Annotated in this window: 210 protein-coding genes and 1 tRNA gene (2 of these 211 cut by a window edge); 82 read left to right on the top strand and 129 right to left on the bottom strand. The window is 32.1% G+C overall.

Annotated features, from left to right (window positions below; all coding sequences use genetic code 11):
• From QMG60_RS16775 to QMG60_RS16750, 6 genes are all read left to right on the top strand, one after another.
• Positions 1–817, top strand: partial view of a glycogen synthase gene (locus QMG60_RS16775; protein ID WP_281865726.1) — the 3' portion only. Its footprint begins 611 nt before the window's first position; the window shows 817 of its 1,428 coding nt (coding positions 612–1,428); its start codon lies beyond the left edge, outside the window; its stop codon occupies positions 815–817.
• Entirely contained in the window at positions 807–2,087 is a 1,281-nt protein-coding gene (locus QMG60_RS16770; RefSeq protein WP_281865725.1) for a glucose-1-phosphate adenylyltransferase, read from the top strand. The genes QMG60_RS16775 and QMG60_RS16770 overlap by 11 nt, the downstream gene beginning before the upstream one ends.
• 64 nt (positions 2,088–2,151) lie before the next feature.
• Positions 2,152–4,056 carry a 1,4-alpha-glucan branching protein GlgB gene (gene glgB, locus QMG60_RS16765; protein WP_281865724.1) on the top strand — a complete coding sequence of 635 codons (1,905 nt, stop codon included), beginning with the start codon at positions 2,152–2,154 and terminating at the stop codon, positions 4,054–4,056.
• Between the two features lie 205 nt (positions 4,057–4,261).
• Positions 4,262–6,661: a glycoside hydrolase family 31 protein gene (locus tag QMG60_RS16760; protein ID WP_057117851.1), complete on the top strand. Its 2,400-nt coding sequence runs from the start codon at positions 4,262–4,264 to the stop codon at positions 6,659–6,661.
• A gap of 84 nt (positions 6,662–6,745) precedes the next feature.
• The gene (locus tag QMG60_RS16755) at positions 6,746–7,555 is read left to right on the top strand and encodes a M48 family metallopeptidase (RefSeq protein WP_281865723.1); all 810 of its coding nucleotides are present in this window, start codon (positions 6,746–6,748) and stop codon (positions 7,553–7,555) included.
• Positions 7,556–7,716: 161 nt separating this feature from the next.
• Positions 7,717–9,042, top strand: coding sequence for an MFS transporter (locus tag QMG60_RS16750; RefSeq protein ID WP_057117853.1), 1,326 nt, complete (start codon positions 7,717–7,719; stop codon positions 9,040–9,042).
• A gap of 84 nt (positions 9,043–9,126) precedes the next feature.
• Here QMG60_RS16750 and QMG60_RS16745 read toward each other — a convergent pair whose 3' ends face one another.
• Genes QMG60_RS16745 through QMG60_RS16730 form a run of 4 tightly spaced genes read right to left on the bottom strand, consistent with a single transcriptional unit; the run spans position 9,127 to position 12,021 of the window.
• Positions 9,127–9,858, bottom strand: coding sequence for a head GIN domain-containing protein (locus QMG60_RS16745; protein ID WP_281865722.1), 732 nt, complete (start codon positions 9,856–9,858; stop codon positions 9,127–9,129).
• Positions 9,859–9,877: 19 nt separating this feature from the next.
• Complete coding sequence (locus QMG60_RS16740; RefSeq protein WP_281865721.1) at positions 9,878–10,936, bottom strand: hypothetical protein; 1,059 nt, start codon at positions 10,934–10,936, stop codon at positions 9,878–9,880.
• Positions 10,920–11,453 carry an anti-sigma factor gene (locus QMG60_RS16735; protein ID WP_281865720.1) on the bottom strand — a complete coding sequence of 178 codons (534 nt, stop codon included), beginning with the start codon at positions 11,451–11,453 and terminating at the stop codon, positions 10,920–10,922. Before QMG60_RS16735 ends, QMG60_RS16740 begins: the two co-directional genes overlap by 17 nt.
• A gap of 13 nt (positions 11,454–11,466) precedes the next feature.
• Positions 11,467–12,021 carry an RNA polymerase sigma factor gene (locus QMG60_RS16730; RefSeq protein ID WP_281865719.1) on the bottom strand — a complete coding sequence of 185 codons (555 nt, stop codon included), beginning with the start codon at positions 12,019–12,021 and terminating at the stop codon, positions 11,467–11,469.
• Positions 12,022–12,285: 264 nt separating this feature from the next.
• Between QMG60_RS16730 and lon the strand changes: the two genes are divergently transcribed.
• The 7 genes from lon to QMG60_RS16695 all read left to right on the top strand — a co-directional run bounded on the left by lon (position 12,286) and on the right by QMG60_RS16695 (position 20,253).
• Positions 12,286–14,739, top strand: coding sequence for an endopeptidase La (gene lon, locus QMG60_RS16725; RefSeq protein WP_134141167.1), 2,454 nt, complete (start codon positions 12,286–12,288; stop codon positions 14,737–14,739).
• Positions 14,740–15,017: 278 nt separating this feature from the next.
• On the top strand, positions 15,018–16,037 hold the full coding sequence (porQ, locus tag QMG60_RS16720; protein ID WP_057117858.1) for a type IX secretion system protein PorQ: 1,020 nt from the start codon (positions 15,018–15,020) through the stop codon (positions 16,035–16,037).
• 4 nt (positions 16,038–16,041) lie between these two features.
• Entirely contained in the window at positions 16,042–16,644 is a 603-nt protein-coding gene (locus QMG60_RS16715) for a murein L,D-transpeptidase catalytic domain-containing protein (RefSeq protein WP_281865718.1), read from the top strand.
• A 91-nt stretch (positions 16,645–16,735) separates the two neighbouring features.
• Positions 16,736–17,341 (top strand): murein L,D-transpeptidase catalytic domain-containing protein, encoded by a 606-nt coding sequence (locus QMG60_RS16710; RefSeq protein WP_281865717.1) that lies wholly within the window; start codon positions 16,736–16,738, stop codon positions 17,339–17,341.
• A gap of 38 nt (positions 17,342–17,379) precedes the next feature.
• A complete protein-coding gene (gene cmk, locus QMG60_RS16705) occupies positions 17,380–18,072 on the top strand; it encodes a (d)CMP kinase (protein WP_057117861.1) in 693 nt (230 codons plus the stop codon).
• Between the two features lie 68 nt (positions 18,073–18,140).
• Entirely contained in the window at positions 18,141–19,517 is a 1,377-nt protein-coding gene (locus QMG60_RS16700; RefSeq protein WP_281865716.1) for a nucleoside permease, read from the top strand.
• A gap of 349 nt (positions 19,518–19,866) precedes the next feature.
• Positions 19,867–20,253: a hypothetical protein gene (locus QMG60_RS16695; protein ID WP_281865715.1), complete on the top strand. Its 387-nt coding sequence runs from the start codon at positions 19,867–19,869 to the stop codon at positions 20,251–20,253.
• A 112-nt stretch (positions 20,254–20,365) separates the two neighbouring features.
• Here QMG60_RS16695 and QMG60_RS16690 read toward each other — a convergent pair whose 3' ends face one another.
• Both QMG60_RS16690 and QMG60_RS16685 read right to left on the bottom strand, forming a co-directional pair.
• Positions 20,366–20,875 (bottom strand): hypothetical protein, encoded by a 510-nt coding sequence (locus QMG60_RS16690; RefSeq protein ID WP_281865714.1) that lies wholly within the window; start codon positions 20,873–20,875, stop codon positions 20,366–20,368.
• A 59-nt stretch (positions 20,876–20,934) separates the two neighbouring features.
• Positions 20,935–21,309, bottom strand: coding sequence for a helix-turn-helix domain-containing protein (locus QMG60_RS16685; protein WP_281865713.1), 375 nt, complete (start codon positions 21,307–21,309; stop codon positions 20,935–20,937).
• Between the two features lie 97 nt (positions 21,310–21,406).
• Here QMG60_RS16685 and QMG60_RS16680 point away from each other — a divergent pair, with 97 nt between their 5' ends.
• From QMG60_RS16680 to rpsA, 5 genes are all read left to right on the top strand, one after another.
• On the top strand, positions 21,407–21,952 hold the full coding sequence (locus QMG60_RS16680; RefSeq protein ID WP_281865712.1) for an NAD(P)H-dependent oxidoreductase: 546 nt from the start codon (positions 21,407–21,409) through the stop codon (positions 21,950–21,952).
• 201 nt (positions 21,953–22,153) lie between these two features.
• Positions 22,154–22,897, top strand: a complete 744-nt coding sequence (locus QMG60_RS16675; RefSeq protein WP_281865711.1) for a hypothetical protein — start codon at positions 22,154–22,156, stop codon at positions 22,895–22,897.
• A complete protein-coding gene (locus tag QMG60_RS16670; RefSeq protein ID WP_281865710.1) occupies positions 22,897–23,619 on the top strand; it encodes a hypothetical protein in 723 nt (240 codons plus the stop codon). The genes QMG60_RS16675 and QMG60_RS16670 overlap by 1 nt, the downstream gene beginning before the upstream one ends.
• A gap of 148 nt (positions 23,620–23,767) precedes the next feature.
• On the top strand, positions 23,768–24,445 hold the full coding sequence (locus QMG60_RS16665; RefSeq protein ID WP_281865709.1) for a DUF805 domain-containing protein: 678 nt from the start codon (positions 23,768–23,770) through the stop codon (positions 24,443–24,445).
• Between the two features lie 229 nt (positions 24,446–24,674).
• A complete protein-coding gene (rpsA, locus tag QMG60_RS16660; RefSeq protein ID WP_057117869.1) occupies positions 24,675–26,453 on the top strand; it encodes a 30S ribosomal protein S1 in 1,779 nt (592 codons plus the stop codon).
• 177 nt (positions 26,454–26,630) lie between these two features.
• Here rpsA and QMG60_RS16655 read toward each other — a convergent pair whose 3' ends face one another.
• Entirely contained in the window at positions 26,631–27,152 is a 522-nt protein-coding gene (locus tag QMG60_RS16655; RefSeq protein WP_281865708.1) for a biopolymer transporter ExbD, read from the bottom strand.
• A 210-nt stretch (positions 27,153–27,362) separates the two neighbouring features.
• Between QMG60_RS16655 and QMG60_RS16650 the strand changes: the two genes are divergently transcribed.
• Complete coding sequence (locus tag QMG60_RS16650; RefSeq protein WP_057117875.1) at positions 27,363–27,917, top strand: fasciclin domain-containing protein; 555 nt, start codon at positions 27,363–27,365, stop codon at positions 27,915–27,917.
• Between the two features lie 86 nt (positions 27,918–28,003).
• Here the strand turns inward: QMG60_RS16650 and QMG60_RS16645 are convergent, their stop codons facing one another.
• The 8 genes from QMG60_RS16645 to QMG60_RS16610 all read right to left on the bottom strand — a co-directional run bounded on the left by QMG60_RS16645 (position 28,004) and on the right by QMG60_RS16610 (position 36,287).
• Positions 28,004–28,849: a DMT family transporter gene (locus QMG60_RS16645; protein ID WP_134141182.1), complete on the bottom strand. Its 846-nt coding sequence runs from the start codon at positions 28,847–28,849 to the stop codon at positions 28,004–28,006.
• Between the two features lie 56 nt (positions 28,850–28,905).
• Entirely contained in the window at positions 28,906–29,049 is a 144-nt protein-coding gene (locus QMG60_RS16640) for an SsrA-binding protein (RefSeq protein WP_281865707.1), read from the bottom strand.
• Between the two features lie 77 nt (positions 29,050–29,126).
• Positions 29,127–30,560, bottom strand: a complete 1,434-nt coding sequence (locus QMG60_RS16635) for a serine hydrolase (protein ID WP_281865706.1) — start codon at positions 30,558–30,560, stop codon at positions 29,127–29,129.
• A gap of 72 nt (positions 30,561–30,632) precedes the next feature.
• The gene (locus tag QMG60_RS16630; RefSeq protein ID WP_281865705.1) at positions 30,633–32,465 is read right to left on the bottom strand and encodes a M56 family metallopeptidase; all 1,833 of its coding nucleotides are present in this window, start codon (positions 32,463–32,465) and stop codon (positions 30,633–30,635) included.
• Between the two features lie 10 nt (positions 32,466–32,475).
• A complete protein-coding gene (locus QMG60_RS16625) occupies positions 32,476–32,844 on the bottom strand; it encodes a BlaI/MecI/CopY family transcriptional regulator (RefSeq protein ID WP_281865704.1) in 369 nt (122 codons plus the stop codon).
• Between the two features lie 21 nt (positions 32,845–32,865).
• Positions 32,866–34,527, bottom strand: coding sequence for a M56 family metallopeptidase (locus tag QMG60_RS16620; RefSeq protein ID WP_281865703.1), 1,662 nt, complete (start codon positions 34,525–34,527; stop codon positions 32,866–32,868).
• 8 nt (positions 34,528–34,535) lie between these two features.
• Positions 34,536–34,904, bottom strand: coding sequence for a BlaI/MecI/CopY family transcriptional regulator (locus tag QMG60_RS16615; protein ID WP_281865702.1), 369 nt, complete (start codon positions 34,902–34,904; stop codon positions 34,536–34,538).
• A 162-nt stretch (positions 34,905–35,066) separates the two neighbouring features.
• Positions 35,067–36,287: an MFS transporter gene (locus tag QMG60_RS16610; RefSeq protein WP_281865701.1), complete on the bottom strand. Its 1,221-nt coding sequence runs from the start codon at positions 36,285–36,287 to the stop codon at positions 35,067–35,069.
• A gap of 99 nt (positions 36,288–36,386) precedes the next feature.
• Between QMG60_RS16610 and QMG60_RS16605 the strand changes: the two genes are divergently transcribed.
• From QMG60_RS16605 to QMG60_RS16585, 5 genes are all read left to right on the top strand, one after another.
• Entirely contained in the window at positions 36,387–36,986 is a 600-nt protein-coding gene (locus tag QMG60_RS16605) for a DUF1684 domain-containing protein (protein WP_134141189.1), read from the top strand.
• On the top strand, positions 36,986–37,630 hold the full coding sequence (locus QMG60_RS16600) for a TatD family hydrolase (protein ID WP_281865700.1): 645 nt from the start codon (positions 36,986–36,988) through the stop codon (positions 37,628–37,630). Before QMG60_RS16605 ends, QMG60_RS16600 begins: the two co-directional genes overlap by 1 nt.
• 231 nt (positions 37,631–37,861) lie before the next feature.
• The gene (locus tag QMG60_RS16595) at positions 37,862–38,575 is read left to right on the top strand and encodes a tRNA threonylcarbamoyladenosine dehydratase (RefSeq protein ID WP_281865699.1); all 714 of its coding nucleotides are present in this window, start codon (positions 37,862–37,864) and stop codon (positions 38,573–38,575) included.
• 74 nt (positions 38,576–38,649) lie between these two features.
• The gene (locus tag QMG60_RS16590) at positions 38,650–39,312 is read left to right on the top strand and encodes an HAD family hydrolase (RefSeq protein WP_281865698.1); all 663 of its coding nucleotides are present in this window, start codon (positions 38,650–38,652) and stop codon (positions 39,310–39,312) included.
• Positions 39,313–39,382: 70 nt separating this feature from the next.
• Positions 39,383–40,225: a DUF2911 domain-containing protein gene (locus tag QMG60_RS16585; protein ID WP_057117887.1), complete on the top strand. Its 843-nt coding sequence runs from the start codon at positions 39,383–39,385 to the stop codon at positions 40,223–40,225.
• A gap of 278 nt (positions 40,226–40,503) precedes the next feature.
• On the opposite strand, the gene QMG60_RS16580 is transcribed toward QMG60_RS16585, so the two are convergent.
• The 14 genes from QMG60_RS16580 to QMG60_RS16515 all read right to left on the bottom strand — a co-directional run bounded on the left by QMG60_RS16580 (position 40,504) and on the right by QMG60_RS16515 (position 56,082).
• Entirely contained in the window at positions 40,504–41,130 is a 627-nt protein-coding gene (locus tag QMG60_RS16580; protein WP_281865697.1) for an MCP four helix bundle domain-containing protein, read from the bottom strand.
• A gap of 40 nt (positions 41,131–41,170) precedes the next feature.
• The gene (locus tag QMG60_RS16575) at positions 41,171–41,773 is read right to left on the bottom strand and encodes a hypothetical protein (RefSeq protein WP_057117889.1); all 603 of its coding nucleotides are present in this window, start codon (positions 41,771–41,773) and stop codon (positions 41,171–41,173) included.
• A gap of 196 nt (positions 41,774–41,969) precedes the next feature.
• Positions 41,970–42,458, bottom strand: coding sequence for a hypothetical protein (locus QMG60_RS16570; protein WP_281865696.1), 489 nt, complete (start codon positions 42,456–42,458; stop codon positions 41,970–41,972).
• 3 nt (positions 42,459–42,461) lie between these two features.
• Entirely contained in the window at positions 42,462–44,183 is a 1,722-nt protein-coding gene (locus tag QMG60_RS16565) for a sodium:solute symporter (protein ID WP_281865695.1), read from the bottom strand.
• Positions 44,184–44,296: 113 nt separating this feature from the next.
• Complete coding sequence (locus QMG60_RS16560; RefSeq protein ID WP_281865694.1) at positions 44,297–46,828, bottom strand: PIG-L family deacetylase; 2,532 nt, start codon at positions 46,826–46,828, stop codon at positions 44,297–44,299.
• 182 nt (positions 46,829–47,010) lie between these two features.
• Entirely contained in the window at positions 47,011–48,630 is a 1,620-nt protein-coding gene (locus QMG60_RS16555) for a hypothetical protein (protein ID WP_281865693.1), read from the bottom strand.
• 206 nt (positions 48,631–48,836) lie between these two features.
• A complete protein-coding gene (locus tag QMG60_RS16550; protein WP_057117893.1) occupies positions 48,837–49,355 on the bottom strand; it encodes a hypothetical protein in 519 nt (172 codons plus the stop codon).
• Between the two features lie 185 nt (positions 49,356–49,540).
• Complete coding sequence (locus QMG60_RS16545) at positions 49,541–51,373, bottom strand: hypothetical protein (RefSeq protein ID WP_057117894.1); 1,833 nt, start codon at positions 51,371–51,373, stop codon at positions 49,541–49,543.
• 74 nt (positions 51,374–51,447) lie between these two features.
• Positions 51,448–52,548: an AI-2E family transporter gene (locus tag QMG60_RS16540; RefSeq protein ID WP_057117895.1), complete on the bottom strand. Its 1,101-nt coding sequence runs from the start codon at positions 52,546–52,548 to the stop codon at positions 51,448–51,450.
• Positions 52,549–52,650: 102 nt separating this feature from the next.
• A complete protein-coding gene (locus QMG60_RS16535; RefSeq protein WP_057117896.1) occupies positions 52,651–53,181 on the bottom strand; it encodes a mechanosensitive ion channel domain-containing protein in 531 nt (176 codons plus the stop codon).
• 10 nt (positions 53,182–53,191) lie between these two features.
• A complete protein-coding gene (locus QMG60_RS16530; protein ID WP_281865692.1) occupies positions 53,192–53,776 on the bottom strand; it encodes a Maf-like protein in 585 nt (194 codons plus the stop codon).
• Positions 53,769–54,695 carry a geranylgeranylglycerol-phosphate geranylgeranyltransferase gene (locus QMG60_RS16525; protein WP_082586818.1) on the bottom strand — a complete coding sequence of 309 codons (927 nt, stop codon included), beginning with the start codon at positions 54,693–54,695 and terminating at the stop codon, positions 53,769–53,771. The genes QMG60_RS16530 and QMG60_RS16525 overlap by 8 nt, the downstream gene beginning before the upstream one ends.
• Positions 54,696–54,809: 114 nt before the next feature.
• A complete protein-coding gene (locus QMG60_RS16520; RefSeq protein ID WP_281865691.1) occupies positions 54,810–55,337 on the bottom strand; it encodes an HAD-IIIA family hydrolase in 528 nt (175 codons plus the stop codon).
• Positions 55,321–56,082, bottom strand: a complete 762-nt coding sequence (locus QMG60_RS16515; protein WP_281865690.1) for a Rossmann-like and DUF2520 domain-containing protein — start codon at positions 56,080–56,082, stop codon at positions 55,321–55,323. Before QMG60_RS16515 ends, QMG60_RS16520 begins: the two co-directional genes overlap by 17 nt.
• A gap of 324 nt (positions 56,083–56,406) precedes the next feature.
• Between QMG60_RS16515 and ccsA the strand changes: the two genes are divergently transcribed.
• Complete coding sequence (gene ccsA, locus QMG60_RS16510; RefSeq protein ID WP_281865689.1) at positions 56,407–59,622, top strand: cytochrome c biogenesis protein CcsA; 3,216 nt, start codon at positions 56,407–56,409, stop codon at positions 59,620–59,622.
• 61 nt (positions 59,623–59,683) lie between these two features.
• Here the strand turns inward: ccsA and QMG60_RS16505 are convergent, their stop codons facing one another.
• The 4 genes from QMG60_RS16505 to QMG60_RS16490 all read right to left on the bottom strand — a co-directional run bounded on the left by QMG60_RS16505 (position 59,684) and on the right by QMG60_RS16490 (position 62,214).
• Positions 59,684–60,415: a DUF3667 domain-containing protein gene (locus QMG60_RS16505; protein ID WP_281865688.1), complete on the bottom strand. Its 732-nt coding sequence runs from the start codon at positions 60,413–60,415 to the stop codon at positions 59,684–59,686.
• A gap of 2 nt (positions 60,416–60,417) precedes the next feature.
• Complete coding sequence (locus QMG60_RS16500) at positions 60,418–60,804, bottom strand: DoxX family protein (protein ID WP_281865687.1); 387 nt, start codon at positions 60,802–60,804, stop codon at positions 60,418–60,420.
• A 91-nt stretch (positions 60,805–60,895) separates the two neighbouring features.
• Positions 60,896–61,684: an anti-sigma factor gene (locus QMG60_RS16495; RefSeq protein ID WP_281865686.1), complete on the bottom strand. Its 789-nt coding sequence runs from the start codon at positions 61,682–61,684 to the stop codon at positions 60,896–60,898.
• Positions 61,684–62,214 carry an RNA polymerase sigma factor gene (locus tag QMG60_RS16490; protein ID WP_057117904.1) on the bottom strand — a complete coding sequence of 177 codons (531 nt, stop codon included), beginning with the start codon at positions 62,212–62,214 and terminating at the stop codon, positions 61,684–61,686. The genes QMG60_RS16495 and QMG60_RS16490 overlap by 1 nt, the downstream gene beginning before the upstream one ends.
• 791 nt (positions 62,215–63,005) lie before the next feature.
• On the opposite strand from QMG60_RS16490, the gene QMG60_RS16485 reads away from it, so the two are divergent.
• Positions 63,006–63,584 (top strand): glutathione peroxidase, encoded by a 579-nt coding sequence (locus QMG60_RS16485; RefSeq protein WP_281865685.1) that lies wholly within the window; start codon positions 63,006–63,008, stop codon positions 63,582–63,584.
• 150 nt (positions 63,585–63,734) lie between these two features.
• On the opposite strand, the gene QMG60_RS16480 is transcribed toward QMG60_RS16485, so the two are convergent.
• Complete coding sequence (locus QMG60_RS16480; protein ID WP_057117906.1) at positions 63,735–64,232, bottom strand: GNAT family N-acetyltransferase; 498 nt, start codon at positions 64,230–64,232, stop codon at positions 63,735–63,737.
• 15 nt (positions 64,233–64,247) lie between these two features.
• Positions 64,248–65,423, bottom strand: coding sequence for a thioredoxin fold domain-containing protein (locus QMG60_RS16475; protein ID WP_281865684.1), 1,176 nt, complete (start codon positions 65,421–65,423; stop codon positions 64,248–64,250).
• Between the two features lie 176 nt (positions 65,424–65,599).
• On the opposite strand from QMG60_RS16475, the gene menD reads away from it, so the two are divergent.
• From menD to QMG60_RS16435, 8 genes are all read left to right on the top strand, one after another.
• Positions 65,600–67,261 (top strand): 2-succinyl-5-enolpyruvyl-6-hydroxy-3-cyclohexene-1-carboxylic-acid synthase, encoded by a 1,662-nt coding sequence (gene menD / locus QMG60_RS16470; protein ID WP_281865683.1) that lies wholly within the window; start codon positions 65,600–65,602, stop codon positions 67,259–67,261.
• A gap of 92 nt (positions 67,262–67,353) precedes the next feature.
• The gene (locus tag QMG60_RS16465) at positions 67,354–67,695 is read left to right on the top strand and encodes a DUF2853 family protein (RefSeq protein ID WP_057117909.1); all 342 of its coding nucleotides are present in this window, start codon (positions 67,354–67,356) and stop codon (positions 67,693–67,695) included.
• Positions 67,696–67,842: 147 nt separating this feature from the next.
• Positions 67,843–68,694 (top strand): S1-like domain-containing RNA-binding protein, encoded by an 852-nt coding sequence (locus QMG60_RS16460; RefSeq protein WP_057117910.1) that lies wholly within the window; start codon positions 67,843–67,845, stop codon positions 68,692–68,694.
• An 804-nt stretch (positions 68,695–69,498) separates the two neighbouring features.
• Positions 69,499–70,332, top strand: a complete 834-nt coding sequence (locus QMG60_RS16455) for a 1,4-dihydroxy-2-naphthoyl-CoA synthase (RefSeq protein ID WP_053473251.1) — start codon at positions 69,499–69,501, stop codon at positions 70,330–70,332.
• An 89-nt stretch (positions 70,333–70,421) separates the two neighbouring features.
• The gene (gene menA / locus QMG60_RS16450; protein WP_281865682.1) at positions 70,422–71,384 is read left to right on the top strand and encodes a 1,4-dihydroxy-2-naphthoate octaprenyltransferase; all 963 of its coding nucleotides are present in this window, start codon (positions 70,422–70,424) and stop codon (positions 71,382–71,384) included.
• Between the two features lie 29 nt (positions 71,385–71,413).
• Complete coding sequence (locus QMG60_RS16445) at positions 71,414–72,091, top strand: metal-dependent hydrolase (protein ID WP_281865681.1); 678 nt, start codon at positions 71,414–71,416, stop codon at positions 72,089–72,091.
• A 158-nt stretch (positions 72,092–72,249) separates the two neighbouring features.
• The gene (locus tag QMG60_RS16440; RefSeq protein WP_281865680.1) at positions 72,250–73,488 is read left to right on the top strand and encodes a hypothetical protein; all 1,239 of its coding nucleotides are present in this window, start codon (positions 72,250–72,252) and stop codon (positions 73,486–73,488) included.
• A gap of 17 nt (positions 73,489–73,505) precedes the next feature.
• Complete coding sequence (locus tag QMG60_RS16435) at positions 73,506–74,552, top strand: o-succinylbenzoate synthase (protein ID WP_281865679.1); 1,047 nt, start codon at positions 73,506–73,508, stop codon at positions 74,550–74,552.
• 159 nt (positions 74,553–74,711) lie between these two features.
• Here QMG60_RS16435 and QMG60_RS16430 read toward each other — a convergent pair whose 3' ends face one another.
• Positions 74,712–75,257, bottom strand: a complete 546-nt coding sequence (locus QMG60_RS16430; protein WP_281865678.1) for a hypothetical protein — start codon at positions 75,255–75,257, stop codon at positions 74,712–74,714.
• A gap of 19 nt (positions 75,258–75,276) precedes the next feature.
• The gene (locus tag QMG60_RS16425; RefSeq protein WP_134141217.1) at positions 75,277–76,194 is read right to left on the bottom strand and encodes an OmpA family protein; all 918 of its coding nucleotides are present in this window, start codon (positions 76,192–76,194) and stop codon (positions 75,277–75,279) included.
• 186 nt (positions 76,195–76,380) lie between these two features.
• Here QMG60_RS16425 and QMG60_RS16420 point away from each other — a divergent pair, with 186 nt between their 5' ends.
• Both QMG60_RS16420 and QMG60_RS16415 read left to right on the top strand, forming a co-directional pair.
• Positions 76,381–76,854: a CYTH domain-containing protein gene (locus QMG60_RS16420; protein WP_134141219.1), complete on the top strand. Its 474-nt coding sequence runs from the start codon at positions 76,381–76,383 to the stop codon at positions 76,852–76,854.
• A 1-nt stretch (position 76,855) separates the two neighbouring features.
• Entirely contained in the window at positions 76,856–77,827 is a 972-nt protein-coding gene (locus QMG60_RS16415) for a YpdA family putative bacillithiol disulfide reductase (protein WP_281865677.1), read from the top strand.
• 157 nt (positions 77,828–77,984) lie between these two features.
• On the opposite strand, the gene QMG60_RS16410 is transcribed toward QMG60_RS16415, so the two are convergent.
• The gene (locus QMG60_RS16410; protein ID WP_281865676.1) at positions 77,985–79,553 is read right to left on the bottom strand and encodes a protein adenylyltransferase SelO; all 1,569 of its coding nucleotides are present in this window, start codon (positions 79,551–79,553) and stop codon (positions 77,985–77,987) included.
• 104 nt (positions 79,554–79,657) lie between these two features.
• Positions 79,658–80,191 carry a peptide-methionine (S)-S-oxide reductase MsrA gene (gene msrA, locus QMG60_RS16405; protein WP_281865675.1) on the bottom strand — a complete coding sequence of 178 codons (534 nt, stop codon included), beginning with the start codon at positions 80,189–80,191 and terminating at the stop codon, positions 79,658–79,660.
• A 182-nt stretch (positions 80,192–80,373) separates the two neighbouring features.
• Between msrA and QMG60_RS16400 the strand changes: the two genes are divergently transcribed.
• Complete coding sequence (locus QMG60_RS16400; protein ID WP_281865674.1) at positions 80,374–81,861, top strand: aminotransferase class V-fold PLP-dependent enzyme; 1,488 nt, start codon at positions 80,374–80,376, stop codon at positions 81,859–81,861.
• A gap of 213 nt (positions 81,862–82,074) precedes the next feature.
• Here the strand turns inward: QMG60_RS16400 and QMG60_RS16395 are convergent, their stop codons facing one another.
• The 6 genes from QMG60_RS16395 to QMG60_RS16370 form a co-directional block, all read right to left on the bottom strand.
• Positions 82,075–83,817: an APC family permease gene (locus QMG60_RS16395; protein ID WP_281865673.1), complete on the bottom strand. Its 1,743-nt coding sequence runs from the start codon at positions 83,815–83,817 to the stop codon at positions 82,075–82,077.
• Between the two features lie 95 nt (positions 83,818–83,912).
• Positions 83,913–84,383, bottom strand: a complete 471-nt coding sequence (locus QMG60_RS16390; RefSeq protein WP_134141227.1) for a nuclear transport factor 2 family protein — start codon at positions 84,381–84,383, stop codon at positions 83,913–83,915.
• A gap of 48 nt (positions 84,384–84,431) precedes the next feature.
• Positions 84,432–84,956 carry a hypothetical protein gene (locus tag QMG60_RS16385; protein ID WP_281865672.1) on the bottom strand — a complete coding sequence of 175 codons (525 nt, stop codon included), beginning with the start codon at positions 84,954–84,956 and terminating at the stop codon, positions 84,432–84,434.
• 11 nt (positions 84,957–84,967) lie between these two features.
• The gene (locus QMG60_RS16380) at positions 84,968–85,450 is read right to left on the bottom strand and encodes a hypothetical protein (RefSeq protein ID WP_281865671.1); all 483 of its coding nucleotides are present in this window, start codon (positions 85,448–85,450) and stop codon (positions 84,968–84,970) included.
• Positions 85,451–85,456: 6 nt separating this feature from the next.
• Positions 85,457–86,134, bottom strand: coding sequence for a peptidoglycan DD-metalloendopeptidase family protein (locus QMG60_RS16375; protein WP_057117927.1), 678 nt, complete (start codon positions 86,132–86,134; stop codon positions 85,457–85,459).
• A gap of 4 nt (positions 86,135–86,138) precedes the next feature.
• Positions 86,139–86,804, bottom strand: coding sequence for a fused MFS/spermidine synthase (locus QMG60_RS16370; RefSeq protein ID WP_281865670.1), 666 nt, complete (start codon positions 86,802–86,804; stop codon positions 86,139–86,141).
• Between the two features lie 64 nt (positions 86,805–86,868).
• Here QMG60_RS16370 and QMG60_RS16365 point away from each other — a divergent pair, with 64 nt between their 5' ends.
• Positions 86,869–87,420 carry a 1-acyl-sn-glycerol-3-phosphate acyltransferase gene (locus QMG60_RS16365; protein WP_281865669.1) on the top strand — a complete coding sequence of 184 codons (552 nt, stop codon included), beginning with the start codon at positions 86,869–86,871 and terminating at the stop codon, positions 87,418–87,420.
• A gap of 85 nt (positions 87,421–87,505) precedes the next feature.
• On the opposite strand, the gene QMG60_RS16360 is transcribed toward QMG60_RS16365, so the two are convergent.
• The gene (locus QMG60_RS16360) at positions 87,506–87,952 is read right to left on the bottom strand and encodes a helix-turn-helix transcriptional regulator (RefSeq protein WP_281865668.1); all 447 of its coding nucleotides are present in this window, start codon (positions 87,950–87,952) and stop codon (positions 87,506–87,508) included.
• 312 nt (positions 87,953–88,264) lie between these two features.
• Between QMG60_RS16360 and QMG60_RS16355 the strand changes: the two genes are divergently transcribed.
• The 4 genes from QMG60_RS16355 to QMG60_RS16340 all read left to right on the top strand — a co-directional run bounded on the left by QMG60_RS16355 (position 88,265) and on the right by QMG60_RS16340 (position 93,205).
• The gene (locus tag QMG60_RS16355; protein ID WP_281865667.1) at positions 88,265–89,419 is read left to right on the top strand and encodes a M14 metallopeptidase family protein; all 1,155 of its coding nucleotides are present in this window, start codon (positions 88,265–88,267) and stop codon (positions 89,417–89,419) included.
• Between the two features lie 77 nt (positions 89,420–89,496).
• Entirely contained in the window at positions 89,497–89,976 is a 480-nt protein-coding gene (locus QMG60_RS16350) for a winged helix-turn-helix transcriptional regulator (RefSeq protein ID WP_008468989.1), read from the top strand.
• Positions 89,977–90,068: 92 nt separating this feature from the next.
• Positions 90,069–92,654, top strand: coding sequence for a phosphoenolpyruvate carboxylase (locus tag QMG60_RS16345; RefSeq protein ID WP_281865666.1), 2,586 nt, complete (start codon positions 90,069–90,071; stop codon positions 92,652–92,654).
• A gap of 35 nt (positions 92,655–92,689) precedes the next feature.
• On the top strand, positions 92,690–93,205 hold the full coding sequence (locus QMG60_RS16340; protein ID WP_057117933.1) for a DinB family protein: 516 nt from the start codon (positions 92,690–92,692) through the stop codon (positions 93,203–93,205).
• Between the two features lie 46 nt (positions 93,206–93,251).
• On the opposite strand, the gene recQ is transcribed toward QMG60_RS16340, so the two are convergent.
• From recQ to aroB, 5 genes are all read right to left on the bottom strand, one after another.
• Positions 93,252–95,366: a DNA helicase RecQ gene (gene recQ, locus QMG60_RS16335; RefSeq protein ID WP_281865665.1), complete on the bottom strand. Its 2,115-nt coding sequence runs from the start codon at positions 95,364–95,366 to the stop codon at positions 93,252–93,254.
• A gap of 147 nt (positions 95,367–95,513) precedes the next feature.
• Positions 95,514–95,924 carry a DNA primase gene (locus tag QMG60_RS16330; RefSeq protein ID WP_134141247.1) on the bottom strand — a complete coding sequence of 137 codons (411 nt, stop codon included), beginning with the start codon at positions 95,922–95,924 and terminating at the stop codon, positions 95,514–95,516.
• A gap of 8 nt (positions 95,925–95,932) precedes the next feature.
• The gene (locus QMG60_RS16325) at positions 95,933–96,901 is read right to left on the bottom strand and encodes a deoxyhypusine synthase family protein (RefSeq protein WP_057117936.1); all 969 of its coding nucleotides are present in this window, start codon (positions 96,899–96,901) and stop codon (positions 95,933–95,935) included.
• Between the two features lie 99 nt (positions 96,902–97,000).
• A complete protein-coding gene (locus QMG60_RS16320; protein ID WP_281865664.1) occupies positions 97,001–98,404 on the bottom strand; it encodes an arginine decarboxylase in 1,404 nt (467 codons plus the stop codon).
• Positions 98,405–98,711: 307 nt separating this feature from the next.
• Entirely contained in the window at positions 98,712–99,779 is a 1,068-nt protein-coding gene (gene aroB, locus QMG60_RS16315) for a 3-dehydroquinate synthase (RefSeq protein ID WP_281865663.1), read from the bottom strand.
• 266 nt (positions 99,780–100,045) lie between these two features.
• Between aroB and QMG60_RS16310 the strand changes: the two genes are divergently transcribed.
• The gene (locus QMG60_RS16310; protein ID WP_281865662.1) at positions 100,046–101,215 is read left to right on the top strand and encodes a proline dehydrogenase family protein; all 1,170 of its coding nucleotides are present in this window, start codon (positions 100,046–100,048) and stop codon (positions 101,213–101,215) included.
• Between the two features lie 214 nt (positions 101,216–101,429).
• On the opposite strand, the gene QMG60_RS16305 is transcribed toward QMG60_RS16310, so the two are convergent.
• Complete coding sequence (locus QMG60_RS16305) at positions 101,430–103,214, bottom strand: ABC transporter transmembrane domain-containing protein (protein ID WP_281865661.1); 1,785 nt, start codon at positions 103,212–103,214, stop codon at positions 101,430–101,432.
• 266 nt (positions 103,215–103,480) lie between these two features.
• On the opposite strand from QMG60_RS16305, the gene QMG60_RS16300 reads away from it, so the two are divergent.
• The 4 genes from QMG60_RS16300 to QMG60_RS16285 all read left to right on the top strand — a co-directional run bounded on the left by QMG60_RS16300 (position 103,481) and on the right by QMG60_RS16285 (position 106,291).
• A tRNA-Val gene (locus tag QMG60_RS16300) sits at positions 103,481–103,555 on the top strand.
• Positions 103,556–103,792: 237 nt separating this feature from the next.
• Positions 103,793–104,992 (top strand): PQQ-binding-like beta-propeller repeat protein, encoded by a 1,200-nt coding sequence (locus tag QMG60_RS16295; protein ID WP_281865660.1) that lies wholly within the window; start codon positions 103,793–103,795, stop codon positions 104,990–104,992.
• A 108-nt stretch (positions 104,993–105,100) separates the two neighbouring features.
• Complete coding sequence (locus tag QMG60_RS16290; RefSeq protein WP_281865659.1) at positions 105,101–105,676, top strand: HD domain-containing protein; 576 nt, start codon at positions 105,101–105,103, stop codon at positions 105,674–105,676.
• Positions 105,677–105,895: 219 nt separating this feature from the next.
• Complete coding sequence (locus tag QMG60_RS16285; protein WP_281865658.1) at positions 105,896–106,291, top strand: VOC family protein; 396 nt, start codon at positions 105,896–105,898, stop codon at positions 106,289–106,291.
• A gap of 17 nt (positions 106,292–106,308) precedes the next feature.
• On the opposite strand, the gene QMG60_RS16280 is transcribed toward QMG60_RS16285, so the two are convergent.
• Positions 106,309–107,520, bottom strand: coding sequence for a hypothetical protein (locus tag QMG60_RS16280; RefSeq protein WP_281865657.1), 1,212 nt, complete (start codon positions 107,518–107,520; stop codon positions 106,309–106,311).
• A gap of 124 nt (positions 107,521–107,644) precedes the next feature.
• Here QMG60_RS16280 and QMG60_RS16275 point away from each other — a divergent pair, with 124 nt between their 5' ends.
• The 3 genes from QMG60_RS16275 (at position 107,645) to map (ending at position 109,915) form a co-directional block, all read left to right on the top strand.
• On the top strand, positions 107,645–108,214 hold the full coding sequence (locus tag QMG60_RS16275) for a Crp/Fnr family transcriptional regulator (RefSeq protein ID WP_134141264.1): 570 nt from the start codon (positions 107,645–107,647) through the stop codon (positions 108,212–108,214).
• An 80-nt stretch (positions 108,215–108,294) separates the two neighbouring features.
• The gene (locus QMG60_RS16270; RefSeq protein WP_281865656.1) at positions 108,295–109,032 is read left to right on the top strand and encodes an SDR family oxidoreductase; all 738 of its coding nucleotides are present in this window, start codon (positions 108,295–108,297) and stop codon (positions 109,030–109,032) included.
• A gap of 118 nt (positions 109,033–109,150) precedes the next feature.
• Complete coding sequence (gene map / locus QMG60_RS16265; protein ID WP_281865655.1) at positions 109,151–109,915, top strand: type I methionyl aminopeptidase; 765 nt, start codon at positions 109,151–109,153, stop codon at positions 109,913–109,915.
• 94 nt (positions 109,916–110,009) lie between these two features.
• Here map and QMG60_RS16260 read toward each other — a convergent pair whose 3' ends face one another.
• Positions 110,010–110,417, bottom strand: a complete 408-nt coding sequence (locus tag QMG60_RS16260) for a VOC family protein (protein WP_057117950.1) — start codon at positions 110,415–110,417, stop codon at positions 110,010–110,012.
• 132 nt (positions 110,418–110,549) lie between these two features.
• Here QMG60_RS16260 and QMG60_RS16255 point away from each other — a divergent pair, with 132 nt between their 5' ends.
• A complete protein-coding gene (locus QMG60_RS16255) occupies positions 110,550–110,900 on the top strand; it encodes a DUF2200 domain-containing protein (protein ID WP_057117951.1) in 351 nt (116 codons plus the stop codon).
• 42 nt (positions 110,901–110,942) lie between these two features.
• On the opposite strand, the gene QMG60_RS16250 is transcribed toward QMG60_RS16255, so the two are convergent.
• The 15 genes from QMG60_RS16250 to QMG60_RS16180 all read right to left on the bottom strand — a co-directional run bounded on the left by QMG60_RS16250 (position 110,943) and on the right by QMG60_RS16180 (position 122,990).
• On the bottom strand, positions 110,943–111,500 hold the full coding sequence (locus QMG60_RS16250; RefSeq protein WP_281865654.1) for a DUF4256 domain-containing protein: 558 nt from the start codon (positions 111,498–111,500) through the stop codon (positions 110,943–110,945).
• A gap of 4 nt (positions 111,501–111,504) precedes the next feature.
• Positions 111,505–111,891: a DoxX family protein gene (locus QMG60_RS16245; RefSeq protein ID WP_281865653.1), complete on the bottom strand. Its 387-nt coding sequence runs from the start codon at positions 111,889–111,891 to the stop codon at positions 111,505–111,507.
• A gap of 5 nt (positions 111,892–111,896) precedes the next feature.
• Positions 111,897–112,364 carry an SRPBCC domain-containing protein gene (locus QMG60_RS16240; RefSeq protein ID WP_281865652.1) on the bottom strand — a complete coding sequence of 156 codons (468 nt, stop codon included), beginning with the start codon at positions 112,362–112,364 and terminating at the stop codon, positions 111,897–111,899.
• 4 nt (positions 112,365–112,368) lie between these two features.
• On the bottom strand, positions 112,369–112,686 hold the full coding sequence (locus tag QMG60_RS16235) for a metalloregulator ArsR/SmtB family transcription factor (protein ID WP_281865651.1): 318 nt from the start codon (positions 112,684–112,686) through the stop codon (positions 112,369–112,371).
• A gap of 126 nt (positions 112,687–112,812) precedes the next feature.
• On the bottom strand, positions 112,813–114,177 hold the full coding sequence (locus QMG60_RS16230) for a hypothetical protein (RefSeq protein ID WP_281865650.1): 1,365 nt from the start codon (positions 114,175–114,177) through the stop codon (positions 112,813–112,815).
• A gap of 107 nt (positions 114,178–114,284) precedes the next feature.
• Entirely contained in the window at positions 114,285–115,334 is a 1,050-nt protein-coding gene (locus tag QMG60_RS16225; RefSeq protein ID WP_134141274.1) for a linear amide C-N hydrolase, read from the bottom strand.
• Positions 115,335–115,555: 221 nt separating this feature from the next.
• Complete coding sequence (gene abc-f / locus QMG60_RS16220; protein WP_281865649.1) at positions 115,556–117,142, bottom strand: ribosomal protection-like ABC-F family protein; 1,587 nt, start codon at positions 117,140–117,142, stop codon at positions 115,556–115,558.
• A gap of 202 nt (positions 117,143–117,344) precedes the next feature.
• A complete protein-coding gene (locus tag QMG60_RS16215; protein ID WP_281865648.1) occupies positions 117,345–117,713 on the bottom strand; it encodes a hypothetical protein in 369 nt (122 codons plus the stop codon).
• 125 nt (positions 117,714–117,838) lie between these two features.
• The gene (locus tag QMG60_RS16210) at positions 117,839–118,771 is read right to left on the bottom strand and encodes a hypothetical protein (RefSeq protein WP_057117959.1); all 933 of its coding nucleotides are present in this window, start codon (positions 118,769–118,771) and stop codon (positions 117,839–117,841) included.
• Positions 118,772–118,790: 19 nt separating this feature from the next.
• Complete coding sequence (locus QMG60_RS16205) at positions 118,791–119,642, bottom strand: substrate-binding domain-containing protein (RefSeq protein ID WP_281865647.1); 852 nt, start codon at positions 119,640–119,642, stop codon at positions 118,791–118,793.
• 58 nt (positions 119,643–119,700) lie between these two features.
• On the bottom strand, positions 119,701–120,174 hold the full coding sequence (locus tag QMG60_RS16200; protein WP_281865646.1) for a DUF4265 domain-containing protein: 474 nt from the start codon (positions 120,172–120,174) through the stop codon (positions 119,701–119,703).
• A complete protein-coding gene (locus tag QMG60_RS16195; protein ID WP_281865645.1) occupies positions 120,174–120,566 on the bottom strand; it encodes a VOC family protein in 393 nt (130 codons plus the stop codon). Before QMG60_RS16195 ends, QMG60_RS16200 begins: the two co-directional genes overlap by 1 nt.
• A 49-nt stretch (positions 120,567–120,615) precedes the next feature.
• Complete coding sequence (locus tag QMG60_RS16190; RefSeq protein WP_281865644.1) at positions 120,616–121,485, bottom strand: nucleoside phosphorylase; 870 nt, start codon at positions 121,483–121,485, stop codon at positions 120,616–120,618.
• Between the two features lie 111 nt (positions 121,486–121,596).
• Positions 121,597–121,929 (bottom strand): translation initiation factor, encoded by a 333-nt coding sequence (locus QMG60_RS16185; protein WP_057117964.1) that lies wholly within the window; start codon positions 121,927–121,929, stop codon positions 121,597–121,599.
• Positions 121,930–122,039: 110 nt separating this feature from the next.
• A complete protein-coding gene (locus tag QMG60_RS16180; RefSeq protein WP_057117965.1) occupies positions 122,040–122,990 on the bottom strand; it encodes a 2-oxoglutarate and iron-dependent oxygenase domain-containing protein in 951 nt (316 codons plus the stop codon).
• 188 nt (positions 122,991–123,178) lie between these two features.
• Between QMG60_RS16180 and QMG60_RS16175 the strand changes: the two genes are divergently transcribed.
• Entirely contained in the window at positions 123,179–125,155 is a 1,977-nt protein-coding gene (locus QMG60_RS16175; protein WP_281865643.1) for a dehydrogenase E1 component subunit alpha/beta, read from the top strand.
• 67 nt (positions 125,156–125,222) lie between these two features.
• On the opposite strand, the gene QMG60_RS16170 is transcribed toward QMG60_RS16175, so the two are convergent.
• The 3 genes from QMG60_RS16170 to QMG60_RS16160 all read right to left on the bottom strand — a co-directional run bounded on the left by QMG60_RS16170 (position 125,223) and on the right by QMG60_RS16160 (position 127,274).
• On the bottom strand, positions 125,223–126,194 hold the full coding sequence (locus tag QMG60_RS16170; protein ID WP_281865642.1) for a zinc-binding alcohol dehydrogenase family protein: 972 nt from the start codon (positions 126,192–126,194) through the stop codon (positions 125,223–125,225).
• Positions 126,195–126,271: 77 nt separating this feature from the next.
• The gene (locus QMG60_RS16165; protein WP_057117968.1) at positions 126,272–126,847 is read right to left on the bottom strand and encodes a Crp/Fnr family transcriptional regulator; all 576 of its coding nucleotides are present in this window, start codon (positions 126,845–126,847) and stop codon (positions 126,272–126,274) included.
• Between the two features lie 19 nt (positions 126,848–126,866).
• Positions 126,867–127,274: a hypothetical protein gene (locus QMG60_RS16160; protein WP_057117969.1), complete on the bottom strand. Its 408-nt coding sequence runs from the start codon at positions 127,272–127,274 to the stop codon at positions 126,867–126,869.
• 70 nt (positions 127,275–127,344) lie between these two features.
• Between QMG60_RS16160 and QMG60_RS16155 the strand changes: the two genes are divergently transcribed.
• The gene (locus QMG60_RS16155; RefSeq protein ID WP_057117970.1) at positions 127,345–127,761 is read left to right on the top strand and encodes a hypothetical protein; all 417 of its coding nucleotides are present in this window, start codon (positions 127,345–127,347) and stop codon (positions 127,759–127,761) included.
• Positions 127,762–127,851: 90 nt separating this feature from the next.
• Here QMG60_RS16155 and QMG60_RS16150 read toward each other — a convergent pair whose 3' ends face one another.
• Together QMG60_RS16150 and QMG60_RS16145 are read right to left on the bottom strand one after the other, a co-directional pair.
• Positions 127,852–129,108, bottom strand: a complete 1,257-nt coding sequence (locus tag QMG60_RS16150; protein ID WP_057117971.1) for a mechanosensitive ion channel domain-containing protein — start codon at positions 129,106–129,108, stop codon at positions 127,852–127,854.
• The gene (locus QMG60_RS16145; protein ID WP_057117972.1) at positions 129,101–129,385 is read right to left on the bottom strand and encodes a DUF3817 domain-containing protein; all 285 of its coding nucleotides are present in this window, start codon (positions 129,383–129,385) and stop codon (positions 129,101–129,103) included. Before QMG60_RS16145 ends, QMG60_RS16150 begins: the two co-directional genes overlap by 8 nt.
• Before the next feature lie 104 nt (positions 129,386–129,489).
• On the opposite strand from QMG60_RS16145, the gene QMG60_RS16140 reads away from it, so the two are divergent.
• From QMG60_RS16140 to QMG60_RS16125, 4 genes are all read left to right on the top strand, one after another.
• Positions 129,490–130,023 (top strand): DUF6155 family protein, encoded by a 534-nt coding sequence (locus tag QMG60_RS16140; RefSeq protein WP_057117973.1) that lies wholly within the window; start codon positions 129,490–129,492, stop codon positions 130,021–130,023.
• A 109-nt stretch (positions 130,024–130,132) separates the two neighbouring features.
• Positions 130,133–131,671 (top strand): DEAD/DEAH box helicase, encoded by a 1,539-nt coding sequence (locus tag QMG60_RS16135; RefSeq protein ID WP_057117974.1) that lies wholly within the window; start codon positions 130,133–130,135, stop codon positions 131,669–131,671.
• Between the two features lie 174 nt (positions 131,672–131,845).
• A complete protein-coding gene (locus QMG60_RS16130) occupies positions 131,846–133,180 on the top strand; it encodes a DEAD/DEAH box helicase (RefSeq protein WP_281865641.1) in 1,335 nt (444 codons plus the stop codon).
• Between the two features lie 83 nt (positions 133,181–133,263).
• Positions 133,264–134,529, top strand: coding sequence for an NAD(P)/FAD-dependent oxidoreductase (locus QMG60_RS16125; protein ID WP_057117976.1), 1,266 nt, complete (start codon positions 133,264–133,266; stop codon positions 134,527–134,529).
• Between the two features lie 147 nt (positions 134,530–134,676).
• Here the strand turns inward: QMG60_RS16125 and QMG60_RS16120 are convergent, their stop codons facing one another.
• A complete protein-coding gene (locus tag QMG60_RS16120) occupies positions 134,677–135,906 on the bottom strand; it encodes a multidrug effflux MFS transporter (RefSeq protein ID WP_281865640.1) in 1,230 nt (409 codons plus the stop codon).
• A gap of 143 nt (positions 135,907–136,049) precedes the next feature.
• Between QMG60_RS16120 and QMG60_RS16115 the strand changes: the two genes are divergently transcribed.
• From QMG60_RS16115 to QMG60_RS16100, 4 genes are all read left to right on the top strand, one after another.
• Positions 136,050–136,466 (top strand): hypothetical protein, encoded by a 417-nt coding sequence (locus tag QMG60_RS16115; protein WP_057117978.1) that lies wholly within the window; start codon positions 136,050–136,052, stop codon positions 136,464–136,466.
• Between the two features lie 86 nt (positions 136,467–136,552).
• Positions 136,553–136,936 carry a hypothetical protein gene (locus QMG60_RS16110; protein ID WP_281865639.1) on the top strand — a complete coding sequence of 128 codons (384 nt, stop codon included), beginning with the start codon at positions 136,553–136,555 and terminating at the stop codon, positions 136,934–136,936.
• A gap of 358 nt (positions 136,937–137,294) precedes the next feature.
• Positions 137,295–139,208 (top strand): DUF294 nucleotidyltransferase-like domain-containing protein, encoded by a 1,914-nt coding sequence (locus QMG60_RS16105; RefSeq protein WP_057117990.1) that lies wholly within the window; start codon positions 137,295–137,297, stop codon positions 139,206–139,208.
• A 3-nt stretch (positions 139,209–139,211) separates the two neighbouring features.
• Positions 139,212–139,808, top strand: a complete 597-nt coding sequence (locus QMG60_RS16100; RefSeq protein ID WP_134141297.1) for a 3'-5' exonuclease — start codon at positions 139,212–139,214, stop codon at positions 139,806–139,808.
• Positions 139,809–140,016: 208 nt separating this feature from the next.
• On the opposite strand, the gene acs is transcribed toward QMG60_RS16100, so the two are convergent.
• The 7 genes from acs to QMG60_RS16065 all read right to left on the bottom strand — a co-directional run bounded on the left by acs (position 140,017) and on the right by QMG60_RS16065 (position 150,580).
• Positions 140,017–141,852 carry an acetate--CoA ligase gene (acs, locus tag QMG60_RS16095; protein ID WP_281865638.1) on the bottom strand — a complete coding sequence of 612 codons (1,836 nt, stop codon included), beginning with the start codon at positions 141,850–141,852 and terminating at the stop codon, positions 140,017–140,019.
• Positions 141,853–142,342: 490 nt separating this feature from the next.
• Positions 142,343–143,812: a ketol-acid reductoisomerase gene (gene ilvC / locus QMG60_RS16090; RefSeq protein WP_281865637.1), complete on the bottom strand. Its 1,470-nt coding sequence runs from the start codon at positions 143,810–143,812 to the stop codon at positions 142,343–142,345.
• A 47-nt stretch (positions 143,813–143,859) separates the two neighbouring features.
• Positions 143,860–144,381 carry an acetolactate synthase small subunit gene (gene ilvN, locus QMG60_RS16085; RefSeq protein ID WP_057117994.1) on the bottom strand — a complete coding sequence of 174 codons (522 nt, stop codon included), beginning with the start codon at positions 144,379–144,381 and terminating at the stop codon, positions 143,860–143,862.
• A gap of 92 nt (positions 144,382–144,473) precedes the next feature.
• Positions 144,474–146,162, bottom strand: coding sequence for a biosynthetic-type acetolactate synthase large subunit (gene ilvB, locus QMG60_RS16080; RefSeq protein ID WP_281865636.1), 1,689 nt, complete (start codon positions 146,160–146,162; stop codon positions 144,474–144,476).
• Between the two features lie 104 nt (positions 146,163–146,266).
• A complete protein-coding gene (ilvD, locus tag QMG60_RS16075) occupies positions 146,267–147,940 on the bottom strand; it encodes a dihydroxy-acid dehydratase (protein WP_057117996.1) in 1,674 nt (557 codons plus the stop codon).
• 268 nt (positions 147,941–148,208) lie between these two features.
• Complete coding sequence (leuB, locus tag QMG60_RS16070; RefSeq protein ID WP_134141301.1) at positions 148,209–149,327, bottom strand: 3-isopropylmalate dehydrogenase; 1,119 nt, start codon at positions 149,325–149,327, stop codon at positions 148,209–148,211.
• A gap of 77 nt (positions 149,328–149,404) precedes the next feature.
• A complete protein-coding gene (locus QMG60_RS16065; RefSeq protein ID WP_057117998.1) occupies positions 149,405–150,580 on the bottom strand; it encodes a 2-isopropylmalate synthase in 1,176 nt (391 codons plus the stop codon).
• A 155-nt stretch (positions 150,581–150,735) separates the two neighbouring features.
• On the opposite strand from QMG60_RS16065, the gene QMG60_RS16060 reads away from it, so the two are divergent.
• A complete protein-coding gene (locus QMG60_RS16060) occupies positions 150,736–152,280 on the top strand; it encodes a hypothetical protein (RefSeq protein ID WP_134141302.1) in 1,545 nt (514 codons plus the stop codon).
• Between the two features lie 235 nt (positions 152,281–152,515).
• Here QMG60_RS16060 and QMG60_RS16055 read toward each other — a convergent pair whose 3' ends face one another.
• Entirely contained in the window at positions 152,516–154,171 is a 1,656-nt protein-coding gene (locus tag QMG60_RS16055; protein WP_281865635.1) for a M1 family metallopeptidase, read from the bottom strand.
• A 166-nt stretch (positions 154,172–154,337) separates the two neighbouring features.
• Here QMG60_RS16055 and QMG60_RS16050 point away from each other — a divergent pair, with 166 nt between their 5' ends.
• Positions 154,338–155,036, top strand: coding sequence for a carbohydrate-binding family 9-like protein (locus tag QMG60_RS16050; RefSeq protein ID WP_281865634.1), 699 nt, complete (start codon positions 154,338–154,340; stop codon positions 155,034–155,036).
• Between the two features lie 76 nt (positions 155,037–155,112).
• Here QMG60_RS16050 and hisIE read toward each other — a convergent pair whose 3' ends face one another.
• From hisIE to QMG60_RS16000, 10 genes are all read right to left on the bottom strand, one after another.
• The gene (hisIE, locus tag QMG60_RS16045; protein WP_281865633.1) at positions 155,113–155,709 is read right to left on the bottom strand and encodes a bifunctional phosphoribosyl-AMP cyclohydrolase/phosphoribosyl-ATP diphosphatase HisIE; all 597 of its coding nucleotides are present in this window, start codon (positions 155,707–155,709) and stop codon (positions 155,113–155,115) included.
• A 121-nt stretch (positions 155,710–155,830) separates the two neighbouring features.
• Positions 155,831–156,586 (bottom strand): imidazole glycerol phosphate synthase subunit HisF, encoded by a 756-nt coding sequence (hisF, locus tag QMG60_RS16040; protein WP_281865632.1) that lies wholly within the window; start codon positions 156,584–156,586, stop codon positions 155,831–155,833.
• A gap of 81 nt (positions 156,587–156,667) precedes the next feature.
• Positions 156,668–157,393: a 1-(5-phosphoribosyl)-5-[(5-phosphoribosylamino)methylideneamino]imidazole-4-carboxamide isomerase gene (hisA, locus tag QMG60_RS16035; RefSeq protein WP_281865631.1), complete on the bottom strand. Its 726-nt coding sequence runs from the start codon at positions 157,391–157,393 to the stop codon at positions 156,668–156,670.
• 114 nt (positions 157,394–157,507) lie between these two features.
• Complete coding sequence (gene hisH / locus QMG60_RS16030; RefSeq protein WP_281865630.1) at positions 157,508–158,101, bottom strand: imidazole glycerol phosphate synthase subunit HisH; 594 nt, start codon at positions 158,099–158,101, stop codon at positions 157,508–157,510.
• A 68-nt stretch (positions 158,102–158,169) separates the two neighbouring features.
• Positions 158,170–159,306: a bifunctional histidinol-phosphatase/imidazoleglycerol-phosphate dehydratase HisB gene (gene hisB, locus QMG60_RS16025; protein WP_281865629.1), complete on the bottom strand. Its 1,137-nt coding sequence runs from the start codon at positions 159,304–159,306 to the stop codon at positions 158,170–158,172.
• Between the two features lie 137 nt (positions 159,307–159,443).
• The gene (gene hisC, locus QMG60_RS16020) at positions 159,444–160,490 is read right to left on the bottom strand and encodes a histidinol-phosphate transaminase (RefSeq protein ID WP_281865628.1); all 1,047 of its coding nucleotides are present in this window, start codon (positions 160,488–160,490) and stop codon (positions 159,444–159,446) included.
• A 123-nt stretch (positions 160,491–160,613) separates the two neighbouring features.
• On the bottom strand, positions 160,614–161,897 hold the full coding sequence (hisD, locus tag QMG60_RS16015; protein ID WP_281865627.1) for a histidinol dehydrogenase: 1,284 nt from the start codon (positions 161,895–161,897) through the stop codon (positions 160,614–160,616).
• 102 nt (positions 161,898–161,999) lie between these two features.
• Positions 162,000–162,857: an ATP phosphoribosyltransferase gene (gene hisG, locus QMG60_RS16010; RefSeq protein WP_057118009.1), complete on the bottom strand. Its 858-nt coding sequence runs from the start codon at positions 162,855–162,857 to the stop codon at positions 162,000–162,002.
• Between the two features lie 309 nt (positions 162,858–163,166).
• Positions 163,167–164,567 (bottom strand): HAMP domain-containing sensor histidine kinase, encoded by a 1,401-nt coding sequence (locus QMG60_RS16005; protein ID WP_134141312.1) that lies wholly within the window; start codon positions 164,565–164,567, stop codon positions 163,167–163,169.
• Positions 164,568–164,570: 3 nt separating this feature from the next.
• Positions 164,571–165,233: a response regulator transcription factor gene (locus tag QMG60_RS16000; RefSeq protein WP_281865626.1), complete on the bottom strand. Its 663-nt coding sequence runs from the start codon at positions 165,231–165,233 to the stop codon at positions 164,571–164,573.
• A gap of 200 nt (positions 165,234–165,433) precedes the next feature.
• Between QMG60_RS16000 and QMG60_RS15995 the strand changes: the two genes are divergently transcribed.
• The gene (locus QMG60_RS15995; protein WP_281865625.1) at positions 165,434–167,575 is read left to right on the top strand and encodes an alkaline phosphatase family protein; all 2,142 of its coding nucleotides are present in this window, start codon (positions 165,434–165,436) and stop codon (positions 167,573–167,575) included.
• A gap of 77 nt (positions 167,576–167,652) precedes the next feature.
• Here the strand turns inward: QMG60_RS15995 and QMG60_RS15990 are convergent, their stop codons facing one another.
• A complete protein-coding gene (locus QMG60_RS15990; RefSeq protein ID WP_281865624.1) occupies positions 167,653–168,651 on the bottom strand; it encodes a zinc dependent phospholipase C family protein in 999 nt (332 codons plus the stop codon).
• A gap of 174 nt (positions 168,652–168,825) precedes the next feature.
• On the opposite strand from QMG60_RS15990, the gene QMG60_RS15985 reads away from it, so the two are divergent.
• A complete protein-coding gene (locus QMG60_RS15985) occupies positions 168,826–169,776 on the top strand; it encodes a glycoside hydrolase family 68 protein (protein ID WP_281865623.1) in 951 nt (316 codons plus the stop codon).
• A 2-nt stretch (positions 169,777–169,778) separates the two neighbouring features.
• On the opposite strand, the gene QMG60_RS15980 is transcribed toward QMG60_RS15985, so the two are convergent.
• The 20 genes from QMG60_RS15980 to QMG60_RS15885 form a co-directional block, all read right to left on the bottom strand.
• Complete coding sequence (locus QMG60_RS15980) at positions 169,779–170,756, bottom strand: putative sulfate exporter family transporter (protein ID WP_281865622.1); 978 nt, start codon at positions 170,754–170,756, stop codon at positions 169,779–169,781.
• Positions 170,757–170,830: 74 nt separating this feature from the next.
• Complete coding sequence (locus QMG60_RS15975) at positions 170,831–171,727, bottom strand: LysR family transcriptional regulator (protein WP_281865621.1); 897 nt, start codon at positions 171,725–171,727, stop codon at positions 170,831–170,833.
• An 8-nt stretch (positions 171,728–171,735) separates the two neighbouring features.
• A complete protein-coding gene (locus QMG60_RS15970; RefSeq protein WP_281865620.1) occupies positions 171,736–172,524 on the bottom strand; it encodes a hypothetical protein in 789 nt (262 codons plus the stop codon).
• Positions 172,525–172,566: 42 nt separating this feature from the next.
• Positions 172,567–174,594: a hypothetical protein gene (locus QMG60_RS15965; RefSeq protein WP_281865619.1), complete on the bottom strand. Its 2,028-nt coding sequence runs from the start codon at positions 174,592–174,594 to the stop codon at positions 172,567–172,569.
• A 144-nt stretch (positions 174,595–174,738) separates the two neighbouring features.
• Positions 174,739–175,485: a 3-oxoacyl-[acyl-carrier-protein] reductase gene (gene fabG / locus QMG60_RS15960; protein ID WP_057119779.1), complete on the bottom strand. Its 747-nt coding sequence runs from the start codon at positions 175,483–175,485 to the stop codon at positions 174,739–174,741.
• A gap of 555 nt (positions 175,486–176,040) precedes the next feature.
• Positions 176,041–177,402: a DUF4302 domain-containing protein gene (locus tag QMG60_RS15955; RefSeq protein ID WP_134141320.1), complete on the bottom strand. Its 1,362-nt coding sequence runs from the start codon at positions 177,400–177,402 to the stop codon at positions 176,041–176,043.
• Positions 177,403–177,439: 37 nt separating this feature from the next.
• Complete coding sequence (locus QMG60_RS15950; RefSeq protein ID WP_057118021.1) at positions 177,440–178,300, bottom strand: putative zinc-binding metallopeptidase; 861 nt, start codon at positions 178,298–178,300, stop codon at positions 177,440–177,442.
• Between the two features lie 18 nt (positions 178,301–178,318).
• The gene (locus tag QMG60_RS15945; RefSeq protein ID WP_281865618.1) at positions 178,319–179,797 is read right to left on the bottom strand and encodes a RagB/SusD family nutrient uptake outer membrane protein; all 1,479 of its coding nucleotides are present in this window, start codon (positions 179,795–179,797) and stop codon (positions 178,319–178,321) included.
• 11 nt (positions 179,798–179,808) lie between these two features.
• The gene (locus QMG60_RS15940) at positions 179,809–183,513 is read right to left on the bottom strand and encodes a SusC/RagA family TonB-linked outer membrane protein (RefSeq protein ID WP_281865617.1); all 3,705 of its coding nucleotides are present in this window, start codon (positions 183,511–183,513) and stop codon (positions 179,809–179,811) included.
• 228 nt (positions 183,514–183,741) lie between these two features.
• Entirely contained in the window at positions 183,742–184,857 is a 1,116-nt protein-coding gene (locus QMG60_RS15935; RefSeq protein ID WP_281865616.1) for a FecR family protein, read from the bottom strand.
• Positions 184,858–184,947: 90 nt separating this feature from the next.
• Positions 184,948–185,553: a sigma-70 family RNA polymerase sigma factor gene (locus QMG60_RS15930; protein WP_057118025.1), complete on the bottom strand. Its 606-nt coding sequence runs from the start codon at positions 185,551–185,553 to the stop codon at positions 184,948–184,950.
• A 553-nt stretch (positions 185,554–186,106) separates the two neighbouring features.
• Entirely contained in the window at positions 186,107–186,535 is a 429-nt protein-coding gene (locus QMG60_RS15925; protein WP_281865615.1) for a hypothetical protein, read from the bottom strand.
• Between the two features lie 163 nt (positions 186,536–186,698).
• Complete coding sequence (sucD, locus tag QMG60_RS15920) at positions 186,699–187,571, bottom strand: succinate--CoA ligase subunit alpha (RefSeq protein WP_057118027.1); 873 nt, start codon at positions 187,569–187,571, stop codon at positions 186,699–186,701.
• A gap of 86 nt (positions 187,572–187,657) precedes the next feature.
• On the bottom strand, positions 187,658–188,020 hold the full coding sequence (locus tag QMG60_RS15915; RefSeq protein ID WP_057118028.1) for a nuclear transport factor 2 family protein: 363 nt from the start codon (positions 188,018–188,020) through the stop codon (positions 187,658–187,660).
• A 1-nt stretch (position 188,021) separates the two neighbouring features.
• Positions 188,022–188,951 carry a UDP-3-O-(3-hydroxymyristoyl)glucosamine N-acyltransferase gene (locus QMG60_RS15910; protein WP_281865614.1) on the bottom strand — a complete coding sequence of 310 codons (930 nt, stop codon included), beginning with the start codon at positions 188,949–188,951 and terminating at the stop codon, positions 188,022–188,024.
• 122 nt (positions 188,952–189,073) lie between these two features.
• Entirely contained in the window at positions 189,074–189,640 is a 567-nt protein-coding gene (gene efp, locus QMG60_RS15905; RefSeq protein WP_057118030.1) for an elongation factor P, read from the bottom strand.
• Positions 189,641–189,736: 96 nt separating this feature from the next.
• On the bottom strand, positions 189,737–190,522 hold the full coding sequence (lpxA, locus tag QMG60_RS15900) for an acyl-ACP--UDP-N-acetylglucosamine O-acyltransferase (RefSeq protein WP_281865613.1): 786 nt from the start codon (positions 190,520–190,522) through the stop codon (positions 189,737–189,739).
• A gap of 74 nt (positions 190,523–190,596) precedes the next feature.
• Positions 190,597–191,985: a bifunctional UDP-3-O-[3-hydroxymyristoyl] N-acetylglucosamine deacetylase/3-hydroxyacyl-ACP dehydratase gene (locus tag QMG60_RS15895; protein ID WP_057119781.1), complete on the bottom strand. Its 1,389-nt coding sequence runs from the start codon at positions 191,983–191,985 to the stop codon at positions 190,597–190,599.
• Positions 191,978–193,021 carry a UDP-3-O-(3-hydroxymyristoyl)glucosamine N-acyltransferase gene (gene lpxD, locus QMG60_RS15890; protein ID WP_057118032.1) on the bottom strand — a complete coding sequence of 348 codons (1,044 nt, stop codon included), beginning with the start codon at positions 193,019–193,021 and terminating at the stop codon, positions 191,978–191,980. The genes QMG60_RS15895 and lpxD overlap by 8 nt, the downstream gene beginning before the upstream one ends.
• A gap of 39 nt (positions 193,022–193,060) precedes the next feature.
• Positions 193,061–194,290, bottom strand: coding sequence for an HD domain-containing protein (locus QMG60_RS15885; protein WP_057118033.1), 1,230 nt, complete (start codon positions 194,288–194,290; stop codon positions 193,061–193,063).
• Positions 194,291–194,514: 224 nt separating this feature from the next.
• On the opposite strand from QMG60_RS15885, the gene QMG60_RS15880 reads away from it, so the two are divergent.
• From QMG60_RS15880 to QMG60_RS15865, 4 genes are all read left to right on the top strand, one after another.
• Positions 194,515–196,068 (top strand): bifunctional response regulator/alkaline phosphatase family protein, encoded by a 1,554-nt coding sequence (locus QMG60_RS15880; RefSeq protein ID WP_057118034.1) that lies wholly within the window; start codon positions 194,515–194,517, stop codon positions 196,066–196,068.
• An 83-nt stretch (positions 196,069–196,151) separates the two neighbouring features.
• Positions 196,152–196,559: a tRNA (adenosine(37)-N6)-threonylcarbamoyltransferase complex ATPase subunit type 1 TsaE gene (gene tsaE / locus QMG60_RS15875; RefSeq protein ID WP_057118035.1), complete on the top strand. Its 408-nt coding sequence runs from the start codon at positions 196,152–196,154 to the stop codon at positions 196,557–196,559.
• 142 nt (positions 196,560–196,701) lie between these two features.
• Positions 196,702–197,901 carry an alanine dehydrogenase gene (locus QMG60_RS15870; protein ID WP_057118036.1) on the top strand — a complete coding sequence of 400 codons (1,200 nt, stop codon included), beginning with the start codon at positions 196,702–196,704 and terminating at the stop codon, positions 197,899–197,901.
• A 36-nt stretch (positions 197,902–197,937) separates the two neighbouring features.
• A complete protein-coding gene (locus QMG60_RS15865; RefSeq protein WP_057118037.1) occupies positions 197,938–198,312 on the top strand; it encodes a DUF4258 domain-containing protein in 375 nt (124 codons plus the stop codon).
• Positions 198,313–198,473: 161 nt separating this feature from the next.
• Here the strand turns inward: QMG60_RS15865 and QMG60_RS15860 are convergent, their stop codons facing one another.
• Positions 198,474–199,139 (bottom strand): uracil-DNA glycosylase, encoded by a 666-nt coding sequence (locus QMG60_RS15860; protein ID WP_281865612.1) that lies wholly within the window; start codon positions 199,137–199,139, stop codon positions 198,474–198,476.
• Between the two features lie 171 nt (positions 199,140–199,310).
• On the opposite strand from QMG60_RS15860, the gene QMG60_RS15855 reads away from it, so the two are divergent.
• Both QMG60_RS15855 and QMG60_RS15850 read left to right on the top strand, forming a co-directional pair.
• Positions 199,311–201,476: a DNA mismatch repair protein MutS gene (locus QMG60_RS15855; protein WP_057118039.1), complete on the top strand. Its 2,166-nt coding sequence runs from the start codon at positions 199,311–199,313 to the stop codon at positions 201,474–201,476.
• Positions 201,477–201,757: 281 nt separating this feature from the next.
• Entirely contained in the window at positions 201,758–202,171 is a 414-nt protein-coding gene (locus QMG60_RS15850; protein ID WP_057118040.1) for a thiol-disulfide oxidoreductase DCC family protein, read from the top strand.
• 200 nt (positions 202,172–202,371) lie between these two features.
• On the opposite strand, the gene ettA is transcribed toward QMG60_RS15850, so the two are convergent.
• The 3 genes from ettA to holA all read right to left on the bottom strand — a co-directional run bounded on the left by ettA (position 202,372) and on the right by holA (position 205,372).
• Entirely contained in the window at positions 202,372–204,063 is a 1,692-nt protein-coding gene (gene ettA, locus QMG60_RS15845; RefSeq protein WP_057119783.1) for an energy-dependent translational throttle protein EttA, read from the bottom strand.
• 56 nt (positions 204,064–204,119) lie between these two features.
• Entirely contained in the window at positions 204,120–204,296 is a 177-nt protein-coding gene (locus QMG60_RS15840) for a CAL67264 family membrane protein (protein ID WP_198530125.1), read from the bottom strand.
• A gap of 71 nt (positions 204,297–204,367) precedes the next feature.
• Positions 204,368–205,372 (bottom strand): DNA polymerase III subunit delta, encoded by a 1,005-nt coding sequence (gene holA / locus QMG60_RS15835; protein WP_281865611.1) that lies wholly within the window; start codon positions 205,370–205,372, stop codon positions 204,368–204,370.
• Between the two features lie 97 nt (positions 205,373–205,469).
• Between holA and QMG60_RS15830 the strand changes: the two genes are divergently transcribed.
• From QMG60_RS15830 to QMG60_RS15820, 3 genes are read left to right on the top strand one after another with little or no spacing between them, the layout of a single operon-like run.
• Positions 205,470–205,922 carry a type I restriction enzyme HsdR N-terminal domain-containing protein gene (locus QMG60_RS15830; RefSeq protein WP_281865610.1) on the top strand — a complete coding sequence of 151 codons (453 nt, stop codon included), beginning with the start codon at positions 205,470–205,472 and terminating at the stop codon, positions 205,920–205,922.
• 20 nt (positions 205,923–205,942) lie between these two features.
• Positions 205,943–206,962 (top strand): glycosyltransferase family 2 protein, encoded by a 1,020-nt coding sequence (locus QMG60_RS15825; protein WP_057118045.1) that lies wholly within the window; start codon positions 205,943–205,945, stop codon positions 206,960–206,962.
• A 32-nt stretch (positions 206,963–206,994) separates the two neighbouring features.
• Complete coding sequence (locus QMG60_RS15820; RefSeq protein ID WP_057118046.1) at positions 206,995–207,828, top strand: OmpA family protein; 834 nt, start codon at positions 206,995–206,997, stop codon at positions 207,826–207,828.
• Positions 207,829–207,998: 170 nt separating this feature from the next.
• Here QMG60_RS15820 and QMG60_RS15815 read toward each other — a convergent pair whose 3' ends face one another.
• From QMG60_RS15815 to QMG60_RS15805, 3 genes are all read right to left on the bottom strand, one after another.
• On the bottom strand, positions 207,999–208,619 hold the full coding sequence (locus QMG60_RS15815) for an L-threonylcarbamoyladenylate synthase (RefSeq protein WP_057118047.1): 621 nt from the start codon (positions 208,617–208,619) through the stop codon (positions 207,999–208,001).
• Between the two features lie 82 nt (positions 208,620–208,701).
• Positions 208,702–211,035, bottom strand: coding sequence for a UvrD-helicase domain-containing protein (locus QMG60_RS15810; RefSeq protein ID WP_281865609.1), 2,334 nt, complete (start codon positions 211,033–211,035; stop codon positions 208,702–208,704).
• A 337-nt stretch (positions 211,036–211,372) separates the two neighbouring features.
• On the bottom strand, positions 211,373–212,140 hold the full coding sequence (locus tag QMG60_RS15805; protein WP_281865608.1) for a TSUP family transporter: 768 nt from the start codon (positions 212,138–212,140) through the stop codon (positions 211,373–211,375).
• A 125-nt stretch (positions 212,141–212,265) separates the two neighbouring features.
• On the opposite strand from QMG60_RS15805, the gene QMG60_RS15800 reads away from it, so the two are divergent.
• Positions 212,266–212,787: a hypothetical protein gene (locus tag QMG60_RS15800; protein WP_057118050.1), complete on the top strand. Its 522-nt coding sequence runs from the start codon at positions 212,266–212,268 to the stop codon at positions 212,785–212,787.
• 75 nt (positions 212,788–212,862) lie between these two features.
• Here the strand turns inward: QMG60_RS15800 and QMG60_RS15795 are convergent, their stop codons facing one another.
• The gene (locus tag QMG60_RS15795; RefSeq protein WP_057118051.1) at positions 212,863–213,762 is read right to left on the bottom strand and encodes a patatin-like phospholipase family protein; all 900 of its coding nucleotides are present in this window, start codon (positions 213,760–213,762) and stop codon (positions 212,863–212,865) included.
• A gap of 147 nt (positions 213,763–213,909) precedes the next feature.
• Entirely contained in the window at positions 213,910–215,976 is a 2,067-nt protein-coding gene (locus QMG60_RS15790; RefSeq protein ID WP_281865607.1) for a M1 family metallopeptidase, read from the bottom strand.
• Positions 215,977–216,069: 93 nt separating this feature from the next.
• On the opposite strand from QMG60_RS15790, the gene QMG60_RS15785 reads away from it, so the two are divergent.
• Positions 216,070–216,813: a diphthine--ammonia ligase gene (locus QMG60_RS15785; RefSeq protein ID WP_281865606.1), complete on the top strand. Its 744-nt coding sequence runs from the start codon at positions 216,070–216,072 to the stop codon at positions 216,811–216,813.
• Between the two features lie 15 nt (positions 216,814–216,828).
• Here QMG60_RS15785 and QMG60_RS15780 read toward each other — a convergent pair whose 3' ends face one another.
• Entirely contained in the window at positions 216,829–217,368 is a 540-nt protein-coding gene (locus QMG60_RS15780) for a DUF1697 domain-containing protein (RefSeq protein ID WP_281865605.1), read from the bottom strand.
• 78 nt (positions 217,369–217,446) lie between these two features.
• Positions 217,447–217,872, bottom strand: coding sequence for a hypothetical protein (locus QMG60_RS15775; RefSeq protein WP_281865604.1), 426 nt, complete (start codon positions 217,870–217,872; stop codon positions 217,447–217,449).
• Between the two features lie 237 nt (positions 217,873–218,109).
• On the opposite strand from QMG60_RS15775, the gene recG reads away from it, so the two are divergent.
• Entirely contained in the window at positions 218,110–220,218 is a 2,109-nt protein-coding gene (gene recG, locus QMG60_RS15770; RefSeq protein ID WP_281865603.1) for an ATP-dependent DNA helicase RecG, read from the top strand.
• Between the two features lie 265 nt (positions 220,219–220,483).
• Here recG and QMG60_RS15765 read toward each other — a convergent pair whose 3' ends face one another.
• The 4 genes from QMG60_RS15765 to QMG60_RS15750 all read right to left on the bottom strand — a co-directional run bounded on the left by QMG60_RS15765 (position 220,484) and on the right by QMG60_RS15750 (position 223,040).
• Positions 220,484–221,083 carry a PAS domain-containing protein gene (locus QMG60_RS15765; RefSeq protein ID WP_057118059.1) on the bottom strand — a complete coding sequence of 200 codons (600 nt, stop codon included), beginning with the start codon at positions 221,081–221,083 and terminating at the stop codon, positions 220,484–220,486.
• Positions 221,084–221,145: 62 nt separating this feature from the next.
• Positions 221,146–221,490 (bottom strand): hypothetical protein, encoded by a 345-nt coding sequence (locus QMG60_RS15760; protein WP_057118060.1) that lies wholly within the window; start codon positions 221,488–221,490, stop codon positions 221,146–221,148.
• Positions 221,491–221,555: 65 nt separating this feature from the next.
• Complete coding sequence (locus tag QMG60_RS15755) at positions 221,556–222,410, bottom strand: hypothetical protein (RefSeq protein WP_057118061.1); 855 nt, start codon at positions 222,408–222,410, stop codon at positions 221,556–221,558.
• Positions 222,411–222,440: 30 nt separating this feature from the next.
• Positions 222,441–223,040 (bottom strand): thioredoxin fold domain-containing protein, encoded by a 600-nt coding sequence (locus tag QMG60_RS15750; protein ID WP_281865602.1) that lies wholly within the window; start codon positions 223,038–223,040, stop codon positions 222,441–222,443.
• Between the two features lie 489 nt (positions 223,041–223,529).
• On the opposite strand from QMG60_RS15750, the gene QMG60_RS15745 reads away from it, so the two are divergent.
• The 5 genes from QMG60_RS15745 to QMG60_RS15725 all read left to right on the top strand — a co-directional run.
• On the top strand, positions 223,530–224,591 hold the full coding sequence (locus QMG60_RS15745) for an efflux RND transporter periplasmic adaptor subunit (RefSeq protein ID WP_134141351.1): 1,062 nt from the start codon (positions 223,530–223,532) through the stop codon (positions 224,589–224,591).
• 112 nt (positions 224,592–224,703) lie between these two features.
• Positions 224,704–227,802, top strand: a complete 3,099-nt coding sequence (locus QMG60_RS15740; RefSeq protein WP_281865601.1) for an efflux RND transporter permease subunit — start codon at positions 224,704–224,706, stop codon at positions 227,800–227,802.
• Positions 227,803–227,865: 63 nt separating this feature from the next.
• Complete coding sequence (locus QMG60_RS15735; protein WP_281865600.1) at positions 227,866–229,176, top strand: TolC family protein; 1,311 nt, start codon at positions 227,866–227,868, stop codon at positions 229,174–229,176.
• Positions 229,177–229,359: 183 nt separating this feature from the next.
• Positions 229,360–230,223: a bestrophin family ion channel gene (locus QMG60_RS15730; protein WP_281865599.1), complete on the top strand. Its 864-nt coding sequence runs from the start codon at positions 229,360–229,362 to the stop codon at positions 230,221–230,223.
• Between the two features lie 72 nt (positions 230,224–230,295).
• Positions 230,296–230,686, top strand: the 5' end (the start) of a protein-coding gene (locus QMG60_RS15725; RefSeq protein ID WP_134141356.1) for an AraC family transcriptional regulator. 533 nt of this gene lie beyond the right edge of the window; only the first 391 of its 924 coding nucleotides appear in the window; it begins with the start codon at positions 230,296–230,298; the stop codon falls past the right edge of the window.

Here is a 230,686-nt window from a genome sequence, read left to right as displayed (position 1 = left end):
ATGCGCTCAGGCTGTTACTACAGTTTCTCCGAGTTATTTAAATGAAATTAACTACGCAACAAACGGTTTAGAAAATTTATTTAATTCTGTTAGAAATAAATCAAAAGGAATTTTAAATGGAATTGATATTGAAGTCTGGAATCCTTTAAAAGATAAAATGATTGCAGAGAATTATTCGATAGAGAATTTTGAAATTGGCAAACAAAAAAATAAGGAAAAATTGTGTGAACAATTCGAGCTTGATGCGTCAAAACCTTTATTTAGTTTTATAGGACGTTTGTTTGAAGAAAAAGGAGGCGATTTATTGCCTCAGGCTTCTGCATTAGCATTATCTGAAAATTTTGAAAATATTAATATCCTAATTCTAGGTTCAGGAAATTTAGAAATTGAATCGCAGTTAACACAATTGCGTAATGATTATAAAGGAAATTACAATGTTTTTATTGGTTATAATGAAGAATTAGCTCATCTGATTTATGCAGGTTCAGATTATATTTTAATGCCTTCGAGAGTTGAGCCTTGCGGTTTAAACCAAATGTATGCCATGCGCTACGGAACAATTCCGATTGTTAGGAGAACGGGAGGATTAAGAGATACGGTTATTGATTTTGGTGATGAAGGCAATGGAATCTGCCATGATCAGGCTTCGGTTGGAGATATTTGTTATTCCATAAATCGAGCTGTTAAATTATACGATGATAAAATAAGTTTCAATAAAGTTTTAAAAAGAGGAATGGAAGCTGACCATTCCTGGGAAAGTGTTTGCCAAGATTATATCGAAATATACAACCTAATAATTGAGAAAAATGAAATTTAAAAAGAAAAATGTAGTTGCTATTATTTTAGGAGGAGGACAAGGATCACGTTTGTTTCCATTAACAGAAACGAGATCAAAACCAGCCGTTCCGATTGGAGGAAAATATCGTTTGGTGGATATTCCAATTTCTAATTGTATCAATTCTGATATTTTTAAAATATTTGTTTTGACACAGTTTAACTCTGCATCTTTAAATGCACATATTAAAAACACTTTTAATTTTAGTATTTTCAGTCAATCTTTTGTAGATATTTTGGCGGCAGAACAAACTCCAGATAATCCAACTTGGTTTCAGGGAACTGCAGATGCTGTGAGACAATGTATGTCACATTTTTTAAAACACGATTTCGATCATGCTTTGATACTTTCTGGTGACCAGTTATATCAAATGGATTTTAATGAAATGCTTGAAGCACATATTGCTGCCGATGCTGAAATTTCTATTGCCACTTTACCAGTAAATGCAAAAGATGCACCAGAATTTGGAATTCTTAAAACTGATCATGAGAATAATATTCATGCCTTTATAGAAAAACCGCACGCTTCATTGCTGCCTGAATGGGAATCTGAAGTGAGTGAACATATGCAGGAAAAAGGTAAAAAATATTTAGCTTCGATGGGGATTTATATTTTTAATAAACCATTGTTAGTCGAGTTAATGGGGGATCAGGAAACTAAAGATTTTGGTAAAGAAATTATTCCGCAGGCCGTTGGAAAACATAAAATATTAAGTTATCAATACGAAGGCTATTGGACAGATATTGGAAATATTGAATCGTTTTTTGAAGCCAATATTGGTTTAACAGCAGATATACCAGAGTTCAATTTATTCGACAATGAGAATAAAATTTTTACCAGACCAAGATTATTGCCGCCTTCAAAATTTAGAAATTCTATTATTAACCAATCTTTAATTTCTGAAGGCTGTATTATTAATGCCAAAGAAATAAAAAGTTCTGTTATTGGTATCCGTTCCAGAATTGGAGAAGGCACCGTTTTAGAGAACTGTTATGTGATGGGTAACGATTTCTATCAAGATCTGGATGAACTAAATTATGAAAGTGGTATTAATAAAATTCATGTAGGTATTGGTGAAAATTGTTTTATTAAAAATGCGTTAGTCGATAAAAATGTACGAATAGGAAATAATGTTCACATAAACGGCGGAAAACATTTGGATAATTTTACTAATGAATTATATAGTATAAAAGACGGAATTGTAGTGATTAAAAAAGGGGTTACGTTATCTGACAACTTTAGAATTGAATAAAATTTAGAATTCCAATAATTAAACTCAAAATTCCAATTTTCAATCGTTGCCTTAAAAAACAAATATGACTAAAGTAATCACACATTCTCTATTTACAGATTTTGATATTGATTTATTCAAAGCTGGTAAACACTTCAAATTATATGAAAAATTAGGAGCGCATTTAATTGAAGTTAATGGAGTTAAAGGTGTTTACTTTGCCGTTTGGGCACCTACAGCACATTCTGTTTCAGTTGTAGGTGATTTTAATTATTGGACTCAAGGCGAACATAATTTAAATGTTCGCTGGGATTCTTCTGGAATTTGGGAAGGATTTATTCCTAATATTTCAAAAGGAGCTCTTTATAAATATAAAATCCAATCGAATATTGGAGGAATTGTAACCGAAAAAGCAGATCCTTTTGCTTTGTATTGCGAAAAACCACCTCATACTGCATCTGTAGTCTGGGATTTAGATTATAGCTGGAAAGATGAAAACTGGATGCAGAATCGTCAGCAATTTAATGCTTTAGACAAACCTTATTCTGTTTATGAAGTTCATTTAGGTTCTTGGAAAAGAGCTGAGCACAATCGCTTTTTAAGTTATTTAGAACTTGCAGATGATTTAGTTAAATATGTAAAAGAAACCGGTTTTACGCATGTAGAATTTATGCCGATTATGGAATATCCTTATGACCCGTCGTGGGGTTATCAGCTAACAGGATACTTCGCGCCAACTTCACGTTTCGGGAAGCCTCAAGATTTTATGGTTTTGGTTGATAGATTGCATCAGGAAGGAATTGGTGTAATTTTAGACTGGGTTCCATCGCATTTTCCTGATGATGCGCACGGTTTGGGTTATTTTGACGGATCACATTTATATGAACATCCAGATCGAAGAAAAGGATATCATCCAGATTGGAAAAGTCTGGTTTTTAATTATGGAAGAAATGAAGTCCGCGCTTTTTTAATCAGTAACGCTGTTTTTTGGCTTCAGAATTATCATGTTGACGGATTAAGAGTTGATGCCGTTGCTTCGATGTTATATCTTGATTATTCTAGAAAAGAAGGGGAGTGGGAAGCTAATATTTTTGGAGGAAGGGAAAACTTAGACAGTATAAGTTTTCTTAAAGAATTTAATGAAGTAATCTATGCTAATTTCGAAGGTGTTCAAACTATTGCAGAAGAAAGCACTTCTTTTCCTATGGTTTCAAGACCGACATTTACAGGCGGATTAGGTTTCGGGATGAAATGGATGATGGGCTGGATGCACGATACCTTAAAATATTTTGAAAAAGAAACTGTCTATCGAAAATATCATCAAAATGATCTGACTTTCTCGATGACCTATGCGTTTACCGAAAATTTCATGCTTCCTTTTTCTCATGACGAAGTAGTGTATGGGAAAAAATCTCTTAATTATAAAATGCCGGGCGATGAATGGCAGCGATTTGCCAATTTGAGATTGTTATACGGTTATATGTTCACTCATCCAGGAACTAAATTATTGTTTATGGGAGCTGAATTTGGCCAGACAAGCGAATGGAATTTTGAGCAAAGTTTAGACTGGCATTTACTGCAATATGATTTTCATTCGGGAATAAAAAGATTGATTACAGATTTAAATCAGCTTTATAAATCACATCCTGCATTGTATGAAAAGCAATTTACAGTAGATGGTTTTGAATGGATAAATTACTCCGATCATCAAAATGCGGCTTTATCTTATATCCGAAAAGGAAATAATCCCGATGAAAATGTAATTGTAGTCTGTAATTTTACAGAAGTAATAAGAGAAAATTACAGAATAGGAATTCCGAAAAAAGGTAAATTACAAGAAATTTTTAATAGCGATGCATTGATTTATGGCGGTGGTGGTGTTGGAAATGGAAAAACACTGAAAATTGATTCAATATCTTATGACGGAAGGGATTTTTCTGTTGAATTAATTTTACCACCTTTAAGTGTAACCGTATATTCTTTCGTTTAAAAAAAATCTTACATTCATTTCCATAAGTGCTGTTTTGTCATTTTATTGTTCTTAAATTATCGATTTTTCGATTTTTTGAGCAGTAATTTAATTCTCGATCAGAAAAAACGTTTTCGTGAATAAACCTTTTATTCATAGGGCTTTACTAACTTTTTTTGTATGTTTGAAATAGAGATTAGCGTTTTATAATTAATTCATTAGCGATATGATTACAAACACATCATTAGAATACAAAGGCGATTTATATCCATCAAAAATTGTTTCATACGAACAGGAAGGAGATTCGATTTTTTTCAATACGGATAATAAAGTAATTTTAAAAGTCACTATTCTTAGAGACAGTTTGATTCGATTTCGCTTTACTACAAAAGGTTATTTTAGTAATGACTTTTCATATGCGATTGATAAAACGCAGCTTCACGGTTACAATTTCCTAGAACTTACAGAAGAAGAAACTTTTTTTCAGATAAGGACCAGTAAGGTAAAATGTAAAATTCAGAAAGCTGATCTTCGTCTAGCTATTTACGACCTAAATGACTTTTTGATTCTTGAAGATGAACTTGGTTTTCATTGGGAAGAAAGCTACGAATACGGTGGAAATATCGTAAAAATGAGTAAGTTTTCTAAAGATGGCGAATGTTATTATGGCCTTGGTGATAAGGCAACTCAAATGAATCTTAAAGGCAAAAGAGTCGAAAATTTTGCCACAGATCAATATGCTTATCAAAAAGATCAAGAGCCTTTATATAAGGTAGTTCCATTTTATATAGGACTGCATAATAAACAATCTTACGGTATCTTCTTTGACAATACTTTTAGAACTTTTTTTGATTTTTGTCAAGAAAGAAGAAATGTTACGAGTTTCTGGGCCGAGGGTGGAGAAATGAATTATTATTTCTTTTATGGTCCGCAAATGCAGGATGTTGTGACAACTTACACCGACCTGACCGGTAAGCCAGAATTACCTCCTTTATGGGTTTTGGGATATCATCAATGTAAATGGAGTTACTATCCTGAAAGTAAAGTAAAAGAAATTACTTCAAAATTTAGGGAACTTCAAATTCCTTGTGACGCGATTTATCTGGATATTGATTATATGGAAGGATTTCGCTGTTTTACTTGGAATAAAAACTATTTTCCAGATCCGAAAAAGATGGTTGCTGAACTAGCAGAAGATGGTTTTAAAACGGTTGTTATAATAGATCCCGGAATCAAAATCGATAAAGATTATTGGGTGTATCAAGAAGCTTTAGAAAAAGATTATTTCTGTAAAAGAGCCGATGGACCATATATGAAAGGAAAAGTTTGGCCTGGTGAATGTAATTTTCCAGATTACACAAATCCCGCAGTTAGAGAATGGTGGGCTGGATTATTTAAAGAATTAGTTTCAGAAATAGGAGTGAAAGGAGTTTGGAATGATATGAACGAACCTGCAGTGATGGAGGTTCCAAATAAGACTTTTCCAATGGATGTTCGTCATTTTTATGATGGAAATCCGTGCAGCCATAGAAAGGCCCATAATATTTATGGAACGCAGATGGCAAGGGCAACTTATCATGGTGTAAAACGATTTACTTATCCAAAACGTCCTTTTGTAATTACAAGATCGGCATATTCTGGCGCACAGCGTTACACTTCTTCTTGGACAGGAGATAATGTGGCAACTTGGGAACATTTATGGATTGCTAACATCCAAGTGCAAAGAATGTCAATTTCAGGAATGGGATTCACAGGGTCAGATATTGGAGGATTTGCAGAACAGCCAACGGGCGAATTATATGCGCGATGGATTCAGCTAGGCGTTTTTCATCCGTTTTGCAGAACGCACTCTTCTGGAGATCATGGAAATCAGGAGCCTTGGGCGTTTGATGAAGAAGTGATTAATATTACCAGAAAATTTGTAAGTCTTCGTTATCAATTATTACCTTATTTATACACCATGTTCTGGCAGTATATTGAAGAAGGACTTCCAATGCTGAAACCTTTGGTTTACTACGATCAAGACGATACACAAACACATTATCGTAATGATGAATTTATCTTTGGAAATCAAATTTTAGTCTGTCCAATCCTTGAACCTAATGCTGTAGGTCGTCGTATGTATATTCCAAGAGGTGAGTGGTATAACTACTGGACAAATGAACTTTTCATTGGAGGAAGAGAGATCTGGATTGACACTAAATTTGATGAAATTCCAGTTTTTGTAAAAGCAGGAGCCATTATCCCAAAATATCCAGTACAGCAGTATGTGGGAGAATTAGAATTTGATGAATTGACGCTTGATGTTTACTTTAAAAACGGAAAAGAAAAATCTGTTGTATATGAAGATGCACAAGATGGTTACGATTATAAAAAGGGACGTTACAGCTTTTTATCTTTTAGATCTATAGGAAAAGAAAAAGAACTAATTATTCAGCTTCATAAAGAAGGTAAATACGATACTCCTTATAGCAAATACAAAATTAATTTAATTGGTTTGCCGTTTAAAGTTTCTGAAATAGAAATAGACAATGAAAAAATTGAATTTGATAAAATTAATTTCGAACAAAATAATTTCTTAATTGTTGAAAAAGAGTTTAATGAATTACACATCGTAGGTGAATAGTTAAATTCTGATATTTTTTCACTTAATTGTATAAAATAAAATATTTTTTTTAATTGTATTTTTGGAAGAAAATTAGCTAGAATTATGAAAAAATATTTCTTTTTAGGAATTTTTGGCGCACTTGCAATGGCTTGTGCAACAAATCCAATCACTGGTAAACAAAATTTGAATTTTGTTTCTAATAGTGAGTTATTTCCATCTTCATTTCAGCAATATAGTCAGTTTTTATCTGAAAATAAAGTGATCACTGGAACTGCAGATGCCAAACTTGTTGAAACTGTCGGCTATAAAATTAAGCTTGCAGCAGAAAAATATTTAACGTATTTGGGACAATCTCAGTATTTAAAAGACTACCGTTGGGAATACAAATTAGTGGACAACAAAGAGGTTAACGCATGGTGCATGCCAGGTGGAAAAATCGTTGTTTATTCTGGGATTTTACCCATAACGCAAAATGAATCTGGTTTAGCAACTGTAATGGGGCACGAAGTTTCGCATGCACTTGCTAATCACGGAGCACAAAGAATGTCTGCGGCACAGTTACAGCAAATTGGAGGCGTAGCATTAGATGCAGCCACAAGCGGTAAATCTGAGTCAACAAGACAAATATTTTCGCAGGCTTACGGACTTGGTTCTGAAGTGGGAGTTATGCTGCCATTTAGCAGAAGTAACGAGAGCGAAGCCGATAAAATTGGTCTGACTCTTATGGCAATTGCAGGTTATAACCCAGATGATGCTATTGCATTCTGGACTAGAATGTCTTCAAAATCTGGAGGAGCTGGAACACCAGAATTTATGAGTACGCACCCTTCTGATGCTACAAGGATTGCAAATATAAAATCTTTAATTCCAGAAGCTAAAGCTATTGCGCTTAAAGTTGGAACTATAAAATAAGTTTATACTCTTAAGGATATAATTTTAAAAGCTATTCATTTTTTGAATAGCTTTTTTGTTTTTAGTACAGTTGATAATTTAATAATGCATGAATTGAATAATTAATATTTGATTATAATAAAAATTGGATAAATTCGTAGGCTGTTATCAAAACCATATATATGAAAAACCTACAAAAAGGAGATAAGAAGCTGTTAAACGCCTGGGCATTTTATGATTGGGCCAATTCGGTTTATACATTGACTATTGCATCTGCAGTATTTCCAATTTTTTACGAAGCATTATTTAGTGACAGAGATCATTATATAGATGTTTTTGGACTTCATTTAAAGAACTCAGCTTTAATAAGTTTTATTACTGCTGCCGCATTTTTGGTTGTTTCGTTTATTTCCCCATTATTATCTGGGATTGCAGATTATGTGGGAAATAAAAAATCCTTTATGAAGTTTTTCTGTTATTTAGGAGCATTATCTTGTATGGGATTGTATTGGTTTGATCTGGACAATATTTACATTGGATTATTATTTTATTTCCTAGGATTATTAGGATACTGGGGAAGCTTAGTTTTTTATAATTCTTATCTTCCAGATATTGCTTTTGAAGAACAGCAGGATAGAATTAGCGCCAAAGGATATTCATTAGGATACGTAGGAAGCGTTATTTTGCTGATTGTCAATTTAGCGATGATTATGAAACCAAAGTTATTCGGAATTACCGGTACAGATGGAGAAGCTGCAATGAAAGCAATGCGCTATTCGTTTATAATGGTAGGAGTTTGGTGGATTTTATTCAGTCAATATACCTATTATTATTTGCCAAAAGGAAGTAAAGAAACAGGGCAAAAATTAACTAGATCTGTAGTGTTTAACGGATTTAAAGAATTAAAGAAAGTTTGGGCATTATTGCAGGAAAACATTCCTTTAAAACGTTATTTAGGAGGTTTCTTTGTTTCGAGTATGGCTGTACAAACGGTTATGCTTGTAGCTACTTATTTTGGAGCGCAGGAAATTCAATGGTCGTCTAAAGAAGAAAGCACTATTGGACTTATCATTTGTATTTTAATAATTCAGTTGGTAGCCGTTGTTGGTGCTGTTTTAACTTCAAGAGCTTCTGCCAAGTTTGGAAATATTCCAACTTTAATTGTGATTAATATCATTTGGGCCGTATTTTGTGCGCTTGCCTTTTTTATAATATTACCAATACATTTTTATGTTATGGCAACAGTTGCAGGTTTTGTAATGGGAGGAATTCAAGCGCTGTCCCGATCAACTTATTCTAAATTATTACCAGAAACAGAAGATACCGCTTCGTTTTTTAGCTTTTATGATGTTGCTGAGAAGATCGGAATTGTAATAGGAATGTGTGTTTACGGAATTATAGATCAAATTACAGGAAGTCCGCGTGCGGCGATTGTAATTTTAGCAATCTTTTTCGTTACAGCCATATTTCTTTTAAGGAGAGTACATAAAAAAGACGTTTCAAATTAATAAAACGTCTTTAATAATTATATCACGAATTGCAGTAATTATTGATTGATGATAGTTTTTGTAATTCGTGATATTTTTTAATAATTAACCTTTTGAAATACTTCCTGAACCCGAAACTTTTACATCTCTTTTCTCAGGATTTCCTAAATATTTAATATTTCCTGAACCGGAAACTTTTCCAGTTAGGCTTGATTCGCAGTTTACAGTGCTGTTTCCAGATCCAGAAACATTAGCTTCTACATTTTTAGATTTTAAATTAGAGGCATTTACATTTCCCGAGCCAGATATTTTGCTGGAAAAAGAATCAGCTCTGCCTTTTAAAACCACATCACCAGAACCGCTTAAGGCTAAATCAAGATTTTTTGCGTCAATTTCTAAATTAAAATTTCCAGATCCTGATAATTTGGCAGATAAGTTATCGCTTGTAATTTTATTTTTTGTTCTAATATCTCCTGAACCAGATAAAGTAACAGCAGAAATTTTCTCAAAAGGAACTATAACTTCAATTTTCTTCCCTATACTTGTGCGAATTTGAGTTCCTTTTTCAACATAAATTTTTAACTCATTTTCTTCAACTTCAACCTTAATTACGGCGAGTAGATTTTCTTCTCCTTTAATTGTAATTTTTCCTTCTTTTCCTGCAACCAAATCAACATCAAAAGATCCTGCAATTTTGATTCCGTCATAATCGCCAGTTGTTCTTGTTTGGGTCACGATCTTACCGTTTCCATTTACTTTATTATTAGACCATTGTGCTTTAGCATTGCCGTTCACTAGAAAAACTGCTAAAAGTAAAAGTAAAATTGATTTTTTCATTGTTTTGATTTTTAGATGATTAATTTTTTATTAGTGAAATGTTCCCATAGTTCGAATTAATATTAATCTTATTTTGTCCTTTTTTTCTGTAGAAACCGCTTATTCTTTTGCTGTTGCTTTTTGTTTCTGAAACTGAAATATCTAAAGAATTATCATGTTTGATGTTTGAATATCGGGCAGAAACATCAAAATCGAATGCATAATTAGGCGCGTATCCAATAGCAATATCTGTGTATCCAGAATTTATGTTTACATTTCCAGCTTTTTCATTCAGAGTTCCAATATTGATTTTGCTGTAGTTTGTATCAAAACTAAAGCTACTTGAAACCTCTCCAATAATAAGCGTTAAATAATTTCCTGAACCATTTAACGAATTGATTTTTTGGAACTTAAATGTGCCATAATTGCATTGGTATTTTATATTTTGAGCCTCGTTAAGATTAACATCGGTATAATTTGCATTTAGATTTAAATTACCAGAATCATTAATTTTTAGACCAGAATATCTGGCGTTAATAGATCCTGTTTTGATATAATCTATACTTGAATTTTGACAGTATGCAATTTCAATTTGATTGTTGGATCCATTTAGTTTATCTAAGGTAACTTTGCCGTATTTACAATTAATATCAGTATTTGCTTCTAAGCTCAAAGCAGAAATATTACCATATTTGTTTACCAATTTGACAGAACCATTTTTAGGAATTTTAATTACGTAATTGATCTCAAAACTATTATTGCTTCCTTTACTTTTAAGAGAAGAATTTCCAAGATTAGTTATAGCTGAAACCAAACTTTTAAGAGCAGAAATTTCTACATCAATACTGTTTAAACGTTCGTTAACCCAGTTTTCATTTGGTCCATTCACTTTGATCGTGATATCAAGATCTATTTTGTCTTCATTCCATGTTGAGACAGTAATATTTCCGTATTTATTATCAATATCAATTCCAGCGTTTGAATTGACGATGTATGTTTTTTTAATGTTTTTTTGTTTAATAATAAAAGTGTCATCATTTGAAAATCCTAAAAAAGGAATCAAAATAAATAAGATTAATACGTTATAGTGTTTTTTCATTAGAGATGTTTTTAAATTTTTCGTTGTCTTCAATTCTTTTTAAAACGGTTTGCAAAAAAGAAATTCTGGTTTGGAGATTACTAATCATTGCATAAATAATCTGTTTGTTTTCGCCATTTTTTTGCAGTTCGTTAATGATTTTTTGATAATCAGCATCAAAGGTTTTCATTTGTTTTAAAGCATCATTAATGATCTGCTCATTTTCTGGCGAACTCTTTTCTTTTAATTTAACCAGTTCATTATCGATCAGAATATTGAAAATAGAATCGGTTCGTTTAGTTTCTTTGGAGGCAAATTTGAATTCTTGTGGTTTTTCATTTTTATAAAAAATAGAAATTCCGAGCATTAATACAATCGAAGCGGCAATAGCTGTCATAAACCAGTATTTTTTCTTCGGTTCTTTTTTATTTAATTTTTGCATAAAATCAACTTGATGATCGGAGTTTAGTTCCTGAACATCCCATTGGTTTTCCAATCTGCTGAATAATTTGTCTAAACTGTCTTTTTCATTTTTCATATTCCAATTCATTTTATATTTCTTCCAATTTTTTTCTTAGACTATCTTTGGCTCTGCTCAAGGTCGTTCTGCAGTTTGCATAGGTAATATTCAAAATTTCGCAGATTTCCTCCTGATCGTAACCTTCAATGTAAAACAGTGTTAAAACCATTCTGTAATTATCCTTTAGCTGCAGGATGGTATCTAAAACCTGTTTTACTTTAAGATTGTCTAAGTCAATATTTTCAGAAATTATTCCATCATTTTCTTCGACTTTGTATAATTGTTTGCTTATATCTTCTACTTGAAAAGCATTATTTTTTTTATAAAAATCAATACTATAATTAATGATTATTCTTTTTAACCACGCACCAAAAGCCACTTCTTGTTTGTAGTCGTTAATTTTTGTAAAAGCCTTTAAAAAACCTTCCTGCATGACGTCTTGTGCAAAATGTTCGTCTTTTACAATGCGGTAAGCCACATTATACATCGCCTTGCAATAGCGGTTGTAAATTTCAAACTGCGCTTTCTGATTATTGCTTTTACAAAGCGCAATTAATTCCTCGATATTTTGGTTGTTTTGACTCAAGTCGTGGCTTTTGGTTTTTAATAGGGACTGTACTTTTTTTGGTTTGTTACACTTTTGATAAAATTAATTTTATTTTTTTTCAATCAGCAGAAAGTTATAAATCAAAATCTGATTTTAAAACTGACTTATTTTGCATTTGGCATAATGATTGTCTATTTTTATGGCCTGTCTTGTAAACTAAGCCCTTATCAAAAACAATACTTTTTAAGGAACGATTTACAGATAGTTTTAAACTTTTAATGACAAAACGACTTATATATTATTATGTCAAATCATAAAATACTTACTATTGACAATCTGTCACTTCAGGAATTCGATTCAGAAGCAGAATTAATTCCATTATTAACTCCAGAGGACGAAGAGGAAATGAACAATGAGGAACTGCCTGTTTCTCTGCCAATTTTACCTTTACGAAATACAGTTTTATTTCCAGGAGTTGTAATTCCGATTTCTGCGGGAAGAGATAAATCTATTAAATTGATTAACGATGCCAATGCGGGCGGAAAAATCATTGGAGTTGTATCTCAAATTAATGAAGAAGACGAGGATCCGTCAAAAGACGATATTCATAAAATAGGGACTGTAGCACGTATTTTACGTGTTTTAAAAATGCCTGACGGAAACGTAACCGTTATTCTTCAAGGTAAAAAACGTTTCGAAATTGACGAAGTTGTTTTAGAAGAACCGTACATGACAGCAACAATAAAAGAAGTTGCTGAAGAACGTCCTGAAGAAAATGATTCTGAGTTTACAGCCATTTTAGATTCTGTAAAGGAATTGGCAATTCAAATTATAAAGGAAAGTCCAAACATTCCTTCTGAAGCTACATTTGCCATTAAAAACATTGAAAGCCAGTCGTTTTTAATCAATTTTGTTTCTTCTAATATGAATTTATCAGTGAAAGAAAAACAAGGTCTTTTATCGATAAATGGATTGAAAGAACGTGCTTTAGAAACATTACGTTATATGAATGTTGAACTTCAAAAATTAGAATTGAAGAATGACATTCAGTCAAAAGTTCGTTTTGATTTAGATCAGCAGCAAAGAGAATATTTCCTTCACCAGCAAATGAAAACCATTCAAGAAGAATTGGGAGGCGTTTCGCAGGAAGAAGAAATGGATGAAATGGGGCTGAAAGCGAAAACCAAAAAGTGGGACGAAAAAACGCAGAAACATTTCGAAAAAGAATTGTCTAAAATGCGTCGTATGAATCCGCAGTCTCCAGATTTTGGAATCCAGAGAAATTATCTAGAATTATTTCTAGAACTGCCTTGGGGCGAATATTCTAAGGATAAATTTGATCTGAAATTTGCCCAAAAAGTTTTAGATAAAGATCATTTTGGATTGGAAGAAGTTAAGAAAAGAATGATTGAACATTTGGCAGTTTTAAAATTGCGAAATGACATGAAATCTCCAATTATATGTTTAACAGGGCCTCCAGGAGTTGGCAAAACTTCAATTGGTCGTTCGGTTGCAGAAGCTTTAGGCCGTGAGTATGTACGTATTTCATTAGGCGGTTTACGCGATGAAGCAGAAATTCGCGGACACAGAAAAACCTATATTGGTGCAATGCCGGGAAGAATTATTCAAAGCTTGAAAAAAGCTGGAACCTCTAATCCTGTTTTTATTCTGGATGAAATTGATAAATTATCAAGCGGCAACAGCGGCGATCCTTCTTCTGCTTTATTAGAAGTACTTGATCCAGAGCAAAACAGTGCTTTTTATGATAATTTTCTAGAAATGGGTTATGATTTATCGAAAGTAATGTTCATCGCGACATCAAACAATATGGCAGCGATTCAGCCAGCATTGCGCGACAGGATGGAAGTTATAAAAATGTCTGGTTATACTATTGAAGAAAAAGTAGAAATAGCAAAAAGACATCTTTTCCCAAAGCAATTAGAAGCACATGGTTTAACGGCAAAAGATTTGACTATCGGTAAAAAACAATTAGAAAAAATTGTTGAAGGATATACAAGAGAATCTGGTGTTCGTAATTTAGAAACTAAGATTGCCCAAGTTATTAGAAATGCTGCAAAATCTGTAGCAATGGAAGAGGAGTACAACAAAAAAGTTACTGACGAAGATATTATTTCTATTTTAGGAGTACCTAGATTAGAGCGTGATAAATATGAAAATAATGACGTTGCAGGAGTAGTTACAGGTTTAGCTTGGACAAGTGTCGGCGGTGATATTTTATTTATAGAATCATTGATTTCTGAAGGAAAAGGGGCTTTGACCATTACAGGAAATTTAGGAAATGTAATGAAAGAATCTGCAACTATTGCTTTAGAATATATTAAGGCAAATGCAAAGAAACTTGGTTTAGCAAGCGAGTTGTTTCAAAAATATAACATTCACTTACACGTTCCAGAAGGAGCGACACCAAAAGACGGACCTAGTGCTGGTATTGCAATGTTAACTTCTTTGGTCTCTTTATTAACGCAAAAGAAGGTAAAGAAAAGCCTTGCCATGACAGGAGAAATTACTTTACGAGGGAAAGTTTTGCCTGTTGGCGGAATTAAAGAAAAAATCTTAGCTGCAAAAAGAGCGGGTATTAAAGAGATTATTCTGTGTCACGAAAATAAAAGTGATATTGACGAAATAAAAGCTGAATATTTAGAAGGACTTACTTTTCATTATGTAAAAGAAATGAGTGAAGTATTATCTTTAGCTTTGACAGATCAAAATGTGAAAAATGCTAAGACCTTAAAATAAAAGTCAATTAAATTTCAATATATTAAAATCCAAATTCCAACTTTACTTAAAGATTGGGATTTGGATTTTTTTATTCAATTCAGTGAAAGTTCTTTTAATTGAATTTTGGAATTCTTTTTTAATTGGAATCTGTGTTTTTTTTATAATTTTTTCAACCGTATGAAGTTGAAATTACGCTATAATTATTGAAAAAACAGATACTTATAAAAATTATTTTTTAAGTTATATAATTTTATCTTTGTATTTACGTTATTCCCATATAGGAACGTTCCAAAAACATGTTAAAACAGATCGTTTTATTTCTGATATTACTGATTTGCTCGGCTTCGTTCGGACAAGTTGGAGGGCGTTACACTTATCAGTTTTTAAACTTAACTACTTCACCAAGGCAGGCAGCGTTAGGAGGAGATATTATTACCATATATGATGAAGATGTTAATCAAGCCATGTCTAATCCTGCACTTATAAACGCTGATATGGACAATCACCTAGCAATGAATTACGGAAGTTATTATGGAGAAGCCTCTTACGGCACTGCTTCATATGCTTATACTTATGACAGGCATTTGCAGACTTTTTATGCTGGCGTGAGTTATGTAAACTACGGATCATTTGAAGGTTATGATGAGAATGGTCAGGCAACATCAAATTTTACAGGAAGTGAAGGAGCACTTACCGTGGGATATTCGTACAACGTACCTTACACTAATTTTTATGTTGGTACAAATGCGAAACTAATAACTTCTTCTCTGGAAAGTTATAATTCTATAGGTGGTGCGATTGATTTAGGGCTTTTATATTTAGACGAAAAAAATGATCTGAATTTTGCCTTGGTATTTCGCAACCTGGGAACGCAGTTTACCACATATTCAGGAATAAAAGAAAATCTGCCTTTTGAAATCGTTGCAGGAGTTTCACAAGAATTAGAACACGTGCCCATTCGCTGGCATCTTACTTTAGAGAATTTACAGCAGTGGAATATTTCTTTTTCAAATCCTAACAGGGGAGAAACTAATATTGACGGATCAACAAGTGAGGAAAAAGTTTCGTTTTTTAATAATGCTTTAAGGCACGTAACATTTGGTGTAGAGCTTTTTCCGAAAAGAGCATTTAATTTACGTTTAGGATATAATTTCAGAAGAGGAGAAGAGTTGAGAGTAGATGAACAACGTAATTTTTCAGGAGTTTCCTTGGGCTTTGGTTTAAAAATAAACAAGCTAAAATTTAATTATTCGTATTCTAGATATACATTGGCAGCTAACACAAGTCTTTTTGGTCTAATTTTAAATTTTCAGTAGTTATATGAAAATATTCTATTTGTTTTTGTTCGTAACTGTAGGGTTTTTAACGGGTTCGAAACTCTCTTTTAAAGAAGATGATGCTATTTCTACTATAGAAATGGAAAGAATTAACAGCAGAATTATTGATTTAAAAAATATGATTAACATTGATCATAAATACAATCAAAAAATTGCTTTTTTAATCGACATGAAAGTTCCTTCTGGGAAAAACCGCTTTTTTGTTTATGATTTAGAAAAAAACGTAATTATAGACCAAGGTTTAGTGGCTCACGGTTCTGGATCTGAAACAGGAATAAAAGGAATGCTTAAGTTTAGTAATATGCCAAATTCTAATTGCACTGCACTTGGAAGATACGCTGTAGGAAAAACGTATAAAGGCATTTTTGGGAAAGCATATCGATTGGCTGGTTTAGAAGAAAGCAATAACAATGCTTTAAAAAGAGCAATTGTCCTTCATTCTTATTCTGCAGTTCCTTTAGAAGAGCAAGATTATTACATTAGCAACAGCCACGGATGTCCAATGGTTAACGAGCAATTCTTTAAAAGAATAGAAAAAATAATTGATGGTTCTAAGTCAAATATTTTAATGGATATTTACTATTAATTAGAACTTTTAACTAATTTAAAATATAGCTTTTTATTGTCGAAATCGGTTTGATTTTCGATAATAGAAAGTTTTTTTTTGCAGATTCAATATGAAGAAAATAGCGCTAATTTGTATTTTTATTTTTTTAGCTTTTGTAGCTTACTTTATAGTATCTAATAAAAGAAATCAAGATTTATCTTCTTCAGATGCCAGAAGAATAGAATATCAAGTTCTTAAAGTTAAAAAGCTTATAGAAACAAGTCCGCGATATAACAAGAAAGTTGCCTTTTTTATTGATATGAAAATCCCTTCGGGTAAAAATCGTTTTTTTGTTTATGATTTAAAAACAAATAAAATTATCGATAAAGGATTGGTCGCTCATGGTTCTGGTTCTGAAACCGGAGTAAAAGGAAAACTTCGATTTAGTAACGTTCCCAATTCACTAAAAACTTCATTAGGAAGATATTCAATCGGAAATCATTATGTAGGGAAATTTGGGAAAGCCTATAAATTGTATGGACTAGATACCACTAATAGTAATGCATTTAAAAGAGATATTGTTTTTCATTACTATTATGATGTTCCATATAAAGAGAAAGATGGCTACATTTGCAATAGTTATGGCTGTCCAATGGTAAATAAAAAATATTTTGAAAGAATATCCAAAATAATTGATAGTTCAGAATCGGATATTTTGATGAGTATTTATTATTAACCTAGCTTTTAATAGAATAAAAATTTAAAAATAGAAAATTGAAAAAAATTACTATCGCTATCGATGGATTTTCATCAACAGGTAAAAGTACCTTAGCAAAACAATTGGCAAAAGAACTTGAATATGTATATGTAGATACAGGCGCTATGTATCGTGCAGTTGCTTTTTTTGCTATGCAGCAGAATATTATTGGAGCTGACTTTTTTGATAAAGACGCCTTGATTAACGCTTTGCCTAATATTCAATTGGAATTTAAATTTAATGCAGATTTAGGTTTTGCTGAAATGTTTTTGAATGGTGAAAATGTTGAAAAGCAAATTAGAACTATTGAAGTTTCTAATTTCGTTAGTAAAGTTGCCACCGTTTCTGAAGTTCGTGCTAAATTGGTAGAACAACAACAGGAAATGGGAAAAAATAAAGCCATAGTAATGGATGGTAGAGACATTGGGACAGTTGTTTTTCCAGATGCCGAACTTAAAATATTTATGACTGCAAGTGCTGAAACCCGCGCTCAAAGACGTTTTGACGAATTACAGCAAAAAGGAGATAATGTTTCTTATGAAGAAGTTCTTAAAAATGTTGTCGAAAGAGATCATATGGATACACACCGAGAAGATTCGCCTTTAGTTATTGCTGAAGATGCAATAGAAATAGATAATTCTTACTTAAATAAAGAAGAACAATTTGCAGCCGTTTTAGAATTAGTAAATGATGTTGTTAAAACACCATAATTTTTTGCAGATATTATTTTTAATGGTAGTTTTACCGCTTCATTTTTACTAAAGACAATTTTAAATATATGGGGATTAAAAACAGATTGATTTTAATGAGCTTTCTTCAATTTTTTGTTTGGGGAGCCTGGCTTATAACAATTGGAAATTATTGGTTTGGCACAAAAAACTGGGAAGGAACTCAATTCGGACTCGTTTTTGGAACCATGGGAATTGCATCTCTTTTTATGCCTACACTTACGGGTATTATTGCTGACAGGTGGGTAAATGCAGAAAAATTATACGGTGTTCTGCATATTCTTTACGCTGTTGTTTTATTTGCAATTGCACAGGTAAGTACTCCAGATACTTTTATTGCAGTTATGCTTTTAGCAATGTGTTGTTATATGCCTACAATTGCTTTAAGTAATTCTATTTCATACACTTCGTTAAAATTAAATAACAAAAATATAGTAAAAGATTTTCCGCCTATTCGAGTTTGGGGAACAATTGGTTTTATTGTAGCGATGTGGATTACCAATTTGAGTGGAAGTAAAGCAACAGAATATCAATTTTATATTGCTGGAATTGGAGCTTTAATTTTAGGGATCTACGCTTTTACACTTCCAAAATGTGAACCACAGCGTTTAATTAAAGAAAATGCAACTTGGATTGAAACTTTTGGTTTAGAATCTTTTAAATTATTTGGAAACTACAAAATGGCTTTGTTTTTTGTTTTTTCTATGTTTTTAGGAGGGGCGCTTCAATTGACAAATGCTTATGGAGATGTATTTTTAGATGAATTTAAACATTTCCCGAAATATGCAGATTCATTTGTAATTCAGTATTCTACAATTATTATGTCGATTTCTCAAGTTTCTGAGACACTATTTATTTTGGCAATTCCATTTTTCTTAAGACGTTTCGGAATCAAACAAGTTATGCTTATTAGTATGCTGGCATGGGTTTTACGTTTTGGATTGTTTGCTTTTGGAGATCCAGTAAATGGTTTATGGATGATTATTCTTTCTTGTATCGTTTACGGAATGGCGTTTGATTTCTTTAATATTTCAGGTTCTTTATTCGTAGAAAGTAATACAGATTCTAAAATTCGTTCGTCTGCTCAAGGATTATTTATGATGATGACCAATGGGGTAGGAGCAGTTTTAGGAAGTTTAACTTCTGGCTGGGCTATCGATCGTTTCTTTACAAAATCGTTTACTACCACAACAGAATTAGCGGGATTTTTACAAACAGATCCAGCTAATGAAAAAATGGTAGAATTTGTAAAAAGCCAAGGAAATTCTATTTCTGCAGACGGAGCTTTTACAAATGCGGTTTTAATGAAAGACTGGCATACAATCTGGTTGTCATTTGCTATTTACGCTTTGGTAATTGCAATTGCTTTTGCTGTTTTATTTAAACATAAACATGATCCAAAAGAAATTGAGAACTTGAGTCATTAATTGACTTTACAACATATTTTAAAGCCCATTTTTCAAACAGAAAATGGGCTTTTCTTTTTTAATTTATGCTTATATTTGATATTCATCTCTTGTTTCTATGCAAAATTCACCACAAGAATCATTACCTCCTTTTAGATCTATTAGCTCAAAACCCATGCGGTTTCTAAATCTTATCTTGGGGTCTTTTTGGGTGTTTTTGACACTGTTTTTTCTAACAGGATTGATTTTTTTACTGACAAGTTCTCTTAATGAAACTAGACTAGATGAAGCAGGAACTATAGTTTTGTCTTTGGTATTTTCAATTATATTGTTAGGAATTGCAATATTGCTTATTTACTCAAAAAATAAAATGTTCACAACTACAATAATTGATGAAAAAGGAATTCGTTATTTAAATAAATTTAATGGAAGAATTGTAAAAGAAATACCTTGGAACAGCTTTGTAAAAAGAGAAAAACTCAAGCATTATTTTGAACCTCCAAAATATGATGTTACATCAGTTAGACCTTCGAAATCTTTTTATGATCAGTTTTATTGGCCTGTAATGATAGATGGAAAAGTAATAGCTCATAATGATGCTTTTCTAGGAAGGCATTTTTTTGTGATGCTGTATGCTAATCGAGCAGAATTGATTCGGACTTTTTTATTAGGAATAAAGCACTACCGACCACATATTACCATTGATCCTATCATTTACACCAATCATTATATAAATCCAGAAACTTTTTACAATTGATAAGAAGCAGCGCTTGAAGGTCGAAATTATAGGAGGATTATTGTGTATTCTAATCTTTGCGCTTTTGTGCTATTTTATTGTAGAATGAGAAAATAGCTCTAGTCATAAAATCTTACTGTAGTGAGATAATCAGATCGTCGACTTGCTTTTTTTGTTCGCCGTATTTCTTTTGAAGTTCAGAGCCTACACCCATTCGGTTGTAATATTCTAAACCCCTTTGAGCGAAAAATTTTTTATGAAAATTGGAAATTTCTGGAATTTGCGGAAATATATTATGAAAGTTCATTTCGTAATATGCCTGCCATTCTCGTTCGTTTTTATCTAAAATATACGGTTCTACTGTTTTTTGTTTTACATGAACCATTTCGTGTACGATGAGAATCAGCATTAGTTCTAATGGAAATTCGAATGTGTTTTTTGGAATCCTGATAATTTGACGTTCTCCAAAATCGCCTTCGGTAGTCATTAGAATAAAATCTGGCTTGGCTTTTTCTCTAAATTCAAATCCTTTAAGATTTGAATTTTTAAGATTATACTTTTTTAAAAGCCAATAAACGGCATTGATTACTTGCCCATTTTTGTGAAAAGTTTCTATTTTAAGTTTTATTTCTTCTAATGTCATGATTTTATATGGAAGTAAAGTACCCTATAAATATTTAGTAAGGTTTAATAGGGAATAATTTAAGCTACAATAAATTCTCCTCTTTCAGAAGCAATTGTATTTCCCAATTGGGTAATTGATTCTAAAACAGTTTTAAAAGATTTTCCAAAGTCCGTTAAACCGTAGGTTACCTTTATTGGAGGCTTTTTTCCATCTACATTTCTAAAAATTAACCCATCTTCTTCCAACTGTTTGAGTTGTAAGCTTAATGTCCTTTCTGTCACTGCAGGCATTTCTTTTCGGAGTTCATTGTATCTTTTTGGATTGTCTTTTAAATGATACAGAATTACCGCTTTCCATTTTCCGCCCATTAAATCCATTACTAGACTGACAGTGCACGGATAAGTTTTTCCGTCGAGTTTAATTAAATCAGGTTCGCATTCTATCTTTTTCATACTGCTTGTTTGACCTATCCAATTGGATAGTTATTGTGGGATTGTAAAACTATAAATAATTTTGTAACTATAAAAAGGATAGTATAAATAATTAAAAATGGCATTAATAATTTTAGGGCATCCACAAATAAAAGAATCAGTCGCAAATAAGGCAATTATCGAAGAAATTCAGATAACGAATCCAGAAATAGAAATTAGAAATCTGGCTGAATTATATCCTGATTTTAAGATTGATATAAAAGAAGAACAAGAAGCTTTACTTCGTCATGAAGTTATAATTCTTCAATATCCTTTATATTGGTATAATATGCCGGCGATTTTAAAACATTGGTTTGATGTTGTTTTCGAACATCAATTTGCTTATGGTTCAAAAGGAGATAAGCTCAAAGGCAAAAAAGTTTTAGTGAGTGTGACAGTTGGTTCGTTGGAGCAGGAGTACAGAACTTTTGGAAAACATAATTTTAGAATTGCTGAATTTTTTAAAAATATCGAGCAGACAGCCTATTTTGCTCAAATGACTTTTTTAGATCCGATTTTTTTTCACGGAACATCCTCAGTTGATGGTTTCACAAAAGATGAAGTCAAAGAAAGAGCAAAGATGTATGCGCATCGTTTGCTAAATTATGTTTTAAAATTGAAATGATATTAATAATAATATGAGTTTTCTTTTAGGTTTTAATAGAAACTTTTATGTAAGATTTCTAGATAATTTATGCTGGCTGCACCTTACAGGTATTCGAAACCTGTGAGGTGTAATTATATAGATATTTTAACGTATAAAATTGGAAGGATTTTTTGTCGAATTTTATAAAAATAAGTATTTTCGTACTTTTTTATAAATAACATGAACCAGCAAAATTTACCACCCTTTAAGCCTATAACTTCAATAACATCGAAACTGGCTAGTTATAGTTATAGCATCATGACGTTATTTGTTTTGATAATTTCTTTTGGGTTGTTGTTCTTTATTTTGTTTTTAGTAGATATAGGAGAAGAGTCACTTTTTATACTAATATTTTTAAATATTCCTCTTATTTTAATAAGTGTAGTTTATATTAAAAGAACATTAAGTTATACTACAATAACGATTGATCAAAAAGGGATTAAGTATTTCAACAAATTTAAAGGGCAAATAATCGAAGAGATAAATTGGGAAGATTTTGAATCGATAGACAAATTCGAAGGTTCGGTGTATTTTTTGAATAGGAGAACCGATTCAAATTATTTTAACTATGACGTTGCTTCACAGGTTGTAAATAATAAAGGAGCTCTAAGATTTTACTGGTTTACGCAAAAAAACGGAACAGTATTGCTTCATAAAGAAACATTTCAAGGAAAACATATTTTTAATATGTTTTATTCAAATAGATTAGAACTTGTTCGAAGTTTATTATTAGGGTTAAGACATTTTAGACCAGATATAAGAATTCATCCTCATGCTTACGGGTTGTACTTTATTAATCCAGAAACTTTTAAGATTGATTACGCTAAAAGGGATAACGCTATGGTATTAGCCTTTTTAATATTGTTGATTGTTGGATTGGTTTTGTTTTTTATCATAATGTCAAACTTAAATCATTGTTGTTGATGAAAAAAAGTAAAAAGAATAGTTTACCTCCTTTTGAACCCATAACATCGATTCCGCTAACAGTAATAAATTATAGTATTGGAGGGTTATTTATATTGCCTCTTGTATTGCTTGTCGCATCTGTATTTGTTTTTTTAAATGAGAATAATGTTTTAGCGGCAGTATGTATTACGATACTGCTTTTAGTAACCACTATTTTTATTATAGTTCATGCAGTTGATGTTTGGAAGAGGATATACACAGCAATAAGTATTGATGAAAAAGGTATTCACTATTATAATAAATTTAATAAGAAAGTTGTTAAAACTATAGCTTGGAAAAACTTTGTAAAAAAGAAAATACACACACCAGGCTTTGGAAATGATTTATATGACATTACGATAGAGTATCCACTTAGAGGGATTCGTGCATATTTCTGTTTCTATATTTTAGTTAATAAAGAGGAAGTAATGATTAAAGAAATTTTTCAGGGAAATCATATTTTTTATGCATTCTATTATAATAGAATACAATTAATTCGGACTTTTTTGCTAGGTGTTAAACATTTCAAACCTGAGTTAAAAATTTCTCCTATTGTTTTCATAAAGCATTTTATCGATCCTGAAACTTTTGTGATTCAGTATGGTAAAAGAAGGCTTCTTTTCTTTTATTCTACTTTGTTGGTGGTTTTGTTTTCTTTAATTTGTTTTTTAATAGTTTTTTGGAATAATTTTTTCGCGTAAGTAACTAGATAAATTGTAAAACTATAGGCTATTTTATTTTAATTCATCATTCTCCATTTGTTAAGTTCTTTTTTTACTAAAACTAAATATTAATCATTTAAAAATATAAGAAAAATACTATATATTTGTATTTTTATAGATAGATTATATGAGCTGGTATTTAAAAGTTTTTAGGGACTACTTCAATTTTGAAGGCAGAGCACGAAGAAGTGAATATTGGATGTTTTCGCTTTATAATTTTAGTTTTGCAACAATACTATTTATAACAGATGCGATTTTTCGTTTAAGTTTAAATTTCTTTCCTTTCGGGTGGTTTTGCATATTATATGCTGTCACTTCATTTGTCCCAAGTATTGCTGTAACTGTTAGACGTCTTCACGATGTTGGCAAAAGCGGCTGGATGATTTTATTGTGTTTAATTCCTTTTTTTGGTGGAATTTGGTTATTTATTTTATTGATTTTAAATGGTGATTCGCAAAAAAATGAATACGGTGAAAATCCAAAATTTGAATCTAAAGATGAGGATTGTTCAAATGCAGATTCTATAATTCAGCTCGTATTAATTTCTACATTGATTAATGTATTAATCTATAAAGTTGCCGCAGAGTTTATTAATTCAGAAGTTTTTTATAAGTTTTACAAGTCAATTAATTATCCTAGTTTGTTATTTTGGTCAATTGTACCAATCACTCTTTCTTTTGCACTAAAGGATAAAAACAAACGCCTTCCATTTTTAATTTTAGGAAGTATCTATTTTCTTTACACCATGAAAGAAGTATTTGATACGCTTAAGGAACTTTTATATAATTGGTATTTATTTTCTTAAGGTTAAAAACATGTGAAGTCTTGAAAAAAAACAAAATTTTCTGCTCTCGAATAATTGCCTAACAATCAATCGGATTTATTTTGTTAATTCAGAAAAATGTATTAATTTTGCAGTCCTTTTGGCAGAGAAGAGTTTCCATTAGGAATCAACCATTTATGTAAAACAACTTCTGTATTTTCTATCGCATAGAGAAACTCGAGAAAAACAGAATACAAATTTTTTTATCAGCATGTCTGAACAAACAAAATCACAAGAAGAGTTTTTAGCAAATTTTAACTGGCATAACTTCCAAGAAGGAATTGATGCAGTAGATGAGAAAAACTTACAAGAGTTTGAAGAACTAGTATCAAAAACTTTCATCGCTACAGATCAAGAAGAAGTAGTTGAAGGAGTTGTTGTTAGAATTACAGATAGAGACGTTATCGTTGATATCAATGCTAAATCTGAAGGTGTTATTTCTTTAAACGAATTTCGTTACAACCCAAATTTAAAAGTAGGTGACAAAGTAGAAGTATTAATTGACATCCGTGAGGATAAAACAGGTCAATTAGTATTATCTCACAGAAAAGCACGTACTATCAAATCTTGGGATAGAGTTATTGCAGCTAATGAAACTGGAGAAATCGTTAACGGTTTTGTTAAATGTAGAACTAAAGGAGGTATGATTGTTGACGTATTCGGTATCGAGGCGTTCTTACCAGGATCTCAAATTGACGTTAAGCCAATTAGAGACTACGATGTATATGTAAACAAAATGATGGAATTCAAAGTGGTAAAAATCAACCACGAATTCAAAAACGTAGTTGTATCTCATAAAGCTCTTATCGAGGCTGATATTGAAGTACAGAAAAAAGAAATCATCGGTCAATTACAAAAAGGACAAGTATTAGAAGGTGTTGTTAAAAACATTACTTCTTATGGTGTGTTCATTGACTTAGGTGGTGTTGACGGATTAATTCACATTACTGACCTTTCTTGGAGTAGAATCAACCACCCAAGTGAAGTTCTTGAATTAGACCAAAAATTAAACGTTGTAATCCTTGATTTCGATGATGAGAAAACAAGAATTCAATTAGGATTGAAACAATTAAACGCTCACCCATGGGACGCTTTAGATGCTAACTTAACTGTTGGTGATAAAGTTAAAGGTAAAGTAGTTGTAATCGCTGATTACGGTGCTTTCATCGAAGTTGCTGAAGGTGTTGAAGGTTTAATCCACGTTTCTGAAATGTCATGGTCAACTCATTTACGTTCTGCTCAAGATTTCGTAAAAGTTGGAGATGTTGTTGAAGCTGTTATCTTAACTTTAGATAGAGATGATCGTAAAATGTCATTAGGTATCAAACAATTAACTCAAGATCCATGGACTGATATCACTTCTAAATACCCAGTAGGTTCTAAACATACAGGTATCGTTAGAAACTTTACAAACTTTGGTATTTTCGTAGAATTAGAAGAAGGAATTGATGGATTAATCTACATTTCTGACCTTTCTTGGACTAAGAAAATCAAACACCCATCTGAATTTGTAAATGTTGGTGAAAAACTTGATGTAGTTGTATTAGAATTAGATGTTGAAGGACGTAAATTATCTTTAGGTCACAAACAAACTACTGCTAATCCTTGGGATCAATACGAAGATTCTTTCGCTGTAGGAACTATCCACAATGGTGAAATTTCTGAAATCGTTGACAAAGGAGCTACTGTAGAATTCGGAGATGATATCGTTGCTTTCATTCCTACTCGTCACCTTGAAAAAGAAGACGGAAAGAAATTGAAAAAAGGTGATACTGCTGATTTCAAAGTAATTGAATTCAACAAAGAATTCAAAAGAGTAGTTGCTTCTCACACTGCTATCTTCCGTGAAGAAGAAGAGAAAAATGTGAAAGCTGCAACTGAAAATACTTCATCTAACTCTACTACTAATGCACCAGCTGCAACTTTAGGAGATAACAATGATGTATTAGCTGCTTTAAAAGCTAAAATGGAAAAAACTGAGAAAAAATAATTCTTAGTTTCCTCTAAATAGAAAGTCCCACAGCAATGTGGGACTTTTTTTTGTTATTTTGTTTTAGGTTTCAAGTTTCATGTCATGTTTCTTTTGCTGTTTTAAGCGAACATCTTGATGCACGTCTACTTTGCTCAATGTGACATTGAGAAATTAAATATGAATGAAGTTGATTATTTATTTTGACGCTAATAATTTGGTTTCTTTTGGCGTAAATTCAGGAACAATAGCATACGAATTTATGTTTGCTATTTCTAATTCTTCAAGAATATCTATAAGATTTCCGTAATTAGATTTCTTTGTTGGTTTTATAATAACAGAAATTCCTCTTCCTGGTTTTCCTATTTGTTCAGAGTATTTTAATGCTGAATTATTATAAGTTGTTATTTTTTTACGAATACCATCTTTGCCATAGTTTGTTAATTGTGGTTCTATTATTGGAGTTTCTAAAAGTCCTGCATAAAAAATCAATTTGTTATCTGGGCCTAGTATAATTGTAAATGTTCTATTTTCTACAAGATCCGGAACTGGGCAGTCGCAGCAGTCATTTCCTTTTGCTAAATCCAATCCTTTTGGCTTTGATAATTCACCAACCAACATAAAAAATATAATCAGCAAAAAAGAAACGCTGACCATTGCAGTTAAATCAACTCTAGAACTTAGTTTTTTACTTCTTACTTTTTGAGGTAGATTTTTCATAATAAAGAGGTTTTGAATCTAAATTTAATAATAAAAAGGATTCGTTATTCTGTAAATAATAAAAAAAGTAAAATATTTTTTTTATCATTAATAAGCTGTTTTACAATGTGTTTTGAGAATATTTTAATATTATTTTAAATTATTTTCATTTTTTATAAAACCAAAAGAAATATATCCCCGTAAATGTCATTATAACTTAAAAAAATAATTATGAAAACTAGAAAATTTTTAGCTTCAGCAGTTTTTGCTTTAGCATTCGGATTTACATCTTTTGCTCAAAAAACAGTAATGGTAGGTGGAGCAGCAATGTACCCAAATAAAAATATTATTGAAAATGCCGTTAATTCAAAAGATCATACGACATTGGTTGCAGCAGTAAAAGCTGCTGATTTAGTTGAGACTTTACAAGGCAAAGGTCCATTTACTGTTTTTGCTCCAACAAACGAAGCTTTTAATAAATTACCAAAAGGAACTGTCGAAACTTTATTGAAACCAGAAAACAAAAAGAAACTACAAACTATCTTGACCTATCATGTTGCTTCTGGGAAATGGAATTCGGCAGATATTGCAAAAGCAATTAAAGATGGAAAAGGAAAAGCAACTATTAAAACTGTTAGCGGTGGAACTCTTACTGCTTGGATGAAAGGTAAAGATCTATATATTACAGATGAAAACGGAAATAAAGCTAAAGTAACAATTGCAGATGTGAATCAATCAAATGGTGTAATTCATGTTGTAGATGCTGTATTACTTCCAAAAAATTAATACATAAATTAAATTTCAAAATCCTAAATTCCAAATTCCAAGTTTTAAATTGGGATTTGGAATTTTAATTTTTGAGATTTTTTAAATTACTTTTTAGCAGTCAAGGTGCTTCCTGCAGATGCAATTACAACACAAACAACTGCTAAAATTTCATAAAAACTTAAACTTTCCTGAAGAAAAATAAAAGCGCAAATAGAAGCTGCTGCAGGTTCTAAACTCATTAAAATACTAAATGTACGCGGCGGAAGCTGACCTAAGGCTTTCATCTCTAAAGTAAAAGGAATAGCACTAGATAAAAGTGCAAGCGCAACTCCCATTCCGAAGAGTTTTGGAGTTAGATTTGCTAATCCGTTTTCTATAAAACCAAATGGTAAAATTAAAATTGCTGCAAATAGCATTCCTGTAGAAACGGCTTGCCCGCCGTTCATTATTTTTGAAATTTTTCCTCCTAATACAATATAAGCAGTCCAAAATGCTCCAGCCAAAAGCGCGCATAAAATACCTAAAGGATCTAGACGATCATTTGTCCAAGGCGCAATTAGTAAAATGCCTATTGCAGCAAGCAAAACCCAGCAATAATCTACTAAGCGTTTTGATCCAGCTATAGCAAGGAGGAGCGGTCCAACAAATTCTAAGGTAACAGCTAATCCGATTGGAATTCTTTCAATAGCAAAATAAAAAATTAAATTCATGGCACCTAATGATAAACCATAAGGAATCACAATTTTCCATTGATCTGCCGTAATTGCTTTTAAGTTGGGACGGTAAGCTAATAATAAAATTAATGCTGAAACACCAATACGTATCGATGCTGTTCCCGCAGCTCCAATTGCAGGAAAAAGTGTTTTTGCAATTGCAGCACCACACTGTACACTAATAATTGCTAATAATACTGCTGGAACAGGAGGGAGGTTTATTTCTTTATTTTTCATATATGATGATACAGAAAAAGATTCTTTTCTGTGTGATAAACAAAACGATCTAATGGCTACTTATCTAGTGCACGCTTTGTTACGTATGCACGATAACCAATAATAGCCATTTGCCATTTTTTTGCTTTTGAAATATCTAAACCTTGTTTGGTAAAACTTGGCATTAAGATTTTATTGAGTTTGGCTAAGAATTTATACATAGTATATTGTTTCTTCAAAGATATAAAAAAAAGACTTTGGGTTTAAACCAAAGTCTTTAAGGTGTAAATTATGTAATTTAAATTTTAAGAATTAAGTTTTTATCGCCATCTGCTTCTCTGTTTATTACATTTTGAGGAGCTTCAATCCAGCCAGATTTATTAATTACAAATTTAAAAAAATGTGTCTTGTCTTTCTCAAAATTAGCTTTTGGAATCGATAACTCAAAGGTGTTTTTGCTTTTTTGAATCAATTGATAGTTTTTATCATTGGGGTTCCAATTATTGAATGAACCTGCAATCGATATACTTTTAATAAGATTTGAGTTTAAATTTTTATCATGTTCATAACTAAAAACAACATTGTTATTAATTATTTTATATCCATAAATACCAGTTTGTTTTTTGTATGCACTAAGTAAATCATTTGACAATCGTATCATGGCTTCTCCTAATGCATTTGCTGTGTTTTCATCGCTTATATTTACAATGATCGATAATCCAAGTTTCCTTTCTGGATAAACAATCAACATGTTTTGAGTACCAAATGCACCACCGTGTTTCCAGCAGTTTTGACCATTTTCCTCTACCTGAATATAATCCCAAAAATAGCCGTTCCAAGTTGTGATACTGTTTAAGAGATTTCGCTGCGATTCCTGAACAATTTTATTTTTTGTATTTAGTTCGTAAGCAATAAATTTAGTTAAGTCACCTAAAGTAGTTTTTAACCTTCCAGCAGCGCCCCAAAGATTATCTGAAATTCTCGGCATTAATACTCCTTTTAGATTGTAACCATTTGCAATAACTATGTCTGAATCTAAATTAATTCCAGTTGATTTCATGTCCAATTTTGAAAATATATTCTCTTTAAGAAGTGTTTCATAATCTTTGTGATAGACGTTTTCTAAAATATGAGCTGTCAAATTTAGACTTCCGTTACTGTATTTAAATTTAGTTCCTGGCAAGGTGTCTAATTTAATGGTTTTAAGATCTTCAAAGAACTTTTCACGACTGTAAGATTCGTCCAGCTTTTTAAAAGCCAAGTAACTGCTGTCGTTTCGATTTTTTCTTAATTCATCCGTATCTGGAAGATCTCTGTTAAAACCAGTTCTAAAAGAAACTAAATCTTTAATCGTAATTGGAGTACCGTTATATTCTAAATTTGGATAAATCCCAGTGAGATATTTTCTAATGTCGTCGTTGAGATTTAGTTTTCCCTCTAATACAGCTTGAGCTGTAAGTAAACCGGTAAATAATTTAGTGATCGATGCAATTTCAAAAACAGTGTTATTATCAGCTTTATTTTCTTTGTTTTTATCAATTTCTCCATAATGTCTGGTAAAAGTTTTCCCATTATTGACAACACCAATTGAGATTGAATTAGTTTTTGATTTTTCTAATAATATTGATGCTGTCTTATCCATAGCTTTAAAAATGGCTTTATCGGCTAAATTTTGCTGAGCAATAATAGAAAGACTAAAAAGCAACAAAAGAGTTAGAAGATTTTTTTTCATTTTTCAATATTTAATATTAGAAATAGAAAAACCAGTGTTTTAGCACTGGTTTTTTTAGATGAACAAAGTATATTAAGCTTTTTTATTTTCTTTTTCCATAGCTTTCATATCTTTTTCGTGCTGTTTCATGTTTTTTTCATGCTGCTTCATATCTTTCGCATGTTGTTTCATGTCTTTTTCATGCTGTTTCATATCAAGCTCCAACTGTTTCATGTCTTGCTCATATTGTTTTGTGTTGCCATATTCTGCATCATTTTCAAATTTAAACTTAAAATCGTAATTAAATTTTTCCATGTTTGCGTGGAACTTTTCCATTGCTATCTCATACTTAGCCATTTCTTTTTCGTAAATCGCTTCTCTTTGAGACATTAATGCTTCAACTTGTTTTTCATACGCTTCCAATTGAGGCTCAATAACTTCCATTTGTTTTTCAAAAGCTTCCATTTGTTTTTCAAACTTACTTACAGCAACTTTATCGTTCATGTTTTTTGGAGCAACTGGAGGTTTTGGCATTTTAGACATATCTAATGCAGGGGCAGCTGGCATTGGTCCTGAAGGAAAAACTGGCGGTGTTGGTGGTGTAATGTCTGAATCTCCGTAGTGACGAACGATAACTTTTTCATTTCTCATCATAACAGGAACAGAGAAGTTTTCGTCTGTATTAATAACTATAGATTTTGTGCCATCTTCGTCAGTTCCAATTGCAAATTCACAGTCTTTTATAGCTTCATCACCGTCGATTACAATAGTTTGTTTCTTGCCCGATTCTGATTTTACTTTAATTTGAATAGCAGTTAATTCCTTTTTGGTATTTCTTTTAACGTCTGAAATTTCAATATCAATATTATGATTTGCTTTTAATTTCCCTGGCAAATCCTTTAATTCCTGATCAGTTGTGTTTTTTGTGATTTTAAAAGTTTCATCGCTTGATTTAATAGTGTCTTTTGAAATAGACGGCAATCCGTTTTGTTTCTTTTCCTGCGCGATTGTTTCTATTTGAAATAAAAGTACAAAAGCTCCAAGAGCAGGAATTACGGCGTAATATTTCCAGTAATTCTTTTTGCTTGATTGATTTTTGTTTAACATGACAATTCGTTTTTTGATTAATGATTGATAAAAATGATTGGTGATTGCAACGCAGGTTTCATGCGTTGTGATTTTTAAAAGCGTGTATTGATACGCTTTTTTGTCGTTGATTTTTTTAGAGGCCTCTCTGTCGGCTATGAATTCAAGATTTTGTAAAATAGCTTTTTTATAAAGCCACACAATTGGATTAAACCAAAATAAGATGCAGAAGATTCTAGATATCAAAACATCAATAGTATGATTTTGGTCGCTGTGCACTTTTTCGTGTTCCAAAATACTTTCTAATTCTGTCGGAGTGTACAGTGATGAGTTATACACAATATAATCGAAATAGGAGAAAGGAGCTATGTTTTCATTTACGTCAATAAATTTAAAATCTTCCTGCTGTTGTATTTTTTTTCCTTTTAAAACTGAGTTCAAACTATAAATGTCAAACCCAAATTTGAACAAGAAAGCAGTTAATCCTAAACTATAAATTGCTATAAAGACTAAATCCCAATTAATTTCAATCGGCTCTTCTTCAACTAACGCTGCAGGGCTGTATTGGGGTTCGTAAGAAGCAGTACTAGCGCTATAAGTATCAGCAGTAGAAAAATTCTCAACCACTCTTTTGTTGATAATTTGCATAGCTGGTTTTTCGATCCAGATAACTTTGGTATAAACTACAAAAGGCAGAATTACAGAAGTAATTAATCCCGCTATTAAAAACCAGCGACTGCTATTGAAAAAAGTTTCTTTGCGAAGTAAAAAGATGTAAGCAAAGTAAAACATTGCCAACAATCCGCTCGATTTCAGGATAAAAATGAAAAGTGCTTCCATACTATTTTGATTATTTACCTTCTTTTGGATTTTCGATCATATCTAATATTTCTCGTAATTCATCTGCAGAAATTTTTTCTTCCTTAGCAAAAAATGAAACCATGCTTTTGTACGAACTATTAAAATAATTGTCAATAGCAGTACTCATAAAACCTTTTCGGTAATCTTCGATACTTACGATAGGATAGTACTGATGCGTGTTTCCAAAAGCATTGTGCGCAACATAACCTTTCTCTTCCAGATTACGAACAATAGTAGACAAAGTATTGTAATGCGGCTGATCTTCTAAAATCTCTGCTTGAATTTCTTTTACAAAAGCCTTTTTCAGCTTCCATAAAATATGCATGATTTCTTCTTCTTTATTGGTTAGTTTTTGCATTTTCTTTTTTATAAAAGTTTTTTATTTTTTAGTTTCAATTTCAATAACCCCATTTGCAGCGCGATTACCGTATTTAGCTACAGCTTGTGATCCTTTATAAATACTTACAGATTCTATATCTTTAGCTTTTATAGAATCAATATCAAAATTACTTGGCATTTCTTCTCCATCAACAATCACGAGTTGGCCATCTAGTTTAGTAGCACTTTTAGCAGAATTTGAAATAGCAATTGTTGAGCCCCCGTTAGTAATTACTTTAGTGACAACATTTTTGTCATTATTTATAGTTACAACACCGTTAATATTTGTGTTAGTATCAGTATTAGTTTTTGTACTAGTAAAAGAATAAGTGTTAACATTGTTATCTGATTTAGTATTTTGGTTTTTGTTAATTGTAATTACTGAATTTGTTTTAGAATCATCTGAGTTATCAGAAGTTATGGTGCTTATGCCTTTGCTAACTCCAACTTTAGGTTCTTTAGCAGTTTTGGAATCTTTTGGATCATCAAAGGTTTGGATACCAATTGTTTTGTTTCCATCTTTGTCTGTTGTAACAAGTACTCCAAAATCTTTTATAATTTGATCTCCTATTTGAATTGATTGAGCTTGCTGTTCGCCTCTTGTAACATTTACTTTTATTGAAGTTAGATTGTTTTTAGCATCTCTTTTTATTTCTGAAACTTCAAAATCAATATTATGAATTGATTTTAATTTTTCCTTAATTTCTTTTAATTCCGCATCTGTAGAGTTTCTTTTAATTTTATACACGTCTACAGACTTGGTTGTTTCCGAAATTTCTTTTTTTGCCTGAGGTTTTTCTTTTGCAATTACTTCAATTTGAAATAATAAAACAAATGCCGCAAGAGCTGGAATTACTGTGTAATACTTCCAGGAATTCTTCTTTTTTGATTGATTTTTGTTTAACATGACAATTCGTTTTTTGATTAATGATTGATAAAAATGATTGGTGATTGCAACACAATTTTCGTGTGTTGTTATTTTTAAAAGCGTGTATTGGTAAGATTTTTTGTCTTGTAATTTTTTAGCAGCCTCGTTGTCAGCAATAAATTCAAGGTTTTGCGTGATCGCTTTCTTATAAAGCCAGACAATTGGATTAAACCAAAAAATAATACTGAATAATCTAGAGATTAATACATCTACAGTATGATTTTGGTCGCTGTGTACTTTTTCATGCTCGATGATATTCTCCAATTCAGAAGTGGTGTACAGTGATGAGTTGTATACAATATATTCAAAATAGGAGAAAGGCGCTATATTTTCATTAACATCAATGAATTTAAAATCAGCTTGCTGTTGTATTTTTTTTCCTTTGATAATAGAATTGAGACTATAAAAATCAATTGCAAATTTTATTATAAAAACTAAAAAGCCAATTCCATATGAAGACATGATAATATAACTCCAATTAAAATTAGAAGCTTCTCTTTCGGGAATTTCAATTAATGATGATTGAATGGTAGTACCTAAAGCTGGAGCAGTCTCAATCCATATCACTTTTGTATAACTTAATAATGGCAAAATTGCTCCAATTATTAAACCAGATAATAAAAACCATCTGTTGCTGTTAAAGAATGTTTCTTTGCGCAGCAAAAAATAATAAACGCAATAGAAAAAAAGTATTAAACTGCTTGATTTGGCGATATAAATAAGAAGTGCTTCCATAAGCAAGATTATTTTTCTTCGTTTTTATTTTCAATCATTGATAAAATTTCTCGCAATTCATCGGCTGAAATTTTTTCTTCTTTAGCAAAAAAGGAAACCATGCTTTTATAAGAACTATTAAAGTAATTATCAATTGCCGTTTTCATAAATCCTTTTCTGTAATCTTCAATTGCAACAATAGGAAAGTATTGATGCGTATTTCCAAAGGCATTGTGCCCAACATATCCTTTGTCTTCCAAATTGCGTACAATAGTAGATAACGTATTGTAGTGCGGCTGGTCTTCAGTAATTTCTGCTTGGATTTCTTTTACAAAAGCTTTTTTCAGCTTCCATAAAATCATCATAATTTCTTCTTCTTTGTTTGTTAACTTCTGCATCATCTCTAATTTTAATTCAAACCTACAACTATTTTTTTAGTTACACAACTATAAAAATAGTTATTTAACTAAAAATTAAGTTGAATTCGATTTTGAGCACAGAAATATGATTCAAATTTAATGGTAATTAATTGAATTTAAATGGATTAATAAGTTAAAAATTTATTGTGTCACTTTTTCTGTAACAAGAGCATTTTTAATCCAGATACAACATCCAGTTCCGATTACGCCAATACAAGCCATAAATAGCCAGTTGATTTGGTATCCTAATCTTGTGATAATCTCAAACCCGACTTTTGAACTAATAATATGAGCAAGACTAAAACTCATAGTATATAGAGCCATGTAGCGACCTTCTTGTCCGCGTGGTGCTCTGCTCAAAGCAAAGGCATTCGAAAAAGGAAAAGTTAAAACTTCTCCAATAGAAATACAGACCATACTGACTACTAATATGCCTGCCCAGAAATTGATAAGAAGTATAAAGAAACTCAGAGCCATTATAAAAGAACCAACAATGATAATTCTGATTTTAGGAAAAGCTTTTCGTTCTAAAAATCCAACCGTAGGCATTTCTAAAGAGAAAATCAAAAGTCCGTTGAGTGTCATTAATAATCCAGTTTGAAATTCGCTTAAGCCAAATTTTTCATTATGATATAAAGGTAAAGTAGTAAAAAGCTGAAAGAATATCATTGCAGTGATAAAACTCACAAATAAGAAAACCCAGAAAATTTTATCATGAAAAACAGATTTAGTTTCAACAGCGCTTTCGGTCTTATCATCGTGAACTACTTTTTTCTTTTCTTTTACTAATAAAGCAAAAATTGAAATCGAAATAATACAAGAAGCCCCGTCAACCCAGAAAAGACCAGAATAGCCCATTCCCATAATAATTAGACCTCCAAGTGCAGGTCCTGCAGCAAAACCTAAATTTACAGCAAGACGCACAAGCGTTAGGGCACGTGTTCTATTTTCTGGTTTGGCATAAGCTCCCAAAGAAACAAACATCGCCGGCCTGAACATGTCAGCAATTGTCATTAATAAAAACATGGCAACGCAAAGAGCCCAAAAAGTAGTGATATATTGAACAAAGAATAAAGAAACACCGCTTGTAAACAAACTGAATATCATGATTTTATAGAAGCCTATTTTATCTGAAAGTTTACCTCCAAGCCATGAACCCAGCATAGAACCAAAGCCAAACGCAACCATAATCCATCCGACTTGATTATAACTGAAATGAAGATCTTCTTTTAAATATTTGGATAAAAAAGGAAGTACCATTGTTCCAGCACGATTGATAAAAGTGATGATGGCAAGAATCCAAATTTCTCTTGTAAATCCTCTAAAATTGTTGATGTAATGGGTAAAAGCGGTTTTAAGCATTTTGTTTGATAGATTATCGTCACAAAGTTAGGAAACTTTGTCGCGTTAAGTGGTTGTTGTTTTGTTACTTTTGAACTATTTTTGCAGAAAATTTCTAAGATGAAAACATTAAACGCCCTAGTTTTATTGTTGGTTTTTACTTTTGGCTATGGCCAAAAAAAATTTAGTAAAAGTGAAGTAGAAAAATTTCAGAAGAAATTGAATTCAGAATTTGCTGATCCTAAGACTAGTCCGTTAATGACTAAAGATTTAAAAACTTTTAAAAGCTTAGAATTTTATCCCGTAAACGAAACTTTTTTTGTAAATGCTACTCTAGTAAAAGCTAAAGGAGGAAAAGTTTTTGAAATGAAAGAGTCGGGAAAATATACTTCAAAATATATTAAATACGGTACTTTATATTTTAAAATAAAAGGTAAAGATTTCAAATTGAACGTTTACCAAAATTTAGAACTTATAGTACAGGAGAAATACAAAAATCATTTGTTTTTACCTTTTTCAGATTTAACCTCTGGAAAACAGAGTTATATCGGTGGCCGTTACATAGATCTTGAAATTCCGAAAGGGAATACAATCGCAGTCGATTTCAATAAAGCTTATAATCCGTATTGTGCTTATAACTACGAGTATTCTTGTCCACTGGTTCCGCAGGAAAATGATTTGAAAATTGAAATTAAAGCGGGTGTTAAAACCTTTCATTAATGGAATATTTTAATTTTCATACCCATCAATTTACCAATCAGGCAGATGTTTTAGAATTGGTTAACCAATATCCGAAAGAATTTGATGCTTCGATTGCATTTTATTCGATCGGAATTCATCCGTGGTATATTGAAGAAAATCGCATTGATGCCGATTTGAAAATTATAGAAGAAAAATTGCAAACCGAAAATTGTCTGGCAATAGGAGAGTGCGGTTTAGATAAAAGAATTGATATTCCGCTAGAGTTACAAATTTTAGTTTTTGAACAACAATTAGCATTAGCAGAAAAATTCAAAAAACCAGTTGTAATACATTGTGTCGCAGCTTTTCAAGAAGTAATTGAAATTAGGAAAAGATTAAAAATTACAGTTCCGATGATTATTCACGGATTTTCGAAAAACAAACAGGTTGCCGAACAATTAATTACGGCAGGATTTTATCTTTCTTTTGGAAAATATTTATTGAAAAACCCAGATTTAAAAACTGTTTTTCAAAATGTTCCAAACGACCGATTCTTTTTAGAAACCGATACAATGGAAGAAACAATTCAGCAAGTTTATCAATTAGCATCAGAATATAAAAAACTAGAATTAAAAGAATTAAAAAGTATTATTTCAAGTAATTGTAAAAGTGTCTTTGGATAGGGAATAGTGAGATGTGAGAAGTTAAATGTGAGAAGTTAAATGTTAGAAGTTAAATGTTAGAAGTTAAATGTGAGAAATTGAATGTGAAAAGTTGAATGTGATTTTTCACACTGAGTAAAGTTTAAGTCTATAACAATAAGAAATCGGGCTTCGACTTCGCTCAGCCTGACAGATTTGAAACCTGAAACTTGAAACAAAATAAATAAACAAACAAAAACAATAATAGAGTATATGGCAGAATGGACAGAAAGAGCTGAGCTTTTATTTACAAAAGAAGGATTAAGTAATTTACAGAATTCAAATGTATTAATAGTCGGATTAGGAGGAGTTGGATCTTTTGCAGCTGAGTTTTTAGCAAGAGCGGGAGTAGGAAATATGACAATTGTAGATGGAGATGTTGTGGATATTACCAATATAAATCGTCAGTTACCAGCGTTACATTCTACAGTTGGTCAGCCAAAAATTAAAATTGTAGGGGATCGATTGATGGATATAAACCCAGAATTAAATTTGACGCGTGTACAGGAATTTCTTTCTCCAGAACGTGCTTTTGAAATTGTTTCTCCAGAATTTGATTATGTTTTAGATTGTATTGACAGTATTACTCCAAAATTGAATTTGATTATTGCTGCGAAAAGAAAAAGAGTAAAAATAATAAGCAGTATGGGTGCTGGCGGTAAAATGCTGGCTTCTAAAGTAAAAGTAACCGATATTTCTAAAACAATAAACTGCTACTTTTCTAAAACAATTCGTAAGCGTTTGAAAGAAGCAAAAATCAATAAATTAAAAGTGGTTTTCTCTTCTGAAATTCAAGACGAAAAAAGTTTAAAATTAACCGACGGAAAAAACTTTAAAAAGTCATTTTACGGAACAAACAGTTATATGCCAGGATTATTTGGTTTGCACGCTGCTGAAACGGTAATTAGACATCTTCTGAAAAAGTAATCAGTCTCAGTCGCAGTTTTCAGTAAAAAAAAGCCTTAGAACCTTAGTCCCTCAGAACCTCAGAATCTAAAAAAATGATTAAAACAGTAATTTTCGACATGGATGGCGTAATTGTAGATACAGAGCCTGTTCACCGTTATGCCTATTATTTACAATTTTCGGAATTAAATATAGAAGTACCTGAAGAGATGTATACTTCTTTTACAGGATTCTCTACTAGAAATACATTTCAAACTTTGAAGAGTTATTTCCCATCTGTAGAGCAGGAAGTGGAAGATTTGATTCAGAGAAAACGTCATATTTTTAATGACGCATTTGATACTAAAGAAGATCTCTATCTTTTGGATGGTGTTGAAGATTTAATTAAAGATTTGTACAATAACGGAATACAATTAATTTTAGCTTCTTCTGCATCAAAAGTAACAATCGATCGTGTTTTTACGAGATTCAATCTGCATCAGTATTTTACACATATTGTGAGTGGTGAAGATTTTCCGCAGTCAAAGCCAAATCCAGCGATATTTCTTCACGCTGCTTCACTTTCTATTGCACCTAAAGAAGAATGTATTATAATTGAAGACAGCACAAACGGAGTAAAAGCGGCGAAAGCAGCTGGTATATTTTGTGTGGGATACAAAAGTGAGCATTCTAACCTGCAGGATTTAAAAGAAGCAGATTTAGTTATAGATCATTTTAACGAATTAAATGCCGAAAAAATATCACAGTTAAAGTCTTGAATTATATAAAATTTAACATTTGTTCCCTTATTGAATTTGTAAATTTGAACAAAACAAAAAAATCATAAGAATGAAAAAACTACTTATTGCATTAGCCCTGATCTTAGCACCATTAGCATCAGAAGCACAAGTAAAAACTCCACAAGCAAGTCCAAAAGGATATATCAAACAAACTGTTGGTTTAACTGATGTTGAAGTTACTTATTCAAGACCAGGAGCAAGAGGAAGAGCGGTTTTCGGGAATTTAGTTCCGTTTGGGAAACTATGGAGAACTGGAGCTAATGAAAATACGATCATCAACTTCAGTGACGATGTGGTAATTGATGGAAAAACTTTAAAGAAAGGGAAATATGCAATTTATACAGTTCCAAGAATTGAAAGCTGGGACGTTATTTTTTACCTTTCTACAGATAACTGGGGATTGCCAGAAAACTGGAGTGATGCTTATGTTGCTTTAAAAACTACTGTAAAAGAAGATGCATTACCAACACCAGTTGAGACATTTACAATTGGAATTAATGGTTTAGATCCAAATTTTGGTTATTTAGAAATGTCTTGGGAAAACTCTCATGTTGCTTTAAAATTTGAAGTTCCAACCGCTAAAACTGCTGTGGCAAGTATTGAAAAAACTTTAGCAGGTCCAACTTGGAATGATTATTATGCAGCATCTCAATATTTATTTCAATCAAATGGAAACATTGAAACTGCAAGAACTTATGTAGACAAAGCTCTTGATATGAGTACAGACAAACCATACTATGTAACTAGACTAAAATCACAGATTCAAGCAAAACAAGGAGATAAAAAAGGAGCAATTGAAACTGCAAAAGCGTCATTGGCATCTGCAGAAGCAGCAAATAATGCCGATTACGTAAAATTGAATAAAGACAGTATCGCTGAGTGGAGCAGATAATAATTTTTGCAAATTATAAATCTCAAATATAAAATTCCAAATTCCAAAGCTTTCGGGTTTTGGAATTTTTTTTTGGCTTTGATGAAAAATATTTTGATTCTCTAGTTATTCCGAGGAACGAGGAATCTTACTCGGGGGGGTACAAACTGTTGTCGACTTACTAGTGAGATTCCTCGTTCCTCGGAATGACAAACTGATCGGTAAACTTGAAACTTGAAACCTGAAACTTTAAACCTGAAACTTTAAACCTGAAACTTAAAACAAAACAAACTAAAATTTCAATTCAAACTCGGTGGTTCAGGAATTTTAATGGTTTTCTTTATTTTCTTGATCAAAAGATAAAAGGTAATTCCGCCCAGAATAATTAGAAGCGCAATTTGAAGCTGGCCAAGACTATTGTTTTTACTGTACATCGCATTAGCAGCAGCCAGTTTAGCTTTTCCTTCTTCAATTTGAATCTGCGATAATGATTCTAATGTTTTTAGTGCTTTTGCACTAGAATTGGCAATTTCGTTCCAATTTTTATTTTCTACTTGTTTGTTTATTTCTTTGCAAGACTGCAAAAACATATCAAAATGCTGTTTTTCTTTATTGGTCAAAACCGTTTTAGCATACAAATCATCTATGTTATGAATAATGTCTAAAGTGTGATTGATTTCTCTCTTCTTTATAGTGTCGCTTAAATTTAGTTTTTCAGCTTCAGCTTTTATAAAGTGAAGTTCTTTAGAATATTGAAAAATATAATGTGCAACAACCAGTCGATCTTTATAAATCGCATTGATATTATCATTTACGTTTTTAGAATTTCGAAGCGTATTAAAGTTTCCCAATAAAATGATTAACATCACTATTAATAGAATAAAAGCAGCCTTCATTTTATTGCTGTATTTTTTTAGATCTTTCATAAATGATGTTTTTTTGGAGAAATTAAAAAAGAAGATTTTTTTAATTAATCATTTTGTTTTGAATCAGTTGTATGTTTTTTATTGATGACAAAGGTGTGATTTTTATAGTTTTATCTCCTTTGACAAAATAAAAATAGTACAAACTGTTATTACCAATTAAAGATACATTTTTAGATTCACCTTCATTAAAATCCAATTGATAACTATATTCTAATTTGTTGTTTTTCAGCTTTTCTTTGCCAAAATAACCGCCTGCAAGTCCGTAACCTAAAAAGAATGACAATAAGATTATTGCTAGAGATTTTATAGCAATACCGTTGTAATAGCTTTTAGTTTCTTCTGCAGATAGTTCATCTGTCGATTTTAACTCAAAAGTTTTTTTTATAAATGCTTTGTCTTTATTCTTAGCTAAATATGCAGGCAGATAAAAATGTGCTATAAACATTAGAATAATCGTAGCTAGAATAATTGGATTTGAAGTAAACTCAGCGATTGGACTAATTAACACATCCATAATTGTGGAGTATCTTAAAATATTGATTCCAAATTGATAATAATAAATACTGTCTTTTAGTATTCCCATTAAAATTAGGAAAAGGTAACCGAATGGCAGCAGTTTTTCTAAATCGTCAGAAATTTTCATTTATAGTTCTTTGGTTTATGGTTGTTTTTGGTTAATCTTTTAAGATTATTTGGAAGAACTAAAATAGCACTTTTACTTACAATTTTTTAATATTGAAGTATAATTTTTGAAGCTGTTTCTTGCTGTTCGCTTTATCTTTTGCTTTTTAATGAAAAAGTAAAAGGATACCGCTTCCATCAGGGCTAGGGTAGTAGGATTATTTAGAGGAAGATTGTTTAATTAGTAAATTAGTTTGCGTATTTACAATTTCTGCAGCTTTTATCAAAAAATCAGGATTTGTACATTCTCCATAATTAATATAAACGATATGGTTATCATTTTCTAAATTCTTATTCTTTTCTTGAGCATATAAATAACTGTCTAACCCCATTGTTAGATAAACTGGCGTTCCTTCGTTATACAACTGAGTGGTAATACCAATTAATCTTTTTTCAGCTGCTAACTGTATGTCATCTTCTTTATAAGCATACAAAAACATACAATCTAGTAATGTGCAAAATTTTATGCTTTTAAGTGACGGATATTTTTCGAATATTTCAGATCCTTGATTTAGATTTTCGAAACATTTTACGTAAAGTTGAGTTGATAGTGAATTCTCTTCAACTATTTGAATATTGTCAATATTTTGGCTGTTGGCATTAAAGCAAATAAATACTGAAAATATATACAATAGTTTCTGAGTCATTCCTTATTCTAAAATTAATTCATCATTTTCTTTTTTCCCTTTAAAAAATAAAAACTGCAATAAGAACGCTAATACAATTGTCAAAATTGCTCCAATAAAGTTAAGCCATAAATAACCTAGTTTTTCCTGACTGTAAATCATAAAATAATAAATTACAAAGATCGTAAGCTGGCTGATAATCGCACTGATAAACATTGGTTTTGCTTGAACTTTTCTCAGATAAAAACCAACTAAGAATATACCTAAAACTGTTCCGTAGAAGATTGATCCGATAATATTTACGAGCTGAATTAAATTTTCAAACAAAGTTCCAACGCAGGCAAAAAGTATGGCAACAACTCCCCAGAAAAGTGTAAAAAACTTTGTAGCATTCAGATAATGCTTTTCTGATTTCTCACTGACGTTTCGCTTATAAATATCAATTGCGGTTGTAGAAGCCAATGCAGTTAGTCCAGAAGCCGTCGATGACATTGCCGCTGAAAGAATAACGGCCAATAACAATCCGATAAGTCCTTTTGGTAAATAATGAAGGATAAAGTGAAAGAACACATAATCCTTATCGTTGGTTTCAGAATTGCTGTCGGCTCTTGAAATAATTTCTTTGGCTTTATCGCGAAGATCTTTTTCTTTATTAGATAAAGCAACTAATTCTTTGCGCAAAATCGGATTATCATAATCTTGATTCAACTGATCGATATACAATAAGTTGATTACCTTTTTATCTTCAGAAAGTTTTTCTAGTTTTTTTTCTAAAGCCTGATATTCTCCTTTATATGCAGATTTTTCAATAGCAATTTTATTATTCGGATTAAAATTTAATGGTACTGGATTGAATTGAAAAAATACAAAAACCATTACTCCTGTTAGAAGAATAAAAAATTGCATCGGAACTTTTAAAAGTCCGTTCATGATTAATCCCATCTGGCTTTCACGTACCGATTTTCCTGATAGATAGCGTCCAACCTGTGATTGGTCTGTTCCAAAATAGGCGAGTGCTAAAAAGAAACCGCCGGTAATACCGCTCCAAAAAGTATATTTTTCTTCGGGATCAAAGGAGAAATTAACAATATTCATTTTGTCATTTGCTCCTGCAATATGAAGCGCACTGTTAAAAGTCATGTCATTTGGAAGGTAATGCAGAATCAGGAAAAAAGTGATAAACATTCCAGACATGATTACAAACATCTGTTGTTTCTGTGTCACGTTTACGGCTTTTGTTCCACCAGAAAAAGTATAGATAATAACCAAAACTCCAATTATAATGTTCATTATGGTTAAATTCCATCCTAAAAGCGCTGACAAAATAATTGCTGGTGCATAAATTGTTAAACCAGTTCCTAAACCTCTTTGAACCAAGAATAAAATAGCGGCAAGAGAACGAGTTTTTACGTCAAATCTTCTTTCTAAAAATTCGTAAGCGGTATAAACTTTAGTTTTATGATATAGTGGAATAAAGGTTACACAAATCACAATCATGGCAATTGGCAGACCAAAATAAAACTGCACAAAACCCATTCCGTCATGATACGCTTGTCCAGGCGTAGATAAAAAAGTAATGGCGCTGGCTTGGGTTGCCATAACAGAAAGTCCGACAGTATACCAAGGCGTTTCATTATTTCCTAAAATGAAATCCTCAACATTTTTACTGCCTTTGGTTTTCCACGAACCATATCCAACAATAAATAATAAGGTTACAATAAGTACGATCCAGTCAAATAGCTGCATAGGTTATGAGTATAATTGCATGATTAAGAAAAAAATAGCAATATAAATTGCATTAGCGACCAAAACATAGGTGTAGCTTTTTTTCCATTTTTTTTGTTTTTTCGCTTCCATAATTATTGTTTTATGTCTTGTTTAGGAGCTTCAATAGGCTGTTTTAGAGAAATAATATTCGATAATAATCGATACGCTCCAGAAACACCTTCTGGTAATTCCCTGAAGAAACTCAAACCTGTGTAAATATAATATCCTTTTCCGTACGGAGCTACTAATAAAGCACCATCTTTAGCAGATTCTCCTTTATCATGCGACGAAATAATAGGAGTAAAGGCAGGATCATATTCATTTGGATAATACAAACCTTGCTCTTGTGTCCAGCCTTCAAAATCTTTTGAGGAAATTTTATTTGGCGTATTCAAGACTGGATGATTTGGAGCTAGAAAAGTAATTTTTGCATTTTCTTCGGTCACACGGTCATTAGATAATTTTAACGGATAAGGTGCGATTTTATCGGTTACCAGTTTTCCGTTAGTATTATACTGAACAATCATGTTTTTGCCGCCTTTAACAAAATTAAAAAGTATATTTTGTTTATTAGCCAAAGCACTTACTGTATTGTAGGCGCGAATTCCTGTAATAACAGTACTAAAGGAATCTAATTTTTCTGGGGTAATTTCTTCTGGTTTTAAGATAGAAACTTTGTACCCCATTTGAGTTAAACTTTCAGGAACTTCGTCGCCTGCACCCATAATGTAAGCAATTGCATCTCCAGAAGTTTTCAAATCGATTCGAATACATTTAGATTCTGCTGGTTTTAAAACCATTTGTTTCGTAATATGGCTAAAATCTATAATCGTTTGATCTTTGTCAAAACGTTTGTTGTCTACAACTGCAATGCTTTTTGCCACAACTTCTTCTGGGTTAAGAGGAGGAGTTACTTCAAAATAAAATATTTGCTCGTTTCCTTTTTTGTCCAAAACGAACGGAATTTCTTTTGGAGAAACATTCCAGCTTTTTGGCAATTCTAATTGTAAATTTCCTTTTACATCGTCTTTTCCTGCACGTACTTTTACAGGAATCATTTTGCTTTTAGTATCTCTAAAAATCAAAACTTTTTCTAAAATTGAAGTTGTAACTTCTGGTACAATATCAAGAAAATTATACATTTCTCCTTTTACACCGTCGTTATATTTGTAAACGACAGTTCGTTCGAACGGAATTTCTACACCGTTTATTTTTACATTAAAAACAACTTTTACATTTCTGATGATGTCTGGAATTCCAATATTTTCCTGATTGGAAACTGTGTACATTCCAACAGTTGCTTTTTCTTTTAACCAATAAGGCTGTGTATACTCAATATTGTTTGGAAGTTGTAATTGAAGATTGATTCTCTGATCGTTATTATTCTTCAAAACACTATTTTGAACTGTAGTTTTATTGTCCGGCAATGTTGTTACACTTGCCAATTGCATATCAACACTGCATCTGTTAATAGCTTCAAGACTCAATCTAATTGTGCTTCCTGGAGTTGCTTCCTGCTCATTTGAAACCGCTTCAAGATATAATCCTGAGCATGATGCAATAATATTTTTTATAGCAGCAGATTTAATAGTTTTCCAATGTGTATCTTCCAAACCCTCGATCATAGAATAGGCTTTTACTAAATCTGGAATACTTGCTGATGGATTACTAAAATCATATTTTGAAATAATCGAAGTAATTAGTTCACCAACTGGTTTTCCGTTTTTAACTCGGTTCCAAGTTGTGTCAATTCCGTCAAATAAATTATCTCTGTCTTTTGGGGTTTCACCATTAATAAGTTCTAAATATTCGGTTTCTTCGCCACGAACTCCCGTGCTTCCAAAACCTTGAGATTGGTGGCGGCTTCTGCTTAAAGCTGCAATTTCTTGATTTGATTTTCCAATTCCAGTATAATAAACCCCAGTTTCTAATTTGGTAAATTTAGATTTATTAGCAGCATTAAATTTTTCCTGACTTCCGTAAAACCACCAAGACGGATTAAAAAATTGTCTTTTAACCTGCCACGGCGTTACATATTGCAATTGTTCTGGGTAAACTTTTGGATCATTGGTTAATTTAAAACTTTCAACACTCAACATTGCTGAGGATGTATGATGACCGTGCGTTGTTCCTGGCGAACGGTGATCGAATCTATTGATAATAATATCCGGCTGAAATTTTCTGATTGTCCAAACCACATCTGCTAAGACTTTGCCTTTGTCCCAAATATCTAGAGTCTCATCTGGATTTTTAGAAAAACCAAAGTCATTTGCACGGGAGAAAAACTGTTCTCCGCCATCAATTTTTCTGGCTTCAATTAGTTCTTGCGTTCTTATAACACCTAATAATTCACGTAATTGTGGTCCAATTAAATTTTGTCCTCCATCACCGCGGGTTAACGATAAGTAACCAGTTCTGGCATTCATCTCATTTGCCAAATACGAAATCATTCGAGTATTTTCGTCATCAGGATGTGCAGCAACATATAATACAGAGCCTAAAAAGTTCAATTTTTTGATTTGATTGTAAATTTCAACCGAATTTGGTTTTTGCGGTTGTTGTGCAAATGAAGTTTGAAAACCTATAAAAAATAAAAGAAAGATTTGGATCTGTATTTTTCGCATGGTAATGAGTTAGTTGTTTTCTGAAATTGTCCCAAAAATACTAATTATTTTATGGAAGATTATTTAAATGAATTGTTAACGCACAATAATTGTACCTTAATTAAAGCAGTTAAAATAAAAAAAGCTGCCAGATTAATTCTGGCAGCTTTCAAAATATTTAGGTTTTGAAATTTAACTATTGTTTATTTCAACTTGTTTTCTGTGTCTTTGTAAGTTCCTGTAATTGTAACATTACTTCCTTTTGTAACTTTCCCGTAGATTGTAATAGAAGAATCGTTTCCGATGAAATTAATTTTAGCACCGCTGTTTAATCTTAAATCTCCCCAAATTACAACCGAACCTTCAATTTGTAATACTGCATTATTATTTATGATAAGCTCTGTTGACTGTAGATATTTACCTTGAGACAAACTTCCTCTCATATTAAAAGTACCATTGGTATTTAAAGTTAGGTTACTTAAAACAGTTATAGCGCCGCAATGTGTTAAAACTGCACCAGAATTTACAATTGCCGAATTAATAGCTGTTGCACCTTGGTAAGATTTAATTTCATTGGAGTTTAAAATCAAATCTCTGCCTTGATTATAAATTCCGTATGAAGAACAACTGGCAAATGTAGTGTTTGGTTTTTCCATCTTAATGATTTTCAAACCACCTGTTCCGCTGGCAACGTAAATATAGTTTCCGCTTGATTTTACGTAGTTTGAAGAACCGGCAATTCCTACAGAACCTAATAAACTTAATTGAGTTCCTGATTGATAAACATTAAGGCCTAAAGCACCATTTGCAAGAAATGCATATCCGTCGTTTACAGAAACAGCATTTGTAACATTATCTTCACCAGCAGTAGTAATTCCAATTGTTTGTAACTTAGAACCGCTGTTGATGTCGTAAACGCCAAGACCATTTGGACCTTCAGAAACCAAAAGTTTTGTTCCATCAATATCCATTGTTCTTTTTGCACCGCTTATATCTGTAGAAGTTGTAAAGCTTTTTTGCAAAGCAAGTGTCGATTGATTATAGATGTTAACTCCTTTATTTCCGCTCAAAGTCACGACTTTATCAGAAGTTAATGCAATAGAACGTAGATCAGACATTGCAGTTTTACCAGTAATTGCTTTAGTAGAAGTACTCATTTTAAACAAGCTTCCGTTATCTCCAGTTACAGCAAAATAATTAGAAGAGTTAGCTGCTACATCCGTTGTAACTCTGCTTTCTAAATAATTAGTCATTACTTTATCCGTAAGTAATCCAGAGCTTAAAGGCATATTAAAAACTATTGCAGGATTGTTTGCAAGCAAAGGGTCTTTATCTACATCTTTTGCTGCTCCAATAATTAAGTTTCCATTAGAGTAGGTAAGAGATGTAATATCAGTATTTGGAATTAAAGCTGATGTAACTAATTTTGGTTTATATGGATCTGAAACATCAATTACATCGATCGCTCCAGAATATACATCGCCTCTTGTAATATAAGAAACATAAGCATAGTTTCCGTTTACTGTAACGTGGCTTGCTTGTAATGTTTTTCCGTTAGCATCAACTGGCGGTTTTACTTCAGCAATTTGAACTAAAGGGAAAGTTGTAATAGTGTTGTCAGCAGATTTTCCTGTTAAAGAACCGTTTTCAATAGAAATTACTCCAGAATTGGTATAATCAAGCCTTTGATTTAAAGCATTTTGATCTGAAGTAATAGTAATGTTATTCAACGATTGGTTATCGTTTTTGTTATCATCATTATTGTCACAGCCTATTAATAGTGACATTGTTAAAAATGAAAGCAAATAAACATTCTTTTTCATAAATTTCTTTTTTGGATTTTTAAAATTCGGTGCAAATATAAGTCAGAATCTCATTAAACAATGGTTAATTTTTTAAAACTAACTGTTTTTCAGTGATTTATATGTAAATTACAAAGATTTAACAAAAGTTCAAAGTTAAATTTGCAAAAAAAAGAGAGTATCATATTATTTGATACTCTCTTGTATTGAAAACTAGTGATTTAGTATTATCTTCTTCCACGTCCGTGATCATGGTCGTCGTGACGATCATCATGTCTGTCATGTTTATCATGATGCTTATCGTGTTTGTCATAATGTTTGTAATCTCTGTGGTCATGACGACGATCATTGTAACCATAAACTGGTCTTGGTTTGTATGGTCTTTGTGGAGCACCATGATATCCTTTATAATATTTTACTCTATGACGATCAAAATAAGTATAAGGAGTTCTACCATGATAATCGGTTAAAACTACTTTATAACCACCATATAAATCATAGTTTCTATATTGTCTTGGCAGGTAAGTTGTTCTAACCCATCTTCCTCCTCCAAAATATATAAATTGCGCAGCACGAACATCATAGTAAGCTTCAATATCTGGAAGATAATAATATTCCATTTCGCTATATCCTGCAGGACCCCAAGCTGGAGGATTTCCTATGTTAACGTTTATCGATACTTGGGCTTGCGTGGCATTTGCAACCATTAGAAATAATCCGGCGATTGCTAATTTTATCGTTTTCATTTTGTTTATTTTTTTAAATGTTAATCTTGTTCAAAGATATTCATATACTGTGCCAAAAAAATAAAGCAAATGTATTTTATCGGATAAAAATGCATTTCGACGAGTCGTTTTTAGAAAATTTTTATGCTAAATTATTGATTATAAATTGCTTTACACTTTTTTGAAAATTTAGAAAAAAAATAAAATTATTTATAATCAACAACTCTTGGTTTAGCAAGTTCGAAGCTTTGGAGTCCATAATCTGTAGTTTCAAAAGTATTTGTTTTGAAAACATTATCGCCCTGAAGCGGAATACTTGGATAATATGAAATTGAAAGCTGAAATGAACTAAAAACCAAATAGTCATTACTAACCAACAATCCTAGGGTGAGTTTAGAATACGGTTTGCTTTTAGTCATTGCGACTTCTGGACTTCCTAAAACGGCAATGGAGTAATTAAAAAATGGATTTAAACGAAACCCCCATAATGCATGCGGAGAATAGGTTTGGGTTTGGAGTGATAAAACAGCTTTACTAGTCCCATACAATGCAGTATTAAATCCTGCTAAACCATTTTGTTCATTTATATTAAGTTCATCACCAATCACATTGTCACGGTTTATACCAAAAACAAATTTTGGATTTACGAATTGTCTTAATTTCCAGTTCCCAATACTGTACAACTTTGTAAAATAATTCGATTCAAATAAAAAAGCAGTACGGTAGGTTTTAGATTGATGAAAGAAAGTTCCAGCCTCAAAATTCATACTCAGAAATCCTAATCGATAGTAATTTCCAAATGAAAATTGTGCGCCGACATATGGCCTCCAAAATGTGTTTTTGTATTGATAGCCAAATGTTACTCCATATATTCTGCCTATAGGAACGTCTTCCGTTTGTCCATTTCTAAAGATATAACTGTCTTTGATAAACTTTCGAGTATTTAATCCGATACCGCTTAGAATCAGTTTTTCACTTGAATAAAAATGATCTGGATCATAAACTTCTGTTGGCGATTCGCTGTAATTGACATTTAAAAATCTCGCAGTTGTAATAAGATTGGTTATTGCATCATGATCGTCTTTAAACATTTTAAAAGCTCGTCCCGCCCAAACATCCTGTGATGTATATTTCATCGGCTGATAGGCATAAGAAAGATCTGGAGCTTGAAGCGTATCTCGTCTGTAATATTCATCAACATAAACTCCGCCCGCCCATTTGGTTAAAGGAGAGTAGAAATCACGTTCTACATCAATGCTTTTGATATAGTTATTATCTAAGTCCATTTTGTAATGAAGAATGGTACTGATATAAGTGTTTTTGATATTCGGAACGGTATAGGTTGCTTCATTAGCATTTCGTCCATCATCAAATCGATTCGTAAAACGGTATTCCAGCTGCTGTCCAGAGCCAAAAAAGTCTTTTTCTTTAAAACCAATCGAAACTTGATTACTCGAAATAGAAAATCTCGGAATTGTACTCCAGGAATCTAAAACTCTAATTGTAACATCTACAGAATCAGATGCTTTTCCGACAGATTGATTGGAGATTCGAACGGCGGTCACATAACGCTGGGAACGAATCAAACGCTCAGATTCTAAAACTTTATAGGTATTATAAGGTGTATTTCGTTTGAATAACAATAAATTATAAATCGCTATTTTTTTTGTTTTTAAATGAAGCTTGTTTCCTGTTCGTTCTCCCCAGTTTTTGGGTACTTGTGTGGTATCTGCAACAGAATGACCAAACGGATCTAATGTAATAATATTTATATTTCGAATAATTTTGCCTTCATAATTTGTAGAGTCTATTTTTACCAAAAGTTCTTCTTTTTTCTTTGGTTTCCTCGATCTAAAAAATAGTTTATGCATAGTTTGCGTAAACTTATTTCTTTTAGAATAATTTCGGATTTTGTTATAGATTTCAGTACTGTCTTTTTGAGGTTTTGGCTCTTTTTTAGTTTGATCTACTTGTCCATATACACCTTGTAAGCAAAAGCATAACAGAATAAAAAATACTATTTTATTGTTTAAAGACATTCGGTAATTTTACTTCTAATAATTTTATTGTTTATGAATATAGGAATAAATAATAGGTTTAAAAAATAAGTTTTTTAATGCTCAACAGAAGTCCTTCTTATTCTCCATTTAAATTTCCTAGGTACGTGATTGCCCATGAGATATCCCCAAGGTGAAAGTGATTCTATTCTATCAAATATAATTTTTAGAATGGCTAAAAGCGGAATGGCTAAGAACATTCCGGCTATTCCTGCTGCAGCGCCGCCAACAATAATACCCATAATAGAAACAAACGCATTTATTTCAACTTTAGAATTAATAATTAATGGCACAAGCAGATTATTATCAATAAGTTGAACAATTATATTTACTATCAGGATTCCAAGAATAACAGAAGTATCTGCAGATCCAGTTAATGATGCTAATACGGTAATGATTCCGGCAATTAAAATTCCGATATAAGGAATTAGGTTTAAAATTCCAGTTATAAGTCCTAACAATATAAAATATTTAATGCCAATAATCCACAATCCTAAACTGGTTAATATAGAAACAACAATCATTTCAATAATTAAACTAACAATATAATTGTTTACAGAAACTTTTATCTGCGAAAGAATGTCTTTTAAAACCGGATGATTTTCTTGGCTTATTAATTTAGCTAAAAACAATTTAAAATGCTCTTTATATATTAAAAACAAAAACGTATAAATGACGATAATCGTACTATCCAAAAGAACATCGCTTATAGATATTATAGAAGATACTATTGTAGCCTGGCCGTTTTTAACTGAATCTTTTGTTACTGTATCCAGATATTTTTTTTGTTCTCCAATGCTTACTTGAAAATTTTCTCTAATAAATTTATGAATTTCAATGATAAAAGTATTTGCATTTTTCTTTATGGTATCAAAATCATTCGCCATATAAGTAACCTGATAGGAAATGAAAACCAAAATACCGACAATGAAGGATAGAAAAATTAAAAGACAAACTATTGCGGCTAAATGCCTTGGGAATTTAAATTTTGTATTTAAAAAGGTAAAAATGGGAAGTAGTAGAACAGCAAATAAAAATGCCATTAAAACTGGAGTCAGAATATCTTTTCCAGTACAAAAAATAAAAGCAAAACAAATTAAAGTAACAAGTATAAAGCAAAGCTTTGCATAAAAAGGTAAAGTTATGGGTCGAGTCATTATTTGAAGATTTAAGCTGGTTTTATAAAACAAATATTACACTTTATTTGCTCTTTTCTGTTCTAGCTTTTCTTCGCGGCGTTATAGAATTCCCATTAACATTTAATCAAAAAACTCTCTTTCTTCATATTTGGCGGGAATAATAGAGATTCCTTTTTGCAGTAATAAATTGTTTGGGAAAATAATTTTCTCGCCTTCTTTCGTTTTTAAGCTCACATGGAAGGTATTGATGTCTTCAATTTCGGCTTCGATAGGAAAATCTTTATCATGTATTTTTATAGTGTCCCCAATTCTAAAGGGAAAAGAAAAGAATAAAATCATTCCAGAAGTAATATTGCTCAAAATCGACCATTGTGCAAACATAGCCACTCCAATTACAGTTGCAATCGAAGAAATAGTAATGAAAATATCTTGCGTTTCAACGCCCCAAACCACAATTAAACTGGTTGTAACCAATATATTCATTAGAATATTAATGTACTTGATTACTAAATTGGTTCTATGTTCAAATAAATGACTAGTAGAGGCAAAACGTCTTATCAATTTTGCAATAACCATTCTAAGAACAATCAATATAAGAATGAGAATTATGGTAGCTAAGATTTCGCGGCTATACTCTTTAAAAGAAAACATAAATAAATTTTTACACTAATGTACTTAAAAATTCGTAAACTTTTGCTGTCGGAAGCCCCATAACATTGGTATAAGAGCCTTCAACTTTTGCAACTGCCATAAAACCAAACCATTCCTGAATGCCATAAGCGCCAGCTTTGTCGTAAGGTTTATAATTTTCTATGTAGTACAAAATTGCTTCATCAGATAAATCATTGAAAGTAACTTTTGTAATATCATGCAATAGGGTAGAAGAGTCAGCAGTTTTAAAGCATACAGAAGTAATTACTTCATGAGTAGCGTTAGACATTGATTTGATCATTTCAAAAGCTTCTTCCGCATTTTTTGGTTTTCCCAATGCTTTATTTTGATGCCATACAATTGTATCACTCGTTACTAAAATTTCATTTTCTTGTAACTCGCCTTCAAAAGCTTTAGCTTTTAGTTCGGCCAGATAATCGGTTATTTCTACTGCTTTTAATTCTGGCGGATAAATCTCTTCAATATCTTTTAAGCGAATTTCAAAATCAAGATCTAAATCCTTAAAAAACTGCTGTCTTCTTGGCGAACCAGAAGCTAAAATGATTTTATATTTTTTTAGTTTTTCTTTAAGCATTGTATTTGATATTTAAGGCGATAACCAAGATTGATAAAATTCCGAAGAATAAAACAAGTTTTAAAATAGTACTTAAATGATGAAAATCTTTTTGAGATTTTGCAGTAAATATTTTGACTATGAAATATAATAATGGGGCTAAAACTGTAACAAACGAATAAAGGACAGCAATATAAAGCTTGTTCTCCATAAAATAAATATTGCTGTAAAGCGCAGATAATATAAAAGCAATAACGGCAAAGCCTAAAGCAATTTTGGCAGCTCTATTAATTCCAATAGCAATGGGTAATGTATTCATTCCTTGATTGTAATCTCCATTTACATCTTCAATATCTTTAACTATTTCACGAATAAAATTAATCATAAAAGCAAACAAGGCATAATCTATTAGGATTGAAAAAAGACTTGCCATCTGCGCTTGATTTTCAGCAGTTGTTGCTGGAAAAAGATCAAAAACTCCAATAATTAAAACGCTCACAGCAAGAAGCAATGCAACAACAAAATTGCCCAAAATCATAATTTGCTTTAAAGTTGTAGCATAAAAATATAGTAAAGAAGCAATTAAGATAAAAAGCGAGGCAAAAGTAGGCCTTAGAATAATATTCGATAGAATAAAACCAATGGCAACTCCAGAAATATTTAAACCAATATAAATATTATAAGCCGCCGTTTCTGTTATTCCTTTACCAACAACAACGTCGTTAGGTTTATTAATACTGTCGGTTGCAACATCATAAATATTATTAATGACATAACCCGCTGCGGCCAGCAAAACGGTACTCAAAACCAGTAATCCGTATTGCCAGTCTGACAATGCTAACGGAATATCCTGCTGTTTTAAAAATGCATAACGAAAAAGAAGCTGCATAAAAGCAAGCATTAATAAGTTTTTATAACGAATAAGTTTTAGGTATTTCATTTTTGAGGTTCTGGGTGGCTAAGTTGCTAAGGTTCTAAGATTTTTATGTTTATGGCTTGTAAAAATATAAATGTTACGTTCATTAACAATTTATAATTGATAATTCACAATTAATTAATCGTGTTTTCCATCAAAATACTCCATCCATTTCCCTTGCACCTTCATAACTTGTTCGATGACGTCTCTTGCAGCGCCTCTTCCGCCTTTTACGTGTGAAATGTAACGACAGATATTTTTAATTTCTGGACTTGCATCTTGTGGACAGGCTGGAAGTCCAACTAATTTCATTACATGAAAATCAGGAATATCATCTCCCATATACAACACATTTTCAGGCTTAATATTATAAGTTTCTGTGTATTCTTTAAAAGTTTGTACTTTATTTGGGGTTCCTAAATGAATGTCGGTAACACCCAGATTACGAAGACGAATGCGGACACCTTCATTGCTTCCGCCAGAAATAACGCATACTTTGAAACCGCTTTCGATTGCTGCTTTTAAAGCATAACCATCACGAATATTCATTGTTCTTAACATTTCGCCTTCATTGGTTACAAAAACAGAACTGTCTGTAAGTACGCCGTCTACATCAAAAACAAACGTTGTGATGTCATTCATTATTTCTTTATAACTTTTTGCCATTATGTTGTATAGATTGTGTTAGGATTTTATAGATATTTTTTTTGTTTTCATTTTGTAAAAAATCCAAATGTGCATTGATTGTTTTGGAATCTTCACGTTTTGCAGGACCTGTCTGCGCCTCAGTTGGATCAAGCGTATTAATTTTATCCGCCGTCTCCTGAATTAAAGGTCTTAGTATTGAAAAAGGAACTTGATTTTCTTCACAAATTTCTTGTCCAATTTGATAAAGATGATTGGTAAAATTATTCACAAAAACTGCAGCGACATGAAGTGCTTTTCGCTGCTCTGAATTGATAGAATAAACAGCAGTAGAAACACTTTTAGCTACAGATTCTAAAAGTTTAAAATCAGCAGTATTTTCAGCCTCTAAACAAAAAGGAATTATAGAAAAATCTATATTTTTATTTTTAGAAAAAGTCTGCAGCGGATAAAAAACACCCCTACGATTTTTTTCATCTAAAACATCTATTGGTGATGTTCCAGAAGTATGCACTACAAACTGATTATTAAATGGAAGTTGTTCTGAAACTTCGGTAATTGCATTGTCTGAAACTGCAATTATATGTAGATCAGCAGTCTGTAATTCACTGTAGTCAGAAATAATTTTTTCATAATCAACCAAATGAGCCACAGCTTCCTTGTTTCTTGAAAAAACCTGTTTAATTTCTACAGTTTTGCTTGTATCAAAAGCTTTTATTAAATGCTGTGCGACGTTGCCGGAACCGATTATTGTTATCTGAATCATAAGAGCAAAATTAGTATTATTTTTTATAAAGATAATTTGTAATGAAAACTTTTGCGACAGATTGCAGGGTACTAATATGATTTTTATTTTCAGACATTATTCTAATTGCCAAGATTAAAGTATGATAATCTATTTTAATTTATAAGAAAATAATCAAGACAGCTATATTGTAAATGTTTGTTTTTGTAAAAATAAGTTTACTTTTTTGAGAATTTGATCAAATTTCTTGCTATATATTTGGTTTTTATTAACAAATATCACATACCTAAAATCAACATTTTTAAGTACTTTTGTGCCACTTTTATACAATGTAATTCCTTAAAAATGGATAAAAAAATATTCTCTTTTTTGTTTTCTACACGATTAATGGCCGTTCTTTTTTTAACATTCGCAATTGCAATGGGTGTTGGAACTTTTATCGAAAGTAAATACAATACCGATACAGCCAGAATACTTATTTACAATACTTGGTGGTTTGAGGCGATAATGCTTGTTTTTGTAATTAATTTCTTCGGAAACATTAAACGTTATCAACTGCTTAAAAAAGAAAAGTGGGCAACCTTCTTACTGCATATTTCTTTTATTTTCATCATTTTAGGAGCTTTTATTACCCGTTACATTAGTTATGAAGGAATGATGCCTATTCGCGAAGGCGCTGCAGAAAATCAAATTTACTCCGATAAAACTTTCTTAACCATTTTTGTGGATGGTGAATATAAAGGGGAGATGAAAAGAAGGGTTTTTGAAAAAAATCTGTTATTATCTCCTGTTACTAATAATGATTTCAGTGTTTCTGGAAAATTTGATGAAACACCTTTTGAAGTTACATACTCTAATTATATAATGGGAGCGAAGGAAGTGGTTAAACCAGATCCAAACGGAACTTTATATCTTAAATTAGTAGAAGCTGGTGCCGGCGGACGTGAAGAACATTATCTTAAAGAAGGTGAGGTTCAAAATATTCACAATGTTTTATTTGCTTTAAATAAACCAACTGACGGAGCAATTAATATTAATACAACTGGTAAAGAATACACTATTCAGACTCCTTTTGAAGGGGAGTTTATGCGAATGGCAGATCAGTTTAAAGGAAAAGTCACTAAAAATAATGCACAGCCTTTAATGATGCGTTCGTTGTATAGCATTGGAGATATTAGAATTGTATTTCCAGATCCGCCAATGAAGGGAAAAGTGGAATATGAATCAAATAATGATTTTAAAGCTAAATCTCATACAGACGCTTTGGTCGTAAAAGTTAAAGCTGAAGGACAAGAAAAAGAAGTAATGCTGATGGGGTCTAAAGGCCAGATTGGAGAGGCTAAAACGGTTAAAATTGGCAATATTGAATATTCTTTATTTTATGGAAGTAAAGCATACATTTTACCTTTTAAAATAAAATTGAACGATTTTATAGCAGAAAAATATCCTGGTACCGAAAAAAGTTATTCTTCATATAAAAGTAAAGTTACTGTCCAGGATTCTACAGAAACTTTTGATTATGATATTTTTATGAATCACGTTTTAGATCATAAAGGATATCGTTTCTTCCAGTCTTCATTTGATCCAGATGAAAAAGGAACTGTTTTATCTGTAAACCATGATTTTTGGGGAACTAATATTACTTATTTGGGTTATTTTTTACTTTATATAGGACTTATGGCAATTATGTTTACAAAACATTCTCGTTTTGGTGATTTGAAACGTAAACTAGAAGCGGTTAAAAAGAAAAAAGAAAAGCTAATTACTATTTTAGTTTTAATGATAAGCTTAAGTGGTTTTGCACAGCAGACTCCACATGTTCATTCTCATGATCACGATCACGCGCATACCGCAGATCCTAATGATCATGCTAATCATGTTACAGCGCCGCCAAGTCAAAAACAATTAGATTCATTATTGACTATTTATAAAGCACCAGAATCGCACGCAGCAAAATTTGGACGATTGATTATCCAAGATGCCGGCGGAAGAATGAAACCTATTAATACGTTTTCGTCTGAGTTACTTCGAAAAGTAAGCCATAAGGATACTTACAATGGAATGAATTCTGATCAGGTTTTCTTATCGATGACACAATATGCTCAGGTTTGGATTCAGATTCCTTTGATTTATATTAAATCTGGAAATGATAGTATTCGTAAAATTATCGGAATTGATTCGAAAGATCAATACGCTCCGTTTGTGAAATTCTTTGATGAGCAGGGAAATTATAAATTATCTCCTTATTTGGATGAGGCTTACAAAGCTGCAAATCCAAATAATTTTGAGAAAGATTTTGTTGAGACAGATAAAAAAGTAAACTTAATGGAATCTGCTTTAAGCGGAAGCATTTTGAGAATATTTCCAGTTCCAAACGATCCAAATCATAAATGGGTTTCTTATTTAGAACGCAATAATAATGGCTTTAAAGGAATGGATTCAACTTACGTTAACCAAATTCTGCCTTTATATTTTAGTGCCCTAAACAACGGTTCAATTGCTAAAAACTTTGACACAGCAGACAATTTAGTTGAAAGCATTAATGGTTTTCAAAAGAAATTTGGTAGCAAAGTACGACCAAGTGAAGACAAAATCGATGCTGAGATAGCTTATAATAAATACGACGTTTTTCAAAAATTACCGTATTGGTATATTACAGTAGCAAGCTTTATGTTCATTTTTATTATCGTGAACATTTTCTTTGAGAAAAAATGGCTTCGTATTACAATAGATGGTTTCCATGTTTTAGTCGGATTGTTATTTGCAATTCATACATTAGGATTAATTGCACGCTGGTATATTTCTGGTCACGCGCCTTGGAGTAATGCTTACGAATCAATCGTTTATGTAGCTTGGTCCACAATGTTCTTCGGATTGGCTTTTGATAGAAAATCAAAATTAACAGTAGCATCATCTGCCTTTGTTACTGCTATGATTTTAATGGCAGCTTACATGAACTGGATTGATCCTGAAATTGCAAACTTACAACCGGTTCTTAACTCGTATTGGTTAATGATTCACGTGGCAGTTATTGTAGGTAGTTATGGTCCAACTGCATTAGGATTTATTTTAGGCTTTGTTGCATTGCTCTTGATTTTCTTTACAACTGAGAAAAATAAAGCCAAAATGGAGCTTAATTTAAAAGAGATTACATATATCAACGAAATGGCTTTAACTATTGGTTTGATCATGCTTACTATTGGAAACTTCTTAGGTGGACAATGGGCAAACGAAAGCTGGGGACGTTACTGGGGATGGGATCCAAAAGAAACTTGGGCTTTAATCTCAATTATGATTTATGCATTTGTAATTCACGCTCGTTTTGTTCCTGCTTTAAGAGGAAAATGGTTCTTCAACTTAATGAGTATGTTTGCATTTGTTTCAATTCTGTTTACTTATTATGGAGTAAATTTCCATTTGGTTGGTTTGCATTCTTACGCAAGCGGAGAAGCGCATTCATTAAGTTGGGTTTATTACACTTTGATTTCCATTAGTGTTATTGGAGCTGTTACCTATCCAAAATATAGAAAGTACTATAAAAGTAAAAAAGTAAAGAAATAAATAATTCAAAGGAATTATTAATTCAAAAAAGGTTCAACATAATGTTGAACCTTTTTGTTTTTTAAAAGTTACCTGTAATTAAAAGTATTACTGCAAAAACAATTGTAAAGCAGATTAAAAATATGATATGACTAAGTATCGATAAAAAGAATGCTCGTGTTTTTGATATTTTATCGAAAAATTGAATGTTGGTCCAAAATATTAATACAATACCTATTAGATAGGTTACAAACGAAAACTGCTGTAAATGATGCGTACTGTTGAAATAAAATAATATTGGAAATGTCAAAATCTGGACAAAAAGCCGCTGTGAAGCTTTAAAAGTATTGAGAACAAAAAATTCAAAAAAGTTATATCCCTGATTTCTAAAAACAATATAAGTACCAATTGTATATAACGGTATTGTAGCTATTGTTACCCAAGAGAAATGTGTTGTAATCCATTCATTTAGATTTTCATAATCTAATGCATCATTTGAATCATTTGCTAAATAATGAATATTAAAATAATGGAATAAAAAACCATAAAAAGTTGCTAACAGAACAACTAAAGATAAAGGTTTGAAATGTCTGACGCGTTTTCCTTCAATAAATTCGCGAACAGTATCTCCAGGCCTTGTAAATAGTTCCTTTAAAGAAAAGAGAATTCCCTGATCAAAATGGAATAAGCCATGCTGTATGTCGTGCCATAAAAAATGACCGTTAATTTTGTGTGTTTCTGTGCTTTGGCCGCAATTATTGCAGTAATTACCAGTATAAACTTGCTGACAGTTTTTACAAGTTATTTTCATCATAACTAATCTTTATAATTTAATTTAAATCCATTTGGGTACATAATCGCTAATAAAACACAAATTAATAAAAAATTATATTCTATACCATTTCTTCCACCGCCAACGACAAACCATCCATCCTGAAAATGAACCAGAATAATTCCCATAAGCAAAATAAAAATAGTTATGAATCCTGCAGGTTTTACATATTTGTTTAAAAGCAGTAATATAGCCGCTGCAATATGCGACAATTTAATTGACCAAGCCAGAAAAACACCAAAAGGAGCAAAGCCAATTTGATTTAAAAATAAATTTCCGAAATCATTTATTCCGTTATTAAACATTCCGAAAACAGAATGCGTTAATAAAATGATTGCAGTTGCAATTCTTAAAAGTAAAGTTCCATTCATAGATCTTTTGATAGAGTTTATTTTGTAAAAATAAAAAAGCGCATATTAAAAGTAATTAATATACGCTTTGCATTTATAAATATTTAAGTTTTTAAACTTTTCCTAAAGTATACAATTGTTCCATTGTTGGAGTTAAACTTCCTCCTGCAGGTTCCAGCGTGATACCGAACGCTTCTGCCGAATCGGTCTGGCTTACAGCAAAGATTTTTTGTCTATTTCCTTCGAAATTATCCAGTAAACCAATACTTGTAGGCGTAAGAACTGGACTTAATTTTAAAGACCAAACTTGATAAACCATTCCTTTTGGAGGCGTTGGCAGACCAGCGGCATCAATATAAGTTGTTTTAGTTTGTTTATTCCAATACACTTTTGCAAAAGATGTAGGAGAAACAGCCTGACCGCCAAGAGTTACACCAGTATTTTTGATATCTCTAACAATACTCAGGTTTTTCTCTGTTTGTTTATTCTGCTGATCTAAATAAGCATACTCTCTTTGGATTTTATTTTTTTCATTTCCAACATTTGAAATTGCTTCCTTAGTTTTTGTTAATTCTAAAGTTTGATAGCCTAAACCAAGCAATAATAATACTGCCGCGGCCCAGCCCACATATTGAGACCAGTTTGAAGCTGGTTTCATATCGACTACTTTGCCATGTTTAAGTTCCAGACGGGTTTTTATTTTCTCAAAATTCTCCACAGAATGGAAAGGAGAGAAGCTCGAAGATAAAGCAATTATAGCCTTTTCGATCGAAATAATTTCCTGATCAACTTCAGGATTGTTTTTTGCCAGTTCAGCTATTTCTAGGTTTTCTTTTTCGCTTAGTAAGCCATATACATATAACTCTAGAATTCCTGATTCTATATATTCTTGTGCTTCCATTATATTTTTAAATAATTACGTAAATCGTTAATACAGTTTCTGTTTTGTGTCTTGATTGTGCCCAGTGGAATGGCTAATTCTTCCGAAGCTTCTTGCTGGGTATATCCTTTAAAGAATAACAAATTGATGATTTCAATACATTTTGGTTTAAGTTTCTTCACGAATTCCTGAATTCCAATTGCATCAAGTTTATTAGCTAATTTATTACTGTCATCTAACAGATTTACGAAATTATCAGAGGAAAGGTTTTTTTGGCTGTTATTAAAGTTTTTAGAACGAAGTTTATCAATCGAAGTGTTTCGAGCGATATTAAGAATCCAAGTGTAAAATCGTCCTTTACTTTCATTATAAGAATCGATGTTTTTCCAGATTTTTACAAAGACGTCTTGTAAAACATCTTCTGCTTCTTCTCGATTTTTGATTAAGACATGAATGACAGAAAATAAGCTTTTAGAATACATATCATATAAATGTGTAAAAGCCTTTTCGTCCTTTTTGTAAATTAAAACTAACAATTCTTCTTGACTCATAGATTTGGATTTTAAGTTTAAACATAAAAAGTTAGACAGCTGGTGGTAACCAGTTATAAAGATAATTTATTTTTTTCGGATTTTTTTTTATTTTTTTTGTAGTCTAAACCCTAGGAAAATAAAGAGGTTTAAAAAAAAATATGATTTTTTTTACTTTTTTTAAAACCAAAAACAATCCAATTTCGTAAATAAATTTAGAAGTAGGAAAAAGAACATATTAAAAATGAAAAGCGATTCTAAAAACTGATATTATGAATAAGAGAAATGCAATTAAAATATTAATCGTAGGATTGACAACTGTTTTAGCATTGACTGTTTTTAATAAAGTTGATTTTAGAAAAGAGATGTTGATTAAGAGCTCTAAATGAGAAACGTTATGAATTTGTTCTTTAAATTTTGAAAAGTTGAAAACTAAATATAGTATAGTTGATGCACTCGGACTTCCAAACCGAAGATTTTTTTAATTGTTAGAGTGAATTACACCATTTAAAAGTTACATCAATACAAGCCATTTGAAAATATTTTGAAAAGTTCGTTTTGACATTGGGGGTTAAGAAGATTTTCACTATAACCGAGTCATCAACTATAATTCGATAACATATAGATTATTTTATTTATAAAAAGATTGCATAATAATTAATTCATGGTTTGATTTGTTTGTATGGGGGGAAGCCTAACGTCTGATTAACGTTAGGCTTCATTTTTTTATTTAACTTTTGATTAATAAAATTTAAAGAAAGAAAAGAGTTTTAGTAAAGCGGATTTTAGCTAATTTTATAAAAAATTATACGATGAAAAATATAGCAATTTTAGTTTGCAGTGCATTATTTATGATAGCATCGCAAGTGCAGGCTCAAACGAGCCATAAACCTAAAACAGAAGTCATGGCAAAAGAAAACATTTACCAGTTTAAAGTTGAAGATTTATCAGGAGATACTTTTGACTTTGCATCTTTGAAAGGCAAAAAAATCATGATTGTCAATACAGCATCAAAATGTGGTTTGACACCTCAGTACAAAGATTTAGAGGCTATTTACAAAGAATATAAAGACAAAGGTTTTGTAATTGTAGGTTTTCCAGCAAATAACTTTGCTTCGCAGGAACCTGGAACAGCGAAGGAAATTGAATCTTTCTGCCAGCAGAATTATGGCGTAACTTTCCCGATGATGAATAAAATATCAGTAAAAGGAAATGATATGGCTGAAATTTACAAATTCCTGACTCAGAAATCTAAAAATGGTTTACAGGATTCTGAAGTAGAGTGGAATTTCCAAAAATACTTAATTAATGAAAAGGGAGAATTGGTAAAAGTAATTAAACCAAGAACTTTACCAACAGATCCAGAAGTTATTAATTGGATAAAAAGTTAATAAGTAAAGTAATGAAAAAAAAATCCGTAAATCTGAAATTTTGAGATTTACGGATTTTTTTTTGGTTTGTCAGACTGAGCGAAGTCGAAGTCCTGTTTTGCTGAATCACTTTGCTTAACTTCGACTTTGCTCAGTCTGACAAAAATATAGTTATTTTAAAATCAACTGCATGAAAACCAAATCGAGCCAATGATCAAACTTGTAGCCCACTTCGCGAATTGTACCCGTTGCTACGAAACCAAATCTTTCGTGAAAAGCTATACTACCGGCATTATCAGCATCAATTGCGCCAATCATTACGTGATAACCTTGTTCTTTTGCCAAGCGAATTAATTCTGCCAACAGTTTAGATCCAATTCCTTTTCCGATTACATGATCGACTACATAAACAGAATGTTCAACCGTAAATTGATATCCAATTTTTTCGCGAAACTGTCCGTAACTTCCAAAACCAACGACCTCGCCATCTAAATCGGCTACAACAACCGGTAGATTTTTGGCTGTTTTATCTTCAAACCACTTTTTTTGAACTTCTAAAGTTTGAATTTCATAGCTGTAATTAGCCGTTGTATGTAAAATGGAATGATTTACAATTTCTAAAATCTTTTGTAAATCATTTGATGTTGCTGGTCTTAAAACAATATTCATATTTAATTTTTGCGATTATTTTGTGTTTAATTCTGCTAGTAAAACATCTACATCTTTAGAATTCCAACCCATTTCTTTTGCAATGGCTTTGGCTTCTTTAGCATATTCTAAAGCCTTTTTTTTATCTTTTATTTTATTATAAAGTCTGGCCTCTAATAAATTACCATCGTAAGAATCATTTAATTCTAAAGAATGATTTACCCAGAAAATGGCTTTTTTCAAACTTTCAGTATCGTTAATATGCTTTAAATAAGTATTTCCAATATCTTTTAAAAAACTAGCATCATTCCAGGCCAATTTTTGTGTGTCTTCAAGAGTAACTTTTTTATAGAAATCCCATTTTTCTGTTCTTTCAGCTAAAGATAAATCATATTTAAAAACTAAAGAATCTGTTTTTTGAAGACGGATAGATTTAGCAACTTCTCTTTGTTTATAATAGTTTACAGTGTCTAAATTGTCAACCAGCGGGCGAAGCAATTCGGTTACAATACTTTCAATTTTACGGTCAATTCTATTTTGAGAAGCTACAGCAGCAAATTCTTTTTGATGGTTTAAAACATACTGAAATTCTCTCGATTTAATATCTGTTACTCCGTTTGCAATAACTCTCCAATTCAATTCACTAATTAATTGCGCATCAGACTGTGTATTTAAATACGTATGTGTTGCTGGAGATAGTTCTGTTCTGTCTTTTCCTTTTTTTAAAGTATTTAAATAAGTGAAATATTTATCTGAATTACTCGGATCTGCCATAAATTCCTTTTCTAAATAAGGCAATTGCATTTTCGGATTTAAAGCATAATGCAGCTCATTTAAAAATTCAGCTTTTTTCATTTCGCCTTTTAAAGCATAAATCAATGTTTCATTAGCATCCAAAAATAAAAAAGTAGGAAGTGATTTTGTGTTGAATTTGTTTTTTAGTGCAATTCCTTCCTCTTTTTCGATGTTTTTATAGGTACAGACAAAATTTTTATTCAAAAAATCCATAACTGCTGGATCGCTTAAAACTTCACTTTTCATTAAATTACAATGCGGACACCAGTCAGCATACAACATTACAAAAAGAGGTTTTCCTTCTTTTTTAGCATTTTCCAGTGCTGTTTGATAAGGTGTATCAACAGGAACAAATTTATTTTGAGAAATTACAGTTTGAAAAGTTACAGCTAAAAAAAGTACATACAGAAAACGCATAGCAGGTCTGGCTTTTATTTATAATTCGATTTTACAAATATATTTCCTTTTTCGAGAAAGAGACTTAATATATTCCTAATTATAATTTAAATCAAGTGCGAAGTTTGTAACTTTGTAAGCAAGATTAAGAAAGTCAAATCAAAGATTTTCTTTAAAAAAAGTAATACGCGATCAGAATGATTTACCCCAAAATAGCGCTTGCACAAAGCATTATCGAAATTTTATCTGCCAAAGGCATCATTAATATTATTATTTCTCCAGGATCTAGAAATGCGCCATTAACCATTGGATTTGCTCAAAACCCTAATTTTAAATGTTATAGTATTGCAGACGAGCGCTGTGCTGCTTTTTTTGCTTTAGGAATTGCACAGCAAACCAAACAGCCTACAGCAGTGGTTTGTACATCTGGATCGGCTTTATTGAACTATTATCCGGCTTTTGCGGAAGCATTTTACAGCCAGATTCCGTTAATCGTAATTTCTGCAGATCGTCCTCAGAGTAAAATTGATATTGGAGACGGACAAACTATTCGTCAGGAAAATGTGTTTCTAAATCATTCTGTTTATAATGCCAATTTGACCGAAGATGCGTCAGAAGAAAATGATTCAAAAATCAATCTAGCAATAGAAACGGCAATTCAGCAAAAAGGGCCAGTGCACATCAATGCGCCTTTTGAAGAGCCTTTATATGAAACTACAGAAGAACTTTTAGTGCAGCCAAAAATTACAAATCTGCAGTCTGACATTGCTCCAAAAACTATAGAAAATAGTGATGAATTTGTTTCTGTTTGGAATAATGCGAAACGAAAATTAATCTTAGTCGGAGTAAATGAAGCGAATGTTATTGATCAAGAAATAATTGAAAACTTAGCTTCAGATCCTTCAATCGTTGTACTTACAGAAACGACTTCGAATCTTCATCATGCAAGTTTTATTAATAGTATTGATACTTTAATTACACCTTTTGATGATTCTGATTTTAAAGAATTTAACCCAGAAGTTTTAGTAACTTTTGGCGGAATGGTTGTTTCCAAAAGAATCAAAGGTTTTTTAAGAAAATACAAACCCGAGCATCACTGGCACATCGATACGTTACGTGCATACGATACATTTGGAGCATTGACCAAACATTTTGAAATGCAGCCAAATGATTTTTTTAAAGACTTACTCTCAAAAACATCTTTTGTAGAAAGTGATTACTTTAAAGATATCCAAGATGTTTATAAAACCCGAGTAATTAAAAGACAAGAATATCTTAATCAAATTGGTTTTTCAGATTTTAAAGTTTTCGAGAAAGTTATTGAAACGCTTCCTAAAAATAGTATCCTTCAAATTAGTAATAGTTCGGCAATTCGTTACGCTCAATTAATTGATATTGATGAATCTATAGAAGTCTTCTGCAATCGCGGAACTAGTGGAATTGACGGAAGTACATCAACTGCAGTTGGAGCTTCAGTTGGAAATGATAAACAGACAGTATTTATTACAGGTGATATCAGTTTCTTATACGACAGCAATGCGTTATGGAACTCTTATATTCCGAAAAATTTCAAGATAATATTGGTAAACAATGGAGGAGGAGGAATTTTCAGAATTCTGCCTGGACACGAGGAAAAACCTGTTTTTAATACCTATTTTGAAACTTCTCATCAGTTAACAGCAGAACATTTAGCTAAAATGTATCAGTGTAACTATTTTAAAGCGAATGATTTAGAATCATTAAATAGCAGTTTAGAAATACTCTACAATTCAAATGATGCGCCTGGAATTCTCGAGATTTTTACGCCGACAACAGAAAATGATATTATTTTAAAACAATATTTTAAAAAGCTTATTTAATTAATTTGTAAGTTAATATTTGTTAAAAATTAGTTTTCTTTCATTATAATATTTAGTTTTGGTTTTAGAAATAATAACCAATATAAAATATTATGAGCAAGAGAGAAGAACTAATTGTGAAGTATGCTTCAGATTTAAAAGACAAATGCGGAGTAACTCCAAACATGGATTTACTAACAAAAGTAACTATTGGCTGCGGACCATCTATTTATAATGATGATGCATCTACAGTAGCAGGAAGCCAGCAATCTGAATTGGATACCGTAAAAAATAACTTTTTAATTAAAAAATTAGGGTTAAAAGACGGACCAGAATTAATGGAAGCAATTCATGCTGTATTAGAAAAATATGGTAAGTCTAACAAACACAAATACAGAGTGGTTGTTTATTATCTATTAACGGTACACTTTAAAAAAGAAAGTGTTTATAAATAGTCTTCCGGAAATAAAATAAAGCGTCATAACTATGGCGCTTTTTCTTTTTAATATTAATCCAAAACATTTTTCAATTTACCATTTTCAAACTTCGTACCTTTGCAGCTCATAAACTTAGTTGCAAATCAACTTAGAACGTTAAAAAAAATGCTTGAAATAGGAAAATACAATACACTAACTATATTACGTGATACCAAAGTTGGGTTGTTTTTAGGAGATCCTGAAAATGATCCAGAAGGAATTCACGACGTTTTACTTCCAAATAAATATGTTCCCAAAGAATTTGAAATTGGGGAAGAATTAATCGTTTTCGTTTATTTAGATCACGAACAGCGACCTGTCGCAACAACTCTAGTTCCTTATATTTTGTTGAATGAATTTGCACTTTTAAGAGTGAATTATATCAATAATGTCGGTGCTTTTATGGATTGGGGAATGGAGAAAGATATTCTTGTGCCATTTAAAGAACAAGCCCGTCCAATGGAAAAAGGAAAACGTTATTTGGTTTATTTATACATGGACAAACAAACCAATCGTTTGGTTGCGTCTAGTAAAACCAATCAATTCTTGAATAATGACCAATTAACGGTTGAAAAAGGAGAAGAAGTGGATTTAATTGTTTCTCATATTACCGATATGGGAATTAATGTAATCATTAACGAACAACATAAAGGTCTTTTGTATAAAGATGAAGTATACGACGACTCGATAAGAACAGGCGACAGAATGCGTGGATATATTAAAAATATTCGTCCTGACAATAAAATCGATGTTGCGCTGCAAGTGCAAGGAGTTGAGAGTATTGAACCAAATGCAGAGAAGGTTTTAAGCGAATTAAGAGCCAGCAGAGGTTTCCTCCGTTTAAACGATAATTCTCATCCAGAAGATATTAAAACGGTTTTGAAAATGAGTAAAAAATCATTTAAAAAAGCCATTGGCTCTTTGTACAAAGAGAAATTAATAGAAATTAAAGAAGACGGGATTTATCTAATAAATTAAAGTTTATTTAAAAAAAAAAATATTCTAAAAATCCAAATTCCAATCTATCTATTAGTTGGAATTTGGATTTTTTTATTTTTGAAATTTACGAAAGTAAAGTTATTATAACACGAAAGGCTGCTCATTACAAGCAGCCTTTCGCTTTTTATTCTAGTTTTAAAAAAAATTGTAATTAAAAAAAAACAGAAATAAAATAATTCGAATCCATCTCAGAATAATAGCTTTACGTATTTTAGAAATTACCCCATTGATGGTATGTCTTTTAAACAATCAATGCACATATCTTAAAAGCAAAAAAAGAATTTCACGGCTTGATCCATTGGTTTATAAATAACTTTTAGAAAGTGTGAATTAGTACTTTTTTCTTCTTTTTCGTTATCATTCATATACTAATTATAGATACAATTCTAACATTTAACCTTAGGTGTTACTTTTTTCTTTTTGAAGTTTCGACAAACACATAAATCATTTGCTCATTAATTTGAGGTCTGTTAATAAAAACCGTAAAAAAATGAGCGACAAATTTTTTAAATTTTCTCAAAAAAATCATTTTTTAGGTTAATAAATCAGTGAAAGAAAATCAATCTGAAATCAATGAAAGAAAATGTATCTCATTGATTTCTAGGGTGTAAAATTAATTATTATTTTTCTAAACTAATGTTAAAAAATGTTATTTTTTGGAACCTTAGGACAATTGTTAACATTAAGAGTAATTTTCATTACAGACTTAAACAGAATTGAGTAGGTAAAAATGTAAAAATGCCTTATTTTTACCCTATAATTGTTTAAATAAAATAAATCAAAATGGATTGGATTACAGCCAGAGAATTTGAAGATATAACCTATAAAAAATGTAATGGAGTAGCGAGAATTGCTTTTAACAGACCAAATGTTAGAAATGCATTCCGTCCTAAAACTACTTCAGAATTATACCAGGCTTTTTATGATGCACAAGAAGACACTTCGATTGGAGTAGTTTTACTTTCTGCTGAAGGACCATCGACAAAAGACGGAGTTTATTCTTTCTGCAGCGGAGGCGACCAGAATGCACGCGGACACCAAGGATATGTTGGTGAAGACGGTCAGCATCGTTTAAATATACTTGAAGTACAGCGTTTAATTCGTTTTATGCCAAAAGTTGTTATTGCTGTTGTTCCAGGCTGGGCTGTAGGCGGCGGACATAGTTTGCACGTAGTATGCGATATGACTCTTGCGAGTAAAGAGCATGCGATTTTTAAACAAACAGACGCAGACGTAACAAGCTTTGACGGTGGTTACGGATCAGCATATTTGGCTAAAATGGTCGGTCAGAAAAAAGCGCGTGAAATTTTCTTTTTAGGTAGAAATTATTCTGCTCAGGAAGCTTTTGAAATGGGAATGGTTAATGCCGTAATTCCGCATGACGAACTTGAAGCTACTGCATACGAATGGGCTCAGGAAATCCTTCAAAAATCTCCAACTTCTATTAAAATGCTGAAATTTGCAATGAACTTAACAGATGACGGAATGGTCGGACAACAAGTTTTTGCAGGAGAAGCAACTCGTTTAGCTTACATGACCGAAGAAGCTAAAGAAGGAAGAAATGCTTTCTTAGAAAAAAGAAAACCAAATTTCGGTGAAAATAAGTGGTTACCATAAAATTAATAAATAGTTTCAAGTTTCATGTTACAGGTTCTGTAGATAACTTGAAACTTCAAACTTGAAACAAAATAAAACTAAAAGAATAAATGAAACATTGGATTGAAGCCGCAAGACTGCGCACATTACCTTTATCAGTTTCTGGAATTATAGTTGGAAGTATTTATGCTTTATCAAATCCAACAGAAACTATTAATACACCAACAGAAGTATTTAGTTGGAAAATTTTTGGTTTTGCTCTTTTGACAACATTAGGATTACAGGTTTTATCCAATTTTGCAAATGATTATGGTGATGGGGTAAAAGGCACTGATAATGAAGATCGAATAGGGCCCAAGCGTGCTATTCAGAGTGGTGTTATTACGCCTCAGGCAATGAAAAAAGCCATTATAATTACATCTTTATTGACTTTATTATCAGCAATAATCTTGATTTATTTTGCTTTTGGAAGCGATAATTTCGGGTATTCGATCTTTTTTCTGTTATTGGGAATAGCAGCAATCGTTTCTGCGATTCGTTATACAGTAGGTAATTCTGCTTACGGTTATAGAGGATTTGGAGATCTATTTGTGTTTATTTTCTTTGGATTGGTAAGTACTTTAGGGGTAAACTTTTTATATGCAAAAGAAGTTGATCCGCTTTTAATTCTTCCTGCTGTTGCAATTGGATTATTGAGCGTTGGGGTTTTAAACCTTAATAACATGCGTGATCAAGAATCAGACAAGAAAGTTGGTAAAAATACAATTGTAGTGCAAATGGGTCCTGCGAAAGCAAAGGTTTATCACTATACTTTGATTATTACAGCAATGCTTGCAGTAGTTGTTTTTGCTATTTTGAGCGGCTATAATTTTGATCAATATTTATTTTTATTGGCATATATTCCATTAACTAAACATTTAATTACAGTTTATAAAAATCAAGATCCTAAATTATTAGATCCAGAATTGAAAAAACTGGCATTAAGCACATTCTTGCTTTCTATTTTGCTTACAGTTTGTATGATTTCGTTGATTTCAGACATTATTGTAAACTTATTTTTAGGAGGAAGATAGAACTACGTTAAACTTTAAACTTAACAAAAATGAAAATTACATTTTACGGACACGCTTCTTTAGGAATAGAAGTGGGAGGAAAACATATTATTGTGGATCCATTTATAACAGGAAATCCGCAGGCAGCAGCAATTGATATCAAAACCCTTAAAGCAGATTATATATTGCTGACTCACGCACATGGCGACCATGTTTTAGACGTAGAAGCTATTGCAAAAAACACAAACGCAGTAATTGTTTCAAATGCTGAAATTACTAGCTATTATGCCAAAAAAGGTTTCAATTCACACCCGATGAATCATGGCGGAAGCTGGAAATTCGATTTTGGAAAAGTGAAATATGTAAACGCTATTCACTCCAGCAGTTTTCCTGACGGTTCTTACGGAGGAAATCCTGGAGGATTCGTTATCGAAGGCGAACATAAAAACATCTACATTGCTGGAGACACTGCATTGACGTATGATTTGAAATTAATCCCACTTCGTACAAAATTAGATTTAGCAATTCTTCCAATCGGGAACAATTTTACAATGGATGTAGAAGATGCGATTATTGCTTCAGACTTTTTAGAATGCGATAAAATTTTAGGTTATCATTTTGATACTTTTGGTTATATCGAAATCAATCACGAAGAATCTATTCGCAAGTTTTTTGATAAAGGCAAAGATTTAATGCTTTTACAAATTGGTGAATCAATAGAATTATAATTATACACTAAAGTTTTGAGGGTTCCGGTAATTATTGGCACCCTCAAAAATAGTTCTACTCTCAGGGCTAAGCCACTCATTTCCATAAGAAAGTTATTTGGCATAATCTATGTTATTTATATTGTGAAGTTTTTTAAAAGTAAAAATCATTTTAATCTGTGAAATCTGTGGCAATTAAAGCATCATCACGAAATACAACTTTCAAAAAAATAATTCTATCGCTTTTTATTATAGTTTCCTTTAATTCTTTCGCTCAGAAAGAAGGCTATTGGGACAAAGAGCGAGCAACTACAAAAGAAATTATGGTTCCTGCGCGCGATAGAATTTCTATTGCAACAGAAGATTTACCAGTTGGAACTACGGAAATCGTTTACAGAATTACACTTTTAGATAAAAATCAAGAAATGGCCAATAGCTTAGTTTCATTGCTAAAAGCTATTCCAGATCCCACAGGAGTAAGCCAAGGTTCTGCAGGAGCAGTTTTTTTGATGTCGAAAATTTCAGGAGATGATGAATGTACTTATTCTATTTTTACATCAAATGAAAACGCAAAAAAATATGTTGCCGATGGTAAGATAGACAAAGCGTGTTACTCTCAAGCTGAACCAATTAGCAAAGATGCCAAAAGACTTTCATTAGACAAATCTTCTTGTTTAAAACAAAATACTGGCACAATTTGGTTTGGTTTCGAAAGTAAAAATTGGCTGTTAAGTCAAAAAGTAGTTCTAGAAGTTGTGCCTTGGGTTGACACTAAATTAAACCGAGGCTGGAATCAAGACAATAAAAACGAAATCATCAGTTTGTGTAAAACTTCTACAATGGCACAAAAAATGGCCAACTCAGATGATTTTTGTGTTTGTATCTTGAATAAAATCATGAAACAATATCGCTATGATGAGTTTCAAAAATTATTAGCGGTTGAAAAAACAAAAGTGTACAAAGATTTTGGAAATGCCTGTTATAAAGATGCAGATATTTCTAAAAATGTCTTTAACGATTTAAGAACACAAGCATCTTCATTAATAAAACTACAAAAATATAACGAGGCAATTCCGAAACTAAACACAATAATTAGCGAAGGAAAAGCAACTGCATTAGATTACAGTTCTTTAGGTTACTGCTATATTTTGACCAAACAATATGCAAAAGCTTTAAAAGCACTGCAAGAAGGTGAAAAGCTGGATGATACAGAACTAATGGTAAAATTAAATTTAGCACATACTTATTTAATCACTAATGATTACAGTGAGGCAAAAGCTATTTATAAGAAATACCAAACTCAAAATGTTACAGATAGTTTAAGCTGGGTTGCCAAAACTAAGCTGGATTTTGCTGCTTTTGAAAAAGCTGGCCTGCCGTCTAAGGATTTTGAAAAAGTGCTTAAATTGTACAATTAAGATTTAAAACAATTCATTTGAAAGCTTCTTACCGTAAATATTTATTAGATTTTAAAAGACCTTCTGGAACCTCAAGAGGTGTTATGACCGAAAAGGAAACCTGGTTTATTGTTCTAGAAGAAAATGGAAAAATTGGAATAGGTGAGTGTGGAATTCTTCTAGGTTTAAGCGCTGATGATCGTGATGATTATGAAGAAAAACTTCGATGGGCATGCGAAAATATTCATTTAGGAGAAAATAAACTTTGGGAAGAATTACTAGAATTTCCATCTATCCAATTCGGAATAGAAATGGCTTTTCAATCCTTAAAAAGTGAAAATCCATTTGTTTTGTTTCCATCAGATTTCACCCGAAACAAAAGTTCTATTACAATAAACGGTCTAGTTTGGATGGGGGAATCTTCCTTTATGAAACAACAGATCGAAGAGAAATTAGCTGATGGTTTTAATTGCATAAAGCTTAAAATAGGAGCGATAGATTTTCAAAAAGAATTAGAATTATTGCAATTTATAAGAAGTCATTTTTCTCCAGAAGAAATTGAAATCCGCGTTGATGCCAACGGAGCTTTTTCTTCAATAGAAGCTTTAGATAAATTAAATCAATTAAAACAATTTCAACTTCATAGTATTGAACAGCCAATCAAAAAAGGCAATATTAGAGAGATGGCTGAGCTGTGCAAAGAAACGCCGTTTCCAATAGCTTTAGATGAAGAACTTATTGGTGTGTTTTCGTTCGAAGAAAAAGAAAAATTACTACAAGAAATCAAACCTCAGTATATTATTTTAAAACCAAGTTTTATTGGAGGTTTTAAAGGCACACAAGAATGGATTTCCTTAGCAGATAAATATAATATAGGCTGGTGGATTACTTCGGCTTTAGAAAGCAATATTGGACTTAATGCAATTGCACAATGGACATTTTTGCAAAATTCTAAAATGCCGCAAGGTTTAGGAACTGGAGCGTTATATACTAATAATATAGATTGTCCACTGGAAGTTAAAAATGGCCACTTATGGTACAATACAGCTAAAGAATGGGAATCTTCTTTTTTAGAAAATTTTTAGAAAGGTTCAAAGGAACAAAGTTGCAAAGGCACAGAGGATAAAACCTTTGTACCTTTGCAACTCTGAACCTAGTTTCATTCTTTCTTTATAGAAAAAAGTTAAAAGACACAAAGAAATAAACCTTTGCACCTTTGTAACTCTGAACCTCTGAACCTAATTTCACTCTTTCCCGCCTAAAAGATTCTGCTGCCAGTCTTTTAATTCCTGCCATTTTCCTTGATAAGCCAATAACGCCTGCTTTGGCCAAGTACTCGGATTGTGTATGGCGTAATTTTCTCCGCCGGCATCTAAAATAGATTGTAATTTTTCTGTTGATGCTTCAGCAAGATCATACCAAGAATTTATTCCCGCATTGTTCAATAAAGCCTCAATTTTAGGACCAATTCCTTCTACAATTTTTAAGTCGTTCTCTTTTATTTTCTTGCCAAGGTAATTTGCTGCTCCAGCACTGTCAAAAGCAATTGAAGAAGGAGCTGTCGCTGTAAACGACTGTGTAGTTATTTTAGATTTAGCAGCCAGATCTGCTTCTAGGGTTGAAATTCGGGCATTTAAATTTTTAGTGTTCGCTTTACAGGCATCCAAATCTGCTTGAAGTGATAATGCCAGAGAATCATCATTTTTCGAGTTCGTTTTTCCTAGTAAGTAACCTAAAATTCCACAGATTAATCCCACTAGCACAGGTATTAAGATACAAGGTATATTCATGATCGTATGTTTTGATTAGTTATTTAATTGTAATTACTGTTCTTCTATTTGATGCCTTTCCTTCTGAAGTATTATTATCGCCAATTGGTTCATCAGGTCCTTTAGACTGAGTTTCGATCCTAGTTTGGTCAATGCCATTTTTAGAAAGATAATTTTTAGAGAATTCTGCTCTTTTTTGTCCAAGAGCAATATTAGCATCACGGTTTCCAACATTATCAGAATGGCCAACTGCTAGAATAACAGCATCTTTAACGTGCTCAGTATATTTAATAATATCAGCAACTTTTTGTTTCTCAAGACTGCTTAAAGTTTGGCGCGATTGATTCGTACTAAAATGAAGAATCAACGGATCTGCATTTATTTTATCTTTCAAAACGCTCCATTCATCATTTGGCGTTGCAGCTGCAGTAGAATCAATGGTTTCAAATGAATAATCAGCAGGTCCTAGAAGCGTGTCTGCACTCATTTTCCATTTTTCTATAATTTCTCCTTTAGTAATAAATTGCTTTTCAGACAACCCCTCAGTAACAAAATAATTTTTGACCTCATTTGCCCTTGCGAGACCTAGATTTTCAAAAGAAGTAGAATTTGTTTCATCAGATGTAGCGTAACCCGTTATCGTTATTTTCTGTTTTGGATTTGAAACCAAAAATGTCTTTAATTTAGCTATACCAGTTAAGACAGAATCACCAACAGGCATTATTAATGCTGCGCTGTTTTTGAGGAACTTGAGATTATCATTCGTATGATATTCAATTCCAGAACCATTCAATACAAACGGAACAAAATTAGGCTCCACGACAGGTGTTGAAACTGTTTTAGGAGTATCATCCGTTATTGTTTTCTCAGAGCAATTGCAGCAAAATTTAAGATATAAAAAAGTACCTAAAATGATGGTTATTGCAATGCCTAATAGATAAAGTGCTTTTTTAGACATAGATGATAAAGTTTAGATTCTATCAAATTTAACGAAAAAAATAACACATAACACGTTAATAATCAGTTATTTTAATGTTTTAAATTTGTGCTTTAAAAAGTAGTTTAATACGTTTTTGCCTTTTTAAACTTTCAAGAGCTTGATTAAAATCAGTAACTTGCATAAAAAAAATAATGCACATTTAAAATGGTCGAAATAGAAAGAAAATTTCTTGTAAAATCTGACGACTTCAAGAAACAAGCTTTTACTCAAAATAAAATTGCACAAGGTTACTTGAGTTCTGTCCCGGAAAGAACTGTTAGAGTAAGAGTTAAAGGAAATAAAGGCTTTATAACCATAAAAGGTATAAGTCATAGCAGCGGTATGTCTCGGTTTGAATGGGAGAATGAAATTCCGCTGGATGAAGCGATAGAACTTTTAAAATTATGTGAGAAAGGTAAAATCGAAAAGACCCGGTACGAAATAAAATCTGGAATACATGTGTATGAGGTTGATGAGTTTTATGGTGAAAACGAAGGATTGATTATGGCAGAAATTGAACTAAATTCTGAAACTGAAGCTTTTGAAAAACCAGATTGGCTTGGCGAAGAAGTCACAAATGATGAAAGATATTATAATGCTTATTTGAGTAAAAATCCTTATAAAGACTGGGAAAAATAAAATGACAGAATCCATATACGACCTTATTATAGTAGGCGGCGGGCCAATTGGTCTTGCCTGCGCAATCGAAGCCGAAAAGAAAAAATTAAAATATTTAATTATAGAAAAAGGTGCAATTGTAAATAGTATTTTCAATTATCCGCTTTACATGACTTTTTTTTCTACTGCAGAAAGATTAGAAATTGGCGATATTCCTTTTAATTGCTTAGCGCCAAAACCTGGGCGTCAGGAAGCTTTAGAATATTACAGAAACATTCATCGTTATTTTAAATTCAATATTAATTTATTTGAAAAAGTAAATGAAGTTCGAAAAGAAAGCAGCGGGATTTTTAAAATTGATACCGATAAACAAAATTACGAAGCTAAAAATGTGGTGATAGCTACAGGTTTTTATGACATTCCGATTGAGATGAATATTCCTGGAGAAAATCTGCCGAAAGTTCGTCACTATTATAAAGAAGCGCACGAATACGCTTTTAGGAAAGTTTTGGTCGTTGGAGCCAATAATTCGTCAGTTGACGCAGCTTTGGAATGCTGGCGAAAAGGTGCTGATGTGACAATGGTTATTCGTAAAAACGAAATTAATAATCGAGTAAAATATTGGGTGAAGCCGGATATCGAAAATCGCATTGCAGAAGGAAGTATCAAAGCTTATTTTGAATCTAATATTACAGAAATCAGAGAAAACGTAGTTGAAATTGAAACACCAAACGGCAGAGTTACAATTGAAAACGACTTTGTTCTGGCTTTAACGGGATATAAACCAGATTTAAGCTTTCTGGAAAGAATGGGAATTCATCTTTCAAACGATGAATTAAAAATTCCTGTATATAATCCTGAAACGATGGAAACTAATGTTGACGGATTATTTCTTGCAGGCGTTGTCTGCGGTGGAATGCAGACGCATAAATGGTTTATAGAAAACTCAAGAGTGCATGCCACAATGATTGTGGATTATATAACTTCGAGATAAAAAGGTTTGCCACGAATTTCACTAATTAACACAAATTATTTCTATAGAATGGATTTCACTCTATGTGACAATCTATTAAATCTGTCAATTCGAGCGAAGTAGAGAACTTTGTATGATGCATTTCGACTTCGCTCAATGTGACATTAGAATAAATAAATTAAGAGCTGCAAGAAAGCATCGAACAGCCTACTTTTGATCTTGCCCAATCTGGACGTTTTGCAAACCATTTTTCAGATTCTGGTTGTTCATCATACGGATTTTTTAATAGCTGAAATAATTCATCCACTAAAGAATAATCGCCTTTGTCTGCTTCATCAATAGCCAGTTGTGCCATATAATTTCGCAGTACATATTTTGGATTTATGAGGTTCATTTTCGCAGTACGTTCTTCGTCAGAAAGTGTCTCTAACTTTAATCTTCTGAGATAAACAGAAAGCCATTTTTGCCATGCATCTAGAATTTCACCTTTTATTTCTTCTGGTAAATAGAATGCATATTCAATTTTTTCAAATGCCTGTTCTACAGAATCACTCTTTTTAATCTGGCTTAGGTTTCTGAAAAAGATAGTCATATCAGTTTCTGATAATTGTAAAATTTCTTCAACTCCTTGAATAATTTTATCATCAGTTTCACTTGAAGTAAAAAGTCCTAATTTACTTAAAAACATATTTTTATAATCCTCTTCGTAATCATTAATAAATGAATCTAAGATTTTTTCTAAAGGCTCTGCTTCATTAATTAAAGGATAAAGAGCATTTGCTAATTGGTACAAATTCCACTGGGCAACTTGAGGCTGATTTCCGAAACGATATCTTCTATTTTGACTGTCTGTAGTATTTGGAGTCCAATTTGGATCGTAGTTTTCCAACCATCCATAAGGCCCATAATCAATCGTAATTCCGTGAATCGACATATTATCGGTATTCATTACACCGTGAACAAATCCGACACGCTGCCAGTGCAGAATCATTTCTCGAGTCGTATCTGCCACTTTTTTAAAGAATTGTAAATATTGTTCTTTAGGCTCGCCTGTAATTTCTGGAAAATAATGTTTGATTGTGAATTCTACAAATTCTTTTAGATTTTTGAGCTCATTTCTAGCAGTCAGCATTTCAAAACTTCCAAAACGAATAAATGACGGCGCCACACGGCAGACAACAGCACCTTTTTCGTAAGCAGGATTTCCATTGTATAAAATATCTCTCAAAACCTGATCGCCTGAAAGAATCAGAGAAAGTGATCGAGTAGTGGGAACTCCTAAATAATGCATCGCTTCGGCGCATAAATATTCTCTTATAGACGAACGTAAAACGGCTAAACCATCTGCGGTTCTAGAGTAAGGCGTTTTTCCAGCACCTTTTAACTGAAGTGTGTAAAATTGATTATTGTTTTCAATTTCAGTTAAATTAATCGCACGTCCGTCTCCCAATTGTCCTGCCCAATTTCCAAATTGATGTCCAGCATAACACATGGCATACGGCTGCGTGCCGGGAAGAATATCTTTTCCAGAGAAAGTATTTAAAAATTCTTCTGATTGTATTTCATCCTTAGAAATTCCAACTAATTCAGCAACTTCTTCAGATGCATGAATTAATTCTGGATTTGAGGGTTTTGTTGGATTTACATATGAAAAGAGCGTATTCTTTACTTGACGAATTTCGTTTGTCAAATCTGGATCTGCTGGCAGTTCGGCAGTAAATCGATTATTTATTTTGAGATTTTTCATTTTTTATTTCTTTTCTTTTATTGCCAACAGATTAAAGGATTTTAAAAGATTTTTTTTTAAACTAAAAATCGTTCAATCAATATAATCTGTGGCTTAACTTAAAATTAGCCAATTAATTTATCAGCATACATTTTTTTAAGTTTTTGAATTTTTGGATCAATAACCACTTGGCAATATCCAGCTTCCTGATTTTCATTGTAATAATTTTGATGATAATCCTCAGCTTCGTAAAAAACTTCAAAAGGTTTCAATTGGGTAACAATCGGATCAGCATAAGCAGGCTGTACTTCTTCAAAAACTTTTTCTGCTATTTCTTTCTGCTCATCATTATGATATAAAATGATCGAGCGGTATTGCGTTCCGCTGTCACCACCTTGACGATTCAAAGTTGTTGGATCATGACTTGTCATAAAAATGAAAATTAAGTCATGATATGAAATTATGTCAGGATTAAAGGTAACTTGAATAACTTCTGCATGTCCAGTTCTGCCAGTACAAACTTCGCGATATGCTGGATTTTTTATAAAGCCATCTGAATAACCTGATTTTATTGATTGTACACCTTTTAAACGCTGAATTACAGCTTCGACACACCAAAAACAACCGCCACCAAAGGTAGCTACTGATAAATTTCCCATAAATAATACTTTCTATTAGTTTAATGCCTATTAATTCGATAGGATATTATGATAATTTATTAAAAAAAAGATCTTTTAACTAAAGATACCCGACAGGAATGTAATGTTTGAAGTTTACTATTGATAAATTCGCAATATTATAAAAAAGCGATATATTTGCAGTCAAACACAAGGCACAACTAATGAATAGCAAAAATAGTACCATCACTCTAGAAACTTATTTTCAGGAATTTAGACAAAACATTGTCGGAATAAATCAAGAATTTACGTCACCTTATGGCAGAAAATCAATCATTTATACTGACTGGACTGCCAGCGGAAGATTGTATCGCCCTATCGAAGAAAAACTTTTAAATGAGTTTGGACCATTTGTGGCCAATACACATACAGAAACTACTGTCTCTGGTACTGCCATGACAAAAGCGTATCATCATGCAAGACATATTATTAAACGTCATGCGAATGCAAGTAATGATGATGTTTTAATTACTGATGGAACTGGAATGACAGGAGTTATCAATAAATTCCAGCGTATTTTAGGTTTGAAAATTCCAGAAAATTTGAAAAGTTTCACGAATATTCCAGAAGAAAAGAAACCTATTGTTTTTATTTCGCATATGGAACATCATTCTAATCAAACTTCTTGGCTGGAAACTATTGCTGATGTGGAAATTATTCCTTCTTGCGAAAAAGGACTTTTCAATTTAGAAAATCTAGAAGCTTTATTGCAAAAATATAATGATAGAACCATAAAAATTGCTTCTATTACAGCATGCTCGAACGTTACGGGATTAAGAACTCCTTTTCATGAAGCTGCAAAATTAATGCACCAATATAATGGTGTATGCTTTGTTGATTTTGCTTGTTCAGGCCCTTATGTTGAAGTTGATATGCATCCAGCTGATCCAGAAGCTTATTTGGACGCTGTATTTATGTCACCTCACAAATTTTTGGGCGGACCTGGAACTTCTGGTGTTTTAATTTTCAACAAAAAATTATACAAAAACATGATTCCAGATTGTCCTGGAGGAGGAACGGTAAGCTGGACGAATCCTTGGGGCGAACATCAATATATTGATAATATCGAAGATCGTGAAGATGGCGGAACACCTGGTTTTCTTCAAGTTATAAAAACTGCTCTTGCCATTGAGTTAAAAGAAGAAATGGGAATTGAAAACATTATGCAGCGTGAACACGAAATTGTTGATTATGTTTTTAGTGAATTGGAACCCGTTTCAAATATTAAAATCTTAGCAGGACAACATAAAGAACGTCTTGGTGTCATTTCATTTTTTATTGATGATCTTCATTTTAATTTAGGAGTTAAACTTCTGAATGATCGTTTTGGAATTCAAACTAGAGGTGGTTGCAGTTGTGCGGGAACGTACGGTCACTATTTACTTCACGTTGATCAAGAAACTTCTAATAAATTGGTAAACGAAATTACAATTGGTGATTTGATCAAAAAGCCAGGATGGATTAGAATGTCTATTCACCCAACGACAACAGATGAGGAAATTGCTTATGTATGCCAAAGTATAAAAGAAATGGCCGCAAACCATAAAACTTGGGCTTTGGATTATTCTTATGATAAAAACAGAAATGAGTTTATTCATAAAAATGCAACTTCTTTTGAAGATGAATTGGTAGCAAGCTGGTTCAAATCATAAAGTTTAAAAAAGTTTATATAAAAGTAAACCCGACAAATTTTTAAAATTCGTCGGGTTTCTTGTTTCTTATGAAAATGATATTTGTGATTTAGCCCCGATAGAAGTGGAAATCCTTTTGTACTGCCCGAGGATTCGTGACCAGTACAAAAGATTGTAACGGATAGCGGGACTTTAGGTCTTGAAAAAAACGAAAATTTCTGCTTCTGTATATAATTACATAATCAGCCTTACACCGCCAAGATCTGAAACGCGATATGAAAATTTATTTCCAGGTGAGCCAATAAACATGAAATTTTTGGGAATTTTCCATTTTTGAGAAAGTTCATCAATTATTTCTGGACCGAAAACTCCTTCTATTTCCAGATATTCAATATCAAGTCCGTCGTAAGCGCGGTCTAAAACTTCTAGATCTTTTTTTAAAGCTTCATTGTTTGTAGAGCCATTTTTAACGTGGACGATCTTGAGTTTTTTGGTTGTTTCATTGTCTTCCACGTATTGCAAAACTTTATTGAGAATCGTGATGTCATCGCCTTTTGTGAAAAACACAAATTCCTGCGAATTGATTTGTGTGCTCAAATTTTGCAGATAGCGGTTACTCACAATAACCATTCTACGCAGCGGCTGATAAAAATATTCTAAAGCCTCAATTAGTAAACGAATTAAAATAACGCGATTGAGCATGATTCCTACAAAGATTAATGAAGGAATCATATATTGCAGAAATGTATAAAACGAATTGATATTGAGGCGCATATTTCCTAGAAAAGCAGCTATAACAAAAGTTACCGCGGCAAGTACTGCGATGCCTCGGGCACGTTCTGGTCTAGGAAGTTTTCTTCGTTTGTATTTTAAAAGTAAATTACCAATTCCGAATAATGCCATTACCGCCAAGAACGAAAAAGTGTAAACTCCAGCCAAAGATTCTAGATGTCCGCTAGTTGCAAAAAGTACTGAAATACAAAGAATTAAAAAGCTAATTACAATTCTGTAATGTGATCCTCTGCTATTTTGTTTCAAGAAATAATTGGGAAGAATTCTATCTAATGTCATTCGGTTTAAAAGTCCAGAAACTCCAACGAAAGAAGTTAAGACGGCTCCGCAGAGCACCATAACTGCATCGATAGAAATAAGCCAAGCCAGCCATGATCCGCCTGTTGTCTGTCCTAAATGTGCTAAAAGAGACTCTTTGTTTTCGCCGACTTCTGTTAACGGAATAACACTTATTAATAATATCGCAATAACGGGATTGAAGAAACTAACGATTGCCCACATATTTCTGAGTGTTTTTGGAAAAACACCATGTTCTTGTTCTTCAACAAAATTGGCAGAACTTTCGAAACCTGAAATTCCGAGCATGGCTGCCGAAAAACCTAGAAATAGCGCAGTTTTAATATTTTCATAAGCAATAGGAGTTTGCCAATTGATATGAAAAGTTTCTAATCCGTTTGTGAGAACAAACCAAATCGATGCAAGAACTAATAAAGTTAAAGTTCCAATATGGGTAAGAAAAATGATAACTGCCACAAATGCAGATTCTCCGATTCCTAAAATAGCTAATCCGGTAAATAAAATTAAAACGACAACGGTAGCAATGGTAACGTTTAGACCATCAAAAATTCCGTGTAAGTAATGCATTCCTTCTGAAGCTGAAATTACAGCCGTTGCCATATAAGACAAAACGGTTAAAGTTGCAGCCAAAGATGCCAGTCTTTTGGTAGAAGTATTTAGCAGAACATTGTAAGCACCTCCATTTAGTGGAATCGCCCCAACAACTTCTCCGTAAATTTTTCTGAAAAGAAATAATACAACGCCAACGATTAAAAGTGAAATCCAAGCGTATTGACCTGCATATAAAATGGTTAAAGCAGATACATAAAGACAAGAAGAACTAATATCGTTACCGCAGATTGCAGTTGCCTGTAATTGATTTAATTTTTTGTGTACGATTTCTTTCATTAGTATTTAAGATTAACACTTTTAGTAAAAAATAATAAGTAACAATAAATTATAATCAGGCAAGAAGACTGTTGTTGAATTCTAAATTTGGAAAACTATTTTGCTTCTTGAAATTTTTGTAATGATAATAAAGCCTGTTTTTGAACTTTTTTCTGAAAAAATCCTGTCCATCCTAATAAATATCCTGTTGGCCCAAAAGCTTGTTTGGACCATTTCCAGACATCAAAATTATCAGTATGTTTAATGATTAAGCCGTCTTGAAAGATAAATTCGGCATAAATTTTATTAATAACCTTTCTGTTTGTTTTACTAAAATTGTATGTAGCAGTCCAATTGGCAGAACCTGTTGCATCGTCAGCTTTAACGTTCGAAAATTCAATTTTTAAATTTCCTTTACTTTTTAAAAGTAACATTTCCCACATTTTTGAAACCTGATCTTCTTTTAATAAACCAAATGCCGGATCAATAAAATGTACCTTCGGATGGTAACATTCGCTCATGGTTTTGGCATCTGCATTTGCAAAAGCGGTATAGAATTTTGTAATTAAGGCTTCGTTTGCGTTCATAAGAAAATATTTAATGTTAAATATAAGATTTATTAGATTAAAAAATCATTATAGAACACTAATTTCTTTTGCTGTATCAAATGTTTTTTTGGATTTATCAAATGCTGTCGAAAAGTAGTTCATTTTATTATAAGCTGTAAAATAACCAGTTTGATTGCCAAAAGTTGTTGGACCGCCAGCAATTATAAACCTAACAGCATAAATATCATTCTTTTTAAGCTTGAGCCATTCAGCAGGCGTAAAATAATAATAAGAAGTAGTTTTACCGTCTGTCGATTCTTTTACATTTTTGTCTGTACAGGCAATAACGTCGGCATTGGATAAATCTACGTAAAGTCCCCCGGCAATTCTAGCTTTGTCGTTTGCTGTTGCTACTGTGATTTTTAAAACACCACCTTTATCTGTTTTTGCTATTTGAATATTTACTTGGCCGGTGTAAGCATATTTTTCACATATAAAAGTGTATTCTTGCGTTGCTGGAAAAGGAGCAGAGCCTTTTACACTTATACTTTGCTGTGCTGCGGCAAAAGTTGAAACAAATAATAATAAGAGAAGCGGTAATTTAAAATTCATAATTTATATGTTTATTGATTGGCTAATTTAGCGTCAAATTTTTCATCCCAATCCATTGATTTTATAGCTGAAACAAGATTTTCGTCGTTTACAAATACTCGTAATTCTTTATTTGCAACTTTCTTGCTGTACAAAGCATGGTAACGATAAATGACTTCATCTTTGGTTTTGTAAACTCCATCTAATTTTAAATCAATAAAGCTTCCGTAATATTGTCTAAATCTTTGGCAGGTTTTGGTTAAACGATCTTCCGTTGTATTTTCCATAACCGATTTAGTTACTTCAGTTTCATTAAAAGGTTTAAATTTTGAAGTGTTACAAGTTTCTAAAACTCTTTTTCCTAAATCATAAGCTTTTTGCTGCTGATTGGCATTTACTTCTGCTCCAGAAACTTTTTTAATTTTTAAATCTTCTGTATCTCTGCTTACTGTTCCTGTTTTAGATTTACATCCAATTAATAATAACAAACATATAATCAATCCTGCTTTCTTCATAACTATTTAAGTAATTTTTAATAATAAGTTAGGATCGGGACAATTTTCTATATAAAAGTTAAGGTCTTTTGTGTTGCAGACACCTGGATAATCTCCCCAGTAATCTTCAATATTATGAATGATTTGAAAATGGACATGCGGCGCATAATCACCATTTACTGAGGCATTTCCTAAAGTGGCAATCTTTTCACCCTTTTTAAAATAGTCTCCGATATTTAAGTTTTCTATACTTTCTAACGACAAATGTCCGTATAAAGTATAAAATTTTTGATTTTCTACTTCATGTTCTAATATTATAGTAGGCCCGTAATCACCCAAGCCAATATTGTTTTTAAAACTATGAACTTTACCGTTTAGAGCTGCAAGAACAACGGTTCCTGCTTCTGCCCACAAATCTAGGCCAATATGTATATTGCGTTCTGGTTTAGAATCATTCAAAAAAATTGAGCTTCTCTGGTATAAAAAACGTCCCTCAATATAACCTCCAAATGCAACTTTAGCGTTATTTTCTCTTAGATAATTTGAAATGTATTTTTCAAAATCTTCTGATGTATCAAGTTTTGCTTCGACTAATTCTTTATTGAAAACCGACAAATTCAATGGCGTATATTCTGAAATCTTGATTGATTCGTCAATTACTTTAGTAGGTGGTAAGGCGTTTAAAATGGAGGCAAGGGGTTTCATAAAATTAAGCAACTTTTTTTATAATTATTAATTCATTGTGTACTTCAATGCGAGGCAGCATCTTGGTCATAAACAATTTTGGATTTACTTCTGAGATATATCTTCTGTTTCGAACATTGTGTGCTTCGTCAAGAATCATAGTATTAAACAAAACGTAGCCGTCATCTTTTAAAAGAGTACAAATTCTATCTACAAAAAACTTCTCAAACAAAAAGTTCGGCATGTGAGTATCTTCAAAAATGTCTATAATTATAAGATCGTATTTGTCTTTGGTTTTTAAAACAAACTCAAAAGCATCATCAATAACGAGTTCCAATTGTTTAATTTGATTCAGGTTAAAATACTCATTTGCAACTTGAATCATATCTGGATCTATTTCAACTCCAGTTATTCGGTCTTTATATTCAATTTCGTCTACTAATGTTTTTACTACACTTCCGCCGGCAACTCCTAATAGTAAAATGTGATCCATTTTTAGAATCGTATCATAACCAATATTTCGAAGTCCATATCGCAATATACGCTGCAGGCTTCCATAAGAATAATTAGTGTTTTCAGAATCTAGTACTAACTCTCCATTTGCCCAGGTAACTTCAATAATTTTACTTCTGGCAGATTTCTTTTTATAAATTTTTATGGGAAGTAAGTAACTAAAAAATTTTCGAATCATTTTGAATGCTTTTACTCAAATTTAGTATTAAATCTTTTATTTTGCACCAAATATTAGATCTTTAATGAAAAAACTCTTGTACAAATTCATATTTTTTAGGCTAATGGGCTGGAAAATAGTGGGAATGGAAAATGCCGAAGTGAAAAAATGTGTATTAATGGTAATGCCGCATACCAGCAATCATGATTTTTATATAGGAATTTTTACTCGTGGTATATCTGGACTACAGATGAATTGGGTAGGAAAGAAGGAATTATTTAAATTTCCGTTTGGATATTATTTTAAAAATGTTGGAGGAGAACCATTAGACCGCACTGGCGGATTAAATAAAGTAGATTCTATTGCTGCAATTTTTGACAGAAAAGACGTTTTTCGTTTGGCAGTTGCACCAGAAGGAACACGAAAAGGAGTAAACGAAATTAAAACCGGTTTTTATTATATTGCGCTTAAAGCTAATGTGCCAATTGTTCCAGTAGCTTTTAACTGGGGTAAAAAAGAAGTGAGTTTTGGCAAACCATTTTTTCCAACTGGAAATTACGAAGCTGATTTTGAAATTTTGAAAAAACACTATAAAGGGGTTTTGGGTAAAATTCCCGAAAATGGCGTACAATTCTAAAATTCAACTAATTTTTCCAAACGCATGAGAATCGCGTAAATGAAAATTATTTGTACGAATGTTCAAATATGCGATAATTTTTGAATTACGGCGAATAGGTTTTAAAAGTTCCGTTTTTATAGAAAAAGACAATTTTTTCAATTTCGTTATCTGCCACGTTTAAATTTGACGTTTTTGATTCCGTTGCATCCTTTGTTTTAGCTTTTTCATTTTCATCAAATTTTATTTCTGAAAATAAATCTTGTGACAAATTTTCATTCGAAATAGGTGAGATGATCTTAGTTTCAGAAATTACTACTTCATCATTTTTAGGAAAATTTCCCCTTCCAATCAAAATCCAATATAGGTCAACATCTGGAAAAACTTCTAAAATTTTCATCACAAAATCCAAACTAGGTTTGTTTCTGCCAGACAAAAGATGCGACATGCTGGATCGCTGTACGCCAATTTTATCTGCAAATGCAGAGGCATTTAAACCATAATAATCTAATACAATCTCAAGCCTTTTTACGAAATCATCTATGTTTACCATTGTAAATTATTATTTTAAATTTGCATATTTACAAATGTAAACAAAAAGAATAACTATCACAATTTTACAGTTGTAAATATTATATAAGTCTTGAATTTTATTAACTTATTACATTATATAAAGAATTATATTTAATTAATAAACAGTTATTTATGTTTAATTATTTAAAGTTGTAACATTTGTAAGCCGATTGTCTACAAGTACGGATTAAATAACTCTGAAATATGTTTACATTTATAAATTTTCTTTCTTTTTAATAGTTTACAATTGTAAAAATAAAGATGTTTACTTTTGTAAACTAATCAAAACACAATGAATTTAGAAGCACTTTTTACCCAATACAAAGAAGAATCTATATCTGGAAGATATTTGACTTTAGATCATATTAAACCACTTTTAGATAAATTAAATACAAACAATCAAGTACAAATTATTGGAAAATCTGTTTTAGGAGAACCTATATATAGTTATCAAATTGGTACAGGAGCAACCCGGGTTTACTTATGGTCGCAAATGCACGGAAACGAAAGCACTACAACAAAAGCTTTATTTGATTTTATAAATCTGCTGAATGATGAAACTGATTTTGGAAAGAGAATGCTCAATACTTTTACTTTTTACTGTATTCCTATTTTGAATCCAGATGGTGCGAGATTGTATACACGTGCAAATGCTAATGATATTGACCTTAATCGTGATTCGCAAAATCTAACACAGCCAGAAAGCAATGTTCTGAGAGAAGTTTTCGAAAGCTTTAAACCTCATTATTGTTTTAACCTTCATGATCAGCGAACTATTTTTGGAGCTGGAACAACAGGAAAGCCCGCTACCGTTTCTTTTTTAGCACCATCCTATAATGAAGAGAGAGAAGTTAATGAAAATAGATTAAAAGCAATAAATATCATTGCAGGAATCAATAAAGAGCTTCAAAAATATATACCAGGGCAGGTAGGTCGCTTTGATGATTCCTTTAATATTAATTGTATTGGAGACACTTTTCAATTTTTAGGAGTTCCTACTATCTTATTTGAGGCAGGGCATTACCCAGGCGATTATGAGAGGGAAATTACTCGTAAATACATATTTTTCTCGTTAATTTTGAGCTTTAAATTAATTTCCGAAAACGATTTAGTTGATAATCGATTTGGTGAATATTTGAATATTTCACAAAATAATGTGGTTTTTTATGATTTTATGTATAAAAATGTCAAAATAAATTATGATGGTATCGAAATTATTACGAATTTTGTCGCACAATACAAAGAAGAATTAATCGAAAATAAGATTCATTTTAACGCTTACATAGTTGAAGTAGGTGAATTGGAAAATTATTTTGGACATTATGAATACGATGCAAAAGGGCAGGAATATTCGGATGATTTCACAAATTTTCCAAAAACGGGTCAGGAAGCAAATTTTTATTTAAATAAAAATGTTAAATTTGTTAACGGATTAATAAAAAGTTAATTTTTATGTGAATTTGTTGTTTTTTATATATAATTTTATACTTTGTAATAGCAATTAGTAATATTAATTAAACAATTATGAGTAAATTTCGTTTAGATGAAGTAGATCACCAGATTTTAGATATGTTAATAGACAATACGAGAGTTCCGTTTACTGACATTGCAAAAAAATTATTGATATCTGCTGGAACAGTACATGTTAGAGTAAAAAAGATGGAAGACGCAGGTATAATAATGGGTTCTTCTTTAGCCTTAGATTACGATAAATTAGGGTATTCATTTATTGCTTATGTAGGTGTATTTCTGAATAATACCTCTCAAACAAAATTTGTATTAGAGCGAATTAATCAAATTCCATTCGTTACTGTAGCTTCTGTAACAACTGGGAAATTTAATATTTTTTGCAAAATTAGAGCAAAAGATACTAAACACGCGAAAGAAGTTATCTTTATGATTGACGATATTGACGGTGTTTACAGAACAGAAACAATGATTTCACTAGAGGAAAGTATAAACGATAAGAAGCGTTTGATGCATACTATTTTCAAAAATATGTAAGAACTTTTCTTGAATGCTATATTAAAATATAACCTCAAGTTTATTCTTGGGGTTTTTTTATGACTAATTAACCAACCAACTATAACACGATTATGTATACGTTGCCAAAAATTGAACGTTTTAATCAAGACGTTCTCTCAAAATACCACATCTATAATAGTGTTTTTATAACATTACCATTCGATTCTATAGATAATACGGGAGTTTTACTTCCTTTATTTACAGAGACTTGCGAAACGGGTTTTAAAAAACAGGAAACACCAAAAGAAATTTTTGATTTTTTCTCTAGTAAATTTTTGAACAACGCTTCAGAAACTGAGAAAATCGATTTAATGTTTCGATTTATCCAATACATAGAGCGTCAAATTGTATTATTTGATGCTATTGAAGACGCAGCTTTTCCTGAGGTTAACAATATGGAAGGACGTGGATCTTTGCGTGATATTAAAGAAAAATCAGATGCAAAGGAAAAAGATGACGAACTAATTGAATTTTTAGAAAGCTTTAATGTTCGTACTGTTTTAACAGCGCATCCAACTCAATTTTATCCTGGACCAGTTTTAGGAATTATAAACGATTTGACAGAAGCAATTCGTCAAAATGACTTGTTACAGATCAAACAATTATTAGCTCAATTAGGAAAAACACCATTTATTCAAAACGAAAAACCAAATCCGTATGATGAAGCGGTAAGTTTGATATGGTATTTAGAAAATGTGTTTTATGCCACAGCTGGTGAAATTGTACATTATCTACAAAAAAATATTAAAGAAGGCGAGCCAATTCATAACCAATTAATAAAACTTGGTTTCTGGCCAGGAGGTGACCGTGACGGAAATCCTTTTGTTACAACAGAGATTACGCTTAAAGTTGCAGATCGTTTGCGTACTTCAATTTTAAAGTGTTATTATGTTGAAATGAGAAATTTAAAACGTAAGTTAACTTTCTCTGGTGTAGACACTTTGGTAGCTGAACTTGAACATAAGCTTTACCGTTCTGTGTTCTATTCTAAAGGTGAAATTTTCATCACTTTAGAAGAATTATTGACGCAGTTAAATACTATTAGAACTATAATTATTGAAAAACATCAGTCATTATATTTAGATGAATTAGAAGCGTTTTTAGTTAAAATCAATTTGTTTGGTTTCCATTTTGCAACTTTAGATATTCGTCAAAATAGTAAAATTCATAACGCAGTATTTAAGGATGTCGTGAATTATTACTTGAATTCTGGTTCTACTATTTTTCCAAATAATTATTTTGAATTAACTGAGGACCAAAAAATTGATGTTTTATCTAAAATCAAAGGCAATTTAAATCCGAGTGATTTTGAAGATGAAATTACAAGATCTACTTTAGAATCTGTTCAGGCCATTAAAACTATTCAAGTCAACAATGGTGAAGAAGGTGCTAATCGTTACATTATTAGTAATAATGAAAGTGCATTGAACGTAATGGAAACTTTCGCAATGATTCGCTTGAACAATTGGGAAAATCCTACGGTTGATATTATTCCGCTTTTTGAATCTGTTGATGATTTGCAAAACGCTCATTCAATAATGGAGCAGTTATATACAAATGCTGAATATTCTAAACATTTAAAATCTAGAGGAAATAAACAAACTATAATGCTTGGTTTCTCTGACGGAACGAAAGATGGCGGTTATTTAATGGCTAACTGGAGTATTTATCAAGCTAAAATTGCCTTGACTGAAATTTCTAGAAAATACGGCATTAAAGTTATTTTCTTTGATGGACGCGGGGGGCCTCCAGCGCGTGGTGGTGGAAAAACTCATAAATTCTATGCTTCTCTAGGTCCAAAGATTGAAAATAACGAAATTCAAATTACAGTTCAAGGTCAAACAATTAGTTCTAATTTCGGAACTCTTGATTCTTGTCGTTATAATATTGAGAATTTATTAAGTGCCGGCGTTACAAATCAGGTTTTCAGTAAAGGAAAAAATGAGCTTACAGCTGAAGAAACTGAAATTTTGACCCAGTTAGCTAATTTAGGATATGATAAATATTTAAGCTTTAAGAATCATCCAAAGTTTATTCCTTATTTGGAAAAAATGAGTACGTTGAAATACTATTCTAAAACTAATATTGGCAGCCGCCCATCTAAAAGAAGTAAATCAGAATCGTTAGATTTTGCTGATCTAAGAGCAATTCCATTTGTTGGATCTTGGAGTCAATTGAAACAAAACGTTCCTGGATTCTTTGGTGTTGGTTCAGCTTTAAAACATTTTGAAGAGAGCGGACAGTGGGACAAAGTAAGTGATTTGTACCATAATTCATTATTTTTCAAAACCTTACTTGAAAACAGTATGATGTCATTGGCAAAATCATTTTTACCATTAACAGCCTATATGAGAAAAGATCCTGAGTTTGGTGAATTCTGGCAGATTATTTATGATGAATTCTCAGAAACAAAAAGACTTTTATTGAAAATTGCTGATCATAAAACATTGATGGAAAATTATCCTGACGGTATAGCTTCTATTCAAATAAGAGAGCGTATTGTATTGCCATTATTAACAATTCAACAGTATGCTTTACTCAGAATCAATGAGTTAAATAAAGAAGAGTCACCAAATGAAGAGTTGATTAAAGTTTACGAGAAAGTTGTAACAAGATCTCTTTTCGGAAACACTAATGCAAGCAGAAACTCAGCTTAAAACTGAGTTTCAAATATTATTTTTATATAAAAAAAATGAAAGTAAGCGATATATTAGAAAATGAGTATGCAGGACATTTTGGTACTTATATCAAACAAGCCGGCGATGGAATATTGATAGAAGAGTTAGAAATTTCTCTTCACGAATTTATCAGGTTTGTTCAAAATATTCCGATGGATAAATTTGATTATCGTTACGCTCCAGGCAAATGGACTATTAAAGATATTATCCAGCATGTTATGGATACTGAGCGTATTTTTGCTTATCGTGCATTGCGATTTTCAAGAAATGATAAAACGCCTCTTCCTAGTTTTGAAGAAGATGATTATGCCAATAACACCAATTCAAATAGTCGAAGCATACAAGATTTATTGACAGAATTTTCAGCTCTAAGACATTCAACTTTATTGTTTTACAAAAGCTTATCTGAAGAACAACTTAAAAGAATTGGGATAGCTTCTGGCAATCAAATTTCAGTTCGGGCTTTAGGTTTTGTTATGATTGGACATCAAAAACATCATCAAAAAGTTTTTGAAGAAAGATATTTGTAAACCTTCCAAAATAAAAAATCCTGTGAAATATTTCACAGGATTTTTTTTATACGATTTGATTTTTCCTTTCTAAAAAAGCCAATCCAAAACGAATTTTATCATAAGACATTTTTTCTTCAAAATATTCGTAGTATGGTCTCAATGCCTCAGGTTTTTCTAGTTCTATTTGAGCTTTTTCAATTTTTAAGATTTCGTCTTCTGAAACAAATTGACTCAAATCTAAATCATTTCCATCAACATATAATTTAGCTAAATGAGAAATTATAGTTGTTTCTCCTAAATTCCGTTGACCGGCAATTTCTTCTACAGAAAGTCCTTTTTGAAATAGTTCTAATGTTTTAGCATAAGTGCTTTCTTTTTTATCTTTTTTGACAACAGATTTATTCTTGTAAAATTCAATAATCGCCTTAATAAATTCTGAACCATACTTTTCGAGTTTAGCTTTACCGACACCTTCAACAGCAAGAAAATCTTCGTCTGTCATTGGTCTTAAAATTTCCATTTGTCTTAAAGAAGCATCACTAAAGATTACATATGCGGGAACTTCTTCTTCCTTTGCAATTTCATAGCGTAATTTTCGAAGTGTTTCAAAAAGAGAATTCTTAGCAATCTTTGTTTTCGTTTCTTTAATTTCAGATTTATCGATAACTTTTTTAACAACAGTTGTCAATTTTACTTTTTCGCCTTCAAACAAAACTTTCTTTGCAAAAGGAGTAAGGAGTATTTTATTGTGTTGATGAAAAGCAATTTCGCAATATCCCAAATTAATAAGCTGTATTAAATACTGATTCCAGTCGTACCAAGAAATGTCATCGCCAATTCCGTACGTTTTAAGCGTTTGATAATTTTTTTCGTAGATATACGCGTTTCTCGAGCCTCTTAAAAAATCTACAATTACGGCTAAAGGCTCAGATTCCTTCAAACGGGTAATTGCAGATAAAGCTTTTTGCGCTAAAACGGTTCCATCAAAGAAAGTTGGCGGATTTTTGCAGATATCGCAATTGCCGCAATTTTCAGTTACCAATTCACCAAAATAAGAAAGCAGTATTTTTCTTCGGCAGCTTACAGCATCAGCATATTGTTTCATACGATCTAATTTAGCCAACTGAATATCAGCGTTAAGTCCGTCTGAAGCAAATTTTTGAAGTTGAATTACATCTGCATAACTTTCGAATAAAACAGTTTCTGCCGGAAGACCATCGCGGCCCGCACGACCAATTTCTTGATAATAACCTTCAATGTTTTTTGGGAGATTGTAATGAATTACCCATCGAACATTCGATTTATCAATTCCCATCCCGAATGCAATAGTCGCGCACACTACCTGACAATCGTCGTTTATGAACTGATCCTGCGTTTTGGCTCTCGTTTCATTATCCAAACCAGCATGATATGCTTTTGCCGTAATACCGCTTTTCTTTAATTTTTCTGCTAATTCTTCTGTGGTCTTGCGGCTTAAGCAATAGATAATTCCAGATTCGTTGGGTTTATTTTCAATAAAATCGATAATTTGTTTGACACGATCTAATGCTGGACGAACCTCTAAACTCAAATTTTTACGATCAAAAGAAGCTATAAAAGTTTTTGGCCTTACTAAATTTAACTGCTTTGTAATATCTGTACGAGTTGCTTTATCTGCAGTAGCAGTCAATGCTAAAACAGGAGTAGAAGGGAAGCGGCTTTTTAAATATCCTAAATTTGTATAAGCCGGTCTAAAATCATGACCCCAAGAGGAAATACAATGTGCTTCATCAATAGCTATTAAGCTGATATTTAACTCATTGAAAGCAACTTCTAAATAAGAGAGACTTTCGGGAGCAATGTAAACTAATTTAAAAGTATTAGATTTTAAATTGTCTATATAATATTGCTGTTCTTGTGCAGATTGTGAACTGTTTATATAACAAGCTGAAATTCCGTTTGTTTTCAAACTATCAACCTGATCTTTCATTAATGCAATTAGAGGGGAAATTACAATTGTAATTCCTGGTAAAATTAAGGCAGGAAGCTGAAAACATATTGATTTACCGCCTCCTGTAGGCATAATGGCCAAAGCATCTTGTCCAGATAAAATGGTATTTATAATAGTTTCTTGATTGGGTCTGAATTTTTCAAAACCAAAATTCTCTTTTAATGCAGTATGTAATATTTCTGAAGTCATAGGGCGTATAATCTTTTAAATAAAAGATTAAAAATAAAAATAATCTTACAAAAATCAAAAATATAAATTTCGTCTAATCGTGTTAATTGTACTTATAAAAAAAAGGAACTCATATAGAGTTCCTCTTATTTATTTTAAAGAAATGAATTAATCTTCATCTTCTTCATCCTCTTCGTCATAATCAGTATCTGCTTTGTCATCATCATCTTCATCGTCGTCGTCCCCGCCGTCTACATCAGGTTTGTCTTGATTATCATCTTCATCGTCATCGTCAATATCATCATCAAGATCCATTCCTTTAACTGGAACGATTGTATCTACATCAACATCAATATCATCATCTTCATCGTAGTTTTCAATTCTATCAGCAAGTTTAGTACTAATTTTTACTAAATAAATGGTATCTTCTGTACGAACTTCTACAGCTTCAACCAATTCGTTTTTAGCATTTCTAAAACGGATTACATCCGAATCATCATAACCATCAGGAAATTTTTCAACCAAAAGGTTCAAAATTTCATTGGTAAGTTTAGCGTAGTCTACTATAACTCTTTTCATAAATTATTTTATAAATCTAATAAATATGCGAAAATTAACGGAGCAACAATTGTAGCATCCGATTCAATAATAAATTTAGGGGTTTTGATATCTAACTTACCCCAAGTGATTTTTTCATTTGGAACCGCTCCAGAATAAGAACCATAACTAGTTGTTGAATCTGAAATCTGGCAGAAATAGCTCCAGAATGGAACATCATGCATTTCCATATCTTGATAAAGCATTGGCACCACACAAATAGGGAAGTCACCAGCAATACCACCACCAATTTGGAAGAATCCGATTCCGTTAGAGCTGTTTTTAGAATACCAATCTGCTAAGAAAGTCATGTATTCGATTCCAGATTTCATGGTAGATGCTTTCAAATCTCCTTTAATTACGTATGAAGCAAAGATGTTACCCATAGTACTATCTTCCCATCCTGGTACGATAATAGGTAAGTTTTTCTCTGCAGCTGCATACATCCAGCTATCTTTTAAATCAATTTCGTAATATTCTTCTAAAACGCCAGATAACAACATTTTATACATGAATTCATGCGGAAAATAACGTTCTCCTTTATCATCTGCATCTTTCCAAATTTTGTAAATGTGTTTTTGTAAACGACGGAAAGCTTCATGCTCAGGAATACAAGTGTCTGTAACACGATTTAATCCTCTTTCTAGCAAAGCCCATTCGTCTTCTGGTGTAAGATCACGGTAATTTGGTACTCTTTCATAATGAGAATGAGCAACTAAATTCATGATATCTTCTTCTAGATTTGCACCGGTACATGAAATGATATGTACTTTGTCTTGTCTGATTACTTCTGCAAAAATTTTACCAATTTCTGCTGTACTCATTGCGCCAGCCATACTCACAAGCATCTTTGCACCATCTGCTAATTGCTGCTCGTATGCTTTTGCAGCATCTACTAATGAAGCAGAATTAAAATGCAAATAATGTTTTTCAATAAACTGACTGATTGGTCCTTTCATTTTTTTTTGTTTTTTTTTGAATTAAAAAGTTTAACCTTTTTGGATGTTAATGCAAATTAAGAATTTTCTAAATACTAATCTTACTTAATTTGACGTTTTTTATAACTTTTTTTTGTAGCCTAAAATCTTCAATACATCGTCTGAAGTCTGTTGTTCTGAAAAAACTTCTGTTGCCAGAATACCGTTTTCATCACGATCTATCAAAATATGTTTCGGCTGCGGAATCAAACAGTGGTGAAGACCACCATATCCTCCAATTGTTTCTTGATAAGCGCCAGTATTAAAGAAACCAATATATAATGGTTTTTCTTTATTGTACTTAGGAAGATAAATTGCGTTCATGTTTTGCTCAGAATTGTAATAGTCGTCACTATCACAAGTCAGACCTCCTAACAGAACCCGCTCGTAAGTATCATTCCAGCGGTTTACCGCCAGCATGATAAAACGTTTGTTTATAGCCCAAGTATCTGGTAAAGTGGTAATGAAAGATGAGTCGATCATATTCCATTTTTCTCTATCATTTTGTTGTTTTTGATACAAAATCTGATAGATTGCACCACCGCTTTCGCCTACAGTAAATGATCCAAATTCCGTAAAAATATTTGGAACATCAACTTCAGCTTCATCACAAGCAATTTTAATTTGATTGATAATTTCATCAATCATATATTGATAATCATATTCAAAAGCAAGCGAATTCTTAATTGGGAAACCACCGCCGATGTTTAATCCATCTAGGGTAGGGCATTCCTTTTTAAGAGCAATGTATACTTTAATACATTTTACAAGCTCATTCCAATAATATGACGTATCGTTAATTCCAGTATTGATAAAAAAGTGAAGCATTTTAAGCTCTAATTTATCATTCTCCTGAATTTGTTTTTTATAAAACGAAACTATGTTTTTGTAACCAATTCCTAGTCTTGAAGTATAAAACTCGAACTTAGGTTCTTCCTCAGCAGCAATACGGATTCCAATTTTGAATTTCCCTTTAATTTCTGTCTGAAGCAAATCTAATTCTTCATAATTATCAATAATTGGAATAGTATTTTTATGTCCGTTATTGATTAATCTAGCAATGTTAGAAATGTATTCGTCTCTCTTAAAACCATTACAAATTACATAAGTACTTTTGTTGATTTTTCCGTTTTCTAATAAATTTTCAACAATATTTACATCAAATGCAGACGATGTCTCGATGTGAATGTTATTCTTGAAAGCTTCATTCATAATATATTCAAAATGAGAGCTTTTTGTACAATAACAATAGTAATATTTTGCTTCGTACTTATTTTTTTCCATCGACTTTCTGAACCAGGCTTTTGCCTTATTGATATTTTCAGAAATTTGAGGAAGGTAAGTAAACTTTAATGGCGTACCATATTGTTCAACCAATTTCATCAAATCGATATTGTGAAATAAAAGGTTGTCTTTGTTTAGTTTAAATTCCTCTTGTGGAAAATAGTATGTTTGATTTATTAGATCAGAATATTTTGTATTCATTTATATGTCAATATTTTAGAGAGTGAAATTTTGTTTTTAATTTAGATGTTTTTAGAACTAAATCTTAAATTCAAACTCTAATATTGGCAAATATAATAGGCAGTTTTTCGTGCTCGGCTTTTGAACATTGGAAAACATCAAAACAAAGCGGGCTTTTACTATTATAAAAACGGTTCAACATTCTAAGTAAAGAACTGTTGAGACGGTTTCTATAAGAACTGAATTGTCTTTGTTTACTGTTTGTTTTCATCGTGGCAAATGTAAAAAATAATATATACCTAACGCAATGCTTTTGATTAAAAAAAGTTTAAGATTTATAATCTTGAAACGCGTCTAGAATTAATTTATTTTCAACGGATTGGTTAATTTTTATTTTTCCGATTCCTTCAATCAATGCAAATTGAATTGCGCCGTATTCATTTTTTTTGTCATGAATCAGTAATTCTAAGATCGGATCAATGTCATTTTCTTCAAAAATTACATCATCATAAATGCCTTTAATTACCGTTTTGATTTCTCTGTATTCTTCTTTTGAAATTAAATTTTTATGCAGTGAAATATAACTTTCCAAGATCATTCCAACAGCTATAGCTTCTCCGTGCAGTAAAGTAGTTTTAGTATCGCTTTCTAAAAAATAGCTTTCTATTGCGTGTCCTAAAGTATGTCCAAAATTTAAGGCTTTACGAATGTTTTTCTCTGTTGGATCCTGAATTACGATTTCATTTTTGATTTCTACTGAACGGTAAATTAATTCGTCCAGATCATCAAAAATAATTGATTTTAAGTCTGAGAACTGTCTCCAATAAGGTGCATCGAAAATCAAACCGTGTTTTAGCATTTCAGCCAAACCAGAACGCATTTCGCTTTGCGGTAAAGTTTCAAGGTATTGTGTATCAATTAAAACCATCTGCGGTACATTAATTACACCGATTTGGTTTTTAAGATTTCCTAAGTCAACACCTGTTTTTCCTCCAACAGAAGCATCAACCATAGATAATAAAGTAGTAGGGATATTTATAAAATCTACGCCTCTTTTGAAAGTAGACGCAACAAAGCCGCCTAAATCTGTTACAACACCACCTCCTAGATTAATTACAAGTGATTTTCTATCACCTCCAAGTTCGGTTAAAATATTCCAGATTTCAATACAAGTTTCTATATTTTTATTGGCTTCACCCGCTTCAAATTCGATTATTTCGATTGTTAAATCTGTTTCAAGAAGGGGAATAAATTTATGCAGACAATGTTCATTGGTTTGATCATCAACAATTATAAATATGTTAGAGTATTTATTGTCTCTTAAATGTTTATTTAAAGCTTCGTATGCATTTTGGTTAAAATGCACGAAATAATTATTGGCTTGAATAGATTGCATAATTCTTTAGTTAATTGAAACCGCAAAATAAGGCATTTTTAAGGAAATAATATTCAAAGTTTACTGCTAATTTGTTTTAAAACGAATCATTCTAATTAACGGAGAGGGCATATATTTTCTTTTTAATAGAAAGCAGCACGACACATTAAAATTTTACTTTCTAATTTGTCCTATATAATGATCTCATTAACAATTTGAAAAAATATGATTGCATTTAGTAAATAATATTCAAAACACTCTATATCTTTGCACAAAAACTAAACTTAATGGAAAAAATATTCGATAACACTCAAGTTGCTTTTTCACTTAAAAGTGATACCGAACTTGATAGGGCTTATTTTCTTTTTAAAATGATTGACAGCGAGCCTTTAGTACGTATAGGAACGGCTGTTACTAATTTTGCAATCAAAGCACATCTTCCTGTTGAAGGACTGATTCGTGCAACTGTTTTTGATCATTTTTGTGGTGGTGTAAACGAAAATGACTGCTTAACTGTAGTTGATAAAATGTTTACCAAAGGTGTTTCTTCTGTATTAGATTATTCAGTTGAAGGAAAAGAAGAAGAGGAGCAGTTTGATGCAGCTTTGGAAATGACCTTAAAAACTATTGAATTTGCAAAAGAACGTTTAGCGATTCCGTTTGCAGTATTTAAACCAACTGGTTTAGGACGTTTTGAATTGTATGAGAAATTAGGCGAAAAACAAACTTTAACTCCAGCAGAACAAGAGGAGTGGAATAGAGTAGTTTCTCGTTTTGACCAAGTTTGCAGCGAAGCTCATAAAAAAGATGTAGCGCTATTGATTGATGGTGAAGAAAGCTGGATGCAGGATGCTGCAGATGATTTAGTTACTGATATGATGCGTAAATACAATAAAGAAAAAGCTATTGTATTCAACACTTTACAAATGTACCGTTGGGATCGTTTGGATTACTTGAAAAAACTTCATGATATTGCTAAAGTTGAAGGTTTCTATATCGGAATGAAGTTAGTTCGCGGCGCGTACATGGAAAAAGAAAACAAGCGTGCTGAAGAAAAAGGATATGTTTCGCCAATTTGTGTTTCTAAACAAGCTACAGATGATAATTATGATGCTGCTGTAAATTACATGTTAGATCACCTAGATACTATGGCTATTTTTGCAGGAACACATAATGAATTGAGCTCATACAAGTTAATGGAAATGATGGCTCAAAAAGGAATTGCAAAAAATGATAATAGAATCTGGTTTGGGCAATTATACGGCATGAGCGATAATATTAGCTACAACTTAGCTGAAAACGGTTATAATGTAGCAAAATATCTACCTTTTGGACCTGTTAAAGATGTTATGCCATACTTAATTCGTCGTGCAGAAGAAAATACTTCTGTTGCTGGACAAACGAGCCGTGAGTTATCTATGATTAAAGCAGAACGTAAACGTAGAAAGGGGAAATAATTTTCAGTTTTCAGTCTCGGTTTACAGTTTACATATTAAAAAGGTTCCAACTAAAATTGGAACCTTTTTCATTCGTATTAAACCCGACAGGTTTTTAAAACCTGTCGGGTTTGCTGGAGATATATGATTTTAGATTTTAACAAAAAAGTCCATTTGCTTTACAAATGGACTTTTTTGTATTGGAATTTGGAATTTTAAAAAATTGGAATTTTACTTAAGAATTACTAAACTGTAAATTACTTAAGTTCTTATATATTCCGTTTTCTAAGTTTATTAATTCTTGGTGAGTTCCTTCTTCGGAAATTTTTCCGTTATCTAAAACTAGAATTTTATCTGCGTTTCTAATGGTCGAAAGACGATGCGCGATAATAATACTTGTTCTTCCTTCCATTAAAACTTCTAAAGCTTCCTGAACTAGTTTTTCGCTTTCGCTGTCTAAAGATGAAGTGGCTTCGTCTAATATTAAAATACTTGGATTTTTAAGCAAAGCTCTCGCAATTGCAATACGCTGACGCTGTCCGCCGGATAATTTCACACCGCGTTCTCCAACTAAAGTTTCAAATTTCTCTGGAAAACCTTCAACAAAATTGAATGCATTTGCTTGTTTTGCTGCTTGAATAATTTCTTCATCTGTAGCGTCTGGTTTTCCGTAAGCAATATTCTCCCTGATTGTTCCTCCAAAAAGAATAACATCTTGAGGGACAATACTCATATTACCACGAAGATCTTCTAAATCATAATCATAGATATTTTTTCCATCAACAGTAATTTCTCCAGAAGTAATATCATAAAATCGTAAAAGAAGCGAAGAAATAGTCGATTTCCCAGCACCGCTTGGCCCTACAATTGCAATTTTCTGTCCAAATTCGGCTTTGAAATTTACGTCTTTCAATACCTGAATTTCCTGACGTGTCGGGTAACTAAAAGCTACGTTGTTGAAAGTTACGTTTCCTTTTATTTTTTCTTTGCTTTTATTTGAATCAGAATTGATTTTTTCTGGATTTTCGTCTAATAATTCAAAAACTCTTTCTGTCGCTCCAATTGCTTTTTGGATTTGTGCATATAACTCAGCAATTCCGCCAAATGAAGCTCCAACGAAAGTAGAGTATAAAACAAAAGATATTAATTGTCCTACGCTCATTTCTCCGGCAATGCTCAAACGAACACCAAACCAAACTACAGCTACAATAGCACCGAATAAACAGAATATTATAAATGAAGCAAAATAACCGCGGTATTTACCACCTTTAATGGCCAATTTTACAACATCACTAATTTTACCTTTATATCGTGCAATTTCATACCACTCGTTTGCAAAAGCCTTTACAATGCTGATTCCCTGCATGGTTTCTTCAACAATTACCTGGCTTTCAGCAACCTGATCTTGTACTTTTTTAGAATATTTCCTAATAAATCTTCCAAAAACTACTGCAGCAATTGCAACTAATGGAACAACTGAAAGCATTAATAGGGTTAACTTTAAACTTTCGGTTGCCAGTAAAATTACACCTCCAATAATTAATATAAATTGACGTAAAAATTCTGCTATTGTGGTAGTTAAAGTATCTTGAATCTGAGTAATATCGGCGCTAATACGGCTGTTTAATTCTCCAACTCTTTTTTGAGAAAAGAAAGTCATGGGCAGTTTTACCAAATTTGTATATAAAGCCAAACGCAGGTTTGCTAATGTATTTTCGGTAAAATTGACAAATAATGATAATCTAAAGAATGAGAAAAATGATTGTAAAAATAAGATTGCAATTAATCCTAAAGCAATATTATTTGCTTCTTCATTGTCCTTATTTTTTACACAATCTACCAGTATTCCCATTAATTTAGGAAAGGCTAGGGCAGTGGCCCCTGTTAAAAGCAGAAAAATCAATCCGATGAAGAATTTCCATTTGTGATTTCCTGCGTATGTGAATATTGCTTTTGCTTTGGTAAGTGAAGTAGCCGTTATTTTTGATTTAGGTAAATCATTTTCTTTAAATCGTGCCATTAGAATATACTATTTTTAGGTATGCAAATGTATGACTATAGCAAATGAATACAAAGCAATATTAAGAATTACAGATCCAGATTTCGTTTTTTAACTTAATTATAAGAAAAAAGAAAAATTTCTTTGTTTTTTAAGGCGCTGAAAAATAGATTGCTAAATAAAAAGATGAAAAATAATTTCATTTTTTTTCTAATTATGCTTGCAAATACAAAATCTAGCTGTATATTTGCACTCGCAATCACAAACGATAGCAGCCTAGTAAAATAGGGCGATTAGCTCAGCTGGTTCAGAGCACCTCGTTTACACCGAGGGGGTCGGGGGTTCGAACCCCTCATCGCCCACAAAAATTCCAAAAACTCCAAAGTCTTATGATTTTGGAGTTTTTTTGCTTTACCTTTTTCTTTTCATACCTCAAATTTCATAAATGTTATAAACATTTTTAAATAGATATATATCCAATAGCCTTAGTACGCGATATAAAATCCTATAATATTTTTTTTATTACATTTGGCAGAGATTGTTTTGTTTAGCAACTTTCTTACTAAACGGAAATCGATTCATCAAACCCAAATCTTAAAATGAAAAAAAAAATAATAACTCTTTTATTTGTCTTTACTGCGATAAATATATTTGGGCAAGCTCCTGCCAATAAAACTAATTATTCTAATAAAGGTTTAAGCGAAAGTGAAATTGTGACGAATAAAGCCATGAAACCGCTTAAAAAGGTTACACTAGACGAAGCATCGATCTTAATTTACGATTATGACGGTTCACTTTTTTCATATGATTTAGAGACTGAAACAATTGGCTGGACTGTAAAAGCTACAGATTCGCATACAGAAATGTGTGCCAATAAAGTAACAATAGCTGATGGAGTTGTTTATGTTCCGTTTATTAATGGTGAAATTTTTGCAATAGATAACGAGACCGGCAGTATTTTTTGGAAATCAAGATTAGGTAATATTACGGATCAAATTGTTTTAAAAGACCAGACTCCAGTTATACACAACGGAAAACTTTATATAACTGCTCAAAACCAAAATCAAGGCAGTAATTTATATGCTCTTGATATAAAAGACGGGAGTTTAGCATGGAATTATAAACTGGATTCTGCAACCAACGAAATTCCAGTACTTTTTTTTGATAACAAAATTTTTACCCAAAGCGGTTCAAATGTTTATAGTTTTGATGCAAATACAGGAAAAGTTCTCAACCAAAAAAACTTTGAGGGAACTATGAACGGAAAACCTGTAACGGATGGTCAAAATATATTTATAGCAAATGATAAAGATGTTCTTTTTGCTTTAAGTCCTGACAAATTAGATATTGTTTGGCAGTTTAAATTAGCTGAAAATCAATACAATATTAAAGAACGCATACTTTGCAATAACAATATACTTTATTTTGGAGCACAAGGAACCAATGTTTCTTCTCTTTATGCTGTTGATTCAAAAACTGGAACTCAGCTATGGAAAACTGATTTTAAAGATGATAATATTGAATACATTATCAAAGAAAATGAGAATATTTGGGGTTACACCAAAAAAGCAAAACTTTTCGAATTAGACTTAACTAATGGTGAAATAGCATTCGAAACTAAATTAACAACTCTGCCTGTTTCAAACATTGAATTTCCAAATGATGATAACTTGTTGTACTATTATTGTGATGCGGGTTTAATTCAATTTGATTTGAGAGAAAAAGACGAAAATGTATATTATATGAGAACTTCTCTTCTGGATAATATCTACACCGCATATCTCAAAATCATTCGATAATAAAAAGCTGTCTTAAATTCTATAAAGTGAAAAAGCTTAAAGTAAAATTGTTGCAGATATTCAAAAAAAGCAATAAATTACATAAAATCTAAAAATTCATTATAGAATATGGGACAACAAAAAGACTGGTCAATAGACGAAATTCAGAATGTTTGGCAATTGGTTTCAAAACTACATGACGGACAAAAATATGGTGGTGTAAGCGAGGGCGAAAGAGTAGAGTATATTAACCATATTGGAAGTGTTGTTTTTGAAGTTTTAAACGCCATTCGATCGACAGAAAATATGAATTCTGATTTGGCTGTTAAATGTGCAATGCTCCATGATACAATAGAAGATACCACGTTTGATTATGAAAAAGTTAATGATTTATTTGGAAGCCAAGTTGCATCTGGAGTTCTGGCTTTAACCAAAAATGATCAAATAACTGATTCATTGGAAAAAATGCTGGATAGTCTTAACCGAATTAAACAGCAGCCTATAGAAATTTGGGCAGTTAAAATGGCCGACAGAATATCAAATTTGTATGAGCCTCCATATTATTGGAATGACGAAAAAAAGCTGAAATATATTGAAGAAGCTGAAATTATTCATAATGAACTGAAAGATGGAAATGAATATTTAGCAAGACGATTAAAAATTAAAATTAAAGAGTATTATCGTTTTCTGAGTACCTCCAATTAATTTTCAGTCAACAAAAAACAACCTCCAAAGAATTCCCTTTGGAGGTTGTTTTTTATAAATTATTTCAAAACGGTCTCTATAATTTTGTTCTACTTCTATAAATGAAAAAGTCTAATAATATCTATATGAGTTAAGATAAAAAAAACTACAAGACAAGTTGTGAATTAGAAATTGATTAACTTAGTATAATTGTATAATTCAATCTAATGAAAATTAATTATGAAAACGAAAATGATCTGGGCAAACTTAGTTTCGCATGATTTGCAAAAAACAATTCAGTTTTATACTGATTTAGGTTTCAAACAAAACGGAAAAGAAACTAACGAATTAGTTAGTTTTGCTTTTGGCGACAATAATTTTATAATCAACTTTTTTATTGAAAAAAGACTTGAAAATGCTGTAAAAGGAAAACTTACCAATACAAAAAACGATAATGAAATTATATTTTCTTTATCGGCAGCAAGCAGGGAAGAAGTAGACCTTTGGTACGCAAAAGTCAAAGAAATTGGCGGAACTATATTTTCAGAACCTGAAAATTTTGAAGCAGGCTATACTTTAGGTTTTGCTGACCCAGACGGACATAAATTCAACTTTCTGTATTGGCCTGGAATGTAGTTTTTTAGAAACTATAGTTACTCTTTGAGCTGAATTACAATTCCTCCAAATCTTGCTTCTTGTGCAAAAAATAATTTACCATCAATTATACAATCACAAAATTGTTCGGTATCATTTTCTTTGATAATTTTTCCATCCTTATTTTTTGTAGTTGCTTTAAAACCGCCTGAGATTCCGAGATTAGAAAACTCAAGTATATTTCCATTAGTATCGTATGCGTCTTTGGAAGCGCATTCTTGACAAATATATTTTGGATAACGTCCATAATAACTCAATGGCTCAGAACAATTGGCACACCATTGTTTTACTTCTTTCTTTTTATACTCATCACTCCAAACGCTTCCTTGCCACTCATTTATTTTTTCATATTCTTTAAATGAAGATTTTTGTTCCCTGCGCAATTCATTCAAATACTCTGTTATATGTTTTGCTAAAACCAATATTTTATGCTCAAAACCATAATGTATATTATATTTTAAATACCATTTTTCGTTTTTGATAAAATCGTTCCAAAATTCATCTATATTAGAATAAACAGCGATTTCATCATATTGTAATGACTGCCAATCTTCTTGTTTTGAAGGAAATATTTCTCCTTTAGACAAAATAAATTCATCATTTACGAAAGTAAGTTTGAAAGTATCAAAAGCATCATAGTAGTACATTATAACATCCTGATCTTGTAACTGATTAATCTGAATCGTATAGAATTCAGCTAAATTTGGTTTAGCATTATATATTCTTATTCGATCTTCTAATTCTCTCTCAGAACGGTATTTACTTTCTAATAAATTTTCATTTTTATCTTCACTAAAAGCGATCGAACGGCTCGAACTTATTAAATTGCCAGAAATATTATCATATAACTCTTCAATGATTGAATCATTATTGTTTTCAGGTTTAAAAACTCTTTGCGTGATCAATTTGTATTTTCCATCTTCGCTTATTATTTCAATTTTATTGTAATTGAAATAATGCTTCCAATCTTCAAACTCTAAAATACGCAAGGTTTCTAAGTCGACTTTATACTGCTTAGTTGGAATAATAGTACCATTATAACCATGATTTTCCCATTTGGTTTCGTCTTTAATGCTTAGAGATACTATTAAGAGTTTAGATTCATAATCAATGAATGTCTGTGAAAATTCCCAACCGGCATCAGGTATTATTTCAAAATCACCATACTCAGATTTCCTTGGACTGAAAAAACTGCTTTTTATTATTTTCATTTTCTATGCAAAAAAAAGATTTTTAACGCAAAGTAAGAATAAAGGGGCGCCTAATAAATTTTATTCAATTCTTTTTTTGCCATATGACAAATTTTGATTAAAAACTTATAACTAACTTTCGTGCATGAAAGAATTAGTAGCATATATATTGCAGTTTGGCAGTTTAAATCAGCACCAGATTGATTTAATTTTAAGCAAAGCCCAAGAAAAAGATATTAGCAAGGATAATTATTTTTCTGAAGCTGGTAAAATTTCCGTGGAAGTTGGTTTCATTATCGAAGGAATCATGAGAGTCTGTTACTACAATAATAAAGGCGAAGAAATTACTAAATATTTTATAGATGAAAATAATCTTGTAGTCGATTTAGAAAGTTTCGAAAACAGTATTTGTTCTTCTGCCTACGTTCAAGCTGTTACCGATTGTAAAATGATTGTTTTTTCTAAAAAAGATTGGGAAGAACTATTAAATACAATTATTGGCTGGGACAAAATAGTTCATAAAATCATCAATAAAGCTTTGATTCAGAAAGTAGCTAGAAGAAGTCCACTGGTTTCAGAAGATGCTACAACACGTTATTTATCTTTTATGGAAATGTTTCCAAAAGTAATTAATCGCGTTCCGCTTTCTTATTTGGCTTCTTATTTGGGTATCACGCAATCTTCTTTGAGCAGAATTAGAAAAAATATCCGTTAAAGTTGCTTTTTGCCAAATGGCAAATGTTTTTGTTTTTTATCAAAGCAACTTTGTAATCAATAATTTAAAAAGATAAAAAAATGGATTCAGTATTAATTACAGGCGCAAATAGAAGCATTGGTTTAGAAACGGCAAAACAACTTTCACAAAAAGGATTGTTTGTTTATTTAGGAAGCCGCGATCTTCAAAAAGGAGAGGAAGTAGTGAACAAACTAACTCAGGAAGGTTTTAATAATATTAAAGCAATTCAGATTGATGTAACAAACGCGGATAGTGTTTTAAGTGCAAAAGAAATTATAGAAAAAGAGCAGGGAAAATTAGATGTTCTAATTAATAATGCTGGAGTTTTAGGAGATGTACCGCAGGATTCTTCAACAACTTCTGTCGAAAAAATCCAACAGACATTTGACACTAACTTTTTTGGTGTTATCAGAGTTACCCAGACTTTTTTAGAATTGCTTAAAAAATCAAAAAATCCGAGAATTAGTAATATTACTTCTGGCTTGGGTTCCCTTACTTTGCACAGCGATCCAGCGTGGAAATATTATGCAATAAAAGCAGTTTCATACGTTTCATCAAAAACGGCTTTAAATGCTTTTACAGTTACTTTGGCTTATGAATTAAAAGATTTAGACTTTAAAGTAAATTCAATTGATCCAGGTTATACCGCTACAGATTTTAATCATCACAGCGGACCTGGAAGTGTAGAAAGTGCGGCGAGTTTTATTATAAAACATACTCTAACCGATGAAAACGGACCCACTGGAAAATTCTTTAGTAATGATATTGAAGATGAAAGCGAAGAAAGTCCTTGGTAATAAAAACTATTTAAAACTCTAAAGTCTTTGATTTTGGAGGTTTTTAATTTAATAATCATCTTAAAAAAAATAAAAAGTGGTAATTTTGATTCAGATTTAATTCTAAAGAAAACAAATTATGTCAATTACAACAGAAGCAGAATTAGCAGGAATGAAAAAAGCGAGTGAAGCAGTTGCACTCACTTTAAAAGAAATGAGAAAATTTGCCAAACCAGGCATGTCAACCAAAGAATTGGATGATTATGGCGGACAAATTCTAAATGATCTCGGCGCTAAATCTGCACCTTATTTGACTTACGGTTTTCCTGGATGGACTTGCATTAGTGTTGATAATGAGTTTTGTCACGGCATTCCATCTGAAACTAGAATTTTAAAAGAAGGTGATTTGATTAATATTGATGTTTCTGCAGAATTAGACGGTTTCTGGTCAGACAACGGCGGCTCCTTTGTAATTGGTTCTGATGTAAACGAACATCAAAAATTGGTTGAAGCTTCGAGACAAATCCTGCACAAAGCCATTCATAATATAAAAGGCGGCGTTCGTATTTCTGATATTGGTTTTTTAATAGAAACTGAAGCTAAAAAAAGAGGATACAAAGTTATAAAAAACCTTACTGGGCATGGAGTAGGGCGAAGCCTTCACGAAGCACCGCACGAAATAGCCAATTATAGAGATCGTTTTAATGTCACGAGATTTAAAAAGAATTCTGTAGTTGCCATAGAAACGTTTATTTCAACAACGTCAACTTATGCGGAGACTTTGCAAGACGGTTGGACAATGGTAGGAAATAAAGGCGGTTTTATGGCACAACACGAACATACAATTGTAGTAACAGAAGGCAAACCAATCATTTTAACCGAAATGAATGAAATCTGGAATTAACCCAAACATAAAACTAAAAAACTCCATTAGAAATAATGGAGTTTTTTTATATCTCAAGATCAACCATTAACCATCAACCATTAACAATTAAAAATTAAATCGGTTCCCAAAGCTCAATTTTATTGCCTTCAGTATCCATTATGTGTACAAATTTTCCATAATCGTAAGTTTCAATATCATCTAAGATTGTTACTCCATTTTGTTTGAGTTTTTCTAAAAGGCCTTCAATATTTTGAACACGGTAATTAACCATAAAGTCTTTTTTAGACGGAGAAAAATATTCATCTCCTTTCTTAAAAGGACACCATTGAGTCGATTCAATTTGCTCTGGATTATCAAGATTTCTCGATTCAAAACTTGCTGAACCCCAATCATTAATTTCTAATCCTAAATTTTTGGCGTACCAATCTTTAGTTTCCTTTGGATTGTCTAGAAAAAAGAAAATACCGCCAATTCCTGTCACTTTTGGCGTGTTGTCGTTTGAATGGTTTTGGTTTTCCATATAAATAGTTTTTTAGTTAGCAAAAATTGACATTAATAAAACAAATCTAAGGTATAAATAATTCTTGTATTGGAGTTTTTTTAGTTTTGAATTATCTTTACCTTAAAACCTAAATTATCTAAAAAGCGTGAAATGAAAAACGAAAGAGTATATAAATTACTATTTTCAAGCGTTTATCCTTTATATATTCAAAAGGCAGAAAAGAAAGGAAGAACTAAAGAAGAAGTAGATACAATAACAAAATGGTTAACAGGATATAGCGACGAACAACTTAAAGCTCAGATTGAGAAAAAGGCAGACTTTGAAACCTTCTTTGCAGAAGCTCCAAAATTGAATCCGAATGTATCCAAAATTACTGGTTTAATATGTGGTTATCGTGTGGAAGAAATTGAAGATCCGCTAATGCAGAAAGTTCGTTATTTAGATAAATTAATAGACGAATTGGCAAAAGGAAAAAAGATGGAAAAGATTTTAAGAGAGTAAAAACAAAACCTCCAAATGAATTATTTGAAGGTTTTAATCTTTCTAAACTCTTAGTAAACCGCGAAAACCTCTTGCAGCATAATAAGATTCTGCACCGTTATGATATACAAAAACGGTATTGTATCTAAAATCAGAGAAAATTGCACCGCCTAATTTTCTTATTTCTGGTGGAGTCAAAATCCAGCTTGATGTTTTGGTGTCAAACTTTCCCAGCTTTTGTAATTCTTTATATTGTTCTTCGTTCAGAATTTCAATTCCCATTCCTTCGGCCATATTTACAGCGCTGTCAGCAGGTTTGTGCTCTTTTCTTTTTTCAAGCGCTTCATGATCGTAGCAGATACTTCTTCGTCCTTTTGGACTTTCTGCAGAGCAGTCAGCAAAAAGGTATTGGTCTGTTTTTTTATCATAGCCAATAACATCTGGTTCGCCTTCCGTTTTTTCCATTTCTTCAAGCGACCATAATTTTTCAGGATTAGCTTTTAGTTTGGCTTCAATTTTTGTCCAATCTAAATCTTTATGACGGTTTTTATTTTGCTCAAAACGTTTTTCAAGCGTACTTAAAATCTCATCCTGTTCGTTGGTTGTCAATACTTTTTTCATTTGATTAACTTTTTAATTCACTAAAACACTTTCTTTCCGCTGGTCTGTAATACCACGAAAAAATAGTCAAAACAATTAATAGGAATGGTCCAAAAAGTTCTTTTGCACCATCTCCACAAGCTAAATGAGAAACTACTGCTCCAGACATTGCAAAGAAGAAACCAGCATACGCCCATTCTTTTAATAAACCAAATTTAGGAATAAGTATAGCAATAACACCTAGTAATTTCCAAACTCCTAAAAGAGTTAAAAAATAAAGCGGATAACCTAAATGTTTCATCATTTCTGTTTCTTCTTTATTCTGGATTAATTGTACAATTCCAGTCGAAGCCATTCCTAGTGCCAGCCAAAGCGTAGCAATCCAGTAAATAATTTTATTTCTTTTAGTCATAATACTTATTTTAGTTTCGTTACAATTTCTTCTAATCTATTATGTGCCATATTTAAACCTTGAGCAAAAGGTAATTTTAATTGGTGTTCTCTATGCTCAATAGATTTGTAAATAATCTGCATGGTTAATTTACTAGTTTCATCTGTTAGTTTTTCAAATTCAAGAAACTCTAATTGAGGCGCAAAATTTGCATTATCCATTTCAAATGTTCTTGTAATTCTTTCATTTAGTACAAAATCATGAATTACGCCATTGGCACTAAACACCACATTTCCGCTGGGATCGCTAGTTTCAAAATGCCATCCTCCGTGTTTTTTGCTTTCCAATTTTAAAACTTTTGTTCCCATCCATTGCGAAACAATTTCTGGATCAACATGCGCTTTAAACAATAATTCTAATGGCAGATCAAATTCTCTAGTGATAATGAGATCTTGCTTACCATCTTCTGCCGTTATTTTTGTCTTTCTTTCCATGTTTTTACTTTTTATGATTTTTCATGATTGATTCTAATTTATTGAAACGATCATCCCACATTTGTCTGAATGGCTCGATGAAGTTGTCAATTTCTTTCATTTTTTGAGGATTTAAATGATAATAAATTTCTCTTCCATTCTGTATTTGGTGTAGTAATTCACATTCATTCAAAATTTTAATATGTTTTGAAATGGTCTGTCTAGACGAATCAAAATTATCAGCAATTGCGCCAGGTGTCATTGCTTGTATGGCTACTAAACCTAAAATAGCTCTTCGGGTAGGATCGGCTATTGCTTGAAAAACATCTCTTCTAATTTCCATTATGCAGTTATTTGACTGCAAATATAGTGAAGTCATTTGACTGCGCAATATTTTTTTTACTTTTTTTAAATAAAAAAACCTTCAAACTATATAATTTGAAGGTTTTACTGTATGTTTTGTAATAACTTAAAGCTTAATCGAATATGTTTCAAATGTATAATCATTTACAGTATATACATTTGTTTTCCACAACAAAATATCATTTAAATAGTTTAACATTACATTGGTAGAAGATCTTGTATCGTAGACTTGGCCATAATCTCCAGTTTCCCATTCTCTTTGATCCGTTTGTTTGATATTTGGAAATTTATCTAATAAGCCAGCTGGAAATTTAAAAGGTTTTAAATTTAAAGTTCCTGTACTTTCTGTACTGTCAAAATTCCAAATATAAGTTATACTATTCGCTGAATATCTATATTTATAAAAGGAAACGAAAGTCCTTAAAAGTTTTTTATCTGGAAAAACAGCGCCATGTTTAAAAGAAAATTTATCTCCATTTTTGGTTATACTATGCCCAGAAAGTTCTTTTACGTTTACAAGTGACGGTACTTCTTTTTTATTACTTTCTGCAACGTAAGAAGTGTTTCCAGTTTTAGCAGAATATACTAATCGCCAGTAATTAATTGGTATTTCGTCGTTACTGCTCACATACCAAATTTTATTACCCTCAATTATATGATTAAATGATCTTATAATATTTCTTCTGTCTGCTTGTATATTATAGGTATACAAAAACATGTTTTCATACGGAACGTTGTTAGCGTCTACCTGTACAGTTTTAATTTCTGCGGGACTGAAATCACTTTTATTTAATGTAATTACATCATTGCTTGTGTAGTTTTGAGTAAGCCTTTTTAAATCTAAATATTTGACGTAAGGTTTATTAGTGTTTTTTTCAAAAAGAAGCAGCTCAGCTCCATATTCCTTTTCTTCTATATCATTCCCTTTAGTAAAAGTGATATCAGCATAAGAATATCCGTTTTCAATTTTACTCCAAGTTAAAGGATTAAAAGTTGCATAACCGCTATGAATTAAATATGCTGTGCTCGAAAATCCGTTTTCTACATTACCATTTCCTTCTCTTTTACCAAAATCTTCAACTTTAAATTTAAAGGTTTTACGATCTGTTTCCTGATAAAGGAAAATATTTCGCAAATTGGTAAAAGTTTGTCCAACACTAATATTTTTGATATGCTGAACTTGCATTCCATTCACCACTTCAAAATATAAAATATCTATTTTGTCACCATTGTATTTTGCTTTCAAATCCCATTTTAAAGAATCTCCCAAACTGCCATAATTTAATAGCTCACCTTCTGGAGTATATGCGGCAAGGTATCCCTTTATGTCTCCGGTATGAGAACTTCCATAATTTACTGAGAATAAAACCTTTGCCTGCTGAACAGGAGAATCTGCATCATCGTTCTGGCAGCTAAAAAGAAATATGACGGAAAAAATACTCAACAATACTTTACTGTAAAATTGTTTCATGGTTTTAGGAATTTGTTTAGGATTAGTTAATCAAATATAACAATTTTGTATGATTTTAATTATAAAACCTAAAAAAACACCAAAAGCATTCAATTTTTTAATTTTATCTAATCCAATCCCGCAAATTGAAACGGTTTCGTTTCTTTAAAATTCAATAAAGATTCACCAGAATAGTTTTCATTATTGGCTAAGCTGAGTTTTTTAATCTTTCCCTTTTCGCTAAAATCTATTTTATTGAATTCAACCCAAATTACATTCGGGTTTAAAACATTATCAAAATAATAAACGAGATTTTTTTGATCTGCAACAGTTCTCCAGCGAGTAGAGGAGATGTTAGGCTCTGTTTCTGAAGCAATTCCTAAAGGAACAGAACAATTTCGAATCACACCGAATACACTTGCCAAAGCTCTTCTGGTGTCATCCGTTTTCGGAATTGCATCAATATAATATGAAGCTCTCACAAAACGATCGGCAGCTCTATTCGTTCCTGGAAGCATAACTGTTCCGGGAATACTTTTCCAATAAGTATTTATAGCCAGCTGTTCGTCAAAAATTGGAGAATTAGTCATTGTAACATATTTTCTATCATGATGAATTACCAATTTTCCATTTATATATTCGAAAATAGCATTATCACCGGTAGCATCAGAAATAGATAAATGAACTGTAGCAAAAATGTCTGTTCCGGGAATATGCGATGACACAATTACGAATTCATTTTTTGCTAATGCATTTACAGCCTCAGAAACGGTCGAGAAATTATCCAAAACATATTGCAGCCATAAAGAAACGGCCAGACCTTTTACTTTTCCGTTTTTTTCAAACTTAGGATATTGAGATTCAACCAGCCATAAAAGATTGCCCACAAGTCCTTTTTCGTTCATTCCGTCTGAAGATGCAATATCCCAAGAGCTCGTAATTACACTTCCATACTTAGATTTCCATTTTACCGAACTAGTGCCGGCTTCTCCCGATCGGTCAATACCACGTGGGAAAATCCACAAATTTGCTGGAATTTCTCCTTTCCAGTCCATTGATCTTGCAGTTATTATTGTACCATTTATGCCTTCGTATACAACTCTTGTACAAGGAAGTACAGTTTCACTTATAAAACAAAAAGTAAGTAAAAGCGCCAAAATTCTGTTTCTTGATTTCATAATTTTTTACCATTCAATTAAACTTGATTTATATATAAATTGCTTGATAGCCAAAACTATTTCTGTAAAGAAAATCTTTCGATGCAATTTACGAATTTTAAATAATGTTTTGTTTATCAGATAAATATAAAAGCAAAAGTTTTAGTGATAACAAAAGACAGTTATCACTAATTGATTCAATAAACAATGAGCAGCGCCAAAATATTTGTAATGCTGCTTATTTAAAGCCAAATTTCTTTTTCGATATTTATTTGTTTTAAAAACAACTGATCGTGTGAAACAACAATCAAAGTTCCCTGATATTCATTAATTGCTGTTGTTAAAATTTCGATATTTTGAATATCTAAATTATTTGTGGGTTCATCCAAAATAATAATTTCAGGAGATTCATTGCTTATCGTTAAACAACATAGCATAAGACGCATTCTTTCGCCACCGCTTAAAGCACTGCATGGTTTATTCCAATCATTTTGAGAGAACAAAAAACGATTTAATCTCATCTTAATTTCATGCTCTTCTAATCCAGAATCATTAAAAAGCTGTGCTTGCTGGTAAATATTTAAATTGCTGTCAAGCAGAGAATAATCCTGATCGATGTAAATTGCTTTTTTACTTAAGGAAGTAACATTTCCCAGCTTCGGGCGCAGCTCTCCAAGAATAATTTTGATTAAAGTAGTTTTTCCAGAGCCATTTGAACCTTTTAGTACCAATCGCTCTCCAGAAAGTATTTCAAAATTTAGATTTTCTTTCCAAAGTAATTGATTTTCATAGCTGTAATTGATTTCATCGGCTTTAAAAAGTGTTTTCCCTTTATGAAAAGCAGCAGTGTTAAAACCAAATTTCATTTGATCTATAGCCGAAAGTGATGATCGAAGCTCACGCAAGTCATTAGAAATATTATCAATTTTTTCTGCATGAACATCTTTTAATTTCGAACTGCTGTTTTCAGCCTTGTTACGAAGCGTATTCATCATAATCCTCGCAACTCCCGATTTTTCTTGTTTCTTTTTGCCCCTAGAATCTAATTTGTTTTGGCGTTCAATAGTTTCGCGTTCTTTTTCCTTGGCTTTTTTGAGTGCTTTTTCTTTGCTCTGGACATCTTGTTCTAAAGCGTTATTTTCAATCTTTTTCTGTTCGTCGTAAAAGTCATAATTCCCGCCATAAACAGAAATCCCATTTTTACTCATTTCTAAAGTTTTATTGAGAATATTCAGTAATGTTCTGTCATGACTTACAACGAGTAAAGTGATAGAAGTAGATCTTATAAAATCATACAGTAAGTTTCTACTAGCAAAATCCAAATGATTACTGGGTTCGTCTAATAAAACCAAATCTGGTTCGTGTATCATAATTCCAGCCAAAAAAACTTTCGTTTTCTGTCCGCCGCTCAAAGTTTCCATTTTCTGGTCAAGGTCTAAATCTTGAAGCTGCCAATACATTAAAGCCTCATTACAGCGTTCTTCAATTGTCCAGTCATCATTTAACAACTCTAAGTTTTCGTCGGTTACAATACCTTCAAGTATTTCTTTAAGTGAAGTTATTTTATCCTTTATGTTTAATGCTTCCGCAATTGTCAAATCATTGAATTGTCCAAATAACTGTGGAACAAAATAAGGTTTAAAATTTTGATTAATTTGCCCTGAAAAGGGGTGAAGATGTCCAGCAATAATTTTTAATAACGTAGATTTTCCAACGCCATTGTTTCCGATCAAAGCGGTTTTATCGTGATTGTTTAGAGTAAAACTAATGTTTTGAAACAGCATGTCTTTATTCTCATGCTGATATGAGATATTTTGAAGAATAAGCATAATTCCTTTCTTTTATAGATAAATAAATTAAGTGACCACAAAATGCGGTTACTTACTAAACTTTTCGAAAGAAATTATTTTTCACATACGTTGTACTTATTTAAAGAGATGCAAAGATATTTATTTTAAAGCAAAAAATCAAAAAGCCATTCTCAGATAAAAAGAATGGCTTTTTGTATTGATATAAACTGAAATGCTTAATTTAAATTTTATTGAATGTTAACTTAGCTTCTTTAGCTTCTAAAATTAATTTATCGTCGGTAATTGTGCTTACACAAGGATAAGGCGTACCAACTTCATCTTTAATAACCAGACTAGTTCCTTTTTTTGTTAATGCATAAGTTCCATCTGTTATTTCTCGAAGTAAAAATCCAGTAACATGACCATCTTCTGTAAAAGTAAGTTCCCCATTGGTTAGAATTACATTTTTAGCAGAATCAGTCATCGGAATTTTGGCTTCGACAGCACTAACTTTCCATGAATTCACTAGTTTATTTCTTTTACTATGACATGAAACCATTAATACAACAGCAATTGTAATTACGAGGGTAAATAATTTAGAGTTTTTCATGATTATGAGGTTAAAAGTTAAACAGGAAAAAGTTACAAAAAAAAATGACATTAAATTATTCGTAATCAAATATTTATAAAGATTTTTTTTACCTGCCATTACGCAAGGCCTTTTCCAGAGAAACTTTAATTAAGAGTCAAAGCTCCTAAAATTTCTTCATACATGAATGGACCGCCGGGATAAGTTGCGGTGTAGTCAAGATTCATCCAAACTTGACCGCGTTCGTCTATATGGTAATGCAGTTTCTTGCCGTAGCTTTCTTTTGGAAAAAGAACGTTTTTAATCAAGTAATTCACTTTCTCCAAATCAATCGTAGAACCAATCAAAATCTCTGGATAAATATGTCCTTTTGTATGAATAAGTCTAGGAGTTCCGCCAATAGATCGAATCGCCGCCGCCATCAAAATAGAATGATCATCACAGTCGCCAGAAAAATAATCTAAAGATTCGCTAGCGGTAGCAATATAATCACCTTCTTTTGGATCGTTAACATAATTCCATCTGCCGTTTATCTCTTTGAAAACTGCAAAACATTGAATAATAGTTCGATAATCTGAATAACCTCTAATTCCTTTAAAATGCTTCGTTGTCGCCATTATAGCAAAATTTCGCACTTTAGGGTTTTGGTATTCTATTGCATTGATAATTTTTGTTTTATTCGGAAAAGGAAGCAGTTTCGCTACAATGATGTCCTGCGGATACGGATTATCAGACATGGTATAAATCATAGAATTATAATCTTCTGAGATTTCGCTGAAACCATAATTCCCAATAACAGTTCCGTAAAACAAAACCAATAAATAAACCGCAATGCACAGAATAATAATCGTTCTGAGATACATCAGCAGAAAAAATATTGCTGTAAAAAGAAAAATAAAGATAAATACACGATCGAGATTGAATGACCATTCTAAATCGATTAAATTTTGATGCAGTATGATGAAAATCGGAATCGTAATCAAAAGACTCAAAATCGAAATAATAATCCTATCCCAGGGTGATTTCACCTGTAGCTTGGATTTTAACTGCGGAAAGTCAATTTTAGGGAATTTCATCATACGAATCAAAAAAGCAGTATTACAGTGCTTTTACGGTTTCTACAAAAATACTTTTTTTATCAATAATTCCCAGATCAAATAATTGATTTTGAATTTTATTAAAGGACTTTTCTGTTAGGTTTTTCTGTGACCATTGTGTTAGTTTCAGCCACTCTTTAATATCTTCAGCTTTTTGGTGAAAAAGTTTAGATAATTTCTCGTCTATTTCTGGAATTTCTTTAAAATCAACCGTTGTTTTGTTGATGATTTCAAGAATTTTCTCTATGATCTTTGGATTCTTTTTCAAGAATTCATCGCGTACCGCAATTACAAATGAAGGCCAAGGAGTAGGGCAGTCGTCAATGCGTCTAAAAATTCCTTGATCTACAAGAGGTTTTGTCATAAAACGCTCCCACATAAAGTAGTCTGCTTTTTTGTTGGTCAGAGCATCAACAGCGCCGTCAATGGTATTTACAATTTCAAATTCTAAATCATCCATTTCCCAGCCTTGCTCATTGGCATTTACATATGCCATTAACTGCGATCCAGAACCAAGTCTTGAGATAGCGGCTTTTTTATTTTTAAGATCTTTTAGGGTTTGATAATCTGATTTTGCAGCAACGTGAATTCCCCAAATTAAAAGCGACTGCACATAAATCTGAACAATCTTACTTGGGTTTCCAGCTGCGATATCTTTTAGAATTCCTTCGGTCAAAATAACAGCTAAATCTGTTTCTCCATCACGAAGCATTTGACACATCTTCCCAGTTCCTTCGGGTACATTTGTCCATTGTAAATCGATGTTCTCTTCTTCAAATTCACCATTTTCTATACATAGATGCCATGGCAAATTGAAGTGTTCCGGAACACCCGCAATTTTGACAGTTTTCATTTATTTTAAGTTTAAGTTAAGTTGCTTGTTTGGTATGCGTATTCTAAAGTTTGTTTGTTTAGTTTTTTAATAAATCTGCTCTGTGTTTTTCTGAAAGACAAGGTTCTGCAAATTCGATAATTTCCTGCGACTCGTATTCGTTCAATAGGCTTCTTACCAATGTATAATCAACATCTTTCGCAATTTCTGCTGCAAAAAAAGTTTCGTTCAATCCTTCCGACAAACAATTTATTGCCTTTAATTTTTCGCGGATGATTTCCTTATCAAAACCTTGTTCTAAAATAGCGATCTGTACAATCGAGTTTCCTGAATTTTGTATTGTTTTTCTATGCATAAAACGTTCTTCAGTTTCATCGAATTCTGCATAAAATATATCGTCTGTTGCAATTAATGGACCAAAAAATGGAATATTATCCAGTTTAAAAAGACCTTTTTCCAGATCTATAATTTCTGCCCACATGGTTTCAGAAACTACTTCGTCCAGATAATCGCTATAGTATTTAAATAGTATTTTTTTATGGGTTTCAGACATTATTCTATTTCGTTTATTATGGCTTTTAATGAGGATATCACTATGCGATAACCATCTGGATCCTGAATCATTTTGCCATTTTCATTCCAATACGGATTAATCGCTGGTATCATTTCAATATTTTTGCGTGTAATTTTATGTATTAAATCGTTGTAATTTGAAATTGTTTTTGGATAAAGTACGATTATATCATCTTCATCAAAGGTATGTTTAGCTTCTATTTCAGACTTTGTAAACTCAAAATGCCAGTCTAAACCTGGCTTTCCTATAAAAATTCCATCGTACTTATTATGTTTTTCAAAACCGCCTAATCGCTCGAAACCTAGAATATTCACATAAAAATCTTCTATTTTTTCTAGATTGTTGGTATGTCTTGCCACTCTCAAAAACATAAGTCAGGATTTTATAATTATCTCATTTTCTAAAAAACAATTATCAAATTTAATTTCCAGCCAGCTTATTCAACGTATAACCAATTAATTCATCAACAGCTTTATATGGATCTGCACTAAAAGTTCCAGAAGCACGATTGGCGATAATAGCATTTAGCGACAACGCATTATGTCCAAGAAGCGCAGAAAGGCCGTAGATTGCTGCAGTTTCCATCTCTAAATTAGTGATTTTAGTTTCATTAAAACTAAAATTATCCATTTTATTATTCAATTCACCATCTTGAATATTCAAACGCAAAACTCTTCCCTGCGGACCGTAAAAACCTCCTGCAGTTGCCGTAATTCCTTTAAATATTCCATTAGATTCGATTAATTTTTCTAATTTTTCAGAACATTTTGTTACATAAGGTTTCCCTTTTCTAGGATCCCAATCGGTATGTTTTACAAAAGCATCTTCTATTTCGGTAATCGACACGTCGTCAATTAAATAGGAGCGAAGCATATTATCTAAACCTAAACCAAATTTTGACATCACGAAGCTGTCTACAGGAATATCTGCCTGAAGAGAACCAGAAGTTCCAATTCGGATAATATTTAGTGAAGTTAAGGTTTCTTTTGGCTCACGCGTCTTTAAATCGATATTAACTAAGGCATCCAATTCATTTAAGACAATATCGATATTATCCGGGCCAATACCGGTAGAAATTACAGAAATTCTTTTTCCTTTATAAATTCCTGTTTGGGTTTTAAATTCTCTTTTTTGAGTAGAATATTCGATTGAATCGAAAAACTGAGTGATTTTTTCAACTCTATTTTGGTCACCAACAAAAATAATGTCGTGCGCAATATGTTCAGGACGAAGGTTTAAATGATAAACACTTCCGTCTGGATTTAGTATTAATTCTGATGATTGGATCATTTTTTCTTTAAGTTGCTAAGGTTCTGAGGTACTAAGTTTTTTTTGTTTCAAGTTTCAAGTTTCAAGTTTCAGGTTGCCTTGAAGAACTTGGAACCTGAAACTTGAAACTTTTTAGCCGCCTACACGTTTGGTTTTAAATCCTTTTTCTTTTAAGATTGCCATAATTTTATCACGGTAATCGCCTTGAATAATAATGGAATCATCTTTAAAGGTGCCGCCAACGCTTAATTTGGTTTTGATTTCTTTGGCTAAGATTTTAAAATCTTCGTCAGAGCCTTCATAACCTTCGATAATGGTTGTTGGTTTTCCTTTTCTTTTCTCAAATTTGCAGATCATAGGTTCTTTTTGAACATAGAGAACATGTTCTTGTTCTTCAACTTGTTCTGGTTCATTTGATTCTACATGATCTGGAAATAAATTCTTTAATTGATCTTTAAAGTCCATAAGTTTTTTATTCTAAAAATAAATCTCAATAAATATAGTTCATAAAAATTAAATTCCAAACTCCAACAGAAGATTGGAATTTGGAATTTTATATTGGAATTTATTTAAGTTTATTTTTTAATTAAACCTAACTCTACTAAACGTTCGTGTAAAAACTCTCCCGCAGAAATATCTTCGAATTTCTTTGGGTTTTCTTCATCAATACAGTTTTCAAGACAATCCAAACGCATATCGCTTACCGGATGCATAAAAAACGGAATTGAATAACGTGAAGTTCCCCATAATTCTCTCGGTGGATTTACCACTTGGTGAATTGTAGATTTTAATTTATTGTTTGTATGTCTTGACAACATATCACCAACATTAATTACCAATTCGTCATCTTCAGCAATGGCATCAATCCATTCACCATTATGATTTTGAACTTGTAACCCTTTACCTTGAGCTCCCATTAATAAAGTAATAAGGTTGATATCACCGTGAGCCGCTGCACGAATAGCATTTTCTGGCTCAGATGTAATTGGAGGGTAGTGGATAGGTCTTAAAATTGAGTTTCCTTCTTTTGCATAGTTATCAAAATAGAATTCGTCAAGACCTAAGTGCAAAGCCAAAGCTCTTAAAACATAAACACCTGTTTTTTCTAATTTTTGATACGCTTCTTTACCAACCGCATTAAAACGAGGTAATTCAGTAACTTCCACGTTATCTGGATATTCCGAAGCCCATCTTGAGTCTTTGTCAACGTATTGACCAAAATGCCAAAATTCTTTTAAATCTCCTTCTTTGCGACCTTTAGCATGTTCTTTTCCAAAAGAAACATAACCTCTTTGTCCGCCGATTCCAGGAATTTCATATTTATGCTTAGTTTCTATTGGCAAGGCGAAAAAGTTTCTAATTTCACCATAAAGTTCGTTTACCAATTGATCATCAAGAAAATGACCTTTTAAGGCTACGAAGCCAATGTTTTCAAATGCACTGCCGATTTCATTTACAAATTTTTGTTTACGTTTCGGGTCGTCCGAAAGGAAATCACGTAAGTCTACACTAGGAATGTTTTGCATACTTTACATTTTATATTTAAGAACAAAAGGTGTCATAAGCACCTTTCGCTAACAAAGGTATAGAATATTTTAGAAAATAATCTTAAGCTCAGACATTAAAAGCAGATTTCTGATTAAAAAAATATTTCAGAATTGAATAAAATTAACGCAAATTGTTATATTTGAAACACTAAAAAACAAAAAAGTAAATGATTTTTTACCGACAAAACCTAACCGACGCTCAATTATTAGACCTCTATAAAAAGTTATTAAAACCCCGATTAATCGAAGAAAAGATGCTGATCTTGATTCGACAGGGAAAAGTTTCTAAATGGTTCTCCGGAATCGGGCAAGAGGCTATTGCTGTTGGTGTTACAGCTGTTTTAGACTCATCTGAATACATACTTCCAATGCACCGAAATTTAGGTGTTTTTACTACAAGAGAAATTCCGCTTCATCGTTTATTTTCGCAATGGCAGGGAAAAGCAAACGGTTTTACAAAAGGCCGTGATAGAAGTTTTCACTTTGGAACACAAGAATATAATATTATTGGAATGATTTCGCATCTCGGTCCGCAGTTAGGAATTGCTGACGGAATCGCCTTAGCGGATAAACTTCAAAACAATAAAAAAATTACTGCCGTTTTTACAGGCGAAGGCGCAACAAGCGAGGGAGATTTTCATGAAGCATTGAATATTGCTGCAGTTTGGAAGCTCCCAGTAATGTTTATTATTGAAAATAACGGCTACGGACTTTCAACGCCGACAAATGAACAATATGCCTGCGAAAACCTTGCTGATAAAGGCATTGGCTACGGAATTGAAAGCTGGATTATTGACGGAAATAATATTGTTGAAGTTTACAATAAATTGTCACAGCTCAAAAAAGAAATGCAGGAAAATCCGCGTCCGGTTTTATTGGAATTTAAAACATTCAGGATGCGCGGGCATGAAGAGGCGAGCGGCACTAAATATGTTCCTCAAGATTTAATGGATCAATGGGAACAAAGAGATCCAGTTACCAATTACAGAAAATATTTGACTGAAAATGGTATTCTAACTTCAGAATTAGACGAGCAATTCCACGCCGAAATCAAACAAGAAATTGACGAGAATTGGGCAATGGCAAATGCCGAACCTGAAATTGAAGCAACTTATAGCGGAGAATTAGATGATGTTTATAAACAGTATGAATATGAAGAATATAGCCATAATTCTGAATTAGAAAATATTCGTTTTATAGATGCTATTCGAAATAGTTTAGAGCAATCTATGTGGCGTCATAAAAACCTTGTCATTATGGGACAGGATATCGCTGAATATGGAGGGGCTTTTAAAATTACAGATAATTTTGTTGATGTTTTTGGAAAAGAAAGAGTTCGTAATACGCCTATTTGCGAAAGTGCTGTTGTGTCAACAGGAATGGGACTATCTATAAATGGTTACAAAGCAATTGTAGAAATGCAGTTTGCGGATTTTGTTTCAACAGGATTTAATCCGATTGTTAATTTATTGGCAAAATCACATTACCGCTGGGGTGAAAAAGCAGATGTTGTCGTTCGTATGCCTTGCGGAGGCGGAACGCAGGCAGGACCTTTCCATTCGCAGACCAATGAAGCTTGGTTTACCAAAACTCCTGGTTTGAAAGTGGTTTATCCAGCTTTTCCATACGATGCAAAAGGACTTTTAAACACTGCTATTAACGATCCAAATCCGGTCTTGTTTTTTGAACATAAATTATTGTACCGAAGTATTTATCAAGATGTTCCTAAAGATTACTACACGATTCCGTTTGGAAAAGCAGCTGTATTAAAAGAAGGAAACGCAGTTACGATAATTACTTTTGGTGCGCCAGTCCACTGGGCTTTAGATACTTTAGCGCAACATCCAGAAATTGATGCCGATTTAATTGATTTAAGAACTTTACAGCCTTTAGATACTGAAACAATTTTTGCTTCTATAAAAAAGACAGGAAAAGCTATTATTTATCAAGAAGATACTATGTTTGGTGGAATTGCAAGCGATATCTCTGCTTTGATTATGGAAAATTGTTTCGAATATTTGGATGCTCCAGTAAAAAGAGTTGCCAGTTTAGATTCGCCTATTCCGTTTACAAAAGCTCTTGAAGATCAGTTTTTGCCGAGAAATCGTTTTGAAGAAGTTTTGCTTGAGCTTTTGAGATATTAAAATAATGAGAAACTAAGATTCTGAGTTAAAAAAACTTAGAATCTTAGCATCTTAGAGCCTTAGTATCTTAAATAAGAACCACTAATCTTTTTCCGTCAACAACTTCGGCATTCCACATTTTTTCAATATCTGATAAATTCACTTTTTCAATATTTACTTTTAGTATATTTTTAGAAGCCAAAAGAAACATTTCTGGAAGTATTTCAGAAAATAATAATTTCACTTCATCCTTTGTCCAGCTTCCTAAACCCGATCCTGATAACTGCAAATCAACGCTTCTTAGAATTTGCGCAGATAATTGAATCGTATCTCCAGACATAGAACCAACAGAAACGTATCTTGTTTTAGGTGTAAAATTTCCATTTCCTTTTAAAACTGAAAGAATAAGTTCAGCCGATTGTCCCCATAAATAATCAATGACAATATCAATAGGAGAGTTTTGATGAATTTGTTTTAACTGATTAATAATAGATTCGTCTTTTTGTTTTAGAGAAACAATCTCGTCAGCGCCTAATTCTAAAAGACTTTGAAGTGTCTTTTCGTTTCTTCCAGTAACAATTATTTTCTTTGCTCCATAATGTTTAGCAATTTGTATCGCCATTTGGCCTGTAAACCCTGTTGCTCCATTTATTAAAACCGTTTCACCAGGTTTTATTCCTGCTCTAAATCGAAGTGCCATTGCCGAGCCGGCAACCGCATTAGGCAATGTTGCGGCCGCCGCATCGTCAATTCCGTCAGGCAATACAACCATTCTGCTTTTTTCTACTAAAGCTTTTTCAGCAATTGTTCCAGAAATTCCGCGTGCATAAAGTCTTGTGCCGTTTTCCAAAACTCCAACAGCATCACTGCCGACTACAAATCCATTTTGATTTTCATTTTCTGAAGAATAATGATCTCCGCTGGCAATTCCTTTGTCTAAATTGGTAATCGCAACGGCTTTAACCGAAATTAAAACCTCGTTTTCATTTGATACAATTGGTTCTGCAAAATCTGCATATTTGGGTAATTCGCCTTTTTTATAAACTACTGCTGCTTTCATAATTATTAAATTTTATGAAGCAAAATTATAGAGCCATTTGCGGGAAGACGATAACATTTGTTATCAAATGAAAAGAGCTATTTATTTTGAAGCAGTTTACTTTTTATCCGGCTTAAATGAACTGTACTCACACCCAAATAAGAAGCAATATAATGCTGTGGCACTCTTTGTACTATTTGAGGTTTTTCTTCAATTAAACTAAGATAACGCTGAGCAGGAGAATCTTTTAGAAATGAGAAAAAATGTTTCATATAATCAAATGTTCTCTGAAAAAGCATATTAATTAATCGGTCTCGCAGTTCTGGAATTTCCTTTATTTCTTCAATTATGGTATCAACATCTTCTTTATGAATCCACCATAAAACAGAAGGTTCGATTGTTTCTATAAAAACCGGACTCGGAAATTTTTTCATAAAACTTTCAATAGAAGAAACGCTTTGATTTTCGAAAAAGAACTGCGAAGTCAGATCTTTTCCGTTATGATTGAACCAAACACGAATACAGCCTTTTTCGATAACAAAAAGTTTTTTTGAAATTTCCCCTTCTTCTAAAAGAGTTGTTTTGGCAGCAACTTCAATGCGATTGAAATAATTGGTGTATTCAATCCATTTTTCATCGGTTACAGGGAATTTATTTCGGAATTGGTCGAACATTAATTTTTCAATTTAAATTCTACTTCGAATCCGATTCTACTTCAAACAGCTGCACTTGATTTTTCAAACGATCTATCAACAAATTCATCATTCTTTTATTTAAACTTGAAGAATTTTGAATATAAGTATCGTATTCTTGAATGGTGAAAAGCGCCATTACAATTCCTTTTAAAGAATTTCTGAATTTAATATCTTTTTGAATTGAATTTTCAATTGTCTGCAGTTTCCTTTCAACAGAATACGAATAAAAATCTGGTTTGTTTTTATTCACATAATTTATAAAAACCGCTACAAAAAGGTCGTTTTGAAGCTTTAAAATAGGTCGAATGGTTTGATTTTGAAAGATCTCATCTGGAGAAGATTGAGCACTTACAGTTCCTAAAGTTTCGCCTCTGAATTCTTTTAAAAAAGTGTCTCTATCTGCCATGTTTTTTCTTTAAAGTTAAATAAATAATCCCACAGTAAAAACCTATTTTTGTTTTTTATAAAATAAAAATATGCGATTATTTCTATTTCTGAGCGTACTGCTAGTTTCCTGCAATTCAAAAGAAGATAAAGATAAATATAATCATGCCCTTTATCGTGCTGTAAACAATAAAGATACTGCGGTTTTAGATATTCATATGAACGACAAACGTTTTTATGGACGATATGAAATTTCGCGTTACGGATATGGAAAAGATTCTGGTGACGTAAGAGGTGATCTTAAAGGCGATACACTTCGAGGCGATTATCATTATATTTCTTTTGGCGGAAGCTGGAAAAGAGTTCCACTGGCACTTTTAAAGAAGGATAACAAACTTTACTTAGGAAAAGGTGTTATCGGAACTTACTTCAATCTTCCCTGTTTTGTACCTGGAGTTCCAATTGAGTACAATAACTCAGAGTTTATTTTTGAGAGAATAGAGGAGTAGGGGATTTGTTTCAGGTTTCAGGTTTCAGGTTTCAGGTTTCAGGTTTCAGGTTCTTTGCGAACTTGAAACCTGAAACTTGAAACAAAAAAACTATTCTAATTTTCCAATCTGAGAAGGAAGTTCAAATATTTCCAAATCAAAATAACCTACAGAAGCCATAACGTGGTCGAAAATATCTGCCATAATATATTCGTAGTTTGCCCAGCGTTTATCACTTGAAAACACATAAATTTCTAACGGAACTCCGTGGGCTGTTGACTGCAATTGTCTGCACATAATATGCATGTTTTTATTCAATCCCGGATGATCCATCAAATACTGCATGATGTATTTTCGGAACAAACCTAAATTAGTCATATTACGTCCATTTAGCGAAAGCGTTTTGTCAACACCTCTCAAATCGTTGTATTTTTCAATCTCGGCTTGTCTACTGTCAATATAAGCTGTAATAAGCTGAATTTTTCGCATTTGAGCCAGATCTTCAGTATTCAAAAAACGAATCGTACTGCTTTTTATTAGAACATGTCTTTTAATACGTCTTCCTTCTGATTTCTGCATGCCGCGCCAGTTCTGAAAAGAATCTGAACTTAAAGCATAAGTCGGAATTGTGGTAATGGTATTATCAAAGTTTCGAACTTTTACTGTCGTCAAATTGATTTCAATAACATCTCCATCAGCACCAAATTTATCCATTGTAATCCAGTCGCCGATACGAACCATATCGTTGATTGCAACCTGAACACTGGAAACAAATCCAAGAATGGTATCCCTAAAAATCAAGATAATAATTGCCGAAAGCGTTCCTAGAATGGTTAAAAGTTCGCCTTTTTTGATTCCGAATAAAGTTGAAATAATAAGTGCCACTCCAAAAATCCAAAGCACAATCATAATTACCTGAACGAAACTATCTATCGGTTTATCGCTGTATTCTGGTTTTTGTTTTAAATAATCGCGTAACGAATTAAAAACAGTTCTAACGATCCATAATCCAAGTAATACAATATAAATACCAACTATTTTTCCGAACAATAATTCCCAATAATCGTACTTATCCAAAATAATTGGAACTGCTTTATAAATAAAGAAAAATGGAATTAAATAAGCAGTATATCTTGTGGTTTTGTTTTGGATTAAATAATCGTCAAATTTTGTTTTAGTACGCTGTGCAAAAACTGCTGTCAGGGTTACTAAAACAAATTTGGCAGCATAGTAAATAACGTATGCTAATGCTATTAAAATAATTATGTTAAAGATCAAACTGATATAAGACGCAAAGTTGCGGCTCATTCCCCAATCTCTAAAAACAGGATATAAAAAATTGAATACTTTATCCAAAAGCTTATGCATTTTCTAAGTATTTTTTCTCAATATAGAAAGTTCCAAAAGGAATAAGAGAAGCGATTAAAATGATCCCAAAAGTTTTTAAATCCCAATTTTGAGATTTTTTCAATAAAAAAGCCAAAATAATATATCCGATAAATAAAACACCATGTGTCATTCCTAACGGACGTAATAAGGTATGATAAAGTTCAGGATTATTCGTTTTGATAATAAGCATATTAGCGAATAACACTAAGTAAGAAATTCCTTCTAGGATGGCTGTAACTTTAAAAATCTTGAGCATTGATACTATTTTTTTAAATTATAGCAGCAAAATTAAGTATTATGGTTGGTTTTTAAGTTATGTATCAAGAAAGTAATTTACTTTTGTATTCTTAAACTTTGATAATGAGCAAACGCGATTTAAAAAAATATTTATCCGAATTAAATAAGGAACAACTCGAAGAACAATTGATCGAATTGTATGAAAAATTCAGTCCAGTAAAAGTATATTATGACTTTGTTTTTAATCCGAAAGAAGACAAATTACTTCAGGATGCCAAAGTTAAAATTTCGCACGAATATTTTCCGATTAAAAAGCCAGGAGCAAAATGGCGCCCAAGAGCCAAAATGCGAAGATCTGTCGCTCAAAAGCTTATCAAACATTTTATTATGCTTGGAGTTGATGCTTTCGTGATTGCAGATATAATGTTGTATAATATTGAAATTGCCCAGACTTATTCTTCTCAAAATTTTATAAAACAAGAATTATTTTACAAAAGTATATTTAATTCTTTTGAGCAGGCCGTTAATTTTATTGTCTCAAATGGCATTTTTAACGAATATAAATTGCGAATTAATGCAATTCAGCAAGAAACTTTAGACCAAAAATGGAAAAATAAGTACGATTTTGAAGCCATTTTGGAGAAAATCGACTACTAAATGCCTCTCTCATAAAAAATCTTAGTTTAAAAAAAACATTTATTTTAGGTTAAAATAAGATGAATAACTGTTTTTTCGGTGTATTTTTGCAAAAATCCAAAAATAAACAATGTCTCAAAACACTTTAGAAATAGAAAGAGAAGAGAAAAAAGAACTGTATGCATATCAAAAAGGTGATATTGATGCCATTTTTGACCGTTTAGACAATGCTCCTCCAAGACACCATTTACTGTACCAGCTTCCAACAGGAGGAGGAAAAACAGTAATATTTTCTGAAATCGTTCGCCGCTATTTATCTAATAATGATAAAAAAGTGGTTGTTTTAACGCACCGTATCGAACTTTGTAAACAAACTTCAAAGATGTTGACAGGTTTTGGTGTTACAAACAAAATTATCAATAGTAAGGTAAAAGAACTTCCAGACCAAAACGATTTTTCATGTTTTGTGGCTATGGTTGAAACTTTAAAAAACCGTATTAATGATGAAAAACTTCATTTGGATAATATTGGTTTGGTTATTATTGATGAGGCACATTACAATTCATTTCGTAAATTATTAAACTCATTTAAAAATGCTTTTATTCTTGGAGTAACAGCAACGCCTTTGAGTTCTAATATAAAACTACCAATGCACCAAAGTTACCACGAACTTATTGTTGGTGATACAATTGGATCATTGATTGACAAAGGATTTTTGGCTAGAGCAACTACTTATAGTTATGATGTTGGTTTAACGTCATTAAAAGTAGGTATCAATGGTGACTATACAGTAAAATCATCTGATGATTTGTATACGAATACTTTGATGCAGGAAAAACTGCTTCATGCGTATACAGAACGTTCTTTAGGCAAGAAAACATTGATTTTCAATAACGGTATTCATACTTCTTTATATGTTTATGAAACATTTAGAGAAGCAGGTTATGATATTAGACACCTTGATAATACAAGTAGTTCTGAAGAACGTAAAGACATTTTGCAATGGTTTAAAAAGACTCCAGATGCGATTTTGACTTCTGTTGGAATTTTGACAACTGGTTTTGATGAGCCGACTGTAGAAACTATTATTTTGAACAGAGCAACAAAATCTCTTACGCTTTATTTTCAGATGATTGGCCGTGGTTCTCGTAAATTACCTGGAAAAGATGAATTTACAGTTATTGATTTAGGTAATAATGCTGCACGTTTTGGTTTATGGAGTGATCCTGTAAATTGGCAGCACATATTTAAATCGCCAGAGTTTTATTTGGAGAATCTGCGTGATGACCATGAAATTGAGTTGTTTTTCAAATATAGCATGCCACCAGAATTGCGAGCTAAATTTAGTAAAACTGCCGATGTTACCTTTGATGTTGATGAAGAACATAAATTAATTATCAAACAAAATCTTCGTTCAAAAGTAGTTTTAGATAAATCGCTTGATCAGCATGCTGCAATGTGTGTAGACAATACAGAAACATTACAGGAAGCAAAATCATTAGCAAAAGAACTTGATGACGATATAGAAGATCGTATTAAGCGTTATTCTAAATGTTTGAGCCAGTGCAGTAAAAACTACCGTGAATGGCTTGTAGACGATTACAAACAAAGATTAACTTTATTAATCGGTAAAAAATATCGTGAGAAAATCATGAACGAACCGGATTGATAAATTTTAGTTGAAAAGTTTCAGGTTTCATGTTTCAAGTTGTTGGAATCTAAAACATTAATATATTTACAAAAGGAGAAATAGCATTTCAGAGCAAATGTGATTTCTCCTTTACAACTTAATAAGTTTCTGTGTAACTTGAAACATGAAACTTGAAACAAAAACTAAATAACTATGTCTAAACAATTCTCAACATTAGGACTTTCAGCGCCAATTTTAAAAGCTTTAGGCGAATTAAACATTGTTGAACCTACTGAAATTCAACAAAAAACAATTCCGCTTTTATTGTCTGAAATCCATGACGTTGTGGGTTTAGCAAAAACTGGAACAGGAAAAACTGCTGCTTTTGGTTTACCAATATTACAATTGGTTAATTCAGAATCAACTGTAGTTCAAGCTGTTATTTTAGTTCCTACTAGAGAACTTGGACAGCAGATTTTTAGAAACTTAGAAGGATTTTCAAAATATATTCCTAATATATCTATTGCTTCAATCTGCGGAGGAACTCCGATAAAACCACAAATTGAAAGACTTAAAGAAGGCGCACAAATTGTTGTAGCAACTCCAGGACGTCTTATCGATTTGATTCAGCGTAAAGCAATTGATCTAAAGCAGACAGAATATTTAGTTTTGGATGAAGCCGATGAAATGGTTGCTATCCTGAAAGAAAGTTTAGACGAAATCGTCGCTGAATTACCAAAAAAACATCGTACACTATTATTTTCGGCAACGCTTCCTGGAACAATCAAACAACTGATTCAGAATTATTTGAACAAAAATGTAGTTCAAGTAAGTGCGAATATGGAAACTGTTGGAAACGAAGGAATTGATCACGAATATATTGTTGTTGATCCGATCGAAAAACTGGAAGTTTTAATGCATTTCTTGAATTCAAAAGATGGGGAACGTGGTATTATTTTCTGTAAAACAAAAGCTGCAGTTAATAAACTGGCTAAAAATCTGGCTATAAATAAGTTCTCATCTGGAGCACTTCATGGAAGTTTGAGCCAGGGAATCCGTGACAGGATTATGGAGCAATTTCGTGAAGGACATATCAATATTTTAGTCGCTACCGATTTGGCTGCTCGAGGAATAGACGTAAAAGAAATCTCTTATGTGGTGAATTACCATCTTCCTGATACATACGAAAATTATGTTCACAGAAGTGGAAGAACAGCAAGGGCAGGAGCAAAGGGACTTTCTCTAACAGTTTTACAGCAAGAAGAAACTGCTGAAATTGCCGATTTTGAAAGAGAATTGGGCATTAAATTTTTAGAATTTAAAAAACCATCTGCAGCAAGTTTGGAAGAAAACAATATGTTTTTGTGGGCAAAACAAATCTTCAAAACAAAACCAAATCATGAGATTGCAACTGAGCTAAAAACAAAAGTAAAAACTGTTTTTCATCATTTAACAAAAGAAGAACTAATAGAGAAATTGATGGCGAATTATATTTTGCAGAACAAAATCGATATAGTTGAAAAACCTGTTAAAAAATTCAAAAAGTAATAATTATGACTTTTGTCATTGTATATTAAAGTTGTACATTTATAAGGAATTATTTTATAATCCTACTTAAATTAACAACATATATGAAAATAGTCATTATTGGAGGTGGATTTGCAGGAATCAATCTGGCAAAAGAACTTGTAGACCATCCTCAAATACAAGTAACACTTGTAGACAAGAATAATTATAACTTTTTCCCACCACTTATATATCAAGTTGCTACGGCTTTTTTGGAGCCATCAAGCATCAGTTATCCTTTTAGAAAGTTTTTTGCAGGTAAAAAAAACCTGCAGTTTCGTTTAGGTGAATTATTATCTGTTGTCCCAGCAGAAAAGAAAATCGTGCTGAACAATGGAGAATTGACATACGATCATTTGGTTTTTGCAACTGGAGCCGAAACCAGCTACTTTGGCATGGAAAACGTAATGAAAAATGCCATTCCGATGAAGACATTAAATGATGCCATCGAAATGCGTAACGCATTGCTTAAAAACCTAGAAAAGGCTGCTATCTGTAAAGATATGCGCAAAAGACGCAAATTATTGACCATTGTAGTTGCCGGAGGAGGACCAACAGGAGTGGAGGTTTCTGGAATGTTTGCAGAAATGCGAAAAAATATACTTTTAAAAGAATATCCAGAATTAGATACATCTGCAAGTAATGTTTATTTAGTTGATGGAGGAGATGCTTTACTGTCTCCAATGAGTAAAGAATCTCAAAAAGATACTTTAGAGGCGTTGACAAAATTAGGAGTTGTGGTAAAACTAAACACTAAAGTTGTTGATTATGTAGATGATACTGTATTTTTTGAAGGTGGAGAAACGATTAAAACTAAAAACTTAATCTGGGCCGCTGGAGTTTCTGCTAAAATTTTCGAAGGAATTCCGAAAGAAAGTTATGGCCGCGGAAGACGTATGGCGACTGACCAATACAATAAAGTAAACGGATTAGAAAATGTCTATGCGATTGGTGATACAGCAATTACTGCTGGAGATAAAAATTTCCCTGACGGACACCCACAGGTTGCGCAAGTTGCTATTCAACAAGGACTTAATCTAGCTAAAAACTTTAAAGCTATGGTTAAAAATAAACCTTTGACTCCATTTATGTATAAAGACAAAGGTTCAATGGCAATCATTGGAAAAAACAAAGCTGTAGTAGATTTACCAAGTCCAAAATGGCATTTTAAAGGATTTTTTGCTTGGGTTATCTGGCTGTTTATTCACTTGATTTCTTTGATTACTTACCGAAACAGATTAAATACATTCTGGAATTGGATGGTTGCTTATTTCGCAAAAGATCAATCTCTTAGAATGATTATTCGACCAGAAAAAAGACAGCAAAGTTAGAATTTTTAAATTCCAAAACTTTAAATTCCAATTTTTTAAATTCCAAATTCCAAGATAGGAATCAAAAAAAAGCAGAATCTATATTTTTAGATTCTGCTTTTTTATAAGTTGGAATTTGGAATTTAAAAAATTGAAAATTTACAAGTTTTAATGAGCAATCATAACATCATCGCTATCCGAAAGTTCTACTTTATTTTTTATAAATCGTTTCCCAATATTTAAAATAATAAATGCTGTTATAGTTGTAGTTGCCATAATGGCAACCATTGGAGTTACAGAATCTTTTACGAAAACACCAATTGCAAATGATGCTAACGCACCTAATCCCAACTGAATAGCTCCCATTAAAGCAGATGCACTTCCTGTATTTTTAGCAAAAGGAGCAAGCGTTAATCCAGCTGTATTCGGATTTGAAATTCCCAAACAAGCCAAAAATAAAAACAACATTCCGATAGTTTGGTATAATCCTAACAGGTCATTTAAAGCTAAAATCAAGAATATAATACTAATTACTGATTGAGAAATTAATGCTCCAAAAATCATTTGTCCACTAGAAAATCTTTTTAACAACATAGAATTCAATTGACTAGAACCAATAAAACTGACAGACATTAAAGCAAAAATCCAACCGTAAGTTTTGGCGTCAACCTTATAAATATCCATAAATACGATAGGAGATGCTGCTACATAAGAAAATAATCCTGAGAAAGCTATTGCTCCAGTGAAAGCATACGTATAAAATTGAGGTTCTTTTAAAACGGCTAAGAAATTAGTAATAATCGGTTTTGGTTTTAATGAAATTGAAGTGTCTGGTTTATAAGTGTTTGGAAGCCCAATTTGAGACGCCGCTAAAATTACAATTCCCATACACATTAATATAAAGAATACGGCGTGCCAGCCTAAATCTTCTGTAACGTAACCGCCAATTGTAGGCGCCAGCATTGGCGAAAGCCCGACAACAAGCATTAAAAGTGAAAATACTTTTGGAATATCCTTTACAGGAAACAAATCTCGAACCATTGCAACAGAAGCTACAGTTGCAGCACAACTTCCAATTGCCTGTACAAAACGAAGTAAGATAAAAGAATCAATATCAGCAACATAAATACAGCCTAAAGAAGCCAAAATGTAAACAAGTAGACCGATGAAGAGCGGTTTTTTTCGTCCAAAACGATCCAATAATGGTCCATAAAGCAATTGTCCAGCGGAAATACCGATGAAATAACTCGATAAACTCATCGAAACTTTTGCTACAGTTGTATTTAAATCTTTTGCAATTCCAGAGAAACCAGGCAGATACATATCAATAGAAAAGGGACCTAAGGCTGTAAGTGAACCTAAAATGAGGATCAGCTGAATATATTTTTTTGTTGTCATTTTCTTAAAAAAAGGCTTTTAATTTCGTGCAAAGGTAAAGATTTCATACCTTGTAGTATAACTTCAAGAAGTTTATAACAATAAATTACAGTTATTGCCAAATATTTTGGCGTAACTATTTATTAATCATTAATTTAAAAAATATGAAAAAGTACATTTTACTATTAACCATTTTATTTACATCTCTTTCTTTTGCTCAAACTATCACATCAAAACAAGAAGAAGCCAGTGTTGCCCAGTACGAACTCTTAAAAAAAGTAAATCAGTATTATCCTGATATAACTTTAAGTAAATCTGTAACAAATTTTTATGCAGATGGAAATGTTATTGATACACAGCAGGATTTTGACTTGAGAGGCACAAAATTTTCAAGCTACAAATTAGGAATTGAGCCTGGTAATAAAAAAGTAGTTTTTGATTATGTTTCAAATGAAGCTGGCCACGTATACGGCGACGTTACAATTTTTAACGGAAATGCTTTGAGAACAACTTTCAATGAAAAAACAAATCAAATTGACGTTTCATTAAATGGAAAATCAGTTTATTTGAAAAAATTATAGTTTTTATTAAACTTAGAAAAAGCATCATGATTCATGATGCTTTTTTTGTTTTATATTTGGTTCAAATTTTTATACAACAATCTACAATGAAAAAATTTCTTTTTCTGGCAATTTTAATTTCTCTAAAGTCATATTCACAGCATAATAGATTTTCTGGAACCTGGAGCAATGAAAATTGTAAAAACTGTAAAAAAGAATATATTTTCACAATTACAATCGCACAATCTAATTATGCGATTTTTGGAACTGCAGAAGTTACAAGTGAACATAAAGAATTAAATTCTGGAGTTTTAGAAGTTTCCGGATATGTTTATCCGCTTGGCGACAGAGCTCAAATCAAACTTAAAGATAAAGATGGAATTTCTGCAAGCGCAGTTTTAATTACGAATGAAGGAGTTTTACAATTCACAAAACGTGGTGGCGGAGATTTGGTTCCTAAAGACGTTGTTTTGAATAAATTATATGAATAGCTCTTCTCTCAGAGTTATTTCAATTTGAACTATAATTTATATTATGTAAAATAGAATATTTTAAAAACCGCTGCTCATGCTACTTTAATCTTTTTTATATAACCGTTTACAAACGTCTCTGGGTACTCCTCTAAAAATATTTATTTCTAAATTTAGTTTAAACGCAAAATGATAAATTTAAACTCTTTAAAAAAATAAATAGCCAAATCTTAACTTTAAAAAACCATTTTTAAGCCTTTAAATCAGTAATGTTTAACATTTTCTTAATATTCCTTATATTCTCATCAAGATGCTTTCATTGTAAGACTTTATTTTATTATTTTTACATTCGATACTTTAAAAATAAATTATCAAACATATGAATACAGTCGCTGAGCATATTGCAGATTTTTTAAAAGAATACAAACCATTTGATAATTTAACTTTTCAGGAATTATCAGATATTGCTACGAATATTCGTGTCATTAATTTAGAAAAACATGCGGTTTTGTTTCAAAATAACGATCCGCTTCATGATAGTTTTTATGTTGTAGCTTCTGGTGTAATTAATCTTACGACTATTGCAGACGCTGAAGAAACAATTATAAATAAATGTCACGAAGGAGATATTTTTGGTTTACGTCCGTTTTTTGCCAAAAATAATTACATGATGACCGCTAAAGCACGTGAAGAAAGTATTATATACGCTATTCCAATCGCTGTGTTTAGACCTTTTGTTGCTAATAACTCAGACGTTTTAAACTTTTTATTAGAAAGTTTTGCTGTAAATTCAAGACATACAAAAGACAGCGTGAGCTCAAACGGTAAACTGATTTCTGATACTGATTTCTTAGATCAGCAATCGGAAATGCAATATATTCAGTCACTTAACTACAATAATTCGCCGTTAACAACGCAATCTAATCATATTATTAAAGATGTTGCGATTTTAATGACCGATTCGATGGTCGATAATATTATAATCTGCGAAAAAAATCACCCTATTGGTATTGTTACCAATGCCGATTTATCTTCGAAGATTGCAACAGGACGTTATCCTATTACTGAAACTATTGACAAAATTATGTCATCGCCGGTTGTTACGGTTTTAGAAAATGTTTCATTGGCAGAGGCGCAATTGTTAATGCTGAAACATAATGTGACACACCTATGCGTTACAAAAGACGGAACAAGCAAATCTGTTGTAAAAGGAATTATTTCTGAACACGATCTTATTGTGGCTCAAGCCAGTAACCCTGGTGTTTTAATTAAAGAAATTAAACGTTCGCAACTTCCGAAAGATTTAAAACAAATACGTGATCGTTTATCTGATTTGATTCAAAATTCAATTCAAAAAAATATTCCAATTTCGCATGTGAGTAATATTGCGAGCGAAATTAATCTGGCAATCATTAAACGCGCTGTTGAGCTTTCTATTTTAGATTTAGGCTCCCCTCCTGCACGTTTTGCTTGGTTAAGTATTGGAAGTCAAGGACGTAAAGAACAACTGTTACTTACAGACCAAGACAGTATTTTAATTTTTGAAGATGTTACACCTGAAAAATACAGAGAAGTAAAAGATTATTTCTTGAGATTAGCAAAAAGAACAACTTCTATACTTGAAAAAGTAGGTTACGAATATTGCCCTAATGGACATATGGGAAGCAACATGCTTTGGTGTAAGTCATTGAGTGACTGGACAAAACAGTACAACAGCTGGATGAATACTCCAGGTGAAAACAGTAATGATTTGAGCAGTATTTTCTTTGATTATGAAATTGTTTTTGGTGAACCAAAAATTGAAGAAGCTATTGAAAATGTTATTTTCAAAAATGCTGTCAACAATACTTTGTTTTTTGACTTTTTAGGAAATGATGCCTTAAAAAGAAATTCTCCTTTAAGCTTCTTTAAGAAATTTATTGTTGAAGAAGAAGGTCCGCATAAAGGTAAATTTGATATAAAAACACGTGCTTTAATGCCATTAATTGATGGTGCGCGTTTATTGATATTAAATGCTAATATTAAAGGAATTCAAAATACTTACTTAAGATTCAAGCAATTAGCGATAACAGATTCTAAAAATGCAGAAATTTATTTAAGCTGTGCAGATGCTTTCTTAACGCTTTCGAAATTTAGAACTGTTGAAGGATTAAAAAATGACGACTCTGGCCAATATATTAATTTAAGAGAAATGTCAAAAACTGACAAAGAGAAATTAAAAAATGCTTTAACCCCAATGAAAGACCTGGAGGAACTGATTAAGAGTAAATTTCAATTGACACAATTCTCATAAAATATGCTAGACTGGCTGAAAAATATTAATAAAGACTATCCAGAATTCTGGAAAGATTATTTAACTAAATTCGAAACTAAACCTAATAAGTTTGTTGTTTTATCAACAGAAACATCAGGGTTAAATCCGGATAGAGATGTTATATTGTCTCTTGGTGCGTTCTCAGTTATTGATGATAGTATTGTTATTAAAGAAAGTTTTGAAACTGTTTTACTTCAATACAAATATCTTCAAGATAATGGTCTTTCAAATGAATTTATCATTGAAAGCAAAATGATGAAAATGCCTGAACCAGATGCACTTGAAGCTTTTGTAAATTTTATCGGAAATTCAGTTTTGGTCGGACATCATATTAATTTTGATGTGGAAATGCTCAATGCAGCTTTAGAACGTCTGGATTGCGGAAGATTAAAAAATGAAGCTCTTGATGTTGACGTGATGTACAGAAAACTAACTGATATAAATGACAAACAGTTTTCGCTTGACGATTTGTGCGAAATTTATAAAATTCCAAAAAGCGATCGAAATTCTTCTTCTGAAGATGCTTATAGAATTGGTCTATTATTTTTGAAGTTAAAATCTCGTTTAGGAATTAAATAAAAATAAAATTTCTTTTTTTTAATTTTTATAAAAGAAAATAATGTGATTGTCAGACTTAGCGAAGTCGAAGTCCCACAAAGTGATTCTGCAAACGGAGTTCGACTTCGCTAAGTCCGACAAATTATTAAGCCATTTTTCTTTTAGATTAAAATATAAAAAAATGCCTCTTAAATTTAAGAGGCATTTTTTATTTTTCTATAGTTTTTACTTAAGAAATTCTTTCTTTCATAATTTGTTCTACAACTTCTGGATTTAATAAAGTTGAAGTATCTCCAAAATTAGAAAAATCTCCTTCAGCTATTTTACGTAAAATTCTACGCATGATTTTTCCTGAACGTGTTTTTGGCAAACCAGATACAAACTGAATTTTATCTAATTTAGCAATTGGTCCAATATGATCTGCAATATATTGATTGATTTCTTTAGACAAATTCTCTTTATTTCTAACTTCTCCAGTTTCTTTTAGAATAACGTAACCATACAAAGCATTTCCTTTAATATCATGAGGGAATCCAACAATAGCAGATTCTGCAACTGCAGGGTGTTCGTTGATTGCGTCTTCAATTGGTGCTGTTCCTGCTCCGTCTCCTGTAAAATATTTTCCAGGAAAAGCAGAGAAATAAGTTTCTTTGTAACGTTCGTGATTGTTCCAGATTGTTCTTGCAATTCCAGGCCACGGGAATTTAATACATAAGCTTCCCACTACTTGGTTTCCTTCAATCTCATTACGTTTCTCATCCATCAAAACGGGCTGAATTCCTGGTAATGGTAAAGTTGCATAAGTAGGTTTTGTAGGTGTAACAAACGCAATCGGTGAAATCATGATTCCTCCAGTTTCTGTCTGCCACCATGTATCTACAACTGGACATCTTTTATCTCCAACATGGTCATTGAACCAGTGCCAAGCTTCCTCGTTAATTGGTTCTCCAACAGATCCAATAACTTTAAGAGATTTTAGAGGATATTTTTGAATATAATCTAGGCTTTCTTTTGCTAACGAACGAATTGCTGTTGGTGCTGTATAGAATTGTGTAATTTTATGTTTTTCGATAATTTCCCAAAAACGGCTGAAATCAGGGTAGGAAGGAACACCTTCAAAAAGTACAGTCGTACCTCCATTTAATAATGGTCCGTATAATATATAAGAATGTCCTGTGATCCAGCCTATATCTGCTGTACACCAGAAAATATCATTTTCTTCGTGGCTGAAAACATTTTTAAAAGTATACGCTGTATAAACCATGTAACCAGCAGTAGTGTGAACCATTCCTTTTGGTTTACCTGTTGATCCCGAAGTATATAAAATAAACAAAGGATCTTCTGCATCCATAATTTCGGCAACACTATTATCTAGAGCTGCATCTAATAATGGCTGTAACCAGATATCACGGCCTTCTTTCATTTTTACATCAGTTTTAGTTCTTTTTGCCACTAAAACTTTTTCTACAGATGGACAAGTTTCTAAAGCTTCGTCAACAATTCCCTTTAAGTCAATTGTTTTGTTACCTCTATAACCTCCATCAGATGTGATAACCATTTTACATTCGCAGTCGTTAATTCTTGCAGATACTGCAGATGCAGAAAATCCAGCAAAAACAACAGAATGTATCGCTCCAATTCTAGCACAAGCCAATACAGCAACGGCTAATTCTGGAATCATTGGCAAATAAATACAAACTCTATCTCCTTTTCGAACACCCTGCTCGCGAAGAACGTTTGCCATTTTTGAAACTCTTTCGTATAATTCGTTATACGTTATATGTAAAGCATCTTCAGAAGGATCGTTTGGCTCAAAAATAATAGCCGTTTTATCTCCCCTTTTGCTTAAATGTCTATCGATACAGTTTTTGGTAATGTTAACTTTAGCTTCTGTAAACCATTTTACTTCAGCATCAGCCATATTAAAATCAACTACTTTTTCCCATTGTTGGTACCATGTGAAATTCTCCTCAGCTATTTTTCCCCAAAATTTTCTTGGCTCCCTTATTGACTTATTGTAATGTTTAAAATATTGTTCTAAATTTTCAATTTTGTAATAGCTCATCGTTTGTTGAATTTTTTTATAAATGTATTAAATCTGAATGTATTCTAGAAACAATTTAATTCATAAATTTTATCAAAAAAAAACATTTCTTTAATAAAATATTACAATTATTTGCATATGATATAAAATTTTACTTTTAAACCAAAATAGAAAGGGCAAAAAAGGCATAATAAATAGATATTATGCCTTTTTTAATTTAACAAATTTCAATAACAATTAATTTCTTAAATGCCTTACCATACTTTTCTCTATTTTGAAAATAGCAGCATCATTATTAATTAAAACAGAAATTCAACAAGTATATTTTATCAAATATACCCCATTATAAGGGATCAGCTTCACTTAACTACTCTCACAGAAGTTAAGTGAATGCAATATGCATCTATATCTTTTTTCTTTAATAAGTGCTTACTAATTCAAAATATTACAAATCATTGATACAGTGCAAAACCCGCAAAATCCAATTTTGCGGGAATTCCCAAATTTTTAATTATCCAATTTTTTTCATAGCTGTCATAGACTCTCTCAACCATGCTCCAACTTCTTCGATAGGATGCTGGCGGATTTCTTTGTTTACAGCGATTAATACTGCATTGTCTACTCCATTTGAAGTTGAAAATGGTTTACCAATAATATTAGTATCCACTTTTTTCATGAATTCAGTCAATAAAGGCTTACATGCATGATCAAATAAGTAACAACCGTATTCTGCAGTATCAGAAATTACACGGTTCATTTCGAATAATTTCTTTCTTGCAATTGTATTTGCAATTAATGGTAATTCGTGTAATGACTCATAGTAAGCAGATTCTTCGATGATACCTGCTTCAGTCATTGTTTCAAAAGCTAACTCAACACCAGCTTTTACCATTGCAATCATCAATACTCCATTATCAAAATATTCTTGCTCAGAAATTGGAGCTTCTTGCGGAGCTGTTTTTTCGAAGTTAGTTTCTCCTGTTGCAGCTCTCCATTTTAATAAATTCACATCGTCATTAGCCCAGTCAATCATCATAGTTCTTGAGAATTCTCCAGAAATAATATCGTCTTGGTGTTTTTGGAATAATGGACGCATAATGTCTTTTAATTCTTCAGCTAATTCATAAGCTTCAATTTTAGAAGGATTATTTAAACGATCCATCATATTTGTGATACCGCCGTGTTTTAAAGCCTCAGTGATAGTTTCCCATCCGTATTGAATTAATTTAGAAGCGTATGCTGCATCGATTCCTTTTTCAACCATTTTATCAAAACATAAAATAGATCCTGTCTGCAATAAACCACAAAGAATTGTCTGCTCACCCATTAAATCTGATTTTACTTCAGCTACGAAAGATGATCTTAAAACTCCAGCTCTGTGTCCTCCAGTTGCAACTGCGTAAGCTTTTGCCTGATCTAAACCAAATCCGTTTGGATCGTTTTCTGGGTGAACTGCAATAAGTGTTGGCACACCAAAACCTCTTTTGTACTCTTCACGAACCTCAGAACCAGGACATTTAGGAGCACACATAATAACAGTGATATCTTTACGAATCTGCATTCCTTCTTCTACAATGTTGAATCCGTGAGAATAAGCTAGCGTAGAATCTTTTTTCATTAATGGCATAATAGCATTTACCACAGCTGTATGTTGTTTGTCTGGTGTAAGGTTACAAACTAAATCTGCAGTTGGAATCAACTCTTCATAAGTTCCTACAGTGAAACCATTTTCAGTTGCATTTTTATAAGAAGCTCTTTTTTCAGCTATTGCATCTGCACGTAATGCATAAGAAATATCTAAACCAGAATCTCTCATATTTAATCCTTGATTCAAACCTTGTGCTCCACAGCCTACAATTACAACTTTTTTTCCTGCTAATGCTGCAATACCGTCTGCAAACTCAGACTGCTCCATAAATTCGCAAACTCCTAATTGTTCTAACTGTAATCTAAGTGGTAATGTATTGAAATAATTTGCCATTTTTGTTTTAATGTTTAATGATAATGTTATAGTAACTAAATTGTTTTTTATTTATAAGATTCTAATAATGAAGAGATTTCCATTTTTTCTTTAGAAACCGAAATTCTTCCTGAACGTACAAACTGCATAATTCCGTACGGTTTGAATTTTTCGTACAATTCTTCAATTTCTGAACGTCTTCCAGATTTTGAAATCACAAAGAAATCTCTTGAAACTGTTACAATCGTAGACTGGCTGTCTTTGATTATATTTTGAATTTGTTTTTCATCGAACAACAAATTAGAAGCGATTTTAAATAATGCATTTTCTAGATAAATAGTTTCTTCATCTGTGTGATAAAATGCTTTTATAACTTCAATTTGTTTTTCAATTTGTCCAACAATATTCTGAACCCATTTTTCTGTAGTGTTTACTACAATGATAAATCTAGAAACATTCTCTATTTCTGATTCAGAAACATTTAGACTTAATATATTAATGTGACGCTTTAAGAATATTCCAGATATTCTATTTAATAAACCCACGTTATTTTCTGAGTATACCGATATGGTAAATGTTTTATCTTCCATTTGTTTTTTAGTTTATTTTGTTTCAGGTTTCAGGTTTCACTCCCGATAGCTATCGGGAGTGAAACCTGAAACTTAAAACTTGAAACCTTTTCTTAACTTAATCTAATTTCTGAAACACAAGCTCCTGTTGGAATCATTGGAAAAACGTTATTTTCTTTTTCCACCATAACTTCTAAGAAGTAAGAATCTTTTGAAGCCAGCATCTCAGCGACCGCTGCATCTAAATCTTCTCTTTGTGTAACTTTTTTAGATTTGATATAATATCCTTCGGCAATTGCAATGAAATTTGGATTAATCATTTTTGTTGAAGCATATCTGTTATCAAAGAACAATTCCTGCCATTGACGTACCATTCCTAAGAATTCATTGTTTAAAATCACAATTTTCACAGGAACTTTGGTTTGAAAAATTGTTCCAAGCTCTTGAATTGTCATCTGGAAACCTCCATCACCAATAATCGCAACTACTTCACGTTCTGGTTTTCCCATTTTTGCCCCAATCGCAGCAGGCAGAGCAAATCCCATAGTTCCTAAACCTCCTGAAGTAATATTACTTTTAGTCGAATTAAATTTGGCATAACGGCAAGCAAACATCTGGTGCTGCCCAACATCTGAAACGATAATTGCATCTCCATTTGAATGTTTATTGATCATTTCAATAGTTTCTCCCATTGAAATTCCTTTGCCATTCGTTGGATTTAATTCTTCTTTTATTACAGATTCAAATTCAATATTTCTTAATTCTCTAAATTGGTTGAACCACAACTCATGAGATTTTGCATCAACTAAAGGAAGTAAAGCTGCTAAAGATTCTTTTACGTCTCCTAAAACTGCAACTTCTGTTTTCACGTTTTTATCAATCTCTGCTGGATCAATTTCAAAGTGAATTACTTTTGCTTGTTTTGCATATGTCTTTAAATTACCAGTCACACGGTCGTCAAAACGCATTCCGAAAGCAATTAAAACATCGCATTCGTTTGTCAATAAATTTGGAGCGTAATTTCCGTGCATTCCCAACATTCCCACATTCAACGGATGATCTGTTGGTAATGCTGATAGTCCTAAAATTGTCCAAGCTGCAGGAATTCCAGATTTTTCTACAAAAGCTTTAAATTCAGCTTCGGCTTGACCTAAAATAATTCCCTGACCAAAAACGATAAGTGGTTTTTGCGCACTATTAATTAAAGCTGCAGCTTCGGCAACTTTATCTAATTTTAATTTTGGAACTGGAACATAACTTCTAATTCCGGTACATTTTTCATAACTAAAATCAAACTCATCAAACTGTGCGTTTTTAGTAATATCAATTAATACAGGCCCTGGACGTCCAGAACGAGCAATATAAAATGCTTTTGCAATAATTTCTGGAATTTGAGAAGCTTCAGTTACCTGAAAATTCCATTTTGTAACCGGAGTTGAAATTCCGATAATATCTGTTTCCTGAAAAGCATCAGATCCTAATAAATGTCTTCCAACTTGTCCTGTAATACAAACTAACGGAGTTGAATCGATTTGAGCATCTGCAATTCCTGTAACTAAATTAGTTGCACCTGGTCCTGAAGTTGCAATTGCCACACCTACTTTTCCTGTAGCTCTTGCATACCCTTGAGCTGCATGTGTTGCGCCTTGTTCGTGGCGTACTAATACATGGTGTAACTGATCTTGAAATTTATATAATTCGTCATAAACCGGCATGATTGCTCCTCCCGGATAACCATAAACCAAGTCTACACCTTCTGCTAATAAACATCTTATAACGGCTTCTGCCCCTGATATTTTCATAGTATATTTTGTTTTCAAAAATCAATTTCAAATTTCAATATCAATTTTATATTTCGATTTAATATTGTTATTGCAATTGATTTTTGATATTGTTATTTTATTAATTAATTATCGGTAACACAGCCTGTTGACGCACTAGAAACCGATCTTGCGTATTTAAGTAAAACTCCTTTTGTAACTTTTAACGGCGGTTGTACCCAAGCCGCTTTTCTAGCTGCAAATTCTTCGTCGGAAATTTTCAGGTCAATAGTATTTTTCACGGCATCGATCGCAATTAAATCGCCATCTTTTACTAGAGCAATACCACCACCATCATAAGCTTCTGGTGTAACGTGTCCTACCACGAATCCATGCGAACCTCCAGAGAATCTACCGTCTGTAATAAGAGCACAGCTGCTTCCTAATCCAGCACCAATAATAGCAGATGTAGGTTTCAGCATTTCAGGCATCCCTGGACCACCTTTTGGCCCGCAATACCTGATGACGACTACATTACCTGGTTTAATTTTTCCGGCTTGAAGACCTGGAATTACTTCAAATTCACCTTCAAATACTACAGCTGGACCTTCGAAATACTCCCCTTCTTTTCCGCTGATTTTTGCTACAGCTCCTTCAGAAGCAAGGTTTCCGTATAAAACTTGAATATTTCCAGTTGGTTTTAACGCTTTTTGAATTTCATGAATTACTTCTTGTCCGTCTTGTAAATCTGGAGTTGAAGCTAAATTTTCAGCAACTGTTTTTCCTGTTACTGTTAAACAATCTCCGTGAATAAGTCCTGCTTTCAATAAATATTTCATTACTGCTGGAATTCCTCCCACTTCATGAATATCTTCCATCATGTATTTACCACTTGGTTTCATGTCAGCCAAAACTGGTGTTCTGTCATTAATTGCTTGGAAATCATCCAAAGTAATTTTGATATCAACAGAGTGAGCCATTGCGATTAAGTGCATAACTGCATTTGTAGAACCTCCTAAAACTGCTACAATTGTAATAGCATTTTCGAAAGCCTTGCGAGTCATAATATCTCTTGGCTTAATATCTTTTTCTAATAAAACTTTAATTGCAGCTCCGGCGGCAAGACATTCGTCTCTTTTTTCCTGGCTTAAAGCAGGGTTTGATGAACTGTATGGTAAGCTCATTCCTAATGCTTCAATTGCAGAAGACATTGTGTTTGCAGTATACATACCTCCACACGCACCAGCACCAGGGCAAGCATTTTGGATAACTCCTTTAAAATCTTCTGGAGTAATTTCGTTTTTAACCTTTTTTCCTAAAGCTTCAAATGCTGACACAATATTTAAAGATTCACCTTTCCACTTTCCAGAGTGAATAGATCCTCCGTAAACCATCATTGCTGGACGGTTTAATCGTCCCATTGCGATTAAAGCTCCCGGCATATTTTTATCACAGCCTGGAATTGCAATTACACCATCGTACCATTGCGCTCCAACTACTGTTTCTATAGAATCTGCAATTACATCACGAGAAACCAATGAATAACGCATTCCTTCAGTTCCGTTTGAAATTCCGTCACTGACACCAATGGTATTAAAAATAAGTCCGACAAGATCTGCATCCCAAACACCTTTTTTAACATCTTTTGCTAAATCGTTCAAGTGCATATTACAAGTGTTACCATCGTAACCCATGCTCACAATTCCAACTTGTGCTTTTTTTAAATCTTCTTCAGTTAAACCAATTCCGTACAACATTGCTTGCGCCGCAGGCTGTGTTTGATCTTGAGTGATGGTCTTGCTGTACTTATTTAATTCCATTATTGCTTTATTTTATTTTAATTTTTATTCAAAAAAAAACCTTCCAGTATTTGGAAGGTTTGTAATATAGTTTTTCAATTATATTTATAACATTCCCGATGCAGATGTGTGAATCACATTGACAACAACGACAGAAATAATAATAATTGAGATTTGCATCATTTATTTTTTAGTGTCACAAAAGTACAGAAACTTTAGGAACTAAAAAAATAAAATCTCAACATTTCAGATACTTCTTGTTATTAAATTCACTTTTTAACAAAAAATATTAAACAATTGTAGATTGTCCAATACTTACATTGTCATTATTAAAATACAGCAAATCATCTTTACTGAAAATAAAATTAGAAACGAACTCCCCTACTTCGTTTGTTCCAAATTTTGAATCTGGTTTTAAGTCAACTGTTACAACTTTGTATTCAATTGCTTTTTCTACCGCTTTATAGATTACATTAGCTTCTTTAGTTAATCCAAAATGCTCTAACAAAAGCGCTGCGGCTAAAATCGAAGCAATCGGATTAGCGATGTTTTTTCCTTTTGCCTGCGGATATGATCCGTGAATTGGTTCAAACAAAGCATTTTTTTCTCCTAAAGATACCGATGGCAGTAAACCAATAGATCCTGTGATTACACTAGCTTCATCAGATAAAATATCTCCGAATAAGTTCTCAGTCAAAATCACATCAAATTGTTTCGGATTTAAAATCAACTGCATTGCCGCATTATCAACAAATAAAAAATCAAGCTTAACATCTGGATAATTTTCGCTCACTTTCTGAACTACTTTTCTCCACAATCTTGAAGTTTCCAAAACATTGGCTTTGTCTACCATTGTTAACTTTTTGCGTCGTTTTTGTGCCGATTTAAAAGCTAAATGTGCAATTCTGGTGATTTCTTCTTCTGAATATTCACATAAATCTGAAGCATGTGTTCCTTCTTCATTAAGTGTTTTAGTTCCGAAATAAGCACCGCCTGTTAATTCTCTGAAAATTGTAAAATCAGCTCCTTCAATAATTTCTCTTTTTAAAGGAGAAGCTTCAATTAACGCTTTGTAAGGTTTTATCGGACGAATATTCGCAAACAAACCTAATTCTTTACGAAGCTTCAATAAACCTTGTTCAGGTCGAACTTTTGCATTCGGATTATTATCATATTTAGGATCTCCGATTGCACCAAGCAAAACTGCATCTGTATTTAAACATAGATTTAGTGTTTGTTCCGGCAAAGGGCTTCCTGTTTTATCAATTGCAACTGCTCCCATGAGCGCATCTTCAAAAACAAATTCATGATTATAAACTTCAGCAATAGCATACAATGCTTTTTTGGCTTGTAAAATAACCTCAGGTCCAATTCCATCTCCTGGCAAAACTGCAATTTTCAAATTCATAACGTCTCGTTCTTTATGTATTTAAATCCTTTATTATTTTTCTCTTTCTTCTTTGCTCTATTTTCTATTCTTCTTAACTAGCTTCTAATTAATTCACCTTCAATTTTAGAAGCTTCGATGATTTGATGAATATCAGCATCTAAAACTTCTTTTTTGATATCTGCAAATTTCAAAAACTCAACATATACAATATCTAACTGTGTTTTTGTAAGTTCGTAACCCACTTTTTTAGCTCTATAAGCCAAAGCAGCTCTTCCGCTTCTTGCAGTCAAAATAATTGAAGATTCGTTTACACCAACATCAAGCGGATCCATGATCTCGTAAGTTGCTCTGTTTTTGATTACACCATCTTGGTGAATACCAGAACTGTGTGCAAAAGCATTTGCTCCTACAATCGCTTTATTTGGCTGTACAATCATTCCCATACTTTCAGAAACTAAACGGCTCATTTCGTTTAATTCTCTAGTATTAATGTTTGTATCTAAATTTAAATATGGGTGTTGTTTGAAAATCATTACCACTTCTTCAAGTGCAGTATTTCCAGCTCTTTCACCAATACCATTAATAGTACATTCTATTTGTCTTGCTCCATTTATAGCCCCTGCAATCGAGTTTGCAGTTGCCATTCCTAAATCATTATGACAGTGACATGAAAGGATTACGTTTTCGATTCCTTTTACGTTTTCTTTTAAATATTTAATTTTTGCTCCGTATTCTTCTGGAAGACAATATCCAGTAGTATCAGGAATATTCAATACTGTTGCTCCAGATTTAATAACTTCCTCACAAACTTTAGCCAAGAAAGCGTTGTCTGTTCTACCTGCATCTTCTGCGTAGAATTCAACATCTTCTACATAAGATTTTGCGTGTGCTACAGCATATTTTGCTCTTGCAATAATATCTTCCGGCGTAGTATTTAATTTGTGGAGTATGTGAGATTGTGAAGTTCCGATTCCAGTATGGATTCTTGGTTTCTTAGCGTGCTTTAAAGCAGCTGCCGCAACATCAATGTCGTTTTTTACGGCTCTTGTTAGTCCGCAGACGGTTGCATTTTCTACAATTTTACAAATCTCAGAGACCGATAAAAAATCGCCTGGACTTGATACAGGAAAGCCTGCTTCGATGATATCAACTCCCATTTTGTCAAGTCTTTCTGCGATAACTAATTTTTGTTTAGTATCTAACTTACATCCTGGAACTTGTTCACCATCTCGCAAAGTGGTGTCAAAAATTTGAACTTTCTCTCTATTCATATTCATTTATTTAATGTAATTTCACATCTTGATAACAAATATATATCGTACTATCGCAGTACGAAATTCATTTTAATGAAATTATACTGTTCATAAAACGATTTACACCTTATTAACTAATTTATTATCAATAAGTTACATTATTATTTTTTACAATGGCTAACCATCAAAAAGATTTCTTATTTGTTTTAATCAAATCACTTTCGAAATCAGAAAAAAGACAGTTTAAAATTTTTGCAAGCCGATTAGAGACGAGTTCAAACACAAAATTTATTGAATTATTCAACATTCTTGATAAATCTGAAGTTTATGATGAAAAGCTCATTCTTAAAAGCGGCATTATCCAAAAAGTTCAGCTATCTAACTTAAAATCATACTTATACAAGCAAATCTTAGTAAGTATAAGATTGAATATTCCCAGCCAGAATATTCGCTACCAGCTTCGTGAACAAATGGATTTTGCTGTAATTCTTTATAATAAAGGATTGTATAAGCAGAGTTTGAAAATTTTGGATAAGACCAAACAACAAGCGTTGGAGAATGATGAAAAATATATGGCGTATGAAATTGTTGAATTTGAAAAACTAATCGAATCCCAATATATTACCCGAAGTATTCAAGGTCGAGCAGACGAATTGGTTGTACAGGCTAAAGAATTGAACTACCGCAATACGATTTCAAGCAAACTGTCAAATTTATCGCTTCAGCTGTATGGAATTATGCTAAAAACTGGATACGTAAAAAGTGACGCCGAATACAAATATATTGACGATTATTTCAATAGACATATTTCAAAATTAGATGAAAGTAAATTTGGCTTTCGCGAAAAATACTGGTTTTATAATGCCAACTTGTGGCGAAGCTTTCTAGTTCAAGACTTTTTGGCCAGTTATAAATATGCCTATAAATGGGTTACATTGTTTTATGATAATCCGAACATGATTTATCTTAATCCTGTATTTTTCTTGAAAGGAAATCATTATTTCTTAGAATCGCTTTATATGTTAAAGTATAAATCTAATTTCAAGAAGTATCTGAATCTTTTAGAAGAAACTATTGCAGATCCTAAATTTCCTGTAAACGATAATATTGCATCACTGTCATTTTTATATGTATATAACAATAAACTAAATCTGCACATCTTGGAAGGAACTTTTGCGGAAAGCGAATATCTAATTCCTGAGATTTTAAGCAAACTTAAAGTACATAGTGAACATCTTGATGAGCACCACGAAATGCTGTTTTTCTATAAAATTGCTTCCATTTATTTTGGAAATGAAAAATACAATGAATGCATCAATTATTTAGATAAAATCATCAACAACAAGAACTTAACAATGCGAGAAGACTTGATGTGTTTTGCAAGATTATTGTCTTTAATTGCGCATTATGAGTTAGGAAAAGATTATTACTTAGAAAATCATCTTAAAAGCACGTATAAGTTTTTATTGAAAATGAATGATTTACATGAAGTTCAGAAAGAAATCATCAAATTCCTTAAAAATTTAAATAACTTTTATCCAGCTGATATAAAAAAGGAATTCAAAAAAATGCACGATCGCTTTGTAGAGCTTGAGAAGAATACTTATGAGAAAAGGGCATTCTTATATCTTGATATTATTTCGTGGCTTGAAAGCAAAATAGAAAATAGAAAAATTGCTGATATAATAAAGGAAAAAGCAAAACTTAACAATAGATAATCTTTTAAATTCCAATAAAAAAAATCCAAATTCCAATAAAAAAAAGGCTGAAAAACTTATTGTTTTTCAGCCTTTTTTTTTATTTCTGCCTTCGGTCGAAATGACAAAACGTTACGAAAACAACAAATCCGACACGATTTACAAACCTGTCGGGTTTACTGAAGGATGTAAAATAAAATCCCAAACTCCACTTAATTGGCATTTGGGATTTTTTTATTTTGAAATTTTAAAAACTTTACTCTACAATATTAGAAGTCGTTACATAGAAATTCTTATCAACTTCGAGTTTTCTATCTTCATTTTCAGTTTTAATAGACTGCCAGTCTGTAGTTGGTTTCAACCAAGTTTCTACACCGTTTATTTTAACTTTTACAGGCATATCAAATTTTGAAACACAATTGGTCCAATGATATCCTAAAGTTCCATTTTTAAACATATATTCAAAAACAGGAATTTTAGTAGTAGTTAAATACTGTGCATACACTCTGTTGAAGTTAATTCCAGACTGATCGTTGATATAATCTTCAATTTGCTTAGAAGTTACCGTTTGATGATAAAAGGTTTTATTTAAGCCTCTTAAAATCGATTTCCATTTCGCATCATCATTTATAATCTGACGAATGGTGTGCAGCATATTTGCACCTTTTGGATACATATCTCCTGAACCTTCGTTATTTACATCATAATGACCGATAATTGGTTTGTCGTTTTCAATACCTTTTCTGCATCCAATAACATATTCAGCGCCAGCCTCTTTTCCGTAATAATATTCCAAAAATAAACTTTCAGAATAATTCGTAAAGCTTTCGTGAATCCACATGTCTGCGATGTCTTTGTAAGTGATATTGTTTGCAAACCACTCGTGTCCAGACTCATGAATGATAATAAAATCAAATTTCAGTCCCCAGCCTGTTCCGCTTAAATCTTTTCCTAAATAACCCTGTTTATATTGATTTCCGTAAGTTACAGAACTTTGATGCTCCATTCCTAAATAAGGCACTTCTACTAATTTGTAACTGTCTTCGTAAAATGGATAAGGTCCAAACCAATCTTCAAAAGCTTTCAGCATTTTTGGAGCATCTTTAAAATGTTCTTTTGCTAAAGCCAAATTATCTCTTAAAACATAATAATTACAATCTAAATTACCTTTTTCTCCTTTAAATATTTCAGAGAAATTAACGTAATCGCCAATATTGATATTTACGCCGTAGTTATTAATCGGATTAGAAACATACCAATTAAAAGTTTTAGTTCCGTCTTTTTCTTTTTTAACGCTTTTTAACCTTCCATTTGAAACTTCTGTCAAATCTCCGGGAACATTCACGCTGATCAGCATATTTTCTACTTCGTCGTACATATGATCTTTACATGGCCACCAAACGCTTGCGCCTAAGCCCTGGCAAGAAGTAGCAATAAAATCTTTTCCGTTTTTATCTTTTTTCCAAGAAAATCCGCCATCCCATGGTGCTCTAACCGCTTCTTTTGGTTTTCCTTCAAAAGAGATGATAATTTCTTTTGTGTCTCCAACTTTTTGCTTTTCAGCCAAAGTAATAAAGAAAGCATTTCCGTCTCTTTCAAATTTTACTTCTTTTCCGTTTTGAGTAACTTTAGTAATCTGCATTGGCTGCTGCAAATCGATCTGCATTTTATTATTTTCTGTCAAAACAGTATAACGAACAGTATTTGAACCCGAAATTGTTTTCTCAGACGGATTTACTTTTACATCTAAATGATAGTATTTTAAGTCCCACCAAGCTCTTTCTTTTGTAATACTGCCACGTAAAGTGTCCTGATGCGTAAAAACAGTTTCAGACTTATTTAAAAGTCCTTGGGCATTTGCTGTGAAACCAACTAAAAAGGCGATAAATGCACTGCTAAAGTATTTTTTCATTATTTATAAATTTGTAATAAATAAGGTAATTAAACCACTTAATCTTCAACAAATGTAAACATTCAGATCAAGTATTTTAAATTTTATGTTTTAAGGATGAAAAAAATAACACCTAAATTCATTATTCTTCTCTATTTTAGTGGTTTCAAATTAATAGAATTTAAATATGAGATTTGATGTAATAGCTTCTTTTTTGGTTGTAATGTTATCGACAACTGTAAATTCACAAAATATAGCTATTCATAAAACGAAAAATAAAATCAGCATTGATGGAAATTTATCAGATTGGGAAACACCTTTTCTAGGTCCGTTTGCGATTCACGATTCTGGAGAAAAAGCTGCTCAAAATACATTTGTTTCACTTTCGTGGAATGACGAAAATCTTTATATAGCTTACAATTGCATCGATTCTAAAATTATTGGAAAACCTCAAAAGAAAGATTCCCAGATTTTTTACACCGATGATTTAGTAGAACTTTTTCTTGATCCAGATGGAGATGGGCAGAATTATGTTGAAATTGGAGTAAACGCTTTTTCAAGTAATTATGATCTGCTTTTAAAATGTATTTCGCCAGAATGCGGCGGATGGAAAACCACAATGGATTTTGATATTAAAGGACTAAAATCTGTAAGTAAAATAAATCCTGATGGTTATTGTGTCGAAATTAAAATTCCATTTTCAAGTCTGAAAAACATTAAAAACGGTAATTTTTTAAAACCAGAAATTGGTACAAAATGGAAAGCAAATGCCTTTAGAATAGATTACGGTAGCACAATTGAATACCTTGCATTACAACCTTATAAGAGTTTAAAATTTGGTTTTCATCAGTCAGCAGAATTTGCGGTTTTTGAGTTTGTGGAGTAATTAGTTTCATTTGTTTCAGGTTTCAGGTTACGCACGTTAGCCTGAAACCTGAAACCTGAAACTTGAAACAAAACTTTTACTTCTGACGTTTCTTTAAAACATCCACAACATCATTCAGCTGATAACCTTTTGCCTGTAATAAAATCAAATAATGAAAAAGCAAATCAGCGCTTTCGCTAAGAAACAAATCATCATTATTATCTTTTGCTTCAATAACCACTTCTACAGCTTCTTCACCCACTTTTTGAGCAATTTTATTGATTCCTTTTTCGAATAAAGAAGCTACATAACTTTTTTCAGAATCAGCGTTTTTTCTGCGAGTTTTAATTGTGTTTTCTAATTGAGAAATGAAGCCATAATTCGCTTCATTTGGTTCCTGCCAGCACGTATCTGCACCAGTGTGGCAAGTTGGCCCAACAGGTTTTGCCTGAATCAAAAGCGTATCGCCATCGCAGTCATTTTTAATGCTTACCAAATTTAAAAAGTTACCACTCTCCTCACCTTTTGTCCAAAGTCTTTGTTTGGAACGACTGAAAAAAGTTACTTTCTGTGTCTCTATTGTTTTTTGAAGCGATTCTTCGTTCATATAGCCCAGCATCAAAACATTTTTTGTCTCTGAATCTTGAATTATAGCCGGAATTAGTCCGTGTGCGCTTTTGATATCGATGTCCATTTTTTTTTTTAGATTTTAGAGTTCAGATTTTAGATTCTCTGATTTCTTGTTATTTTAGATTAAATCTACTCTTTCTTCTTTCTTCTTGTTTCTTGTCTTTCTTCTCGTTTCTTGCTTCTCTTTAAAGTCTAACTTCCACTCCATTATTCTTCAGTTCTTCTTTCAAAGCTTTAATTTCGATTTCTTTAAAGTGAAAAACGCTTGCTGCCAAAGCCGCATCAGCTTTTCCTTCTTTAAACGAATCTACAAAATGTTGTATATTTCCGGCTCCGCCTGAAGCAATGATTGGAATATTTACTAATTCTGATAGTTTCGCTAAAGCTTCGTTTGCAAAACCATTTTTAGTGCCATCATTGTCCATCGAAGTGAATAAAATTTCGCCGGCACCGCGTTCTGCCACTTCAACAGCCCAATCGAATAGATTTAGTTCTGTTGGTACTTTTCCTCCTACTAAATACACAATCCATTGTCCGTCAATTTGTTTGGCGTCGATTGCGACAACAACGCATTGACTTCCAAATTTCTGAGCCAAATCATTAATTAATTGCGGATTTTTGACTGCTGATGAATTTATGGAAACTTTATCTGCGCCATTATTCAGCAGAATGTCAACATCTTCAACAGATGAAATTCCGCCGCCAACTGTAAACGGAATATTGATTTTCTCTGCAACACTTCGCACCATATTTACCAGTGTTTTGCGTCTTTCTTCTGTTGCCGAAATATCCAAGAAAACCAATTCATCTGCTCCTTCTCTTGAATAAATTTCAGCCAATTCTACGGGATCGCCGGCATCGCGCAAATCAACGAAATTAACGCCTTTTACCGTTCTTCCGTTTTTTATATCTAAGCAGGGTATTATTCTTTTTGCTAACATTTCTTTAATGTGTTAATTAGATAATTAGTCAATTAGATAATTATTTTCGTCACGCATAAATTATCTAATTATCAAATTTTCTCATTTTCTAATTATAAAATCCTCTAACTGTTTTAAAGTGATTCTTCCTTCGTAAATCGCTTTTCCTATTATAGTTCCTTCACAGCCTAGTTCTGCTAATTTTGGTAATTCGTCGAAAGTTGAAATTCCTCCAGATGCAATTAATTTTATTCCTTTTGCTTCCGCTAAAATTTTGCTGTACAAATCAAAACTTGGGCCTTGAAGCATTCCGTCTTTTGCAATATCAGTACAGATAACATACTGAATTCCTTTTGTTTGATAATCCTGAATAAACGGCACTAAATCCTCATTTGATTCTTCCAGCCAGCCTGAAACTGCTATTTTTTCGTCTTTTGCATCTGCACCAAGAATGATTTTTTCTGATCCGTATTCTAAAATCCATTTTTCAAAAATTGCTCTGTTTTTCACCGCAATACTGCCGCCTGTAATTTGGTTTGCACCGCTTTCAAAAGCAATTCTCAAATCATCATCCGATTTTAATCCGCCTCCAAAATCAATTTTTAAACTTGTTTGATTCGCAATTTGTTCTAAGATTCTATAATTGACAATTTTACTCGATTTTGCGCCATCAAGATCTACTAAATGCAGATATTCAATTCCGTGTGCTTCAAATGATTTCGCCACTTCAAGCGGATTTTCATTGTAAATTATTTTCGTATCATAATCGCCTTTGGACAAACGAACACATTTTCCTTCAATGATATCTATGGCTGGTATTATTCTCATTTTTATATTTTAGATTGTTGATTTTAGAATTTAGATTATTCAAAAAAATATTGAATTACTAATTTCTAAAATTGATTTTTGATTAAAATTGATTTTGATATTGGAATTTGGGATTTATTCTTTGGAATCTAACTTCAAAAAATTCTCTAAAATTCTCTCTCCCACATCCCCGCTTTTCTCTGGGTGGAATTGAGTTCCATAAAAATTATCTTTTTGCAAAGCCGATGCATATTCAACGTCATAATTCGTTGTAGCAATAGCTTCATCGCAATTTGGCGCGTAAAAACTATGCACTAAATACATAAATTCATTTTCCGAAATTCCCTTAAATAAATCCGATTTTAAGTCATAAATCTGGTTCCATCCCATTTGCGGGACTTTAACGCTGTTTGAGAATTTTACAACATCAATATCAAAAATACCTAAACCTTTTGTATTTCCCTCTTCAGACGAATTACACATTAACTGCATTCCCAAACAAATGCCTAAAACGGGTTGTTTCAATTGCGGAATCAAACTATCTAAACCGCTTTCGCGAAGTTTAAACATCGCCGAACTCGCCTCACCTACACCAGGAAAAATCACTTTATCTGCCGATTTAATTTCATTAGGATTGTTACTCAAAACAGCTTTAAATCCCAATCTTTCAATAGCAAACATAATGCTCTGAATATTTCCTGCTCCGTAATTTATAATTACTATTTTCATTAAAAAAGCTTTAAGCTTTAAGCCATAAGCAATAGGCCTAATGCCTAGAGTCTATTGCTTATAGCGTTTTACAACATTCCTTTCGTCGAAGGCAAAATCATTTTTTCAGTATCTCTTTTTACGGCAACTTTTATTGCTTTTGCGAAAGCTTTAAAAATTGCTTCGATTTTATGATGTTCGTTGATTCCTTCCGCTTTGATATTTAAATTGGCTTTTGCACCGTCTGTAAACGATTTGAAGAAATGATAGAACATTTCTGTCGGCATTTTACCGACCATTTCACGTTTGAATTCGGTTTCCCAAATCAGCCAGTTTCTACCTCCAAAATCAATTGCTGCCTGCGCTAAACAATCGTCCATTGGCAAACAGAATCCGTAACGCTCGATTCCTAGTTTATTTCCCAATGCTTTTGCGAAAACTTCTCCTAAAGCAATTGCCGTATCTTCAATTGTATGGTGCTCATCAACCTCTAAATCGCCTTTTACAAGAATTTCCAGATCCATTTGACCGTGACGTGAAATCTGGTCTAACATGTGATCAAAAAAAGCAATTCCAGTATCAATTTTACTTTTTCCGGTTCCATCCAAGTTTAAATTGATATAAATATCCGTTTCATTTGTTTTACGAGTTATTGACGCAGAACGTGCTTCTAACTTTAAAAACTCATAGATTTTTTTCCAATCCATGGTTTGCAAAACAATAGTTTCGTTCAATTCTTCCCGTTTTAATGAAATTTCATTACTGCCAATTCCATCTGTATCATTCATAAAAATGGCTTTGGCACCAAGATTTTTAGCCAATTCTACATCGGTTAAACGATCTCCTAAAACGAAAGAATTTTCTAAATCATATTCTGGATTGTTCAAGTATTTGGTCAGCATTCCTGTTCTAGGTTTGCGTGTTGGCGCATTTTCTTCTGGAAAAGTTCTGTCAACAAAAATTTCATCAAAAACAACTCCTTCATTTTCAAAGGCTTTAAGTATAAAATTCTGAGTTGGCCAAAAGGTATCTTCAGGAAAACTATCCGTTCCTAATCCGTCCTGATTGGTTACCATTGCTAATTCGTAATCTAATTCGCTGGCAATTTTCGCCAGGTATTGAAAAGCTTTTGGGTAAAATTCCAGTTTATCTAAGCTGTCTAATTGGTAATTTTCAGGTTCTAAAACAATCGTTCCATCACGATCGATAAAAAGTACTTTTTTCATGTTTTATTTTTTCAGAATATAGAAGATAGAGTAAAGAGAATAGATTTTTCATTCTATTTTTAAAGTTCTTACTTTTTTCTTTACTCTATATTCTTTACTCTATATTCTTTACTCTATATTTTTTGATTCTATTTTTTCTATTTCAACAACTTTAATTCTTTAATTAAAACAGCATTTTCCTCTTCTGTTCCAATTGTAAAACGAAGACAATTTTCGCATAAAGGCTGTGTGGTTCTGTTACGAATTACAATTCCTTTTTCGATTAATTGATCGTATCTTTTGTTAGCATCATCTACTTTTACCAAAACAAAATTAGCTTCTGTAGGATAAATTTTTTCTACAAAATTTATTTCAAGTAAAACTTTAAGTAATTCTTCTCTTTGATTTATAATAGAAGCTATTTCTTGTTTTATCTTTTCAGAATCTTTTAAACGCTCAATAGCTCTTTGCTGCGTTAATTCGTTTACATTATAAGGCGGTTTTATTTTATTCAAAACTGAAATAACAGCTTCTGATGCATAACAAATTCCTAAACGAATTCCAGCTAAACCATAGGCTTTTGAAAGTGTCTGAGTAATTACCAAATTTGGATATTCGTCAATTTCTGTTAGCCAGCTTTCTTTTTCTGAAAAGTCAATATAAGCTTCATCAATCACTACTAAACCTTTAAAGTTTTGAAGTAATTTCACAATACTTTCGTCTGAAAAAGAATTCCCAGTCGGGTTATTGGGTGAGCATAAAAAGATAATTTTAGTATTTTCATCGACAGCTTCTAAAATTTTTTCTACTTGAGGCTGAAAATCATTTGTAAGCAGAATTTCTCTGTTTTCTACTGCGTTGATATTCGCTAAAACGCTGTACATTCCGTACGTAGGCGGCAACGTAATAATATTATCTGTTTTTGGTTCGCAGAAAGCCCTGAAAATCAAATCTAAAACTTCGTCACTTCCGTTTCCTAACAAAATCTGACTCTGTTTTGTATTGTTATTTTTGGCTAAAATTGCTTTAACCGAATTCTGTTGTGGATCTGGATAACGATTTACTCCATTTTGAAACGGATTTTCATTTGCATCCAAAAAAATCATATCGGCAGTATCAAAATCTTCAAACTCATCTCTCGCCGAAGAATATGGCTTTAAAGATTTTACGTTTTCACGTGTAATTGTATTTATATCGAATTTCATTATCTTAATTTTTAGAATATAGAGAATAGAATAAAGAGAATAGACTTCCAACATTATCTATTATCTATTATTTTCTATTCTATGTTCTTTCTTCTATTTTCTATATTCTGTGTTCTATATTCTTTATTCTAAACTCTTCAATCTTAAGGTAACAGCATTCTTATGCGCTTGCAAACCTTCCGCTTCAGCCATAAGCTCAATTGCTTTTCCAATATTTTGAATACCTTTTTCTGAAATTTTTTGGAATGTCATCGATTTCATGAAACTATCTAAATTTACACCGCTGTAATTTTTAGCATATCCATTTGTCGGCAAGGTGTGATTGGTTCCTGATGCATAATCTCCAGCACTTTCAGGAGTATAATTCCCAATAAAAACAGAACCTGCATTTACAATTCCGTTGCAGTAAAAATCATCGTATTGAGAACAGATGATAAAGTGCTCTGGTCCGTATTCGTTGATTAAATCTAAAGCAATCTTATCATTTTCAACATAAATCAATTTCGAATTTTCAATTGCTTTTACTGCAATTGCTTTTCTGGGAAGAACTTCTATTTGAGATTGGATTTCCTTTTCTACTTCATCAATTATTTTCTTTGAAGTCGAAACCAAAATTACCTGACTATCAGTTCCATGTTCTGCCTGAGACAATAAATCTGATGCTACAAATGCAGGAACCGCCGTATCATCAGCAACAATTAATAATTCTGAAGGACCAGCAGGCATGTCAATTGCAACACCAAATTGAGTTGCTAATTGCTTAGCTACGGTTACAAACTGATTTCCAGGGCCGAAAATTTTATACACTTTTGGAATAGATTGTGTTCCAAATGTCATTCCGGCGATCGCCTGAATCCCGCCTACTTTTAAAATCTTAGTTACACCGCATAAATTTGCTGCGTATAAAATTGCTGGATTAATTTTCCCTGATTTATCTGGCGGCGAACACAAAACAATTTCTTTGCAGCCCGCAATTTCAGCAGGAACAGCAAGCATTAAAACTGTTGAAAACAAAGGGGCTGTTCCTCCTGGAATATACAAACCAATTTTCTGAATCGGTCTTTTTTCCTGCCAGCAATTTACGCCTTCGATAGTCTCTAGTTCAATTCTATCTGTTTTTTGAGCTTTGTGAAATTTATAAATATTGTCTTTTGCTAATTTGATTGCCTCTTTTAATTCGTTCGGAATCAGATTAATTGCTTCACTAATTTCTTCTTTAGAAACTTCATAATTATCTAAAGAAATTCCATCAAAGATTGAAGTGTATTTTGCAACTGCTTCATCTCCTTTTTTCTGAACTTCTTTGAAGATTTCTTTTACCGTAACCTCAATATCATCAATGGTTTGAGTTGGTCTCTTTAATATTTCAGACCAGGTTTCTGGTTTTGGATTGTTTATCTTATTCATTATTTTTATGCTTTATGCTATAAGCTGTAGGCTTTAAGCTTTTTAAACTATCTTTAATTTCTTTGGCAAAAGCTTAAAGCCTATTGCCTAAAGCTTAAAGCTTTAAAGAACCATTTTCTCAATTGGGCAAACCAAAATTCCTTCTGCTCCAACTTCTTTTAACTGGTCGATTACGTCCCAAAAAGTATCTTTATCGATTACCGAGTGCACACTGCTCCAGCCTTCCTGTGCCAATGGCAAAACGGTTAAACTTCTTAAAACCGGAAGAATTTTTCCAACAGCATCAATCTTGTCATTTGGAACGTTCATTAAAATGTATTTTGAATTTCTAGCTCTTAAAACCGCTTGAATTCTGAATTTTAAAGTATCAATGTGTTTTTGAATTTCTGGAGAAACTTTTGGAGAAACGGCTAAAACTGCTTCACTTTTCAAGATAACTTCAACTTCTTTTAAATTGTTCTTGAATAAAGTGCTTCCGCTTGAAACGATATCTACAATTGCATCTGCAAGACCAATGTTTGGAGCGATTTCTACAGAACCAGAAATTTGGTGAATGTCTACACTTAAACCAAATTTATTAAAATATTCGTTAACTGTATTGGGATAAGAAGTTGCAATACGTAATCCAGCTAAATCTTGTATTGAATTATATTCCAAAGTTTTAGGAACAGCAACAGAAACTTTACATTTTGAGAATCCTAATTTTTGAACCACTTCGATTCCTTTTCCTTTTTCTACCAAAAGATTGTCGCCAACAATAGCTAGATCTACTACTCCATCAATTAAATATTGAGGGATATCTGAATTTCTAAGATACAAAACTTCAAGAGGAAAATTAGAAGCTTCGGCCTTTAGCTGGTCGATTCCGTTGTTGATCGAAATACCGCAGTCTTTTAAGATTTGGATGCTGTCTTCGTTTAAACGACCTGATTTTTGAATTGCAATTTTTAAAGTACTCATTTTTTTAGTTGTTTGTTGGGTTTATAGTTTGAGTACAAAGAGTTAGAATAAAAAAACCCGTTTGATGTACTCAAACGGGTTTTAAAATATGATGATTTACACGCATACCATTAACACATCGCTTGAGAGCAATTATGTAGATGATGATGATGTAATTGAATTGAAATCATGATTGTTTTTGTTTTTACTTCTTTGATTCGGTTGCAAATATAATAGATAAATTAATTAAAAAGCAATTTTTATTTTAACTTAACTACAGTTTATTGTTAAAAAACATTCTGAAGAGCTTTATAGTTAATAATTTTAAAATTACTTTAACGGATCTTCATATTCCTCAAAAGTCAATAAAACCTGAGTTCCTTTGCCGATTTCACTTTCAATTTTAAATTTAATTTGAAGCAGATCTGTCATTCTTTTTACGATAAACAAACCTAAACCTGTTCCTTTAATTTCAGAATGATTTAAGGAATCTGATCTAAAAAACGGATTCAAAATGGATTCTAAATCTTCTTTCGCAATTCCAATTCCTTGATCTGAAATATTACAGATAATCTTGTGATTTTCTCTGGATAACGAAATTCTAATTTGACTATCATTATTAGAATATTTTACTGCATTCGAAATAATATTTCGGAGAATGGTTACTACTAAATAATTATCAGAATAGGTATAAAATTCTTCAGGAGCATCTAATATTACATTGATATTTCGAGATTTAATTTTCTCTGCATTCAAAGTTAGAACATCTAAAATGACTGCATTTAAATACACATTTTCCCTATTGATATTTTGCTTTTGATTTTCAAAACGCGCCATTAAAAGTAACTGATCCACAAGAGAATTTAAGTGATCTACTTCATTAATACAGTAATTAATTTTTTCTTCATATTCTTTACTGTCACGAGGTTTACGTACTAATACTTCAAGTGTTCCTTTAATAACTGTTAAAGGTGTTCTTAATTCGTGCGAGGCGTCTGATGTAAATTGTTTTTCGCGTTCGATTGCATCTTCAATTCGGTCTAATAAATTATTTATGGTTTTAGAAAGTGTAAAAAGTTCGTCTCTAGTTTTCGGAAGCGGAATTCTTGTTTTTAGATTGTCTTTTGTAATAACCCTAGAAGTGTAAATAATGTCATTTATGGGTTTTATACTTCGTCCTGCAAAAAATCGAGCAAGAAAGAATAACAATAAAAGGATTATCGGAAAAGCAATCAATAAGGTATCTAACAAATTTTCCAGCACTTTTGAAGAATCTGAAAGTGACATTGCAATAATTAAATAGCCTATTTTCTTAGTTTTTATGTGAAGTGGAACTTGAATTTGACGAATTTTATTTCCTAATAATTTGGTGTCAAAAAGCTGAAAATGTTCTTTGTTTTCATGAAAAACTAATTTTTCATTCTTTAAATTAGGAGACTTTTCGATTATTTTTTTATTCAAATCCAAAAACTGAACAAAAACAGGATTTACATCAACAGAATTATGTTCTCTTTCCTCCCATTCTTCAGCATCCATCAAAACCACTTTTTTGTTTTCAATCTTGATTTCTTTTAAGTGATCCTGAATTTCAATGTTCAGATTTTCATCAATATGGTTGTAAACAGTGAGTTTTACAATAAAATAAATAGCTGAGAACGCAACCAGGACCAGCAGTCCTGTTGTTAAAATATAATTTAACGCAATTCTATTTTTAAAGGATAATGATGTCATTTTTCAATCATTGGCTATATAACCAACGCCACGGATAGTTTTTATATAATCTTCTTCAATTTTAAGTTTCAGTTTTTTCCGAATGGCATTCATAAAAACATCAATTACACCAGTGTCATATTCAAAATTTATATCCCATACATCCCTTAAAATCTGATTTCTTGTACAGACTTTTCCTTTATGCTGAATTAAATATGTTAATAATTCGAATTCTCTCTGCGTTAACGAAATCTCTTCTTGATCTTTTAAAACAATATGCTTAGACAAATCCATTCGGATAGTTCCGAGAGTTAATATTTCGGTTTGTTTTTTATTTCTAAAATGAACTTTAATACGCTCTGCCAATTCCTCAAAACTAAACGGCTTTTTGATATAGTCATTTGCTCCAGCTTTTAAACCTTCTATTGTTTCCTGAACAGTATCTTTTGCGGTTAAAAAAATAATTGGCGTCGTTTGATCTTTAACCCTAATCGCTTTGCAGAGATCAAGTCCGTTAATTTTTGGAAGCATCCAATCTAAAAGAATCAAATCAAACTTTTGTTCATGAGCCAATTCGAAGCCCTTAGAACCATCATTTGCGGTCGTTACCTGATAACCTTCTTCTTGTAGGCCTTGTTTTAAAAACTGAACAATCCCTAATTCGTCTTCAACTATTAAAATATGCATCTATCGTGTTTAATTTAAGATCCGAATTTAATTTTTCTACATCAAAGATAGGATATTTCCAAATCAGAAATAAGCCAAAATGTCAAAGTATTAAGAAAACCAATATCTTAAGCGAACTTTAAGATAACGTTAAGTAAGGTAAAAGTCTAACTTAATCTGGCGTTAATCAATCGAAAGTAATTTTGTAAAAAAATAATTAGATGACTTTTTCCAAAAAACTTTCGCCTTTTTACAATCTTGCCGTATTGTACTTTATTGTAAGTTTGATACTCAGAATTGTCCTTTTTTTTCACCCAATTACACAAAGCTCTTTTACATTCGCTGAAAGCCTCAAAATCTTTACCTTAGGCTTAATTTCAGATTTTTTTGTATTTGTAATAGCTTCAATTTTCCTTTGGCTGTATCTTATTTTTATCTCCAATTCAAAATACAATAAACCTTACGGATATTTTATTCTCGCGGGTTTCGCTTCTTTTTTAATTTATATAGCTTCTGGAAAAAGTATTTTTGATGAATACGGCGGTGCTTTACCAAAAATTGTTTTAATTTTTGTGGCGATTAAAACGACTTTATTTGCCCTGTTTTTATTCTTACCAAAATATCGCACCAAAATTAGATTCTGGCTTTTTGCATTTGTAATTTTTTTATACGTTTTATTGATCCTTCAAAATGCGATAAGTGAGTTTTTCTTTTGGAATGAATTTGGAGTTAAGTACAATTTTATTGCTGTTAATTACCTCATTTACACTAATGAAGTTATAGGAAACATTATGCAGTCTTATCCTGTAATTCCTATATTTTCGGGATTATTTATTATTACTGGAATTATTACATTTTTTATTATAAAGAACTCCCGAAATTATATTGATGAAATTCCAAACTTCAACGAAAAACTTAAAATTACAGCTATTTACGGAGCACTATTTGCAGCTTCTTTATTTGCAATTCCAAGCCTAGCTAAAACGGAAAATTCAAAAAATTTATTTGTTAACGAGTTACAATCTAACGGGATTTATAAGTTTTACTTGGCTTTTCAGAATAACAAACTTGATTATTTTAAATTTTATAAAACAATTTCGAACGAAAAAGCTTTTGCACTTTTAAAAGAACAATTTCCGACAATTACTGGAGAAAATACTTTACGTGAAATCAATAATGATTCTATCGAAAAACATAAAAATGTAGTTTTAATTACGGTTGAAAGTTTAAGTGCCGATTTCATGAAAATGTACGGAAACCAAGAGAATATCACGCCATTTTTAGATAGTTTAGCACAGAAAAGTTTATTATTTACCAATGTATATGCTGCAGGAAACAGAACGGTACGAGGTCTTGAAGCTGTAACTTTATGCTTGCCTCCTACTGCTGGAGAGAGTGTTGTGAAAAGAGAAGACAATAAAAACAAATTTTCTACTGGTTCTGTTTTTCTTAAAAAAGGTTACAACGTAAAATTCATGTACGGCGGAGATGCTTTTTTCGATAATATGCAGGACTTCTATTCTGGAAACGGTTATCAGATTATTGATAAATCTAACTTTTCTGAAAATGAAATTACTTTTTCGAATGTATGGGGAGTCTGCGATGAAGACATGTACAACAAAGCTATAAAGGTTATGAACGCTGAAGCACAGCAGAATAAACCTTTTTTCAATCATATCATGACGGTAAGTAATCACAGGCCGTTTACATATCCGAACAATAAAATTGATATTCCAGGAAATATAAAATCTCGCGACGGCGGCGTAAAATATACCGATTATGCGCTTCGCCAGTTTTTCAACAAAGCTAAAGAACAGCCTTGGTTCAACAATACTGTTTTTGTTATTGTTGCCGATCATTGTGCTTCGAGTGCCGGAAAAACACAACTTCCGTTAGACAAATACAGAATTCCAGCTTTAATTTATGCTCCAGATAGTAAACCTGAGAAATACACCAAATTAATGTCTCAAATTGATATTATGCCAACATTATTTGGGCTGTTAAATTTTGATTATAAAAGTAAATTTTTCGGGCAGGATGTTTTAAAACCAGATTATCAGCCTAGGGCTTTTATTGCCACTTATCAAGATTTAGGTTTTATAAAAGACAATGTTTTGACAATTTTATCTCCAAAACAACAGATAAAACAATTTCAATTAAAACTTAACCCAAAAGCCGGCATTGCACCTGAATTTCAGATTCACTACGATGAAATCCCACTAAAATCTGAAAATACGGAATTGACCAACGAAACAATTTCTTATTATCAAGCTGCTTCTTACGTTTTAAAGAAAAAAGAGTACCAGCTTAAAGATTTAGGTTTAACTTTTAAGAATGCTAAATTATATGCAAAGGTTCGATAAAATACATTTAAAAAAAAGCCTCAAGTTCAACAACCTGAGGCTTTTTTTTTATGTTTTGGTTCAACTTGAAACCTTAATTAATCATTTTGGTTTTTCAATCCGAATAAATCTCCTTTTTGATAAAGTTCCCAATCTTCTTTTAAAGCTTTACTGTTTCTTTTTGTCACTTCTGGCGAATCTAAATCACTCAAATCTGGTTTTCCAGCATCTACCCAAGCAGTATACCAAAAACTTGCGGTTGCTGTAATCGCCTTTTTCATTTGACTTTCTACCATTCCGTTTAGCTGATCGTGTAGTTTTTTAGCATATTCATCAGCAAAAACAGCTGTATTATATTTACTTTTCAAAACTTTACCATCGGCATCCATTTTAAAAACTTGGTTTTCTGGTGTAGCTGTTCTTAATTTTTTATCAATATCCAATAAAGGCTGTGCTAAACTGTGTGTATCATTTATCATATCCCAAATTGCTTTGTGGACATCATCATAATGATGCGCATAAGGAACATTTAATTTATAATTCTTAGCAAATAACTCTGGAAGCCTGCTCTCCCAAAGAGAATGAATTCCTTTTTGATCGCTTAATTGCCCGTCATGATTTGCAGAAGTATGCAATGGCATGTGCGCATCGCCAATGTAATGCCCCAAATCTGCCGCCAAAAATAAGATCTCTGCTCTATTTTTATCTTTAAAAGCTTTAGTCAATTTTGCCATCATATCTTCAATATACCAAGGTAAAATTCCGTTATCGCTTAAAAATTTAGCGTCATATTTTTTCTTTGCTTCTTCTAAAGTTTGCGGATAACTATCAGCTGGACCAAAGTTTTCCATATCGAAATAATGCCTTGGACCTTCATCTTTATAACTTAAAGCATATTTACGAATATCTGGAACTGAAGCTTCTTGTGTAATAAAATCAATATGATTGTAAAAGAAAACCTGAAGTGGATGCGGCAATGCCATTACAGCTGCTTTGTTGATTCTTTCGTGACCTACAATTCCCCAGGATAAAGTAAAAAACCCAATGATTAAAGCACAGAACGCAATTAATCTTGGTTTAGATTTGAAGTTTTTCATTTTTGTTTTTGTATTTAGAGGTGCAAATTTACCTTATTTATGGATAATTCAAAGTATAACCGTCTAAGATTATGTAAATTTAATTTTTTGAAATTTTTACACCATATAACTAACATAAGTTCATGTATAAAGATTTTCTTTCGTAAGTTTGTTAATGGACTAAACCTTAAAACCATGCGCTTTACTTTTCTAAATATAATTTTCTTTTTATCGACTGTTTGCTTTGCTCAGGAGAACGAAATCAAACCAAAAAATGTTAGTGATAGTATCTTAAATTCAAAAAGAACAGTTAGATTTTCTGATCCTTTTAATGCAGAAAGAATAATGCAAAAATTGTTTCCTGGTAAATTATATCATCTTAAAGAGAAAAATACATTTGTAAGCTGGACCTGCAAAACTTGTAAACCTGCTCCTTTTGTAGATGTAAATGGTGTAGAAGGCGATCAAATGTTCCCTTATTCAAATGGCGTAGCTACAAGACTTCTTGCTAATATTGACTATGCAGATTCTAAAGGAAATCAATTTAAAATATTGGCTTTTAATCATTCTGTTCATGATGAAGATGGCTTACAAACTGGACGTTTTTCCGGCGGTTTGTTAGGTTTAGCAAAATTCGTTAAAAATGGTAACGTCTGGGAAATGAAATCTTTTCAGCCTGGTGTTGCTGCTTTTGGAGCTTTTGCACAATGTCCTACTCCAAAACTTTTACAAATTGGAGAAGATCAATTTGCTTTTACTATTTCGCATATTAATGGCGGTGCCGGTGGCCCGTATGAAGGCTATCTGTATCTTGTGGCTGGCTTTGATGGTAAATATCAACCTATAATGGAAGTTAATGAGTATCAATTAACCAATGTTGCAAGCATAAAATGGACTGGTTCTTATAAAGTTGTTGACGATGCTGCTAAAAAACATTTTAGAGATATTATAGTAAAAACCAACGGTTCTTATAATAAAGACGCAAAAGTCGAAGATGAATTTGAAGCAACACTTCCTGTAGAAATAGCTGAAATGGCCAAAACTAAAAAACAGTTTGATTTTGAAATTGAAAGACGTTTTTCTTTTAAAGGAAAATTTTATAAGATGATAGACAAACCAACTGTCAAATTTTCAAATGTAAAATAGCTTTAACTCAAGTAAATAATTGAGACTAAAGCTAAAACAGCTATAAAGATCCAAAGAAAAACTCCCTGTAATAAAGGCTTTACTCCTACTGCTTTTAAAGTAGAGAAATTTAGAGTTGCACCAATTAAGAATAAAGTAATTGTTAAACCAATTTTAGCTACGCCAACTATATGTGTGGTGAAAGTATTTGTAGATGGCAAATATGTGTTTACAAGCATAGCCACAATAAATAACCCAATAAAATAAGGGATTTTTATTTTTGTTCCAAAGCTTCTGGATTGCTTATTAAAAACAAAAGCTGTTAAAAGCGATATCGGAATAATCCACAAAGCTCTTGCTAATTTTACTGTTGTTGCCACCTGTAAAGCTTCTGCTCCGTATTTATTAGAAGCCCCAACAACCGAACTGGTATCGTGAATTGCAATTGCACACCAAAGTCCGAAATCTTTTTGGGATAAATCTAATTGATGCCCAATAAATGGAAAAACAAATAAGGCAATTGAATTCAGTATAAAAACTACTCCCAAAGCAATTGAAGTCTGATTTTCGTTTGATTTAATTACTGGCGCAATAGCCGCGATTGCACTTCCTCCGCAAATTGCTGTTCCGCAAGAAATTAAATGGGATGTTTTCTTGTCTGTTTGCAACCATTTACCAATTAAAAAACCAAAAATTAAAGTACTGAAAATTGAAAAAACGGTTAGAATAAAACCTTCTTTTCCTGCTGAAACTGCGCTATGGGCGTTCATTCCGAAACCTAAACCCACAACTGAAAACTGCAGTAAAAATGTGATTGCTTTATGATTGAATTGAACGAATGGATTTCCGAAAACATTTACAATTAGTACTCCTAGTAAAAGTGCGATTGGCGGAGAAATGATTGAAAATAAACACAACAAAATCACTGCAACAAAAAGCACCTGCTGTAACGAATGATTAATTTCAAATAATTGTGCTGTTGTATGTTGTTTTGTTTTCAAAATAAAGTAATTGATATTTATATTGCAAAGTTCTGTCGTTTAAACCATAAATACCAATCGTAAATTGCAATCGACTATAACTTTAAGTTATAATGAGAAGCTATATTTTGAATGAACAATTCTGATAACGAATCTGATTTCCCTACTAAAGTAATGATATAAAAGAATCTTTCTATTGCTAATTTTTCGATATCTAAAACTATTAATTCTTTGTTTAGTAATTCTTTATTTACGGCATGAATGGACATAAATGCAAAACAATCAGAGTTTAATAAATACAATTTTATACTTTCTGTACTTCCTAACTGCATTTCGATTTGTAAATCTGAAAATTTTAAACCTGCTTTTTTCAATGCAAATTCTATAACTTCAAGTGTTCCAGATCCACGTTCGCGAGTTATAAATTTCATTGATATTAAATCGTTTACTGAAATTTCATTTTGCTTCACTAACGGATTTTTACTATTGCAGACCAAAACCAATTCGTCTTTTAAAAACGGAATGTATTTTATGGATTGATTTTTAGACTGTCCTTCAACAATTCCAATTTCAATTTCTTTATTGATTAAGGCGTTTTCGATTTGTTCAGTATTTCCATTCAGTAGATTGACTTTTATGTCTTTTTGCTTTTGATGAAAACTAGCTAAAATTGGAGAAATTATGTATTGCGAAATTGTCGTACTTGCTCCTAACCTTAATAAACCTTGACGTTCTTTATTGAATGAACTCATTTCAAAGTCAATTTCTCGGTAAATATCAAAAATACTTTTAGTGTATTTTAATAGAGTTTTCCCAGCTGGTGTTAAGGCTATTTTAGAACCGTTTCGTTCAAAAAGTTTGGTTTTGTAGGTTTCTTCGAGTTCTTGAATATGTTTGGAAACTGCTGGCTGTGTAATATACAATTCTGTTGCCGCTTTAGTAAAATTAAGGCGGAGCGCAACGGTGTAGAAAACTTTTAGCCTGAAGTCCATAATTATAATTAATATTTTCCAATTGCTTCAACCCCTGTCTCTGAAAATTTTAAGATTTCAGTCGTAATTGGATAGCCTGATTTCTCATATTCGTCAAGTACAACAGAGCCAAGGCATTCAGAAAAATATTTAAAATCTTCTTCTCCAAAAATATAACAAAAGTCTCTCACTGGGATAACAGCATAAAATGGAAAACCGATATTATCTTCAACCTTATTCTTAATCTTTAACGAAAAGAGACAAGAGCTTTTTAACCAAATATCTGGAATATTAATCATTCCTAGTTTGTGATTATGGACATCTTCAACTTCAATTTCAATTTTGCTTAAAAGAAGATCCAAATTTAAATCTACTTGCCTTTTTAATTCACTTAAGTCTAATTTCCAATCTATTAAATCATCCTCAGTAATAAATGAAAAACTAGTATCTGAGTTTATTATAAAAACTTTACTAAATTCATTTGTTACCTTTTCATGTATCAAGTTCTCAAACTCAAAATCTTTTGGAACTAATTGAATATAAACATTATTCTTTATATCTCCCCATTTTAGTGGTTTAGAAGAATGTGAAACAATTACTTCGACTAAATCAGAAATATGCTTATCATCAGAATCTCTTTCATAATTACGCCTTACATTTTCTAAACTAATTTTTAATTCAGATCCATCAATAGCTATATAAATAAAATCTTCTTCGTCAACAGAATTTATATTTATTCCATTATTTTCAAGTTGAGTTTTAAATTTAGTAAAAACAACATCGTTAACAAGATTATGAGATTTAGAAAATTGAGTCATAATTAATTATTATTCTTAATTAATTGCAAAGATAGTATTTTCTTACAAATAGCCATTATACTTCCTTACAAACCATTCTGTAGTCAATAAAACGGCAATCAAAATTAATAACCAAACCCAGTCAATAATTGGAGTTTTAGTAGAAATGTTTTTTTCGATTGATTTGTATTCGTTATTCTCTAAAAGTGTGTTAATCAAATTATCAGCTTGATTTTCAAAAAAGGCTTTTCCTCCAGTTTGCTGTGCTAGTTGCTGTAACTTTTGAACATCTGGATTTACAAATTGTTTTTCGATATCAAAATCTAGAATCTCGAAATGACTTGAATACGATGTATTTGAGTTTAATTCTTTTACCGTAAAATTATATTTTCCTGCTGGAAGTCCTTCTAAATTAGCTGAAAAAGAATTACTTCCTTTCAATAAATCGTAGTTTTTTGTCTGTTTGGTCGCAGCATTTACAACACTTATGGTAAGTCTGGCTTTTTCGTCAAACTCATAATTTTTATTGAAATATTGCGCATTGATAATAATCTCTTCTCCAGAATTGTAAAAACTTTCGTGCGTTACAACCAAAGATTTCTTGGAAGTTGTTGAGGCTAAATATTGAATTATTTTATCAATAAAAACATCATATTTTTCAAATGACTGATTATCGACATGACTTTGCAAACGCCATTTCCAGCTGTTTTCCCCTAAAAGAAAAGCTGTTCTTTTTCCTTGATTTTCGGCGAAAGCCAATAATGGTGCATTTGTAGAAACGTTTCTAATTTTTGATGAAAGTAAAACAGACACATTTCCGTTTGTACTAATATTTCCGAACAAATTCTGTAAAGGCGGAAAATTTTCAAAACCAATATTATCAATTGCAAATAAGTTAAAGTCTGGTTTGAATTCGCAGAGAAAATCTTCTCTTTGATTACTCATTTTAAAGATTAAATTATTCTGCTGCTGGTTTAAGAAATTAAAATCTGTGTTATTTCCTGTTATAATAAACGTGTTTGTTGATGCTAATTTATTATTATCAAAAATTGATTTAAAAGCCGTTGTTGGCTGATATAAAACCAAAACCGAAATATCTTGTAACTCACTAATTTGATTTGGCTTAACTAATATTACTTTACGCTGAGCATTAACCTCGATCGAACGTTTTAAAGCTGCAATATCTGGATGATTTATAGCCGAAACAATTGCAATAGTTGACTTTTGATCTATTATTTCGACTGCAAAATTTTTGATATTGTTGTAGCTATTTTTTTCTTTTGAAGAAGATTGAATGCTGGCTTTATAAATCTGCAATCCTACTTTATCTGCTGGCAAAAGCAAGTTTAAAGAAGCTGTTTTTTTTGAAGGAGAAAATGAAAGTTTCTCTTTTGCTACAATTGTATTTCCCTGTGAAATGGTAAATTCTGCATTCGCAGCTTTGTTGCCTGCATATTGAAGAAAAACTTCGACAGGAAATTTATTTTTATGAAAAGCGTATTTGTTTACGTTAAGCTGATTGATTTTTAAATCAAAAAATGTAGTTGTATCTCCCACAACTAAAGGATAAACTTTATTAACAGGATCAAAACGATATACATAATCATTTCCTGTAGTTTGATTTCCGTCGGTAATTATGACCGTTGGGAAAATCAGATTTTTATTGATACTTTTTAAGTTCTTTGCTGCTTCGTCTAAATTGGTTTGATTTCCTTTAAAATCAAATTTATCTGAAGTTTTAAAATTGTTATCAAATTGATAGGATTGAATTTCAAACTTTTCTTTTAATGCAGGGTTTGAAATTAATTTTTGATAAAGTTCAACCGCCTTTTTATCTGACTTTAAAGCTGCAATAGAACTCGAATTATCTACAACAATTGCTAAAGGCGTTTTTGTTATTTCCAGCGAACTCTTAGAAATTATTGGATTTATGAGTAAAACCAATAGCCCAAAAATGGCAAGGAAACGTAAAAAAGCCAAAAGTATAACCACATTGGATTTACTTTTGGCTTTATAAAAATATTGAAAGTACGATAAACCACCAGCAATTACTAAAGAAAGCAATAATAAAAGAATCGTGTTTGTCGTCATATTTATTTAGTATTCAGTAACAGTTTACGGTCGTCAGATTTAAAAAAGTCATTTTTTTTGACTAAAGTGTTCAGTATTATCCTAGAATCAGAATAGACTGAATACTAAAACCTTTGAACCTTTGTAACTTAGTACCACAGTACCTTAGGTTAACATTCCTCCGCAAACATTAAGAACTTGTCCAGTAATATAACCGCTCATGTCTGAAGCTAAGAAAAGACAAGCATTTGCTACATCTTCTGGGCTTCCTCCACGTTTCAACGGAATACCTTCTCTCCATCCTTTTACTACATCTTCAGATAATTTTGCAGTCATTTCAGTTTCAATAAATCCTGGCGCGATTGCGTTGCAGCGAATGTTACGAGAACCTAATTCTAGAGCTACAGATTTAGTAAAACCAATTGCACCAGCTTTAGAAGCGGCATAATTTGTTTGTCCAGCGTTTCCAGAAACTCCAACTACAGAACTAATGTTGATGATTGAACCTGCTCTTTGTTTCAAGAAAGTTTTTTGAATCGCTTTTGTCATATTAAAAACCGATTTCAAGTTTACATCAATTACTTGGTCGAAATCTGCCTCGGACATACGCATTAACAAATTGTCTTTTGTGATTCCGGCATTGTTGATTAAGATATCTACAGTTCCAAAATCTGCTAAAACAGCATCTACAAAAGTTTGAGCCTCATTAAAATCTGCTGCATTAGATTGATAACCTTTTGCTTTAACGCCTAAACTATTTAGTTCTGCTTCTAATGCTTCTGCAGAAGCTGCAGATGAGCTGTATGTAAAAGCAACGTTTGCTCCATGTTTAGCAAAAACTTCAGCAATTCCTTTTCCGATTCCACGGCTTGCACCAGTAATTATTGCAACTTTTCCTTCTAGTAATTTCATATTAAGGTATTCGTTTTTATTTTTTGAAATACAAATATAGATTATTTGGGCGTTTAATAAAATTTGTAATACAAAAATTGGCTTAGATTTTTCTTTCTTCATAAAACAAAAAAACAGCTCAATAAATGAGCTGTTCTCCCAAAATAAAAAAATAAAACTAAAATTCTTATATATGATTTTGCTTTGTTATGGCGAACATAATTATAAGAACTACAGCCATAATCATCATTCTGTTTACTGATTCTGAAAGCTTTTTAATTCTTTCAGCTTTATCATTTTTTCTTTGTTTACTAACATCCAATATAATGTATAGTGTAACCATCGCAATCGATAAATAAAGGTAAGATCTCACATAATCTCTAAAAAATCCTGAAATAGTGAGAAGTAAGATACCCCATAATAAAAAGATTAGATTAAGAGGTGAAATGTATTTTTTCATTATAAATCCAATATTTAAACTCATTAAACAAATAGTTTTTCGTTTCTCCTCTTTATGTTTTATTTAAAAAAGCAGTCCAGTAAACTGGAACTGCTTTTTTTAAGTACAATAAAATTTTATAATTGATAAGTTGTCATTCTAAAGTTACTAGCTGCACTTGTAAAAGTATAAATGGTATTAGAAAATGTAATTCTAAAAGTTTCTTTTTTAACATACAGACCTTTTGAATTGGTTAATTCATTATCTATATCTTTTAAGAAAGCATAATTTGCTGCTGTTGTATTCCAGCCATCATCATTTAAAATTATAGTTTTATTAACTGCATCTTCTGTTGTAGTTAACCAATGAACAATTTGAGCTTTTCCTCCATTAAACTGATACTGAATATATGTCCCGTTGGGTACATTATTAAACACAATTTGAACTCTGGCAATAGATTGATTTGCAGGTAATGTTGCATTTACTTTATCTACAAGTGTTTTAAAATAAGATGAATTTGTTGGAGCTGTATACAAGTTTGCTGCAATGTATCCGAACACCATCTGTGGTTTTCCAACAACTAAGTTTTTATAATCATCAGTAAGAACTAATGGTTTTGCACTATATTTAATAGAAGCGCTTACACCATTTGTTCCAGTTGCTGTAAAACTTCCGTCTGTACTATTGTATACAAAATCTGTTAATTTCTGACCCCCTACTTCTACAGCTGGGCTTACTACAATTCCTGTTGGAGTATATGCAATTCCCATATTGTTTGTAGCTGTAGATCCAGCTTCAATAGAATTTGCAGTTGCAAATCTTGATCTCGTAGCAAAAGCAAAATCATATTGATGTGTAGTTGTTCCGTCATTTGTTTCAAATAATCTAAACAATGGTCTTGTATTTGCACCCACAACGTTAGCAATCATATCAATGTTTTTAGGAAGATCTGTCCAATCCTGAGCAGTTGCTTTTACAAAACGAATTTCTTTAGATGTACCATCACCTGCAGTTCTGTTTGCTTTAAATATAAGCTGTCCATTTTCTTGTCCGTAATATAAAAACTGAAAATCTCCTAAATATCCTTTACCAAGCAAAGCTGGTGTTGGATTAGATTGTGGGCTTGAATCTGATAATAAATGAATTCTGTTTTTAGTTGTAAAAACTAAACTTACAGTACTTCCTAATTGAATATCGTATTCACTTGTGAATTTTGAAGTTGTAGTAGCATCAAAGTCAGATGCCATTTCAACTTTTCCATCAGGAGTAAATTTGAATAAATGAGTAAAGCCTCCAAGTTGTTTATCGTCTGTAAAATAAACCGCTTTCCAGCCATCTGGAGAAGTGAGCAAAACTTCTTGTAATTCGCTTTTTTGAGCATTTAAACGCTCTGTTGGAGTTTTGTCAAACTTTTGTTCAACTTCTGTACTTGTACAAGCTGTCAGCTGCACTATAAGCAATGCAACAACTACATACTTGAATATATTTTTTATTTTCATAATACCTTTTTTTAAGTTTTATAATTGTTGAAACAAATTAATTATTAATTACATAAGTGGTATTCTTTTCTGCTTCATCTCTTAATGCATAAAAGTCCATATTAAAAGCATCTTTAAAATATTGAACTACAATTGCTTCTTTTCTTTGAATATCTGCTCTTGCTTTTGCACTTGTTATACCTGCTAATATTGCAGCGTATTCTGCTTTTGTACTAATTAAAATAATAGATGCAGTTTCTGCAAAATCTTCAACGACATTTGATCTAGCATAGCTTGTAATAAAACCTAACTCTCTAGATGCTGCAGTTGTTTCAAGATGCCACGTTGCAGTATATCCTGAAGGTGTAATTTTTCCCCAAGCCTGCTCATCAAAAGGTTTAGTCTGATTTAAAATATGAACGTATTCGTGTTGAATGGTATGAATAAATTCGGCAACTATTGCACGGTTTTTCTTGTTGATATTATCAACTTCAAAAAGCGTTATTCTTTGCCCGCCTTCAGCAATACCAAGTGTTCTGGTGCCGTTTGAGTTTGAATTTACTCCACCTACCAAAACAATTTCTCGTGGTGCAATTTTTTTAACAAAATCTGCTCCTCCAATTGTTGCATAACTCTGCAGCCAAATTTGTTTAACAATTTCTAATGCCGGCTGTACTTTATCTATTGTTGGAGGGAATAGATATCTTGTATTATCAACCGTATTTTGATTCCATTTATACTGCGCATTAATATTATATGGAACAAGATAATTGGCATCAATCCATTTATCTAAATCTGTTTTAGCTGGCTGGTTGTAATCTAACTGGCTTTCTGTTGGCTGATCTTCATGAGCACAAGCCGTTAAAGCTAAAACCCCAACAAATACTGCTATCTTTTTATATTTATTTACAAATTTCATAATACTTTAAGTTTAGTTTTATCTAGGATTTTTCTCTACTCCATTACTTGATGCACTTAGAGGAATTTGTATTGCTCTACGTTTATCATCTTTCTCTAATACATTTGTTGGCTTATTGAAAGTTTCATGTCTTATAACAATGTTGAAACGTTTTACGTCAAAATATCTAATTCCTTCGTGGATAAAATCTCTTCTTCTAGTTTCAGCAATTGCTTTCACGTAAGAAGTCTGAACTGGTGTCATCTCATAAAAAGGAGTATATTCATCTGCAATAACTGGATATTTGGCTACAACTTTTGCTTCTGTAAGTTTATCTGTTGCGGCATTATAGCCTGTAGTTCTTGTGCCTAAGAAATATTCTAATTCTGTATTTGCTTCTGCAATTCTATTTTTCATTACAAGAGCTTCAATTCTATTTAAATAAAATTCGTCGTAAGATAAAAGTACAGTTCCTAAATATGGCTCTCCAATGTTAGCCGTTAAGTTTGTATATTTAAAATACTCTTTAAACTTTGGCGAGAAAACTGTCATACTACTATTGTATGAATATGTTTTATAAAGCCAGAGTTTTCCATATATATTAGTTGCCTGTCCAAAAATGTCTGGACTTTTGTTCCCTGCTAAATAGAATCTATTTCTGCTTGATGCTCTCGCATAAATTGAATAAGCAGATACTACTAATAAGTTTGCTGGTTCTCCTGCTTTTGCATATTCAATAAATTGCACATTTGGATCTAAAGCTGTAAATGCTAAATAGTTTCTTAATTTTCCAACAGGCTTAGAACCTAATCCTTCAGAAACTTCAAGAACCTTGTCCCAATCTCCTTTTATCAAATAGAAACGGCTTGCAAAGGCATTTGCAGCTTCTTTAGTAAAGTGAAATTTTGGCTCAGAATAATTGTTTCCAACTAATTTAATTCCTTCTTCAAGGTCTTTTTGTATAAAATCGAAAACTTCTTTAACTGTATTTCTAGTATACTTTTTAATTAACACTTCTTCTGGTTCAGTTACATAAGGAATTCCAAGATCTTTATCTGCCGTAGCTGGATTGTATCTTTGAGACCAAAATGAAACTAACATAAAATGCGCATAAGCTCTAGCCAACAAAGCTTCTCCTTTTTGAGGATTTAAACTTGAAGGACTTCCTTGCTCGTTTACAGCCTGAAGCGCTTTGTTTGCATGTGCAATTGCTCGGTAACAAGCATCCCAATAGTTTGCCTGAGTATCAACGTTTGTCTCATTCTGCATTTCCCAATTGTAGTTTTGCTCATTTTTAGGCAAAGTTTCAGCCAATTGCCCATCACCAACGTTATCAGTCATTGTTTCAGCAAAGTCCATATAGGTTCCTCCATTTGGATATGCGTTAACCAAAAGTTCCGATATTTTATCTGCAGTATCTATTTGCGTTCTATTATCTGGAGTTTCTGAAAGGAACTCATCACAGCTGCTAAGAGAAACTACTAATAATAATGAAAGTGCTATTTTTATATTTTTCATAATTAACTTAATTATAATGAAACATTTAAAGTGAATGTATACTGAGAAGTGATTGGAAATGCAACTCCTCCTGTATTACGGAATTCAGGATCTTGGCCGTTTAATTTTTTATCAGAATAAATCAACCAAGGATTAACTGCTGAACCTTTTAATGTAAAAGTGCTTACTCCTAACTTACTCTTGAATTCTTTTGGAAACTCCCAACTCAATGAGATATTTTTCAATCTTACAAAATCACCATCAGCAATTCTAACATCAGAATAATTATAAGTGTTATAGGCTCTTTGTAACATATTTTGTCCACCATAATCTGTAATTAACCTTTTATCTGCAATAACTGGTACATTTGTATAATTTTCGTCACCTGGATTAATCCAACGATTCGTGAAATCTTTTGTAAATACAGTTAAATCATCATACTGGCTGTCATAAATTGGATTTAAACGAACTTTATTTCCTCCTGATCCAACGATGAAAACGTATAATGACCAGTTTTTATAAGTAAATGTATTTGCTAAACCAACTGATTTGTTAGGCTCTATAGATCCTTCGTATTTCAAGTAATTGGTAACATTATCATTATCTTGGAAATTAGCTCCTGTAATGTTATCTGTTTCACCCGGTGCCATAACAAATGTTGGAAGACCTTGGTTATTTAAACCTGTAAATTGATACGAATAAATAGAGTTTCTTGGGTGGCCAATTGCATTCCCTCCGTTACCATCAACTAAATCAAAAGCTGTTGGTTTGTTTTCTAATTTGGTAATTTCTTGATTGAAAACTGAGAAATTAAGTGTCGTTGACCATTTAAAATCACGAGAAACAATGTTTTGAGTAGTTATACCAACTTCAAGACCTTTAGTCTCCATGTTTGCATTATTACCTTGTTTAATTCTTTGACCTCCAATACCTGAAGTAATTACGTAATCAACTAAATCAAATGCTTTACGACGGTAAACATCTGTTACAAACTGAACTCTATTATTAAACATACCTAAGTCAAGTCCAATGTTAGTTTCAAATTGTTTTTCCCAAGTTAAATCTGAATTTTGTAATTGATCGATTTCGATACCAGTTTCTCTGTCATCAAGATTTAAACGGTTAGAAATAAAGCTTTTATAAATAGCCAAAGAGTTTGTTGCTGGACCAGCAGTAGCAGTTAATCCATAAGAACCTCTTAAAGCTAAATTGTTAATCGCTTTTACATTTTTCATGAATTTTTCTTCAGAAACATTCCATTTTCCACTAAAAGTGTAAGTTGGCAGCCAACGAGAAGAGTTACTATTTCCTTGTCTGTTAGAACCATCATAACGTCCTGTTACAGAAGCAGTATAACGACGATCGAATGTATACCCCACTTTACCGAAGAAACCTACAGTACGCTCTCTCTCTTCATTAAATCCGTAATAAGAATTTCCTTCATTAATGATTTTTTCAATTAATCTAGGATCAGTAAATGCTGTAAGACCTCTGTCATATTGAAGTCCGGCTGCTGTAAAATTATCGCTGTTCCTATCCACAGAACGTAATTCTGTACCAAAGAAACCTTCTAATTCATGCTTTTCAGCAAAAGTATTTCTATAAGTAACACTGTTTCTAATGTTATAAGAAGTCATGTCATTTGTAAACTTTCTCAAGAAACCTCCGTTAGGTAAAACAGAAACCGCTGGAGCAGTTAAATCATTAGGATCTTTGTATAAAAAGATATTTGCATCTCTTACAATTGTTGTTTCCATTGCATTGTAAGCACCAACAACGTTAGATCCTTCTAAAATTTTATGCTCTCTGCTTGTGTTTGCATAACGAGCAGATCCTGTTAAGTTATAAGTTAAATGCGGTGTAATTTTATAATCTAAATCTAATTGGAAACGAATATCTTTTACTTGAATATCTAAATAGTTAGTTTTCAATTCGTTGATAATATTCATTGGAGCCCAGTTATTTCTATAGTACTCTAAATTTCCATTTTCATCATAAGGTCTTAAAGTTCTGCTTGTATTTAAAACATAGCTAAAAGGGTTGATATCGAAATCTCTAGTAACCTTACCAAATACTTGATCTTTTTGACTTTCATAAGTTCCAGGAGCTCCCTGATCTCTAATAGAAGCCAAAGTAGATAATGTCAGGTTTAATCTGTCATTGATATAGAAAGTTCCTTTAATATTAGATGATAATTGTTTTACATCATCAGCAATAGTCCATCCTGGATCTGTATAGTATCCTAAAGAGGCATAAAATGTATTGTTTTTTCCACCTCCAGAAAAACTCAAAGAGTGATTTTGTGTAATAGATGGTCTAAATAAAACCTTAAACCAATCAGTATTGGCTAATTCATATTTTCTTAAGAAATTATTACGGCTTACAGGATCGTTATTTACTAAATATCCTCCAGTTTCTGGAACATAAGTATTAATTGCTCTTCCAAGAATATTATAAACTCCACCGTATCTTCCTTGAACAGTCGAAGGTAAATCTAAGAAACCTTTAGATTCCATTTCTTTAAAAATACTCATTGACTCTTGAGAATTCAAAATATCATATTGCGTATAACTTGGCACACTTCTTACTGTCTGCTCTAAGCTATAGGCTACTTTTAATGGAGAATCTCTACGACCTTGTTTTGTAGTAACAACTACAACTCCGTTTAATGATCTTGAACCATAGATTGAAGTAGCGGATGCATCTTTAAGAATTTCAATACTTTGAATATCGTTTGCATTTAATCCTGCAACAGAAGAGCTTAATAAAGTTTCTGAATTTCCAGAAGCCAAATCAGCAAAAGTAATATTGATAATATCTTCTTGAACAACACCATCAATTACCCATAAAGGTTTTGTATCTCCAAAAATTGAAGAAGATCCACGAACTGTAATTTTCGGAGCAGTACCAAAAGTACCTGTAACGTTTTGTACTGTAACCCCAGCAGCTTTTCCTTCAATCATTCTACTCACATCTACTACTCCATCAACTTTTAATTCAGCTCCAGAAATTTTACTGATCGCTCCAGTAAAAGTTCTTTTTGAAGTTTTTTCATATCCAGTTGTAATTACAACTTCTTGAAGATTTTGTCCTGCTTCTGTTAAAACAATAGTTGGTGTAGTATTTTCTATACCAATTTCTTTAGTTTCCATTCCAACGTAAGAAATAACAATACGGTTTACATTTGCCGGCATTTCGATAATGAAATTTCCATCAAAATCAGTTAAAACTGCAGTCTTTGTTCCTTTAGCCATAACTGTAGCTCCAGGAAGCGGACTTCCAGTTTGGTCTGTAACTTTTCCTTTAATAATTGGTCCAAAAGTCAAAAGTTCAAATAAAGAATCATGATTATTTGCAGTTGAGAAAGAGCCAACTGAATTTTTCTGAAGCACAATTTGATTGCTCACTTCAGAAAAAGTAATATTAAAAGGTACTAGTATTCTGCTTAAAACACTAGACAAAGTTTCTTGATTTGCCTCTACACTCACTTTTTGAGAAAGTTGAGGAAGTCTAGAATTATAAGAAAATTTTACATGAGCAGACTTTTCAATTTTAGATAAGGCATTGTCTAAAGTTAGATTTTCGACTGTAATTGTAACTTTAGTATCTAATTTTTTCTGCCCATTTACATTATTTGCCATCGTAACACTTGAAAATATAAGTGCTAACACAAACTGAAACAGCGTTATTTTCATGATTTGGTGAAGTAATCGTTGCTTGACAACAGGTTTTTTCATAATTTTGGTTTGTTTTGATTAATACTATTCGAGTGTATTTTAAGAAACATCATAAATTACTCTTTACAGAGAGTGATTTACTTAATTTAAAGTGTCGACAATGTTACAGCATTTCGGCACTTTTTTTATGTATTTATTTTTTACATAGGCAGTTAAAGATTTTTTTTAGTTTCGACAATCAGTTTATTTTGGTTTTTTCATCTATATTATTAATTGAATTTCAACCTTCTAGTTACAGCCAGAAGTAGTAATCAAAATTTGGTTTCCATTCATTTCGTAGTTAGTATCATTGCCAATACTTTTACAAATAATTTTTAACTTTTCGGCTAACGGCTGATCACTTAACGAGGTTGTTAAACGGCAGTCTTTTAATTTATCTTGAGGAAAATCAATATCTACTAAATACGCCTGTTCAATTGTTTCTAAAATTTGAGCTACTGGAATATCAGTAAACTCAAAACTCAACTGTTCAATATTTGTAGCACTATTAACTAAAACTGGATCGGCAGTAATATTTGTAATCTTATTGAAAACAAAGTCTTTACGAGCAAAACGAACTGCTTGATTAGGAAGTAAAACAATTTCTTGATTTTCAGGAGCGTGAACTAAGTCATTTGATTTTACCCTTACTTTACCGGTGCGAACTAGAACTTCAACATTTTGCTGATCTGGATAAGCCTTGATTCTAAAACTTGTACCGACAACTCGAGTCACAATTTCGTTAGCATAAACAAAAAAAGGCTTTTTAGGATTTTTACTAATTTCAAAGAAACCTTCGCCGGATAAATACACCTTTCTTTCGTTTCCGGTAAAGATTTTAGGGTAACTTAATTTACTATTTGGTTGTAGCAATACCGAACTTCCATCTGATAGAGTAATGGTTTGAGATTTTTCGGTATTATTAGTTTGTTCTACTAGACCTTCGCTATTCTCTTCTACTAATTCTTTATAAGTGATTTCATTATCATTTGACAAAACATCACCTTTAAAGAACCAAACAGAAAATATACCTGCTAAAATTGCTGCTGCGACACCGCTAAACCAGTATCGCTGAATTTTAAGTTTTCTAGTTTTTAGAGTATTTCGAGAAAGTTCTTCTCTTTGTTCAATTTTAAACCAAGTTTTCTGTAAAGATTCATGGACCTGATGTGAAGATAATTTAGAATCTGGAACTTTCATTGCCAGCAGCAAAAGCCTTGCATCTTCAACAAGTTTGGCTCTTTGGAGATTTTCTAAAGTCCATTCTTCCCAGCCTTGTTCATCAACTTTAGATAAAATCCATAATTGAAAAGATTCATCAGCTAAGAAGTCTTCTATTTCGGTATAATTGTTACGTTTTTGCATCTTACTATTAAGGTTACAAAAACATAGAGGACAGTTTTTTTATTATATACTCACCTATTTAAGATTTTTTTTTGATTTTCTGTTAAAAAATTAAAAAAGCCCTGAGGATATAAGGACTAGAAGCGGAATACTTCCTTTCCATTCTTTACGAAGACTTAATAACCCGCGATGCAGTAAGTTATTTGCAGATTGATAATTAACATCCAGTAGATCTGCGATTTGATCGACACTCAATCCTTGATGATAACGAAGGTATAAGGCTTCTTTTTGGCGGCCAGGTAAATCGTTAAGCAATTTATTTAAATGCAAAACACGTTCAGCAGTAACTTCATCTTCTACTAAATCATTTTCTATAGAAAAATCAAAAAGGAATTCTAAAACATCTGTAGTAGTTGTTTTTCTAAAAACATGATCTCTTTCGTGCAAACGCGCAATTCTCTTTCTAACACTAGAAAGCAGATAAGCTTTTACTATTACATTATCTTGCAATGAATTACGATAAAGCCAAATATCAGCAAAAACATCTTGAATACAATCTTGTACTTTTTCTTCAAATGGACAAAGAGAATTTCCATAACCAATTAAATCTCTATAATATTTTTCAAAAAGTAAAGAGAATGATCTTTCATCACCATTTTTTAAATTATTCCAAAGAATAAAATCATCTAACGCTTTGTTTTTTAAAATGTGGCTCATATTGCATAAAACTTTTGAGGCGTAAAAATCAAAATCATTTAAGAAGAGTAATTTTTCTTAAAATAAAACGAATTAATACAAGGATTAAAGTTTTTAAAATTTTCAATTCTTTAAATAAAAATCTCCTAGAACAAACGCCCTTAGTTAACATAAATTAAACAAGAGTTTTACATTGAAATCATGATTTAATTCATACAAAAAGAATCAAATTTTAACATTATTTTTTGTTTTTGTGTGATAAATATAGAAAAGCAAATAATTAAAACCCAATAATTATCTAAAAAAAGAAGCTTTTTCTAAATTTATCAGTATTTGCGGTATTTTTTTTACTTAATCTTAAATTTACAGTAATTTAAATTTTAATTAACCAAAACACACGCTTGAGTTTTTGGCTGAGTAGCCGTTTGAAGCCATTTAAATTACTCTTACAAAAATGAGCTATTAAAAATTGAAAATTAGCCAAAAATTTAAAACTCACTTTTTGTTTGATTCCATAAAAAAAGCCTTACTACTTTTAGTAAGGCTTTGAGCAATTTATTCTATTCTAAAAATCTTAGAATGCTACATTCCATCTTGGTAATTTAGCATTTTCGTCTAAGAAATTTTGCAAAACTTGACCTTCAACAGCAGTTGGAATTGCTTTTGCATCAGCATTAAAAGTTTCAAACCAAACAACTTCAAGAGCTTCAATGTTTTCTAATTTCATTTGAGCAGGCCAAGAATATTTTCTTCCTGTTTTTGCAAATTGATGACCGTTTACGATTTTATCGTATAGTCCGCCATTTTTACTTTTTAAAGTTCCATCATTCTGAACAGTTCCTGTTGAACCAACCATAATTAGTTCTTTTGCATCTCCTTCAACAGCATACACAACAAAAACTCCAGCACTTCCTTCAGGAGCGTTACAAACTTGTTCTAAGCTATCTTCAATTGTAAAAGTAAAACTATCAGTTACTTTAAATTTTTCTAATTCTTTATACATATTTCTTTTTTAAGCTTCTAAGGTACTGAGGTTCTAAGATGCTAAGTTATTTCTATTTATACCTCAGTATTTTAAAATGTAAAAAAGTCTCAACAAAATATTGAGACTTTTTTGGAATTTATTATTTTATCGCGTCCCGAAGTTTCGGGATCGAGATTGGATACTATCCAAGTACTTCTTTTACTTTTTTACCAATTTCAGCTGGCGAATCAACAACGTGAATTCCGTTGTCTCTCATGATTTGTTTTTTAGCAGCAGCAGTATCATCAGAACCACCAACAATAGCACCTGCGTGACCCATTGTTCTACCAGCAGGAGCAGTTTCTCCAGCGATAAATCCAATAACTGGTTTACGGTTACCATCAGCTTTTACCCATCTAGCAGCATCAGCTTCTAATTGACCTCCAATTTCACCAATCATAATGATTGCTTCAGTTTCTGGATCGTTCATTAATAATTCTACAGCTTCTTTAGTAGTAGTTCCAATAATTGGATCTCCACCAATACCAATTGCTGTAGTGATTCCTAAACCTTGTTTTACAACTTGGTCAGCAGCTTCATAAGTTAAAGTTCCAGATTTAGAAACAATACCAACAGTTCCTTTTTTGAAAACGAAACCTGGCATAATACCAACTTTAGCTTCACCTGGAGTAATTACACCTGGGCAGTTTGGACCAATTAATCTTGAATTTCTTTCTTTAACATAATTATTTGCTTTAATCATATCTGCTACAGGAATTCCTTCTGTAATAGCAATAATTACTTTAATTCCAGCATCAGCAGCTTCCATAATTGCATCAGCAGCAAAAGCCGGCGGAACAAAAATGATAGAAGTATCAGCACCAGCTTGATCAACAGCGTCTTTTACTGTATTAAAAACTGGACGGTCTAAATGGCTGGTACCACCTTTTCCTGGAGTAACACCTCCAACAACATTAGTACCATACTCAATCATTTGAGAAGCGTGGAAAGTTCCTTCGCTTCCTGTAAATCCCTGAACAATTATTTTGGAATCTTTATTAACTAAAACACTCATGATATATATTTTATGTAGTTTTTAAATTTGTGTTGCAAAAATAAGGTTTTGTAATGTATTTTGCCTCTTTTATTGTCAAAAAAATATTAAGAAAATTGACTCATTTGATAACCTCTATAAAGTTTATCATCTTTAATCTGCCAAATTGTAGAAAAATGTGCTAAAAGCATTTCTTCTCTCGGATTCTCTATAGTTTTCACAAAATGAGAATAACGTACTGATACTAAATCATCTTCACTAATAATATGACTAATTCTAACTTTAGATCGTACATATGCACGACTAAGCTCATTGGCCATTTCTAGTATCGAATTATAATCCATCTCAATGAAACCTTTACTGCTGTTCCATTCAAGAATAACATCAGGATGCAGATATGTTTTTAAAATTTCGCTATCAATTAAGGCATCTGACTTATAAAATTTCTGAACAAATTCTTTAATAGACATATTACTTCAATTTACTTAAAATTTCAGGAATCTTCTTGATATTGGCTAATTGTTTCAATTTTTCTCTAGATTCTTCAATTGGAGTACCAAAGTATGATTTTCCGCCTTCAACTGATTTAGTTACACCAGTCTGACCCATTACTACAGCTTTTGTACCAATTGTAATACCACTAGTGGTTCCTACTTGCCCCCACATTGTTACTTCATCTTCAATAATAACACAACCAGCAATACCAGTTTGTGAGGCAATTAAACATTTTTTTCCGATAACAGTATCATGTCCAACATGCACTTGATTATCTAGTTTTGTTCCAGCTCCAATTGTTGTATCTCCTGTAACACCTTTATCAATTGTACAAAGCGCACCAATACCAACATTATCTTCAATAACTACTCTTCCGCCAGAAACTAATTGGTCAAAACCTTCTGGGCGTTTCTTGTAATAAAAAGCATCAGCACCTAAAATAGTTCCTGCGTGAATAATTACGTTATCACCAATAATCGTGTGATCGTAAATAGAAACATTAGAGTGAATTAGGCAGTTTTTTCCAATTTTAACATGGTTGCCAACAAAACTATTGGGCTGAATTATAGTTCCCTCTCCTATTTCTGCAGATGGTGCTATTGCTACATTTGCAAATTGAAAAGGTTTAAAATGTTTCGTTAAAATATTAAAATCTCTAAACGGATCATCAGAAATTAAAAGCGCTTTACCTTCTGGACATTCTACTTCTTTATTTATCAAAACAATTGTAGCAGCCGACTGCAAAGCTTTATCGTAATATTTTGGATGGTCAACAAATACTATATCACCAGGTTCTACAACATGTATTTCGTTCATGCCTAAAACTTGAAAGTCTTTGTCGCCAATAAATTTGCAGTTAAGCAAATTTGCAATTTCTTGTAAAGAATGACTCTTTGGAAATTTCATATATTATAATTAGAAAATTTGTCAATTAGAAAATGAGTCAATTAGAATATGAATATACAAAAATTATGTCGATTCATAAATTATCTAATTGACTCATTGTCAAATTTATCTTAATTAAAAAACTACTCTTTTACACGCTCCATGTATGAACCTGAAGCTGTATCAATTTTAATTTTGTCACCTTCATTGATAAATAAAGGAACGTTGATGTTTGCACCTGTTTCTACTGTTGCAGATTTAGTTGCGTTTGTAGCAGTATTACCTTTTACACCTGGCTCAGCATAAGTAACTTCAAGAATTACAGATGTTGGCATATCAACAGACAAAGGTAAATCAGTTTCAGTATTAATCTGAACCATTACATTTGTTCCTTCTTTTAATAATCCAGGAGCATCTAAAATATTTTTGTTTAATGAAATCTGCTCAAAAGTTTCAGCATTCATAAAGTGAAATTCATCTCCTTCAGCATATAAAAATTGAAATGTATGTGTTTCTACACGAACATCTTCGATTTTATGACCTGCAGAAAATGTATTATCTAATACTTTTCCTGTTGTTAAACTTTTAAGTTTTGTTCTTACGAAAGCTGGACCTTTTCCAGGTTTTACGTGAAGAAATTCAATAATTTTATAGATATCGTGATTAAATTTAATACACAATCCGTTTCTAATATCTGATGTAGATGCCATTTGTTTTTATTTTATTTATTTTTTGTTGAATCGTTAAACCGTTTAACTGTTTTTTCGATTAAACGATTAAACAAATAAACAATTAAACTTTTTATTTTAATAGTTACCTGAATAACCTTTCATAATTCCTCGAGACGAATTTCTAATAAAATCAAGAATTTCATCTCTTTCAGGAGTCGCTTCCATTTCAGCTTCAATAATACTCAAAGCTTGTGTTGTATTATAATTCTTTTGGTACAAAATTCTATAGATTTCCTGAATTTCTCTAATTTTTTCAGTACTAAAACCTCTTCTTCTTAAACCAACCGAGTTAATTCCAACATAAGACAAAGGTTCTTTTGCTGCTTTTGTAAAAGGCGGAACGTCTTTTCTAACCAATGATCCACCAGAAATCATTGCGTGATCTCCAATATGAATAAATTGATGAATCGCTGCAAGACCTCCAATAACAGCATGATTACCAACAACTACGTGACCAGCTAAAGCAACACCATTAACAATAATAGCATTATTTCCAATTTCGCAGTCGTGAGCAATATGCGCATAAGCCATTACTAAACAATTGTTTCCAAGTACTGTTTGACCAGATGCAATTGTTCCTCTATTTATAGTTACACATTCTCTAATAGTACAATTATCTCCGATAATTGCAAGAGAATCTTCACCTCCAAATTTTAAATCTTGTGGCACCGCAGAAATTACAGCTCCTGGAAAAATATTGCAATTTTTACCAATTCGAGCTCCTTCCATAATGGTCACATTTGAACCAATCCAAGTACCATCACCAATAACAACATTATTGTGAATTGTTGTAAATGGCTCTATTACAACGTTTTTAGCGATTTTCGCGCCAGGATGAACATATGCTAATGGTTGATTCATCTGTATGTTTTATATTTTTAATTAAAATATTCTAATTTCAGGCAACAAACCTAAACAATAAATTTGATAATTTATTATTGTTTTCTTGCTATTTGTGCCATTAATTCTGCCTCAGTTACTAATTTACCATTTGCATAAGCGTTTGCCTGCATATGGCAAATCCCTCTTCTGATTGGAGAAATCAATTCACATTTAAAAATTAAGGTATCTCCCGGCAACACTTTGTGCTTAAATTTAACGTTATCAATTTTCATGAAGTACGTTAAATAATTCTCAGGATCCGGAACGGTGCTTAATACCAAAATACCACCTGTCTGTGCCATTGCTTCAACAATTAAAACTCCTGGCATTACTGGAGCTTCTGGAAAATGCCCTACGAAGAAATTTTCGTTCATAGTAACATTTTTCAATCCAACCACATGACGATCAGACATTTCTATAATTCTGTCAATTAATAAAAATGGAGGTCTGTGAGGAAGCATCGACATGATTTTATGAATATCCATCAATGGTTCTTGATGCAAATCATAAGTTGGAACATGATTTCTTTGTTCTATTTTGATAATTTTAGCCAGCTTTTTAGCAAACTGAGTATTTACAAAGTGACCTGGTTTATTAGCAATAATTTTTCCTTGAATACGCACGCCAATAAGAGATAAATCTCCAATAACATCAAGCAGTTTGTGTCTTGCTGCCTCATTTGGGTAATGTAAAGTAAGGTTATCTAAAACTCCATTTGGTTTTACAGATATTTCATCCTTACCAAAGGCTTTCTTTAAATTCTCCATTGTAGACTCAGAAATCTCTTTATCTACGTAAACAATTGCGTTATTTAAATCGCCTCCTTTAATAAGTCCGTTTTCTAACAATGATTCTAATTCATGTAAAAAACTAAAAGTTCTAGAACTTGCAATTTCTTGTTTAAAATCTGATAAACTTTTAAGTGTAGCATTTTGAGTTCCTAAAACTTTTGTACCAAAATCTACCATTGTAGTTACTTGGTACTCATCGCTAGGCATAACAAGAATTTCGCTTCCTGTTGCTTCATCTGTAAATGAGATAACTTCTTTTACAACATAAACATTACGGCTTGCATCTTGTTCTTCAATTCCTGCTTTTTCTATTGCTTCAACAAAATATTTTGATGAACCATCCATAATTGGAAGTTCAGAGGCATTCAATTCAATAATAATATTATCCAAATCGCATCCAACAACTGCCGCTAAAACGTGCTCTGGTGTTTGAATTTTTACTCCAAGTTTTTCAAGATTTGTACCTCTTTGAGTATTAACAACATAATTAGCATCAGCCTCAATAACTGGTTGACCTTGCAAATCTACTCTTACAAAAGTGAAACCATTATTAACGGGAGCAGGTTTAAAAGTCATTGTAACTTCTTTTCCAGTATGTAATCCAACTCCTGTTAGCGAAATTTCATTCTTGATGGTCTTCTGTTTAACCATTATTTCCATTTTTTGGGTTTATTATTTGTTTCTTTAATTCTTCAACTTCGGACACAATTTTAGGCAGATTCTTAAAATGAACATACGATTTATTAAAATCTGTGTATCCAAGAGATGGTGTTCCTTGCAGAGTTTCATCATCTTTAATGTTCCTTGCAACTCCAGACTGCGCCTGAAGTCTCACATTATTACCTATAATTAAGTGGCCAGCAATACCAACTTGCCCGCCAATCATACAGCCTTCTCCAATCTTTGTAGAACCTGCAACACCACTTTGAGCAGCAATTACAGTATTTTTACCGATTTCAACATTATGGGCGATCTGGATCTGATTGTCTAGTTTAACTCCTTGTCTAATTATTGTAGAACCAAGAGTTGCTCTATCTATTGTAGTGTTGGCACCAATATCAACATTATCTTCGATAATAACGTTTCCTATCTGAGGTACTTTACTATAAATACCTTCTTCATTTGGTACAAAACCAAAACCATCTGCACCAATAATAGTTCCAGAATGAATGGTACAATTATTACCAATTACTGTTTCTGAGTAAATTTTTGCTCCAGCGAAAATGAATACATTGTCACCAATAACAACGTTATCACCAATAAAACTGTTCGGATAAATTTTTACATTATTACCTAAAACCACATTCTGTCCTACATAGCTAAAGCTTCCTAAATATAAGTTTTCACCATATTTAGTTCCTTCAGACATAAAGGACTGAGGTTCGATACCTGTTTTATTTAATTTTACTTGATTATAGAAATGCAAAAGCTTAGAAAACGCCGCATAAGCATCTTCTACCTTTATTAGTGTAGTCGTAATTTCCTGCTCCGGAACAAAAGTGTCGTTAACAATTGTAACTGTCGCTTTTGTTGTATATATATAGTTGATATACTTTGGATTAGCCAAAAAAGTAAGCGATCCTTCTTCGCCTTCTTCGATTTTAGAAAGTTTAGAAACTTCTGCATTGGGATTCCCAACAACTTCTCCTTCTAAAATTCCTGCTATTTGTTCTGCTGTAAATTTCATCGCGACAAAAATATAAAAAATAGATTTTAAATGTTAATTTTAGATAAGTTGTTTTGGGAAACAGATATAATATTTTGTTACCAATTTAGATAACGATTTCAAATTCAGCTGATCAGAAGCTTCAACAACATCCTCAATTGTTTTATCTTTTTTCAAAATTCTAATAGGTTCGGCTTCTTTACTGTAGGCTTGGTTTTTAATTTTTCCTCTAAAAATAAAATAACCAGCCTCTAATTGTGTAATATGGTGCAAGTTGGCAAATTGTTCTTTCAAAGATTGGGATTCTTCCATTGAAATTTTTTCTGCACTTAACTTTATTTTCAATAAATCTCTATTAATGATCATCTTGCTTAATGTACTTAACACAAAATCATCTTGTCTCTGCCAAGCTTTCAACGCACTAATGATATCAAAATCATCAAGCTGCGAAAACAAATCTAACTTTTCAGCATCAAAATCATCCAGAGTAACCTTATTATGCATAAAATATGAAAGCGGTTCACTGCAAGGTAAGTTAATTCCTTTCAAAGTCAACTCTTTAGCCCTCTTTAATGTTTTCATTAAAATTAATTCGGCTACTAAACTCGTTTTATGCAGATAAGCCTGCCAATACATTAATCTTCTAGAAAGCAAGAATTTTTCTACCGAATAAATTCCTTTTTCTTCAATAACCAAAACATCATTTTCAACATTCATCATCTGAATCAATCGCTCAGAATTGACATTTCCTTCTGCAACTCCAGTATAAAAACTGTCACGTTTTAGATAATCCATTCGATCCATATCCAACTGACTTGAAATCAATTGCAGCATGAATTTTCTATGATATTCTCCTTTAAAAACCTGAATTGCCAAACTCAATCTGCCGCCAAACTCTTCATTTAGCTGATTCATAAATAATAATGAAATCGCTTCATGATGCACATCTTCAACAATACTTCTTTCCATTGCATGAGAAAATGGCCCATGTCCGATATCATGAAGTAAAATAGCAATTAATAAGGCATTTTCTTCTTCTGCAGATATCACAACATCTTTAAAACGAAGTGTATCAATTGCCTTCTGCATTAAATGCATGCATCCTAACGCATGATGAAAACGCGTATGATTTGCTCCCGGATACACCAAATATGACAATCCCATTTGAGAGATACGACGAAGACGCTGAAAATAGGGATGTTGGATTAAATCATAAATCAGCTCGTTTGGAATCGTAATAAAGCCATAGATAGGATCGTTGAATATTTTTAATTTGTTGATCTGAGTCACAATCGGGTTATTTTTTTGGTCAACAAATATAAGTAAATAAGAATAAAGAGTTTGGAGTTTTTTATTTAAAAATCAATATTAAAATTATAATGATTGTCAGACAACTATATTTAAAAATGTAAAAAATCAACATAAAATCGTTGTTTATCTTTGATAATTTTATACTATTTTTAATACTTTTTAAGTTCTATAACTTTAAATTGCAGTAAAAATAAATTTGTTTTATGGATAAGATCAAAATACTTTGGGTCGATGATGAAATCGATCTTTTAAAGCCCCATATATTATTTCTAGAAAAAAAGAATTACGAAGTTACAACTTGTAATAACGGACTTGATGCTATTGCATTGTTTGAAGAAGATAATTTCGATATTGTTTTTTTGGATGAAAATATGCCTGGAATGAGCGGTTTAGAAACGCTTTCTGAAATGAAAGAAAAAAAATCAGCCATACCAATGATTATGATTACAAAGAGCGAAGAAGAGTACATTATGGAAGAAGCCATAGGTTCTAAAATCGCCGACTACTTGATAAAACCTGTAAATCCGAACCAGATTTTATTGAGTTTGAAAAAGAATCTAGATCACTCAAGACTGATCTCTGAAAAGACAACTTTGGATTATCAAAAGGAATTCAGAAAAATTGCAATGGAATTGGCAATGGTGAATTCGTATGAAGACTGGGTTGAATTGTATAAAAAATTACTTTTCTGGGAATTAGAGCTTGAAAACATTAATGATCAGGCGATGATCGAAATTTTAGAATCTCAAAAAGTTGAAGCCAATTCACAATTCGGAAAATATATTGAACGAAATTATGAAGATTGGTTTGCTCCAAAAGCAGACAAACCTATTCAATCTCATACTTTATTTAAAGAATTAGTTGTTCCAGAATTAAAAAAGAAAGACAAACCTGTTTTATTTGTTGTAATCGACAACCTTCGTTACGACCAATGGAAATCTTTTGAGACTGTAATTGCAAATTATTACAAATTAGAAAAAGAGGTTCCTTATTTTTCTATTCTTCCAACAGCAACTCAATATGCTAGAAATGCTATTTTCTCTGGTTTAATGCCTTTGGATATGGAAAAACAATTTCCTGAATATTGGAAAAACGACGTTGAAGATGGAGGGAAAAATCTTTACGAAGCTGAATTTTTATCGGCTCAATTGAAAAGATTAGGCTTAAATATTAAGGAAGATTATTTCAAAATTACCAATTATGCTGGCGGTAAAAAGCTTGCAGAGAACTTCAAAGCTTTAAAAGGCAATGACTTAGTTACTGTTGTTTACAATTTCGTAGATATGCTTTCGCACGCTAAGACAGAAATGGAAGTAGTAAAAGAATTAGCTTCAGATGATAAGGCATACCGCTCATTAACACTAAGTTGGTTTAAAAACTCTCCTTTATTAGAAATCATCCAGCAGGCACAGGTTTTAGGATTCAAATTAATCTTAACCACAGATCACGGAACAATTAATGTAAAAAATCCGTCGAAAGTTGTGGGAGATAAAAATACAAGCCTAAATTTGCGTTACAAAACTGGTCGTAGTTTAACCTACGAACAAAAAGACGTGTATGTAGTAAAAGAACCTAAAACAATTGGTTTACCAGCTATAAACATGAGCAGTTCGTTTATTTTTGCCAAAAATGATTTCTTTCTGGCTTATGTAAACAACTACAATCATTATGTGAGTTATTACAAAAATACATATCAGCATGGCGGAATTTCGTTAGAAGAAATGATTATTCCGTTTTTGGTATTTAACCCGAAATAAAAAAGTTTTCAGTCGCAGTCTCAGTTTTCAGTTTCTAATTGAGACTTAAAACTGCGACTGAGACTAAATAAATAGACATAACAATGAATATCGTTTTTTCATTAGATCAAATTCAAGAAGTTGCAGAGCAGATTTTAGCCTCAAATCCTAAAAAAATCATTCTTTTTAATGGAGAAATGGGGGTTGGAAAAACCACTCTAATAAAGCAATTATGCAAAAGTTTAGGTGTTCAGGACGCTACCAGCAGCCCAACATTTTCTTTGGTTAACGAATATAATGCAGCAAATAATCAAATTGTTTATCATTTTGATTTTTACAGATTAAATAAAGAAACTGAAGCGCTTGATATGGGCGTCGATGATTATTTGTACTCTGGAAACTGGTGTTTTATTGAATGGTCTGAAAAAATTGAAAACCTTCTTCCAGAGGAAACTTCAACTATTAATATTGAATTACTTGCAGACGGAAAAAGAGAACTAAAATTAGTATAAAAACTTTACAAATCTTCACGACAAAGAGTAAAAAACTTAAGAGAAAATTTCTTAACATTCACACCTTATAGTATTAGCAGAATTTTTGCACTAATTTTAAATCTTTTTACGTAATTTGTACTCTTAATTTTTTGCACCACCCATGTCAATCACGTTAACTCCATTTACAAAACAACAATTAATACCGCAAGAAGAAAAACTTGAGGTTGGTCGTTTTAAAAGAGAACTTTTTATAGGAATTCCCAAAGAAACAAGCTATCAGGAACGTCGTATATGCCTTACTCCCGATGCTGTAAATTCCTTAACTTATGCGGGTCACCGTGTCATGATTGAATCTGGAGCTGGGGAAAGTTCGAGTTATACCGATAAAGAATATGCCGATGCAGGCGCAGAAATAACAAAAGATACCAAAAGAGTTTTTGGCTGTCCGTTTTTACTAAAAGTGGAGCCGCCGACTTTAGCCGAAATACAAATGATAAATCCAGAAACGGTAATCATTTCGGCTATTCAACTCAAAACCAAAAAGAAAGAATACTTTGAAGCTTTAGCTCAAAAGAAAATCACAGCCTTAGCTTTTGAATATATCAAAGATGAGGACGGCTCGTATCCTGCAGTAAAATCTTTAAGCGAAATTGCAGGAACAGCCTCAATTCTTATTGCTGCAGAATTAATGATTACGGATGAATTTGGGAAAGGACTTCTATTTGGAAATATCACAGGTGTCCCTCCTACTGAAGTTGTTATTTTAGGTGCTGGAACTGTTGGTGAATTTGCTGCAAAAACAGCAATTGGATTAGGAGCAAATGTAAAAGTTTTCGATAATTCGATTACCAAATTACGCCGCTTGCAAAATAATTTAAATCAGCGAATTTTTACTTCGACTATACAACAAAAAGGTTTGCTAAAAGCTTTAAGACGTTGTGATGTCGCTATTGGCGCCATGCGCGGAAAAGAACGCTGTCCAATTGTAGTTACAGAAACTATGGTAGAACACATGAAAAAAGGTGCTGTAATTGTTGATGTAAGCATTGACACTGGAGGCTGCTTCGAAACATCAGAAGTTACTACCCACGAAAAACCAACCTTTATTAAGAGCAATGTTTTACACTATTGTGTACCAAATATCCCTTCTAGATATTCCAAAACCGCCTCATTATCAATTAGTAACATTCTAACACCTTATCTACATCAGATAGCCGAAGATGGTGGAATAGAAAGTGCTATTAGATGCAATAAAGGTCTTAAAAACGGTATTTATCTTTATCATGGAATCCTAACAAACAAAGCTATTGGCGACTGGTTTGATTTGCCAGATAACGATATCAATTTACTTGTATTTTAAGGGAACTTTAATGTACCTTTGCAAAAATTTTATTTCATGAAGTTCGTACACCGTTTTGCATATTATCTAATCGGCCTAATTATGGGCTGTTTTTTTGTAGCTCTTGTTTTTAGTGGAAAAGATACTCGCTGCAATTATTTTCCAAATGCCCGAGTTCTTAATAATCTTCGAACAAAACCTTTTCAATATTCAGATAAAGCAATTCAGACTTTAAATGAAAAATGGGTTGACACTGCAGACATTAAAAACACATTGACTTACGGAGATGTTGATTTTGACCAAAGTAATGTTCCGTTCAATAAAGGTAAACTTTATATCATTGAAGGTAAAACAGTTAAAAATCAAGAAATTATTCTAAAAGTTACAAACTACGAAAACAAAGCTGTTTTAGAAGAAATTATCAAAAAATAACTCAAATTAAATCTTTTGTTTCTCGCTCCCGATAGCTATCGAGATTGCAGATTCAAAAGATTTTTTAGTTAAAAATATTTCATGGAAAGTTACAAAGGCTCAAAGAAGCAAAGCTTTACCTTTGCACCTTTGTCCCTATGCAACTTTGTTACTTATAAAATTTACCACTCAATTTCTTTCAATCCTTTCGATTTCAAGAAATCATTTGTCTGGCTAAAATGTTTATTTCCAAACCAAAATCCTCTATTTGCACTTAACGGTGAAGGATGCCCTGATTTTAAGATATGATGTTTGGAAGCGTCAATTAACGCAGCTTTCTTTTGAGCAAAACCGCCCCAAAGCAAGAATACTACATTTTCTTTTCCCGCAGAAATCTGTTTGATTACAGCATCGGTAAATTTTTCCCATCCTTTTCCCTGATGACTTCCTGCTTCAGATTGTCTCACTGTTAATGTGGCATTTAAAAGAAAAACACCTTGATCTGCCCAGCGCTCCAAATTCCCAGTTTTTGGTAAAGGTTTATTTAAATCACTTTCGATTTCTCTAAAAATATTATATAAAGAAGGTGGAAACGGAATTCCATCGTTGACAGAAAAACACAAACCATTTGCCTGGTTTGGACCGTGATAAGGATCCTGACCGATTATAACAACTTTCACTTCATCAAAATGACAATGGTCAAAAGCTGAAAAAATCTGACTGCCTTTTGGATAACAAACTTTTGTTGCGTATTCTGATTTTACAAATTCAATTAATTCTTTGAAATATGGTTTTCCGAATTCTTCATTCAAAACTGGTTTCCAAGAAGAATGCATTTTTACGTCCATAATTTTTTTTATGCGAATTTCAGAAATAATTACTTAAAATCATATTTACTAAAAAGAAAAATGTAAAAAATTGAAAATCAAAAGTTAGAAACGACAGCAAATAAAAAAACTCATAATTCATAATTCATTATTGTTTTCGTACTTTTGCTTTTACTTTCATAAAGAGATTAAATGATCAGTATTACCGAAAAAACATTACAAGACTTACAATTTCCAACAGTACTCGAAACCATTTCAGATGGATGCAACACCGATATTGGAAAGGAAAAGGCTTTACAAATAAAACCATTTAGAGATAAAGAAGAATTGATGCAGTCCTTGATGCAGACATCAGAATATGTATCTTCTTTTCAAAATAATAACGCGATTCCTAATCACGGATTCGATGCTATAACTCATGAAATTAAGTTTTTAGCAATTGAAGATAGTTTCTTGGAAGTTGGCAGTTTTAGAAAAATTGCCAATCTTTCTGCAACTACAAATGTCTTATTGAGTTTCCTTAAGAAATTTGATGACTATTATCCAAATCTTAACGCAAGAGCTTCTCGGGTAGAATTGACAAAAGACATTATTACGGCAATTGATGCAATTGTCGATAAATATGGAGAAATTAAAGATAATGCTTCGCCGGCTTTATTGAGCATTCGCCAAAATATGAATTTGGTACGCGGAAAAGTAAACCAAAGTTTTGGTGTGGCACTTACACAATATAACGGTTTAGGATATTTGGATGATATTAAGGAAAGCTTTGTACAAAACCGCAGGGTTTTGGCAGTGTTAGCAATGTATCGTCGTAAAGTAAAAGGTTCTATTTTAGGAAGTTCTAAAACGGGAAGCATCGCTTACATCGAACCAGAAGCTACTCTAAAATATTCAAGAGAGTTAGCAAATTTAGAATATGAAGAGAAGGAAGAAATTACTAGAATTTTAAAAAATCTGTCAAACGTAATTCGCCCTTACTTACCATTACTAATTGAATATCAAGACTTTTTAAGTGATATTGATGTTGTTGCTGGAAAAGCAAAATATGCCAATCGCATCAACGGAATCTTGCCCGCAATTACAGAAGAAAGAAGATTATTTTTTAGAGAAGCCTATCATCCGATTTTGTATTTGAATAACAAACAAAAAAAAGAAGTTACGCACCCACAGACAATTGAGCTTAAACAAGAAAATAGAATTATTGTAATTTCTGGACCAAATGCTGGAGGGAAAACTATTTCCTTGAAAACTGTTGGTTTATTACAATTGATGCTGCAATCTGGCATTTTAATTCCAGTTCACGAAAGAAGCGAAACTTTTTTATTTGATAGAATTTTAACCGACATTGGAGACAACCAATCTATTGAAAATCACCTAAGTACTTACAGTTACAGATTAAAAAACATGAATTATTTCTTGAAGAAATGCAACAAGAAAACCATGTTTTTAATTGACGAATTTGGTACAGGTTCTGATCCTGAATTGGGAGGCGCTTTGGCTGAAATTTTCTTGGAAGAATTTTATCATCGAGAAGCATTTGGAATTATAACAACACACTACTCCAATTTGAAAATTTTGGCAAACGAATTACCCTATGCCACAAATGCCAATATGATGTTCGACGAAAAGTCTTTAGAACCAATGTACAAATTGGCGTTAGGTCAGGCAGGAAGCTCGTTTACATTTGAAGTTGCACAAAAAAATGGAATTCCGTTTGGATTGATCAATCGTGCGAAAAAGAAAATCGAAGTTGGAAAAGTTCGTTTTGATAAAACCATTGCGACTCTTCAAAAAGAAAGGTCAAAGCTTGAAAAAACTTCTTTGAATTTAAAAGAAGAAGAAACTCGTGCACGTGAAGAAAGTAAAAAGATGGAAAACATCAATACTAGAATCCAGCAAAAATTAGAAAGCTATCAAGAATTATACGACAGCAACCAGAAAATTATTTACATTGGACAAAAAATTGATGACATTGCTGAAAAATATTTCAACAACAAAAATAAAAAAGAACTTATTGGCGAATTTTTAAAAATCGTTGAAATTGAAAATTCAAAACGAAAAAAAGCAACTCCAAAAGAAACCAAAGCAAAAGTTGAAAAACAAAAAGAAATTATTGCTGAAGTTCAGGTAAAAGTTGAGGAAATTCGAAAAGAGAAAAAAGAGAAAAAATTAAAACCTGTTGTAGAAAAACCAAGACCAATTTTAAAAGTGGGCGACCGAGTACGAATGATGGATGGAAGATCTGTTGGAAGTATCGATTCTATCGAAAAAAATAAAGCAACAGTTAACTATGGAATTTTTACTTCTAAAGTCAGCTTAGACGAATTGGAGTTAGTTGAGGCTGTTAAAAAATAAAGTTTTCAATCACAGTCATGTTTTTAAGCTTATAAATGCTAAAAAAATAGGTAAAATTAAAATAAAGCGATTTAAGAATTGATCTTTAAAAATACAATAAAAGTGGTCGCTATATTTTTTAAATTAATCTAAGATCAAATATTAAAGCCGTTTTTAATAATTAAAATTTATTAAAATTTAAAAATACATAGATTTAATAAATATACCTAATTAACTCATAAGTATACAATTTAAAAATCTATTGCGTTTTTAGAATAGTAGAAAAACTTGACCTTACAATAATGGAAGATCTTCCAATGAATAAAAAAATAATCCTTTTTGACGGAGTTTGTAATCTCTGCAATTCTGCTGTACAATTTATTATAAAAAAAGACAAAAAAGATATTTTTAGATTTGTCGCATTGCAGTCAGAATTAGGTATTTCAATTTGTAAACATCTGGGAATTAGTTTTTCAAAAATGGACAGCATTATTTTATACGATCCAGGAACAGCTTATTTTTATAAATCTTCGGCAGCAATTGAAATAGGAAAAAACTTTGGTGGTTTTTGGAAATTAATTCCGATTTTTAGAATTGTTCCAATTTTTATAAGCGATTTCATTTACGACTACATTGCCAAAAACCGATACAATTGGTATGGCAAAAAAGAAAGCTGCATGATTCCTACTCCAGAATTGAAATCGAAATTTCTTTAAAAAGAAACTCCAATAGAAAAATTACAAATTCCAATTTTATATATAACAAGAATCCAATCTTTGTTGAGTTTCTCGCGAAGATTTCTCTACCGAAGCCTCGGGATCGAAAATGACAAACTAGACACAGTGCAAAAAAATAAAAATCCCAAATTCACTATAATTGGAATTTGGGATTTTCTATTTGGAATTTATTAGAAAAATTATCTAATTAATTTTCTGTATTTCAAACGTTTTGGAGTTAAGTCACCGCCAAGACGTTTCTTTTTGTTTTCTTCATAATCAGAGAAACTTCCTTCGAAAAAGTAAACTTCAGAGTCTCCTTCGAAAGCTAAAATGTGTGTACAAATTCTATCTAAGAACCATCTGTCGTGAGAAATAATTACGGCACAACCTGCAAAATTCTCCAAACCTTCTTCAAGTGCACGAAGTGTATTCACATCAAGATCATTCGTAGGCTCATCCAGTAAAAGTACGTTTCCTTCTTCTTTCAATGTCATTGCCAAATGCAAACGGTTACGTTCTCCACCTGAAAGCATTGACACTTTTTTGTTTTGCTCGCCGCCACCAAAGTTGAAACGAGATAAGTAAGCTCTAGAATTAACTTGCTTTCCTCCCATCATAATCAATTCCTGACCATCTGCGAAATTCTCCCAGATCGATTTGTTCGGATCGATATTAGAGTGAGACTGATCTACATAAGCAATTTTTACAGTTTCACCAACTGAAAATTCTCCGCTGTCTGTAGCTTGCTCTCCCATAATCATTTTGAAAATGGTAGATTTACCAGCACCGTTTGGTCCGATAATTCCAACAATACCTGCTTGTGGCAACGTAAAGTTTAAATTATCATACAATAATTTATCACCAAAAGCTTTAGCAACATTTTTCGCTTCAATAACATTTGTCCCTAAACGCGGACCGTTCGGGATATAAATTTCTAGATTTTCATCTAGTTGTTTTTGATCTTCGTTTAATAATTTGTCGTAGTTCTGTAAACGAGCTTTTTGTTTGGTCTGACGACCTTTTGCTCCTTGGCGAACCCACTCCAACTCACGCTCTAAAGTTTTTCTACGTTTAGAAGCCACTTTTTCTTCCTGAGCCATACGGTTTGATTTTTGGTCTAACCAAGAAGAATAATTTCCTTTCCACGGAATACCTTCTCCTCTATCCAACTCTAAAATCCATCCAGCAACATTATCTAAGAAATAACGGTCGTGCGTTACAGCAATAACAGTTCCTGAGTATTGTGCTAAATGCTGCTCTAACCAAAGAACTGACTCAGCATCAAGGTGGTTAGTAGGCTCATCTAATAACAATACATCCGGCTGCTGCAATAACAAACGGCATAAAGCTACACGACGACGCTCACCTCCTGAAAGGTTTTTAATAGGCGTATCTCCTTCTGGAGTACGCAATGCATCCATTGCAATTTCTAATTTCGTATCAATTTCCCAAGCCCCAAGAGCATCAATTTTATCTTGCAATGCTGCTTGACGGTCCATCAATTTATCCATTTTATCTGGATCTGAATAATTCTCTTCAAGACCGAATAAATCGTTTATCTGATTGTACTCTTCTAAAACTGCCATAGTTTCAGCTGCTCCTTCACGAACAATTTCAATAACTGTTTTAGAATCATCAAGAATTGGTTCTTGCTCTAAATACCCAACAGTATAACCTGGCTGAAAAACCACATCTCCTTGATAGTTCTTGTCTACTCCAGCAATAATCTTTAAAAGTGAAGATTTTCCAGAACCGTTAAGTCCTAAAATACCAATTTTTGCTCCGTAAAAGAAACTCAAGTAAATATTTTTAAGAACAGGTTTATCTGCTCCCTGATAGGTTTTACTCAATTTCTGCATTGAGAAAATTACTTTCTTATCGTCTGACATTCTATATTATTTTAATTTTAATTAATGATTTTTTTAATATTCTAATTGCAATCAATTTAAACTCTACCTTTTAAAGCATTGAATACCCATGCATTAGCCAAAAATCCAACCCCAACAGCAGCAAATCCCCAGCCTGATACTTCACTGTATCTAAAAACACCAAGACCTATAAGTAACAATCCCATAAGTACCATTATAAAAGTAGCCCATCCTAAAACGGTATTTTTATTCATTCCCATAATTGTGTAATTATTTTTTAAGTAGCAAAATTTTTAGAAACGCAAATATCGTGAATTTTACTGGCTTAATTAAATATTTTATACAGCATTTCTTTCAGCAAATCGGATTGTGATAAAGCGTTGGCTCCCACACCTTTACTTTTAATATCAATATCTCGTAAAGCGCCAACGATCTGGCTAACTTTTCGCATTGGATAATTTTTTACAGCTAAATCATATTCTTTCAAGAAATATGGATTTACTCCAATTGCGGCAGCCACATTTTTTGGATTTTTATCTTTCAGTCCGTGATATTTTAGAAGCTGTATAAAAAAGCCGAATACCAATCCTGTCGTCATAACCAAAGGATATTCTTTAGGGTTATGAGCAAAATTTTCTGCTATCTTATATGCTCTTAGCTGATTGCGTTCTCCAATTGCTTTTCGAAGTTCAAAAACATTATAGTCTTTACTGAAACCAATATTTTCTTCAATATGCTCAGGCATAATCATAGTTCCCTGCGGCAAAATGATCCGGAGTTTTTCGAGTTCATTATTAATTTTACTTAAATCGGTTCCTAAAAACTCCACAAGCATCGCATTAGCTTTAGGATCAATCGTATATTTTTTACCCGCCAAAACACGCTTGATCCAGTCGCCTACTTGATTTTCGTATAATTTTTTACTTTCGTAAACGACACCTTTTTGTGCTAAAAGTTTAGTGACTTTTTTACGTTTATCGAGTGTTTTATATTTATAACAGAAAACCAACACTGTAGTTTCCATCGGATTCTCTACATAAGATTCTATTTTATCTATTGTACGAGACAAATCCTGAGCCTCTTTCACAATAACAACCTGACGATCAGCCATCATAGGATAGCGTTTAGCTGTTGAAACAATATCATCAATAGAAACATCTCTTCCGTACAAAACTGTCTGATTAAAGCCTTTCTCTTCTTCAGCCAAAACATTCTGCTCAATATATTCAGACAATTTATCTATATAATAAGGCTCTTCACCCATTAAAAAATAAATTGGTTTAATATTTCCGGCTTTTATATCGTTAACGATTTTTACTACTTCGTCCATTAAATTAAGTTTTCAGTGTTCAGGCTCAGTTTTCAGTTTCAAAAATAAATAATTAACTAATTTTCAAATTGACTAATTTTCAAATTATATTTGCTTTATGTTAAAACTTAATTTCCCTGCTTACACTTTCCGATTCAAAAATAGCGAAAATAAAGTGTCTATTTTTGATGAAATCAGGAAAAAATTTATAATTCTCACGCCAGAAGAATGGGTTCGCCAGCACGTTGTGCATTTTTTAATGTACGAAAAAAAGTATCCCAAATCACTTATAAATGTAGAGAAAGTTTTAACCGTCAACGGATTACGAAAGCGCTATGATGTTGTGGTTTTCAATTCAGATGGTACTATACATATATTAGTAGAATGTAAAGCACCAGAAGTTAAAATCTCTCAGGCAACTTTTGACCAAATTGCCCGTTATAATATGACGATGCAGGCACGGTTTTTGAATGTCACAAACGGACTAAGCCATTTTTATTGTCAAATGGATTTTGAAAACGAAAAATATGAGTTTTTGAGAAACCTGCCTGATTATAAAGAAAACCATTAAAAATAAATAATTAAGTACTTTTGGATAAAATAGCAGTTGTAATTTTAAATTGGAACGGAGTAAAATTGCTTGAGCAGTTTTTACCATCTGTTATTCAATTTTCAGAAGGCGCGGCAATTTATGTTGCTGATAACGATTCTACAGATAATTCTATCGAGTTCGTTAAAGAAAACTTCCCTACCGTAAAGATTGTCAAAAACTCAGGAAATCACGGCTTTGCAAAAGGTTATAATGATGCATTAAAACATATTGATGCAGAAATTTATGCATTGGTCAATTCTGATATCGAAGTTACAGAAAACTGGCTTAAGCCAATTCTCGAAACTTTTGATACTGAAAAACAAACCGCTATTATTCAGCCTAAAATTCTCGATTTTAAAAACAAAGAATATTTTGAATATGCTGGTGCTGCGGGTGGTTTTATTGACAAATATGGATTTCCATTTTGTAGAGGAAGAATTTTTGATACCGTAGAAAAAGATAACGGACAATATGATGAAAATATTGAATTGTTCTGGGCTTCAGGCGCTTGCTTTTTCATTAGAAAGAATGTATTTTATGAATTAGGAGGTTTTGATGAAAGTTTTTTTGCTCATCAAGAAGAAATTGATTTATGCTGGAGAGCTGCAAACGACGGACATATTATTAAGTATAATTATCAATCTCTCGTTTATCATGTTGGTGGTGCAACATTACAACAGGGAAATCCTAAAAAGACCTATTTGAATTTTAGAAATTCATTATTAATGCTTGTCAAAAATCTGCCAAAAAGGGGATTATTTTTTGTGATTTTTTTCCGTATGATTTTAGACGGCATTGCAGGTATCCGTTTTCTTACACAAGGGAAATTCGGGCACACTTTTGCTATTTTAAAGGCACATTTTTCATTTTATTGCTTATCTTTAAAATATCTCGGAAAACGAAAAGATTTTCAGATACAGCAATACTATATGGTTAAAAGCATCGTTTTCCTTTATTATATCAGGAAAATGACCTTATTTAAAGAAATCTTTAACAGTATTCAAAATATTAAAAACTAAATTTGTAATCAAGTCTAATTAAAATTAAATTTATGAGAAAAATAGTTATCGCACTATCAGTATTAATGGCTTTAACATCATGTGTTTCTAAAAAGAAATATGCTGAGTTGGAAGCTAAGAACAAAGAGACTCAAGATTTGTTAAACTCATGTACTGTAAAATTAAATTCGTGCTTAGAAGAAAAAGCTGGATTAGCTGCAACAGCTGAAAGCTACAAACAACATAATCAAGATTTAATCAACAGCTCTAAAGATTTAACTATCTTAACTACTAAAGGTGCTGAGAATCTTGAAAAATCTCTTGAAAGCTTAAAAGAAAAAGATTTAAAAATTTCTAGACTTCAAGACGCTTTAACTAAAAAAGACAGTGTTACTTTAGCATTAGTTACTAGTTTAAAAGGTGCAGTTGGAATCAACGATCCAGATATCGAAATCAATGTTGAAAAAGGAGTTGTATTTATCTCTATCGCTGATAAATTATTATTCAAAAGCGGAAGCTACGAAGTAACTGATGCAGCAAAAGGTGTATTAGCAAAAGTTGCAAAAGTAGTTAACGACAAACCAGATTTCGAATGTATGGTTGAAGGACACACAGATAATGTTCCTTACAAAAGCAACGGAATTATCTTAGACAACTGGGATTTAAGTGTGAAACGTTCTACTTCTATCGTTCGTGTTTTAACAAACGATCTTGGTGTTAACCCAGCTAAATTAATTGCTGCAGGTAGAAGTTCTTATGTACCATTAGTTGCTAATGATACTGCTGAAAACAAAGCTCGTAACAGAAGAACTCGTATTGTAGTTATGCCAAAAATCGATCAATTCTATGATATGATTGAAAAAGAAATGAAAAAACAAGCTAAATAATTCTTGTTTTAAATTTTATAAAAACAGAAAAAGCAGGTCGATTGACCTGCTTTTTTGTATTCTTAATTTTGGCTAATCAAGAATAGCATTATTTTTAAATAACTAACTAAATTTTAACTGTACTAAAGTTAGGTATTATTTTTAAACTTTTATACAATTAAAGTATTTATTTACAAAATATCAATTTCACCTTTTCCTTCTCTTACAATAACTGGTTCATGTTCAGATAAATCTATAATTGTTGAACCAACATTATCTCCATATCCTCCATCAATTACTAGGTCTACAAGGTTTTGCCATTTCTCAAAGATCAATTCAGGATCTGTTGTATATTCAATCACATCATCTTCATCACGAATAGAAGTTGAGACTACTGGATTTCCTAACTGACGTACAATTTCTAAAATAATATTATTGTCAGGAACACGAATACCAACTGTAGTTTTCTTTTTAAATTCTTTTGGAAGATTATTATTTCCAGGTAAAATAAAAGTATAAGGTCCTGGCAAAGCTCTTTTTAATATTTTAAAAGTCGAAGTATCAATCTGACGCACATAATCTGATAAATTACTAAGGTCATGACAAATAAATGAAAAATTGGCTTTCTCCAATTTAACTCCTTTTATCTTAGCAATTTTTTCTAATGCTCTCGAATTGGTAATATCACAACCTAAACCGTAAACAGTATCTGTTGGATAAATCACCAATCCACCATTTTGAAGCACTTTTACAACTTTTGCAATTGCAGCTTCACTAGGTTTATCTGGATATATTTTTATAAATTCGGCCATAATTTTTTTAGTTTTTTTGTTTGAGGTTTTAGGCTGCAAGTTGTTTTTCATAACTTGAAACATGAAACTTGAAACATTTTTTTTATCCTACCACATCTAATTTAGCAAATCTCAGCAAGAGTTTCTTAATTCCTCCTACTTCAAATTTGATTTCTGCTTTTTTATCAGCGCCAACACCTTCTAGGTTAATCACTTCTCCTTTACCAAAACGTTCGTGCATTACAACATTTCCAACAGTCAATTTACTGTCAAATAAATTTGGTGCACTTGCATTCGGATTAGTCCCTACTGGCTTTAACTTTCTGATATTCATATCCGGTTTCGGATTATTATCTGTAATATGTTTTGGAGGTGTTCCTCCCACCGGTTTTGCTAATCTTAGTTTAGACTTATCAACATCACCGAAAATATCACCATCAATTGGTGATTTATAGCGATAATTCGTTTCTGCAGGAGTTAGATATTCTAAATATTGACCATCAATTTCTTCAATAAATCTTGAAGGTTCACTATCTGTCAGTTTTCCCCAGCGATAACGAGATTGCGCATAAGTCAAATACGCCTGATGTTCTGCACGAGTTAAAGCTACGTAAAATAAACGACGTTCTTCTTCCAATTCACTTCTAGTACTCATACTCATCGCACTCGGGAACAAATCTTCTTCCATACCCACCACAAAAACGTGCGGGAATTCAAGTCCCTTCGCTAAGTGAATCGTCATTAAAGCTACACGATCTTCATCATTGGTATCTTTGTCTAAATCTGTTGCCAAAGCCACATCTTCCATAAATTCAGAAAGTGCGCCTCTTGCTCCATCAATTTCTCTTTGTCCTTCGGTAAAATCTTTAATACCGTTTAAAAGCTCTTCTATATTCTGAATTTTCGCCATTCCTTCCGGCGTAGCATCTTTCTTCAATTCCTGAACCAAACCAGTTTTCTTTGCAACGTGGTCTGTAATATAGAATGCATCATGATTCTGATCTATCACCTGAAAACTCTGAATCATCGTCACAAAATCTTTCAGTTTATTTTTTGTTCCAGCATTCAGTTTTAAATCGATCTTGTCAATATTAACCATTACTTCCCAAATCGATCGTTTGTAATGATTGGCTGCAATCGTCAATTTTTCTACCGTTGTATCACCAATTCCACGTGCAGGATAATTAATCACACGAATCAAAGCCTCTTCATCTTTCGGATTCAGAACCAAGCGTAAATAACATAAAACGTCTTTAATCTCCTTACGTTGGTAGAACGACAATCCGCCGTAAATTCTATACGGAATATCACGTTTTCTCAAAGCATCCTCCATCGCACGTGACTGAGCATTTGTACGATACAAAATTGCAAAAGCACCATTATGAAGCTGATTCTGCATTTTCTGCTCAAAAATCGTACTGGCTACAAAACGCCCTTCTTCAGCATCTGTCAAACTTCTGTGAACTTTAATTTTAGGACCAAATTCGTTTGCAGTCCAAACTACTTTGTCTAGTTTGGTTTTATTATGTTCCATCACAGTATTTGCCGCTTCAACAATATTTCTTGTCGAACGGTAATTCTGCTCTAAACGAAACATTACTACACCTTCATAATCCTTTTGGAAATTCAAAATGTTATTAATATTTGCACCACGGAAAGCATAAATACTCTGCGCATCATCTCCAACCACACAAATATTCTGAAACCTATCAGATAAAGCCCTAACAATCAAATACTGAGAGTGATTTGTATCTTGGTACTCATCAACCAAGATATAACGAAAACGATCTTGATATTTAGCCAGAACTTCTGGAAAACGAGTTAGCAATTCGTTGGTTTTCAACAGTAAATCATCAAAATCCATTGCGCCGGCTTTAAAACAGCGCTCCACATACTGCTGATATATTTCTCCCAATCTTGGTCTTTTCGCCATTGCATCGGCTTCAACCAATTCTGGATTATTAAAATAGGCTTTTACCGTAATCAAGCTGTTTTTGTAACTAGATATACGTCCTAAAATTTGTTTTGGTTTGTAAATATCACGATCCAGCTGCATTTCCTTAATAATAGAAGAAATTAACCTAGCGGAATCCTGAGAATCATATATGGTAAAATTGGAAGGATAACCCAAGTGATCAGATTCTGCACGCAGGATACGCGCAAAAATAGAGTGAAACGTTCCCATCCAAAGGTTCTTTGCCTCGCTCGCCCCGACAATATCCGAAATCCTGTGTTTCATCTCGCGGGCCGCTTTATTGGTAAAAGTCAGCGACAAAATATTGAAGGCATCAACGCCCTGCGCCATCAAATAAGCAATTCTAATTGTTAAAACTCGGGTCTTTCCCGAACCTGCACCAGCAATAATAATCATTGGCCCATCTTTTTTAAGAACGGGCTGTCTTTGCGCTTCGTTGAGCTGGTCAATATATTTCTGCATGTAATTTTCTCCTTTTAGGCAAAATTAAGAATTTAAAAAGAAAGTTCCTAAGAAGCTGCGCAAAGGTTCTAAGATGTTGAGATACTAAGGTTCTAAGTTTTTTTGAAGCCAAACAAAAGGCATATTTTTCGGCATGGTTTCCCGCTTTCGGCTTTATCTCTTCATTTCATTACGAGGATACCGCCTCAATCGGGGCTAGATTCAAACAATCTTTTTTAAAGGTTCTGAGATGCTAAGATTCTAAGGCGCTAAGTTTCTTTTCTTTAATTACTTAAGAACTTCGATATTCAAAGTCTCAACTCCTTAGAATTCCAGAACCTTAGAACCTAGAAAAAACTTACTTAAAAAACACATCATAACCAAAGCGAATCAAAGTTCCAACAACCACAATTAAAAAGAAAATCCGAATAAAACCGTTTCCTTTATTGATAGCCAGTTTTGCACCCAGCCATCCTCCAAGTCCGTTGCTTACTGCCATCGGAATTGCAATTGTCCAGATAATTTTTCCTTTAATCATAAATAAGCAAATCGAACCAAAGTTCGTCGCCAAGTTTACCATTTTAGCATTCGCGGAAGCGTGAAGAAAATCGAAACCTAAAAGCGCTATAAATGCTACTACAAAGAAACTTCCTGTTCCAGGGCCGATAAATCCGTCGTAGAAACCAACGATTATGCTAATAACAACCGCATAAATTATTTGTGTTGCAGCAGAATGATCTTTCGCAGCATGCTGTCCAAAATTTTTCTTTGCGTAAGTATATACAAAAAGTAAAGACAAAACCACCAGTAAAAGCGGTTTCATAAAATCGTTGCTCACCATCGTCAAAATCGTAGAACCTAAAAATGCCGAAGGAACCGCCAGACACATCATAATGAGCAGCAATTTCCACTGAATAACAACCTTTTTTAAATACTGAAAAGCAGCAAAAGCTGTTCCGCTGAAAGCTGGAATCTTTAATGTACCTACAACTGTAGAAACTGGTAAATTGGGTAATAAAATTAATCCCATTGGAGTTTGTATCAATCCGCCGCCACCAACAATGGCATCAATAAATCCCGCTGCAAAAGCTGCTAAACAAAGAAAAAAAATGATATAGGAATCCATTAAAAACTATATTTCAGATACATTAAAAAACAAGTTGCAAAAGTACAGCTTCCTTTTTGTTTATTACCAAAAATTTAAAGTGGATTTTTCCTTAAAAAGTATATTTTTGCTTAAAAATTATTCAAATGGATTTTAATAAAATTATAGAACTTGCGAGTTATACTCTGCCGGCATTAGTTACAGGAGTTGTAGCTTATCGTTTCTTTGAACTGCACATTAAAAACAATGATAGAAAGCGTGCTTTTTTATTAAATAAAGAATATCAAAAACAATCTCTGCCAATACGTTTGCAGGCTTATGAGCGTATGACTTTATTTTTAGAGCGCATTAATTTGACTAAATTATTAATCAGGATTTCTCCAATTTCTCAAGATAAACACGATTATGAAAATTTTGTAATCGAACAAATCGAACAAGAATTTGAACATAATTTGACACAGCAGATTTACATGTCAGACGAATGCTGGACAATTATTACAACTGCAAAAAATGCAACCATTCAAATGATTCGTAAAGCCGCAATGAGCGATAAAGTAGATAATGCAGACAAATTACGCGAAGTAATTTTGAACGATTTACTAGAAAAACAATCTCCTAGTAATGCTGCTTTGGGTTATATTAAAAATGAAGTAGCTGATCTTTGGTAAAAATATTTTAGAATTCAGATTTTAGATTTTAGATTGAGTTTTCATAATCTAAAATCTAAAATCAACAATCTAAAATTATTTATTGTCACTCATAACCTCAGACTTATTCTGAGCATATTCATAACCTTGTTCCCACCAACCTTTCATTACATCTTTATTAAAAATCAAAGCATTGTCGGTCAATTTAATTGGCGTGTAATATAAGTTAAGTTTTACATCTTTATTGTTTGCCATAAGTTTTCCTATAGCAATATCATGTTTTTCAACTTGATCTAAAGCAATTCGGAACAAGTCAATCATCAAAGAAAAAGGATTTTTACCAATAACTGTTTTGGTTGTGTTGACCTCGGTTTCTAAAACAATTACATCTATTTCTGTTGCACCTCTATTAATTGCTTCGCGAATTGGAACCAAACTTGAGAATCCGCCATCGCCATATTCACAATTGTTTTTCTCAACCAAGCTCATAAACGGAACATAATTACTAGAAATCCAAGACCATTCGCAAAATTCTTCATACGTACAATCCTTTACAGATTTATATTCTGATTCGTTTGTTGTAAAATTGGTAACCGTAACTATGACATCAGTCTTTAGTTTTTTAAGATTATTGAAGTCGGACAATGAAAAGTTATTCTGAATATATTTTTTCAAACCTTTACTTTCTCCAAAAGTTCGTTTTCCCTTAAAAAACTGACGTATGACATTAAAGTGATTAATAGTCACAATATCAACACCATCTTTATTTTTAACAACAAACGGACAAATATTAAAAATACTTGCCATAGTCACATTAGTATAAACTGAGTGAATTTTTTTAATGTGGCCGAGAGCTAAATGCGGAATTAACAAACTTCCTGTTGAAGTTCCTAAAAACAAATCGTATTCGTGTCTTTTTTCTTCTATTAAATACTGGGCAACACCGCCGGCAAATGCGCCTTTACTGCCTCCGCCAGAAATAACCAATGCTCTCATGTGCGTTTTAAAGTTATGTGTTATGAGTTATGGAATTTAAAATTTTCTCAACTTTAAACCTCATTCCTCTATTGTATATTCTAATAAATCAATGATTTACACCTTAAATTTTGGTTTTCAAAACGCATAACCTATAACATAAAACCTTTAACTTTTTTCAATCAATAAACGATTCAATTGAAACTGTTCATCGGGGGTCAAATTAGGTAAAATTCTATTAAATGATGCACGCATTTCTGGATTTTTTAAAAGAATGCGAATATTATCTCTGCCAAACTTCGAAAATTGCCACATATGATGTGTAGTTGCCCCAACTAAATTACTCAAAACCTGATCGTTAATAATTTTAAAAGCAAGCAGTTTTTCTAAAGCATTTTGTCGTGTAGTGGCTTCATATTTTGTAGATGAAAATGCAATGAGTTCATTAATCAGCGATTCTTGATTATTGCTGTAATTTGGCGTAGACAATACTAGCGAAAGCCATAAAGTACGCAGATTATAATCGTTAAAACCAATCCAGTTTTTAGATTTATCTAAATATTGTGCTCTATGTTCCGGGAAGTTTCTCCACAGCCAATACAGTGCTATTTCTTGTGTTTGATAAGATTTATCACCAAGCAAAGTTTCATAATTCAGTCTAAAATCTTCAGGAATTTTGGTCAGCGTTTGTGCAACATTTTGACGAATTTCAGTATTATTGGTCTGCAATGCCAAAAGCAAAAGCGATTTTTTAGACTCATACTTTTCATTTTCTAACTGATCAACAACTGCTTCTTTTACCGAATGATAAATATTTGATTCTAAAGTACTTTTTAAAACATCTATTTTTTCTGCTAAAGGTGTTTTCTTTAACTTATCAATTTCCAATCGTTTCTGAATCGTTTTATTTTTACTCAACAAGGCATTTGCAGTCGGCGTATCAAAAGCAGTCGATTCTAACCAAGTTTTCTGGAATTTTTCCAAATCGAAATTTGAAACTTTCTTAATCTCGTCGAAGAAGTTTTGCGTGTTTACAGTTTGATAAGCATATTTATTCAGATAACTTTTTATCGCTTTTTTAAAGGCTTTATCACCAATCGATTCGTGCAGCACAAATAATGTCCAGGCTCCTTTTTCGTAAAATGTGAGCGAACTGGCTTTGGCATTTAAAACCGGAATTGTATCGGTTCTTGAAGCAAATTTTATCTGCTGTGCGGTATCGTATAATTTTGAATAAAAATAATCCTCTCCATAAATATCTTTTTCTGCAAGAAGGGCAAAATATGTTGCAAATCCTTCCTGAAGCCAATGATGCGTACTGCTTTCGGCTGTAATCAAATCTCCAAACCAATGATGTGCCAATTCGTGAGCGTCAACATTGGTATAATTTCGGTCGCAAAAACCAATTGAATCTACAACATAACGAGTTGCAAATAAAGTCGTTGTTGTGTTTTCCATTCCCGCATACAAGAAATCTCGAACTGGAATTTGTCTGTTAATCTGCCAAGGGTATTTTACACCGATTTCCTTCTCCAGAAAATCAAAAATTCGTTTCGAATAGCGGTAAGTAGGCTCAAAACGATCGGCATCTTTTGGCTCGTAATAATATTCTAACGGAATTTTACTTTTAGATTTAAATTCTTTTTTATCGAATTTTCCAATCGCCAGCATTAACAAATAAGAACTCATTGGTTTTTCCATTTGATACTGCCAATGAATTAAATTTCCGTTTGGTGTTTTTTGTTTTAAAACTCCGTTCGAAACAACCTCATAGGATGCATCAAAAGAAATTTCTAAATTGAAAATTAGTTTCTCATTTACATCGTCAAAACTCGGAAACCAATTACTGGTATATCTGCCCTGCCCTTGTGTCCAGATCTGTACTTCATCGTTTTTTGTATCAACAAAATACAAAGCTTGTTTTGGTTTTACCGCATAATTAAAAGTTAAGTGATTCTGACTTTTTGTAAAAGGAAAAACAATTTTTAATTGCTTAGTAGTATTTATAAAAATGACTTCTTTATCATTAATTTTCACATTCGAAAATTCCATGTTTTTAGCGTCAAGCGAAATGGTATCACAATCTTTTAAGACCTCAAACTGGAAATCTACGGCACCTGAAACTGTTTTTTCTTTTGAATTTAACAACAATTGTCCTGAAACTGATTTAAAATCAACGTTTTGGGTTTGCTGCGCGAATATAAATCCGGTAAATAATAAAAAGATGTATTTCATTGAAATGAATTTGAAGGCAAAATCCCAAAGTTACAAACCTTTCACAAACAAATAGAATGAAATTTGTAAGTTTACAGCATAAAATACCAAATCGTGTCTGTACCTCAAAAAGCCTTATTTAATTGGAGCAGCGGAAAAGATTCTGCTCTTGCGTTGTATAAAATACTTCAAAATCCTGATTTTAAAATTGAATGTTTATTAACAAGCGTAAACAAACAATATCAGCGCATTTCTATGCATGGCGTTCGTGTTGAATTATTACAGGCTCAGGCGGAAAGCATTGATATTCCTCTGAAAATTATGGAAATTCCAGAAATGCCGACTATGGAGGTTTATGAAAATGTAATGACTGAGACTTTAGCAGAATTAAAAAATAAAGGCATTACTCATTCTATTTTTGGAGATATTTTCTTGGAAGATTTACGTCAATATCGAGAAAATCAATTATCTAGAATTGGTTTTAACGGAATTTTTCCAATTTGGAAGATTCCAACTCAAAAATTGATTCAAGAATTTATATCGCTTGGATTTAAAACGATCGTGGTTTGTGTGAATGAAAAATACTTAGACAAAAGTTTTGTCGGCAGAATTATCGATCAGGATTTCATAAATGATTTACCTAAAAATGTTGATGTATGTGGCGAAAATGGTGAATTTCATACCTTTACTTTTGACGGACCACTATTTTCTAAACCAATTGATTATGAAATTGGCGAAATTGTTTACCGAAAATATGAAAAACCAGCAAATCAAAATTCATCTAATGATGCTTGCGATACCAATGATGAAACAGCTTTTGATTTTGGATTTTGGTATTGTGATTTAATTCCTAAATAGTATTTCAAAAAAAAACTATTCGCCATACATTGCCAGTAAATTAGTAACTGTATTCCAGTTTCTAATAGTTGCTGTTATATTCAATTTTTTCTCAATATATTTTTGATCAAAACGAGTTTTTCCTGCTCCAACAGCATATTTTATAAAAATTCTATTTTCATCAATACTTGCTTCATCAGGTTTAAACTGACTGATTTTTAAATCATTTATGTTTTCTTTTTTTAGAGCAATAGAAACAAAAGCAAAATATAGTTTTTTGTTATCTACATCTTTCTCTTTTAAAAATGGATTATTAGCAAAACAAGATTTTAGATCATCTTTTGTAATTACAACAACTGGAACTTCATGACCGAAAACTTTAAAGATTTCCTGCTTAATCATAAAACCTACTTTTGAAGCCTCTTCTTCACTATCAATAAAAACATTTCCAGATTGTAAATAGGTTCGAACATTTTGGAAACCGATATTTTCAAGCATTGTTTTCAAAGCTTCCATTTTCATCATGTTGTGTCCCGAAACGTTTATTCCGCGCAAAAGTGCTAAGTGTGTCGTCATTTTCTAAATATTAAAAAAAGAAAAAGGTATTCAATTTAAGATTGAATACCTTTAATATCTTGAACAAACTTACGGTTTTTATTTTTCTTTTTCGTAGGTAGATGCTGCATCACACATTCTGGCGCTATTTTCTAAATAACCATTGTAGATATATAGAAGCTCACTTGTTCCTCCAACTCCAGAGGTACAATTGTAAATTAAATTTGTAGCTGCAGAATAAGTTAATTTAAAATTTGGTCTATTATCAGCAGTGAAAACTTCAAAAGTCCCTGTTGCAGTAGTAGTTCCATCTATAGTTGTTCTGGATTTTACAAATGTGTTGTTGGCGTTGAAAACGTAGTATTCAGTCCATAAATAAGGACTGTTTATATCCTTAACTTCGTGAATGTTTATCCATTTTCCATGATAATCTGTTACGGCAAGTTTAGCATTATCGTTTGAATCATCATTTGAACAAGAAATAAGCGACACAAACATTACAATTAAAAGTCCAATTTTTTTCATTTCATTTAAGGTTTTTAAGGTTAACTATTAATAAGATATTCCTTTCTTAAAATGGTTGCGTTCTTTTTAAAAAACTTTCTTATAAATTAATATTCAAAACTTGAAAACAACAATACACTTTCAAATTTCCTAATTAAGATTTATCTTCGCCTTTTCAAGATAAACGAAAATAGAATAAAGAATACAGTTGTTTTTATTCTTAACTCTATTTCTAAAATCTAAATCTAAAATAATTTAATGTCTAATAATCTCCTAGAAACTCCAATAGAATACTTAAAAGGCGTTGGCCCGAGTCGCGGCCAGCTGCTTCGTAAGGAATTGGGAATTCATAAATATGGAGATTTAGTCAATTTTTTTCCAAATCGATATATTGACAGAACACGTTATTATAAGATTAACGAACTACAGAATACAGGTTCTGAAGTTCAGATTATTGGAAAAATAATTCACATCAAAACGGTTGAATTTGCTAAAAATAAAAAGCGACTTGTAGCAACTTTTGTTGACGATACAGGGCAAATTGATCTCAACTGGTTTCAGGGTCATAAATGGATTCGCGAAACTTTAAAGCTAAATGAACCAATTGTTATTTTCGGAAAATGTTCTTTATACGGAAGCCAATTCAGTATGGCGCATCCCGAAATTGAATTGCTGAGTGAACACGAAAGAAGTCTGCGATCGGCAATGCAGCCGGTTTATCCTTCAACGGAAGCTTTAACCAATAAAGGAATTTCAAACCGTACCATTAATAAATTGATGGAGCAGCTTTTTTTGGAAACCCAGGCTTTGTTTACTGAAACTTTTCCGCCTTTTTTGATTGAAGAATTAAAATTAATTCCGAAGAGAGCTGCGCTATTTAATATTCATTTTCCAAAAAGTGCTGATATTTTAGCGAAAGCACAATTCAGATTAAAATTTGAGGAATTATTCTTTATTCAGCTTCAGTTAATTACTAAAAATCTTATTCGGAAGCATAAAATTAAAGGACATCCTTTTACAAAAGTTGGTGAATTTTTTAATGATTTCTATCAAAATCATCTGCCTTTTGATTTGACCAATGCTCAAAAAAGAGTAATAAAAGAAATCCGTACAGACATGGGTAGCAACGCTCAAATGAATCGTCTGCTTCAAGGTGATGTTGGTTCTGGAAAAACAATTGTTGCTTTTATGAGTATGCTTCTCGCTATCGATAATGGCTTTCAAGCTTGTTTAATGGCTCCGACTGAGATTTTGGCCAATCAGCATTTTATTGGTTTGTCTGAATTTGCGAATACTTTAAACATCAATATCAGGATATTAACAGGTTCCACCAAAACTTCTGAAAGAAGAATTATTCATGAAGAACTTGAAAACGGAAATCTTAAAATTTTAATTGGAACACATGCTTTATTAGAAGATAAAGTGAAATTCCAAAATTTAGGTTTGGCTGTGATTGATGAACAGCATCGTTTTGGTGTGGAGCAGCGTTCTAAATTGTGGAAGAAAAATGATATTCCGCCGCATGTTCTGGTAATGACTGCAACGCCAATTCCGAGAACATTGGCAATGAGTTTATACGGCGATCTAGATATTTCTGTTATTGATGAATTACCGCCAGGAAGAAAACCAATTCAAACGGTGCATCGTTTTGATACTAATCGTTTGAAAGTTTGGAAATTTCTTCGGGATGAAATTGCCAAAGGAAGACAAATTTATATTGTTTATCCGTTGATTCAGGAATCTGAAAAAATGGACTATAAGGATTTAATGGATGGTTACGAAAGTATTTCCCGTGATTTTCCGCTTCCGCAATATTCCATTTCCATTCTGCACGGAAAAATGAAACCTGCCGATAAAGATGCCGAAATGAAACGCTTCTCAGAAGGAAAAACCAATATTATGGTTGCTACAACGGTAATCGAAGTTGGTGTTAATGTCCCTAATGCAAGTGTTATGATTATCGAAAGCGCTGAGAGATTTGGACTTTCGCAGCTGCACCAGCTCCGCGGACGTGTTGGTCGTGGTGCCGAACAAAGTTATTGTATCTTAATGACAGGGCATAAACTAAGTTCTGACAGTAAAACCAGAATGGAAACCATGGTGCAGACCAATGATGGTTTCGAAATCGCCGAAGTTGACCTTAAACTTCGCGGTCCCGGCGATTTAATGGGAACACAGCAAAGTGGTGTTTTAAACCTTCAAATTGCAGATATCGTGAAAGATAGAGATATTTTATCTCTGGCTCGAAATTACGCCATGAAAATCTTAAAAGAAGATTCTGCTTTACAAAAACCAGAACATGCTGTCTTAAGAGCTATCTTTATTGAGTTAACTAAAAAGAAAAATATTTGGAATTATATATCTTAGCTACTGAGATACTAAGATACTAAGATTCTAAGATTCTAAGGTTCTGAGGTTTTTAGAGCTAAACCTAATATAAATGTCACTCTGAGCGAAGTCGAAGAAATCTTAGAATCTTAGCATCTCAGCAACTTAGAACCTAAAAAAAAATACACTTCACTGTATCGAACTTAAATCTATAAGTTTTAATATTCAGTTGATTTAGATTTGTTGGGGGCAAATTTTATCGAATATACAAATGATACAATGAAGCATATATAAACTTTATTCCTTATTTTTTTGGAGGACTTTTATCAAACAATCCACTGAATAAACCCTTGCTAATTTTGTTTTTATCATCTTTTCCCGTTGCTATCAAATGGTCGATATATTCCATATATGTTTTTTTTCTTTCCTCAAGAAAACCAACTAGATAATCTTCAGAAGCCTGTACACCACTCGTTTCTTCAATATGTAAAAGTTTTTTATACAAAGGTTCAATAAACTTAATGATAATTTCATTTGGGACTGATTTTCTAGTTCCAAAGAAACCTACAATTTCGCCATCAGTATCTGCAATAATTTTAAAATCAGTTACAACCCAGTAATAACGGCCAGTTTTGGCCATGTTTTTTATAATCACATGTATGTTCTCACTTGATTTAATACTGTCCCATAAGAATTTAAAAATGACTTTTGGCATATCTGGATGTCTGACAATATTGTGAGGCTGGCCAATAAGCTCAAATTCATCATAACCAGAAACATCTATAAAGTCTTCATTGGCATATAAAATGGTTCCCTTTTTGTCAGTTTTACTAAGCAGCACTTTATTCTTGTTCCAATCTACTTCTCGATCTGAAGGTGTTGGACGTGTAAATCTGGTATCCATAGATTTTACATTTAAATTAATTTACAATTCAATAAGTATTAAATGAATCTTTTTTATCTTTTTTAATTTAATTCGATTTCTAAAACAAGCAGAATATTTCTGATTTTATGAAAAACCAATTCTAATTCGTTTTCAAGCCATTCTGGAATTTCATTGTTTACCGCTAGATTAAGGTTATGAATATCACTAATAATCTGAACTAATTTTTTATATTGAAAGTCCAGATTATAAACTTGGGCGTTATTCGTAAAACCACTTAAAATTGCGGCAACTTCAATTGCAAATTCAGATTGAGCGCCAATTTTATCAATAGAATTTAATGTTATACTATCACTCAAAAAATGATCAATAGTTTTTTTTAAATTATGCAGCGTGGGAACTGCAGCTGGCAAATCATACTTAAACATACAACAGATATAAAAATTAATATTTTGATTTGGAAGTTGGTCCCGATTCCTATCGGTTTTAAACTTTAAATTCTGCTATTTGTAGATTTTACATGAATGTCATTAACTAAATCATCAATTTTCTTGGCGCTTTCTCTCATCATTTCAAGATAAGTCAGCAATTTATCGTTATCTGTATGTCCTTTTGAAACATCTATAAGTTTTAAAACAGAATTTACAGGCAGTTTTAAATCTAATGTTGTTCTATGAATAAAATCATTATAATCTTTTGTTGCCGACATCGAGCTGTATTTAGCAGAAGCCAGTTTCATATTTTCCAATTCGTATTCATCTGAAATTTTTGAAATATGATTTTCACTGTGCTCTTTAAAATAATAAGCCCAATAACCATTCATAAAAAATACAACTGCAGCCAAAACGGTATGAATAATAAGTGTTTCCATATCGAAATTAACTTGAGAAAAATAAACCTGAAGTCCATTTGCATCATTATAAACGAAATTTTGCAGATATGCCAAACCAGCGTGATGAAGCACTACTAATAGTGTTAATGGTATTTGTAATTTCCAGTTTTGATAGATAATTAAAATCGTACTGGCGATAAATACCGTAAAGTGCATTTCGAACAAACCATGCATTTGATAAATGTATTGCGCCATAAAAACAGCAAGAACAATAGATAAAACATACTGATAAAACTTAGAATTCTTTATAAAAAATTTAGCCGAATAATACGCTAAAAGATTGATTGTCCCTACTCCAACACCAATTTCAAAAGTGTCATATTTAAAAGATAATGCTATTCCGAGAAGAAAATAAATAGCAAGCACATAATTAATAATTGTATCTGATTTTTGTGTCATTGTAGACATGAAGCTGTGCAGATAATCTTGTTCGTTTAAACTAGCTTTTGTTTTCATAGGTTTAATTTTTTGATTTAGGATTTAGATTTATTTGGTACATTTTAGTAACGAACATCCATAGGCTCTCAGAGCGAAAGCATTAAAAGAAGGATTATGATTCTTGCTCAACAAAGAATCAATTGCCATTTGCGCATAGTTACTTTTTGCATCGGTGCAATATCTTGTTTTGTTATAATTACCGCGATAATATAATTTATGTGAAGGATCTAATAAAACAGCCTGCGGAGTAGAAAAAACACCACAATTTTCTGCAATTGCTTCATCAAAGTAAACAGGAATTTGAGCATCAAACTTTTTCTGAATTTCATCAATAGTAAAATTCCTTTTTTTGTTTAACACTACAATTTTAAAATTGATCTTGTCTCCATATTTCTTAATTAAATCACTCACATGTGGCACATTAAAGCGTGAACAGGGACAATCTGGATTAAAGAAATGTATAAATATTGGTTTATTATCGAATGCACAGCATGGTCCTAATTCAATTTTAGATCCCATTGCAATGGCATGATAATTTTGTGGGACTGGCGTTGGAAGGCTGTACTTAAACTCATTTTGCCAAAACAAATAACCAACCAAAAAAATTAAAAGTGTGAACCATAGACTTAGAAGTAATTTTTTCTTCATAAATTATTTTTTTATTAGTTTAATCAGTCAAAAAATAAACACTTGTTAATAAAATTATTAACTATAATCTGTAAATAACTTAAAAAGCAACTTCTAATATCACATTTTAATAGTAATACTATTATAATACGCTAGTAAAACTATACCTAAACTTCATTTTGTTTAACATACCAATGTTACAAATAAAATCGATAAAGTGCAAAAAAAATCAGACAAAATGCATAAAATTAATATAAAACTAGAAAAAATCTGACTTTACAGAATATTAGCACATTTTTTTTCTTGAAAACTGTTTTTCTTTTAAAACTTTGATTTATTCAAAAAAAATAATCTTTTTATTAAACCTTTTGACTGGTTTTAAGTCTAATGTAAACCTTTGTACATACAAATGTTAAATAAAAGCTAACGTCTTTCGATTTCATATCAAAAAGTTAAATTTGTAAGCTTACTAAAACACATACCTAAAACCTAATTATCCACTTCAATTTTATGAAAGTAAAACACCTCATTTACACCCTTTTAATCGTTCTTATAGGAGGATTTATTACCTATAGAATATTATCGAATAAAGGTAAAAACGAAGATTCAAAAAAATTCAACGATAAAGATTCTCCAACAACTGTTAACGGAATCGTAATAAAAACGGCTACGTTTGATAATAATTTGTCCCTTTCAGGATCTATTGAAGCAAATGAGCAAGTCGAAATTCATAGTGAGGTTTCTGGAATTGTAGAAGGAATATTTTTTAACGAAGGAAGTTTTGTAACGAAAGGTCAAGTACTTTTTAAAGTAAATGATATTGAATTAAAAGCGCAGTTAAGACAAGCTGTAACCAAAGAAGGTTTGGCAGCAGAAAACGAAAGAAGAGCAAAATTATTACTTCAAAAAGAAGCTATCAGCCAAGAAGAAGCAGATGTTGCACGAGCAGATCACGCATCAGCACAAGCGCAAAGCCAATTAATAAGAGCTCAAATATCTAAAACTTCTGTAAGAGCTCCTTTTTCAGGAAAAATTGGTTTACGTAATATTTCGCCAGGAACTTATATTACACCAACTGTTTTAGTTGCAAAATTGGTAAACACTGGAAAATTAAAAATCACATTTTCAATTCCAGAGAAATATGCGTCACAAGTAAAATCTGGTTCTGTAATAGATTTTACAGTTTCTGGATCAGATAAAACATATAATGCAAAAATCTATGCGATTGAACCAGAAGTTGCTGTTGCCACGCGTACACTTCAAATTCGTGCAATTGCTGATAATACTGACGGAAAACTTTTTCCAGGAACTTTTGCCGATATCAAATTACCTTTAAATATTATTAAAGACGCGATTGTTGTGCCTTCGCAGGCAATTATACCAATTCAAGATGGCAAAAAAGTTTTTATTGCTAATAACGGACAAGCAAAGGAAGTTATGGTTGATGCTACAACAAGAACAGACTCTTCCATTTTGATTTTATCAGGATTGAAAGCTGGAGATACTTTAATTACAAGTGGTGTGATGTCATTAAAAAATGAAGCACCAATTAAAGTTAAAGTACAAAAATAACATTTAAGTTATGAGTTTTGGGTTATAAGTTATGAGTTTTAAAATACTCATCAAATCTAAAATCTATCCCGTCCCGAGGTTTCGAGATCGGGACTAAAATCTAAAATTACAAATGAGTTTATCAACTACAAGTATAAAAAGACCTGTTTTAACCATTGTACTGAATTTATTAATCATATTATTCGGTTTTATTGGTTACACATTTCTGGGTGTCAGAGAATTTCCTTCTATTGACCCTGCTCAGGTTTCTATTCGTACCAATTACACAGGTGCCAATTCCGATATTATAGAATCACAAATTACTGAACCTCTTGAAAAAGCTGTAAATGCAATTGACGGAATTCGAAATATTACTTCTTCAAGTAATCAAGGAAGCAGTAATATTACAATAGAGTTCAATCTTGACAAAGATTTAGAAGAAGCTGCAAACGACGTTCGTGATAAAGTTTCGCAAGCTATTAGAAGTTTACCACAAGATATTGATGCTCCACCAGTTGTATCAAAAGCCGATGCTGATAGTGAAGCCATTATTTCTATGACAGTTCAAAGTGATACACGAAGTTCATTAGAATTAAGTGATTATGCCGAGAATGTTATTTCGCAGCGATTAGAAACAATTCCAGGTGTGAGTGCCGTTCAAATTTGGGGACAAAAACGTTATGCCATGCGTTTGTGGATTGATCCTGCTAAACTTTCTGCTTATGGCTGTACTGTAGCCGATGTTCGTACCGCGTTAAATGCACAAAATGTTGAATTACCATCGGGAAAATTAACTGGAAATAATACTGAATTAACGGTAAAAACTGTTGGAAACCTGTCTAAAGCAGAAGAATTCAACAATATCATTATTCGTACAGATGGTGACAAAATTGTTCGTTTAAGCGATATTGGAGGTGCCGAATTAGGACCAGAAAATTTAGAAACCAAAATGAGCCAGTCTGGACTTCCTTTGATTGGTTTAGCAATTGTGCCAATGCCTGGAGCCAATTACTTAGATATTTCTAAAGAATTTTACAAAAAATACGAAGCTCTAAAGAAAGACCTTCCAAAAGATATCAAACTAAATATTGCGCTTGACAATACTATCTTCGTAAAGAAATCGGTTCTTGAGGTTGCAGAAACTTTAGGAATTTCAATCATATTAGTTATCATTATTATTTATCTTTTTTTTAGAGACTGGGCAATCGCGTTCAGGCCTTTAATAGATATTCCTGTTTCTTTGATTGCTACATTTTTCATTATGTGGCTTTTTGGTTTTTCTATTAACGTATTGACCTTATTAGCTATTGTTTTAGCAACAGGTTTAGTTGTGGATGATGGAATTGTAGTTACCGAAAATATCTTTAAAAAAGTTGAAGAAGGCATGACTCCTATTGAAGCTGCAATTAAGGGTTCAAATGAGATTTTCTATGCTGTAATTTCGATTTCAGTAACATTGGCAGCGGTATTCTTACCCGTAATTTTCTTAGAAGGTTTCGTAGGCCGGCTTTTTAGGGAATTTGGAGTTGTAATTGGTGCTGCTGTATTGATTTCTGCCTTTGTATCATTAACTTTAACGCCAATGCTGAATGCCTATTTAATGAAAGGCGGCGAACAGAAAAAATCAAAATTTTATATTAAAACCGAACCGTTTTTTGAAAAAATGAACAGTAGTTATGCCGAAGCACTAACAAAATTCATGGATCGAAAATGGATTAGTTTTCCAATCTTAATTGTTTGTTTTGGATTAATCTATTTGTTCTTTACCATTCTTCCAAAAGAAACCGCTCCTTATGATGATCGAAGCTCTGTAACAATGCGTATGACAACACCAGAAGGTTCTTCGTACGAATATACAGACCGTTTCATGCAGGAAATTTCAAAATTAATTGATGATTCTATTCCAGAGAAAAAAGTAAGTTTGGTAATTACTTCTCCCGGATTTAGCTCAAACTCTGTAAACAGCGGATTGGTAAGGTTAACACTGAAAGACGTTGATGAAAGAGAAAAATCTCAAAAGGAAATTGCGGATAAACTGACCAAATGGACAAAACAATATCCTAATGCAAAAACTTCTGTAACACAACAGCCTACAATTGCTGTAAACAGACGTGGAGGTTTGCCAATTCAATATATTATTCAGGCTCCTACTTTTGATAAATTAAGAGAAAAAATTCCTCTTTTTATGAACGAAGTCGGAAAAAGCGACGTCTTTTCTACTACAGACGTTAACTTGAAATTTAATAAACCCGAAATCAATGTAACTATTGACCGCGCAAAAGCAGAAAGCTTAGGAATATCTATTCTTGATATTGCGCAGACATTACAGCTTTCGTTGAGCGGACAGCGTTTTGGATATTTCATCAAAAACGGAAAACAGTATCAGGTAATTGGACAATTTGATCAAAAAGACAGATCGAAACCTTTAGATTTGACTTCAATGTTTGTAAAAAACAAAAACGGTGAATTGATTCAGATGGATAACGTTGTTAATGTATACGAACAAAGTAATCCACCGCAGCTGTATCATAATAATCGTTACATGTCTGCAACTGTTGCTGCTGGATTAGCGCCAGGAAAAAGTATGGGTGACGGAATTAAGGAAATGGATAGAATTAAAGCTAAAGTTTTAGACGAAAGTTTTACAACGGATTTAGCTGGAGAATCCCGAGATTTTGTAGAAAGCAGCTCGAATACTTCTTTCGCATTTGGACTGGCTTTACTATTAATATTCTTAATTCTTGCTGCACAGTTTGAAAGTTTTATTGATCCGTTTATCATCATTTTGACCGTTCCAATGGCTGTTGCCGGGGCTTTATTCTCCCTTTGGCTATTCAACCAAACTTGGAACATTTTCAGCCAGATTGGTACTGTAATGTTAATTGGTCTGGTAACCAAAAATGGTATTTTGATTGTCGAATTTGCCAATCAGTTGCGCGAACAAGGAAAACCAAAATTAGAAGCTATTTTAGAAGCTTCAGAAGCACGTTTACGTCCAATTTTAATGACCAGTTTAGCCATTGCTTTAGGAGCGCTTCCAATTGCAATGTCACTTGGAGCTGCATCAACCAGTAGAATTGGTATGGGAGTTGTAATTGTTGGAGGAACAATTTTTTCATTGGCTTTAACGCTTTTTGTAATTCCTGCAATTTATTTAATGTGGTCTAAAGCGAGAAAACACTATCCAGAGTTTGATCATATTGATGAATACGAAAGAGAAAGTATAAAATAGAAACCAAAAGATCACGAATTTTATGCATCAAGATTCGTGATTGGGTGGCAAAAGTAAATAAACATGAATATCAAAAATATATACGGCACTTTAATAATTCTTTTCGTTTGTATTATTCAGGCGAATGCGCAGGAAGTTCTGACTATTGAGCAGGCTATGAGTATAGCTTTGGAAAATAATTTTGAAATTAAAATTGCCAAAAACAATTCGTTAATAAACGAAACCAACACAACAATTGGAAATGCTGGAATGCTGCCAACTGCAACTGCTTCTGTTGTTGACAATAACAATCTTACCAATTCAACCCAAGTCCGTCAAGACGGAACATCAACTTCGTTAAAGAATGCTAAAAACAATAGTTTAACTTATGGTGTAAGTTTAGGCTGGACAGTTTTTGACGGAATGAAAATGTTTGCCAGATATGATCAATTAAAAGAGCTTCAAAAACTGGGGGATGCGGAACTTAAAAGAACAATTTTAGTTAAAATTGGTCAGGTAAATTCAGCATATTATGATTTAGTGCAGCAGCAGCATCAATTAGCTGCTTTAGATACTACAATCGTAATTTCGAAACAAAGATTGACTTTAGCTCAAAACAGATTCAGTATCGGAAAAGCTTCAAAATTAGAAGTTTTAAATGCACAGGTTGATTTAAATTCTGATCAAGTAGCTTTGTTGAGACAAAAAGAATCTTATGCTAATGCTAAAATTTTATTGAATCAATACTTAGCACGCGATCCAAAAATTGACTTCAAAGTAACAGATGAGGTGAACGTTGACAATAAATTAGTTTTGGCTGATTTAATGGAATTAGCGCAAAAACAAAACCCTGCTTTAGAATCGCAAATTATCAATAAACGTATTGCCGAATTACAATTAAAACAAGTAAAGGCAGATCGTTATCCTATTTTGCGCTTAACCACAGGTTATAACTTCTCTGAAAGCCAATCGAGTTTAGGTTTTACTAGTGAAAACTCTTCAAGAGGTTTAAATTACGGATTTAATGCTTCGATGAATATTTTTGATGGTTTCAATCAGCATCGCAATGAAAAAGTTGCCAAAATGCAGATTGAAAATTCACAAATTGCCATCGAGCAGCAAAATATGATCTTGAACACACAATTAAGCACCGCTTTTCAGACTTATTTGACCAACTTAGAGTTAATCGATCTGGAAGAAGACAACGAGGCAATTGCGAAACAAAATCTAGATATTACACTTGATAAATTTAGAATTGGAACAATTACCACTCTAGATTTTAGAACAGCCCAGCTTAATTATGTAAATGCAAAAGTGCGTTACAGCAACGCCCAGTATGAAGCAAAATTATCTGAAATTGCTTTAAAAGAATTAGCAGGAAATATTACTTTTTAACTTACTGTAATTTAAAAGCTTAAAACTTAAAAAAGGCGTTTCTCTTATTTAAATACATATTGCTAAGTGTATATTAAATAAGGGAAACGCCTTTATATTACTTCGATGTTGCAGAATATTTTTTTTAAATTTATATCAAAACAGGTTAATTTTTAATTTAAATTTGTTTCAAAACAAACTTAAATGATCACTTACAATACTAAAGACTGGTTTACTTTTATTTTTCATTTTCATAAATCTGATACAGTTCGAAAATTGTTTCCGATTATGATTGCAATTGGAATTTATGCTGCAATAGTAGGCTATCTCGAGGTCGAATATTTTAAAGTGTCTAAAAACGATTACATCCATAACATTCCTATTATGCACGGAATGCTGGGTTTTGTTATTTCGCTTTTGCTTGTTTTTAGAACCAATACAGCTTATGACCGATGGTGGGAAGGGCGTAAACTTTGGGGCGGACTTGTAAATAACAGCCGAAATTTTGCCATAAAACTTTCTGCCATTTTAAAAGATGAAAACGATAGAAATTTTTTCAGAAAATACATTCCGATGTATGCAGATATTTTGCACAAACATTTAAAAGATGAAGACACAAGCAAACAACTTTTTGAAGATGTCGATTTAGAAATTGACCATCATAAACACAAACCCAATCAGTTAAAAAGAATAATGTATCATAAAATCAATGATTTGTATGATGCAAAAAAAATTACCGGCGATCAGCTGATTACTTTAAATGACGAATTGGTTGCTTTTACAGATATTTGCGGGGCGTGCGAAAGAATCAAAAACACACCTATTCCCTACTCTTACAGTGCGTTCATAAAAAAATTCATCTTCTTTTATACAATGACACTTCCGTTTGGATATTCTGTTAGTTTAGGTTATTTGGTTGCTCCAGTTGTTGTGTTTATATTTTATGTTTTAGCCAGTTTGGAATTAATTGCCGAGGAAATCGAAGATCCGTTTGGAGATGATGAAAATGATCTTCCAACCAAAAAAATATCCGAAAACATCAAAAAACACGTTGAAGAGCTGATTTAATAAAACGTTAAATCTGCTTTTCATATCCTTATTTTACTTAAATTTAAAGTCTTCACCAAAAATTTAAGTTTAATGAACAACCAACGATTTTTAGTCAGCCCGCTTCAATTATCACAAGAAAAATCGTTAAAGACTCTTGTTGAAAATAGAACTATTTACAATTTGAGTCATTGTGAATTAAATTTATTTGAGACCTACGAATCGACTAAAATGGTTCCGTTAAAATTTAATGACTTGGTTGTAACGAGTATGCTACGAGGCAAAAAAGTCATGCATCTTTTTGATGATCCAGAATTCGAATATCTTCCTGGCGAAACGGTAATTGTTCCTTCGAATGTAGAAATGAAAATTGATTTTCCTGAAGCTTCCAAAAACAATCCCACACAATGTTTGGCTTTGGCTATTGATCAGGGAAAAATCAATGAAATTTTAAACTTCTTAAACGAGCAGTATCCTAAAGAAG

This window comes from Flavobacterium sp. GSB-24 (assembly GCF_027924665.1).
In the GTDB taxonomy this organism is placed as follows: Bacteria; Bacteroidota; Bacteroidia; order Flavobacteriales; family Flavobacteriaceae; genus Flavobacterium.
This window is presented reverse-complemented; position numbering and strand designations above follow the sequence as displayed.

Excerpts from the sequence above, each read along its gene's own strand:
- QMG60_RS15910 (WP_281865614.1), bottom strand. The coding sequence starts at position 188,951 with ATGAAATTTCCAAAGAGTCATTCTTTACAAGAAATTGCAAATTTGCTT.
- QMG60_RS15895 (WP_057119781.1), bottom strand. The coding sequence starts at position 191,985 with ATGGTTAAACAGAAGACCATCAAGAATGAAATTTCGCTAACAGGAGTT.
- hisH (WP_281865630.1), bottom strand. The coding sequence starts at position 158,101 with ATGAAAATAGTAATTATAAATTACGGAGCAGGAAATATTCAGAGCATT.
- QMG60_RS16735 (WP_281865720.1), bottom strand. The coding sequence starts at position 11,453 with ATGAAAAATGAAAAAGACAGTTTAGACAAATTATTCAGCAGATTGGAA.
- ilvB (WP_281865636.1), bottom strand. The coding sequence starts at position 146,162 with ATGAAAATATCAGGGGCAGAAGCCGTTATAAGATGTTTATTAGCAGAA.
- ettA (WP_057119783.1), bottom strand. The coding sequence starts at position 204,063 with ATGTCAGACGATAAGAAAGTAATTTTCTCAATGCAGAAATTGAGTAAA.
- hisA (WP_281865631.1), bottom strand. The coding sequence starts at position 157,393 with ATGAGAATAATACCAGCCATAGATATCATTGAAGGAAAATGTGTTCGT.
- QMG60_RS16310 (WP_281865662.1), top strand. The coding sequence starts at position 100,046 with ATGGAAAAAATATTCGATAACACTCAAGTTGCTTTTTCACTTAAAAGT.
- QMG60_RS16545 (WP_057117894.1), bottom strand. The coding sequence starts at position 51,373 with ATGTCTTTAAACAATAAAATAGTATTTTTTATTCTGTTATGCTTTTGC.
- QMG60_RS16475 (WP_281865684.1), bottom strand. The coding sequence starts at position 65,423 with ATGCGTTTTCTGTATGTACTTTTTTTAGCTGTAACTTTTCAAACTGTA.
- recG (WP_281865603.1), top strand. The coding sequence starts at position 218,110 with ATGTCTAATAATCTCCTAGAAACTCCAATAGAATACTTAAAAGGCGTT.
- QMG60_RS16270 (WP_281865656.1), top strand. The coding sequence starts at position 108,295 with ATGGATTCAGTATTAATTACAGGCGCAAATAGAAGCATTGGTTTAGAA.
- QMG60_RS16185 (WP_057117964.1), bottom strand. The coding sequence starts at position 121,929 with ATGGACTTTAAAGATCAATTAAAGAATTTATTTCCAGATCATGTAGAA.
- QMG60_RS16370 (WP_281865670.1), bottom strand. The coding sequence starts at position 86,804 with ATGATTCGAAAATTTTTTAGTTACTTACTTCCCATAAAAATTTATAAA.
- ccsA (WP_281865689.1), top strand. The coding sequence starts at position 56,407 with ATGGATAAAAAAATATTCTCTTTTTTGTTTTCTACACGATTAATGGCC.
- QMG60_RS15760 (WP_057118060.1), bottom strand. The coding sequence starts at position 221,490 with ATGTTTAAGTATGATTTGCCAGCTGCAGTTCCCACGCTGCATAATTTA.
- QMG60_RS15735 (WP_281865600.1), top strand. The coding sequence starts at position 227,866 with ATGAATATCAAAAATATATACGGCACTTTAATAATTCTTTTCGTTTGT.
- QMG60_RS16170 (WP_281865642.1), bottom strand. The coding sequence starts at position 126,194 with ATGAAAGCAGCAGTAGTTTATAAAAAAGGCGAATTACCCAAATATGCA.
- QMG60_RS16065 (WP_057117998.1), bottom strand. The coding sequence starts at position 150,580 with ATGAATAGAGAGAAAGTTCAAATTTTTGACACCACTTTGCGAGATGGT.
- QMG60_RS15740 (WP_281865601.1), top strand. The coding sequence starts at position 224,704 with ATGAGTTTATCAACTACAAGTATAAAAAGACCTGTTTTAACCATTGTA.
- QMG60_RS15780 (WP_281865605.1), bottom strand. The coding sequence starts at position 217,368 with ATGACGACACACTTAGCACTTTTGCGCGGAATAAACGTTTCGGGACAC.
- QMG60_RS16110 (WP_281865639.1), top strand. The coding sequence starts at position 136,553 with ATGAAAAAATTTCTTTTTCTGGCAATTTTAATTTCTCTAAAGTCATAT.
- QMG60_RS16495 (WP_281865686.1), bottom strand. The coding sequence starts at position 61,684 with ATGGAAGCACAAGAATATATAGAATCAGGAATTCTAGAGTTATATGTA.
- QMG60_RS16770 (WP_281865725.1), top strand. The coding sequence starts at position 807 with ATGAAATTTAAAAAGAAAAATGTAGTTGCTATTATTTTAGGAGGAGGA.
- QMG60_RS15815 (WP_057118047.1), bottom strand. The coding sequence starts at position 208,619 with ATGGCCGAATTTATAAAAATATATCCAGATAAACCTAGTGAAGCTGCA.
- QMG60_RS15930 (WP_057118025.1), bottom strand. The coding sequence starts at position 185,553 with ATGAGCCACATTTTAAAAAACAAAGCGTTAGATGATTTTATTCTTTGG.
- QMG60_RS16275 (WP_134141264.1), top strand. The coding sequence starts at position 107,645 with ATGAAAGAATTAGTAGCATATATATTGCAGTTTGGCAGTTTAAATCAG.
- hisG (WP_057118009.1), bottom strand. The coding sequence starts at position 162,857 with ATGAGTACTTTAAAAATTGCAATTCAAAAATCAGGTCGTTTAAACGAA.
- QMG60_RS16680 (WP_281865712.1), top strand. The coding sequence starts at position 21,407 with ATGGCATTAATAATTTTAGGGCATCCACAAATAAAAGAATCAGTCGCA.
- QMG60_RS16200 (WP_281865646.1), bottom strand. The coding sequence starts at position 120,174 with ATGTCTGAAACCCATAAAAAAATACTATTTAAATACTATAGCGATTAT.
- rpsA (WP_057117869.1), top strand. The coding sequence starts at position 24,675 with ATGTCTGAACAAACAAAATCACAAGAAGAGTTTTTAGCAAATTTTAAC.
- msrA (WP_281865675.1), bottom strand. The coding sequence starts at position 80,191 with ATGGGAAATTTATCAGTAGCTACCTTTGGTGGCGGTTGTTTTTGGTGT.
- QMG60_RS16050 (WP_281865634.1), top strand. The coding sequence starts at position 154,338 with ATGAGATTTGATGTAATAGCTTCTTTTTTGGTTGTAATGTTATCGACA.
- QMG60_RS16140 (WP_057117973.1), top strand. The coding sequence starts at position 129,490 with ATGAGCAAACGCGATTTAAAAAAATATTTATCCGAATTAAATAAGGAA.
- QMG60_RS16565 (WP_281865695.1), bottom strand. The coding sequence starts at position 44,183 with ATGCAGCTATTTGACTGGATCGTACTTATTGTAACCTTATTATTTATT.
- QMG60_RS16195 (WP_281865645.1), bottom strand. The coding sequence starts at position 120,566 with ATGTTTTTGAGAGTGGCAAGACATACCAACAATCTAGAAAAAATAGAA.
- QMG60_RS16555 (WP_281865693.1), bottom strand. The coding sequence starts at position 48,630 with ATGAAAAAGAATGTTTATTTGCTTTCATTTTTAACAATGTCACTATTA.
- QMG60_RS16250 (WP_281865654.1), bottom strand. The coding sequence starts at position 111,500 with ATGAAAAAAGTATTGACAACCAACGAACAGGATGAGATTTTAAGTACG.
- ilvD (WP_057117996.1), bottom strand. The coding sequence starts at position 147,940 with ATGGAATTAAATAAGTACAGCAAGACCATCACTCAAGATCAAACACAG.
- QMG60_RS15765 (WP_057118059.1), bottom strand. The coding sequence starts at position 221,083 with ATGGATACCAGATTTACACGTCCAACACCTTCAGATCGAGAAGTAGAT.
- QMG60_RS16130 (WP_281865641.1), top strand. The coding sequence starts at position 131,846 with ATGTCTAAACAATTCTCAACATTAGGACTTTCAGCGCCAATTTTAAAA.
- tsaE (WP_057118035.1), top strand. The coding sequence starts at position 196,152 with ATGAATATCGTTTTTTCATTAGATCAAATTCAAGAAGTTGCAGAGCAG.
- QMG60_RS15810 (WP_281865609.1), bottom strand. The coding sequence starts at position 211,035 with ATGCAGAAATATATTGACCAGCTCAACGAAGCGCAAAGACAGCCCGTT.
- QMG60_RS16665 (WP_281865709.1), top strand. The coding sequence starts at position 23,768 with ATGAGCTGGTATTTAAAAGTTTTTAGGGACTACTTCAATTTTGAAGGC.
- QMG60_RS16330 (WP_134141247.1), bottom strand. The coding sequence starts at position 95,924 with ATGAAAAGAGTTATAGTAGACTACGCTAAACTTACCAATGAAATTTTG.
- QMG60_RS16120 (WP_281865640.1), bottom strand. The coding sequence starts at position 135,906 with ATGACAACAAAAAAATATATTCAGCTGATCCTCATTTTAGGTTCACTT.
- QMG60_RS15985 (WP_281865623.1), top strand. The coding sequence starts at position 168,826 with ATGCGCTTTACTTTTCTAAATATAATTTTCTTTTTATCGACTGTTTGC.
- QMG60_RS16760 (WP_057117851.1), top strand. The coding sequence starts at position 4,262 with ATGATTACAAACACATCATTAGAATACAAAGGCGATTTATATCCATCA.
- QMG60_RS15945 (WP_281865618.1), bottom strand. The coding sequence starts at position 179,797 with ATGAAAAATATAAAAATAGCACTTTCATTATTATTAGTAGTTTCTCTT.
- QMG60_RS16625 (WP_281865704.1), bottom strand. The coding sequence starts at position 32,844 with ATGCAAAAACTAACCAATAAAGAAGAAGAAATCATGCATATTTTATGG.
- QMG60_RS15995 (WP_281865625.1), top strand. The coding sequence starts at position 165,434 with ATGACTTTTTCCAAAAAACTTTCGCCTTTTTACAATCTTGCCGTATTG.
- holA (WP_281865611.1), bottom strand. The coding sequence starts at position 205,372 with ATGGACGAAGTAGTAAAAATCGTTAACGATATAAAAGCCGGAAATATT.
- hisIE (WP_281865633.1), bottom strand. The coding sequence starts at position 155,709 with ATGGACATCGATATCAAAAGCGCACACGGACTAATTCCGGCTATAATT.
- QMG60_RS16425 (WP_134141217.1), bottom strand. The coding sequence starts at position 76,194 with ATGTCTAAAAAAGCACTTTATCTATTAGGCATTGCAATAACCATCATT.
- QMG60_RS15970 (WP_281865620.1), bottom strand. The coding sequence starts at position 172,524 with ATGACTCAATTTTCTAAATCTCATAATCTTGTTAACGATGTTGTTTTT.
- QMG60_RS16005 (WP_134141312.1), bottom strand. The coding sequence starts at position 164,567 with ATGACATCATTATCCTTTAAAAATAGAATTGCGTTAAATTATATTTTA.
- efp (WP_057118030.1), bottom strand. The coding sequence starts at position 189,640 with ATGGCATCTACATCAGATATTAGAAACGGATTGTGTATTAAATTTAAT.
- QMG60_RS16590 (WP_281865698.1), top strand. The coding sequence starts at position 38,650 with ATGATTAAAACAGTAATTTTCGACATGGATGGCGTAATTGTAGATACA.
- QMG60_RS15830 (WP_281865610.1), top strand. The coding sequence starts at position 205,470 with ATGTTAAAACTTAATTTCCCTGCTTACACTTTCCGATTCAAAAATAGC.
- QMG60_RS16260 (WP_057117950.1), bottom strand. The coding sequence starts at position 110,417 with ATGGAAAACCAAAACCATTCAAACGACAACACGCCAAAAGTGACAGGA.
- QMG60_RS16205 (WP_281865647.1), bottom strand. The coding sequence starts at position 119,642 with ATGAAAACTGTCAAAATTGCGGGTGTTCCGGAACACTTCAATTTGCCA.
- QMG60_RS15840 (WP_198530125.1), bottom strand. The coding sequence starts at position 204,296 with ATGAATAAAAATACCGTTTTAGGATGGGCTACTTTTATAATGGTACTT.
- QMG60_RS15775 (WP_281865604.1), bottom strand. The coding sequence starts at position 217,872 with ATGAAAAAAATTGGACTTTTAATTGTAATGTTTGTGTCGCTTATTTCT.
- QMG60_RS16155 (WP_057117970.1), top strand. The coding sequence starts at position 127,345 with ATGCGATTATTTCTATTTCTGAGCGTACTGCTAGTTTCCTGCAATTCA.
- map (WP_281865655.1), top strand. The coding sequence starts at position 109,151 with ATGTCAATTACAACAGAAGCAGAATTAGCAGGAATGAAAAAAGCGAGT.
- QMG60_RS16575 (WP_057117889.1), bottom strand. The coding sequence starts at position 41,773 with ATGAAAATTTCTGACGATTTAGAAAAACTGCTGCCATTCGGTTACCTT.
- ilvN (WP_057117994.1), bottom strand. The coding sequence starts at position 144,381 with ATGGAAGATAAAACATTTACCATATCGGTATACTCAGAAAATAACGTG.
- QMG60_RS16635 (WP_281865706.1), bottom strand. The coding sequence starts at position 30,560 with ATGAAAAAAAATCTTCTAACTCTTTTGTTGCTTTTTAGTCTTTCTATT.
- QMG60_RS15990 (WP_281865624.1), bottom strand. The coding sequence starts at position 168,651 with ATGAAAAACTTCAAATCTAAACCAAGATTAATTGCGTTCTGTGCTTTA.
- QMG60_RS15865 (WP_057118037.1), top strand. The coding sequence starts at position 197,938 with ATGAAGTTCGTACACCGTTTTGCATATTATCTAATCGGCCTAATTATG.
- QMG60_RS16750 (WP_057117853.1), top strand. The coding sequence starts at position 7,717 with ATGAAAAACCTACAAAAAGGAGATAAGAAGCTGTTAAACGCCTGGGCA.
- QMG60_RS16630 (WP_281865705.1), bottom strand. The coding sequence starts at position 32,465 with ATGGAAGCACTTTTCATTTTTATCCTGAAATCGAGCGGATTGTTGGCA.
- QMG60_RS16685 (WP_281865713.1), bottom strand. The coding sequence starts at position 21,309 with ATGAAAAAGATAGAATGCGAACCTGATTTAATTAAACTCGACGGAAAA.
- QMG60_RS15790 (WP_281865607.1), bottom strand. The coding sequence starts at position 215,976 with ATGAAATACATCTTTTTATTATTTACCGGATTTATATTCGCGCAGCAA.
- QMG60_RS16740 (WP_281865721.1), bottom strand. The coding sequence starts at position 10,936 with ATGAAAAAACACTATAACGTATTAATCTTATTTATTTTGATTCCTTTT.
- QMG60_RS16690 (WP_281865714.1), bottom strand. The coding sequence starts at position 20,875 with ATGACATTAGAAGAAATAAAACTTAAAATAGAAACTTTTCACAAAAAT.
- QMG60_RS16225 (WP_134141274.1), bottom strand. The coding sequence starts at position 115,334 with ATGAAATCAAGAAACAGAATTTTGGCGCTTTTACTTACTTTTTGTTTT.
- QMG60_RS16395 (WP_281865673.1), bottom strand. The coding sequence starts at position 83,817 with ATGAAAGAAATCGTACACAAAAAATTAAATCAATTACAGGCAACTGCA.
- QMG60_RS16500 (WP_281865687.1), bottom strand. The coding sequence starts at position 60,804 with ATGAATGGAACTTTACTTTTAAGAATTGCAACTGCAATCATTTTATTA.
- QMG60_RS16375 (WP_057117927.1), bottom strand. The coding sequence starts at position 86,134 with ATGAAACCCCTTGCCTCCATTTTAAACGCCTTACCACCTACTAAAGTA.
- QMG60_RS15975 (WP_281865621.1), bottom strand. The coding sequence starts at position 171,727 with ATGGACTTCAGGCTAAAAGTTTTCTACACCGTTGCGCTCCGCCTTAAT.
- QMG60_RS15940 (WP_281865617.1), bottom strand. The coding sequence starts at position 183,513 with ATGAAAAAACCTGTTGTCAAGCAACGATTACTTCACCAAATCATGAAA.
- QMG60_RS15795 (WP_057118051.1), bottom strand. The coding sequence starts at position 213,762 with ATGAGAGCATTGGTTATTTCTGGCGGAGGCAGTAAAGGCGCATTTGCC.
- QMG60_RS16670 (WP_281865710.1), top strand. The coding sequence starts at position 22,897 with ATGAAAAAAAGTAAAAAGAATAGTTTACCTCCTTTTGAACCCATAACA.
- QMG60_RS16365 (WP_281865669.1), top strand. The coding sequence starts at position 86,869 with ATGAAAAAACTCTTGTACAAATTCATATTTTTTAGGCTAATGGGCTGG.
- QMG60_RS15860 (WP_281865612.1), bottom strand. The coding sequence starts at position 199,139 with ATGGACGTAAAAATGCATTCTTCTTGGAAACCAGTTTTGAATGAAGAA.
- acs (WP_281865638.1), bottom strand. The coding sequence starts at position 141,852 with ATGAGCTATTACAAAATTGAAAATTTAGAACAATATTTTAAACATTAC.
- QMG60_RS15805 (WP_281865608.1), bottom strand. The coding sequence starts at position 212,140 with ATGGATTCCTATATCATTTTTTTTCTTTGTTTAGCAGCTTTTGCAGCG.
- QMG60_RS16455 (WP_053473251.1), top strand. The coding sequence starts at position 69,499 with ATGGATTGGATTACAGCCAGAGAATTTGAAGATATAACCTATAAAAAA.
- QMG60_RS16320 (WP_281865664.1), bottom strand. The coding sequence starts at position 98,404 with ATGAATACAAAATATTCTGATCTAATAAATCAAACATACTATTTTCCA.
- QMG60_RS16480 (WP_057117906.1), bottom strand. The coding sequence starts at position 64,232 with ATGAATATTGTTTTAAGACCAGCAACATCAAATGATTTACAAAAGATT.
- QMG60_RS16115 (WP_057117978.1), top strand. The coding sequence starts at position 136,050 with ATGAAAAAGTACATTTTACTATTAACCATTTTATTTACATCTCTTTCT.
- QMG60_RS16550 (WP_057117893.1), bottom strand. The coding sequence starts at position 49,355 with ATGAAAACGATAAAATTAGCAATCGCCGGATTATTTCTAATGGTTGCA.
- QMG60_RS16605 (WP_134141189.1), top strand. The coding sequence starts at position 36,387 with ATGAAAACATTAAACGCCCTAGTTTTATTGTTGGTTTTTACTTTTGGC.
- QMG60_RS16620 (WP_281865703.1), bottom strand. The coding sequence starts at position 34,527 with ATGGAAGCACTTCTTATTTATATCGCCAAATCAAGCAGTTTAATACTT.
- QMG60_RS16285 (WP_281865658.1), top strand. The coding sequence starts at position 105,896 with ATGAAAACGAAAATGATCTGGGCAAACTTAGTTTCGCATGATTTGCAA.
- QMG60_RS16460 (WP_057117910.1), top strand. The coding sequence starts at position 67,843 with ATGCTTGAAATAGGAAAATACAATACACTAACTATATTACGTGATACC.
- QMG60_RS16160 (WP_057117969.1), bottom strand. The coding sequence starts at position 127,274 with ATGGCAGATAGAGACACTTTTTTAAAAGAATTCAGAGGCGAAACTTTA.
- QMG60_RS16530 (WP_281865692.1), bottom strand. The coding sequence starts at position 53,776 with ATGCTTAAAGAAAAACTAAAAAAATATAAAATCATTTTAGCTTCTGGT.
- QMG60_RS16410 (WP_281865676.1), bottom strand. The coding sequence starts at position 79,553 with ATGAAAAATCTCAAAATAAATAATCGATTTACTGCCGAACTGCCAGCA.
- sucD (WP_057118027.1), bottom strand. The coding sequence starts at position 187,571 with ATGAGTGTTTTAGTTAATAAAGATTCCAAAATAATTGTTCAGGGATTT.
- QMG60_RS16150 (WP_057117971.1), bottom strand. The coding sequence starts at position 129,108 with ATGCATAAGCTTTTGGATAAAGTATTCAATTTTTTATATCCTGTTTTT.
- QMG60_RS16135 (WP_057117974.1), top strand. The coding sequence starts at position 130,133 with ATGTCTCAAAACACTTTAGAAATAGAAAGAGAAGAGAAAAAAGAACTG.
- QMG60_RS15755 (WP_057118061.1), bottom strand. The coding sequence starts at position 222,410 with ATGAAAACAAAAGCTAGTTTAAACGAACAAGATTATCTGCACAGCTTC.
- QMG60_RS16215 (WP_281865648.1), bottom strand. The coding sequence starts at position 117,713 with ATGAAAAACTCTAAATTATTTACCCTCGTAATTACAATTGCTGTTGTA.
- QMG60_RS16290 (WP_281865659.1), top strand. The coding sequence starts at position 105,101 with ATGGGACAACAAAAAGACTGGTCAATAGACGAAATTCAGAATGTTTGG.
- QMG60_RS16240 (WP_281865652.1), bottom strand. The coding sequence starts at position 112,364 with ATGGAAAGAAAGACAAAAATAACGGCAGAAGATGGTAAGCAAGATCTC.
- QMG60_RS16190 (WP_281865644.1), bottom strand. The coding sequence starts at position 121,485 with ATGATCCAATCATCAGAATTAATACTAAATCCAGACGGAAGTGTTTAT.
- QMG60_RS15750 (WP_281865602.1), bottom strand. The coding sequence starts at position 223,040 with ATGAAGAAAAAATTACTTCTAAGTCTATGGTTCACACTTTTAATTTTT.
- QMG60_RS16055 (WP_281865635.1), bottom strand. The coding sequence starts at position 154,171 with ATGAAAAAATACTTTAGCAGTGCATTTATCGCCTTTTTAGTTGGTTTC.
- QMG60_RS15925 (WP_281865615.1), bottom strand. The coding sequence starts at position 186,535 with ATGTATAAAGAATTAGAAAAATTTAAAGTAACTGATAGTTTTACTTTT.
- QMG60_RS16210 (WP_057117959.1), bottom strand. The coding sequence starts at position 118,771 with ATGATGAAATTCCCTAAAATTGACTTTCCGCAGTTAAAATCCAAGCTA.
- QMG60_RS16385 (WP_281865672.1), bottom strand. The coding sequence starts at position 84,956 with ATGAATTTTAAATTACCGCTTCTCTTATTATTATTTGTTTCAACTTTT.
- QMG60_RS15850 (WP_057118040.1), top strand. The coding sequence starts at position 201,758 with ATGGAAGATCTTCCAATGAATAAAAAAATAATCCTTTTTGACGGAGTT.
- QMG60_RS16650 (WP_057117875.1), top strand. The coding sequence starts at position 27,363 with ATGAAAACTAGAAAATTTTTAGCTTCAGCAGTTTTTGCTTTAGCATTC.
- QMG60_RS16710 (WP_281865717.1), top strand. The coding sequence starts at position 16,736 with ATGAAGAAAATAGCGCTAATTTGTATTTTTATTTTTTTAGCTTTTGTA.
- lpxD (WP_057118032.1), bottom strand. The coding sequence starts at position 193,021 with ATGAAATTTACAGCAGAACAAATAGCAGGAATTTTAGAAGGAGAAGTT.
- hisC (WP_281865628.1), bottom strand. The coding sequence starts at position 160,490 with ATGAAATTCGATATAAATACAATTACACGTGAAAACGTAAAATCTTTA.
- QMG60_RS16280 (WP_281865657.1), bottom strand. The coding sequence starts at position 107,520 with ATGAAAATAATAAAAAGCAGTTTTTTCAGTCCAAGGAAATCTGAGTAT.
- QMG60_RS16560 (WP_281865694.1), bottom strand. The coding sequence starts at position 46,828 with ATGCGAAAAATACAGATCCAAATCTTTCTTTTATTTTTTATAGGTTTT.
- QMG60_RS16640 (WP_281865707.1), bottom strand. The coding sequence starts at position 29,049 with ATGTATAAATTCTTAGCCAAACTCAATAAAATCTTAATGCCAAGTTTT.
- QMG60_RS15935 (WP_281865616.1), bottom strand. The coding sequence starts at position 184,857 with ATGCAAAAACGTAACAATTATACCGAAATAGAAGACTTCTTAGCTGAT.
- menD (WP_281865683.1), top strand. The coding sequence starts at position 65,600 with ATGATTTACCCCAAAATAGCGCTTGCACAAAGCATTATCGAAATTTTA.
- abc-f (WP_281865649.1), bottom strand. The coding sequence starts at position 117,142 with ATGCTTATTCTTCAAAATATCTCATATCAGCATGAGAATAAAGACATG.
- QMG60_RS16580 (WP_281865697.1), bottom strand. The coding sequence starts at position 41,130 with ATGAAAGATCTAAAAAAATACAGCAATAAAATGAAGGCTGCTTTTATT.
- QMG60_RS15820 (WP_057118046.1), top strand. The coding sequence starts at position 206,995 with ATGAGAAAAATAGTTATCGCACTATCAGTATTAATGGCTTTAACATCA.
- QMG60_RS16125 (WP_057117976.1), top strand. The coding sequence starts at position 133,264 with ATGAAAATAGTCATTATTGGAGGTGGATTTGCAGGAATCAATCTGGCA.
- glgB (WP_281865724.1), top strand. The coding sequence starts at position 2,152 with ATGACTAAAGTAATCACACATTCTCTATTTACAGATTTTGATATTGAT.
- QMG60_RS15950 (WP_057118021.1), bottom strand. The coding sequence starts at position 178,300 with ATGAAATTTGTAAATAAATATAAAAAGATAGCAGTATTTGTTGGGGTT.
- QMG60_RS16675 (WP_281865711.1), top strand. The coding sequence starts at position 22,154 with ATGAACCAGCAAAATTTACCACCCTTTAAGCCTATAACTTCAATAACA.
- QMG60_RS16105 (WP_057117990.1), top strand. The coding sequence starts at position 137,295 with ATGAATACAGTCGCTGAGCATATTGCAGATTTTTTAAAAGAATACAAA.
- QMG60_RS16325 (WP_057117936.1), bottom strand. The coding sequence starts at position 96,901 with ATGAAAGGACCAATCAGTCAGTTTATTGAAAAACATTATTTGCATTTT.
- QMG60_RS16350 (WP_008468989.1), top strand. The coding sequence starts at position 89,497 with ATGAGTAAATTTCGTTTAGATGAAGTAGATCACCAGATTTTAGATATG.
- QMG60_RS15730 (WP_281865599.1), top strand. The coding sequence starts at position 229,360 with ATGATCACTTACAATACTAAAGACTGGTTTACTTTTATTTTTCATTTT.
- QMG60_RS16100 (WP_134141297.1), top strand. The coding sequence starts at position 139,212 with ATGCTAGACTGGCTGAAAAATATTAATAAAGACTATCCAGAATTCTGG.
- QMG60_RS15915 (WP_057118028.1), bottom strand. The coding sequence starts at position 188,020 with ATGTCTATTAAAGAATTTGTTCAGAAATTTTATAAGTCAGATGCCTTA.
- aroB (WP_281865663.1), bottom strand. The coding sequence starts at position 99,779 with ATGCAATCTATTCAAGCCAATAATTATTTCGTGCATTTTAACCAAAAT.
- QMG60_RS15955 (WP_134141320.1), bottom strand. The coding sequence starts at position 177,402 with ATGAAAATAAAAAATATATTCAAGTATGTAGTTGTTGCATTGCTTATA.
- QMG60_RS16525 (WP_082586818.1), bottom strand. The coding sequence starts at position 54,695 with ATGAAATACCTAAAACTTATTCGTTATAAAAACTTATTAATGCTTGCT.
- recQ (WP_281865665.1), bottom strand. The coding sequence starts at position 95,366 with ATGACTTCAGAAATATTACATACTGCATTAAAAGAGAATTTTGGTTTT.
- QMG60_RS16145 (WP_057117972.1), bottom strand. The coding sequence starts at position 129,385 with ATGCTCAAGATTTTTAAAGTTACAGCCATCCTAGAAGGAATTTCTTAC.
- QMG60_RS16700 (WP_281865716.1), top strand. The coding sequence starts at position 18,141 with ATGGGGATTAAAAACAGATTGATTTTAATGAGCTTTCTTCAATTTTTT.
- QMG60_RS16645 (WP_134141182.1), bottom strand. The coding sequence starts at position 28,849 with ATGAAAAATAAAGAAATAAACCTCCCTCCTGTTCCAGCAGTATTATTA.
- QMG60_RS16355 (WP_281865667.1), top strand. The coding sequence starts at position 88,265 with ATGAATTTAGAAGCACTTTTTACCCAATACAAAGAAGAATCTATATCT.
- QMG60_RS16180 (WP_057117965.1), bottom strand. The coding sequence starts at position 122,990 with ATGCAAAACATTCCTAGTGTAGACTTACGTGATTTCCTTTCGGACGAC.
- QMG60_RS16585 (WP_057117887.1), top strand. The coding sequence starts at position 39,383 with ATGAAAAAACTACTTATTGCATTAGCCCTGATCTTAGCACCATTAGCA.
- menA (WP_281865682.1), top strand. The coding sequence starts at position 70,422 with ATGAAACATTGGATTGAAGCCGCAAGACTGCGCACATTACCTTTATCA.
- fabG (WP_057119779.1), bottom strand. The coding sequence starts at position 175,485 with ATGAAATTACTAGAAGGAAAAGTTGCAATAATTACTGGTGCAAGCCGT.
- leuB (WP_134141301.1), bottom strand. The coding sequence starts at position 149,327 with ATGAATTTGAAAATTGCAGTTTTGCCAGGAGATGGAATTGGACCTGAG.
- QMG60_RS15800 (WP_057118050.1), top strand. The coding sequence starts at position 212,266 with ATGGATTTTAATAAAATTATAGAACTTGCGAGTTATACTCTGCCGGCA.
- QMG60_RS16415 (WP_281865677.1), top strand. The coding sequence starts at position 76,856 with ATGACAGAATCCATATACGACCTTATTATAGTAGGCGGCGGGCCAATT.
- ilvC (WP_281865637.1), bottom strand. The coding sequence starts at position 143,812 with ATGGCAAATTATTTCAATACATTACCACTTAGATTACAGTTAGAACAA.
- QMG60_RS16610 (WP_281865701.1), bottom strand. The coding sequence starts at position 36,287 with ATGCTTAAAACCGCTTTTACCCATTACATCAACAATTTTAGAGGATTT.
- QMG60_RS16695 (WP_281865715.1), top strand. The coding sequence starts at position 19,867 with ATGTTCACAACTACAATAATTGATGAAAAAGGAATTCGTTATTTAAAT.
- QMG60_RS16430 (WP_281865678.1), bottom strand. The coding sequence starts at position 75,257 with ATGAATATACCTTGTATCTTAATACCTGTGCTAGTGGGATTAATCTGT.
- hisB (WP_281865629.1), bottom strand. The coding sequence starts at position 159,306 with ATGAAAAAAGTACTTTTTATCGATCGTGATGGAACGATTGTTTTAGAA.
- QMG60_RS16390 (WP_134141227.1), bottom strand. The coding sequence starts at position 84,383 with ATGAACGCAAACGAAGCCTTAATTACAAAATTCTATACCGCTTTTGCA.
- QMG60_RS16235 (WP_281865651.1), bottom strand. The coding sequence starts at position 112,686 with ATGGAAATTAGAAGAGATGTTTTTCAAGCAATAGCCGATCCTACCCGA.
- QMG60_RS16615 (WP_281865702.1), bottom strand. The coding sequence starts at position 34,904 with ATGCAGAAGTTAACAAACAAAGAAGAAGAAATTATGATGATTTTATGG.
- hisF (WP_281865632.1), bottom strand. The coding sequence starts at position 156,586 with ATGTTAGCAAAAAGAATAATACCCTGCTTAGATATAAAAAACGGAAGA.
- lon (WP_134141167.1), top strand. The coding sequence starts at position 12,286 with ATGTCAAATCATAAAATACTTACTATTGACAATCTGTCACTTCAGGAA.
- QMG60_RS16505 (WP_281865688.1), bottom strand. The coding sequence starts at position 60,415 with ATGATGAAAATAACTTGTAAAAACTGTCAGCAAGTTTATACTGGTAAT.
- QMG60_RS16445 (WP_281865681.1), top strand. The coding sequence starts at position 71,414 with ATGAAAATTACATTTTACGGACACGCTTCTTTAGGAATAGAAGTGGGA.
- QMG60_RS16295 (WP_281865660.1), top strand. The coding sequence starts at position 103,793 with ATGAAAAAAAAAATAATAACTCTTTTATTTGTCTTTACTGCGATAAAT.
- QMG60_RS16360 (WP_281865668.1), bottom strand. The coding sequence starts at position 87,952 with ATGGTAAACATAGATGATTTCGTAAAAAGGCTTGAGATTGTATTAGAT.
- QMG60_RS16535 (WP_057117896.1), bottom strand. The coding sequence starts at position 53,181 with ATGTTTTCTTTTAAAGAGTATAGCCGCGAAATCTTAGCTACCATAATT.
- QMG60_RS16060 (WP_134141302.1), top strand. The coding sequence starts at position 150,736 with ATGGCTAACCATCAAAAAGATTTCTTATTTGTTTTAATCAAATCACTT.
- QMG60_RS16230 (WP_281865650.1), bottom strand. The coding sequence starts at position 114,177 with ATGAAACAATTTTACAGTAAAGTATTGTTGAGTATTTTTTCCGTCATA.
- QMG60_RS16245 (WP_281865653.1), bottom strand. The coding sequence starts at position 111,891 with ATGACTAAAAGAAATAAAATTATTTACTGGATTGCTACGCTTTGGCTG.
- QMG60_RS16520 (WP_281865691.1), bottom strand. The coding sequence starts at position 55,337 with ATGGCAAAAAGTTATAAAGAAATAATGAATGACATCACAACGTTTGTT.
- QMG60_RS16400 (WP_281865674.1), top strand. The coding sequence starts at position 80,374 with ATGAATAGCAAAAATAGTACCATCACTCTAGAAACTTATTTTCAGGAA.
- QMG60_RS16165 (WP_057117968.1), bottom strand. The coding sequence starts at position 126,847 with ATGTTCGACCAATTCCGAAATAAATTCCCTGTAACCGATGAAAAATGG.
- QMG60_RS16715 (WP_281865718.1), top strand. The coding sequence starts at position 16,042 with ATGAAAATATTCTATTTGTTTTTGTTCGTAACTGTAGGGTTTTTAACG.
- QMG60_RS15965 (WP_281865619.1), bottom strand. The coding sequence starts at position 174,594 with ATGACGACAAACACGATTCTTTTATTATTGCTTTCTTTAGTAATTGCT.
- QMG60_RS15880 (WP_057118034.1), top strand. The coding sequence starts at position 194,515 with ATGGATAAGATCAAAATACTTTGGGTCGATGATGAAATCGATCTTTTA.
- QMG60_RS16600 (WP_281865700.1), top strand. The coding sequence starts at position 36,986 with ATGGAATATTTTAATTTTCATACCCATCAATTTACCAATCAGGCAGAT.
- QMG60_RS16755 (WP_281865723.1), top strand. The coding sequence starts at position 6,746 with ATGAAAAAATATTTCTTTTTAGGAATTTTTGGCGCACTTGCAATGGCT.
- QMG60_RS15745 (WP_134141351.1), top strand. The coding sequence starts at position 223,530 with ATGAAAGTAAAACACCTCATTTACACCCTTTTAATCGTTCTTATAGGA.
- QMG60_RS16345 (WP_281865666.1), top strand. The coding sequence starts at position 90,069 with ATGTATACGTTGCCAAAAATTGAACGTTTTAATCAAGACGTTCTCTCA.
- QMG60_RS16420 (WP_134141219.1), top strand. The coding sequence starts at position 76,381 with ATGGTCGAAATAGAAAGAAAATTTCTTGTAAAATCTGACGACTTCAAG.
- QMG60_RS16570 (WP_281865696.1), bottom strand. The coding sequence starts at position 42,458 with ATGACTCAGAAACTATTGTATATATTTTCAGTATTTATTTGCTTTAAT.
- lpxA (WP_281865613.1), bottom strand. The coding sequence starts at position 190,522 with ATGAATCAACCATTAGCATATGTTCATCCTGGCGCGAAAATCGCTAAA.
- QMG60_RS16000 (WP_281865626.1), bottom strand. The coding sequence starts at position 165,233 with ATGCATATTTTAATAGTTGAAGACGAATTAGGGATTGTTCAGTTTTTA.
- porQ (WP_057117858.1), top strand. The coding sequence starts at position 15,018 with ATGTTAAAACAGATCGTTTTATTTCTGATATTACTGATTTGCTCGGCT.
- QMG60_RS16175 (WP_281865643.1), top strand. The coding sequence starts at position 123,179 with ATGATTTTTTACCGACAAAACCTAACCGACGCTCAATTATTAGACCTC.
- QMG60_RS16255 (WP_057117951.1), top strand. The coding sequence starts at position 110,550 with ATGAAAAACGAAAGAGTATATAAATTACTATTTTCAAGCGTTTATCCT.
- QMG60_RS16465 (WP_057117909.1), top strand. The coding sequence starts at position 67,354 with ATGAGCAAGAGAGAAGAACTAATTGTGAAGTATGCTTCAGATTTAAAA.
- QMG60_RS16745 (WP_281865722.1), bottom strand. The coding sequence starts at position 9,858 with ATGAAAAAATCAATTTTACTTTTACTTTTAGCAGTTTTTCTAGTGAAC.
- QMG60_RS16490 (WP_057117904.1), bottom strand. The coding sequence starts at position 62,214 with ATGAGTCAAGAAGAATTGTTAGTTTTAATTTACAAAAAGGACGAAAAG.
- QMG60_RS15870 (WP_057118036.1), top strand. The coding sequence starts at position 196,702 with ATGTCAATCACGTTAACTCCATTTACAAAACAACAATTAATACCGCAA.
- QMG60_RS16595 (WP_281865699.1), top strand. The coding sequence starts at position 37,862 with ATGGCAGAATGGACAGAAAGAGCTGAGCTTTTATTTACAAAAGAAGGA.
- QMG60_RS16305 (WP_281865661.1), bottom strand. The coding sequence starts at position 103,214 with ATGGCACGATTTAAAGAAAATGATTTACCTAAATCAAAAATAACGGCT.
- hisD (WP_281865627.1), bottom strand. The coding sequence starts at position 161,897 with ATGAATAAGATAAACAATCCAAAACCAGAAACCTGGTCTGAAATATTA.
- QMG60_RS16540 (WP_057117895.1), bottom strand. The coding sequence starts at position 52,548 with ATGACTCGACCCATAACTTTACCTTTTTATGCAAAGCTTTGCTTTATA.
- QMG60_RS16655 (WP_281865708.1), bottom strand. The coding sequence starts at position 27,152 with ATGAAAAATCTACCTCAAAAAGTAAGAAGTAAAAAACTAAGTTCTAGA.
- QMG60_RS16485 (WP_281865685.1), top strand. The coding sequence starts at position 63,006 with ATGAAAAATATAGCAATTTTAGTTTGCAGTGCATTATTTATGATAGCA.
- QMG60_RS16515 (WP_281865690.1), bottom strand. The coding sequence starts at position 56,082 with ATGATTCAGATAACAATAATCGGTTCCGGCAACGTCGCACAGCATTTA.
- QMG60_RS16380 (WP_281865671.1), bottom strand. The coding sequence starts at position 85,450 with ATGAAGAAAGCAGGATTGATTATATGTTTGTTATTATTAATTGGATGT.
- QMG60_RS15855 (WP_057118039.1), top strand. The coding sequence starts at position 199,311 with ATGATCAGTATTACCGAAAAAACATTACAAGACTTACAATTTCCAACA.
- QMG60_RS16340 (WP_057117933.1), top strand. The coding sequence starts at position 92,690 with ATGAAAGTAAGCGATATATTAGAAAATGAGTATGCAGGACATTTTGGT.